Annotated in this window: 225 protein-coding genes, 7 tRNA genes and 1 pseudogene (1 of these 233 only partly in view); 130 read left to right on the plus strand and 103 right to left on the minus strand. The window is 60.5% G+C overall.

What is annotated here, in order from left to right; all coding sequences use genetic code 11:
• Positions 1-240 precede the first annotated feature (240 nt).
• A complete protein-coding gene (gene orn / locus QLQ16_RS00285; protein ID WP_283222692.1) occupies positions 241-828 on the minus strand; it encodes an oligoribonuclease in 588 nt (195 codons plus the stop codon).
• A 239-nt stretch (positions 829-1,067) separates the two neighbouring features.
• On the opposite strand from orn, the gene QLQ16_RS00290 reads away from it, so the two are divergent.
• Together QLQ16_RS00290 and rsgA are read left to right on the plus strand one after the other, a co-directional pair.
• Positions 1,068-2,327 (plus strand): M48 family metallopeptidase, encoded by a 1,260-nt coding sequence (locus QLQ16_RS00290; protein WP_283222693.1) that lies wholly within the window; start codon positions 1,068-1,070, stop codon positions 2,325-2,327.
• A complete protein-coding gene (rsgA, locus tag QLQ16_RS00295) occupies positions 2,324-3,292 on the plus strand; it encodes a ribosome small subunit-dependent GTPase A (protein WP_283222694.1) in 969 nt (322 codons plus the stop codon). Before QLQ16_RS00290 ends, rsgA begins: the two co-directional genes overlap by 4 nt.
• A gap of 13 nt (positions 3,293-3,305) precedes the next feature.
• Here rsgA and QLQ16_RS00300 read toward each other — a convergent pair whose 3' ends face one another.
• Positions 3,306-4,268: a CobD/CbiB family protein gene (locus tag QLQ16_RS00300; RefSeq protein WP_283222695.1), complete on the minus strand. Its 963-nt coding sequence runs from the start codon at positions 4,266-4,268 to the stop codon at positions 3,306-3,308.
• Between the two features lie 7 nt (positions 4,269-4,275).
• The gene (locus tag QLQ16_RS00305) at positions 4,276-5,004 is read right to left on the minus strand and encodes a CoA pyrophosphatase (RefSeq protein ID WP_431310368.1); all 729 of its coding nucleotides are present in this window, start codon (positions 5,002-5,004) and stop codon (positions 4,276-4,278) included.
• Between the two features lie 56 nt (positions 5,005-5,060).
• Between QLQ16_RS00305 and QLQ16_RS00310 the strand changes: the two genes are divergently transcribed.
• From QLQ16_RS00310 to QLQ16_RS00320, 3 genes are all read left to right on the plus strand, one after another.
• Positions 5,061-5,795, plus strand: a complete 735-nt coding sequence (locus QLQ16_RS00310; RefSeq protein WP_283222697.1) for a MipA/OmpV family protein — start codon at positions 5,061-5,063, stop codon at positions 5,793-5,795.
• A 115-nt stretch (positions 5,796-5,910) separates the two neighbouring features.
• Positions 5,911-6,801, plus strand: a complete 891-nt coding sequence (locus tag QLQ16_RS00315) for a hypothetical protein (protein ID WP_283222698.1) — start codon at positions 5,911-5,913, stop codon at positions 6,799-6,801.
• A gap of 140 nt (positions 6,802-6,941) precedes the next feature.
• Positions 6,942-7,424, plus strand: coding sequence for a DUF4148 domain-containing protein (locus tag QLQ16_RS00320; protein ID WP_283222699.1), 483 nt, complete (start codon positions 6,942-6,944; stop codon positions 7,422-7,424).
• A 35-nt stretch (positions 7,425-7,459) separates the two neighbouring features.
• Here the strand turns inward: QLQ16_RS00320 and QLQ16_RS00325 are convergent, their stop codons facing one another.
• The 13 genes from QLQ16_RS00325 to QLQ16_RS00385 form a co-directional block, all read right to left on the minus strand.
• The gene (locus tag QLQ16_RS00325; protein WP_283222700.1) at positions 7,460-7,930 is read right to left on the minus strand and encodes a type II toxin-antitoxin system VapC family toxin; all 471 of its coding nucleotides are present in this window, start codon (positions 7,928-7,930) and stop codon (positions 7,460-7,462) included.
• A 9-nt stretch (positions 7,931-7,939) separates the two neighbouring features.
• Positions 7,940-8,170, minus strand: a complete 231-nt coding sequence (locus QLQ16_RS00330; RefSeq protein WP_283222701.1) for a ribbon-helix-helix domain-containing protein — start codon at positions 8,168-8,170, stop codon at positions 7,940-7,942.
• Positions 8,171-8,250: 80 nt separating this feature from the next.
• Positions 8,251-9,117 carry an excinuclease Cho gene (gene cho, locus QLQ16_RS00335; protein ID WP_283222702.1) on the minus strand — a complete coding sequence of 289 codons (867 nt, stop codon included), beginning with the start codon at positions 9,115-9,117 and terminating at the stop codon, positions 8,251-8,253.
• An 18-nt stretch (positions 9,118-9,135) separates the two neighbouring features.
• Positions 9,136-10,449: a Y-family DNA polymerase gene (locus QLQ16_RS00340; protein ID WP_283222703.1), complete on the minus strand. Its 1,314-nt coding sequence runs from the start codon at positions 10,447-10,449 to the stop codon at positions 9,136-9,138.
• Position 10,450: 1 nt separating this feature from the next.
• Positions 10,451-10,882: a LexA family protein gene (locus QLQ16_RS00345; RefSeq protein ID WP_283222704.1), complete on the minus strand. Its 432-nt coding sequence runs from the start codon at positions 10,880-10,882 to the stop codon at positions 10,451-10,453.
• A gap of 112 nt (positions 10,883-10,994) precedes the next feature.
• Positions 10,995-11,684 carry an SOS response-associated peptidase gene (locus tag QLQ16_RS00350; protein WP_283222705.1) on the minus strand — a complete coding sequence of 230 codons (690 nt, stop codon included), beginning with the start codon at positions 11,682-11,684 and terminating at the stop codon, positions 10,995-10,997.
• Between the two features lie 13 nt (positions 11,685-11,697).
• Positions 11,698-12,099 (minus strand): 5-fold beta-flower protein, encoded by a 402-nt coding sequence (locus QLQ16_RS00355; RefSeq protein WP_283222706.1) that lies wholly within the window; start codon positions 12,097-12,099, stop codon positions 11,698-11,700.
• Between the two features lie 96 nt (positions 12,100-12,195).
• Positions 12,196-12,271 (minus strand) — tRNA-Thr (locus tag QLQ16_RS00360).
• Between the two features lie 15 nt (positions 12,272-12,286).
• Positions 12,287-13,291: a class 1 fructose-bisphosphatase gene (locus QLQ16_RS00365; RefSeq protein WP_283222707.1), complete on the minus strand. Its 1,005-nt coding sequence runs from the start codon at positions 13,289-13,291 to the stop codon at positions 12,287-12,289.
• Between the two features lie 35 nt (positions 13,292-13,326).
• Positions 13,327-16,029: an aminopeptidase N gene (gene pepN / locus QLQ16_RS00370; protein WP_283222708.1), complete on the minus strand. Its 2,703-nt coding sequence runs from the start codon at positions 16,027-16,029 to the stop codon at positions 13,327-13,329.
• A gap of 33 nt (positions 16,030-16,062) precedes the next feature.
• A protein-coding gene (prfB, locus tag QLQ16_RS00375; RefSeq protein WP_283222709.1) for a peptide chain release factor 2 occupies positions 16,063-17,167 on the minus strand; the annotation gives its coding sequence in 2 pieces (ribosomal slippage) (positions 16,063-17,085 and positions 17,087-17,167; 1,104 coding nt in all).
• A gap of 69 nt (positions 17,168-17,236) precedes the next feature.
• The gene (locus QLQ16_RS00380) at positions 17,237-17,767 is read right to left on the minus strand and encodes a hypothetical protein (protein WP_283222710.1); all 531 of its coding nucleotides are present in this window, start codon (positions 17,765-17,767) and stop codon (positions 17,237-17,239) included.
• Positions 17,768-17,829: 62 nt separating this feature from the next.
• Positions 17,830-18,744 (minus strand): alpha/beta fold hydrolase, encoded by a 915-nt coding sequence (locus QLQ16_RS00385; RefSeq protein WP_283222711.1) that lies wholly within the window; start codon positions 18,742-18,744, stop codon positions 17,830-17,832.
• A gap of 25 nt (positions 18,745-18,769) precedes the next feature.
• Between QLQ16_RS00385 and QLQ16_RS00390 the strand changes: the two genes are divergently transcribed.
• From QLQ16_RS00390 to plsY, 4 genes are all read left to right on the plus strand, one after another.
• A complete protein-coding gene (locus QLQ16_RS00390; protein ID WP_283222712.1) occupies positions 18,770-20,542 on the plus strand; it encodes an acetate--CoA ligase in 1,773 nt (590 codons plus the stop codon).
• A gap of 63 nt (positions 20,543-20,605) precedes the next feature.
• Positions 20,606-21,667: an aldo/keto reductase gene (locus QLQ16_RS00395; protein ID WP_283222713.1), complete on the plus strand. Its 1,062-nt coding sequence runs from the start codon at positions 20,606-20,608 to the stop codon at positions 21,665-21,667.
• Between the two features lie 8 nt (positions 21,668-21,675).
• On the plus strand, positions 21,676-22,167 hold the full coding sequence (locus QLQ16_RS00400; RefSeq protein ID WP_283222714.1) for an aminoacyl-tRNA deacylase: 492 nt from the start codon (positions 21,676-21,678) through the stop codon (positions 22,165-22,167).
• A 28-nt stretch (positions 22,168-22,195) separates the two neighbouring features.
• Entirely contained in the window at positions 22,196-22,825 is a 630-nt protein-coding gene (gene plsY, locus QLQ16_RS00405) for a glycerol-3-phosphate 1-O-acyltransferase PlsY (protein ID WP_283222715.1), read from the plus strand.
• 154 nt (positions 22,826-22,979) lie between these two features.
• Here plsY and QLQ16_RS00410 read toward each other — a convergent pair whose 3' ends face one another.
• Positions 22,980-23,465, minus strand: a complete 486-nt coding sequence (locus QLQ16_RS00410; protein ID WP_283222716.1) for a YajQ family cyclic di-GMP-binding protein — start codon at positions 23,463-23,465, stop codon at positions 22,980-22,982.
• A gap of 40 nt (positions 23,466-23,505) precedes the next feature.
• Here QLQ16_RS00410 and murB point away from each other — a divergent pair, with 40 nt between their 5' ends.
• Positions 23,506-24,558 (plus strand): UDP-N-acetylmuramate dehydrogenase, encoded by a 1,053-nt coding sequence (murB, locus tag QLQ16_RS00415; protein ID WP_283222717.1) that lies wholly within the window; start codon positions 23,506-23,508, stop codon positions 24,556-24,558.
• 326 nt (positions 24,559-24,884) lie between these two features.
• Here the strand turns inward: murB and argG are convergent, their stop codons facing one another.
• The 4 genes from argG to QLQ16_RS00435 all read right to left on the minus strand — a co-directional run bounded on the left by argG (position 24,885) and on the right by QLQ16_RS00435 (position 27,753).
• Positions 24,885-26,225: an argininosuccinate synthase gene (argG, locus tag QLQ16_RS00420; protein ID WP_283222718.1), complete on the minus strand. Its 1,341-nt coding sequence runs from the start codon at positions 26,223-26,225 to the stop codon at positions 24,885-24,887.
• A gap of 22 nt (positions 26,226-26,247) precedes the next feature.
• A complete protein-coding gene (gene ppnP / locus QLQ16_RS00425) occupies positions 26,248-26,565 on the minus strand; it encodes a pyrimidine/purine nucleoside phosphorylase (RefSeq protein ID WP_283222719.1) in 318 nt (105 codons plus the stop codon).
• Between the two features lie 109 nt (positions 26,566-26,674).
• On the minus strand, positions 26,675-27,316 hold the full coding sequence (locus QLQ16_RS00430) for a glycine zipper 2TM domain-containing protein (RefSeq protein WP_283222720.1): 642 nt from the start codon (positions 27,314-27,316) through the stop codon (positions 26,675-26,677).
• A gap of 92 nt (positions 27,317-27,408) precedes the next feature.
• Positions 27,409-27,753, minus strand: coding sequence for an arsenate reductase (locus tag QLQ16_RS00435; protein WP_283222721.1), 345 nt, complete (start codon positions 27,751-27,753; stop codon positions 27,409-27,411).
• A 49-nt stretch (positions 27,754-27,802) separates the two neighbouring features.
• Between QLQ16_RS00435 and folC the strand changes: the two genes are divergently transcribed.
• From folC to QLQ16_RS00495, 13 genes and pseudogenes are all read left to right on the plus strand, one after another.
• Positions 27,803-29,092, plus strand: a complete 1,290-nt coding sequence (gene folC, locus QLQ16_RS00440) for a bifunctional tetrahydrofolate synthase/dihydrofolate synthase (RefSeq protein ID WP_283222722.1) — start codon at positions 27,803-27,805, stop codon at positions 29,090-29,092.
• 9 nt (positions 29,093-29,101) lie between these two features.
• Positions 29,102-29,923 (plus strand): SPOR domain-containing protein, encoded by an 822-nt coding sequence (locus tag QLQ16_RS00445; protein WP_283222723.1) that lies wholly within the window; start codon positions 29,102-29,104, stop codon positions 29,921-29,923.
• Position 29,924: 1 nt separating this feature from the next.
• Positions 29,925-30,419, plus strand: coding sequence for a CvpA family protein (locus QLQ16_RS00450; RefSeq protein ID WP_283222724.1), 495 nt, complete (start codon positions 29,925-29,927; stop codon positions 30,417-30,419).
• A 37-nt stretch (positions 30,420-30,456) separates the two neighbouring features.
• Positions 30,457-31,971 (plus strand): amidophosphoribosyltransferase, encoded by a 1,515-nt coding sequence (purF, locus tag QLQ16_RS00455; protein WP_283222725.1) that lies wholly within the window; start codon positions 30,457-30,459, stop codon positions 31,969-31,971.
• Between the two features lie 8 nt (positions 31,972-31,979).
• Positions 31,980-33,191 carry an O-succinylhomoserine sulfhydrylase gene (locus QLQ16_RS00460; protein WP_283222726.1) on the plus strand — a complete coding sequence of 404 codons (1,212 nt, stop codon included), beginning with the start codon at positions 31,980-31,982 and terminating at the stop codon, positions 33,189-33,191.
• Positions 33,192-33,234: 43 nt separating this feature from the next.
• A complete protein-coding gene (gene gltX / locus QLQ16_RS00465) occupies positions 33,235-34,647 on the plus strand; it encodes a glutamate--tRNA ligase (protein WP_283222727.1) in 1,413 nt (470 codons plus the stop codon).
• Positions 34,648-34,721: 74 nt separating this feature from the next.
• Positions 34,722-34,797 (plus strand) — tRNA-Ala (locus QLQ16_RS00470).
• Between the two features lie 38 nt (positions 34,798-34,835).
• Positions 34,836-34,911: transfer RNA gene (locus QLQ16_RS00475), tRNA-Glu, on the plus strand.
• A gap of 48 nt (positions 34,912-34,959) precedes the next feature.
• Positions 34,960-35,036, plus strand: a tRNA-Asp gene (locus QLQ16_RS00480).
• A gap of 99 nt (positions 35,037-35,135) precedes the next feature.
• Positions 35,136-35,291 (plus strand): annotated as a pseudogene (locus QLQ16_RS15785) (DUF6538 domain-containing protein); the annotation flags it as partial.
• A 27-nt stretch (positions 35,292-35,318) separates the two neighbouring features.
• A complete protein-coding gene (locus tag QLQ16_RS00485) occupies positions 35,319-36,647 on the plus strand; it encodes a site-specific integrase (protein WP_283222728.1) in 1,329 nt (442 codons plus the stop codon).
• A complete protein-coding gene (locus QLQ16_RS00490) occupies positions 36,648-36,983 on the plus strand; it encodes a hypothetical protein (protein WP_283222729.1) in 336 nt (111 codons plus the stop codon).
• Complete coding sequence (locus tag QLQ16_RS00495) at positions 36,955-37,416, plus strand: hypothetical protein (protein WP_283222730.1); 462 nt, start codon at positions 36,955-36,957, stop codon at positions 37,414-37,416. Before QLQ16_RS00490 ends, QLQ16_RS00495 begins: the two co-directional genes overlap by 29 nt.
• 167 nt (positions 37,417-37,583) lie before the next feature.
• Here QLQ16_RS00495 and QLQ16_RS00500 read toward each other — a convergent pair whose 3' ends face one another.
• Both QLQ16_RS00500 and QLQ16_RS15775 read right to left on the minus strand, forming a co-directional pair.
• A complete protein-coding gene (locus QLQ16_RS00500; RefSeq protein ID WP_283222731.1) occupies positions 37,584-38,066 on the minus strand; it encodes a replication/maintenance protein RepL in 483 nt (160 codons plus the stop codon).
• Positions 38,067-38,499: 433 nt separating this feature from the next.
• Positions 38,500-38,859, minus strand: coding sequence for a helix-turn-helix domain-containing protein (locus QLQ16_RS15775; RefSeq protein WP_348534139.1), 360 nt, complete (start codon positions 38,857-38,859; stop codon positions 38,500-38,502).
• A gap of 142 nt (positions 38,860-39,001) precedes the next feature.
• On the opposite strand from QLQ16_RS15775, the gene QLQ16_RS00510 reads away from it, so the two are divergent.
• The gene (locus QLQ16_RS00510; RefSeq protein WP_283222732.1) at positions 39,002-40,714 is read left to right on the plus strand and encodes a hypothetical protein; all 1,713 of its coding nucleotides are present in this window, start codon (positions 39,002-39,004) and stop codon (positions 40,712-40,714) included.
• Between the two features lie 29 nt (positions 40,715-40,743).
• On the opposite strand, the gene QLQ16_RS00515 is transcribed toward QLQ16_RS00510, so the two are convergent.
• Positions 40,744-41,112, minus strand: a complete 369-nt coding sequence (locus tag QLQ16_RS00515; RefSeq protein ID WP_283222733.1) for a hypothetical protein — start codon at positions 41,110-41,112, stop codon at positions 40,744-40,746.
• A gap of 344 nt (positions 41,113-41,456) precedes the next feature.
• On the opposite strand from QLQ16_RS00515, the gene QLQ16_RS00520 reads away from it, so the two are divergent.
• Complete coding sequence (locus tag QLQ16_RS00520; protein WP_283222734.1) at positions 41,457-42,524, plus strand: MobA/MobL family protein; 1,068 nt, start codon at positions 41,457-41,459, stop codon at positions 42,522-42,524.
• 53 nt (positions 42,525-42,577) lie between these two features.
• Here QLQ16_RS00520 and QLQ16_RS00525 read toward each other — a convergent pair whose 3' ends face one another.
• The 3 genes from QLQ16_RS00525 to QLQ16_RS00535 form a co-directional block, all read right to left on the minus strand.
• Entirely contained in the window at positions 42,578-42,901 is a 324-nt protein-coding gene (locus QLQ16_RS00525) for a hypothetical protein (RefSeq protein WP_283222735.1), read from the minus strand.
• A gap of 23 nt (positions 42,902-42,924) precedes the next feature.
• Entirely contained in the window at positions 42,925-43,134 is a 210-nt protein-coding gene (locus QLQ16_RS00530) for a ribbon-helix-helix protein, CopG family (protein ID WP_283222736.1), read from the minus strand.
• 331 nt (positions 43,135-43,465) lie between these two features.
• Complete coding sequence (locus QLQ16_RS00535) at positions 43,466-44,086, minus strand: response regulator (protein ID WP_283222737.1); 621 nt, start codon at positions 44,084-44,086, stop codon at positions 43,466-43,468.
• Between the two features lie 204 nt (positions 44,087-44,290).
• Between QLQ16_RS00535 and QLQ16_RS00540 the strand changes: the two genes are divergently transcribed.
• The 3 genes from QLQ16_RS00540 to QLQ16_RS00550 are packed head-to-tail and all read left to right on the plus strand — an operon-like array spanning position 44,291 to position 48,069.
• Positions 44,291-46,006, plus strand: coding sequence for a long-chain fatty acid--CoA ligase (locus QLQ16_RS00540; RefSeq protein WP_283222738.1), 1,716 nt, complete (start codon positions 44,291-44,293; stop codon positions 46,004-46,006).
• The gene (locus QLQ16_RS00545; protein ID WP_283222739.1) at positions 46,006-47,016 is read left to right on the plus strand and encodes an LLM class flavin-dependent oxidoreductase; all 1,011 of its coding nucleotides are present in this window, start codon (positions 46,006-46,008) and stop codon (positions 47,014-47,016) included. Before QLQ16_RS00540 ends, QLQ16_RS00545 begins: the two co-directional genes overlap by 1 nt.
• A 33-nt stretch (positions 47,017-47,049) precedes the next feature.
• On the plus strand, positions 47,050-48,069 hold the full coding sequence (locus QLQ16_RS00550; protein WP_283222740.1) for a methionine synthase: 1,020 nt from the start codon (positions 47,050-47,052) through the stop codon (positions 48,067-48,069).
• A 26-nt stretch (positions 48,070-48,095) separates the two neighbouring features.
• On the opposite strand, the gene QLQ16_RS00555 is transcribed toward QLQ16_RS00550, so the two are convergent.
• Positions 48,096-48,536 carry a hemerythrin domain-containing protein gene (locus tag QLQ16_RS00555; RefSeq protein WP_283222741.1) on the minus strand — a complete coding sequence of 147 codons (441 nt, stop codon included), beginning with the start codon at positions 48,534-48,536 and terminating at the stop codon, positions 48,096-48,098.
• Positions 48,537-48,710: 174 nt separating this feature from the next.
• Here QLQ16_RS00555 and QLQ16_RS00560 point away from each other — a divergent pair, with 174 nt between their 5' ends.
• On the plus strand, positions 48,711-49,463 hold the full coding sequence (locus QLQ16_RS00560; protein ID WP_283222742.1) for a 2OG-Fe dioxygenase family protein: 753 nt from the start codon (positions 48,711-48,713) through the stop codon (positions 49,461-49,463).
• A gap of 135 nt (positions 49,464-49,598) precedes the next feature.
• Here the strand turns inward: QLQ16_RS00560 and bktB are convergent, their stop codons facing one another.
• The 4 genes from bktB to QLQ16_RS00580 all read right to left on the minus strand — a co-directional run bounded on the left by bktB (position 49,599) and on the right by QLQ16_RS00580 (position 53,897).
• Positions 49,599-50,783 carry a beta-ketothiolase BktB gene (bktB, locus tag QLQ16_RS00565; protein WP_283222743.1) on the minus strand — a complete coding sequence of 395 codons (1,185 nt, stop codon included), beginning with the start codon at positions 50,781-50,783 and terminating at the stop codon, positions 49,599-49,601.
• 119 nt (positions 50,784-50,902) lie between these two features.
• A complete protein-coding gene (locus QLQ16_RS00570; protein WP_283222744.1) occupies positions 50,903-51,658 on the minus strand; it encodes an SDR family NAD(P)-dependent oxidoreductase in 756 nt (251 codons plus the stop codon).
• Positions 51,659-51,804: 146 nt separating this feature from the next.
• Positions 51,805-53,139, minus strand: coding sequence for a c-type cytochrome (locus tag QLQ16_RS00575; protein WP_283222745.1), 1,335 nt, complete (start codon positions 53,137-53,139; stop codon positions 51,805-51,807).
• Positions 53,136-53,897 carry a c-type cytochrome gene (locus tag QLQ16_RS00580; protein ID WP_431310360.1) on the minus strand — a complete coding sequence of 254 codons (762 nt, stop codon included), beginning with the start codon at positions 53,895-53,897 and terminating at the stop codon, positions 53,136-53,138. Before QLQ16_RS00580 ends, QLQ16_RS00575 begins: the two co-directional genes overlap by 4 nt.
• Positions 53,898-53,994: 97 nt before the next feature.
• Between QLQ16_RS00580 and QLQ16_RS00585 the strand changes: the two genes are divergently transcribed.
• Positions 53,995-54,513 carry a GNAT family N-acetyltransferase gene (locus QLQ16_RS00585; protein ID WP_283222746.1) on the plus strand — a complete coding sequence of 173 codons (519 nt, stop codon included), beginning with the start codon at positions 53,995-53,997 and terminating at the stop codon, positions 54,511-54,513.
• Between the two features lie 210 nt (positions 54,514-54,723).
• Positions 54,724-55,674, plus strand: a complete 951-nt coding sequence (locus tag QLQ16_RS00590; RefSeq protein ID WP_283223109.1) for a tRNA dihydrouridine synthase — start codon at positions 54,724-54,726, stop codon at positions 55,672-55,674.
• 28 nt (positions 55,675-55,702) lie between these two features.
• On the opposite strand, the gene QLQ16_RS00595 is transcribed toward QLQ16_RS00590, so the two are convergent.
• Both QLQ16_RS00595 and QLQ16_RS00600 read right to left on the minus strand, forming a co-directional pair.
• Positions 55,703-56,068: an Hpt domain-containing protein gene (locus tag QLQ16_RS00595; RefSeq protein ID WP_283222747.1), complete on the minus strand. Its 366-nt coding sequence runs from the start codon at positions 56,066-56,068 to the stop codon at positions 55,703-55,705.
• 66 nt (positions 56,069-56,134) lie between these two features.
• Positions 56,135-57,013 carry an NUDIX hydrolase gene (locus QLQ16_RS00600; RefSeq protein ID WP_283222748.1) on the minus strand — a complete coding sequence of 293 codons (879 nt, stop codon included), beginning with the start codon at positions 57,011-57,013 and terminating at the stop codon, positions 56,135-56,137.
• Positions 57,014-57,157: 144 nt separating this feature from the next.
• On the opposite strand from QLQ16_RS00600, the gene QLQ16_RS00605 reads away from it, so the two are divergent.
• On the plus strand, positions 57,158-58,069 hold the full coding sequence (locus QLQ16_RS00605; RefSeq protein WP_283222749.1) for an SDR family NAD(P)-dependent oxidoreductase: 912 nt from the start codon (positions 57,158-57,160) through the stop codon (positions 58,067-58,069).
• 12 nt (positions 58,070-58,081) lie between these two features.
• Here QLQ16_RS00605 and QLQ16_RS00610 read toward each other — a convergent pair whose 3' ends face one another.
• The 5 genes from QLQ16_RS00610 to mltB all read right to left on the minus strand — a co-directional run bounded on the left by QLQ16_RS00610 (position 58,082) and on the right by mltB (position 62,704).
• A complete protein-coding gene (locus QLQ16_RS00610; protein WP_283222750.1) occupies positions 58,082-59,854 on the minus strand; it encodes a hybrid sensor histidine kinase/response regulator in 1,773 nt (590 codons plus the stop codon).
• 53 nt (positions 59,855-59,907) lie between these two features.
• Positions 59,908-60,564, minus strand: coding sequence for a response regulator transcription factor (locus tag QLQ16_RS00615; protein ID WP_283222751.1), 657 nt, complete (start codon positions 60,562-60,564; stop codon positions 59,908-59,910).
• Between the two features lie 86 nt (positions 60,565-60,650).
• A complete protein-coding gene (locus QLQ16_RS00620) occupies positions 60,651-60,989 on the minus strand; it encodes a hypothetical protein (RefSeq protein WP_283222752.1) in 339 nt (112 codons plus the stop codon).
• Positions 60,990-61,134: 145 nt separating this feature from the next.
• Complete coding sequence (locus tag QLQ16_RS00625) at positions 61,135-61,482, minus strand: hypothetical protein (protein WP_283222753.1); 348 nt, start codon at positions 61,480-61,482, stop codon at positions 61,135-61,137.
• 52 nt (positions 61,483-61,534) lie between these two features.
• Entirely contained in the window at positions 61,535-62,704 is a 1,170-nt protein-coding gene (mltB, locus tag QLQ16_RS00630) for a lytic murein transglycosylase B (RefSeq protein ID WP_431310361.1), read from the minus strand.
• Between the two features lie 137 nt (positions 62,705-62,841).
• On the opposite strand from mltB, the gene QLQ16_RS00635 reads away from it, so the two are divergent.
• The 8 genes from QLQ16_RS00635 (at position 62,842) to QLQ16_RS00670 (ending at position 71,976) form a co-directional block, all read left to right on the plus strand.
• Complete coding sequence (locus QLQ16_RS00635) at positions 62,842-63,795, plus strand: histone deacetylase family protein (protein ID WP_283222754.1); 954 nt, start codon at positions 62,842-62,844, stop codon at positions 63,793-63,795.
• Between the two features lie 28 nt (positions 63,796-63,823).
• Complete coding sequence (locus tag QLQ16_RS00640; protein WP_283222755.1) at positions 63,824-64,618, plus strand: enoyl-CoA hydratase; 795 nt, start codon at positions 63,824-63,826, stop codon at positions 64,616-64,618.
• Positions 64,615-65,883, plus strand: a complete 1,269-nt coding sequence (locus tag QLQ16_RS00645; RefSeq protein ID WP_283222756.1) for a mechanosensitive ion channel family protein — start codon at positions 64,615-64,617, stop codon at positions 65,881-65,883. Before QLQ16_RS00640 ends, QLQ16_RS00645 begins: the two co-directional genes overlap by 4 nt.
• Before the next feature lie 142 nt (positions 65,884-66,025).
• Positions 66,026-66,781 carry an electron transfer flavoprotein subunit beta/FixA family protein gene (locus tag QLQ16_RS00650; RefSeq protein ID WP_283222757.1) on the plus strand — a complete coding sequence of 252 codons (756 nt, stop codon included), beginning with the start codon at positions 66,026-66,028 and terminating at the stop codon, positions 66,779-66,781.
• Between the two features lie 12 nt (positions 66,782-66,793).
• Positions 66,794-67,726, plus strand: coding sequence for an electron transfer flavoprotein subunit alpha/FixB family protein (locus QLQ16_RS00655; protein WP_283222758.1), 933 nt, complete (start codon positions 66,794-66,796; stop codon positions 67,724-67,726).
• A 75-nt stretch (positions 67,727-67,801) separates the two neighbouring features.
• Positions 67,802-69,595: an acyl-CoA dehydrogenase gene (locus tag QLQ16_RS00660; protein ID WP_283222759.1), complete on the plus strand. Its 1,794-nt coding sequence runs from the start codon at positions 67,802-67,804 to the stop codon at positions 69,593-69,595.
• Between the two features lie 264 nt (positions 69,596-69,859).
• Positions 69,860-70,813, plus strand: coding sequence for an NAD(P)H-dependent flavin oxidoreductase (locus tag QLQ16_RS00665; RefSeq protein ID WP_283222760.1), 954 nt, complete (start codon positions 69,860-69,862; stop codon positions 70,811-70,813).
• Positions 70,814-70,842: 29 nt separating this feature from the next.
• Positions 70,843-71,976 (plus strand): acyltransferase family protein, encoded by a 1,134-nt coding sequence (locus QLQ16_RS00670; RefSeq protein ID WP_283222761.1) that lies wholly within the window; start codon positions 70,843-70,845, stop codon positions 71,974-71,976.
• 19 nt (positions 71,977-71,995) lie between these two features.
• Here the strand turns inward: QLQ16_RS00670 and cphA are convergent, their stop codons facing one another.
• Together cphA and QLQ16_RS00680 are read right to left on the minus strand one after the other, a co-directional pair.
• On the minus strand, positions 71,996-74,566 hold the full coding sequence (gene cphA / locus QLQ16_RS00675; RefSeq protein ID WP_283222762.1) for a cyanophycin synthetase: 2,571 nt from the start codon (positions 74,564-74,566) through the stop codon (positions 71,996-71,998).
• A 34-nt stretch (positions 74,567-74,600) separates the two neighbouring features.
• Positions 74,601-76,772, minus strand: a complete 2,172-nt coding sequence (locus QLQ16_RS00680; RefSeq protein WP_283222763.1) for a cyanophycin synthetase — start codon at positions 76,770-76,772, stop codon at positions 74,601-74,603.
• A gap of 177 nt (positions 76,773-76,949) precedes the next feature.
• Between QLQ16_RS00680 and QLQ16_RS00685 the strand changes: the two genes are divergently transcribed.
• Together QLQ16_RS00685 and QLQ16_RS00690 are read left to right on the plus strand one after the other, a co-directional pair.
• Positions 76,950-79,244, plus strand: coding sequence for a cyanophycin metabolism-associated ABC transporter (locus QLQ16_RS00685; protein WP_283222764.1), 2,295 nt, complete (start codon positions 76,950-76,952; stop codon positions 79,242-79,244).
• Positions 79,241-79,705, plus strand: a complete 465-nt coding sequence (locus QLQ16_RS00690) for a cyanophycin metabolism-associated DUF1854 family protein (protein WP_283222765.1) — start codon at positions 79,241-79,243, stop codon at positions 79,703-79,705. The genes QLQ16_RS00685 and QLQ16_RS00690 overlap by 4 nt, the downstream gene beginning before the upstream one ends.
• Positions 79,706-79,759: 54 nt before the next feature.
• On the opposite strand, the gene QLQ16_RS00695 is transcribed toward QLQ16_RS00690, so the two are convergent.
• The 6 genes from QLQ16_RS00695 to QLQ16_RS00720 all read right to left on the minus strand — a co-directional run bounded on the left by QLQ16_RS00695 (position 79,760) and on the right by QLQ16_RS00720 (position 86,744).
• Complete coding sequence (locus QLQ16_RS00695) at positions 79,760-81,124, minus strand: MBL fold metallo-hydrolase RNA specificity domain-containing protein (RefSeq protein WP_283222766.1); 1,365 nt, start codon at positions 81,122-81,124, stop codon at positions 79,760-79,762.
• Between the two features lie 92 nt (positions 81,125-81,216).
• On the minus strand, positions 81,217-82,347 hold the full coding sequence (dnaJ, locus tag QLQ16_RS00700) for a molecular chaperone DnaJ (protein WP_283222767.1): 1,131 nt from the start codon (positions 82,345-82,347) through the stop codon (positions 81,217-81,219).
• Between the two features lie 103 nt (positions 82,348-82,450).
• A complete protein-coding gene (dnaK, locus tag QLQ16_RS00705; protein WP_283222768.1) occupies positions 82,451-84,370 on the minus strand; it encodes a molecular chaperone DnaK in 1,920 nt (639 codons plus the stop codon).
• A 119-nt stretch (positions 84,371-84,489) separates the two neighbouring features.
• A complete protein-coding gene (gene grpE, locus QLQ16_RS00710) occupies positions 84,490-85,038 on the minus strand; it encodes a nucleotide exchange factor GrpE (protein ID WP_283222769.1) in 549 nt (182 codons plus the stop codon).
• Between the two features lie 102 nt (positions 85,039-85,140).
• Entirely contained in the window at positions 85,141-85,491 is a 351-nt protein-coding gene (locus tag QLQ16_RS00715; protein ID WP_108371201.1) for an FKBP-type peptidyl-prolyl cis-trans isomerase, read from the minus strand.
• 80 nt (positions 85,492-85,571) lie between these two features.
• Positions 85,572-86,744 carry a fumarylacetoacetate hydrolase family protein gene (locus QLQ16_RS00720; RefSeq protein WP_283222770.1) on the minus strand — a complete coding sequence of 391 codons (1,173 nt, stop codon included), beginning with the start codon at positions 86,742-86,744 and terminating at the stop codon, positions 85,572-85,574.
• Between the two features lie 175 nt (positions 86,745-86,919).
• On the opposite strand from QLQ16_RS00720, the gene QLQ16_RS00725 reads away from it, so the two are divergent.
• Entirely contained in the window at positions 86,920-87,570 is a 651-nt protein-coding gene (locus tag QLQ16_RS00725) for a YiaD family glycine zipper/OmpA-like lipoprotein (RefSeq protein ID WP_283222771.1), read from the plus strand.
• A 31-nt stretch (positions 87,571-87,601) separates the two neighbouring features.
• Here QLQ16_RS00725 and QLQ16_RS00730 read toward each other — a convergent pair whose 3' ends face one another.
• From QLQ16_RS00730 to QLQ16_RS00780, 11 genes are all read right to left on the minus strand, one after another.
• Complete coding sequence (locus tag QLQ16_RS00730) at positions 87,602-88,111, minus strand: MarR family winged helix-turn-helix transcriptional regulator (RefSeq protein ID WP_431310362.1); 510 nt, start codon at positions 88,109-88,111, stop codon at positions 87,602-87,604.
• Between the two features lie 10 nt (positions 88,112-88,121).
• Entirely contained in the window at positions 88,122-89,843 is a 1,722-nt protein-coding gene (locus QLQ16_RS00735; RefSeq protein ID WP_283222772.1) for an acyl-CoA dehydrogenase family protein, read from the minus strand.
• Between the two features lie 15 nt (positions 89,844-89,858).
• Positions 89,859-90,587: an ABC transporter ATP-binding protein gene (locus QLQ16_RS00740; protein WP_283222773.1), complete on the minus strand. Its 729-nt coding sequence runs from the start codon at positions 90,585-90,587 to the stop codon at positions 89,859-89,861.
• Position 90,588: 1 nt separating this feature from the next.
• A complete protein-coding gene (locus QLQ16_RS00745; RefSeq protein WP_283222774.1) occupies positions 90,589-92,355 on the minus strand; it encodes a branched-chain amino acid ABC transporter ATP-binding protein/permease in 1,767 nt (588 codons plus the stop codon).
• 1 nt (position 92,356) lies between these two features.
• Positions 92,357-93,397 (minus strand): branched-chain amino acid ABC transporter permease, encoded by a 1,041-nt coding sequence (locus QLQ16_RS00750; RefSeq protein WP_283222775.1) that lies wholly within the window; start codon positions 93,395-93,397, stop codon positions 92,357-92,359.
• 140 nt (positions 93,398-93,537) lie between these two features.
• Positions 93,538-94,671 carry an ABC transporter substrate-binding protein gene (locus tag QLQ16_RS00755; protein WP_283222776.1) on the minus strand — a complete coding sequence of 378 codons (1,134 nt, stop codon included), beginning with the start codon at positions 94,669-94,671 and terminating at the stop codon, positions 93,538-93,540.
• Between the two features lie 67 nt (positions 94,672-94,738).
• The gene (locus QLQ16_RS00760; protein WP_283222777.1) at positions 94,739-95,158 is read right to left on the minus strand and encodes an acyl-CoA thioesterase; all 420 of its coding nucleotides are present in this window, start codon (positions 95,156-95,158) and stop codon (positions 94,739-94,741) included.
• Between the two features lie 10 nt (positions 95,159-95,168).
• Positions 95,169-95,933, minus strand: coding sequence for an SDR family NAD(P)-dependent oxidoreductase (locus QLQ16_RS00765; RefSeq protein WP_283222778.1), 765 nt, complete (start codon positions 95,931-95,933; stop codon positions 95,169-95,171).
• Positions 95,934-96,050: 117 nt separating this feature from the next.
• A complete protein-coding gene (locus tag QLQ16_RS00770) occupies positions 96,051-97,301 on the minus strand; it encodes a thiolase family protein (RefSeq protein ID WP_283222779.1) in 1,251 nt (416 codons plus the stop codon).
• A 52-nt stretch (positions 97,302-97,353) separates the two neighbouring features.
• Positions 97,354-99,204, minus strand: coding sequence for a feruloyl-CoA synthase (locus tag QLQ16_RS00775; RefSeq protein ID WP_283222780.1), 1,851 nt, complete (start codon positions 99,202-99,204; stop codon positions 97,354-97,356).
• A 22-nt stretch (positions 99,205-99,226) separates the two neighbouring features.
• Complete coding sequence (locus tag QLQ16_RS00780) at positions 99,227-99,976, minus strand: crotonase/enoyl-CoA hydratase family protein (RefSeq protein ID WP_431310369.1); 750 nt, start codon at positions 99,974-99,976, stop codon at positions 99,227-99,229.
• 259 nt (positions 99,977-100,235) lie between these two features.
• Here QLQ16_RS00780 and QLQ16_RS00785 point away from each other — a divergent pair, with 259 nt between their 5' ends.
• A complete protein-coding gene (locus QLQ16_RS00785) occupies positions 100,236-101,108 on the plus strand; it encodes an amidohydrolase family protein (protein ID WP_283223112.1) in 873 nt (290 codons plus the stop codon).
• A gap of 31 nt (positions 101,109-101,139) precedes the next feature.
• Here the strand turns inward: QLQ16_RS00785 and QLQ16_RS00790 are convergent, their stop codons facing one another.
• The 7 genes from QLQ16_RS00790 to QLQ16_RS00820 form a co-directional block, all read right to left on the minus strand.
• The gene (locus QLQ16_RS00790) at positions 101,140-101,481 is read right to left on the minus strand and encodes an ATPase with chaperone activity (RefSeq protein ID WP_283222782.1); all 342 of its coding nucleotides are present in this window, start codon (positions 101,479-101,481) and stop codon (positions 101,140-101,142) included.
• 7 nt (positions 101,482-101,488) lie between these two features.
• Positions 101,489-101,827: a zinc ribbon domain-containing protein YjdM gene (locus QLQ16_RS00795; RefSeq protein WP_283222783.1), complete on the minus strand. Its 339-nt coding sequence runs from the start codon at positions 101,825-101,827 to the stop codon at positions 101,489-101,491.
• Between the two features lie 45 nt (positions 101,828-101,872).
• Positions 101,873-102,694: an NAD-dependent epimerase/dehydratase family protein gene (locus QLQ16_RS00800; RefSeq protein WP_283222784.1), complete on the minus strand. Its 822-nt coding sequence runs from the start codon at positions 102,692-102,694 to the stop codon at positions 101,873-101,875.
• A gap of 14 nt (positions 102,695-102,708) precedes the next feature.
• Positions 102,709-103,473, minus strand: coding sequence for an HpcH/HpaI aldolase family protein (locus QLQ16_RS00805; protein WP_283222785.1), 765 nt, complete (start codon positions 103,471-103,473; stop codon positions 102,709-102,711).
• 10 nt (positions 103,474-103,483) lie between these two features.
• A complete protein-coding gene (locus QLQ16_RS00810; RefSeq protein ID WP_348534148.1) occupies positions 103,484-104,410 on the minus strand; it encodes a 2-hydroxy-3-oxopropionate reductase in 927 nt (308 codons plus the stop codon).
• An 11-nt stretch (positions 104,411-104,421) separates the two neighbouring features.
• Positions 104,422-105,759 (minus strand): glucarate dehydratase, encoded by a 1,338-nt coding sequence (gene gudD / locus QLQ16_RS00815; RefSeq protein ID WP_283222787.1) that lies wholly within the window; start codon positions 105,757-105,759, stop codon positions 104,422-104,424.
• An 83-nt stretch (positions 105,760-105,842) separates the two neighbouring features.
• A complete protein-coding gene (locus QLQ16_RS00820) occupies positions 105,843-106,577 on the minus strand; it encodes a FadR/GntR family transcriptional regulator (protein WP_283222788.1) in 735 nt (244 codons plus the stop codon).
• Positions 106,578-106,697: 120 nt separating this feature from the next.
• On the opposite strand from QLQ16_RS00820, the gene QLQ16_RS00825 reads away from it, so the two are divergent.
• The 6 genes from QLQ16_RS00825 (at position 106,698) to QLQ16_RS00850 (ending at position 113,153) form a co-directional block, all read left to right on the plus strand.
• Positions 106,698-107,606 carry an SMP-30/gluconolactonase/LRE family protein gene (locus tag QLQ16_RS00825; protein ID WP_283222789.1) on the plus strand — a complete coding sequence of 303 codons (909 nt, stop codon included), beginning with the start codon at positions 106,698-106,700 and terminating at the stop codon, positions 107,604-107,606.
• Positions 107,607-107,644: 38 nt separating this feature from the next.
• Positions 107,645-108,607, plus strand: a complete 963-nt coding sequence (locus QLQ16_RS00830; RefSeq protein ID WP_283222790.1) for a TRAP transporter substrate-binding protein — start codon at positions 107,645-107,647, stop codon at positions 108,605-108,607.
• 59 nt (positions 108,608-108,666) lie between these two features.
• The gene (locus tag QLQ16_RS00835; protein ID WP_283222791.1) at positions 108,667-109,155 is read left to right on the plus strand and encodes a TRAP transporter small permease; all 489 of its coding nucleotides are present in this window, start codon (positions 108,667-108,669) and stop codon (positions 109,153-109,155) included.
• 93 nt (positions 109,156-109,248) lie between these two features.
• Complete coding sequence (locus QLQ16_RS00840) at positions 109,249-110,538, plus strand: TRAP transporter large permease (protein WP_283222792.1); 1,290 nt, start codon at positions 109,249-109,251, stop codon at positions 110,536-110,538.
• A gap of 12 nt (positions 110,539-110,550) precedes the next feature.
• Positions 110,551-112,128: a galactarate dehydratase gene (garD, locus tag QLQ16_RS00845; RefSeq protein ID WP_283222793.1), complete on the plus strand. Its 1,578-nt coding sequence runs from the start codon at positions 110,551-110,553 to the stop codon at positions 112,126-112,128.
• Between the two features lie 29 nt (positions 112,129-112,157).
• Entirely contained in the window at positions 112,158-113,153 is a 996-nt protein-coding gene (locus QLQ16_RS00850; protein WP_431310363.1) for a Bug family tripartite tricarboxylate transporter substrate binding protein, read from the plus strand.
• 75 nt (positions 113,154-113,228) lie between these two features.
• On the opposite strand, the gene QLQ16_RS00855 is transcribed toward QLQ16_RS00850, so the two are convergent.
• On the minus strand, positions 113,229-113,495 hold the full coding sequence (locus QLQ16_RS00855) for an ABC transporter substrate-binding protein (RefSeq protein ID WP_283222794.1): 267 nt from the start codon (positions 113,493-113,495) through the stop codon (positions 113,229-113,231).
• A 39-nt stretch (positions 113,496-113,534) separates the two neighbouring features.
• Here QLQ16_RS00855 and QLQ16_RS00860 point away from each other — a divergent pair, with 39 nt between their 5' ends.
• Together QLQ16_RS00860 and QLQ16_RS00865 are read left to right on the plus strand one after the other, a co-directional pair.
• Positions 113,535-114,293 carry an AAA family ATPase gene (locus tag QLQ16_RS00860; protein ID WP_283222795.1) on the plus strand — a complete coding sequence of 253 codons (759 nt, stop codon included), beginning with the start codon at positions 113,535-113,537 and terminating at the stop codon, positions 114,291-114,293.
• A 41-nt stretch (positions 114,294-114,334) separates the two neighbouring features.
• Positions 114,335-115,204 carry a DNA adenine methylase gene (locus QLQ16_RS00865; protein ID WP_283222796.1) on the plus strand — a complete coding sequence of 290 codons (870 nt, stop codon included), beginning with the start codon at positions 114,335-114,337 and terminating at the stop codon, positions 115,202-115,204.
• 126 nt (positions 115,205-115,330) lie between these two features.
• Here QLQ16_RS00865 and chrA read toward each other — a convergent pair whose 3' ends face one another.
• Together chrA and QLQ16_RS00875 are read right to left on the minus strand one after the other, a co-directional pair.
• Positions 115,331-116,647 carry a chromate efflux transporter gene (gene chrA / locus QLQ16_RS00870; RefSeq protein WP_283222797.1) on the minus strand — a complete coding sequence of 439 codons (1,317 nt, stop codon included), beginning with the start codon at positions 116,645-116,647 and terminating at the stop codon, positions 115,331-115,333.
• Complete coding sequence (locus tag QLQ16_RS00875; RefSeq protein ID WP_283222798.1) at positions 116,644-117,027, minus strand: hypothetical protein; 384 nt, start codon at positions 117,025-117,027, stop codon at positions 116,644-116,646. Before QLQ16_RS00875 ends, chrA begins: the two co-directional genes overlap by 4 nt.
• 432 nt (positions 117,028-117,459) lie before the next feature.
• On the opposite strand from QLQ16_RS00875, the gene QLQ16_RS00880 reads away from it, so the two are divergent.
• From QLQ16_RS00880 to QLQ16_RS00920, 9 genes are all read left to right on the plus strand, one after another.
• Complete coding sequence (locus QLQ16_RS00880; protein ID WP_283222799.1) at positions 117,460-118,227, plus strand: GntR family transcriptional regulator; 768 nt, start codon at positions 117,460-117,462, stop codon at positions 118,225-118,227.
• A gap of 26 nt (positions 118,228-118,253) precedes the next feature.
• The gene (locus tag QLQ16_RS00885) at positions 118,254-119,420 is read left to right on the plus strand and encodes an ABC transporter substrate-binding protein (protein WP_283222800.1); all 1,167 of its coding nucleotides are present in this window, start codon (positions 118,254-118,256) and stop codon (positions 119,418-119,420) included.
• Between the two features lie 165 nt (positions 119,421-119,585).
• On the plus strand, positions 119,586-120,461 hold the full coding sequence (locus QLQ16_RS00890; protein ID WP_283222801.1) for a branched-chain amino acid ABC transporter permease: 876 nt from the start codon (positions 119,586-119,588) through the stop codon (positions 120,459-120,461).
• A gap of 13 nt (positions 120,462-120,474) precedes the next feature.
• Positions 120,475-121,455: a branched-chain amino acid ABC transporter permease gene (locus QLQ16_RS00895; RefSeq protein WP_283222802.1), complete on the plus strand. Its 981-nt coding sequence runs from the start codon at positions 120,475-120,477 to the stop codon at positions 121,453-121,455.
• The gene (locus QLQ16_RS00900) at positions 121,452-122,219 is read left to right on the plus strand and encodes an ABC transporter ATP-binding protein (protein ID WP_283222803.1); all 768 of its coding nucleotides are present in this window, start codon (positions 121,452-121,454) and stop codon (positions 122,217-122,219) included. The genes QLQ16_RS00895 and QLQ16_RS00900 overlap by 4 nt, the downstream gene beginning before the upstream one ends.
• Complete coding sequence (locus tag QLQ16_RS00905; protein WP_283222804.1) at positions 122,212-122,943, plus strand: ABC transporter ATP-binding protein; 732 nt, start codon at positions 122,212-122,214, stop codon at positions 122,941-122,943. The genes QLQ16_RS00900 and QLQ16_RS00905 overlap by 8 nt, the downstream gene beginning before the upstream one ends.
• 41 nt (positions 122,944-122,984) lie before the next feature.
• Positions 122,985-124,037, plus strand: a complete 1,053-nt coding sequence (locus QLQ16_RS00910) for an aromatic ring-hydroxylating oxygenase subunit alpha (RefSeq protein WP_283222805.1) — start codon at positions 122,985-122,987, stop codon at positions 124,035-124,037.
• Positions 124,034-124,342, plus strand: coding sequence for a 2Fe-2S iron-sulfur cluster-binding protein (locus QLQ16_RS00915; protein ID WP_283222806.1), 309 nt, complete (start codon positions 124,034-124,036; stop codon positions 124,340-124,342). The genes QLQ16_RS00910 and QLQ16_RS00915 overlap by 4 nt, the downstream gene beginning before the upstream one ends.
• Positions 124,343-124,469: 127 nt before the next feature.
• Positions 124,470-125,423 (plus strand): AEC family transporter, encoded by a 954-nt coding sequence (locus QLQ16_RS00920; protein ID WP_283222807.1) that lies wholly within the window; start codon positions 124,470-124,472, stop codon positions 125,421-125,423.
• A gap of 234 nt (positions 125,424-125,657) precedes the next feature.
• Here QLQ16_RS00920 and QLQ16_RS00925 read toward each other — a convergent pair whose 3' ends face one another.
• On the minus strand, positions 125,658-126,566 hold the full coding sequence (locus QLQ16_RS00925; protein ID WP_283222808.1) for a LysR substrate-binding domain-containing protein: 909 nt from the start codon (positions 126,564-126,566) through the stop codon (positions 125,658-125,660).
• A gap of 169 nt (positions 126,567-126,735) precedes the next feature.
• Here QLQ16_RS00925 and QLQ16_RS00930 point away from each other — a divergent pair, with 169 nt between their 5' ends.
• From QLQ16_RS00930 to QLQ16_RS01015, 18 genes are all read left to right on the plus strand, one after another.
• Complete coding sequence (locus QLQ16_RS00930; protein WP_283223114.1) at positions 126,736-127,764, plus strand: amidohydrolase family protein; 1,029 nt, start codon at positions 126,736-126,738, stop codon at positions 127,762-127,764.
• Between the two features lie 28 nt (positions 127,765-127,792).
• Positions 127,793-128,476: a 4-carboxy-4-hydroxy-2-oxoadipate aldolase/oxaloacetate decarboxylase gene (gene ligK / locus QLQ16_RS00935; protein ID WP_283222809.1), complete on the plus strand. Its 684-nt coding sequence runs from the start codon at positions 127,793-127,795 to the stop codon at positions 128,474-128,476.
• 59 nt (positions 128,477-128,535) lie between these two features.
• Positions 128,536-129,501 (plus strand): tripartite tricarboxylate transporter substrate binding protein, encoded by a 966-nt coding sequence (locus tag QLQ16_RS00940; RefSeq protein WP_283222810.1) that lies wholly within the window; start codon positions 128,536-128,538, stop codon positions 129,499-129,501.
• A 28-nt stretch (positions 129,502-129,529) separates the two neighbouring features.
• Positions 129,530-130,447 (plus strand): amidohydrolase family protein, encoded by a 918-nt coding sequence (locus QLQ16_RS00945; protein WP_283222811.1) that lies wholly within the window; start codon positions 129,530-129,532, stop codon positions 130,445-130,447.
• On the plus strand, positions 130,447-130,884 hold the full coding sequence (gene ligA / locus QLQ16_RS00950) for a protocatechuate 4,5-dioxygenase subunit alpha (protein WP_283222812.1): 438 nt from the start codon (positions 130,447-130,449) through the stop codon (positions 130,882-130,884). The genes QLQ16_RS00945 and ligA overlap by 1 nt, the downstream gene beginning before the upstream one ends.
• 56 nt (positions 130,885-130,940) lie before the next feature.
• Positions 130,941-131,819, plus strand: a complete 879-nt coding sequence (locus QLQ16_RS00955; protein ID WP_283222813.1) for a class III extradiol dioxygenase subunit beta — start codon at positions 130,941-130,943, stop codon at positions 131,817-131,819.
• Between the two features lie 11 nt (positions 131,820-131,830).
• A complete protein-coding gene (locus tag QLQ16_RS00960) occupies positions 131,831-132,787 on the plus strand; it encodes a Gfo/Idh/MocA family oxidoreductase (protein ID WP_283222814.1) in 957 nt (318 codons plus the stop codon).
• 3 nt (positions 132,788-132,790) lie between these two features.
• The gene (locus tag QLQ16_RS00965) at positions 132,791-133,975 is read left to right on the plus strand and encodes an MFS transporter (protein WP_283222815.1); all 1,185 of its coding nucleotides are present in this window, start codon (positions 132,791-132,793) and stop codon (positions 133,973-133,975) included.
• Between the two features lie 136 nt (positions 133,976-134,111).
• On the plus strand, positions 134,112-134,648 hold the full coding sequence (iscR, locus tag QLQ16_RS00970; protein ID WP_283222816.1) for a Fe-S cluster assembly transcriptional regulator IscR: 537 nt from the start codon (positions 134,112-134,114) through the stop codon (positions 134,646-134,648).
• A gap of 20 nt (positions 134,649-134,668) precedes the next feature.
• A complete protein-coding gene (locus tag QLQ16_RS00975; RefSeq protein ID WP_283222817.1) occupies positions 134,669-135,886 on the plus strand; it encodes an IscS subfamily cysteine desulfurase in 1,218 nt (405 codons plus the stop codon).
• Positions 135,887-135,907: 21 nt separating this feature from the next.
• A complete protein-coding gene (iscU, locus tag QLQ16_RS00980; RefSeq protein WP_283222818.1) occupies positions 135,908-136,294 on the plus strand; it encodes a Fe-S cluster assembly scaffold IscU in 387 nt (128 codons plus the stop codon).
• A gap of 1 nt (position 136,295) precedes the next feature.
• Positions 136,296-136,619, plus strand: coding sequence for an iron-sulfur cluster assembly protein IscA (gene iscA / locus QLQ16_RS00985; RefSeq protein ID WP_283222819.1), 324 nt, complete (start codon positions 136,296-136,298; stop codon positions 136,617-136,619).
• Complete coding sequence (gene hscB / locus QLQ16_RS00990; RefSeq protein ID WP_283223115.1) at positions 136,619-137,134, plus strand: Fe-S protein assembly co-chaperone HscB; 516 nt, start codon at positions 136,619-136,621, stop codon at positions 137,132-137,134. The genes iscA and hscB overlap by 1 nt, the downstream gene beginning before the upstream one ends.
• 55 nt (positions 137,135-137,189) lie before the next feature.
• Positions 137,190-139,067, plus strand: a complete 1,878-nt coding sequence (gene hscA / locus QLQ16_RS00995) for a Fe-S protein assembly chaperone HscA (protein ID WP_283222820.1) — start codon at positions 137,190-137,192, stop codon at positions 139,065-139,067.
• A gap of 14 nt (positions 139,068-139,081) precedes the next feature.
• Positions 139,082-139,420: an ISC system 2Fe-2S type ferredoxin gene (gene fdx, locus QLQ16_RS01000; RefSeq protein ID WP_283223116.1), complete on the plus strand. Its 339-nt coding sequence runs from the start codon at positions 139,082-139,084 to the stop codon at positions 139,418-139,420.
• A 19-nt stretch (positions 139,421-139,439) separates the two neighbouring features.
• Positions 139,440-140,153: a DNA polymerase III subunit epsilon gene (gene dnaQ / locus QLQ16_RS01005; RefSeq protein WP_283222821.1), complete on the plus strand. Its 714-nt coding sequence runs from the start codon at positions 139,440-139,442 to the stop codon at positions 140,151-140,153.
• A gap of 75 nt (positions 140,154-140,228) precedes the next feature.
• Positions 140,229-140,303 (plus strand) — tRNA-Val (locus tag QLQ16_RS01010).
• 167 nt (positions 140,304-140,470) lie between these two features.
• Positions 140,471-140,752: an HU family DNA-binding protein gene (locus QLQ16_RS01015; RefSeq protein WP_283222822.1), complete on the plus strand. Its 282-nt coding sequence runs from the start codon at positions 140,471-140,473 to the stop codon at positions 140,750-140,752.
• A gap of 174 nt (positions 140,753-140,926) precedes the next feature.
• On the opposite strand, the gene QLQ16_RS01020 is transcribed toward QLQ16_RS01015, so the two are convergent.
• A complete protein-coding gene (locus QLQ16_RS01020) occupies positions 140,927-141,685 on the minus strand; it encodes a hypothetical protein (RefSeq protein WP_283222823.1) in 759 nt (252 codons plus the stop codon).
• 188 nt (positions 141,686-141,873) lie between these two features.
• Between QLQ16_RS01020 and QLQ16_RS01025 the strand changes: the two genes are divergently transcribed.
• The 3 genes from QLQ16_RS01025 to QLQ16_RS01035 all read left to right on the plus strand — a co-directional run bounded on the left by QLQ16_RS01025 (position 141,874) and on the right by QLQ16_RS01035 (position 143,417).
• On the plus strand, positions 141,874-142,308 hold the full coding sequence (locus tag QLQ16_RS01025) for a MerR family transcriptional regulator (protein WP_283222824.1): 435 nt from the start codon (positions 141,874-141,876) through the stop codon (positions 142,306-142,308).
• Between the two features lie 33 nt (positions 142,309-142,341).
• Positions 142,342-142,418 (plus strand) — tRNA-Pro (locus QLQ16_RS01030).
• Positions 142,419-143,096: 678 nt separating this feature from the next.
• Positions 143,097-143,417 (plus strand): hypothetical protein, encoded by a 321-nt coding sequence (locus QLQ16_RS01035; RefSeq protein ID WP_283222825.1) that lies wholly within the window; start codon positions 143,097-143,099, stop codon positions 143,415-143,417.
• Between the two features lie 367 nt (positions 143,418-143,784).
• Here the strand turns inward: QLQ16_RS01035 and QLQ16_RS01040 are convergent, their stop codons facing one another.
• The 4 genes from QLQ16_RS01040 to QLQ16_RS01055 all read right to left on the minus strand — a co-directional run bounded on the left by QLQ16_RS01040 (position 143,785) and on the right by QLQ16_RS01055 (position 146,547).
• Entirely contained in the window at positions 143,785-144,159 is a 375-nt protein-coding gene (locus QLQ16_RS01040) for a cupin domain-containing protein (RefSeq protein ID WP_283222826.1), read from the minus strand.
• Between the two features lie 37 nt (positions 144,160-144,196).
• Positions 144,197-145,180 carry an NADPH:quinone reductase gene (locus QLQ16_RS01045; protein ID WP_283222827.1) on the minus strand — a complete coding sequence of 328 codons (984 nt, stop codon included), beginning with the start codon at positions 145,178-145,180 and terminating at the stop codon, positions 144,197-144,199.
• Between the two features lie 12 nt (positions 145,181-145,192).
• Positions 145,193-145,804, minus strand: coding sequence for a glutathione S-transferase (locus tag QLQ16_RS01050; RefSeq protein WP_283222828.1), 612 nt, complete (start codon positions 145,802-145,804; stop codon positions 145,193-145,195).
• 68 nt (positions 145,805-145,872) lie between these two features.
• Positions 145,873-146,547, minus strand: a complete 675-nt coding sequence (locus tag QLQ16_RS01055) for a transglutaminase-like domain-containing protein (RefSeq protein ID WP_283222829.1) — start codon at positions 146,545-146,547, stop codon at positions 145,873-145,875.
• A gap of 97 nt (positions 146,548-146,644) precedes the next feature.
• On the opposite strand from QLQ16_RS01055, the gene QLQ16_RS01060 reads away from it, so the two are divergent.
• Both QLQ16_RS01060 and QLQ16_RS01065 read left to right on the plus strand, forming a co-directional pair.
• On the plus strand, positions 146,645-147,484 hold the full coding sequence (locus QLQ16_RS01060) for a 2-keto-4-pentenoate hydratase (protein ID WP_283222830.1): 840 nt from the start codon (positions 146,645-146,647) through the stop codon (positions 147,482-147,484).
• Positions 147,485-147,606: 122 nt separating this feature from the next.
• Positions 147,607-148,719 carry a stealth family protein gene (locus QLQ16_RS01065; RefSeq protein ID WP_283222831.1) on the plus strand — a complete coding sequence of 371 codons (1,113 nt, stop codon included), beginning with the start codon at positions 147,607-147,609 and terminating at the stop codon, positions 148,717-148,719.
• On the opposite strand, the gene QLQ16_RS01070 is transcribed toward QLQ16_RS01065, so the two are convergent.
• Together QLQ16_RS01070 and QLQ16_RS01075 are read right to left on the minus strand one after the other, a co-directional pair.
• Positions 148,643-148,984 (minus strand): TIGR03643 family protein, encoded by a 342-nt coding sequence (locus tag QLQ16_RS01070; RefSeq protein WP_283222832.1) that lies wholly within the window; start codon positions 148,982-148,984, stop codon positions 148,643-148,645. The genes QLQ16_RS01065 and QLQ16_RS01070 overlap by 77 nt on opposite strands.
• A gap of 2 nt (positions 148,985-148,986) precedes the next feature.
• Complete coding sequence (locus tag QLQ16_RS01075; protein ID WP_283222833.1) at positions 148,987-149,895, minus strand: LysR family transcriptional regulator; 909 nt, start codon at positions 149,893-149,895, stop codon at positions 148,987-148,989.
• Between the two features lie 87 nt (positions 149,896-149,982).
• Here QLQ16_RS01075 and QLQ16_RS01080 point away from each other — a divergent pair, with 87 nt between their 5' ends.
• From QLQ16_RS01080 to QLQ16_RS01090, 3 genes are read left to right on the plus strand one after another with little or no spacing between them, the layout of a single operon-like run.
• Positions 149,983-150,936 (plus strand): 3-hydroxyacyl-CoA dehydrogenase family protein, encoded by a 954-nt coding sequence (locus QLQ16_RS01080; protein ID WP_283222834.1) that lies wholly within the window; start codon positions 149,983-149,985, stop codon positions 150,934-150,936.
• 31 nt (positions 150,937-150,967) lie between these two features.
• On the plus strand, positions 150,968-151,795 hold the full coding sequence (locus tag QLQ16_RS01085; protein ID WP_283222835.1) for a beta-keto acid cleavage family enzyme: 828 nt from the start codon (positions 150,968-150,970) through the stop codon (positions 151,793-151,795).
• Positions 151,796-151,823: 28 nt separating this feature from the next.
• Positions 151,824-152,801 (plus strand): Bug family tripartite tricarboxylate transporter substrate binding protein, encoded by a 978-nt coding sequence (locus QLQ16_RS01090; protein ID WP_283222836.1) that lies wholly within the window; start codon positions 151,824-151,826, stop codon positions 152,799-152,801.
• 54 nt (positions 152,802-152,855) lie between these two features.
• Here the strand turns inward: QLQ16_RS01090 and QLQ16_RS01095 are convergent, their stop codons facing one another.
• Positions 152,856-153,350, minus strand: coding sequence for a cupin domain-containing protein (locus QLQ16_RS01095; protein ID WP_283222837.1), 495 nt, complete (start codon positions 153,348-153,350; stop codon positions 152,856-152,858).
• Positions 153,351-153,490: 140 nt separating this feature from the next.
• Here QLQ16_RS01095 and QLQ16_RS01100 point away from each other — a divergent pair, with 140 nt between their 5' ends.
• A complete protein-coding gene (locus tag QLQ16_RS01100; RefSeq protein WP_283222838.1) occupies positions 153,491-154,078 on the plus strand; it encodes a restriction endonuclease in 588 nt (195 codons plus the stop codon).
• A 13-nt stretch (positions 154,079-154,091) separates the two neighbouring features.
• Here the strand turns inward: QLQ16_RS01100 and QLQ16_RS01105 are convergent, their stop codons facing one another.
• Positions 154,092-154,721, minus strand: coding sequence for a flavin reductase family protein (locus tag QLQ16_RS01105; protein ID WP_283222839.1), 630 nt, complete (start codon positions 154,719-154,721; stop codon positions 154,092-154,094).
• A gap of 236 nt (positions 154,722-154,957) precedes the next feature.
• On the opposite strand from QLQ16_RS01105, the gene recC reads away from it, so the two are divergent.
• The 3 genes from recC to recD are packed head-to-tail and all read left to right on the plus strand — an operon-like array spanning position 154,958 to position 164,129.
• Positions 154,958-158,425 (plus strand): exodeoxyribonuclease V subunit gamma, encoded by a 3,468-nt coding sequence (gene recC / locus QLQ16_RS01110; RefSeq protein ID WP_283222840.1) that lies wholly within the window; start codon positions 154,958-154,960, stop codon positions 158,423-158,425.
• Entirely contained in the window at positions 158,422-162,099 is a 3,678-nt protein-coding gene (gene recB, locus QLQ16_RS01115) for an exodeoxyribonuclease V subunit beta (protein ID WP_283222841.1), read from the plus strand. Before recC ends, recB begins: the two co-directional genes overlap by 4 nt.
• Positions 162,096-164,129 carry an exodeoxyribonuclease V subunit alpha gene (gene recD, locus QLQ16_RS01120; RefSeq protein ID WP_283222842.1) on the plus strand — a complete coding sequence of 678 codons (2,034 nt, stop codon included), beginning with the start codon at positions 162,096-162,098 and terminating at the stop codon, positions 164,127-164,129. Before recB ends, recD begins: the two co-directional genes overlap by 4 nt.
• Here recD and QLQ16_RS01125 read toward each other — a convergent pair.
• Positions 164,117-164,344, minus strand: coding sequence for a hypothetical protein (locus QLQ16_RS01125; protein WP_283222843.1), 228 nt, complete (start codon positions 164,342-164,344; stop codon positions 164,117-164,119). The genes recD and QLQ16_RS01125 overlap by 13 nt on opposite strands.
• Before the next feature lie 101 nt (positions 164,345-164,445).
• Between QLQ16_RS01125 and QLQ16_RS01130 the strand changes: the two genes are divergently transcribed.
• A complete protein-coding gene (locus QLQ16_RS01130; protein ID WP_283222844.1) occupies positions 164,446-165,630 on the plus strand; it encodes a pyridoxal phosphate-dependent aminotransferase in 1,185 nt (394 codons plus the stop codon).
• A 15-nt stretch (positions 165,631-165,645) separates the two neighbouring features.
• Here QLQ16_RS01130 and QLQ16_RS01135 read toward each other — a convergent pair whose 3' ends face one another.
• Positions 165,646-166,614: a Bug family tripartite tricarboxylate transporter substrate binding protein gene (locus tag QLQ16_RS01135; protein ID WP_283222845.1), complete on the minus strand. Its 969-nt coding sequence runs from the start codon at positions 166,612-166,614 to the stop codon at positions 165,646-165,648.
• 343 nt (positions 166,615-166,957) lie between these two features.
• Between QLQ16_RS01135 and rpsO the strand changes: the two genes are divergently transcribed.
• The 24 genes from rpsO to arfB all read left to right on the plus strand — a co-directional run bounded on the left by rpsO (position 166,958) and on the right by arfB (position 188,360).
• Complete coding sequence (gene rpsO, locus QLQ16_RS01140) at positions 166,958-167,224, plus strand: 30S ribosomal protein S15 (RefSeq protein ID WP_019428565.1); 267 nt, start codon at positions 166,958-166,960, stop codon at positions 167,222-167,224.
• Positions 167,225-167,433: 209 nt separating this feature from the next.
• On the plus strand, positions 167,434-169,563 hold the full coding sequence (pnp, locus tag QLQ16_RS01145; RefSeq protein ID WP_283222846.1) for a polyribonucleotide nucleotidyltransferase: 2,130 nt from the start codon (positions 167,434-167,436) through the stop codon (positions 169,561-169,563).
• Between the two features lie 61 nt (positions 169,564-169,624).
• The gene (locus QLQ16_RS01150; protein WP_283222847.1) at positions 169,625-170,644 is read left to right on the plus strand and encodes an NAD(P)H-quinone oxidoreductase; all 1,020 of its coding nucleotides are present in this window, start codon (positions 169,625-169,627) and stop codon (positions 170,642-170,644) included.
• Entirely contained in the window at positions 170,641-171,387 is a 747-nt protein-coding gene (gene tpiA, locus QLQ16_RS01155) for a triose-phosphate isomerase (RefSeq protein ID WP_283222848.1), read from the plus strand. The genes QLQ16_RS01150 and tpiA overlap by 4 nt, the downstream gene beginning before the upstream one ends.
• Positions 171,388-171,416: 29 nt before the next feature.
• Positions 171,417-171,785 carry a preprotein translocase subunit SecG gene (gene secG, locus QLQ16_RS01160; RefSeq protein WP_283222849.1) on the plus strand — a complete coding sequence of 123 codons (369 nt, stop codon included), beginning with the start codon at positions 171,417-171,419 and terminating at the stop codon, positions 171,783-171,785.
• A 143-nt stretch (positions 171,786-171,928) separates the two neighbouring features.
• Positions 171,929-172,013 (plus strand) — tRNA-Leu (locus QLQ16_RS01165).
• Between the two features lie 63 nt (positions 172,014-172,076).
• Positions 172,077-172,436 carry an NADH-quinone oxidoreductase subunit A gene (locus tag QLQ16_RS01170; RefSeq protein WP_283222850.1) on the plus strand — a complete coding sequence of 120 codons (360 nt, stop codon included), beginning with the start codon at positions 172,077-172,079 and terminating at the stop codon, positions 172,434-172,436.
• A gap of 41 nt (positions 172,437-172,477) precedes the next feature.
• On the plus strand, positions 172,478-172,960 hold the full coding sequence (locus QLQ16_RS01175; protein ID WP_283223117.1) for a NuoB/complex I 20 kDa subunit family protein: 483 nt from the start codon (positions 172,478-172,480) through the stop codon (positions 172,958-172,960).
• A 10-nt stretch (positions 172,961-172,970) separates the two neighbouring features.
• Positions 172,971-173,579, plus strand: coding sequence for an NADH-quinone oxidoreductase subunit C (locus QLQ16_RS01180; RefSeq protein ID WP_283222851.1), 609 nt, complete (start codon positions 172,971-172,973; stop codon positions 173,577-173,579).
• A gap of 1 nt (position 173,580) precedes the next feature.
• The gene (locus QLQ16_RS01185; protein WP_283222852.1) at positions 173,581-174,834 is read left to right on the plus strand and encodes an NADH-quinone oxidoreductase subunit D; all 1,254 of its coding nucleotides are present in this window, start codon (positions 173,581-173,583) and stop codon (positions 174,832-174,834) included.
• A complete protein-coding gene (nuoE, locus tag QLQ16_RS01190; RefSeq protein WP_283222853.1) occupies positions 174,831-175,319 on the plus strand; it encodes an NADH-quinone oxidoreductase subunit NuoE in 489 nt (162 codons plus the stop codon). The genes QLQ16_RS01185 and nuoE overlap by 4 nt, the downstream gene beginning before the upstream one ends.
• Positions 175,319-176,695 (plus strand): NADH-quinone oxidoreductase subunit NuoF, encoded by a 1,377-nt coding sequence (nuoF, locus tag QLQ16_RS01195; protein ID WP_283222854.1) that lies wholly within the window; start codon positions 175,319-175,321, stop codon positions 176,693-176,695. The genes nuoE and nuoF overlap by 1 nt, the downstream gene beginning before the upstream one ends.
• Positions 176,688-178,796: an NADH-quinone oxidoreductase subunit NuoG gene (gene nuoG / locus QLQ16_RS01200; RefSeq protein WP_283222855.1), complete on the plus strand. Its 2,109-nt coding sequence runs from the start codon at positions 176,688-176,690 to the stop codon at positions 178,794-178,796. Before nuoF ends, nuoG begins: the two co-directional genes overlap by 8 nt.
• On the plus strand, positions 178,793-179,875 hold the full coding sequence (gene nuoH, locus QLQ16_RS01205; protein WP_283222856.1) for an NADH-quinone oxidoreductase subunit NuoH: 1,083 nt from the start codon (positions 178,793-178,795) through the stop codon (positions 179,873-179,875). Before nuoG ends, nuoH begins: the two co-directional genes overlap by 4 nt.
• Positions 179,876-179,889: 14 nt before the next feature.
• On the plus strand, positions 179,890-180,393 hold the full coding sequence (gene nuoI / locus QLQ16_RS01210) for an NADH-quinone oxidoreductase subunit NuoI (protein ID WP_283222857.1): 504 nt from the start codon (positions 179,890-179,892) through the stop codon (positions 180,391-180,393).
• A 38-nt stretch (positions 180,394-180,431) separates the two neighbouring features.
• A complete protein-coding gene (locus QLQ16_RS01215; protein WP_283222858.1) occupies positions 180,432-181,076 on the plus strand; it encodes an NADH-quinone oxidoreductase subunit J in 645 nt (214 codons plus the stop codon).
• Positions 181,076-181,384 carry an NADH-quinone oxidoreductase subunit NuoK gene (nuoK, locus tag QLQ16_RS01220; protein ID WP_283222859.1) on the plus strand — a complete coding sequence of 103 codons (309 nt, stop codon included), beginning with the start codon at positions 181,076-181,078 and terminating at the stop codon, positions 181,382-181,384. The genes QLQ16_RS01215 and nuoK overlap by 1 nt, the downstream gene beginning before the upstream one ends.
• A gap of 93 nt (positions 181,385-181,477) precedes the next feature.
• Positions 181,478-183,496, plus strand: coding sequence for an NADH-quinone oxidoreductase subunit L (nuoL, locus tag QLQ16_RS01225; RefSeq protein ID WP_283222860.1), 2,019 nt, complete (start codon positions 181,478-181,480; stop codon positions 183,494-183,496).
• Between the two features lie 20 nt (positions 183,497-183,516).
• Positions 183,517-184,995 carry an NADH-quinone oxidoreductase subunit M gene (locus tag QLQ16_RS01230; RefSeq protein ID WP_283222861.1) on the plus strand — a complete coding sequence of 493 codons (1,479 nt, stop codon included), beginning with the start codon at positions 183,517-183,519 and terminating at the stop codon, positions 184,993-184,995.
• Between the two features lie 34 nt (positions 184,996-185,029).
• On the plus strand, positions 185,030-186,517 hold the full coding sequence (gene nuoN, locus QLQ16_RS01235; protein WP_283222862.1) for an NADH-quinone oxidoreductase subunit NuoN: 1,488 nt from the start codon (positions 185,030-185,032) through the stop codon (positions 186,515-186,517).
• 2 nt (positions 186,518-186,519) lie between these two features.
• Positions 186,520-186,822: a DUF2818 family protein gene (locus QLQ16_RS01240; protein WP_283222863.1), complete on the plus strand. Its 303-nt coding sequence runs from the start codon at positions 186,520-186,522 to the stop codon at positions 186,820-186,822.
• Positions 186,823-186,836: 14 nt separating this feature from the next.
• Positions 186,837-187,424, plus strand: a complete 588-nt coding sequence (locus QLQ16_RS01245) for an NUDIX domain-containing protein (RefSeq protein ID WP_283222864.1) — start codon at positions 186,837-186,839, stop codon at positions 187,422-187,424.
• 5 nt (positions 187,425-187,429) lie between these two features.
• Positions 187,430-187,927, plus strand: a complete 498-nt coding sequence (locus tag QLQ16_RS01250; protein ID WP_283222865.1) for a DUF1178 family protein — start codon at positions 187,430-187,432, stop codon at positions 187,925-187,927.
• A 25-nt stretch (positions 187,928-187,952) separates the two neighbouring features.
• Complete coding sequence (gene arfB / locus QLQ16_RS01255) at positions 187,953-188,360, plus strand: alternative ribosome rescue aminoacyl-tRNA hydrolase ArfB (RefSeq protein ID WP_283222866.1); 408 nt, start codon at positions 187,953-187,955, stop codon at positions 188,358-188,360.
• Here arfB and miaA read toward each other — a convergent pair.
• Genes miaA through mutL form a run of 3 tightly spaced genes read right to left on the minus strand, consistent with a single transcriptional unit; the run spans position 188,357 to position 192,473 of the window.
• Positions 188,357-189,301: a tRNA (adenosine(37)-N6)-dimethylallyltransferase MiaA gene (gene miaA / locus QLQ16_RS01260; protein ID WP_283222867.1), complete on the minus strand. Its 945-nt coding sequence runs from the start codon at positions 189,299-189,301 to the stop codon at positions 188,357-188,359. The genes arfB and miaA overlap by 4 nt on opposite strands.
• Positions 189,298-190,509, minus strand: coding sequence for a multidrug effflux MFS transporter (locus QLQ16_RS01265; RefSeq protein ID WP_283222868.1), 1,212 nt, complete (start codon positions 190,507-190,509; stop codon positions 189,298-189,300). The genes miaA and QLQ16_RS01265 overlap by 4 nt, the downstream gene beginning before the upstream one ends.
• The gene (mutL, locus tag QLQ16_RS01270; RefSeq protein WP_283222869.1) at positions 190,509-192,473 is read right to left on the minus strand and encodes a DNA mismatch repair endonuclease MutL; all 1,965 of its coding nucleotides are present in this window, start codon (positions 192,471-192,473) and stop codon (positions 190,509-190,511) included. Before mutL ends, QLQ16_RS01265 begins: the two co-directional genes overlap by 1 nt.
• A gap of 61 nt (positions 192,474-192,534) precedes the next feature.
• Between mutL and QLQ16_RS01275 the strand changes: the two genes are divergently transcribed.
• On the plus strand, positions 192,535-193,173 hold the full coding sequence (locus QLQ16_RS01275) for a DedA family protein (RefSeq protein WP_283222870.1): 639 nt from the start codon (positions 192,535-192,537) through the stop codon (positions 193,171-193,173).
• Here QLQ16_RS01275 and QLQ16_RS01280 read toward each other — a convergent pair whose 3' ends face one another.
• The 3 genes from QLQ16_RS01280 to QLQ16_RS01290 form a co-directional block, all read right to left on the minus strand.
• Positions 193,174-194,103: a PfkB family carbohydrate kinase gene (locus QLQ16_RS01280; protein WP_283222871.1), complete on the minus strand. Its 930-nt coding sequence runs from the start codon at positions 194,101-194,103 to the stop codon at positions 193,174-193,176. It abuts the gene before it with no gap.
• A gap of 6 nt (positions 194,104-194,109) precedes the next feature.
• Positions 194,110-195,054, minus strand: a complete 945-nt coding sequence (locus QLQ16_RS01285; protein WP_283222872.1) for an ABC transporter permease — start codon at positions 195,052-195,054, stop codon at positions 194,110-194,112.
• Positions 195,055-195,238: 184 nt separating this feature from the next.
• Positions 195,239-196,237 carry a sugar ABC transporter substrate-binding protein gene (locus tag QLQ16_RS01290; RefSeq protein WP_283222873.1) on the minus strand — a complete coding sequence of 333 codons (999 nt, stop codon included), beginning with the start codon at positions 196,235-196,237 and terminating at the stop codon, positions 195,239-195,241.
• Between the two features lie 131 nt (positions 196,238-196,368).
• On the opposite strand from QLQ16_RS01290, the gene QLQ16_RS01295 reads away from it, so the two are divergent.
• From QLQ16_RS01295 to QLQ16_RS01310, 4 genes are read left to right on the plus strand one after another with little or no spacing between them, the layout of a single operon-like run.
• Positions 196,369-197,157, plus strand: a complete 789-nt coding sequence (locus QLQ16_RS01295) for an ATP-binding cassette domain-containing protein (protein ID WP_283222874.1) — start codon at positions 196,369-196,371, stop codon at positions 197,155-197,157.
• Entirely contained in the window at positions 197,151-197,591 is a 441-nt protein-coding gene (locus tag QLQ16_RS01300) for an RbsD/FucU family protein (protein WP_283222875.1), read from the plus strand. Before QLQ16_RS01295 ends, QLQ16_RS01300 begins: the two co-directional genes overlap by 7 nt.
• 29 nt (positions 197,592-197,620) lie before the next feature.
• On the plus strand, positions 197,621-198,844 hold the full coding sequence (locus QLQ16_RS01305; protein ID WP_283222876.1) for an ROK family transcriptional regulator: 1,224 nt from the start codon (positions 197,621-197,623) through the stop codon (positions 198,842-198,844).
• Complete coding sequence (locus tag QLQ16_RS01310) at positions 198,841-199,512, plus strand: transaldolase family protein (RefSeq protein WP_283222877.1); 672 nt, start codon at positions 198,841-198,843, stop codon at positions 199,510-199,512. Before QLQ16_RS01305 ends, QLQ16_RS01310 begins: the two co-directional genes overlap by 4 nt.
• Positions 199,513-199,621: 109 nt before the next feature.
• Here the strand turns inward: QLQ16_RS01310 and QLQ16_RS01315 are convergent, their stop codons facing one another.
• Together QLQ16_RS01315 and tsaE are read right to left on the minus strand one after the other, a co-directional pair.
• Entirely contained in the window at positions 199,622-201,013 is a 1,392-nt protein-coding gene (locus QLQ16_RS01315) for an N-acetylmuramoyl-L-alanine amidase (protein WP_283222878.1), read from the minus strand.
• The gene (gene tsaE, locus QLQ16_RS01320) at positions 201,003-201,512 is read right to left on the minus strand and encodes a tRNA (adenosine(37)-N6)-threonylcarbamoyltransferase complex ATPase subunit type 1 TsaE (protein WP_283223118.1); all 510 of its coding nucleotides are present in this window, start codon (positions 201,510-201,512) and stop codon (positions 201,003-201,005) included. The genes QLQ16_RS01315 and tsaE overlap by 11 nt, the downstream gene beginning before the upstream one ends.
• A gap of 72 nt (positions 201,513-201,584) precedes the next feature.
• Here tsaE and queG point away from each other — a divergent pair, with 72 nt between their 5' ends.
• Complete coding sequence (gene queG, locus QLQ16_RS01325) at positions 201,585-202,649, plus strand: tRNA epoxyqueuosine(34) reductase QueG (RefSeq protein WP_283222879.1); 1,065 nt, start codon at positions 201,585-201,587, stop codon at positions 202,647-202,649.
• A gap of 1 nt (position 202,650) precedes the next feature.
• Here the strand turns inward: queG and QLQ16_RS01330 are convergent, their stop codons facing one another.
• Complete coding sequence (locus QLQ16_RS01330; protein WP_283222880.1) at positions 202,651-203,556, minus strand: AEC family transporter; 906 nt, start codon at positions 203,554-203,556, stop codon at positions 202,651-202,653.
• 143 nt (positions 203,557-203,699) lie between these two features.
• Between QLQ16_RS01330 and QLQ16_RS01335 the strand changes: the two genes are divergently transcribed.
• Both QLQ16_RS01335 and xerD read left to right on the plus strand, forming a co-directional pair.
• Complete coding sequence (locus tag QLQ16_RS01335; protein WP_283222881.1) at positions 203,700-204,665, plus strand: tripartite tricarboxylate transporter substrate binding protein BugE; 966 nt, start codon at positions 203,700-203,702, stop codon at positions 204,663-204,665.
• The gene (gene xerD, locus QLQ16_RS01340) at positions 204,665-205,573 is read left to right on the plus strand and encodes a site-specific tyrosine recombinase XerD (RefSeq protein WP_283222882.1); all 909 of its coding nucleotides are present in this window, start codon (positions 204,665-204,667) and stop codon (positions 205,571-205,573) included. Before QLQ16_RS01335 ends, xerD begins: the two co-directional genes overlap by 1 nt.
• Before the next feature lie 90 nt (positions 205,574-205,663).
• Here xerD and QLQ16_RS01345 read toward each other — a convergent pair whose 3' ends face one another.
• A complete protein-coding gene (locus tag QLQ16_RS01345; protein WP_283222883.1) occupies positions 205,664-206,440 on the minus strand; it encodes a ferritin-like domain-containing protein in 777 nt (258 codons plus the stop codon).
• A gap of 148 nt (positions 206,441-206,588) precedes the next feature.
• On the opposite strand from QLQ16_RS01345, the gene QLQ16_RS01350 reads away from it, so the two are divergent.
• Entirely contained in the window at positions 206,589-207,113 is a 525-nt protein-coding gene (locus tag QLQ16_RS01350; RefSeq protein WP_283222884.1) for a gamma carbonic anhydrase family protein, read from the plus strand.
• 50 nt (positions 207,114-207,163) lie between these two features.
• Complete coding sequence (hslO, locus tag QLQ16_RS01355; RefSeq protein WP_283222885.1) at positions 207,164-208,150, plus strand: Hsp33 family molecular chaperone HslO; 987 nt, start codon at positions 207,164-207,166, stop codon at positions 208,148-208,150.
• 84 nt (positions 208,151-208,234) lie between these two features.
• On the opposite strand, the gene QLQ16_RS01360 is transcribed toward hslO, so the two are convergent.
• The 7 genes from QLQ16_RS01360 to pyrG are packed head-to-tail and all read right to left on the minus strand — an operon-like array spanning position 208,235 to position 213,878.
• Positions 208,235-208,912 (minus strand): AAA family ATPase, encoded by a 678-nt coding sequence (locus tag QLQ16_RS01360; RefSeq protein WP_283222886.1) that lies wholly within the window; start codon positions 208,910-208,912, stop codon positions 208,235-208,237.
• Positions 208,909-209,478 (minus strand): nicotinamide riboside transporter PnuC, encoded by a 570-nt coding sequence (gene pnuC, locus QLQ16_RS01365; protein WP_283222887.1) that lies wholly within the window; start codon positions 209,476-209,478, stop codon positions 208,909-208,911. The genes QLQ16_RS01360 and pnuC overlap by 4 nt, the downstream gene beginning before the upstream one ends.
• Positions 209,475-209,750 (minus strand): cell division protein FtsB, encoded by a 276-nt coding sequence (gene ftsB / locus QLQ16_RS01370; protein ID WP_283222888.1) that lies wholly within the window; start codon positions 209,748-209,750, stop codon positions 209,475-209,477. Before ftsB ends, pnuC begins: the two co-directional genes overlap by 4 nt.
• Positions 209,751-209,756: 6 nt before the next feature.
• Complete coding sequence (gene eno, locus QLQ16_RS01375; RefSeq protein WP_108322426.1) at positions 209,757-211,043, minus strand: phosphopyruvate hydratase; 1,287 nt, start codon at positions 211,041-211,043, stop codon at positions 209,757-209,759.
• Between the two features lie 31 nt (positions 211,044-211,074).
• Complete coding sequence (locus tag QLQ16_RS01380; protein ID WP_283222889.1) at positions 211,075-211,362, minus strand: DUF1330 domain-containing protein; 288 nt, start codon at positions 211,360-211,362, stop codon at positions 211,075-211,077.
• Positions 211,359-212,213: a 3-deoxy-8-phosphooctulonate synthase gene (gene kdsA / locus QLQ16_RS01385; RefSeq protein WP_283222890.1), complete on the minus strand. Its 855-nt coding sequence runs from the start codon at positions 212,211-212,213 to the stop codon at positions 211,359-211,361. The genes QLQ16_RS01380 and kdsA overlap by 4 nt, the downstream gene beginning before the upstream one ends.
• Before the next feature lie 18 nt (positions 212,214-212,231).
• Complete coding sequence (gene pyrG, locus QLQ16_RS01390) at positions 212,232-213,878, minus strand: CTP synthase (RefSeq protein ID WP_283222891.1); 1,647 nt, start codon at positions 213,876-213,878, stop codon at positions 212,232-212,234.
• Between the two features lie 77 nt (positions 213,879-213,955).
• Here pyrG and coaBC point away from each other — a divergent pair, with 77 nt between their 5' ends.
• Both coaBC and dut read left to right on the plus strand, forming a co-directional pair.
• Positions 213,956-215,167: a bifunctional phosphopantothenoylcysteine decarboxylase/phosphopantothenate--cysteine ligase CoaBC gene (coaBC, locus tag QLQ16_RS01395; protein ID WP_283222892.1), complete on the plus strand. Its 1,212-nt coding sequence runs from the start codon at positions 213,956-213,958 to the stop codon at positions 215,165-215,167.
• 52 nt (positions 215,168-215,219) lie between these two features.
• Positions 215,220-215,669 (plus strand): dUTP diphosphatase, encoded by a 450-nt coding sequence (gene dut, locus QLQ16_RS01400; RefSeq protein WP_283222893.1) that lies wholly within the window; start codon positions 215,220-215,222, stop codon positions 215,667-215,669.
• An 86-nt stretch (positions 215,670-215,755) separates the two neighbouring features.
• On the opposite strand, the gene QLQ16_RS01405 is transcribed toward dut, so the two are convergent.
• A complete protein-coding gene (locus tag QLQ16_RS01405) occupies positions 215,756-216,289 on the minus strand; it encodes an FKBP-type peptidyl-prolyl cis-trans isomerase (RefSeq protein WP_283222894.1) in 534 nt (177 codons plus the stop codon).
• Between the two features lie 86 nt (positions 216,290-216,375).
• Here QLQ16_RS01405 and QLQ16_RS01410 point away from each other — a divergent pair, with 86 nt between their 5' ends.
• Positions 216,376-217,497, plus strand: coding sequence for a cupin domain-containing protein (locus QLQ16_RS01410; RefSeq protein ID WP_283222895.1), 1,122 nt, complete (start codon positions 216,376-216,378; stop codon positions 217,495-217,497).
• Between the two features lie 183 nt (positions 217,498-217,680).
• Positions 217,681-217,875, plus strand: coding sequence for a hypothetical protein (locus QLQ16_RS01415; RefSeq protein ID WP_283222896.1), 195 nt, complete (start codon positions 217,681-217,683; stop codon positions 217,873-217,875).
• A gap of 96 nt (positions 217,876-217,971) precedes the next feature.
• Here the strand turns inward: QLQ16_RS01415 and bamC are convergent, their stop codons facing one another.
• The 5 genes from bamC to QLQ16_RS01440 all read right to left on the minus strand — a co-directional run.
• A complete protein-coding gene (bamC, locus tag QLQ16_RS01420) occupies positions 217,972-219,081 on the minus strand; it encodes an NlpB/DapX family lipoprotein (protein WP_283222897.1) in 1,110 nt (369 codons plus the stop codon).
• 16 nt (positions 219,082-219,097) lie between these two features.
• On the minus strand, positions 219,098-219,994 hold the full coding sequence (gene dapA, locus QLQ16_RS01425) for a 4-hydroxy-tetrahydrodipicolinate synthase (protein WP_283222898.1): 897 nt from the start codon (positions 219,992-219,994) through the stop codon (positions 219,098-219,100).
• 106 nt (positions 219,995-220,100) lie between these two features.
• Complete coding sequence (locus QLQ16_RS01430) at positions 220,101-220,646, minus strand: class I SAM-dependent methyltransferase (RefSeq protein ID WP_283222899.1); 546 nt, start codon at positions 220,644-220,646, stop codon at positions 220,101-220,103.
• 11 nt (positions 220,647-220,657) lie between these two features.
• A complete protein-coding gene (locus QLQ16_RS01435; RefSeq protein WP_283222900.1) occupies positions 220,658-220,798 on the minus strand; it encodes a hypothetical protein in 141 nt (46 codons plus the stop codon).
• A 4-nt stretch (positions 220,799-220,802) separates the two neighbouring features.
• On the minus strand, positions 220,803-220,835 hold the final stretch of the coding sequence (locus QLQ16_RS01440) for an MFS transporter (protein ID WP_283222901.1). 1,179 nt of this gene lie beyond the right edge of the window; only the last 33 of its 1,212 coding nucleotides appear in the window; the start codon falls outside the window, past its right edge — the gene reads right to left on this strand; it ends in the stop codon at positions 220,803-220,805.

The raw sequence follows: 220,835 nt of genomic DNA on the forward strand, positions 1-220,835 counted from the left end.
ACAACGGCCGCAAACAGGAAAGCTGTTGCATTTGGCCGCAGGCACCGCAAGGTTGAAAAAACATCAACCATCAAACGGTGCTCGCGAGTGGCGCTGGGCATGGAGCCTGGCCGCTGTGAGTGACCCTATCGTTGGGTCAAGGCATGAAGGGAGATGTAAGAAACGCTGCACATGTTGCGCAGCGAGCCCACGATTATGACACGGTTCTCGAAAAGGCGCTAGGGTTTTCCCTGAAAACGCTCACAACTTGATGAAATGCTCGCGGTAATGCGCCAATTCGTCGATGGATTCGTGCACATCGGCCAGGGCGGTGTGCTTTTGCTGCTTCTTGAAAGTCGAGTACACCTCGGGCTTCCATCGGCGAGACAACTCCTTGAGGGTGCTCACGTCCAGGTTGCGGTAGTGAAAGAACGCCTCCAGCTTGGGCATGAACTTGACCAAAAAGCGGCGGTCCTGGCTGATGGTGTTGCCGCACAGGGGCGACGCGCCTTTGGGCAGGTATTTTTTCAAAAAGGTGAGGATCTGCTCTTCGGCGTCGGCTTCGCTGGTGGTGGAGGCTTTGACCTTGGCGATCAAGCCGCTCTTGCCGTGCGTGCCCTTGTTCCAGGCGTCCATCTTGTTCAGCAACGCGTCGCTTTGGTGGATCACCAGCACCGGGCCTTCGATGCGAGGCGTCAGGTGCGGGCCGGTCACGATCACGGCGATTTCGAGCAGGCGCTCTTTTTCAGGGTCCAGGCCCGTCATTTCGCAATCGATCCAGACCAGGTTCTGGTCAGACTTGGCCAATTCGGCCACTTCGGGGGCGGTGGTGGTGTTCACTTCAGACATGGCTCGATTGTCGCTGAAGCCGAAAGGCAGGTCGGTGGCTTCAGCCCCGACATGGCGCATCTGCTGATCGCGCAAGCGTCGGACCTGAAGGTGCCGACCTACGGGGAAGGGTAGGGCAGGTCAGGGGATGGGTAGGTCGGCGGCTTCAGCCCCGACATAGGGCCTCTGCAGATTGCTCAAGCGTTGGACCTGAAGGTGCCGACCTGCGGGTTATGGGGGCGGCTCCTACAATAGGCCGGATGAATGCCTCTCTTTCTTTGGCCGTGACCCTGGTGGTGGCTCTGTTGGCGCATGTGGCGCTCAAGTCTTGGCTCAATGCGCGGCAGGTGCGGCACGTGTCGCGTCACCGCGCTGCGGTGCCTGCCGCCTATGCCGACACCGTCTCACTGGCCGATCACCACAAGGCTGCGGACTACACCCTGGCCAAAGCCAAACTCGCGCAAATCGACATCGCCCTCGATGCCGCTGTCCTGCTGGGCTGGACCTTGCTGGGCGGACTCGATGCACTCAACCAAGTGCTGCTGGATGCCATGGGTCCTGGCATGGCGCAGCAAATTGCCCTGGTGCTGGCCTTCACTTTGGTGGGCGGCTTGATCGGTTTGCCCTTGTCGCTGGTGCAAACCTTTGGCGTGGAGCAGCGCTTTGGCTTCAACAAAATCACCCCCGCTTTGTGGCTGGCTGACATGGCCAAAGGCCTGGTGTTGGGACTGGTCTTGGGCGTGCCCTTGCTGTGGCTCATGCTCTGGCTCATGCAAGCCGGCGGCAGTCTGTGGTGGCTGTGGGCTTGGGCGGCCTTGGTGGGTTGGCAACTTTTCCTCATGGCCATTGCCCCCAATGTGATCATGCCGCTGTTCAACAAATTCACGCCCCTTGAAGACGAGTCGCTCAAAGCCCGTGTGCAGTCGCTGATGCAACGCGCAGGCTTCACGGCCAAAGGCTTTTTTGTCATGGACGGCAGCCGTCGCTCGGCCCACTCCAACGCTTTCTTCACCGGCTTTGGCGCCAGCAAGCGCGTGGTGTTTTTTGACACGCTGCTCAAGCAACTGAGCCCGTCCGAGATGGAAGCCGTGCTGGCCCACGAGCTGGGCCACTTCAAGCACAAGCACATCGTCAAGATGATGCTCACCAGCTTTGCACTCACGCTGGCCGGGCTGGCCTTGCTGGGCTGGCTCATGCAGCAAGTGTGGTTCTACACGGGCCTGGGCGTAGCGCCCAGCCTGACCGGCAGCAACAACGCCTTGGCCTTGGTGCTGTTCATGTTGGTCACGCCTGTGTTCACTTTGTTCTTTGCGCCTGTGTCGTCCTGGCGCTCGCGCCAGCAAGAGTTTGAAGCCGATGCCTACGCGGTCGCGCAGACGCCTGGGCAAGACCTCGCTTCGGCCTTGCTCAAGCTGTACCAAGACAACGCCTCGACTCTCACGCCCGATCCGCTGTATGTGAAGTTTTATTACTCGCACCCACCGGCCAGCGAACGCTTGGCCCGGATGCAGGCGGCATGAGCAAACCCAAGCAACGCCCAGCCGCGCCTGATGCGGCAGTGCTCGAGCCGGGCTTGGTGGTGGCCACCTATGGCCGCCACTGCCTGGTCGAAACTCCCGAAGGCCGCCGCCTGATTTGCCACCCGCGTGGCAAGAAGAACCAAGTGGTGGTGGGCGACCAAGTGCTCTGGCAAATCGCGGGCGACGAAGGCAGCATCGAAAAACTGCAAGCGCGCCGCAACCTGTTTTACCGGCAAGACGAAATCCGCACCAAGTCCTTCGCGGCCAACCTGGACCGCGTGCTGATCCTGATCGCGGCCGACCCTGAATATTCCGAAAGCCAGCTCGCGCGCGCCCTGGTGGCCGCCGAGGCCGAACGCATCACGCCCATCATCGCGCTCAACAAAAGCGATCTGGCCCAGCCCTTCGCGCAAGCCTGGGAGCGCCTGGCCCCTTACCGGGCCATGGGCTACAGCGTGGTGCCCGTCAGCCTGAGCCCGCGCAGCCCCGTGGCCGACGATGGCGTGGCCGCACTGTGCGAACACCTCACGGGCCACACCACCTTGGTGCTGGGGCCATCGGGCAGTGGCAAGAGTACCCTCATCAACCGTTTGGTGCCCGACGCACAAGTGGAAACTGGCGAAATCTCGCAAGCCCTGAACTCGGGTAAACACACCACCACCAGCACACGTTGGTATTGGGTGCCCAGTTTGGACCGCAGCGAGGCCCGCACCGCCTTGATCGACTCACCGGGCTTTCAGGAGTTTGGTCTGCACCACATCGAGCCGACCCGTTTGGCCGATTGCATGCCCGATTTGCGCCGCTACCTGGGTGGCTGCAAGTTCTACAACTGCACGCATTTGCACGAGCCCGGTTGCGCCGTGCTGGCGCAGGTCGAAGGCGAGCAAAGCGCAGGCACCATCAGTGCCCGCCGCCACCGCATTTATGCGCAGTTGTTTGAAGAGTTGAGCCAGCAGCGCTGGTGAAAGGCCAGGGCGCTCAGCCCACCAGCTTGGCCATGGTCAGCAAGGCCACCAAGACCAGCCACATGATCACGGTGCGCCAGACCAGGCCGACCACCTGAGCAAAGTGCGCCACCTCGGGCGTGCGGCCAGGGGTGCTGCTGCCGCCTGTGGTGGCTTCGGCCTCAGGCTCGTCGGCCCCCTGCAAGGCCGCGCCGCCCAAACGGATGTTGATCGCACCGGCCGTGGCCGCCAAGATCACGCCGTCGTTGTCGTCCGGGAAGTTTTGCGCATGGTTGCGCCAGCCGTCCATCGCGTCTTCAAAGCTGCCCACGATGGCAAAGCCCAAAGCCGTCATGCGCGAAGGCAGCCAGTCCAGCGCCCGCCAAGCACTGGCGGCCACGTCTTGCAACACCGGGCTGGTCACCGAGCCGTCGGTGGTTTCTTGTAGCCAGCGCTGACGGGCAAAGTCGGTCAGGCGATAGACCACGGCCCCCAGCGGCCCCAGGCCAATGACGGACAACACCGCATACCAAAAGAACACGCCAAACACATGGCGGTGCGCCGCCAAGATGGAGTACTCGATGGCGTGGCGCACGATCTCGCTGCGCGGGATCTGACCTACTTGAACCTGCTGCCACTCGGCCAGCAGTTCTCGGGCCTTGGTTTCGTCGCCATCGTCCAGCGCCTCGCGGATGGCGGTGAAGTGGTGGCTGAACTGCCGAAAGCCCAAAGTCACATACAGCAGCGCCACATTCCACAGCACCGCAAACACCCAGCCCAAGCCCCATTCCAAAGACCAGTGCACCAGCATGGCCAGCAGTGCGGGCGTGACGATGGTGATGCCCCACGTTACCCAAGCTTGGTTGCGCAGGCCTGCATCAAAGGTGCGGGCCACCCAAGAGGCCCAGTGGCCGACCCATTGGTAGATCAGGTTATGGGGCAGCAGTGGGCGAGCTTGCTCGATCACCAGGGCCAACAAAATGGAAAAAAAGCTCATGCTCGAATCACCCCGCAGGATGGGCCATTAATAAACGGTAAAAGTTGCGCAGCATCGCCGCCGTCGCCCCCCAAATATAGCGCTCCACCTGGGCCTGTTCGCCCGAGTCGGTGCGGATGTTTTCCAGGTACGGCATCGAAAACCATTGCCGTTCGGCGCCTTGCCACTGCATGCGGTGCTGGCGGTGGTTGGCCGGGTCCATCAAAAAGGCCAGAGGCACCTCGAACACCGCATCCACCTCATCCGGGTTGGCCTGCAGTTCCAAATCAGGCGAGACCAAGGCGATCACCGGCGTCACCCAAAACGCGCTGCCCGTGATGTACTGCGGCAGCTGGCCAATCACCTGCACATGGCGCGGGTGCAGACCCACTTCTTCGTGGGCTTCGCGCAAGGCGGTGGCCTGCACATCGGCGTCTTCGGCGTCCACCTTGCCGCCCGGAAACGCGATCTGTCCCGAATGCGTGGACAGGTGCGCGGTGCGCTGCGTCAACAACACCGTGGGGCCTTCCTCATCGCGCATCACGATGGGCACCAGCACCGCCGCCTCGGCCGGGGCGCGGCTGGAAAACTGGGGCTCGCGCACCACCTCGGGCGTCCAGACCCGTTCTTGCGCGAAGCGCTGGCGCAAGGCTTGCGGCTGCAACTGCGCCCAGGGCACAGCGGGCAGGTCGTGGTCCACCCGGTGGATCGGGGCGGCGCGGGGGTCGATGGACGGAGGTTTAGACACAGCGCCCAGTTATACCCGACCTGCCCAGCCCCTTGCGGCACAATCGCGGCAGGAGAGACACCACCATGAAACACACACTCTGGGCCTTGCTGGCCATCGGCGCCGCTGCACAAGCGCAGACCGCTTTTTCGGATCACTTTGTGGGCGAGGCTGGCGGCATGCTGGTGGGCGCACAGCCCGTGGTGCAAGGCGCCAGCGGCTCCGTCAGTGCATTGCCTTATGTCTTTGGCAACTGGGGCCGGTTTTATGCGCGTGTGGACACCTTGGGCGTCAAGACCTTGCCCTTGGCCGAAGGTCACCTGGAGCTGGCTGCCCGCGTGAGCACCGAAGGCTTCAAGGCCCGCAAAACCGACTTTGCCAGCGCAGGCGACCGCTCGGCGCCCGTGCCAGTGGGCTTGGGCACCTTCCAGCGCACACCCGTGGGCGGCGTGTTTGCTTACGTTTTTCACGACACCACTTCGGGCGGCCAACTGCTGGAGCTGACTTGGGCTGGCCGCGTGGCCTTGGGCGGCGCCACCTTGTACCCGCAGCTGGGCCTGGAGCGCCGCAGCGCCGCCTATGTGCAGCACTTGTATGGCGTGAGCGCTGCGCAAGCCTCGGTGGGCTTGCCCGCGTACCAGGCCGGTGCTTCTACGGTGCCAGTGGTGTCATTGCACGCCACGGTGCCCCTGCAAGGGCCGTGGGCCTTGCAGCTGCAAGGCCGCTACCGCGCCTGGGACAGCGCGGTGCGCAACAGCCCGTTGGTGGACCGGGCTTCTCAAGTGACGGGTTACGCCGCGCTGACCTACAGCTGGAAGTGATGCAGCCTACGCGCAAGCCCTGAGCATTGGCAGGGGGCAGTCAGCCGCCGTAGAATGAGGCCCGCTGCAATTTTTTTAGCAGCGTTATGGTCTCTTTTTACATTTAGGTTTATTCATGAAGCGCGAATATTTTTCCCAAGGCCCCCGTTCCGATCGCCGTTTTGCCGAGCAACGCAGCGGCACCTGCATGGCCCTGATCGATGGCCGTTTTTTGATCTGGATGGCCCAGCAAGGCGCTGTCGGCACCACCGGTGAATCCGTCAACCGCCAAGGGCTGCTCAGCCTCTTGTCGCAAGCCTTGGCGCACTCCGGCCTCGACGTCGATCTGCGCCGCATCTACTGGTACAGCGACCGCTCGGACGGCCTGGTCATCGACGACCAGATCGTTCGTTTGGTGCAAGCGCATGACGCAGATGGCGGCGCATCGCTGCTGCGTTCGCTGGGCCACGATCTGAAGCAACTGGCCGAGCACCACGCCTGCGACCACGTGCTGGTGGCCAGCGACGACGAACGCTTTTTGGCCACCATCGACGAAGCCCAGCTCAGCGGGCTGAGCGTGCACCTCTTGGCCGACGAATCGGCCCGCAACATGCCGCAAATGGTCCGCACCGACCCGGGTTGGGCCCGTCTGCTGGCCCAAGCCGACCGCCGCGTGGTGGTCAACTCGCAAGCCCTGGCCGACATGCTGCAAGGCAAGGTCCCCACCGGTATGGGCTTGGCGCTGGAAGACGTCGAAGAGCTGCGCAAATCCATGCACGAAGTCGTCAGCGCCTGGTGGGACGAAGAGCCCGAAGACCTGCGCGAAGACCTCAAAGATGCCTTGCAAATCAGCCGTGGCATCCCGCAAGAAGTGGACCGCCAACTGCTGCTGCGCATGCGCCAGCGCTTGGCCCGCGCCTTGAGCCTGCCCGAAAAGAAAATGCTGCGCGAAACCCTGCGCAATGTGGTGACTGGCCCTGCCGTCCAGCCAGCCTTAGAGGGCTTGCCGCCCGATGCTGATGAATAAGCCGACAGGTTGACTTGCAAAAATTGCCGCTCTTGAGCGGCTTTTTTGTGGGCGAGAGCTGTGTGCGCCAACCCACTGTCTGCAAGAATGCGCATTGATAAATTGGGCTTCCGATCCATTCCGTTTCAAAGGAAGCCCACATGCGCCACTCCAAAATCATTGCCCCCATCCTCATGAGTTTTTTGACCGCTTTGTTCTCCAACGCCTTTGCGCAAGACGCTGCAGGCGGCAAAACCCGCGAGCAAGTCAAAGCCGAACTCAAAGAAGCCCAGCGCACCGGCAACATGCCTTGTGGCGACGATTCGGGCCGAACCCTGCGCGAGGCGAACCCGTCACGCTATCCGGCCGCACCTGGCGCCAAGCCCAAGAGCCGCGAACAAGTCAAAGCCGAACTTGAAGAAGCCAAGCGCACGGGCGATGTGATGTGTGCCAATGAAATGGGCATGAAAGAGCGCGAAGCCAACCCCAGCAAATACCCCGCGCAGGCCAAAGGCCCGAACAAAACACGCACACAAGTCAAAGCAGAGCTGGAAGAAGCCAAGCGCCTGGGCAACATTCCGGCCGATGGCGAGACCGGCATGACCATGCGCGAGAAATACCCCAACCGTTACCCCGCCAAGTGAGGCCAAGCACTGGACGCCAAGTCCGGTGCGCGTCTTCAAACCGCCGTCTTGGCATCAGCCGTTTCGGCGGCATCTCCTGATCCGATACCACCGGCCGTGGCATTGTCTGAATGCCAGCTGATCCACTGCAAGCCTGGCACACGAGAAAACTCCCGCACATTGCGGGTCACCAAGGTCGCTTGGTGACGTAAGGCGCTTGCCGCGATCAAGGTGTCATGCGGGCCGATGGGGGTGCCTGCTGCTTCCAAAGTCACGCGAATGCGGGCCGCATGTGCGGCGCACTCGGCATCAAAAGGCAGCACCTGCATGGGGCGTAAAAATTGCGCCAAGGCCGCCAACCTGGGCGTTGCGGCTTCTTGCGGCAAACGCAGCAAGCCATAACGCAGCTCATATTCCACAATCGCCGGCACACCCAAGTCGGCCGGGCGCACGGCCTGCAATCGTGGCACCACCTGCGGGTCACCGCGAAAGTAATAACTGATGGTGTTGCTGTCCAGAATCAGCATGGTGATCCCTCAAAAACCCAAGCGCGGCACATCGGCCGGTTGGGCTGTGGCGGTGTCCTCACGCAAAGGGAAATCGGCAAAACGCCCGGCCAGCGCCAAACAGTCTTGCGGCCAATCGTGCGCCGCATACGTGCGAATGATGTCTGCCACCCAACGGCTTTTGGACACACCATTGGCCTTGGCCGCCTGTTCTACCAAGGCCTGCGTCGCATCGTCCAGATAAAGCGTGATTTGTGACATGGTGGACCTCTTGTGGCTGAGCAAGTATATGTGCAAGTATATGTGGTTTTTGGAGCGCATGCACTTGCGGTGCCGTCGCCTCACAACACCATGATCTCCACGCTCTGCGTGAGCACAGGCCGGCACAGGATCTTGTAGCCGTCGGCATCAAAGCCTGCCGCCACGGTGGACAGTTGGCGGGCCTCATCGGGGGTGGTGGCGCTGCCCAGGTAGCACCAGTGGTGGATCACGTGAATTTGCGTGAACGCCTCGTCGCGCTCGACCAGGCCGATCGCGCCCGCATAAGGCCAGCACGCCACCTGCAAGCCCAGCAAGCTGGTGAACAAACGCGTGCGGTGGGCGTCTGGGCTTTCATCGCCACGGCACACGCCCGCGCATTGGCGAATGGCCGACCTGAAGCACGCTTTGCCTGGCGGCAACTTCTCCAGCCCCAGCGGGCCGTAGCACAGCTTGTTTGCATCGGCCACGGCCCGCAGCGCATCCAGGGCGGCATGGCGGCTGGCAAACAAGCCGTACAAATCGGGCGCGGTCGCAAAGTCAATGTCCTTGGAATACACCACCTCGGGCACATCGCCGCGCATTTGCAGGCTGCACAGCTGTTTGTTGCGGCGCAGCTTCTGGTTGAACAGCGGATGCTGCGCCTTGATCATCTGCGCCTCCAGCAGCAAGGCCCCGATCTCGCCAGCTGTGCGGATGTGCGAGATGTGCCGCGTCTGGCGCAGCATGCGGGCCTCGTCCGGTGTGCGCAGGTGCGACAGCAAACGCGCACGGATGTTCACGCTTTTGCCGATGTACAGCGGCAAATCACCCGCCTCACCATGGAAGGTGTAAACCCCCGCACCCGTGGGCGCGTCCTCGATGGCTTCGCGCAAATGCTGCGGGTATTCGTAAACGCGGCTTGCCTCGAAATCGTCGCGGCGACGGCGTGGAGCAATGGACGGCGGCATGGAGCTGGTTGGGTCGATTCAGGGCAACAGGTCATTATTGACGCACAACAACCCACCCCAATCCGTCGTAAACCCCGACGACAAGCGCTCCTGTTTCATGCTCCAGGCCCTGTGCCTGCCTGCGGTGCCTGCGCTGGCCAGGTGCAGGGTTCCGCGTCCAAATCGTTGGTTCACTTCGTCCATGGCTTGCATCAGGCGGGTGCGGTTTTCGGGCATGTCGTTGTCCAGGTCCAGCGTCAGTTGTTGCCGGGTGGCCGGCTGCAGGTCCATCAGCATCACGCCGGCTTTGGCGTACTTGAATCCCGGCCGGTAGATGTGTTTCAGGATCGCGTTCGCGGCCTGCGTGATGTGGGCGCTGTCGCTGGTGGGCGTGGGCAGGGGGATGCTTGCGCTGCGGCTGTATTGCGGGTCTTTTTCGCGGAACGGGCTGGTGCGGATGAAGGCCATGATCTGGCCGGTGTGGCTGCGTTGTTTGCGCAGTTTTTCTGCGGCACGGCACGCGAATTCGGTGATGGCTTCTTGCAGGTCGTGCAGTTCGGTGATGGGCTGGCCAAAGGATCGCGTGCATGCGATTTGTTGTTTGGCCGGGGGCTCGTCTTCAAACTCGATGCAGGGCACGCCGTTGAGTTCGCGCACGGTTTTTTCAAGGACCACCGACCAGCCCGCTTTGGCGGCTGCCGGGCTCATGCGTTGCAGGTCCAGCGCGGTGTGCACGCCTTGCGCTCGCAGTTGGGCGCCGATCTTGCGACCCACGCCCCACACATCGCCCACTTCGGTGGCTTGCAGCAGGGCTTGCAGTTCTTGCGGGCTGCACGCGCCCAAGTGGCAGATTTGCGCGTGGTGCGCGGGGTAGCTGCCGGGCTTGCGCTCGGCGCTTTTGGCGATGGCGTTGGCTAATTTTGCGAGGGTCTTGGTGGGGCCAATGCCGATGCATGTCGGGATGCCGATCCACTGGTGGATGCGCCTGCGGATGGTGCGGGCGCGGCGCACCAAATCACCCGGTATGCCGCTCAGGTCGATGAAGCTTTCATCGATTGAATAGACCTCTTGCATGTGGCCCAGGCCTGCGGCCAGCGTCATCATGCGGTCGCTCATGTCGCCATACAGCGCGAAGTTGGCCGACAGGGCGACGAGCCCGGCTTCTTCTTCCAAGTGCCGGATCTTGAACCACGGTGCGCCCATCTTGATGCCCAGCGCTTTGGCTTCGTCGCTGCGGGCGATGGCGCAGCCGTCGTTGTTGCTCAGCACGACCACTGGGCGGTTTTTGAGGCGCGGTTGAAACACGCGTTCGCAGCTGCAATAAAAGTTGTTGCCGTCGACCAGGGCGAGCATGTCAGGTGCCGTGCTGCACGATGCTGGCGACCACGACGCCCCACACCTCAATCGTTTGGCCTTCGCTGGGCACGATGTCGGCAAAGTCGGGATTGGCCGCGACCAGGCGAAAGCCGTCGGCACCGGTCTGCAGGGTCTTGCAGGTGAAGTCGCCGTCGACCACGGCGATCACGATGTGACCGCTCTCAGGCTGGATGGCTTTGTCCACCAGCACGACCGAGCCGTCCATGATGCCCGCGTCGCGCATGGACTGGCCGCTCACGCGCAGCATGAAGGTGGCCTGCGGATGCTTGATCAGCTGGTGCATCAGGTCGATGCGCTCGACTTGGTGGTCTTCGGCGGGGCTGGGGAAACCGGCTTGCACGCTGGCCGGTAATGCGTTGACCAGGAGCGGTCCGGGGGGCAGGGGCTGGGGGGTGGAGAGGTGGGGCATGGTGTCGCCAGTACTGTATAAATTAACAGTATACTGGCGGCGTCAGCAATTTGCAGTTGCCTGATTTGCTCTCTGCATTGGCCCCTCTGCCGCAAGGTCGAGGGGCTTTTTTTCAAAGCAAATGCGCTTGTTGGGGCCCCTGTGCTTCCCTATTCGCTGTCATGTCCGCCACCAGCCCGTCCGCAGGCCACGCCCGCAAAAATTCCCCACGCTCACCCGCACCGGCCTGCAACCAGTCGTCGTAGCGCTCAGGCGGCAAGATCACCACCGAGCGTTTCTCATCCTGCGGTTTGTGAAAGTTGCGCATGAACGGGTGTTCGTCGGCGTTGATGGTCAGCATCGTGAAGCTGTGCACCGTCTCGCCTTCGGGTGATCGCCATTGCGCCCACAAGCCGGCCAGGCCCATGGGTTCGCCGTTGGTCAGGGTGATGCGGGTGGGCACGGCTTTGCCGCTGCGCCAGTCGGGCTCAAAGAAGGATTGCACCGGGATGATGCAGTGCTGGCCACGTTTCCAGGCGTCGCGGAAGCTGGGCTTTTCGGCCACGGTTTCGTTGCGGGCGTTGTAGGTGTGGCGGGCGATCTTATCGTCTTTGGACCAATGCGGGATCAGGCCAAAGCTGCCGAGAAGCGCTTCTCGCTCGGGTACCGCGTCATCGCCCGCATCGGCATGGGGGTGGCGGCGAATGAAGTTGCTCACGTAGCCCGGCCACACATCGCGCCGGGCCAGCTCGCTGGGCAGGTCGATGCCGAAGTGCTTTTTGAGCAGGGCTTTGTCGTGGGGGGATTCGTAGTGGGCGCACATGGCAACACGCCGCTCACATGAAGAAATAAAAGTACACGATCATCTGCATGCGGCGCAGGCCATCGGTGCGGCCGATCTGTCGGCCAGAAGGGTCATAGATCCGATCGCCATCCAGGCGCCCCATCAACGAACCCGAAGCGCTGTACAGCCGCTCGCCATCGATCCTGCCAATCTGCCGACCCGATGCGCTGTAGACCCTGTCCCCATCGATGCGCCCCAGCTGCCGCCCCGAAGCATCGTAGACGCGCTCGCCATCCACACGCCCGATCTGCTGGCCCGACGCGCTGTAAAACCGCTCGGCATCGACCCGGCCCAACTGCCGCCCGCTGCTGTCGTACATGCGTTGGGCCAAGGCGCTGCTCAGGCCCAAGGCCAAGAGCAGCAGGGCGGTCATAAGTCGGATGGGGTGGTGCATGTTCGAACCTCTGAATTTGTAAAGAGTCGGATTGACGACATGACTTTTCAAAACAAAAAAGGGTCAGCAGACCTAGACCTGCTGACCCTGATGTGTTGGTGCCGGAGAGATGAATCGAACACCCGACCTTCTCATTACGAATGAGCTGCTCTACCGACTGAGCTACACCGGCTAACCTTTAAAAAAATTATACCTTCGCGTGGTAGCTGGTCACGCGTTCAACTTCGTTTTTGGAGCCGAGCATGACGCTCACGCGTTCGTGCAGTTGGCTCGGTTGCAGGTCCAGGATGCGGGTCTTGCCGTTGGTGGAGGCGCCACCGGCTTGTTCGATCAGCCAGCTCATGGGGTTGGCTTCGTACATCAGGCGCAGCTTGCCGGCTTTGTGCGGCTCACGCTTGTCCCAGGGGTACATGAACACGCCGCCACGGGTCAGGATGCGGTGCACGTCGGCCACCATGCTGGCGATCCAGCGCATGTTGAAGTCTTTGCCGCGTGGGCCTTCTTTGCCTTGCAGGCATTCGTCGATGTAGCGGCGCACGGGCTCGTCCCAGTGGCGCATATTGCTCATGTTGATGGCGAACTCTTTGGTGTCGGCAGGCACTTGCACGTTTTCTTGTGTGAGCACGAAAGAGCCTTGCTCGCGGTCCAGCGTGAACATGCTCACGCCGTCGCCCACCGTCAGCACCAAGGTGGTCTGTGGGCCATACACGCAGTAGCCTGCGGCCACTTGCTGGTGGCCCGGTTGCAAGAAGTCTTGCTCGGTCACGCCTTGGTCGCCTTCGGGCTTTTTGAGCACGCTGAAGATGGTGCCGATGCTGACGTTGACGTCGATGTTGGACGAGCCGTCCAAAGGATCGAACAGCAAGAGGTATTCGCCTTGCGGGTAACGGTTGGGCACCAGGTAGATGCTGTCCATTTCTTCGGAGGCCATGGCCGCCAGGTGGCCGCCCCATTCGTTGGCTTCGAGCAGCACTTCGTTGGCGATGATGTCGAGTTTTTTCTGGACTTCGCCTTGCACGTTTTCGCTTTCGGCGCTGCCCAGCACGCCGCCCAAAGCGCCTTTGTTGACGGCGTGGCTGATGCTTTTGCAGGCGCGGGCCACCACTTCGAGCAGCAGGCGCAGGTCAGCCGGGATGTGGCCTTTGTCGCGTTGCTGCTCCACCAGGTAGCGGGAGAGGGAGATTTTGCTCATGGGGTTTCCTTGGATTCGGTTCAAGCGATGACGGCTCAAGCGGCGTTCAGTGCACGGCTGATGACTTCGCGCACGTCGTTGCTGAGGTCGGCTTTGGCGGCCACGCGTTCGATGGCCACTTGGGCCGCGCTGCGGTAGGGCTCGGCCAGGCGGCTCCAGCGGTCCATGGCGCGGGCCAGGCGGGCGGCCACTTGCGGGTTGATGGCGTCCAGCGCCAGCACCTGCTCGCTCCAGTACACATAGCCTGCCGCGTCGGCACGGTGAAAAGCTGCGGGGTTGGCGCTGCAGTAGCTGAAAATCAGGCTGCGGGCGCGGTTGGGGTTGCGCAGGCTGAAGTCGGCGTGTTGCATCAGCTGGCGCACACGCGGCAGCACGTCGCCAGCGCGGTCGGGCGCACCGGCTTGCAGGGCAAACCATTTGTCGATGACCAGGGCTTCGTGTTGGAACAGTTTGTGGAACAGCGCCAACGCGTCGTGCGCCAAGGCGTGACCGCTGACCACCAGGGCCGACAGCGCGTTGAAGCGGTCGGTCATGTTGCTGGCGTCTTTGAACTGTTGGTACACGCGGCCCGGCGTCACGGCATCGCCGGTCTGCACTGCGGCGATGCACAGCATGTTCATGGCCAGACCGGCCAGGGCGCGGCGGCCGCTGGACAGGGCATCGGGCGAGTAAGCGCCGTTGTTTTTGTGTGCGTCCCAGGCCCATTGCCAGTCGGCTTGCAAAGCAGTGGCCAGTTGCAGGCGCATGGCTTCGCGCACCGCGTGCACGCGCTGTGGGTCCACCATGCTCAGCTGGTCGGCGATGTAGTTCTCGGACGGCAGGGTGAGCGCCAGGTCTTTGAAGGCGGCGTCCAGCTCGGGGTGGCGCAGCACGTTGCGCAGCGCAGCGACCAACTCGTCGGACAGCACGGGGCCAGCGCTGTCTTGCGTCAGGGCTTGCACTGCGCTTTGCAGCATCAGGCGTTGACCGGCTTCCCATTGGTTGAAGGGGTCGCTGTCGTGGGCCAGCAAGCACAGCAGCTCGGCGGTGCTCAGGCCATCATCCAGCACCACCGGGGCGCTGAAACCGCGCAGCAGCGAGGGCACGGGTTCGCTGTCGATGTTGACAAAGGTGTAGCTGGCGCTGGCTTCGGTCAGCACCAGGGTTTGCTGGGGCAACACGTCAGCGCTGCCGGCTTGCTGCAAAGCCAGGGCCTGGCCGTCGCGCGACAACAGGCCCAGCGTGACGGGGATCACGAAGGGCTTTTTGCTGGCCTGGTCGGGCGTGGCAGGGCAGCTCTGGGACAGCGTCAGGGTGTAGCTGCGCTCGGCGGCGTTGTAGGCGCCATGCGCTTGCAGGCGGGGTGTCCCCGCTTGGCTGTACCAGCGCTTGAAGGTGCTCAGGTTTTGCGCCAGGGCCGAGCCGGGGTTGGCGTCGGCAATGGCTTGCGCAAAATCGTCGCAGGTCACGGCTTGGCCATCGTGGCGCTCGAAGTAGAGCTTCATGCCCTTGGCAAACCCGTCGCGGCCCTGCAGGTCAGCGGGGCTGGCCACCAGGGTTTGCATCATGCGAACGACTTCGGAGCCTTTTTCGTAGATGGTGACGGTGTAGAAGTTGTTGATCTCAACATAGCTGTCGGGGCGCACGGGGTGGGCCATGGGGCCGGCGTCTTCGGCAAACTGCACGGTGCGCAAGACGCGCACGTCTTCGATGCGCTTGACGGCGCGGGCGCTGGCAACCCCTGCCATGTCCTGGCTGAATTCTTGGTCGCGGAAAACCGTCAGGCCTTCTTTCAGCGAGAGCTGGAACCAGTCGCGGCAGGTGATGCGGTTGCCGGTCCAGTTGTGAAAATACTCGTGGCCGACGACGGATTCGATGTTGCCGAAATCCAGGTCGGTGGCGGTGGCGGGGTTGGCCAGCACGAACTTGGTGTTGAAGATGTTCAGGCCCTTGTTTTCCATCGCGCCCATGTTGAAGTCGCTGGTGGCGACGATCATGAAGCGTTCCAGGTCCAGCGGCAGGCCAAAGCGGGCCTCGTCCCAAGCCACGCTGGCCATGAGCGAGTTCATCGCGTGTTCGGTCTTGTCCAGGTCGCCAGGGCGCACAAACACCTGCAACAAATGCTCGGTGCCGCTTCGGCTGACGATGCGCTGCTCGCGAGCCACCAGTTGACCGGCCACGAGGGCGAACAGGTAGCAGGGCTTTTTGTGCGGGTCGACCCACTTGGCAAAGTGGCGCCCGTCGTCCAAGGCGCCTTGCTCGACCAAGTTGCCGTTGGAAAGCAGCACAGGGTACTTGGCCTTGTCGGCACGCAGCGTGACGGTGTAGCTGGCCATCACGTCTGGGCGGTCCAGGAAATAGGTGATGCGGCGGAAACCCTCGGCCTCGCACTGCGTGAAGAACGAGTCGTTGCTGACGTACAGGCCCATCAGCTGGGTGTTCTTCTCGGGGTTGCAGGTGGTGAAGATTTCCAAGTCGAAAGGCTCATGGCCTTCGGGCAGGTTTTCCAGCACCAGCTGCGCACCGTCCATCTTGAACGAGGTGCCGCCACCGTTGACCAGCACGCGGGCCAGGTTCAGGTCTTCGCCATCCAGACGCAGCGGCTGGGCCGCCACATCGGGGTTGCGGCGCAGGCGCATCTTGTTCAGGACGCGGGTTTTGGCCGGGTCCAGATCAAAGGTCAAATCGACGGTGTCGATCCAAAAGGCCGGGGCGGCATAAGCCTCCCGTTGGATCGCGGTGGGTTGTCCTTCACGCATCACTAACTCCGTATGGCTGAGGGTCTGAACAGGTCAGAGGCCTTGTTTGAGCGAGGCTTCGATGAACGCATCGAGGTCGCCATCGAGCACTTTTTGGGTGGCCGAGATTTCGACGTTGGTGCGCAAGTCCTTGATGCGGCTGTTGTCCAGCACATAGCTGCGGATCTGGTGACCCCAGCCCACATCGGTCTTGGTGTCTTCGAGCTTTTGCTGCTCTTCCATGCGCTTGCGCATTTCGTAGTCGTACAGGCGCGAGCGCAGGCGTTGCCAAGCCACATCGCGGTTGCTGTGTTGGCTGCGGCCGTCTTGGCACTGCACCACGATGCCCGTGGGGATGTGGGTCAGGCGCACGGCCGAGTCGGTCTTGTTGATGTGCTGACCGCCCGCACCGCTGGCGCGGTAGGTGTCGGTGCGCACGTCAGACGGGTTGATGTTGATCTCGATCGAGTCGTCGATCTCGGGGTACACAAACAGCGAAGCGAACGAGGTGTGGCGGCCACCCGACGAGTCGAACGGGCTTTTGCGCACCAGGCGGTGCACGCCGGTTTCGGTGCGCAGCAGGCCGTAGGCGTATTCGCCTTCGATCTTGATGGTCGCGCTCTTGATGCCAGCGGTGTCGCCACCGGTTTCTTCTTCCACCGTGGCTTTGAAGCCTTTGCGTTCGGCGTACTTGAGGTACTGGCGCAGCAGCATGCTGGCCCAGTCGCAGGCCTCGGTGCCACCGGCACCGGCTTGGATGTCGACAAAGCAGTTGAGAGGGTCCGCCTCGTGGCGGAACATGCGGCGAAATTCCAGATCTTCGACCAGTTGGGTCAGCTTGGCGCCTTCGGCTTCGATGGTTTGCAGGCCTGCCTCGTCGCCTTCTTCCTTGCTCATCTCGAAGAGCTCAAGGTTGTCGGCCAACTCGCTGGTCAGGTTGGTGATGGTCACCACCACGCCGTCGAGGGCTTTTTTCTCTTTGCCCAGTTCTTGGGCTTTCTTGGGGTCGTTCCAGACCGCCGGATCTTCGAGCGATGCGTTGACGGTTCTCAGCCGTTCAGATTTGGCATCGTAGTCAAAGATACCCCCGAAGTTCGTTCGTACGGGCCGACAGGTCTGCCAGCGTTGCGCCGATTTGGTTGATGTGTTCTGCGTCCATGAGAAAAGTCCGGTTCGGTAAACCGGGCATTTTCTCACGACTTGGGCCTGTGGCCGACCCGCTCAGGGCTTAAAACTGCCGCCCGTACGAGAACATCAGGCCAGCTGTGCCCAGCAATTTGACCTGCAGCGAGTCGTGCTCGTTGAGGCGGTAGCCCAGGGAGGGAATGACGGCTGGCGAGAAACCGTTGTGGTTCAGAGGGACCTTGTTCTCGTATTTGCCGACGTAGCCGTACAAGATGCCTGCGGTGACTTTGACAAACAAGTTGGGCATGCCCAGCAGGTTGTTGAACTGTTGACCGGCGTACACATAGGTCGAGGGTTGGCCAAAAGAGTTGCTGAACAAGGCCACGCCGCAAAAGCGGTTGCCGGGCAGTTGTTCGTCCAAAGCGACCAGCACCACCGGTTTGTGCTCGTCGCTTTTGCTCCAGTGGTGGGTGTAAGGCGAGAACACGAACTCACCGCGGTGCGAAGGCTCGGGCGCGCCATCCACAGCCAAAAACGATGGGCAGTAACGCTCGGATGATTCAGCCAGGGCAGGGGCGCTGGCCATCAGTCCGGTGATGGCCGTGCTGAGCAAGGCAAGGGTGAAGTGACGCACGAGGAATCCCTGAAATTTGGTATTGGCCAGCGATTTTAGAGGCCTTGTGTGAACGTTTGACTTCAGGCCAAGAAGTCTTCGAGCAGGCGGGCCAGTTGCTCGGGCTGGTCGTGCTGCAGCATGTGGCCGGCGTTGTCGATACGCGCGATCTGTACCTGGGGAACGGATAGGAGCCGCTCATGGTACTGGTCCAGGGTGTACTTGCCTTTCCACCAGACGCCCAGCGAGTCGTCGGTGGCTTCGACCGCCAGCACCGGGCAGGTGATGCGGGCATAGGTGGCCAGGGTCTCTTCGGCGCGGTAGAGGTAGGGGTTGATCACTTTGTGAGCGGCGTCCCCCAGGATGCGCCATTGGCCATTGGCATCGGGCTTGGCCCAATGTTGGGCCAGCCAGTCGGCCTTGTCTTGTGAGAGGCGCTGGTTGGTTTTCATCAGGCGGGCGGCCACGCCCTCAGCACTGGCGTAGGTCTTGAGGTCGTTGTCGCCTTGGCGGGTGGCTTTGATCTCATCCAGCCACTGGGCCATGCGGCCAGGCGCTTGGGCCGGCCGGGTGTCGGGCATGCCAAAGCCTTCGAGGTTGACCAAGCGGCGAATGCGCTCAGGGCGTGCCCCTGCGTACATCATCACCACGTTGCCGCCCATGCTGTGGCCCACCAAGTCGATGGTTTGGCCGGGGTAGAGCTTGTCCAGCAAGGCGTCCAGATCGGCCAGGTAGTCGGGGAACCAGTAGCTGTCGGTGGCCGGTGCTTCTGTCAGGCCGTAGCCGCGCCAGTCGAAGGCGATGATGGAGCGCTGCTGCACAAAGGCCTCAGACAGGGCGTCAACCATGAACTGGTAAGAGGCGGCCACATCCATCCAGCCGTGGGCCAGCACGATGGGGGTGGTGCCGGGCGTGGGCTTGCCCCACTGTCGCACGTGGTACTGGCAGCCGCGCAGCGGCACCCAAGAGCTGGAGGATGGACGTAAAACTTGGTACATACTTTCGATCATAAGGAGACCAGCCATGACACGCAGTCACACCGATGACCGCCGCACCGCAGCAGCACAGGACCGCTACCAGGCCATTCACCAAGGTTTTGGCTGGAAGGTGCCCAAGCGCTTCAACATGGCCCACGCTTGTTGCGGCCAATGGGCCGCCCAAACTGCCACCGCACGGCGCGTGGCGATCCGTGAACACGTGGCGGGGCAGGGCCTGGGCCGCCGCTTCACCTTTGCCCAATTGCAAAGCGCGGCCAACCGATTGAGCCAAGTGCTGCGTGCGCAAGGTGTGCGGCGCGGTGACCGTGTGGCGATTGTCATGCCGCAGCGTTTTGAAACCGCCGTGGCCTACATGGCGGTCTTGCAAATGGGCGCTGTGGCCATGCCGCTGTCGATGCTGTTTGGGCCTGAGGCCTTGTCTTTTCGCATCAACGACAGCCAGGCCCGCGTGGCGGTGTGCGATGAATCCACGGCTGACGCCCTGAAGCAGGCGCGCCCAGACTGCCCCGGCTTGCAGTGCCTGATCGGCGTGGGCGCTGCGGGTGAAGTGGCCGATTTGGATTACGCCAAGGCGTGCGCTGCCCAAGCGGCCACGTTCAAGCCGGTGTCCACTTTGGCCGATGAGCCTGCCGTGCTGATTTACACCAGTGGCACCACCGGCAACCCCAAGGGGGCGCTGATCCCCCACCGCGCCTTGATCGGCAACCTGACGGGTTTTGTGTGCAGCCAAAACTGGTTTGGCTTTGACCCCGACCGGCCCGGCAGCCAGACCCAGGCGGTGTTTTGGTCGCCTGCCGATTGGGCCTGGACGGGCGGGTTGATGGACGCTTTGTTGCCCAGCCTGTACTTTGGCCGACCCATCGTGGCGTTCAATGGACGCTTTTCGCCCGAGGCGGCGTTTGAGATTTTGCAAAGCCACGGCGTGACGCACACGTTTTTGTTCCCCACCGCGCTCAAGGCCATGATGAAAGCCGTGCCCGATGCGAAGGCACGTTACCGGCTCAAGCTGCAAGCCATCATGAGCGCGGGCGAGGCCGTGGGGGACGCGGTGTTTGGCTACTGCCAAGCGCAATTGGGCGTCACGGTCAACGAGATGTTTGGCCAGACCGAGATCAATTACGTGGTGGGCAACTGCGCCCGCTTGTGGCCCGCGCGGGCCGGCAGCATGGGCAAGGGGTATCCGGGTCACCAGGTCGCTGTCATTGATGAGGCTGGCCAGTTGTGCCCCGCAGGCACGCCGGGCGAGGTGGCGGTCAACCGCTTGGATGTGCATGGACAACCCGATCCGGTGTTCTTTTTGGGTTACTGGAACAACGACAAAGCCACCACCGCCAAATACACGGGCGACTGGTGCCGCACCGGCGACATGGCCGTGGCCGACGAGGACGGCTACCTTTGGTACCAAGGCCGCACCGACGACATGTTCAAGGCGGCGGGTTACCGCATTGGGCCGGGCGAGATTGAAAACTGCCTGGTCAAACACGTCGCCGTGGCCAATGCCGCCGTGGTGCCCAAGCCCGACGCGGAACGGGGTGCGGTGGTCAAGGCCTTTGTGGTGATGTCGCCCGATTGCCTGGCCCAAAGGCCTACAGGTGCTGGGCAAGCGGCTTTCGATGACGCGGTGCGTGCCCAGTTGCAAGCCCATGTGCGCGGGCTCTTGGCCCCGTACGAATACCCCAAAGAGATCGAGTTCATCGACCAGCTGCCCATGACCACCACTGGCAAGGTCCAGCGGCGCGTGCTGCGCCTGCAAGAGGAGGCCAAAGCCTTGGCGACAAAACCAGGCGCAGCTGCGTGACAAAATAAGCCCCAACCGGACAAGCACCTTGTCCAATCCATGCCATCACCGACAGGAATCACCATGAAACGCGTTCAACTGGGTCAATCCGACCTGCAAGTGACCCCCATTTGCCTGGGCACCATGACTTTTGGCCAGCAAGTGAATGAAGCCGATTCGCATGCCATCCTGGACCGATCGCTCGAAGCAGGCATCAACTTCATCGATACCGCCGAAATGTATGCCGTCCCGGCCTCGGCCGACACATGTGGGGCAACTGAAACCTACATCGGCAACTGGTTCGCCAAAAACCCTGGCGCTCGCCAGAAGCTGGTGCTGGCCACCAAAGTGGCGGGCCCTTCGCGCGGCATGCCCTGGATCCGCGAAGGCACGGGCATGACGGGCCAAGACATCCTGAACTCGTGCGACGCCAGCTTGCGCCGTCTGCAGACCGATGTGATCGATCTGTACCAAATTCACTGGCCTGAGCGCCACGTGCCGGCTTTCGGCATCACCTATTTCGATCCGGCCAAAGACAAGTCGATCACGTCCATCCACGAGCAACTCGAAGTGCTGTCCAAACTGGTCAAGGCGGGCAAGGTGCGTTACATCGGCCTGTCGAATGAAACGCCTTACGGCGTGCACGAATTTGTGCGCCTGGCCGAGCAGCATGGCCTGCCGCGCGTGGCCACGGTGCAAAACCCCTATTGCCTCGTCAGCCGCACCTATGACAACGGTCTGGACGAAACATGCTATCGCCTGAATGTGTCGATGTTGGCTTATTCGCCTTTGGGTTTTGGCTTGCTCACCGGCAAGTACGACAACGACGACCTGAAAGGCCCGCTGGTGCCCGATGGCGGCCGCATTGCGCGTTATGACTCCATGCGCAAGCAGCGCTGGGGCCGTCCGGAAGCTTTGGTGGCCGCACGCCGCTACAACCAGTTGGCCCGCGACAACGGCATGACGCCGACCCAGATGGCGCTGGCGTTTTGCTACCACCGCTGGAGCGTGGCCAGCACCATCATCGGTGTGACTTCGCTGGCCCAACTGAGCGAAGATCTGGCCGCCTGGAGCACACAGCTCTCGCCCGAGGTGCTCAAGGCCATTGACGACATCCGCTGGGAAATGCGCGACCCGGCTTTGTGATCGGACGCATGGCCAAGAAAGACAAAGTCAGCGAAACCCCGGCCACAGCGCTCTTGCGACAGCACGGGGTGGATTTCTCCGAGCACCCTTACGAATACCTGGAGCACGGCGGGGCCCAGCACAGCGCGCAGGTGCTGGGCATGGACCCGTTCAGCGTAGTCAAAACCTTGATCATGCAAGACCAGGACGCCAAGCCGCTGGTGGTGCTGATGCACGGCAACCGCAAGGTGTCCACCAAAAATCTGGCGCGGCAAGTGGGGCTCAAATCGATTGAGCCGTGCGCCCCCGAGGTGGCCAACCGCCACAGCGGTTACCTGGTGGGCGGCACCTCCCCCTTTGCCACGCGGCGGGCCATGCCGGTGTTCATCGAAGAAACCATCCTCACTTTGCCACGCATTTGCATCAATGGCGGCAGGCGTGGCTATCTGGTGGGCATCGACCCGCAAGTGTGTTTGCAGTTGCTGAGTGCCAAGCCGGTGAACTGCGCACTGGCAGAATGACGCCAATTTAAAGACAAGGGAGATCTCGATGGCATGGTTGATTCAAGTGGGCGCGGTGCTGGCCGCCTATCTGGTGGGGTCGCTCAGTTTTGCGGTCATCGTGAGCCAGCTCATGGGCCTGAACGACCCGCGCAGCTATGGCAGCAAAAACCCCGGTGCCACCAATGTGCTGCGCTCGGGCAGCAAAAAAGCGGCCATCCTGACCTTGCTGCTGGATGCCGTCAAAGGCTGGTTGCCTGTGGCGTTGATCTTGACCTTTGGCGAGCCCTATGGCCTGGGCACGGGCGTGGCCGCAGTGGCGGGCTTGGCGGCTTTTCTGGGGCACCTGTACCCGGTGTTCTTTGGCTTCAAAGGCGGCAAGGGCGTGGCCACAGCGGTGGGGGTGTTGGTGGGCGTGAACGGTCTGCTGGCGCTGGCCACCTTGGGCACCTTTGCCATCGTGGTGTATTTCAGCCGTTATGTGTCGCTGGCGTCCATGGTGGCCGCGGTCTTTGCGCCGGTGTTTTACCTGTTCGGTGACGGCGTGGCTTGGCAGGCCGTTGGGGCCGAGGTGCTGTGCTTGGCTGTCATGGCGCTGCTCTTGGTTTGGCGTCACCGCGAAAACATCAACCGCCTGCTGGCGGGCACCGAATCCAAATTGGGCGCAAAAAAAGCCTGACGCATCAGGCTGCAAAGGGCAGCGCTCTGTAGGCGCCTGCCCTTCAAGCGATCGCTCGTGGATCGCTGTTGATCAAATCGCCAGCAGGGCTGGCTCCCACATCGGCAGCCTGAGCGGATGGCCCAGTGGGAACTTGCCCTGCAAGCGATTGAACTCAGTCGCGGAAGTTGTCGAACGACAGGGGCAACTCGGTCATGTCTTTGCGCAGCAGGGCCATGGCGGCTTGCAGGTCGTCGCGCTTGGCACCTGTGACGCGCACGGCATCGCCCTGGATGGACGCTTGCACCTTGATCTTGCTTTCCTTGATCAGCTTGGTGATCTTTTTGGCGTCTTCGGTCTCGATGCCATTTTTCACTTTGATCACTTGCTTGACCTTGTCGCCGCCGATTTTTTCGACCTTGCCGATGTCCAGAAAGCGCACGTCCACATTGCGTTTGGTGAGTTTGTTGCGCAGGATGTCTTCGACCTGCGTGAGCTGAAAGTCGGCATCGCCGTACAGGGTGATGTCTTTGTCCTTGAGTTCAATGGCAGCCGATGTGCCTTTGAAATCAAAACGGGTGCCGATTTCTTTGGCGGAAGTGTCAACGGCGTTGCGCACTTCGACCATATTGGGTTCGCAAACGGTATCAAACGAGGGCATGGCTGAAAAATTCAAAGGTTGAGAATGCGACAATTCTCCCATGAACTTGGAGAAAAACGTCCCCCTGCAGCCGTACAACACCTTCGGCATCGCCGCCAAGGCGCACGCTTTGGTGCGCGTGCGCTCAGAGGACGATTTGCGCGCCGTGCTGGCCGACCCTGCGCTGGCCACCTTGCCCCGGCAGGTGCTGGGCGGTGGCAGCAACATCGTGCTGACCGGCGATGTGAAGGCTCTTGTGCTCAAAGTGGAAGTGCCCGGCCTGCGACTGGCCAGTGAAACCGACAAGCACTGGATCATCGAAGCCGGTGCGGGCGTGGGCTGGCACGAGCTGGTCGCCTGGACCTTGGACCACGGGTATCCGGGCCTTGAAAACATGGCGCTCATCCCCGGCACCGTGGGCGCATCGCCCGTGCAAAACATCGGCGCCTATGGCGTGGAGTTGCAAGACCGCTTTGATTCGCTTGACGCCATGGACATGCTGACCGGCGAGTTGTTCAGTTTGAATGCGGCGCAGTGCGGCTTCAGTTACCGCGACTCGGTGTTCAAACACGCCTCTGGCGGGCCTGACGGCTTGGGCCTGGCAGGCCGTGCCATCATTTTGCGGGTGCGCTTTGCGCTGCCCAAGCGTTGGAAACCCGAGCTGGGTTACCTGGATTTGGAGCGCAAGATGGCCGAAACCGGCATCCACAGCCCCGATGCCCGGCAGATTTTTGACTGGGTGGTGGCGATCCGCCGCGCCAAACTGCCCGACCCGGCCATGATTGGCAATGCGGGCAGTTTCTTCAAGAACCCGAGCGTGACGCCCGAACAATGCGCCGACATCATCGCCCGCGAACCCAAGGTGGTGCATTACCCCATGCCCGACGGCTCCATCAAGCTGGCCGCGGGCTGGCTGATCGACGCCTGCGGCTGGAAGGGCAAGACCGTGGGGCACGCAGGGGTCTACGAAAAGCAGGCCCTGGTGCTGGTCAATCGAGGTGGGAGAGAGAACCCCTGCACTGGGGGCGAGGTGATGACCTTGGCCAAGGCGATTCAGACCAGCGTGTACGAGCGGTTTGGGATTCGGTTGGAGCCGGAACCTGTGGTGATTTGAGGCTTCGCTCGTTGTGGTTTGGAGCGCCTGTGTTCCGCCCCGGGTATTGGCCTGAGCGGTCGGCCTCATAACTCGCTTCGCTCGCCAAATCGGCCGATCCGCTCAGGCCAATACCCGGGGCTGCGTTGCTGGTGGGTCAAAGACTTCCCCTTTTTATGACAGAACGTAGCCTTGGTGAGAGTGCCTGCCGGACTCGCCGATTTGGCGAGCGAAGCGAGTTATGAGGCGAGCCGGCAGGCACCCGCAACAAGGCGGAAAACACCTGAAACGCAAGCACAAAACAAAAAACGGCCCGAAGGCCGTTTTTCATTGAAGAGACAAAAACATCACTTCTTGCCGCTGCCGTCCAGTTTGTAGATGTGCGGACCTTCACCCACCGACAACAAACCAGTGTGCGCGTAGATGCCCAGCTTGGCGCGGGTGTCCACGATGTCGAGGTTGCGCATGGTCAGCTGGCCGATGCGGTCCAGCGGGCTGAACGGGGCGTCTTCCACTTTTTCCATCGACAAACGCTCGGGGGCGTAAGTCAGGTTGGGCGAGTCGGTGTTCAGGATGCTGTAGTCGTTGCCACGGCGCAGCTCAAGCGTCACGGTGCCGGTCACTGCGCGGGCCACCCAGCGCTGGGCGGTTTCGCGCAACATGATGGACTGTGGGTCGAACCAACGGCCTTGATACAACAGGCGACCCAGACGCAGACCGTTGATCCGGTACTGCTCGATGGTGTCTTCGTTGTGGATGCCGGTGACCAAACGCTCGTAGGCGATGTGCAGCAGCGCCATGCCGGGGGCTTCGTAGATGCCGCGGCTCTTGGCTTCGATGATGCGGTTCTCAATCTGGTCGCTCATGCCCAAACCGTGGCGGCCGCCGATTTCGTTCGCTTTCAGGAACAGCTCGACCGGGTCGGCGTATTCCACGCCGTTCAGGGCCACGGGCATGCCTTCTTCAAATCGCACGCTCACTTCTTCGGCTTTCACTTCGACTTCGGGCTTCCAGAACGCCACGCCCATGATGGGGTTGACGATCTTCATGCCGCTGGCCAGGCTTTCCAGGTCCTTGGCTTCGTGGGTCGCGCCGAGCATGTTGCTGTCGGTGGAGTAGGCCTTTTCGGCGCTCATCTTGTAGCCAAAGCCGTTGGCGGTCATGAAGGCGCTCATTTCGGCGCGGCCACCGAGCTCGTCGATGAACAGCTGGTCCAGCCAAGGTTTGTAGATCTTCAGGCTCGGGTTGGTGAGCAGTCCGTAGCGGTAAAAGCGCTCGATGTCGTTGCCCTTGAAGGTGCTGCCGTCGCCCCAGATGTTGACGTCGTCTTCCTTCATGGCGGCCACCAACATGGTGCCGGTCACGGCGCGGCCGAGAGGCGTGGTGTTGAAGTAGGTGATGCCACCGGTAGAGATGTGGAAGGCGCCGCACTGGATGGCGGCGATGCCTTCGTGGGCCAGTTGGGTGCGGCAGTCGACCAAGCGGGCTTTTTCGGCGCCGTATTCCATCGCCTTGCGGGGAATTTCGTTGTAGTCGGCTTCGTCAGGCTGGCCCAGGTTGGCGGTGTAAGCGTAGGGCAGGGCGCCCTTTTGCTTCATCCACAACAGGGCAGCAGAGGTGTCCAGACCGCCCGAGAAGGCGATACCGACTTTTTGCCCTTTGGGCAGGTTTTGCAAGATGGTGCTCATGGGGTTCCGATCGGCCAGGGGTTCAACCGAAGTGGCAGATGTAGTGGTAGGGCTCGGTCACGCGGATCTCGAACTTGGAGTTGCCGGGCACATTGAATTTTTCGCCCGCGCTGGACTTGACCCATTCGGTGCTGCCGTCGAGTTTGTACTCGCAAAAGCCGCCCACGCATTCCATGATTTCAGGCGCGCCGGTGTTGAAGGTCAATGTGGCGGGCAAGATCACGCCCACCGACAGCTTGGTGCCGTCGGCCAAGGTCAGGCCGTGGCTGACGCATTTGCCGTCAAAGTAAACATTGGCTTGGGTGGTGACGGATGCGCCGTCGATTTTTTGGGTGGTCATGGTGTGTTGGAGTGCAAATGCAAAAAAGGGCCTGATGCGGCCCCTGTTTGGCGGGTCAAACGATCAACCCGTGATTTTAGGTCAGATGAGGCAAGCCCCATCGGGGGGCTCAGCGCCAATGGCGATGTCCGCCGTAATGGCCACCACCCCAGCCCCACCCAAAGTTGAGGTTGGTGTAAATCGGTGGGTAAGATCGGTAAACCGGTGTGGGCACGTAAACCACCGAGGGTTGGCTGATCACCGTCTGGGGTTGCGTCACCGCGACAGGCGCAGGGGCTGCGGCTTGGGTTGCGCCCAAGGGGGTGACTTGCAATTGGATCGTTGGGCCAGGATCTTGCGGCAATTGCACCGTGTGTTGTTTGCCCGCGTATTCATAGACCACGGTATAGCCCACCAAACGGTTTTCCATGAAGTTCTGGGTGGTGCAGGTGGTTTGGTTTTGCATTTGGCTGCCAGGATTTTCAATCCGGTCACCCAATATGGAGCCTCCTACGATGCCCGCCATGGTGGCCAGTGCCTGGCCAGTGCCGCCGCCGATCTGGCTGCCCACGGCACCGCCCGCAATGGCCCCCATCAGCGCGCCTGCACCCGAGGTGGGGTTTTGCACGGCGACAGGGCTTTGGCTGCAGGTCTGGCGCGGCACGGCCACTTGCTGGTAAACGGCGGTGCGCGAAATCACCTGACCGACTTCTTGGGCTTGCGCCAAGCTGGCCAAAGCCAGCAAAAGCGCACTGGTCGTGAATTTTTTCATGGTGGATGCCTCCTGATTCCTCAATATTTGAAGTTTAGCGGCCTGTCAGTGGCCTGGAATGCTGAGTCAGGTAAAGATTCGTAAGCCCAGCTTTACAGGGGCCAGAGCTCTGGGGTGTAGCCAATACTGATGCGCCCTGAGGGCCAGGCGATCACTGGGCGCTTGATGGTGCTGGCGTGTTCCAGCATGACAGCCTTGGCGCTGGGGGTGTCGTGGACGCTGGCCTGCACGGTGGCGTCGAGCTTGCGCCAAGTGGTGCCTTTGCGGTTGAGCACGGTTTCCCAGCCGCACGCGGCCATCCAGCCGTCCAGTGCGTCGGCAGGAACGCCTTGCTTTTTAAAGTCGTGGAAGGTGGCGTTCAGGCCTTGGTCGCTCAGCCAAGTGCGGGCTTTTTTGACGCTGTCGCAGTTGGGAATGCCGTAAACAATGAGGTCCATGCGGGTTCTTGTGGGTGAAAGCTGTGGGAGTGGGCGACAATCGCCGCCTATGAAGACTCTACAGGAATGGCTCGACTGGTGCGAGCAACTACACCCCGTGGCCATCGACATGGGCTTGGACCGGGTGAAAACCGTCGCCGACCGCATGGCCTTGAAGTTCGACTGCCCGGTCATCACCGTGGCCGGCACCAACGGCAAAGGCTCGACCTGCGCCATGCTCGAAGCCATCTTGCTGGAAGCCGGTTACCGCACGGGCGTGTACACCTCGCCGCACTTGGTGCATTTTGAAGAGCGCTGCCGCCTGCACGGCGAGTCGGCCAAGCCCGAACAGTTTGCCCAGGCTTTTGCCGCGGTCGAGGCGGTGCGTGGCGATGTGAGCCTGACCTATTTTGAATTCAGCACCCTGGCCATCTTGCACATGATGGCCCAGTCGAATCTGGATGTGGCCATTTTGGAGGTGGGGCTGGGCGGCCGACTGGACGCGGTCAACATCGTTGATGCCGATTGCGCCGTGATCACCAGCATCGACATCGACCACACCGCCATTTTGGGCAAAGACCGAGAAAGCATTGGTTTTGAGAAGGCCGGCATCATGCGCGCCGGCAGGCCTGTCATCCTGAGCGATCCGGTGCCGCCACAAAGTGTGTTGGACCATGCTGCGGCCATCGGCGCAGACTTGTGGCGCTTTGGGCAAGACTTCAACTTTTCAGGCGACAAGCAGCAGTGGGGCTGGGCCGGGCGCGGTCGCCGTTATGCCGGCATGGCCTATCCCGCCTTGCGTGGTGCCAACCAATTGGTCAATGCCTCGGGGGTGCTGGCGGCGCTCGACGCCTTGCGCCCCCGCATCCCGGTGACGGCGCAAGCGGTGCGCAATGGCTTGGCCATGGTCGAGTTGCCCGGCCGGTTCCAGATCATCCCGGGAGAGCCGGTTTTGGTGCTGGATGTGGCGCACAACCCGCATTCGGTGGCGGCTTTGGCCGAGAACCTGGATGCCATGGGCTTTTACCCCACCACCCACGCGGTGTTCGGGGCCATGGCAGACAAAGACTTGTTGCCCATGCTGCAGCGCGTCAACCCCTTGATTGACCGCTGGTATTTCACCGATTTGCCCTTGCCCAGGGCTGCCAAAGCGGTCGATCTACACCAAGTATGGACCGAGCAAAATACCCGCAAAGATGTGACTGCCAGCCTTCATCCGTCCCCCATGGGCGCGCTGCAAGCGGCCATCGATGCGGCGGACCCGACTGATAGAATCGTCGTCTTTGGCTCCTTCTATACGGTGGGCGGTGTATTGCAAGACGGCATACCGCGCCTGCAAGCCAAACACCTCAGCCCCTGAGCACCCGCCATGGCCTTTTTCAAGTTCCGTATTCCTGATCGCACCGCTTTTGCCGAAGCCGTGGCGTCGGGACCCAATGAAAACATCGAAGTCGTGCGCCGCCGAGCACGTTACCGATTGATCGGTGCCGTGGTACTGGTCTTGTTCGCGGTGGTGGGTTTTCCCCTCGTGTTTGACACGCAGCCCCGCCCAGTGGCGGTGGACACGCCCATCGTGATCCCGGATCGCCAAGCTGTAGCGCCCCTCACGGCCGCTGCGCCTACGCCCGCTTCGCAAGCACCCGCCAAACCCTGGAAGATCGCGCCCGAAACCTTGTCCACTCAAGCCGGGCTGGATCCACGCGAAGAGGTGGTGCAGCCTTCGGCATCGGCGCCAGCTCCGGCCGTCGCTAACGAGGCCAAACCTGAGTCTGCGGAAAAGCCGAAAGACAAGCAGGCTGACAAGCCCAAAGAAAAACCCGAAGCAGGGCATGCCAAGGATGACGCCAAGGCGGCGCAAACGGCGAAAGACAAGGCCGATGCAGAGGCCAAAACCAAGAACAAATCCAAATCAGATGCCGACAAGGCCAAGGCTTTGCTGGAAGGCAAGTCTGCCGCCTCTGAGCGCGTGATCATTCAGGTGGGCGCTTTCAGCGATGCCGCCAAACTGCGCGAAGTGCGTCAGAAATTGGAAAAAGGCGGCTTCAAGACTTACACCCAAGTGGTGGAGGGCAAAGATGGCAAATCCACAACGCGTGTGCGCGTCGGACCTTTTGACAGTCGCGAGGAAGCCGACAAGGCCGCTGCGCGCATCCGCAAGCTGGACTTGTCCCCGGCTATTTTGAAGCTTTGAGATGACCGTCTCCATCACCGATTGGGCTTTGTTGGGGGTGTTGTTGGCCTCCATGGTGGTGGGGTTGTGGCGCGGCCTGGTCTACGAAGTGTTGTCACTGGCCGGTTGGGTGGCGGCTTTCTTTTTGGCGCAGTGGCTGGCCACCGATGTGGTGGCTTGGGTGCCCTTTGTGCAAAACGCCGCGCCATCGGTTCAATACGCAGTGGGTTATGTGCTGGTTTTTGTCGGCAGTTTGTTTGTCTTTGCCTTGCTGTCCTGGTTGGTCAAGAAGCTGATCGAATCGGTGGGATTGCGGCCCGTTGACCGTGTGCTGGGTGGTGCTTTTGGTTTGGCTCGAGGTGTGGTGCTCTTGCTGGCATTCACCGTGGTTTTGCAGTTGACCGGTTTGTCCCAAAGTGACTGGTGGCAAAGCGCCAAATGTCCGGTCTGGCTGGACCTGACGATCCAAGGGCTTAAGCCTTTGATGCCTGAATCTATGTCGAAGTTTTTACCCTGATTTGAATCGGGTTGATTAATTTATAACGGAAATAGCCATGTGTGGAATTGTTGGCGTTGCAAGCAGCGCACCGGTCAATCAGCTGATCTATGACGCCTTGTTGTTGTTGCAACACCGTGGTCAAGATGCCGCAGGCATCGTCACGCAGCTGGACCGCAAGTTTTTCATGCACAAAGCCAAGGGCATGGTCCGCGATGTGTTTCGTACCCGCAACATGCGTGCCCTGCCCGGCAATTGCGGCCTGGGCCAAGTGCGTTACCCGACGGCGGGCAATGCCTTCAGCGAAGAAGAGGCCCAGCCTTTTTATGTGAACGCGCCATTTGGTTTGGTGCTGGTGCACAACGGCAACCTGACCAATGCCCACGCCCTGAAGGCCGAGTTGTTCTCGAATGACCACCGCCACATCAACACCGAGAGCGATTCTGAAGTGTTGCTCAACGTGCTGGCGCACGAGTTGGAAAAAACCACCCGTGGCTTGCTCCTGACGCCCAACGATGTGTTTGAAGCCGTGCGAGGCGTGAACCGCCGTGTGAAGGGCTCTTATGCCGTGATCGCCTTGATCGCGGGCCATGGCTTGCTGGCTTTTCGCGATCCGCACGGCATCCGCCCGCTGTGCATGGGCCGCAGCGCGGACGGCACCATCATGCTGGCCAGCGAGTCGGTGGCTTTGGATGGCACGATGCACCAGTTCGAGCGCGATGTGGCGCCTGGTGAGGCGGTTTTTGTCGACCTGCAAGGTCAGTTGCACAGCCAGATGTGCGCTGACAAATCGCAACTGAGCCCTTGCATTTTTGAATACGTTTACTTGGCCCGCCCTGACTCGACCATGGACGGTATTTCGGTGTACCAAGCCCGCCTGAACTTGGGTGAGACCCTGGCCAAACGCGTGATCTCCACCGTGCCCCCCAACGACATCGATGTGGTGATCCCGATCCCGGAATCGAGCCGTCCAAGTGCCACCCAATTGGCGCATTTGCTGGGCATCCCCTACCGCGAAGGTTTTGTCAAAAACCGTTACGTGGGTCGCACCTTCATCATGCCCGGCCAATCGGTGCGCAAGAAGTCCGTGCGCCAAAAGCTCAACGTGATCGTGAGCGAATTCAAGGGCCGCAATGTGCTGCTGGTGGATGACTCCATCGTGCGCGGCACCACCAGCCGCGAGATCGTGCAGATGGCCCGTGACGCGGGCGCCAACAAGGTCTACATGGCCAGTGCGGCGCCACCGGTGCGTTATCCCAACGTGTACGGCATTGACATGCCCACGGCTGAAGAGTTGGTGGCGCATGGCCGCAGCATTGAAGAAATTCGCCAGATCATTGGCTGCGATGCCCTGATTTACCAGGACGTGGATGCGATGAAGACCGCCGTGGCCCAGGCCCGCGTGTCCGGTGCTGGCGCCTTGTCGGCTTTCGATGCCTCCTGCTTTGACGGTGTGTATGTCACGGGCGATATATCGTCGGACGACATCAGCCGCCTCAATGAATCCCGTCCTCAGACCGAAGAGGGCGCTGAAGACAATTCGCGTTTGGCTTTGCCCAACGCCAGCGAGTGAGGTGAGACATGGTTGACCGTTCGCAATTTGATGATCTGCACCTGGAAACCTTGGCCGTGCGTGCCGCGGTGCCGCCCAGCCAGTACGGCGAAAACTCCGAAGCCCTTTACCTGACCAGCGGCTACGTGCAGCCGTCGGCTGAAGCTTCTGCTCGCCGCTTTGCGGGCGAGGAAGACGGCTACACCTATGGTCGCTCGGGCAACCCCACGGTCAGCAGCTTTGAGATGCGTTTGGCCGCGCTCGAAGGCAGCGAGGCCTGTCTGGCCACATCGTCTGGCATGTCGTCTGTGATGTTGATGCTGTTCAGCCTGCTCAAGTCGGGTGACCACGTGGTCTATTCGCAGTCGATGTTCGGCTCGACCATCAAGCTGATTGGCTCCGAATTCGCACGCTTTGGCGTGGAATCCACCACGGTGCCCCAGACCGATCTGGCTGCATGGAAGGCCGCGATTCGGCCCAACACCAAAATTTTGTTTGCCGAAACACCGACCAATCCGCTGACCGAAGTCTGTGACATTGCCGCATTGGCCGATCTGGCGCACAACGCGGGCGCCTTGCTGGCGGTGGACAACTGCTTTGCCACGCCCATCTTGCAGCGCCCAATCGCCATGGGTGCCGACATCGTCATGCATTCGGGCACCAAATACCTGGATGGACAGGGCCGTGTCATGGCCGGTGCGCTGTGCGCCACCGACAAAATGGTCCGAGAGAAGTTCCTACCTGTCATGAAAAACGGTGGCATGGTGCTGTCGCCCTTCAATGCCTGGGTGGTGCTCAAAGGCTTGGAGACGCTGGACATCCGCATGCGCGCTCAAAGCGCCCGTGCGCACGAGATGGCCCTGTGGTTGCAAAGTCATCCTGCTGTGGCCCGCGTGCATTACCCTGGCCTGGAAAGCCATCCTCAATACGCTTTGTCGATGCAGCAGATGTCGGGCATGGGCGGTGCGGTTTTGTCCTTCGATTTGAAAGCGGGCGACCCGCAGACAGCACGCGCACGCGCCTTCCATGTGCTCGACAGTTTGAAAACCTTGTCGCTGTGCACCAACTTGGGTGATACCAAAACCTTGCTCACGCACCCGGCCAGCACTTCGCACGGCAAGCTGAGTGAAGACCAGCGCCAAGCCGCAGGTATCACACAAGGCTTGATTCGCATGGCCGTGGGCCTGGAGCATGTGGCCGACATGCAGGCCGATCTGGCCCGCGGCCTCGAAACCCTTTGATGTGTATTCAGGGCCCCGATGGGGCCCTTCTTGAGTTGAAACCATGACGAAAATCCGCACCCGCATCGCCCCGTCTCCTACGGGGTTTCTGCATTTGGGCACCGCCCGAACCGCTTTGTATTCTTGGGCCTATGCCCGTCACCATGGCGGTGAGTTTGTGCTCCGCATCGAAGACACCGATGTGGCGCGTTCCACGCAAGACTCGGTAGATCAGATTCTGGAGTCCATGCATTGGCTGGGCCTGGGCTATGACGAAGGCCCGATCTACCAAATGCAGCGCTTGGACCGTTACCAAGCTGTGATCGACCAAATGCTGGCCGCGGGCACGGCGTACCGCTGCTACTGCACCCCAGAAGATCTGGAAGCCATGAAAGCGGCGCAGGAGGCGCGTTGCGAAAAGCGCCTGTACGACCGCACCTGGCGCCCGGAGCCCGGCAAAGTGTTGCCGCCTGTGCCTGCGGGCGTGAAGCCGGTCATCCGATTTGCCAACCCGATCGATGGCGTGGTGACTTGGGACGATTTGGTCAAAGGCCCGATCAGCATCAGCAACACCGAGATCGACGACCTGATCATCCAGCGTGCGCCGGAAGAGGGCGCGCCTGAAGGTGCAATCGGCGTGCCGACCTACAACTTCGCTGTGGTGATCGACGATTGGGACATGGCCATCAGCCACGTGTTCCGTGGGGACGAGCACATCAACAACACACCTTGGCAAATCAACATGTACCGCGCCTTGGGTGCTTCGCTGCCACATTTCGGTCACCTGCCGGTGATTTTGGGCGACGACGGACAAAAGCTGTCCAAGCGCCGAGGTGCTGTGGCAGTGTCCAACTACGACGAAGCAGGCTACCTGCCCGAGGCCATGAACAACTACCTGGCCCGCTTGGGCTGGAGCCATGGCGATGATGAGTTGTTCAGTCTCGATCAAATGGTGCAATGGTTCGATGGCACGCATTTGTCCAAGAGTCCTGCGCAATGGGATGCGGCCAAACTGGCCTGGGTCAATGCCCAGCACCTCAAGGCCATGGACGACGCTGTGCTCGCCCAAAAAGTACAGCCTTTCTTGGCCAAACTTGGCGTCACGGCTGATGAACGCCTCACAGCCATTTGTGGCTTGTTCAAAGACCGCTGCGACACCTTGGTGGTGTTGGCCAAGTGGGTAAGCGCCTTCTATCTGGACGTGGTACCCAATGCCGAAGAAAAGGCCCAGCATGTGACCGATGCGGTCAAGCCTGCACTGGCCTTGCTGGCTGAAAAGCTGGGCACATGCGACTGGGACAAGTCAGCCATTTCGGCGGCCATCAAAGAAGTGTTGACGGCAACAGGCCTGAAAATGCCCCAGATCGCGATGCCTGTGAGGGTACTTGTCATGGGCACTGCACAGACACCGTCTTTGGATGCTGTACTTTCTTTGAATAAACGCGAAAAAATTCTCGCCTGCTTGAAAAACGTCTAAAAACCTGTCTATAATTCAAGTCTCGACACCAACGAGGCATAACGAAAAGCAGCAATGCAAAGCGTTGTACCGAAGGGGGTATAGCTCAGCTGGGAGAGCGCTTGCATGGCATGCAAGAGGTCAGCGGTTCGATCCCGCTTACCTCCACCAAAGTGTCGAGAAGATTCGCAAGAATCAGTCCAGGTTATGACCCTATCGTCTAGAGGCCTAGGACATCACCCTTTCACGGTGAGTACCGGGGTTCGAATCCCCGTAGGGTCGCCAAGTTGTAGCACTTGGCTTTAACAAAAGTTGAAGCGAAGCTACCTACCAGGAGTGGTAGTTCAGTTGGTTAGAATACCGGCCTGTCACGCCGGGGGTCGCGGGTTCGAGTCCCGTCCACTCCGCCAAGAAATGGAAAACCGTTGTAAGTCATTGACTCACAACGGTTTTTTCATTTGGGCTTCAGATGCCTTTTTTCGTGCAAGTGCTACGCCTAGGTGCTACACATGCCCGCAAAAACGCCACGCCTTTACAGAAGCCGACACGGGGTTTATTACCTTCGCGTTTGCCTTCCAGAGGGCGAACGAAGCAACCCACAATCCAAGGAAGTTTGGCGCAGTCTCAAGACCAAAGACAGCCGAACGGCACAGGCGCTGGCGTTAAGATTTGCCATCGAAAAGACCTATGCCATGCCCAAAAAGTCCATCAAAAGCCTTGTTGATGAAATCACCAACCCCCTGAGCTTCACCAGCAGGGAAGGGCACCGCATCGACTTCGATCCAGCCAAGCCCGAAGAAGTGGCCTTTGCCCGTGAATTCATTGCCGAGCACACGACAAAAGCAGCCCACGACCTGGCCGAGGCAGACCGCCAACGGCTGGCCGACACAGAACTGGAATTCCGCCGTAAAGAGGCCGAAGCCTTGCGACTGCGTGAAGCCCAGTTGTTCCAACAGGTCAACCAGAAACCCGCTTCCCCGCTGTTCAGCAAGTACGTGGATGCCTATCTCACGTTGATCAAGAATTCGGACATCACCGAGCGCACCAAAAAAGGCTATGCCGCCAAGCTCAAAGTGTTTCAAGACTTCGTTGGAAAGTCGGCCACCTTGGATGAGATCACGCCAGACACCATCTTGAACTTTCAAACATGGATGGCCAAAGACGACCCCTTGACCGACCGAAAAGCGATCACGCCGCGCAGCATTGACGAATATTCCAACGTCATCAGCAACGTTTACAAAAAGGTCATCAAGAAGGCGGCAGACAATCCCATCGAAGGCCGACTGGTGGGCAAAAAACAGCGGATGAAATCCAACCGCAAGCCCTTCACACCCGATGAACTCAAAGCCATTTTTGACCCGCAAAGGCTGGCAACGGTCAAGAACCCTGCCGATTTTTTTGTGCCCATCTTGGGCCTGCTCACAGGTTCACGCCCCGCTTCCATTTGCCAATTGAGGGTGGGCGACATTCGGCGAGACGATGGCGTGATGGTGATCCACTATCACGACTACATCGAAGGCAACAGCGCCAAGACACGGGCCACCAATCGCATTGCACCGCTTCACCCCTTGCTTGAAAAAGTGGGCTTCCTTCGTTACTTGGATGATGTGAAAAGCCTGCCCGACACCAACGCCACCACGCTGATTTTTCCGTGGCTCAACAAGTATGAACAGGGCTATGCCGATGTGCCATCTCAGAACTTCATGGCGATGCTCAAAAAGCTGGGCATTTATGTGCCCAATGTGAAGGTGTTCTATTCGCTACGGCACACGACCAACCAGCGATTGAAAGAGCGTGGCGTGCCCGAAGACTTCCGCAGCCAGTACATCGGCCACGAGAACGACAGCGTGAACAATCGAACCTATGGTGGTGAAACCCCGCCCAAGTTTCTGCTGGAAAGCGTCATCCCACACCTTCAATTCGATGAAATCCAGTGGGATGCGATTCATTACAAAAGCGATATTCAGAGCATGAAAAAAGCTATTGAAACAGCAAGACGTAGAGATGAAAGGAAGAAATGATTGATTTTTTTGTCAATATATTTTTCGGATTATTGTGCGGCTTACTGGGCCGTGATCACCCGCCTACATGCCACAAAAGCCAACCCCGCCCATGTGATGCAGATCGCAGGCCATGCCGACGAGGCCAAGGGCGTTCATTTCAAGACCTACACCCACGATGTGGGCCTGCAAGCACTGGCTGATACGCTGGGCGGGTTGCGGTATGCTTTGGATTTCCAGACGTTGAGGATTGAAGACCCAAGGTTTTCTAAAACCCTTCACCGCTGGAATATGCAAGAGCAACGTAAAGAAAACACTCCCACAAAAAATGGCAGAAGAAAAAATCTCTCAAGCTGAAAAGCAAATTAAAACGATTACTTGGTTATTGACAGTAGTTATTTTCGCGATTTTGTATCTTTTTCATGAAAAATTCGAAAAAGATAAATTTTTCAAAGAAGCGTTCGGGTTGGTTGCATACACTTACCCTATTCTTGCCACAATGATCGCAGCAAAAGAAATAACAAATCGGAACAAAAAAAACGGTGATCACGTAATTGACTTTATTGATTCAATTGTTTTGTACGTAGCGGCAACCATATTTTATGGGGCCTATATCTTGTTTGACACTAACAGCTACTACCCTCTTTTTCCAATTTTAGGCTGCATTATAGCCTATATAACCATCTTAAAATTTAACCAGGATGGGAAAAATTCATTCATGAGATTTTTACTAATTCCTACAATCCCTACTTTTTCATTTATTGTGTATGCTTGGATTAAAAATTTATGAAAATTTCTTAAAAAATATCTGTACCACATCAATCAATGCATAAAATATAAATACAGAAACAGCCAGCCACAACCAATCCGAAATACCATCATGAGTTTTTATATTTTTTAAAGGCTGAAAATTCTTAATAATTCTAAGGTTTTGGATTTTTTGAATGACTCGCATAATTAAAACACCCTTTCAATTGAAGTTTCAAAAAGTTTTGGCTCGTCATTTAGTGCAGCCATAACCCCATTCTTATCAGCTCGAATTTGATTGATGCCACCCTTGGTAAACAAATTCGGGTTGATGTACTCCATTTTATTGGTGGGGTGCTTGAGTAAATATCTTTTTTCTCTTAACTTTTTCATGGTTCGTGAAACGTCTGCTTGATTCACTTTGCAATCTTCACTGACGGCCAATTGTGTGACGTTGAATACGTTCTGATATTGAGCCAATTTTGCAATTGACAATAGAACCTTGAATTCGCTTTTGGTAAGGTCATTCAATGCTGTTTGGGCATTTTCCACAAACATCATTACAAATTCTTGATTGACCTTTGCCTTTGCGCGGGTCACAATGGCAATGCTTTTATCCTCGATCTTGTCTTGGAATTGGTTTTTAAGTGTTTCTTCCAAATCGCCCACTTTAACTTGCCGCCTTGATTTCATTTATTTTCCTCCTGTTTGATTATCAATAACAAACAATTTAAAAAATGTCAAGTGCATATGGGAATTTGTTCAATTCGGTATTCGCTGAATTGCTTTAAAACCCTCAAAATCTTGGTGCCAGTCCCAAGATTTCTTGGTGTCAGTCCCAAGATTATCTTGGTGTCTGTCCCAAGATTTCTTGGGACTGGACACAAGATCGAAACCTTGAGACCCGCATAAATAGAGGCTTTGAGCGATTTACTAGAGAAAGAATATAGAGTTAGATACTCAACTCGGCTACCGCCTCGGAATTAGGGGTTCGCACCCCTCGGCCTTCGGCCTCACCCGCGACAGGCTGCGCCTGTCCCTTTCCTTTTTTTGGGCAAGAGGGGAAGCCCTGCCCAAAGCCTCAAAAAGACGGCGGCCAATGCCGCCCGTCCGAAGGACGGAATTGTTAGAGGGTTTTGCGGGGTTTGCTTCCCGCTGCCGTTAGTTCAACCCCTGCCAACTTCCTCAACTTGGCCGAATCCTTGGCGGCGTTGTCTGCGTTGATCAGCTCGAACTTGCGATCAGGGTCAAGGTCTCGGAAAAACTCGGACGGGTTGACCTTCAGGGCCTGAACAATTTTCAGGATGTTGACCATGGCTAGATTGTGCTCGCCACGCTCGATGCCACCCATGTAGCTGCGATCTATCCCGCAGGCATCCCCAAAGCCTTCTTGAGAGTAGCCCAGCGCCTTGCGCCGCTGACGGATGGCCAAGCCCATGGCCACCAAATCAGGGTTCTTTTGTCGGTCTTTCTGGGCGCGTGGCATGTCGTCTATCCTCTTGTAAAGCTGGTGAAAACACCACGGGATTCGACTTCACGGAACTAAGTTTCACGGGATATAACTACCTTATGTGTATGATCCACCGCACAGGCAGCACGGTGCAGCCTGACCCTGAAAGGATGAGACGATGAAACGCGCACTTTGTGCCATGGGAGTGGCTACCTTTTTGACGGCCTGTGGTGGAGGCGGAGGAACGAACAACCAAACCGCACAACAGGGAACATCAATTGATGTTTACCCATCATTGGGAAAATTCGAATCTGGCACTGTAAATCTACTTTCGATTGATGGAAAAGTACTGAGCACAGGAAGTCTGCAAAATGGAACAGCAAAACTTTCGGCAAATATCGGGTGTCAACCAGCGATTATCGAAATCAGTAAAGGGCGCTACTACGATGAAGGACTCGATAAATTTATAGACATGGGTAATGATTTAAAATTGAGAGCCGCCACTCCCTGCTACTCAGAAAATTCTGAAATTGGAGTTACTGGATTCACAGAAATAGCATATCAAAAAGCAAGTGCCACACTATCTGCCGCTAGCATTACTGATGCCAACACATATGTTAAAGATAAATATGCTAACGAACTGGCATCTATTCTGATAAAACCAGACCTAATTGGTTCAACTCAGGACGCAAAAAATCTGAAAGATAGTCCCAATGGAAAATATGCTTTAAAACTAGCAGCCTTTTCAGTTGTTGCAGCAAAATATAGCCAAGACACAATTCGAATGATCCACGATGCAGCGACAAACGTAAAATCGACTGGATACATTGATGGTGGTATTACTGGCGGATACTCTGCAAGCAGCTTCAAAGCTGATTTCAACACCGCCATCGACAATTATTCATCAAGCTATGCACAAGCGCTACAATCGTCCAAAGAACAGGCAAAAATAAATTCGAACTCAACTGCAATTCCAGAAATAGTAAGAACCGAAGAATTCGCAGCCCTAATGAATCTTCTCTCAATTCCCCCAAAATCCCCTGGGTTCACTGGAATATCCAATGCTACCGACATTCAGAATTCCAACAATTATTTGCCAAATACAACAGTTATCAACTGCTACGGTGAAACAGATTCAAATACATCCGTTTTTTCAAGCACTTCGAAGTGCAGTTCCCCATATTTAACTTTTCTGCCATATGGATTTTTACCATCCACAACTCAGTTATTTAAAATTGGAAGGCCAGAAAATTCAAGATTAACCATTTCGGGCAGTTTGGTCGGTCCATTGACAACCTTTGAAGGATACCCTATTGCAAGAAACACATCATTGAACGTCACTTATACAGATGAAGTTAAAGGCAAGAGTATAACTATCACAGGCACAGCGATTGATATGAAATTTGTATCTGGAGGCGATGCATATACACGACCATCCTCGTGGGTTTCTGGTGGCCAACAATGCCGAACAATTGAATATAGAAACGCCTCAATCAATATAACCAACCAATATGGAACAAGAAGCCTCAGAAACTTCAATGTCTGTGCGGATGACTCTTTTGAAGCGCCGATGGAAGATTTGAGCGGAAGGCCACGTATATTCAAATACTTTGCCAAGGGCGAGAATCAGCAAAGTGTTATTTTTGATAACACAACAACACCTCTTATTTTTGAACAGGCAAACAATTTGGGAGCAAACACAGGAACAACCTTGAGCAGTTTGGCCTTGAATTTCAAAAGTGGGAAGATCACTTATCCCACGAACTTAAATGATTCAATCACATTGGAATCCGATGGTAATGGCGCAGCGAAAATAACCTTGAAGAAATCAGGCATTATCAGCACATCCATTATTCCAACCCACATTCTACTTGATCGACCTATCCCATAAATTTAAAAGGCCCTTGCGGGCCTTTTAAATTACTGGCTGACATTTGTCTGAGCCGTGCCGCTCACATTTGGCCGCTGGATCGCCTGCACTGGCTGCGCCCGTTTGGCCTCCAGCTGCGCCAGCTTCTTGGCCTTGATGGCCTCGAATCTGTCCCGCGCCACCCCCACCTTTTCAACACCCGAATCAATGGCGCTCAAAATATTGAGCGCTGATTCAGGGGTCACCTTATCACTCTCGATCATTTTCAAATAATACGCACCCAAAACTATTTTTAAATGCGCATCGGCTTTGCGTTCGCTTTGCTCCGCCGCCTTTTTAATCGCCGCTATTTGTTTCGCTAGCTTCTCTTTTCTTTTCGTCAATTCCTCTAATTTATCCCTCTTTTCGTTTTCGTTCATGGCTTGCCCCCTTTCATGATTATGGTTTGCCTCCTTTCTTCTTACGCGATCCATTTCCGTTAATCAAGCCATCCCCTGCCCCTTATTCAGTGGCATTCGTTTTTTTAGCGCGGCTGGTCGCTACTCGCGACTTGTCTTCATCTCTCCTAGAAGTCGTGATTCAGACGGGGGCTGCATATCTTTCAGATATGCGCAATACACGTTTCTCCTCGTTCCTCGGAGCAAACGTTCCTTGCGCCAGGGGCTACGCCCCTGGACCCCTGATAATCTGGCATCCGCCAGAGGCTTGCGCCTTCCTTTTTAATTTCATAATATAGAAGAAGGACGGTTTGGGGTAAACGATAATGGCGACTTTTTACGTTAAAGTGAAATCAGGACTGGCCTGCAAAAATGCAGGGCAATACTGCGCTGCCTATATTTCGGGTATTGGTGTGCATGGCAATAAACATGAAGTCGAGAAAGTCATTGATAAAAATCTGCCTGCTTGGGCAAAGGACGGTGAAGATTTTTTCAAAAAAGCCGATGAACTGGAACGGGCCAATGGCCGCGCCTATCGAGGATTAGTGATCGCGATCCCAAACGAGGCCAAAGACAAAATGGCGTGGGTGCAATCCTACGTGGACGAACTACTCCAAGATAAACACGCCTACCGCCTGGCTTACCACTTCGACCCCAAAAAGAATAATCCGCATGCTCACCTGATGTTCTGCGAAAGGGGCCGCAAGTTTGAGGACAAGGTGGACGACCCCAAGGCGTATTTCACGCGCAAGAATGGCAAGGATGCCAACCTCAAACGCTTCGATTGGTTGACCGATGCCAAGGCCTTGTATCTGGCCCATATTCGCAAAGTCGCCCCTGACTACACCCCAGCCATGACGGGTGAAACCAAAATTGGCCCCGAGCGCAAGAACGCCAGCGAGGAGTACAAAGCACAGCGGCAGCTTGCCATTGAAGCCAATGCCGCCATTCGCTCCATGGGTGCAGCCGATGCCATCGAATGTTGTGAATCTATGCTTGACAGTATTGATGCCGAAATCGCAGCGATTCAAAGCACCCCAGAAGGCCGCGCAAGGGTGATCCACAGCCCTGCCCCTACCTTTGTTGCAAACGCGCCTAAAAGGCCCGAGAAAGAGGCCTCTAAAAAGCCCAATCTGGTCAAGCAGAAGATCAGGACGACGTATTCCACTGATCCCGTCGAATTTGTCGAGCAAATCAGCGAGGATGTCGAGCGCGCCACGCAGATGGGCCTGAAGGCCTTGGAAATTGAGGGAGAGACTGCCAAACGGAAGGCGATGACGGCCATGAAACAGATCAGCGTCTACACCCTTGACCAGACGGCGCAGAGGCTTAAATCTCAGATCGCCCCGAACCCGTTTGAGATCCCGAGAAAGCCAAAACCACCTGAGTGGTGATATCAATTCGAGCGCACATAAAAAAGCCATCTCCGATAGAGATGGCTTTCAGCTTATTTGGAATTGGAACCGAAGTAATAACCTACGGCGGTGCTTGTCAATGTTAAAAGAGGGGTAAAAACGATTTGTAGAATTTCGTTAAGTCCTTTGATGTAGGATGGCATTTTTTCTGATAAGGGTAAGCACCAAAGGTAGATCATCGCAAAAGCTATGATCAAAAATAAAATAAAAATAAGCGCAAACGCTATGATTTGACGTGCGGACTCTTGCTTTTTCTGGTGGTTGTATGGGACTGGGATCGCTTTGAAATCATCTAAATTCGTGTTGGGGTTTTTTGAATTTAGATCTTCTAAATCATGTTCTTTGATATTGTTCACGTAATATACCTTTATACATAAATTTATCTAAAAATAAGTTTCACAATATTTTTTTCGCTATCTTCGGCTAGTATCGACCCTCCTTTCTTTTGGACATCATGAAAATATTTGAAGTTGGAAATTGCCTGTCGAACAATATCGGCTCCGCTTACGTGGCGTTCAGCCGCCAAGTCTTTGAGCATTTCATAGTCTTTTTCAGATAAATTGAAAGATGTTTTGATAAGTTTGTTCATGATTGGTGTCCAATTCAGCCTCGTGGATTAGAGGCTATATCTATCATATCAGTACAATGTATGTACGTCAACCATAAAGAAGGTGTATGCGGCAAGGTCTTCGGGGATGGTGGTGTTCTGGATGAGGTGCTACACTTGATGTTCACAGTTTTGTAACCTTCCGCACAGACGGAAAACGGTTTTCTGAGCGTGGGCAAGGGTTGGCGGAGTGCTGGCAAGCTCTCCCGTCCACTCCGCCAAAATAAAAAAGCCGCTGTAGCAATACAGCGGCTTTTTTCATGTCCGATCCCAATGTTCAATGCTCATCGGGTGGGCGGAATAAGGATCTTCTTCAGGCGGTTTGCTTGTTGACATTTCGACCCGCGATCAACGCGGTGAAGAAACCGTTGAACCATTGCATGTTCACGGGCTTCGCCATGAAAACGGTGCCTTCAGGAAGCCCACCGCGTGTAGCAATGTCATCTTGTGACAATGCGGAAATGACCAAACAGGTCATCCGGTTGAACTGAGTTGTCTGGCGCACAGTTCTTAAGAGTTCGAATCCGTCCACGCCAGGCATGTTCAGGTCGGCAATCAAGACGTCGGGGTTAATGCTGGCCATATCGATGAGGGCTTCCAAACCGGAAGACATGACCGTGCAGTCAACGGGTGTTTCGCAGCGGCTGCAGAAATCACGAATCATGTCGCGCGTCACAGCGTCATCTTCCACCAGCAACACTTTGAGTCGGCCTTCGCGGTGTTCGCTGGTCGACATCAACATATTGTGCTTTCGCTGGTACTCGCGAATTGACGGCATGGAGATCCGTCGATGCCCCCCTTGGGTTTTCCAGGCTTGGAGTTCATTTTTCTCGACGAGTGTCTGGATCGTACCCACGGACAGTCCAAGCAATTTGGCTGCATACGTGGTGCCACAGTAGTCTTCGAGGGATTCTTGAGTGGTATGTGTTTGCATGGCGCTATTTTATATTCAAATATTTCAACAATTTGTTAATTTAATACCAAATAATTGAAAAAAAGACAATTTGAAACAAATGAATGGCGATTGAATGCGCTCATCGGCCATGAACTGGTCCCATCCGTGACAAAGGTCAGGTCGGCCAGACGGGGTCTGACGCGTAACATGCAATTTGAAACCGAAAAAAACAGGAGACTCCCGATGCGTGCTCATGAAGCAGTCTGGCCGGCACGGCTGCCTTCCCATATTTCACCGCCAGTCACATCGCTGTGGATGAATTTAGCCATCAGTGCGATGCGCTACCCGAACAAGCCTGCCTTGGTCTACATGGGCAAGGTGTGGTCTTACGAAGATTTGCGAAACGCCGCCGAGACATTCGCGTCTTCCCTGCGCGGTTTGGGGGTGCAAGCGGGTGACCGCGTGATCTTGAACATGCAAAACTGCCCGCAATTGGTCATTGCCCATTTCGCCATCTTGCGACTGGATGCCGTGGTGGTGCCGGTCAACCCGATGAACAAAGCCGAGGAGCTCAAGCACTACATCATCGACCCCGACGCTCGGGTGGCGGTGACCACGGCCGATCTGGCCCCCGAATTGGCGCAGGCGAGCAATGCCTTGCCCTCAGAGCAACAGCTCCAGCACCTGGTGGTCACGCAGTTTTCTGATGTTTTCGATGCCCAGGCGCTGACGTCCGCTGATTTGCCAGACGCCTGGCGTTCCTGGTTGCTGCCTCTGCGTGATTTGCCCAAGCTCGATGCAGGGCAGTCCCATGCTTGGCAGGCTTTGATGGCCCAAGGCCGTGCTGCAGACTTGCCCCCGGTGCAAGCGGGGTCTGAGGATCTGGCCATCTTGCCCTACACCAGCGGCACCACGGGCCTGCCCAAAGGCTGCATGCACACCCACGGCACGATCATGCACAACGCCATGGCGGCAGGCTTGTGGGTCAACGGCACGCCCGAAAATGTGACCTTGTGTGTGGTGCCCATGTTCCACATCACGGGCATGGTCAGCGTGATGCATGCGAGCATTTTCATTGGGGCCAGTCTGGTCATCATGCCGCGCTGGGACCGCGATGTGGCCGGCCAGTTGATCTCCAAATGGCGCGTCACGCATTGGACGAACATTCCGACCATGGTGATCGATTTGCTGGGCAGCCCGAATTTGAGCGCCTACGATTTGAGCAGTCTGGTCAACATTGGCGGCGGCGGCGCGGCCATGCCCGAGGCCGTGGCTCAGCGCCTGCTGGACCAGTTTGGTTTGCGCTACATCGAAGGCTATGGCCTGACCGAAACGGCAGCCCCCTCGCACACCAACCCGCCCGATGCGCCCAAGAAACAATGTCTGGGCATCCCGATCCTCAGTGTGGCGTCGCGCATCGTCGATCCCGAAACGCTGGTCGAGTTGCCGCAGGGCGAGTCGGGTGAAATCGTGATCAGTGGCCCCCAAGTTTTCAAAGGTTATTGGAAACGCCCAGATGCAACGGCCAGCGCATTTTTTGAGCGCGACGGTTTGCGGTTTTTCCGCTCGGGCGACATGGGGCGCATCGATGAGGAGGGTTACTTCTTCATGACCGATCGCCTCAAGCGCATGATCAATGCCAGCGGCTTCAAAGTGTGGCCTGCCGAGGTCGAGGCCTTGATGTTCCGTCACCCCGCCATCCAGGAAGCCTGCATCATTTCGACGCGCGATGCGTACCGGGGTGAGTCGGTCAAAGCCGTGGTGGTGCTGCGGCAAGACCGCAAAGGTCAAGTGTCAGAGCAAGACATCATTGACTGGTGCCGCGACAACATGGCGGTCTACAAAATGCCCCGTGTGGTGAGTTTTGTGGACGCATTGCCCAAGAGCGGCAGCGGCAAGGTGATGTGGCGCGCTTTGCAAGAGGCCGAAATGGCGGCCACATCTGAGGCACCCCACTGATGCCCATCAAGCTTTCGATCCTGGACCAATCGGCTGCGGCGTTGGGGCGTGGGCAAGATGCCACCATTCGGCAAACCCTGGCGCTGGCTGAAAAGGCAGAGGCCTGGGGCTATCACCGCTTTTGGGTGAGCGAGCACCACAGCCACCCCAGCATCATTGGTACCGCCCCGGAGGTGCTGATGGCCGCGATTGCGGCGCGCACCCAGCGGATTCGCTTGGGTAGCGCTGGCGTGATGCTGCCGCACTACGCGGCGCTCAAAGTGGCCGAGCAGTTTCGTGTGCTGGATGCCTTGGCGCCTGGACGCATCGATTTGGGTGTGGGCCGAGCCCCCGGCAGCGATGGGCGCACCGCGCAGCTGCTCAACCCTGACCGGCATGCATCCGAGCGATTTCCGCAGCAAGTGATGGAATTGCAAGCCTGGATTCAAGGCCAGAACTTGCCCCCAGGGCACCCGGGGCACAACGTGTATGCCTATCCGCAGTCAGAGACATCGCCCGACATCTGGATGCTCGGCAGCTCGGATTACGGCGCCCAATTGGCCGCGCACCTGGGCTTGCCGTATGCCTTTGCTTATTTCATCACCGATGGGCAGGGCGCAGACGAAGCTTTGCAGCTGTACCGCGAAACCTTTCGGCCCAGTGCCGCGCTTTCAAAGCCTGCTGCCACCGTGTGCGTATGGGCCTTGGCCGCCGACACGGACGAAGAGGCCTTGCGATTGTTCGAGAGCCGTGCACGCTGGAAGATGGACCGCAACCTGGGCCGCATCGGCCCCTTGCTGGCACCCGAAGAAGCGGCGCGTGATTACAGCCCTGCCGAGCAATTGGCGCTGGAGCGCCTGCGTGAAGGGGCTTTGATTGGTTCGCCAGCCACTTTGGGCCGCAAACTGCGCCAGTTGGCAGCGCGTCTGGACGTTGATGAGCTGGTGTTGATCACCTGGACGCATGACCCTGCAGCACAAATGCGTTCTTATGAATTGCTCGCCCAAGAATTTGCTTTGGCGGCAAACTGACAAACTTTGTTGAATTAACCCGAGGAATTTGTGATGTTCACCACCGCGATCGCTGGCAGCTTGCCCAAACCCGCCTGGCTGGCCGAGACCGAAAAACTTTGGCCCCAGTGGACCACCCAGGGCCCTGAGTTGCAGCAAGCCAAGGCCGATGCCACGTTGTTGTGGATCAAGGCGCAGGAAGACGCAGGCTTGGATGTGATTGGCGACGGCGAGCAAGCCCGCCAGCACTTTGTGCACGGCTTTGTCGAGCAGGTCGAGGGCATCGACTTTGTGAACAAGGTCACCATGGGCATCCGCAACAACCGCTACGACGCGCAGGTGCCCCAGGTCATTGCGCCGTTGCGCCTGAAGGGCCGTGTGCATGCCTTCGAAGCCCAACTGGCCCGTGCCCACACCAAGAAAAAACTCAAATTCACCTTGCCTGGCCCGATGACGATTGTGGACACCGTGGCCGACCGCTTTTATGGCGACAAGGTCAAGATGGCCATGGCCTTTGCCGAGCTGCTGAACCAAGAAGCGCTGGCGCTGCAAGCCGACGGCGTGGACATCATCCAGTTCGACGAGCCCGCTTTCAACGTCTACATGGACGAAGCGGCCGACTGGGGTGTGAAGGCGTTGGAGGTGGCTGCACGGGGCCTGACCTGTACCACGGCCGTGCACATTTGCTACGGCTACGGCATCGAAGCCAACAACAAATGGAAAGAGACGCTGGGCCACGAATGGCGCCAGTACGAAAAGGTGTTCCCGGCCCTGGCTAAAAGCAGCATCCAGCAGGTCAGTTTGGAGTGCATGCACTCGCATGTGCCGATGGAGATGATGAAGTTACTGGAAGGCAAAGACGTGATGGTGGGCGTGATCGATGTGGCCAACCCCGTGATCGAGACGGCCGAAGAAATCGCCGACACGATTGGCCGCGCCTTGCAGTTCGTGCCCAAGAACCGCCTGATCGCCTGCACCAACTGCGGCTTGGCCCCCATGAGCCGAGCGGTGGCCGAGGCCAAACTCAAGGCTCTGGCCGAAGGCGCCCAGCTGGCCAGCCAGCGCTATGCCTGAAACGGAGCCTCAAGCCCTGCCTGACTTTACGCCGCGAGGGCGATGTCGTCGGGCATGCTGAGCACACCGGTGACGGGGTCGTAACCGGTTTTTCTCAGGTGCAGCGCCAAGGCAGCATCCATCGATTGCGCGTGGTTTGCAAACCATTGGCCCAGTTCGGCGGCCATCTTGCGGATGGTGGCCAGATCGCCGGACTCGCCTGCAGTCAGCCCTTCATGCATCACTTGCAGCACCACCTTGTGTTGCGTGCTGTGGAGGTGGGCCGATGAAAAGGCCGTGGCGTTCATCCACCGGTCTTCCTGCTCAAAAACGCGTGCCGTGTGTGTGAACAGGCGGCGCCAGTGTTCCACCAGCCGGGCATCGTTGGCTTCATGCGCCCAATCCAGCAGTTCGACGAATGTCCGACGGCCATCGTCCATGGCGGGCATGTCCAGCGAGAGGGCGTCGCTCCATCGCAATCGGGTCATGGTGTGCTCCAGCAGACCGGATGTGGCCTGTGCTGATCAGCTTAAAGCAGGGGTGAGCAGCGGTTTTTGATCCACATCAGTGCCAGCCCTGATCGGTCGCTCACGTCGCCTTGATGGTGCATGGGGCAGCGCTGGGGCGTTATGCTTGCAGTCTTTGCCCGTTTCCTCCAGCGTATGCCTCAAAACACCCTGCCTCCGCCACTGACCGCCCCTGAGCAGCTCAATGCCGCCTTGCACGCGCAAGGCTTTGCCGTGCTGAGCGCCGCCAGTGTGGGGGCCTTGGCAGGGATCCGCGCGGAGGACCTGCGGGCCTTGGAGTCCAGCTGGGACGATCTGCCGCCCGATCAGCACCTCAAGGATGGTGGGCGTTACCGCCGCCGCCGTCACGCCAGTTTTGAAGTCACTTCGCAGAATTTGTCCGCTGTGCCGCACCGCGCCCATTGGCAGCCGCTGTCTTACAACGCTTTGCACGGCGGCATGCAGCGCTGGTTTGACCCGATGGCGTCCGATGTGGTGGCACAAACGGCGTGGTCTTCATTGCTGCGCTGGCTGGCCCGTGTGGCCTCGGACGCGCAAGGTGCGCAGACTTGGTTCACCGAAGCGCACCAGTTTCGCATCGACACCACCGATGGCATTGGCAGGCCCACGCCCGAGGGCGCACACCGAGATGGTGTGAACTGGGTGGCGGTGTTTTTGGTGGGACGCCACGGCATTAAAGGCGGCGAGACCCGTGTGTTTGATGTGGACAGCCCGAGGGGACAGCGCTTCACGCTCAGCGAGCCCTGGTCGCTGTTGTTGATGGACGATACCCGGGTGATCCATGAAACCACGCCCATCCAGCCTGAGCAGGCTGGTGGCTGGCGCGACACCCTGGTGATCACCTTGCGCTCGGGTGGCTTTTTGGACGATCCGGTGGTGAAGTCGTAAGTCAGGGCAACGGCGCGCAGCAGGTTGGTGGCTTTAGCTCCGTCGTGAACCTGCGACAAGGTCAATGCCGGTCGGAGCGCAAGCGCCGACCTACAAGACTGTTTGCAGGTCGGAGGCTTTAGGCCCCGACAGCACTCACATGCGCTCGAAAATCGCAGCGATGCCCTGACCGCCACCAATGCACATGGTCACCAGGGCGTAGCGGCCGTTCACGCGTTGCAGTTCGTGGATGGCTTTGACGGTGATGAGTGCGCCTGTGGCACCAATCGGGTGGCCCAAGGAGATGCCCGAGCCGTTGGGGTTGACTTTGGCAGGGTCCAGGCCCAGCTCACGGGTCACGGCGCAAGCTTGTGCGGCAAAAGCTTCGTTGGCTTCGATCACGTCCAGGTCGTTGACCGTCAAGCCGGTTTTCTTGAGAACGGCTTGCGTGGCCGAGATGGGGCCCACGCCCATGATCTTCGGGTCCAGACCGGTGTGGGCATAACCCACCAGGCGGGCCAGGGGCTTGGCGCCACGCGCTTTGGCAGCGCCGGCTTCCATCAGCACCACCGCTGCAGCCGCGTCGTTGATGCCCGAGGCGTTGCCGGCCGTCACGGTGCCGTTTTCTTTCACGAACACCGGCTTGAGTTTGGCCATGTCTTCGAGCTTGCAGCCAGCGCGGAAGTGCTCGTCGGTGGCGTAGGCGATCTCCCCCTTTTTGCTCTTGAGCATCACGGGCACGATCTGGTCTTTGAAGTAACCGGCGGCCGTGGCACGCTCGGCGCGGTTGTGGCTTTCCACGGCCAGTGCGTCTTGCATTTCGCGGGTGATGCCGTATTTGGCGGCCACGTTCTCTGCCGTCACACCCATGTGGATGGTGTGGAAGGGGTCGTGCAAGGCGCCGAGCACCATGTCCACCATCTTGGCGTCACCCATTCGGGCACCCCAGCGGGCGCTCAAGCTGGCGTAGGGGCCACGGCTCATGTTTTCAGCGCCACCACCGATGGCGATGTCGGTATCGCCCAGCAAGATCGATTGGCTGGCGCTCACGATGGCCTGCAGGCCCGAGCCGCACAGGCGGTTGACGTTGAACGCGGGGGTGCCTTCGGCGCAGCCGCCGTTGATGGCCGCCACGCGAGACAGGTACATGTCCTTGGGTTCGGTGTTGACCACATGGCCAAACACCACATGGCCCACGTCTTTGCCCTCCGTGCCCGCGCGGGCCAAGGCCTCGCGCACGACCAATGCGGCCAGCTCGGTGGGTGGGGTGTCCTTCAGGCTGCCGCCATAAGTACCAATGGCGGTGCGCACACCGCTGACAACAACAACTTCACGGCTCATGGGGGAGGTCTCCAAGATAAAAGAAATAAAAAAGGGTCTAGGCCATCAACACCTCAGTGTCAGGGCCAATCGCTACATTCAGCTGACAGGCGTCTTCCGGTGCGGGCTCCGGTGGGGGCTCAGTCTCGCACGTCCCCAACAGGGTCTTGACCAAAGTCTGGGCGATTCAAAAACGCGAGCACCTGGCGTGCGGCCTCCTCAGGCGAAGTCAGCAGGCCCTTTTCCATCAACTGCGCAAAGCGCGGTTGGTCGGGAAAGGCGCTGCTCTTGGCCGAGCGAAGTTGGACTTGCATGTCCGTGTCGATCACGCCGGGCGCCAAAGAGCAAACTTTGGCGCCGTGGGGTTTGAGGGCTTCGTCCAAGGCCAAGCAGCGCGTGAAATGGTCCATGCCGGCTTTGGCCGCGCAATAGGCCGCCTGCGAGGCCATGGCTTTGCGGCCAAGGCCTGACGAGATGTTGAGCACTTTGCGGGGCAGGCCCCATGACTCGGTGGCGCCCAAGAACCGGGCGCATAGTTGCATGGGTGCTTCCAGACCCACGCGCAGGGCTTGGGCCAGATCTTGTGGATGCGCTTGGCTGAGTGGTGCGATTGGGGGAATGGCGCCGGCATTGTTGATCAAGGTGGCGCTGCGCCATTGGGCAGGGTTTTGTTGAAGCAGCCAATGTCCCAGTCGTTCGCTGGCGGATGAACCATCATTCAGGTCTTGCGTCCATTGGCTCAAAGTCACGTCGTCTGTCTTGGCTTGCGCGGCCAGGGCTTCGTTGGCGTGGCGAGAGATGCAGATCAATTCGTGATCGGGGTGCAGCAATTGGTGAGCGATGGCCAAACCCATGCCGCGAGATCCGCCAGTCAGGATGAACAGGTGCTTTTGCATGGAGGTCAATGCTAGTCCTTGAAGGCCCGATTCGCAAAGTCTGAGGCGAATTTGAAGTAGCGCAGATGACAGCTGGCGCCCCAAAGGATGTTCAGGGCCTTTTTCTGAATGCTTTTGAACGAACGAGTCTTGAGCCTATTCAATGTTCAGTTGTCTTGTGATGCCCTGATTCGGTTGACCTGCAAAGGCGTGACTTCTGCGCCCGTGTTGCCCCATTGGGTGCGCAGGTGGGTGAGCACTGCGGCGATGTCGCGGTCGTCCAGTTCCAGCACAAAAGGTGGCATGCCAAAGGGCTGGGGATGCCCCGCCGTGGCCGGGCTGTAGCCGCCGTAGAGCAGCATTTGCACCAGGTTGGTCGGGTCCTTCAGTTGCACCGCACGGTTGCCCGCCAGCGCCGGATAGGCGGTCTGGCCGGTGGCCGTGCGCACACCCTGGCCGTTGTCGCCATGGCATTGTGCGCAATGGCGATCGTAGGTTTTGAGTCCCATCTCGGCCACCCGTGGGCTCACGGCTGTGCGTCGGGTTGGCGCTTCGGTGGCTTGACCGGCTTGGGCCCGTGACTTCAGGTACACCGCCACGGCTTGCAAATCGGCAGGGCTCATGTATTGCAGGCCGTGCTGCACGACTTCGGCCATGGGGCCGCTGGTTTGCGCTTGGGCTGAGCTGCCGGTGACTAGCAATCGGACGATCTCGGGCAATGACGTGCTGGCCAAGCCGGTTTCGCTGTCGCGGGTCAGGTCGGGTGCATACCAGTTGACGATGGGCATCAGGCCGCCGGAGAGGTCATCGACTGGGCCACTTGCACCCAAAGCATTGCGTGGGCTGTGGCAGGCCGCGCAGTGTCCCAGGCCCTGCACCAGGTAGGCGCCTCGGTTCCACTCGGGGCTTTGCCTTGTATCGGCCACAAAGGGCGTGGGCTTGAAAAACAAGCTGCGCCACACCGCCAAGGCGGGCTGCGTGCCCACGGGCCAGGTCAGCGAGTGGGCTGGGGTGGCTTGGGGCACGGGCGGCAAGCTTTGCAACCAGGCCAGCAGCGCGTCGCTGTCTTCACGGCTGATCACGCTGGTGTGGTTGTAGGGGAAGGCGGGCACCAGCAGACGACCGCTCCTGGAGCGTCCATGGTGCAAGGCTTGCCAGAAATCGTCGGTGTTCCATTGGCCCAGACCGGTGCTGGGGTCGGGCGTGAGGTTGCTGCTGTAGACGCCGCCAAAAGGGGTGTCGATGCGCCGCCCGCCCGCCAGCGGCGGGGCGCCTTTGGCACTGTGGCAAGCGATGCAGTTGCCCACCCGTGCCAGGTATTGGCCGCGTTCGATTTGAGCTGCTTTGCCCAGTGAGGAATTTGGTGCAGATGTGGCGGCCGTTGTCGGTGCCTTGGTGCGCCCCAACCAGTGGCTGCCCCAGTTGTCCACGATCACATAAACCGCCAAGGCCAGCAGGGCGGCTGCCAGGCCCCGGCCGATGTGTGAGGAGGCTGTTGTCATGGCTTGCCCCCGTGCAGTTCAGGTGCGCTGCCGCAGCGCAAAGCTTCGGGCAAGGGCTTGCCTTGGGGTGCTTGTGCCGCAGGGTGGGTGTTGGCGGGCAAGGGCTGGCGGGCCAGCCAGCTGGACACGGCGATCAGGTCTTCGGCCGGGATGCGTTTGAGCACTTCGGCCATGCAGTCTGGTGCCAGCGCTTTGCGCTGACCGGTTTGCCAAGCACCCAGCTGGGCGTTCAGGTAGTCCAGCGGCAGGCCCAACAAGCCGGGCACGTTGGCTTGAACCCCTGTCAGCCGCGCACCGTGGCACTGCGTGCAGGCGGGCAGGCCGCGGCTGGGATCGCCTTGGGTCACCAGTTGCCGGCCTTTGGCCAGGCGCTCGGGCGTGATCGCATTGCTCGCGCTGGGGGCGGGGTAGGGCAGATCCAGCGACGAAAAGTAGCGAGCCATCTCACCCAGGTAGTCGTCCGTGAGCGGGTCGATCAGCCGAGCCATCAGTTCGTAGTGGCGGCGGCCCTGCGCGAAGTTGCGCAGCTGGTTGTGCAAGTAGCCAGCGGGCTTGCCGGCCAGGCGGGGGTAATAGCCATCGGGCCCGGCGCGGCCTTGATCGCCGTGGCAAGCCATGCAAGCGCGGGTGCGCTCCGCCATGTTGTCGGCAAAGCGGCTGGGGGTTTGGGCACAGGCCAGCGTGAAGGTCAATCCCAGCCAACAAGTCAAGAGGACGCCACGCCAGGTGGCTTTTCGACATGAAAAAAACAAGCTCATGCGCTGAAGATAACCGAAGCGGCGACAATATCGGGTTTTCCGCTGCGTTGTGCAGGCCACACCGAGCGATCCGTGATCTCTTTCGAATTTCCAGAACATGTCCGATATCCAAGTCCGATTTGCCACCCAACAAGACGCCACCGCTGTGGCCGCATTGCATCTGAACGCCTGCCGAATGGCCTATGCCGGTCAGGTGCCCGATGAGCATTGGGCCGTCACGCCCATGGCCAAGCGCGTGACTTATTGGAAAGAGGCCATCGAATACGGCGAACCCCAGGTCATGGTGGCGGTGGACGGCAAGGACATCGTCGGCTTTGTGGGCTTTGACCGCTCGCGTGATCCGAAATCCAAAAACACCACCGGCGAAATTTGGGCCATCTACGCCGCGCCCGAGCGCATCGGCCAAGGCGTGGGCCTGGCCCTGTGGGATGCGGCCCGTGAAGGCCTGCAGGACGAAGACTGCACCGATGTGACCGTGTGGTTGCCCCTGCTGCACGAGCAAACCCTGCGCTTTCACGAACTGGCTGGCTTCAAGCGCGAGATGAACACCGCCCGCACCGTGCCCTTGGGTGGCGTGAAGGTGGAAGAAGTTCGCCTCAAGCGCAAACTGGGCTGAAACCCGATACTCATTGCAACAGCGACCATGAGCCACGCCGGGCCGCCCCAAGTGGCGAAAGCCCCCTTGGGGGGCAGAGAGCCACACGAAGAGGGCGAGCGTGGGGGTGTTGGTAGCCACGCCGGGCCGCCCCAAGTGGCGAAAGCCCCCTTGGGGGGCAGAGAGCCACACGAAGAGGGCGAGCGTGGGGGCAAGATCATGTTGGCGCCCATGGAGGGCTTGCTGGACCACACGCTGCGCGATGTGCTGACGCGGGTGGGCGGGGTTGATCTGTGCGTGACCGAATTCATTCGGGTGACCAACACCGTCTTGCCGCGCAGGGCTTTCATCCGCGTGGCCCCCGAGTTGCTCAACAACAGCCGCACCGCGGCCGGCGTGCCGGTGCGTGTGCAGTTGCTGGGCTCTGATCCGTTCTGCTTGGCCGACAACGCCGCGGCATTGGCCGAGTTGGCGCCGCACGGCATTGACCTGAACTTTGGCTGCCCCGCCAAGACCGTGAACCAGCACCGGGGCGGTGCGGTTTTGCTCGATGAGCCCGAACTGGTCGGCCAAATCGTGGCGGCCGTGCGCCGAGCGGTGCCTGCGCACATCCCGGTTTCGGCCAAGATGCGGCTGGGCTACAACGATGACCGGCGTGCCGAAGACTGCGCCCAGGCCATTGAGGGCGCTGGCGCCAGTGATTTGGTGGTGCACGCCCGCACCAAGGCGCACGGCTACAGACCGCCCGCGTATTGGGACCGGATTGCCGATTTACGCCAGCACGTGCGTTTGCCCATGGTGGCCAATGGCGAAATCTGGACCGTGGCCGACGCCTTGCGCTGCCGCGAAGTCACGGGTTGCGATCGCTTGATGATCGGGCGCGGCATGGTGTCAGACCCCGGACTGGCGCTGGCCATTGCCCGCCACGATGCAGGGCTAAGCGACGCCGTAGACAGCCGCGCTGTGCCTTGGGCTGTGATTGCCGGTTTGATGCAGTTGTTCTGGGTGGGCGTTAGCCGGCGGGTGGCCCCGCGTCACCGGTCAGGTCGACTCAAGCAATGGCTCAATTACCTGCGCAAGGTCTACCCCGAGGCGCAGCAGGCGTTTGACGAGTTGCGACTGATCCACGATCCGGCGCTGATGGCGCAGTGGCTGGCCCGGCAGGACGTGGTGGCTGTTTGAGCGAGGCGCTGCAAGGCGGCGCCCAAGCTCAATTTGAGGTGTTCAGGGCCAAATGCTGAGCCACTTCCGAGCGCAGCTGTTCGAGTTGCGGGGCCAGCACGGCATAGGCAGCACGCACTTGCGCGGCTTCACCGTGTTTGCTCAATTGCTCGACAGCGACCACGCGCTCGACCAAGCTGTCCACGCAAAACACGGGCGTGAAGCCCTTGAGTTGGTGCAGGACGCGGCTGGCGCCCAGCACATCATCCTTGTTCAGCAGGTCCACGATCAAGGGCAGATCGGTGCTGAGTGTCTGCTGCAAGGTCTTGAGCAGGGTCAGCACTCCGTTGGCGTCCCCAATGAACTCCATGGCCCGTTCAACGGACAAGTAGATGGGGGCAGCAGACGGACTCATACAGGGGCAATGCAGTTTGAAAGCAGGAAACCACGTTACAAAATGAAACGTTTGAATTTCCGTATTCTAGTCAAGCAAAGCAGCCAAGCCCAATTCGGGCTCAAAACGTTTGTCTTTGAACATCAAACGACTCGGGCCTGGAAAGGCCGGCTCAGCGATCGGGTGCCGGGGGTCCCCTGGGTAGCAGATGGTTCGGATGCCGTCCTGGTCAAAGGGCTCGGGCTGCACCACCGGCGGTTTGCGGCTGGCGGCCTCGGCCAAAACACTGTGTGCGCTGGCGTGGCGAGACAGGTGGACCAGGCTCATGATCTGGGGCGGGGCCAGCTCGATTTCGCGATTCCAGTAGCGCAGCAGGGCCTCGCGTGGGCCGATCCACAGGGTTTCGGTGGTTTCGTGTTCGTCGTGTTTGGCCGTTTGGTCGGAGGGCACCTGGGTGATGAAAAACCGGGTGTCAAAGCGCTTGTTGGTCACCGAGGCCTGCTTGGGCGTGATCCAGCGTGTCCAAGGCACCAAGGCTTCGGTTTGCAGCGTCAAGGCATGGGTTTGCAGGGCATCGCGCCAACTTTGACCCTCGCTCAAGCTGGCTTGCAGCGCAGTCAAATCGGTTTGGCCGTTTTGGGCTTGCCCGAGCAACACGCGGCACTCTTCGAAAGCTTCACGTATGGCTGCCACAAACAAGCCTGCCGCTTTTGCGGAAGGCAGATCGGGCTCGGCCAGGCGTGCGTGCAATTGATCTGCGACCTGGCTCAAGCGCGACAAAACTTCGGGGTGTTGATCGCCTGCATCGAGCTTGCCGCCCGGAAAGACATAGGCCCCCCCCAGCACATTGGAAGCTTGATGACGCTTGAGCAGCAAGACTTGCAGACCTTCGGCAGCGTCGCGCAGCAAGACCACGGTGGCGGCATCCGCTGGTGGCGTGGTGATGGTTTCGGTGTTCAGTTCCATGGGGTGTCAAGCGGGTAACAGAGACGGGGCTCGGGCTGAATTACAGTGCTTAGCAAACAGGCGTTGGTTCATGGCTTCAGATTAGCAGATGAACACCCAGCCGCCTGTCACCCATTGAACCCCAGGCATCACAAGGAAGATTCCATGAGCATCGATTTCAAAGGCCGCGTGGCCATCGTCACAGGCGCAGGCGGCGGCTTGGGCAAACAACACGCGCTGGCGCTGGCCGCCCGTGGGGCCAAAGTGGTCGTCAACGACCTGGGTGGCGATGTGCATGGCGTGGGAGGCTCGGTGTCGGCAGCGCAGGCCGTGGTCGATGAAATCCGCGCTGCCGGTGGCGAAGCCATCGTCAACGGTGCCTCGGTCACCGACTTCGCCGCTGTGCAGGCCATGGTCCAGCAGACCATGGACACGTGGGGCCGGGTCGACATCCTGGTCAACAACGCGGGCATCCTGCGCGACAAGAGCTTTGCCAAGATGGACCTGGCCGATTTCCGTCTGGTGGTCGATGTGCACCTGATGGGCGCTGTGCACTGCTCCAAGGCGGTGTGGCCCATCATGCAAGCGCAAAACTATGGCCGCATCGTCATGACCACATCATCCAGTGGCCTGTATGGCAACTTTGGCCAAGCCAACTACGGCGCGGCCAAGATGGCACTGGCGGGCTTGATGCAGACTTTGTCGATCGAAGGCGAGAAGAACAACATCCGTGTCAACTGCCTGGCCCCCACCGCTGCCACCCGCATGACCGAAGGCTTGATGCCCGAAGCCGTGCTCAAAGCGCTGGAGCCGCAGGCCGTGGTGCCCGCCATGTTGGTCATGGCCAGCGAGGATGCACCCAATCGCACCATCATTTGTGCAGGCGCCGGCAGCTTTGAAGTGGCCCATATCACCTTGACGCAAGGCGTGCACCTGGGCTTGACCCCAGACACCCCTGAGCGCTTGGCGGCCGCCTTGGCCCAGGTCACCGACCGTCAGGGCGAGACCGTGCCCTTGTCAGGCGCAGCGCAAGGCACGCTGGAAGTGGGCAAAGCCATGGTTGCGCACGGCGGTTGACCAACTGAAAAATCAGCCGATGCGGTTGCCAACGAACTTGGCAATGCTGGCGATGTCCATCGGCTTGTAAAGCACCTCGATGTCCAGCTGTTTGAACAAAGTCAGGTGTTGCGGTGCCGTGTCGGCCGTCACGATGCAAGCGGGAATGGCTTGGTTGAATTCTTCCCGCAGTTGTTCGATGAAATAGATGCCATCTTTGTCCCCCAGCCTGTAATCAGACAGGATGAAGTCCAGCTTGGGAATGGTCATCAAGGCATGCTTGAATTCGGCTTCTTCGTGTGGGATGGGGTGGACCACATACCCCTGACTGACGAAAAACTCAAGGTAGGCGTACATCAGGGCGCTGTCGTTTTCGAGAATCCCCAAGTGCAAGGAATCTGGCGATTCCTTGGCGGAAGTTAAAGGTGCTTGCGTATCAGGATCAAGTTGCGGCGTGCTGTCGGCAGCCATGCCCGTGATGTCGAAATGGGTGTGCACAGTGAAAACCGTGCCTTTGTCTTTCTCGGTTTCCACCGACACCGAACCGCCGGTTCGGTGGAGAATGCGGCTGACAATCGACAGACCCAAGCCCAGACCGTCGTGTTGGGGGCGTGAGCGTTGTGATCGGAAAAATTCTTTGTAGATGAATGGCAAATCTTCTTCAGGAATGCCGCATCCCGTATCCGACACGGTCAAGACCAGCTTGCCCTGGTCGTTGCTGAAATTGACCTTCACGCTCCCCGAGGTGGTGTACTGAAGCGCATTAGACAGAAGGTTGATCAGCAACTGGCTCAGGAGGTTGGCGTCGCCGTGGATCATGAAATGCTCATGGTCGAAGCGCAGGTCCAGCTTCTTCTCGGCTGCCAGTTGCTGGAAGGACGGAATCAAGTCATCGAGCATCGCGTCCAACTCGAAAGTGGCATAAGCCGTGTCCATTTTGGAGTCGAGTTTGCTGATGTCCAGGAGGGTGTTGAACATCTTGTTGAGCACCGTGATGCTGCAGCGCATTTTCTGAAAGATCGATTTTTCGACTTCCTTGAGGTTGTTGAGGTTGAGCAACTCCACGAAGATGTTGATCGCTTGCATCGGCTGGCGCAGGTCATGGCTGGCTGTGGCGATGAATTCGGATTTGGCGATGTTGGCGGCCACAGAGACGTTTTTTTCTTGCACCAATTGGTCGAACAGCTTCTCATTTTTGAAGCGCAAAGCCATCGACTTTTCCCAGGACTTGGAAAAGAAAAAGCCCATCTTGAGGGCGAGGTAAAAGTTCACCAAGGAGCCGATGGCAATCGGCCAAATGATGAATTGGCTGTGAATGATGATGAACAACAGTTCTGTGATCTTCAAAGGCAGCGCGAAACTGAAAAACGTTTTCCAATGCACGCAGTAACCCACCATGCCCACAAACAGCACCGTCAATGAGATGACCTGATAGATCAGGTAGTTGACGGGGTCCATGCCAGGGACCAGCATGAGCCAGCCCAAGCCCCAGACCGAAGTCACAATGCCCACGGCCCAGTTCAATTTCGCAAAATTAGTGGCTGCGTTATCGTCGAGTCGGATAGACCGGATCAAGAAGATCCTGACCATAACGGCCACGACCATCATGCCTAGCCAGATGTGAAAGTTTGACCCCAGATCGACCGAGTCAAACAAAGGAATGCACAGCAGTGGGGCAATGATGGTGGCAGGGGTCGATGTTTTGGCGAACCCATGCATGTAGCTGATTTTTTCAAGCGCCACCTGCTGGACCTGGCGCGAATCCATGGGCTCAGTCGAGTCTGACTGGTCATTGAAGAAAGACATGCGGGAGATGATGCGTGTGGGATTCACCGCTCCAAGGCTCAGTGTCTACAAGCTCAAATGGATTCGGAAACCGGAGGGCTGCTGGGTGTCAGTAAATGGCTTTTTTGCGCCTTCAAGACCGCTTGCGTTCGGTTGAACACACGCAACTCCTTGAAGATCTGATTGATGTGAATCTTGATGGTCTGTTCCTTGATGTCTAAATAGTCCGCAATCACTTTATTGGGATGGCCCATGGCAATGAGCTGCAAAACTTCCAATTGACGTTGTGTCAATCTGAACTCTTGCGTTTCGACATCTTTGGGCAAGACTTTCACGCTTGGACTGGCATCGAGCAAAGATTTGATTTTGCCGATGATGCGGTCAGAGGTGTTGTTTTTGGACAGAAACAAAGTGGCACCTGCGGCCACGGAACGGGGCTCCCAAGCGTTTTCATCCAGGCCTGAGACGGCAATCACATGGGTAACGTTGTGCTTGGTCTTGAAGACTTTGATGGAGGCCACACCACTGAGGCCTGGCATCAAGATGTCCAGCAAAATGATCCAATGTTTGTGACCATGGTCCAGGATCTCGAGCCCCTCGGCAGCGCTGCTGGCACCCAGCACTTCAATGCCTTGGGGTTGGAACTCTTGCGTCAATCGTTCAACCAGCGCTTCTCTGTAAATCGGGTGATCGTCGATGATGAGCAGTGATTGGGAGGGCTGGGCGTCCATGTTGCGCAATATCTTACAACTGCACCCCAGCGCATCGCAATAAAACTTAGGTTCAAAGGGCAGGGCTTCATCAGCCCGACTGACCATCAATGGTCATCGATGATTTCGGCCAGTTTGCGACAAACACGGACAGCCATGGTGCGTGGCGTGGCCCTTGTGCGGACGCTGCCTTTGCCTGCAGGTCCTTCGTAGTCGTGTTGCCAGAGGGCCAGGCCATCGACCACCTTGGCGTAACTGAAAAGACGGTAACTTTCACCGTTGTGGCATGTTCCTGCAAAAACGAATTCGTTGTCGTCTTCACCCAAACTTGTGTGGTTTTCGGCCTGAACAGGTGAAGCAAAGGTGGATAAAAAAATCGAGAGAGAAGCTGTTGAAATGAAGGCAATGGCGATGATGATCGCACGGCTAAAGGGTTTGAATTCCATGACGCTCGTGTTGGATAAATGGTTCACACGATGGTATGGATTCAATGATTTTTGTGAATACGAAAATCGATCTATGCCCTAAGTTTTATGGATGCCATGGATCTTGCAACTGAATAAAGTTGGAGTTTTGAGTCTCCTAGTGGAATCACGTGGGCGGCATGTCCAACAATTTTTTCAGGTAGCGCCCCGCACCATCGGCGGCTCCCAAGTCAGGGTGATTCAAGCAAAAAGCGTCAATGCCGACGATGGCTTTCAGAGCGGCCTTGGGGTCGTCGTTGTAGGGGTCTTCTTTCCTTTTTTGCAGGCCCTTGAGGGTCAAGCTCAGCGGTGCCAAAAAGGCGTTTGTCCATGCACGCTTGTCGGTATCAGGCAGGCTTTGCCAAGACACGCAGGCATGGTCGCCAAACAAACTGGCACCCTGGGCAGTTTGGCCAAAAATGGTCAAGAGCAGCAAACCAGCCAGTAAGCCCTTTCGGTCTTTGGGGAAGGTCACAGTGGCATTCTTTCCACAGAGGTATGCCGATTTTTTTGTGTTCAGTTGAAGTTCACGGCTTGCTTTGCACTTCGCGCGCCACCGCATCGGCCAATTCGATCACCGCCATCGCGTAATAACTGCTCCAGTTGTAGCGGGTGATGGCGTAGAAGTTTTCGGTGCCGGCCACATAGCTGGGGGCATGGGGGCCGTTGCGCAGCTCGATCAGGGCCAGGGGCCCAGGGTGCGCCAAGGCGGCGCCTTCCAGGCCGGCACCCTTGGCGGTGAAGCTGGCCACGCTGAAGGTAGGCAAGATGTCTGGCGCCATCAGGCTGTCCATGTCGGTTTGCGCATTCAGGCTCACCGGGTAATGGGTGGCCATGCCGGTGCGCCACTGAAAGGCCTTGAAATAGTTGGCCACCGAACCGATGGCGTCAGCTGGGCTGCCAAACAAGTCGATGCGGCCATCGCCATCAAAGTCCACCGCGTATTTGGCCCAGCTCGACGGCATGAACTGCGGCAAGCCCATGGCGCCCGCATAGCTGCCCCGCACCGACAGCGGATCTGCACCGCTGCGCGAGGTCAGAAGCAAAAACTGCTCCAGCTCTGAGCGGAAGAATGCTTGTCGCTCCACGGCCCGCGGGTGTGCGTCTGGAAAGTGGAAGGCCAAGGTGCCCAAAGCATCGATCAGACGGAAGTTCCCCGTGTTTTGTCCGTACAAGGTCTCCACGCCGATGATGCCCACCACGATGGACGCGGGCACGCCAAATTCTTGTTCGGCGCGTTCCAGGGTGGCTTGGTGCTTGCGCCAAAAACGGGTGCCGGCCTGGATGCGGGTGGGCTCAATGAAGCGGGCGCGGTAGGCGGCCCAGTCTTTGGCCATGGGGGAAGGCGAGGGCAACACCAGTTTTTCCACCACGGGCAGGCGCTGGGCTTGGGCCATGGTTTTGTGCAGCCATGCAGGGTCCAATTGCAGGCGCGGCGCAGCCTCTTGGGCCCAAGCCATCACATGGATGTCGTCGTTCAGGGCGGAGCCTTTGTGCGGGCTGTGCTTGGCCCCTGAGCGCGATTTGACCGCTTTGGGCTTCGTGGTCTTGTCAAGTTGGCTGGCCTTGCCATGGCTGTGTTTTTTGGCCAGAGCCTCAGGTGTTGCCCCCAACAAGACTGAGAAGGCGACGCACAGGTACCCTACCCGGGTCAAGTGTTTCAGGCCAAGAGGGCGTGATGGCATTTCAAATTGCATGCGGTCAGTTTAATCGGCCCAGAGCATGATTTGGCTCAGATGGGTGCTGGTTGGTGCGTGATAAGCTGGGCCATCAACTCGAAAAACTCAAGAAGAGCAAGGCCTCGAGGGCCGTGCTTTGCAGAAAGACAGGCCGTATGGGCGCGACAGGTTACTTCACTCACCCCTTGTGCATGAAGCACGAAATGGGCGCTGGCCACCCCGAATGCCCCGAGCGCATCAGTGCCATTGAAGACCGCTTGCTGGTCACTGGGCTGGACATGGCTTTGCAGCGGCGCGAGGCGGGCCCGGCGGCCCTGGCAGACATTGAGCTGGCTCACGGGCGCATGCATGTTGCTGCCTTGCGCGGTTTGAGCGACAACTTGCGCGACGATGTGGCCGCAGGCGGCCCCAGCCACACGGCGCTGGATTCGGACACCTCGATCAATGAGCACACCTGGGATGCGGCCTTGGCGTCGGCGGGTGCGGCCATTGAGGCAACCGATGCGGTGATCGCGGGCGAGTTGGAAAACGCTTTTTGCGCTACCCGCCCTCCGGGGCATCACGCCTGCCGTGACAAGGCCATGGGTTTTTGCTTTTTCAACAACGTGGCCATTGCGGCCAAGCATGCGGTGGAGCGCCACGGCTTGAAACGGGTGGCGATCGTGGACTTCGATGTCCACCACGGCAACGGCACCGAAGACATCGTGGCCGGTGACGAGCGGATCTTGATGGTCAGCTTTTTTCAGCACCCCTTTTACCCAGAAGGCGGCTCGCAATCGAACGCCTCGAACCTGGTCAATTTGCCTGTGCCTGCCTACACCAAAGGCATGGACATCCGTGAATTGATCGACATGATGTGGATGCCCCGACTGGAAGCGCACAAACCCGAGCTGATTTTCATCAGTGCTGGTTTTGATGCGCACCGCGAAGACGACATGGGCCAGATGGGCTTGGTCGAGCAGGACTACGCCTGGATCACGCGGCGCATCAAAGATGTGGCCATGCGCCATGCCCAAGGCCGCATCGTCAGTTGCTTGGAGGGTGGCTACAACCCCAGCGCGCTGTCGCGCAGCGTCGAAGCCCACTTGCGGGTGCTGGCCGACGTTTGAAGCGCCGGTTTTGGGCACAATCGGGTGCATGACCTCTACCGCTCATCCATCTGACATCTTGCTGCATGAACGCGATGCCCGCGGCGTGCACCGGCTGACCCTCAACAGCCCCAGCACCTTCAACACCTTGGGTGAGGCTATGCTGGCGGCTTTGCAGAACGCTTTTGTGCAGGTTGAACAAGATGCCGACGCGCGCCTGGTGGTGCTGGGCGCTGCGGGCAAGGCCTTTTGCGCTGGGCACAACCTCAAGGAAATGCGCGCACAGCCCGAGTTGAACTATTACCAAAAGCTGTTTGCGCAGTGCACGCGCATGATGTTGTCGATCCAAAGCTTGCCCGTCCCCGTGATCGCGCGAGTGCAGGGCGTGGCCACCGCTGCGGGGTGCCAGCTGGTCGCCCAGTGCGATTTGGCCGTGGCGGCCCAAGGCGTGCAGTTTGGCGTCAATGGCATCGATGTGGGCTTGTTTTGCGCCACACCCAGCGTGCCCTTGGTGCGCAACATGCCTGCCAAGCAGGCCATGGAAATGCTGCTCACAGGCGGCTTCATTTCGGCGGATGAGGCTTGTCAGCGCGGCTTGATCAACCGCGTCGCGCCCGTGTCTGAATTGGATGCGCAGGTCAACACCCTGGTGGATGCGATTTTGGCCAAACCTCGCGAAGCGGTGCGCCTGGGCAAAGCCCTGTTTTACAAGCAGCGCGAGATGGGCATCGAGGCTGCCTACCAGTTGGCCGGCCAAACCATGGCTTGCAATATGGTCCACGAGGTGGCGCAAGAGGGCGTTCAGGCCTTCATCGAGAAACGAAACCCTGCGTGGAAACCATGAAATCCGTTCACATCGCTGACCCCATGGCCTGGCTAGACGCCTTGCTCCAGCCCGAGTCGTTGATGGCGATTGCAGCCTTTGTCTTGTGCATCCTTTTGTCCTGGCTCTTGGTGTGGGGGCTGCGCCGACTTTTGCCAGGCCATGAGCTCAAGGTGCTGCTCGGCCGCAAGCTGGTCGACGGCGTGTTGTTTCCGGTCTTGTTGCTGGTCTTGACCTTTGTCGCCCGCACCGCCTTGACGCACGACCATGCGCTGGTGATGTTTGAAATTTTGCTGCCGGTTTGCACCTCCTTGGCCGCGATTCGGCTGGGGGTCAAGGTCTTGCAAGCGGCCTTTGCCGGTGCGCCCTTTGTGCGGGCGCTGGAGCGGACCATTTCCTGGTTGGCGTGGGGCGGGGTGGTGCTGTGGGTCACGGGCATCTTGCCGCTGGTGCTGAGCGAGCTTGACCAAATCCATTGGAAAGTGGGTGCGACGGTGCTGTCGGTGCGCACTTTGCTGGAGGGGGCCCTGACGGCTTGTGCGGTGCTCATTGTGGTGCTGTGGATTTCGTCTGCCATCGAGGCGCGTTTGTTGAAGTCGGCCACTGGCAGTGATTTGTCGCTGCGCAAAGTGATCAGCAACACGGTGCGCGCTCTGTTGATGTTTGTGGGCTTGTTGTTGGCCCTGTCTTCGGTGGGCATTGACTTGACCGCCTTGTCTGTTTTGGGCGGGGCTGTGGGGGTTGGCATCGGTTTTGGCCTGCAAAAACTGGCGGCCAACTATGTCAGTGGCTTTGTGATCTTGGCCGAGCGCAGCGTGCGCATCGGTGACACGGTCCGGGTTGACGGTTTTGAAGGCCGTATCACCGACATCAAGGCCCGTTACACCGTGATCCGCGCTGCCAATGGCCGTGAGTCCATCGTGCCCAATGAATTGATGATCACCCAGCGGATCGAAAACTGGACCCTGTCGGATGCCCAAGTGGCTCAGAGCACCACCGTGGTGGTGGCTTATGACAGCAGCGTTGAGCAAGTGATCGAATTGCTGAGCCAAGCCTGTGTCTCTCATGAGCGGGTCTTGGCTGAGCCTGCGCCGCTGGTGGCCTTGTCGGCCTTTGGGGCGGATGGCCTGGAGTTCACAGTGACTTATTGGCTGGACGATGTCGCCAATGGGCAGATGAATCTGAAATCGGACATCAATCGGGCGATTTTCAAAGCTTTGCAGGCGCACCAGATCCAGATTCCTTTCCCTCAAAGGATGGTTCATCTGAGCGGGCCGGGCGCTTGAGCGTATAAAATTCGAACGGTCGTTCTTTTTTACTGCCAGACGGTTGGCCTGATGCCGGTTCTGGTGCACAATTGACGTTTACGTAACGTCAACTGTTGGCGATGGGCTTGGCCCTGATATTTCAATCAATGGAGATGCTTTCATGAAAATTCTTGTTCCCGTGAAACGGGTGGTGGACTACAACGTCAAAGTGCGCGTCAAGTCCGACAACAGCGGCGTGGACATTGCCAACGTCAAGATGAGCATGAACCCTTTTGACGAGATCGCTGTCGAAGAAGCTGTGCGCCTGAAAGAAAAAGGCCTGGCCACCGAGGTGATCGCCGTCTCTTGCGGTGTGGCCCAGTGCCAAGAAACCCTGCGCACCGCCATGGCCATCGGTGCCGACCGTGGCATTTTGGTCGAAACGCCTGCGGACCTGGACCTGCAGCCCCTGGCCGTGGCCAAGCTGCTCAAGGCCTTGGTCGACAAAGAGCAACCTGGCCTGATCATCTTGGGCAAGCAAGCCATCGACGACGACTGCAACCAAACCGGCCAGATGCTGGCCGCTTTGGCCGACTTGCCCCAAGCCACCTTCGCCTCCAAGGTGGAGATCGTGGACGGCAAAGCCCAAGTGACCCGCGAGATCGACGGGGGTCTGGAGACCCTGTCGGTGTCCATGCCTGCGGTGGTGACCACCGACTTGCGCCTGAACGAGCCACGCTATGTGACCTTGCCCAACATCATGAAGGCCAAGAAAAAGCAGCTCGACACCTTCAAGCCTGAAGACCTGGGCGTGGATGTGGCCCCCCGCATCAAGACCCTCAAGGTCGCAGAACCTGCCAAGCGCAGCGCCGGCATCAAGGTGCCCGATGTCGCCACCTTGGTGGACAAGCTCAAGAACGTGGCCAAAGTGATCTAAGGACTGAACAACATGACCTCCCTTGTTATTGCAGAACACGACAACGCCTCCATCAAAGGCGCGACCCTGAACACCGTCACGGCCGCGGCCGCTTGCGGTGGTGATGTGCACGTGCTGGTCGCGGGCCACAACGCAGGCGCTGCAGCAGCGGCTGCCGCCCAGATCGCTGGCGTGGCCAAAGTGATCCACGCCGACAGCGAAGCGCTGGCCCATGGCCTGGCCGAAAACGTCGCTGCCCAAGTGCTCGCCATCGCTGGCAACTACAGCCACATCCTGTTCCCCGCCACCGCAGGCGGCAAGAACGTGGCCCCCCGCGTGGCGGCCAAGTTGGACGTGGCCCAGATCTCCGACATCACCAAAGTCGACAGCCCTGACACCTTCGAGCGCCCCATCTACGCGGGCAATGCGATCGCCACCGTGCAATCCACCGACGCGACCAAAGTCATCACCGTGCGCACCACCGGCTTTGACGCCGCTGCCGCCACCGGTGGCGCAGCCGCCGTGGAAAGCGCAGCCGCACAAGCGGACAGCGGCAAGAGCAGCTTTAAGGGCAGCGAGATCGCCAAGAACGACCGCCCCGAGTTGACCGCAGCCAAGATCATCGTCTCGGGTGGCCGCGCTTTGGGCAGCTCGGAGAAGTTCAACGAAGTGATGACGCCCCTGGCCGACAAGCTGGGCGCTGCCATCGGTGCCAGCCGCGCTGCGGTGGACGCGGGCTACGCGGCCAACGACCTGCAAGTGGGCCAGACCGGCAAGATCGTCGCACCTCAGCTGTATGTCGCTTGCGGCATCTCGGGCGCGATCCAGCACTTGGCGGGCATGAAGGACTCCAAAGTGATCGTGGCGATCAACAAGGACCCCGAAGCGCCGATCTTCAGCGTGGCGGACTTTGGCTTGGAGGCCGATTTGTTCGCCGCTGTGCCTGAACTCACCCAGGCCCTCTGACCTTTCAGCACCTCACAAAAGGCATCGTTCGCGATGCCTTTTTTGTAACCTCACACAGACTTACCGGAGACTTTCATGAGCTACACCGCACCTCTCAAAGACATGCTGTTCAACATCGAGCATTTGGCCCGCATCGACCAGATCGCGCAGATCCCCGGCTTTGAAGATGCCGGTCTGGAAACCGCGCAAGCGGTGCTCGAAGAGTGCGGCAAGCTCAACACGGAAGTCATCGCGCCGCTGAACTGGGAGGGCGACAAAAACCCGTCTTTCCACCACAGTGGCAACCAAGTCACGACGACACCGGGCTTCAAGGAAGCCTACAAACAGTTCACACAAGGCGGCTGGCAAAGCCTGCAGCACCCTGCCGAGTTTGGCGGTCAGGGGCTGCCCAAGACCATCGGTGCGGCCTGTGGCGAAATGCTCAATTCGGCTAACATGAGTTTCGCCTTGTGCCCCATGCTGACCGACGGTGCGATCGAAGCGTTGCTCACGGCCGGCTCGGACGACATGAAGGCCAAGTACCTCGAAAAACTCATTTCGGGCGAGTGGACCGGCACCATGAACCTGACCGAACCCCAAGCGGGCTCGGACCTGGCGGCCGTGCGCACCCGCGCAGAACCTCAGCCTGACGGCACCTACAAAGTGTTTGGCACCAAGATCTACATCACCTACGGTGAGCACGACATGGCCGAGAACATCATCCATCTGGTGTTGGCCCGTGTGCAGGGTGCACCCGAAGGCGTCAAGGGCATCAGCTTGTTTGTGGTCCCCAAATTCATGGTCAATGGCGATGGTTCGCTGGGTGAGCGCAACGATGTGCATTGCGTCTCCATCGAACACAAGATGGGCATCAAGGCCAGCCCCACGGCTGTCTTGCAGTACGGTGACCACGGCGGCGCCATCGGCTTTTTGGTCGGCGAAGAAAACCGTGGCCTTGAATACATGTTCATCATGATGAATGCGGCCCGTTATGCGGTGGGTGTGCAAGGCATCTCGATTGCCGAGCGTGCTTACCAGCATGCCGTGCAGTACGCCCGTGACCGCATTCAAAGCCGCCCTGTGGACGGCAGCTTGCCCGCCGCAGGCCCCATCATTCACCACCCCGATGTGCGCCGCATGCTCATGACCATGCGTGCCTACACCGAGGGCTGCCGTTCCTTGGCTTCAGTGGCTGCCGCTGCCTACGATGCCGCGCACCACCACCCCGATGCCGACGTGCGCAAGCAAAACCAGTCCTTCTACGAATTCATGGTGCCGCTGGTCAAGGGCTACAGCACCGAGATGAGCCTGGAAGTCACCAGCTTGGGCGTGCAGGTGCACGGCGGCATGGGCTTCATCGAAGAAACCGGCTGCGCCCAGTACTACCGCGATGCCAAGATCCTGACGATCTACGAAGGCACTACGGCTATCCAGGCCAACGATTTGGTGGGTCGCAAGACCTCGCGCGACGGGGGCCAGACCGCCAAAGCCCTGGCCGATCAAGTGGCGCAGACCGAAAACGCATTGATCGCTTCGGGCAACACCGACGCACTGGCCATGGCCAAGCGTTTGAAGGCCGCGCGTGAAGCGTTTGTGGATGTGGTCAATTTCGTGGCCGGCAACACCAAGGCCAAGCCCAACGACGTGTTCGCAGGCAGCGTGCCTTACCTGATGCTCACCGGCAACCTGATGGCGGGTTGGCAAATGGGTCGTGCTCTGTTGGTGGCTTTGACCCCCGAGGCGCAGGCACAAGACGCCGCTTTCATGGCCAGCAAGGTCACCACAGCGCGTTTTTACGCCGACCACATCCTGTCCAAGGTGCCCGGCATCCGCGACAGCATCGTGGAAGGTGCGGGCAGCGTGACCGAATTGGCGCTGGACGCGTTCTGAAGCAGGGATTGAACTTGTCATGCGCAATTGTGGGCATGACAAGTTCTTCAAGTCAGGCTTGATCAGCTGCGCACAAATTTTCGCCAGCAGGGCTGGCTCCCACATCCAGAGCCGCGCCAAAGGCAGCGACAAGACCCGCGTAGGAGCCAGCCCTGCTGGCGATCAGATGCCATTCGCTTGGCTTACCACCGGACTTGTCGCCCCGTCGACACCTGCTCAAGCGTTTGTTCTCTCACAATAGACAGATCATTTTCTGGAGACTCCATGTCCAAGTTGCCCCCCGTTCTGGCGAACCTGCCATTTCCTGTCATCGCGTCCCCTTTGTTCATCATCAGCAACCCCAAGCTGGTGATCGAGCAGTGCAAGGCAGGCGTTGTGGGCTCCATGCCTGCCTTGAACGCCCGCCCAGCTGCGCAACTGGAAGACTGGTTGGCTGAAATCACCGAAACACTGGCGGCCTACAACGCGGCCAACCCCGACAAGCCTGCGGCACCTTTTGCGATCAACCAGATCGTGCACAAAAGCAATGACCGCTTGGAACACGACATGGCCATGTGCGTGAAGTACAAGGTGCCGATCATCATCACCTCCCTGGGCGCGCGTGAAGAGATCAACCAAGCTGCACACAGCTACGGTGGTGTGGTGATGCACGACATCATCAACAACAAGTTCGCGCACAAGGCGATCGAAAAAGGCGCTGATGGCCTGATCGCTGTGGCGGCAGGTGCCGGTGGCCATGCGGGCGTGAAAAGCCCCTTTGCCTTGATCCAGGAAATCCGCCAGTGGTTCGATGGCCCGGTGGCCTTGTCGGGCTCGATTGCCTCGGGTGATGCCATTTTGGCGGCCCAAGCCATGGGTGCCGACTTTGCCTACATTGGCTCGGCTTTCATCGCCACGCAAGAAGCCCGCGCCGCTGAAGAGTACAAACAAGCCATTGTGGACAGCGATTCGGACGATATCGTCTACAGCAATCTGTTCACCGGCGTGCATGGCAATTACTTGGCCCCGTCCATCCGAGCAGCGGGCTTGGACCCGGACAACCTGCCCGAGTCGGACCCCAGCAAGATGAACTTTGGTGGTGACGCCAAAAAAGCCTGGAAAGACATCTGGGGCTGCGGCCAGGGCATTGGCGCGATCCAGTCGGTGCAAAGCACTGCCGATCTGGTGGCTCAATTCAAGCGCGAATACCAAGCTGCTCGCGCCCGCCTGGCGCTTTGAGTTCAGCGATCTCGCAAACAACCCAAGCCATGACCCCGCAACCATCGGGTCGTGCTTGGTTGCTCGATGTCCTCAAGGCGGTGGGCTGTGTGCTCATTGTTTTGCACCACTTGGCCTTTTATGGGCCGATGGCGGATGTGGTGATGCAAGCCTGGCCTGGCCTGATCGATTGGTTGTTTGACCGTGCTCGGCTTGCGGTTCAAATGTTTCTGGTGTGCGGTGGCTTTCTGACGGCGGCCAGCCTTTCCAAAATCACCCAGCTTGACTTGCACACCAGTGGGGTGCTGCTTTGGAGGCGCTACCTGCGCCTGGTCCTGCCTTTGTTGGCCGCGCTCAGTGCGGTGGTGGTGGTGTCTGAAATCATCCGCCCCCAGTTTGACCATCCTTCCTTGTCGGCATTGCCCCATTGGACCCAAGCTTGGGCGCATGTGGCTTTGTTGCAGCACGTGCTGGACATGGAGGCCTTGTCGGCTGGCGTCTGGTATGTGGCCATGGACTTTCAGCTGTATGCGAGCGCTTTGTTGGTGTTGGCATTGGCACAGCGCCTGAGCGCTTGGTGGCCCACGGATTCGCCCGGTTCATGGGGCCAAGGCATTTGGCTCATGTTGGTGGTCGCTTCCTTGTGGTGGTGGAGCGGAGACGACCGTCTGGACGATTACGCCGTGTATTTTTATGGCGCCTATGGGCTGGGCTGGCTGGCTTACCAACATCGTGCAGTGGGTTTGTCCCGCCAAACCTGGCGGTTGTTGCTGTTGGTCGCCGTGGTGGCTTTCTGGCTGGATCCACGCTGGCGCCTGGTCACGGCCCTGGCCGTGGCGATCCTGTTGGCCACCGCACCAGCGTCTTGCCTTTCGTCGCAGGATGTCAAGTTCCCGGGGGCTCGGGCCATTCAATGGCTCTCACGGATTTCTTATTCCGTGTTTGTGATCCATTTTTCGGTGAGCTTGGCGGTCAATGCCTGTGTGACGCAATTTTGGCCTGGTCAACTGTGGCCCAACGGATGGGGCATGTTGGCCGCCTTGGGCTTGTCGCTGTGCGCGGGTGCGGCGCTTTACAAGTGGGTTGAACAACCCCGTCCCAGTCTGCAGCGCTGGGCCGCGTGGGTTGTGGTGTTCATGGCCAGCGTGGCGCTGGCCATGAAGATCAACGGCCTGGCCGGCTGAACGGCATCAGGCGGCCCACTCAGGCAGCCGCTTTGACCTTCTCGGTGATGTAGGCCAAGGCTTCCTCCACCTGGTCGATCAGGATCAGACACAGATCGCCCTGCGCAAGGCGAGCCAGCGCTTTGTCAATGGCGTTGAATTCGCCCTGGATGTCTTCGACATGGCTGGTGCGGGCGGCGCCTTGCAGGCCTTCACGCAAAAGCTTGAGCACTTCACCATCGGCACGGCCGCGCTGGCAGGCGTCCTGGTAAAGCAGCACATCGTCAAAAGCCGCACCCAGAATCTGGGTCTGGTCGCGGATGTCTTGATCGCGCCGGTCACCGGCACCGCTGATCACCACCACGCGCTTGTTGGCGGGCATGTTGTCCACCGCCTGCACCAGCGCCTGAATGGCGTCCGGGTTGTGGCCGTAGTCCGCGATCAAGGTGGCACCTTGGTAGTCGAACACATTGAAGCGGCCAGGCACGCCCTGGATGTCGCTGATGAAGGTTGACAGGCCTTGGGCGATCGCATCCCAAGGCACGTTCACGGCCCAAGCGGCGCCCACAGCGGCCATCACGTTTTCGGTCTGAAAGCCGATCTGTCCTTGTCGGGTCAGCGGCACATTGGCCAGCGGGATGCGGAAAATCTGTTTGCCCTTTTGAGCCACGATGTCGCCGTCATCGGTGTAGACCACCCGCTTGCCTTGGGCGCGGTGCGCGGCCAACACGGGTTGGTGCATGTCCAGCGCAAAGAAGGTCACATCGCCAGGGCAGTGGTGCGCCATGGCCACCACAGCCGGGTCGGCCGCGTTGAGCACGGCCATGCCCGTGGGCTCGACGTTGAGCACGATCACGCGCTTGAGCACCGACAGGTCTTCGAGTGTGGTGATGTAGTTCAGGCCCAGGTGGTCACCCGCGCCCAAGTTGGTCACGATGGCCACTTTGCAGCGGTCAAAGGCCTGGCCTTCGCGCAGCAAGCCGCCACGGGCGGTCTCGAACACGGCCGCGTCCACATCGGGGTGCATCAGCACATTGCGGGCGCTGCGTGGGCCGCTGCAGTCGCCAGAATCGGTCTGGCGGCCATTGACGTAAACGCCATCGGTGTTGGTCATGCCCACGCGCAGGCCTTGGGTTCGCAGCAGGTGCGCGGTCAGGCGCACGGTGGTGGTTTTGCCGTTGGTGCCGGTCACGGCGATCACGGGCACACGGCCGCTGTCGCCATCGGGGTACATGTGGTCGAGGACGGCTTTGCCTACATCACGGCCTTTGCCATATGAGGGGCTGATGTGCATGCGCAGGCCAGGAGCGGCGTTGACCTCCACGATGCCGCCGTTTTGCTCTTCGAGCGGGCGCATCACCGATTCGCACACCACGTCCACACCGCAAATGTCCAGGCCCACCATTTGGGCGGCCTCGATCACACGGGCGGCCACTTCGGGGTGCACATCGTCAGTGACATCGGTGGCGGTGCCGCCAGTCGACAGGTTGGCGTTGTTGCGCAAGATCACGCGGCGGCCTTTGACGGGCACTGACTCGGGCTCCAGCCCTTGCTCGTGCAAACGACCGATGGCGATGTCATCGAATCGGATTTTGGTGAGCGACGTGGAGTGCCCCGTGCCCCGGCGTGGGTCTGCGTTGACCTGGTCCACCAATTGGCGCACGGTGTGCTTGCCGTCACCCACCACCAAAGGCGGTTCTCGGCGGGCTGCTGCCACCAGCTTGTTGCCCACCACCAGCAGGCGGTAGTCGTGGCCTGGCAGGAATTTTTCGACCAAGACCACGCCGTAACGCACAGCGGTGGCGTAGGCCGCCTCAAACGCCGCACGGTCGGTGATGTTGACCGACACGCCTTTGCCTTGGTTGCCGTCTTGGGGTTTGACCACAACGGGCAAACCGACTTCGAGGGCGATGGCCCAGGCTTCTTCGAGGCTGCCCGAGGGTCGGCCCATCGGCACAGGCACACCCGCGGCGTGCAACAGGCTCTTGGTCAGGTCTTTGTCTTGGGCGATCGACTCGGCGATGGCGCTGGTGCTGTCGATTTCTGCGGCCTGGATGCGGCGTTGTTTGGCGCCCCAGCCAAACTGCACCAGACTGCCGTCGGTCAAGCGCCGAATGGGCACGCCCCGCGCCAGGGCTGCGTCCACGATGGCACCCGTGGAGGGGCCCAGGCGCACGTCTTCATTGAGTTCATGCAACTGCGCAATGGCCGCTTCCAGATCGTAGCCAGCGCCTGCGATGGCGGCTTTGCACAACTGCTCGGCCAGATCCAGCGCCAGGCGCCCGACCGACTCTTCGGAATACTCCACCACCACTTGGTAGACGCCCGCTTCTTGGGTGGGCGTGGTGCGGCTGAACGAGACGGGGCAACCCGCTTGCGTTTGCAAGCCCAAGGTGACCTTTTCCAGGGCGTGCGCCATGGAAATCGTCTGGCCTGGACGCACGCTGTCAAAAGGGCCGACTTCGGGGAAGATGCGGCGCAGTTTCTGCTCGACCGGGTGTTGGGGGCTCAGACCCTGCTCGCCGGGCGTGCAGGTGATGATGACTTCGATGGCCGTGTGGCGGCTCCACAAGTTGGGGCCGCGCAAGGCGCGAATTCGGGACACTTCCATGAAGAGGGGTTCCTGTTGTTCTTCTGAAGCCGTATCAGACGGCTGGGGTTTGGCCGTAGCTCTTGACACCGGCGCGGATCAAATCGGCGCCCATGTCCATGGCCCATGCGGCGCAAGCGGCAATCAACATGTCATTTTGACTGAGGGAATTGGTTTTCAGCAGGCGCGCCACGGCGGGGCGCTGAATCGACAGCACGGCTTGTTCTTTGGCTTCTTGGGCCAAGATCAGTTGGTCATCACGCCAGAATCCGATGCGGCCCCCTTCAGCCCGGTGGGCAGCAAGGCGTGGCTCGGCTTCGTCATGGGCGTACAAAATCACGCCACCGTCGCTGTATTGGGCCAAATCGGCCACGGCTTCATCGGCTGCATTGAGCACGGCAAAACCGGTGCTCAGCACCAGATCGATCTGGGTGCGGATGTAGCTGGGCATCTTTTCGTCGGGGCCGGGGTAGAGGTCTTCCAAGGGCGCTGCCTTGGGCATGCTGGTGACGATGCCCACTTGGCAGCGGTCATACGGCAGGCCTTGGGTCAGCAGACGGCGGGCATCACTTTCAAAGACAGCTGCTTGCACCGATCGGTTGACCAGCAACCGCTCGGCTTGGTCAAAGTCCATGGCATTGGTTTTTTGCAGGCAGCGCTGGTTCATGTACAGGCCATCGGCGCAGGCCAGGCCGGTGTACAGGCCTTTGAGGTGCAAGAGCCAAGCGATCAGTTTGGCGCTGCGGGTGGTGTCACCGTCGCCCATGATGCCGACAACCGGAATGCGACCGGTTTCGTTGGCGGGGATCAGGTGCTGTGCAATGGCTTCGCCCACGGGGCGGGCTTGGCCCTCGGCCGGGTTCAGGTGCATCAGCAGGCTGGGGCCGGCATTGACTTCCACCACCACGCCTTGGTCGGCCAGGGGCTGGCGGATGTCGGGGGTGACCACGTCCACACCGGCGATGTCCAAGCCCACCATGCGGGCGGCCAGCACGGCTTGGGCGGCCACATCGGGGTGCACGATGTCGGTGACATCGGTGGTCATGTTGCCGGTGCGTTTGACCAACACGGTTTGGCCCGCAGCAGGCACGCTGTCGGGGGTCAGGCCCTGGCGGGCCAGTTCCAGCACTTCGGGGCTGTTTTCACGGAGCTTGACCAGCTCCAGTGGCAAACTGCCGTCGCTGCCGCGTCGGGGGTCGGCGTTGATTTGCAGATTGACCAAGTCGCGCACGCTGTGTTGGCCGTCGCCGGTCACGCTGGCGGTCTCTCCACGGCTGGCGGCCACCAGGCGGTCGCCAACCACCAAAAGACGGTGCTCCGAGCCGCGAATGAAGCGCTCGACAATGACTTCGCTGCCTTGCGCCAAGGCAATGGCGTAGGCTGCTTCGACGTCGGCTTGGGTGCTCAGATCAAGTGAAACACCACGGGCGCGGTTGCCATCGCTGGGCTTGACGCAGACGGGCAGGCCAATGTCCTGGGCCGCGGCCCAAGCGGCAGCGGGGCTGTCCACCACCTGGCCTTCGGGCACGGGCACACCGCACATGGCCAGCAGGTTCTTGGTCAGGTCTTTGTCTTTGGAGATGCCTTCAGCGATCGCGCTGGTGCGGTCGGTCTCGGCCGTCCAGATGCGGCGTTGGTTCACGCCATGGCCGAGCTGCACCAAATTACCCGCGTTCAGGCGGATGTAGGGCACACGGCGCTCGTAAGCAGCTTCGACGATGCTGGCGGTGCTGGGGCCCACATACAAGGCATCAACCATGTCGGTGAGTTTGGCGATCGCGCCGGGCACGTCGTAGGGCGTGTCATGGATGGCGGCCAAGATCAGTTCACGGGCCATTTCCAGTGAGCTTCGGCCCACGGTTTCGTGGTCGGTGCGCACGACCACCTTGTAAACGCCACGGGGCCCGGCTTCGCGAGCCTTACCAAAGCTCATGGCCATGCCGGCGCGGCTTTGCAGCTCCAAGCTGACGTGTTCGAGGATGTGCCCCGCCCAAGTGCCGGTGTCCAAACGTTGAAAGAAACCACCGCGCACACCGGGCGTGCAGTAGTGTTCGATCATCTGGGGCAGCCAGGCTTTGAGCCGGTCATTGAAGCCAGGCAGGAGGTTGGAGGGGAAGTCTTCCAGCTCGCCAATGTCGATCAAGGCTTCGATGACCGAGCGGTAAGTCCAGATGTTGGGCCCACGCAGGTAAGTCATGCGCAGGAATTGGATGTTTTTGGCGCTCATGGATGGAGGGGGCAGCGATACAATGATCGGCCGGTCAAGGCAGCGGCCAAAGTGTTGACAAGAAGCTCAGGATTCAAAAAAAACATGGGCAGTTTTGTTGCAGTCTTTGGCCAAATCAATGGTTGTTTTTTCTCGACTCGCCGAATTGGCGTGTGGGGCACTTAGCGGTTCACCTTCATGACTCCAACACCTTCTTCAGTTTTGCCGCGTTCGGTGGTTCCGGATGCTTGGCAGGCCGAGGTTTCTGCGCATCTTCAATCAGAAGAAAACGTTTCAGCCTGGCTGGAGGTTGACCTCGATGGGGAACTGCTGTTTGCGAAAAATGTCATTATTTTGACCGATCGGCGGGTTTTATCACCCGGTCATGCAGAAAAAAGTTGGCAAAGTTGGCCCTTGCAGCCCGATTTGGCCCTGAAACTTAATGACCATGCGGGTGTGGGCACCCTGGAGCTGACCCACACAGGGGGGCGATTGGCCGTTTGGCGCTTCACTTTGGGCTTGCAGTCTGCGGTGGCCCGTTGGGTCAGCCAGTTCGAAAACCAGATGGCCCAAATGGCCAGCGATGGCCGCCCTTTGCAAAAGGCCTTGTCTGTGTCGGTCTGCCCGGTGTGCCAGGCCGTCATGCGCGAAGACGACGACGAGTGCCCCAGCTGCGGGCGCGAAGACCTGGCACCGCCCTCGACTTGGACCCTGCTCAAGCTGTGGCGCTTTGCCAAGCCCTACAAACGCTCTTTGCTGGGGGGCTTTGTGCTGACACTGGCCTCGACGGCGGCCACCTTGGTCCCACCGTACCTGACCATGCCGCTGATGGACGACATCCTGATTCCGTACCAGAACGGCGCACCGATTGACCCCCAGTTGGTCTCCATGTACCTGCTGGGCTTGCTGGGTGCGGCCATGCTGGCCTGGGTCTTGGGCTGGGCCAAAACCTACATCCTGGCCCTGGTGTCCGAGCGCATCGGTGCCGATTTGCGCACCACCACCTACGAGCATTTGCTCAAGCTCTCGCTGGAATACTTTGGCGACCGCCGCACCGGCGACTTGATCGCCCGCATCGGCAACGAAACCGACCGCATCAACGTGTTTTTGTCTTTGCACCTGCTGGACTTTGCGACCGATGTGCTGATGATCATGATGACCGCGGTCATCCTGTTCACCATCAACCCGACCTTGGCCATGGTGACCTTGCTGCCGCTGCCCTTCATCGGCTGGTTGATCCATGTGGTGCGCGAACGCCTGCGCACCGGCTTTGAAAAGATCGACCGCGTCTGGGCCGAAGTGACCAATGTGCTGGCCGACACCATCCCCGGCATCCGCGTGGTCAAGGCCTTTGCTCAGGAAGACCGCGAAGCCACCCGCTTCAAGGACGCCAACCGACACAACCTGATGGTCAACGACCGCCTCAACCGGGTCTGGGCCTTGTTCTCGCCCACCGTCACGCTGATGACCGAAGTGGGCTTGCTGGTGGTCTGGGGCTTTGGCATCTGGCTGGTCTCGGACGACCAAATCACCGTGGGTGTGCTCACCGCATTCTTAGCCTACATCGGCCGCTTTTATGGCCGCTTGGACACGATGAGCCGCATCGTCTCGCACACCCAAAAAGCCGCCTCGGGCGCCAAGCGCATTTTTGACATCTTGGACCACGTCTCCAGCGTGCCCGAGCCGGTCAATCCTTTGCCGCTGCCACCGGTGCAAGGGCGCATCACGGTGCGCGACGCCGGTTTTCGTTATGGCAACCGCGCCGTGATCCGCCAGCTCAACCTCGACATCCAGCCCGGTCAGATGATCGGACTGGTGGGCCACAGCGGTTCGGGCAAAAGCACCTTGGTCAACCTGATCTGCCGTTTTTATGACCTGACCGAAGGCGCGATCGAGCTCGATGGCACCGACATCCGTCAGCTCAAAATCGCCGATTACCGCAGCCAAATCGGCCTGGTCTTGCAAGAGCCCTTCCTGTTCTTTGGCACGATCGCCGACAACATCGCTTACGGCAAACCCGGCGCGACCCGCGAAGACATCGTGGCCGCTGCCCGCGCCGCGCACGCACACGAGTTCATCTTGCGCATGCCGCAGGGTTATGACTCGCTGGTGGGGGAGCGCGGCCAGGGCTTGTCGGGTGGTGAGCGCCAGCGCATCTCGATCGCGCGCGCATTGCTCATCAACCCGCGCATTTTGATTTTGGACGAGGCCACTTCGGCAGTGGACACCGAGACCGAAAAAGAGATTCAACGCGCTCTGGACAACCTGGTGCGCGGTCGCACCACGATTGCCATCGCGCACCGCTTATCGACTTTGCGCAAAGCCGATCGCCTGGTGGTCATGGACAAAGGCGTGGTGGTCGAAGAAGGCTCGCACGAGGAATTGATCGAAGCCCAGGGTGCTTACTGGCGCCTGTATGAAGCGCAGCAACGCCAAGCCGAAGCCGAGGCGGTCTTGGGCGGCAGCACAGAAGAACAAAAGGTGAGCGCATGAACGCATTTGACTTGCAACGCGATGCCTATGGCCGCTGGACTTTGGTGCTGGCCGATGGCACGCGCCACGCGCCCGTGACCGCCATTCGCGCTTACCCGATCACCGACCCGGAGGGCGGCGTGGCCTTGATGGACGCCGAAGGCCATGAGTTGCTGTGGATTGACCACATGGCCCAGTTGGCGCCGACGGCGCGCAATCAGGTGCTGCAGGCCCTGACGGAGCGCGAGTTTTTGCCTGTGATCGAAAAGCTCGAAGGCGTCAGCAGCTTTGCCACGCCCAGCACTTGGACGGTGGTGACCAACCGCGGCACCACCCAGTTCTTGCTCAAAGGCGAAGAAGACATCCGCCGCCTGACTGGCACGGTGCTCTTGATCAACGACGCCGATGGCGTGCAGTACATGATCCGCGACCTCGCGGCCATGGACAAACACTCGCGCAAGCTGCTCGACCGCTTCCTGTAGGTCGGACCTTCAGGTCCGACGAGCTGTCTTCGCCAAAGGCCGCATGTCTTCGCGCTACAACGGCCAGACCGACCCTTGCTCGGGCACCAGAGCCCGCCATTTGATTTCGTGCTCGATGCGCTGGCGCAGCATGTCGGATGCTTCGCGCTCGCCATGCACCACATACACCTGCCCAGGCGCACTGGGCATCTTGTGTAACCAGCTGAGCAATTGGTTGGCATCGGCATGGGCAGAGGCAGACTCGATTTGCACCACTTCGGCACGCACCGCCACATCTTGCGCATGGATGCGGATGGTCTTGCGGCCGCTGGCCAGGCAGGCCCCGCGTGTGCCCGGCGCTTGGTAGCCCGTCAAGATGATCATGTTGCGGTGGTCGCCCGCGTACTGCGCCAAGTGGTGGAGCACGCGCCCACCGGTGGCCATGCCGCTGGCCGCCAAGATCACCATGGGCCCGTGCCGATGCGCCAGTGACTTCGATTGTTCGGGCGTCTCCAGCATGGTCGCGACACGGTCCATGTTTCGGACTTCCTGATCGCTCAGGCGGTGCTCGCCCGGGTGTTTTGAAAACAGCGCTGTGGAGTGGATGGCCATAGGGCTGTCCAGAAAAATCGGCAGACCGTGCGGGATCTCGCCAGCGGCTTTGAGCTGTGCGATGGTGTGGAGCACCGCTTGCGCACGCCCCACGGCAAAGACGGGCACCACCGCCACACCCCCGCGTGCGGCCAGCTTGTGCAGCAAAGGGCCCAGCTCTGAAAACAATTGGCCGCTCGGGTGTTGGCGGTCGCCGTAGGTCGATTCGATCAGCACGGTGTCCGCTTGTGGCGGCGGCTCGGGCGGGTTCATGAGCGGGTCATCAGGCCGGCCCAAGTCGCCCGAAAACAGGATGCGACGTCCGGCCACATCGAGCAGCAAACTGGCTGCACCCAGGATGTGTCCAGCGGGCTGAAAGCGTGCTTTCCAGCCTTTGATGGGCTCAAACCATTGGCCTTGGTGCTCAGCATGCAATGGTTTGAGGCTGTTGATCGCTTCTTGCTTGGTGTACAGGGGCAGGGCAGGTGCATGTTTGGAGAAGCCATGCCGGTTGGCAAAGAAGGCATCTTCTTCCTGGATGTGCCCACTGTCGGGCAGCAAGATGGCCGCCAAGTCGCAGGTGCCCGAGGTGGCGTGCACCCGTCCTTTGAAGCCTTGCTTGACCAGCAATGGCAGGTAGCCGCTGTGGTCCAGGTGCGCATGGGTCAGGATCACCGCATTGATCTGGCTGGGCAACACAGGCATTGGGCTCCAGTTGCGCAGGCGCAGTTGTTTGTACCCCTGAAACAGGCCGCAGTCGACCAGCAGCCGCTGGCCCTTGTGCTCGATCAGGTATTTGGAGCCTGTGACCGTGTCGGCCCCGCCCAGGAATGTGATGGTGGCAGTCATGTTGTGCATGCTGAGCCCAAAGCAAAAAGGCTGTTTGACGCAAGTCAAACAGCCTTTTGATCCCTTCAATCCCTTGTCTTTAGGACTGACCTTCAGCCGCCGAAGAAGCCTTTGAGCTTGTCCGTCCAGCTTTCGCCGGAGGGTTGGTGTTTGCCGCCGCCTTTTTGGATCGAGTCTTCGAACTCTTTGAGCAGCTTCTTTTGGTGTTCGGTGAGCTTGACGGGTGTTTCCACGGTGATGTGGCAATACAGATCGCCGGGATAGCTGCCGCGCACGCCCTTGATGCCTTTGCCGCGGATGCGGAACTGCTTGCCGGTTTGCGTGCCTTCGGGGATGTCGATGGCCGCTTTGCCGCCCAAGGTGGGCACTTCGATCTCGCCGCCCAATGCAGCCTTGGAAAAGCTGATCGGCACAGCGCAATGCAAGTCGTCGCCGTCGCGCTCAAAAATCGAATGCTTCTTGATGCGGATCTCGATGAACAGGTCGCCGGGCGGCCCGCCGTTGGTGCCGGGCTCGCCGTTGCCGGCGCTGCGGATGCGCATGCCGTCGTCGATGCCGGCTGGGATTTTGACTTCCAGCGTTTTTTGTTTCTTGATCTTGCCCTGGCCGTGGCAGCTGGTGCACGGGTCGGGAATGATCTTGCCGGTGCCTCGGCAGTGTGGGCAGGTTTGCTGCACGCTGAAAAAACCCTGGCGCATTTGCACTTGGCCAGAGCCGTGGCAGGTTGAGCAGGTCTTGGCGCTGGTGCCGGGTTTGGCGCCCGAGCCGTGGCAGGTATCGCACTCGTCCCAACCGGGAATGCGCAGCTGCGAGTCTTTGCCGTTGGCCGCTTCTTCGAGGGTGATTTCCATCGCGTAGCTGAGGTCCGCACCACGGAAGACCTGACGGCCACCGCCACGGCGACCTTGGCCACCGAAGATGTCGCCAAAGATGTCGCCAAACGCATCGCCGAAACCACCGCCAAAGCCTTCGGCACCGCCGCGCATATTGGGGTCCACACCGGCGTGTCCGTGTTGGTCGTAGGCCGCACGCTTTTGCGGGTCCGACAGCATCTCGTAAGCCTCTTTGGCCTCTTTGAATTTGGCCTCGGCCTCTTTGGCGGCATCGCCCTGATTGCGGTCAGGGTGGTGCTTCATCGCCAGCTTGCGATAAGCCTTTTTGATGTCTTCGTCCGAGGCGTTTTTGGCAACGCCCAGCACTTCGTAAAAATCTCGTTTGGCCATGTGCAATCAAACCGTTAGAACAAGAACGCCGCGAAGGTGATTCAGGACTCTGAACCAGCTTGCGCGGCGGGACTGCGGCAGCTGCCGCAGAAGGGGAGGGGTATCAGCCCTTTTTGACTTCCTTGACTTCAGCGTCCACGACGTTGTCGTCCTGGGGCTTGGCTTGCTCAGCGCCCGCACCCGCGGCGGCTTGCTGCGCTTGCATCTCGGCATAGACCTTCTCGCCCAGTTTTTGGCTGGCGGTCATCAGGGCTTCGGTCTTGGCTTCGATGGCGTCTTTGTCTTCGCCATTCAAAGCCTCTTCCAATGCCTTGGCTGCGGCTTCGATGGCTTCTTTTTCGGCCGCTTCGATCTTGTCGCCGTGCTCGGTCAAGCTCTTCTTGACACTGTGCACTGCGGCTTCGCCGGCGTTGCGCGCTTGCACCAATTCCAGCTTTTTCTTGTCTTCGGCGGCGTTCAGCTCGGCATCCTTGACCATTTGCTGGATTTCGTCTTCCGACAAGCCCGAGTTGGCCTTGATGGTGATCTTGTTTTCTTTGCCGGTGCCTTTGTCTTTGGCGCCCACGTGCAAGATGCCGTTGGCGTCGATGTCAAAAGACACTTCGATCTGGGGCGTGCCACGGGCCGCTGGCGGGATGCCTTCGAGGTTGAATTCACCCAGCAGCTTGTTGCCGCTGGCGATCTCGCGTTCGCCTTGGAACACCTTGATGGTCACAGCCGGCTGGTTGTCGTCGGCGGTCGAGAACGTCTGTGCAAACTTGGTCGGGATCGTGGTGTTCTTGGTGATCATCTTGGTCATGACACCGCCCAGGGTTTCGATGCCCAAAGACAGAGGGGTCACGTCCAACAGCAGCACGTCCTTGCGGTCGCCCGAGAGCACCTGACCTTGGATCGCAGCACCCACGGCCACGGCTTCGTCAGGGTTCACGTCTTTGCGGGGTTCTTGGCCGAAGAACTCTTTGACCTTTTCCTGCACCTTGGGCATGCGGCTCATGCCGCCGACCAAAATCACGTCGTGGATGTCAGAGACCGAGACGCCAGCGTCCTTGATGGCCATGCGGCAAGGGGCGATGGTGCGCTCAATCAGCTCTTCCACCAATTGCTCCAGCTTGGCGCGGGTGAGCTTGACGTTCAGGTGTTTGGGGCCTGTGGCGTCGGCGGTGATGTAGGGCAGGTTGACGTCGGTCGAAGCGGAGCTCGACAGTTCGATCTTGGCTTTTTCTGCGGCTTCTTTCAGGCGCTGCAAGGCCAACACGTCCTTGGTCAGGTCCACGCCGGATTCTTTCTTGAACTCGGCAATGATGAAGTCGATGATGCGCTGGTCGAAGTCTTCGCCGCCCAAGAAGGTGTCGCCGTTGGTGGACAGCACTTCGAACTGCTTTTCGCCGTCCACGTCGGCGATCTCGATGATGGACACGTCGAACGTGCCGCCACCCAGGTCATACACGGCGATCTTGCGGTCGCCCTTTTCGTTCTTGTCCAGACCAAAGGCCAAAGCGGCAGCGGTCGGCTCGTTGATGATGCGCTTGACGTCCAGACCGGCGATGCGGCCAGCGTCTTTGGTGGCCTGGCGCTGTGCGTCGTTGAAGTAAGCGGGCACCGTGATCACGGCTTCGGTCACTTCTTCGCCGAGGTAGTCTTCGGCGGTTTTCTTCATCTTGCGCAGGATCTCGGCGCTGATTTGTGGGGGGGCCAATTTGTTGCCGCGCACTTCCACCCAGGCGTCGCCGTTGTCGGCTTTGGCGATGGTGTAAGGCATCAGGTCGATGTCTTTTTGGACTTCTTTTTCGGCGAACTTGCGGCCGATCAGGCGCTTGACCGCGTACAACGTGTTGCGGGGGTTGGTGACCGCCTGGCGCTTGGCCGATGCGCCGACCAAGATCTCGCCGTCTTCTTGATAAGCAATGATCGAAGGCGTGGTGCGAGCGCCTTCGGCGTTCTCGATCACCTTGGTCGTGTTGCCTTCCATGATGGCCACGCACGAGTTGGTGGTGCCCAAGTCAATACCGATGATTCTTCCCATTTGATGCTCCAAAATTCAGTGAAAGTGCAGATGGTCTGCAGGTGGGGTGGGGTGGAAACTTTTCAAGTCCCCACACGCCAAAAAAGGTTTTTGTGTCGAAAAAAGCGGTTTGAGCGGCTTTATTTCGGGGCGGTGACCGTGACCAGCGCAGGGCGCAGCACGCGCTCGGCGATCAGGTAGCCCTTTTGCAGCACGGTGACCACGGTGTTGGCTTCTTGGTCAGCTGGCACCACGCTGATGGCCTGGTGGTGGTGGGGGTCGAACTTGGTGCCCGCAGCAGGGGCGATCTCGACCACTTTGTTGCGTTCCAGGGCGCTTTTCAGCTGGCGCAGCGTGGCTTCCGAGCCTTCGCGGATTTGCTCCAGTGTGGCGTTGGGGATGGCCAGGCCCGCTTCCAAGCTGTCCAGCACGGGCAGCAGGCTGTCGGCAAAGCTTTCGACGGCAAATTTACGGGCCTTGCTGATTTCTTCGTCCGCGCGGCGGCGGGCGTTTTGCACATCGGCCTGTGCACGCAGATACTGGTCGGCCAGATCGGCGTATTGGGCCTTCAAATTGGCCAGTTCGGCTTGCGCATCGGCCAGCGGATCGGTGGGCGCCATGGCGGCAGCGGCAGCGACTTCTTCGTCGCTCAAAGGCTTGTTTTCGGGGTTTTGTGTGGCGTCTGACATGAACAATGTCCGGAAAAGAGAAATGAACCCCATACAAATAGGGGTTCTTCAAGGCGTTTCAAGTGGCTGATGGCCGCCCAATGGGGCATGTCAGCGGGGAAATCAGCTCAGTGCCAGCAGTTCCACATCAAATTTCAAGGTCGCGTTGGGGGGGATCACGCCGCCAGCGCCACGGGCGCCATAGCCCAGCTCGGACGGGATGATCAAGGTGCGCTGACCGCCCACCTTCATGCCGGCCACGCCTTCGTCCCAGCCCTTGATGACCATGCCCGCGCCCAGAGGGAACACGAAGGGGTCACGGCGGTCGCGGCTCGAATCGAACTTGGCGCCTTGCTGGCCATCTTTGTAAAGCCAGCCGGTGTAGTGCACCGTGACGTCTTGGCCTTTGGTCGCTTCAGCGCCTTCGCCAACAACGGTGTCTTCGTATTGCAGACCGGAGGGGGTGGTGTTCATGGTGGGCTTTCTGGATAAATTGGGAGAGAGTGCAGAACCCGCTGCCACCAACGGCAGGCAAGGCTCAGGCCAACCCAAAATTATGCCAGCAGACCGCGCCGGGCCAGATCGCGCATCAAGGCTCGCACGCCGTACACCCAAGGGGCCGCTTGGTCGGAGGTGGTGATGGTGTTGGTCAAGGTGCCCAATTGGGGCGTGGACACGCTCACCGTATCGCCCACCACATGGGTGAAGCCTTGGCCGGGGCCGTGCCGGTCTTGCGTGGGCGCAAACATGGTGCCCAAAAACAACATCATGCCGTCGGGGTATTGGTGATACGGCCCCATGGCTTGACCCGCCAGGTCCAGCGGGTCGCGGCTGATTTGGCCCAGCGAGCTGCTGCCTTGCATGACAAAGCCCTCCGGGCCTTTCACGGTCAGGGTCAGGTCGCATTGGCGCACATCGTCGATGCCAAAGTGCGCGTCAAACAGGCGGATGAAGGGGCCGATGGCGCAGCTGGCGTTGTTGTCTTTGGCTTTGCCCAGCAGCAAGGCGCTGCGGCCTTCAAAGTCGCGCAGGTTCACGTCGTTGCCCAAGCTGGCGCCCACCACCTCGCCGCGTGAGTTGACGGCCAGCACCACTTCGGGTTCGGGGTTGTTCCATTGGCTTGCGGGGTGGATGCCGGCCAGGGCGCCCGTGCCCACAGCGCTCATGGGTTGGGATTTGGTGAAGATTTCGGCGTCCGGGCCAATGCCCACCTCCAGGTATTGCGACCACATGCCTTGGGCCAGCAGCACTTCTTTGAGCTTGGCCGATTCGGGCGAGCCGGGCTTGACGCTGCGCAGGTTGTCGCCAATCACGGCCACCACCGCCTGGCGCACGGCCTCGGCCTTGCTGGCGTCGCCCCGGGCTTGTTCTTCGATCACCCGCTCGAGCATGCTGGCCACAAAGGTCACACCCGCCGCTTTGATGGCTTGCAGGTCGCAAGGCGCCATGAGCCAAGGCTTTGTGGCATCGCGCTGCGGCTCGTGGGCGTTGGCCAACACATCGGCCGTCTTGGCCACAGCGGTCGCCAGGCCCGACTCGATCACTTGGCGCACCTGCGCGGCCGGGTTGGGCAGCTCCAGCAATTGGCTGCTGGTGGGGGCCAGCGCCGAAAGGTCAAACACCTCATGGGCCGTGATGGCCACCAAGGTGGCCCCCAGGCCCGGTTGCCAAAGGCGACCAATCAAACATGCTTGGGCGTGGTCATGGGGCAAGCTGGGATGTGTCATGGTGTTCGCGTGGTGGATAAATCGAACCCTCAGCATGCCAGAGCTGCAAGAGGCCGGCTGTCACCTACAGGCATGGGCGCTGCTGAAGAAAATTGTTGCAAGCTTGTGAGCTGCGTCACGGTATTGCCTGCTTGGGACGGTTAAATTCAACACCCTTCAGACACAGGAATTTCACATGACATTTTCAAACGCCCTCAAAGCCTCAGGCAGCCTCGTCACGGGTCTGGCCATTGTGCTGACCGGCTGCGCCACCGCCACCCCCGAGCAAAAAGGGGCGGGCACCGGGGCCTTGATCGGCGCAGTTGCGGGCCAGGTGCTGGGCCGCGACGCGAAATCCTCAGCCATCGGTGCTGGCCTGGGCGCCTTGGGCGGTTACATCTGGTCCAAGAACATGGAAGACAAAAAACGCGCCATGGAGGCGGCCACAGCCGGCACGGGCACGGTGGTCACTCAGACCGCCGACAACCAGCTCAAGCTGAGTATCCCGAACGACATTTCTTTTGACACCGGACGCTCGGACATCAAGCCCAATTTGCGCCCGATCTTGGACCAGTTCGCACAAGGCCTGAGCCAGCAAACGTCGATGGAAGTCAAGATCGTGGGCCACACCGACAACAAAGGCAGCGACGCGATCAACAACCCCTTGTCGGTCAACCGCGCCCAAAGTGCCCGTGACTATTTGGTGGGCCGTGGCGTGAGCAGCAGCCGCATCAGCATCGACGGCCGAGGTTCGCGTGAACCGATTGCCGACAACGCCACCGAAGCCGGTCGTGCGCGCAACCGCCGCATCGACATTTACCTGGCCGAGCGCTCGACGGGCAAGTGATCGGCACAGCGCTGCGGCTTGGCGCGGCGCTTCAGAGGTAGATTTTTTGCAGCAGGTCCAGCAGCGTTTTGCGCTGGGCAGCCGTCAAGCGCGAGGTCTTTTCGACTTCGAGGTCGGAGGCGGTTTGTTCGGCTTGCTGCATCAAGGCGATGCCTTGATCGGTGGGGTGCAAACCCACGGCCCGCCCATCGTGGGGGTGCGGCTTGCGCTCGATCAGGCCCCTGGCCTCCAGACTTTGGATCAGCCCCACCAAATTGGGGGGCAGCAAATTCAAAGCTGCGCACAGCTGGCGCGAGGTCACCCCGGGGTTGTGGTGGATGGTGGACATCACCGAAAAATCCACCGGCTTGAGCCCGTAGGGTGCCAGCCGCTCTAGAAACAACTCGATGATGCTCAGCGCCGCACGACGGGCGTTGTAGCCCATCAGGCTTTGCAGATAAGTGGTGTCGATGGGGTCCACGGCAGCCGTTGTGGCTTCCGTGGACTTTTTGCTTTTGCGGGCTGCAGGGCTTCGGGTAGCCGTTTTGGCGGTGGTGGCCATGGCTGGGCCTTCAGGCGCCTGCGGCCGTGCACTGCTGCACGATGATGAAGGTGCGCATCTGGAATTCGGGCAGCACCCACTGGCGCAAGGCTTTGGCCGGTGCCAGCCAGCGTGTGTTGGCATCGGGGGTGTCGGCATCGACACCGGTTTCGATGCGCAACCAAGCCCAGTCCATCAGCACCAAAGCCACGGCACGCAGGTAGTCGTCGGCCACACGGAAGGGCAAAGCGGCGTCTTGGGGCGCGGCTTTGACGATCTGCGCGGTCACGGCACGCAGCGTCTGGATGCGGGCTTGTGCCGATGTGCTGGCCTTGGCCGCTTGCGGCAAGTCGGCGGCGAGGGTGTCCAGCAGCGCGTTCATGCTCTGGCCGCCATCGGCCATCACCTTGCGCACCAGCAGGTCGATCGCCTGGATCTCGTTGGTGCCTTCGTAAATCATGGCCACGCGGGCGTCGCGCACGATTTGCTCAATGCCCCATTCGCGCACATAGCCGTGGCCACCGAACACCTGCAGGCAGTCGCTGCCGCCGTGAAAGGCCTGGTGGGTGAACACCGATTTCATGACCGGCGTGACCAGGGCGCACCAGCGCTGGGCGGCGGCTTGTTGTTCTGCATCGGCGCTGTGCTTGATCAGGTCCAGCTCGAGTGCGGTGCGGTAGGCCAGCACACGACCGGCATCGACCCAAGCGCGTTGAGTGTCCAGAATTCGGCGCATGGCGGGGTGTTCGCCAATCAGGTCGGCTTCGCCCGCGCTTTTGCCTTTGCCCGGCGCACGCATCTGGCGTCGCTCTTGCGCATACGCATCGGCCTTTTGCCAAGCGGCGTCTAAAAGGCCAATGCCTTGCAAGGCCACGTGCAATCGGGCGGCGTTCATCATCACGAACATCGCGCCCAAGCCCTTGCCGGGCTCGCCCACTATGGAAGAGACCGCTTCGTCAAAACGCATCACACAGGTGGGGCTGCCGTGCAGGCCCATCTTTTCTTCGATGCGGTCGCAATGCACACGGCTGCGGCTGCCATCGGGGTAGAACTTGGGAACGAGGAACAGCGACAGGCCTTTGGGGCCGGGCGGGGCATCGGGCAGGCGGGCCAAGACCAAGTGAACAATGTTGTCGGTCAGGTCGTGCTCGCCACCCGAGATGAAAATCTTGGTGCCACTCACGGCATAGGTGCCATCGGGCATGGGGACCGCTTTGGTACGGGCCAGACCCAAATCAGAGCCTGCATGCGGCTCGGTCAGGCACATGGTGGCCAGCCATTCGCCGGTGGCCACTTTCTCTAAATACTGCGCTTTGAGCTCGTCGCTGGCGTGGTGCTTGATGCACTCGTAAGCGCCATGCAAAAGGCCGGGCGCCATGGTCCAGCCGTGGTTGGCTGCGCTCAGCATTTCGTACAGCATGGCTTCGAGCACGGTGGGCAGGCCTTGACCGCCGTCTTCGCTGCTCGCGGCCAGCGCGGGCCAGCCCGATTGCCAGAAGGACTGGTAAGCGGCTTTGAAGCCTGGCGGCATGGTGACCGCGCCACCTTGCCACTGCGCACCGATTTCATCGCCATCGCGGTTGAGCGGGGCGATCACCTCGCCCACAAACTTACCTGCCTCGGCCAGCACTTGTTGCATCAGGTCCGGGTCCACCTCGGCAAAGGCGGGCAGCGCTTGCAGTTGGGCGGGGGCGTTCAGCACGCGGGACAACACAAACTGCATGTCGTCGGTGCGGGGTTGGTAGGCGTTCATGCTCGATCCGGTCAATTACTTTTTGGCGGCACCCAAATAGGTGTCGATCACGCGGGGGTCTTGGGCCAGGTCAGCGGCTTTGCCGTGCAGGCCGATCTCGCCCATCTCCAGCACATAGCCCTCGTCTGCCACGGCCAGCGCGGCGCGGGCGTTTTGTTCCACCAGCACGATGGTCACGCCGGTTTGGCGCAGGGTTTCGATGATGGAGAAAATTTCTTTGACGATCAGTGGGGCCAGGCCCAGGCTGGGCTCGTCCAGCATCAAGACCGAGGGGCGCGACATGAGGGAGCGGCCCACCGCCAACATTTGGCGCTCGCCACCCGAGAGGGTGCCGGCCTCTTGCAGGCGGCGCTCTTTCAGGCGCGGGAACAGGTCGTACACATCGTCCAGGCGGTCGCGCCACTGCGCGTTGCCCAGGCGCATCTGGCGGTAACCGCCCAGCACCAGGTTGTCTTCCACGCTCATGGTGCCAAACAGCTCGCGCTTTTCAGGCACCAGGGCGATGCCCTGCATCACACGTTCTTCGAGGGTGAGTTCGGTGATCGACTGCCCATTGAATTCGATCAGGCCCTTGGACGGCAAGATGCCCATCAGGCTGTTGAGCAAGGTGGATTTGCCGGCGCCATTGGGGCCGATCACGGTGATCACGCTGCCTTTGTCGGCTTGCAGGCTCAGGCCATGCAGCACTTCGGCTTTGCCGTAGCCCGCACGCAGGTCGGTGACTTTGAGAAGAGGGGTCGCCATGTCAGTGTTCCGTTCCAAGGTAAGCGGCGCGAACGGCCGGATTGGCTTGTACTTCGGCAGGGGTGCCGCGTGTCAGCAAGGTGCCGAATTCCATCACCACCAGCTCGTCGCAGACATCCATCACCAAGTCCATGTCGTGTTCGACCAACAAGATGCTCATGCCTTCGCCTTGCAGCTGACGCAAGACCTGGATCAGGCCTTGTTTTTCTTTGTGCCTGAGGCCAGCAGCGGGTTCATCGAGCAGCAGCAGGGCAGGGTCGCAGCACAGGGCGCGGGCAATTTCCATCAGGCGTTGCGGGCCCATGGCCAGGTTGCCGGCCTGCTCGTGCATGTAAGCGCCCATGCCAATGCGTTCGAGTTGACGCTGTGCCTCTTTCATCATGCGTTGTTCTTCGGCGCGGTTGGTGCGCAGCATGGACGAGAGCACGCCACTTTGGCCCCGCGTGTAGGCGCCCAGCGCCACGTTTTCGAGCACGGTCATGTCGGGGATCATCTTGACGTGCTGGAAGGTGCGGGCCATGCCTTGGCGAGAAATGTCCCGCGAGGGCAAAGCGCTGATGTCGCTGCCGCGGAACAAGACCTGGCCGCTGGTTTTGGACAAGACGCCGGTGATCAGGTTGAAGGTGGTGGACTTGCCGGCACCGTTGGGGCCAATCAGGCCCACGATCTGGCCGGCTTGGATCTCAAAGCTGATGTCGTTGACAGCGGTCAAGCCACCGAACTGTTTGCGGATCTTGTCGACTTTGAGCACCACATCGCCAGCAGCGGGTTTGCTGCGTGTGGGCAGGTCGCTGGCGTTTTGCCAATCGACTCGGCGTGGTGGGCGGGGCAACTTTTTGGCCACCACCGACCACAAACCGTCGGGCAGATACTTGAGCACCAACACCATGGCCACGCCAAAGACGATGACTTCGTAACTGCCGCTGGTGCCGATCAAAGCGGGCAGTGCCACCTGCAGGTAATCGTCGAGCAGCTTGATCAGGCCCGCACCGACGATGGCGCCCCAAACATGGCCTACACCCCCAATCACCGCCATGAACAGGTATTCGATGCCCATCTTCAGACCGAAGGCCGAAGGGTTGACGGTGCGCTGGAAATGCGCCAACAACCAGCCTGACACACAGGCAAACAAGGCGGCGACGACGAAGATCGTGACTTTGTATCGGAAGGTGCTGATGCCCATGGCCTCGGCCATTTGTGTACCGCCCTTGAGCGAGCGAATGGCGCGACCCGGACGCGAGTCCAGCAAGTTGAGCAAGGCCACCGCACCGGCCAGCAAGATGGCCCAGGTCAGCACGAAGAACAAGCGGCCTTGGCCGATGTCGATGTCGCCGATGGACAAACTCTTGAGGCCCAGCAGACCGTCGTATTTGCCCAAGGCATCGAGGTTGCCCATGAGGTAGTACAAAGCCAATCCCCACGCGATGGTCGCCAGCGGCAAATAATGGCCCGACATGCGCAAGGTGATGAAGCCCACGATCAGGGCACTGACAGCGGTCAGCGACAGACCGACCAACAAGGTCAGCCAGGGCGACATGCCGGTGTTGAGCGTGAGCCAAGCGGTGGTGTAAGCGCCGATGCCCACAAAAGCCGCTTGGCCAAAAGAGGTCAGACCCCCGATGCCGGTCAGCAGCACCAGGCCCAGGCTCACAAGCGCATAAAGACCGATGTAGTTCAGTTGTGCAATCCAAAAGTCGGGCAGAGGCGCCAGGGCGATGAGCGGGACCGCAGCGGCCAGCAACCAAATGGAAAATTTTTGCTTGTTCATGTCAGTGTTCCTCGTCCGAGTGGCCACTGCGCAAAGAGCGCACGAGGAGGATGGGCAAGATGAGCGTGAAGACGATCACTTCTTTGAAAGCGCTGGCCCAGAAAGCGCCAAAGGCTTCCACGATGCCAACAAACAGAGCGCCCACCAGGGCACCGGGGTAGCTGGCCAGGCCGCCGATCACGGCCGCCACAAAACCCTTGAGTCCGATCAGAAAGCCTGAGTCGTAAAACACGGTGGTGGTCGGGCCGATCAACAGGCCCGACAAGGCGCCAATCAGCGCGGCCATGAGGAAGGTCAGCTGGCCCGAAGTGTGGCTGGAGATGCCCATCAGGCGAGCGCCGGTCCGGTTCACGGCGGTCGCCCGCAAGGCCTTGCCGCGCAAGGTCCGCTCAAAGTACAGCCAAAGCAGAACAATCAATGCCAGGGACACGCCGAAAATGATCACCGTTTGCCCTGAGAGCGAGACGGGGCCCAGCGAGAACCGTTCGTCCCAAAAGGGCGGGTTGCGAAAGCCTTCGGCACCAAAGAACAACAGGCCCAGACCTGTCATGGCGAAGTGCACACCCACCGACACGATCAGCAGCACCAAGGGTGTGGCCGCTTCGAGCGACTGGTAGGCCACGCGGTAGACCAGTGGGCCGAATGCGGTGACGATGGCCACGCTCAAAACGGCCTGCATCCACAGGGGGAACATTTGCGGGGCCGCCCAGATGCCCACCAGCGAGACGATCACCGGAAAAACCAAGAGCTTCAGCGCCGAGCGCAAGGCGCGCAAGGGCTTGCCATGGTGGTGCCAACGCTCCACCCATTCCATCAAAGCGGCCACGCCAGCCAAGATCAGCAGCAGCCAGATGGTGCCGGGTGTTTTTCCGGTCTGAAGCATGGCCAGGGTGAGTGCGCCATAGGCGACAAATTCACCTTGGGGAATGAAGATCACGCGGGTGACGGTGAACACCAGCACAGTGGCCAGCCCGAGCAGGGCATAGATCGCACCATTGGTGACACCGTCAAGCAGCAAGATGCTGGCGATGGAAAAGTCCATGGGAAGCCTTGGGGAAAATCAGCAGGAGCCCGTTAGAAGCAAAGCAGTGCGCCAGCCCCTGGGCGGGCGCACTGCTCAAGCGCAACCATTCACAGAGGTGGGCTCCCATGAGGAGAGGCCTCTGTGCATGCGATCAGGCCTTATTCGACCTTGAACTTGCCGTCCACCACCTTGGTCATCACGCCGGTTTCGAGCGTGTAGCCCCAGTGGTCAGCGGGTGTCCAGTTCATGACGCCGTGTGCGAACACGGTGCGGCCCATGGTTTCCAGGCTGTCACGCACGGCCGAGCGGAACTCGGCTGTGCCAGGCTTGGCTTTTTTGAGCGCCAAGGGGAGGGCTTTCTCGACAGCGATTTCGAAGTCATAGGAATGACCTGCGAACTGGTTGCGCGAGTTGGCGCCAAATTCTTTTTCGAATTTCTGCACAAAGTCCAAAGCCAATTTCTTGGAGGGGTGGCTGTCGGCCAATTGGTCGCCCAGCAAAGCAGGACCGGACACCACAAAAGTGCCTTCGACCGATTTGCCGCCCACGCGGGCCAGGTCAGGTGTGGCGGCGGCGTGTGTCTGATAGACCTTGCCTTTGTAGCCGCGCTCGACCAAACCCATCTGAGGCATGGCGGCACCGGAGCCCGAAGCCACGACCAACATCGCGTCGGGGTTGGCAGCGGTCAGCTTCAGCGCTTGTGGGGTCACGCTGGTGTCGGTGCGGGCAAAGCGCTCGGTGCCGACCAGCTTGATGCCGGCTTTGTCCAGCATGGGGCCCACAGCGTCCAGCCACTGCTGGCCATAGGCGTCGGTGTAGCCCAAAAAGCCGACGGACTTGACGCCTTGCTTTTTCATGTGCTCGACCACGGCGTGGCCCATCACGGTGTTGGACTGGGGCAGGCGGAACAACCACTTGTCCTTGCCAGGTGGCACGCCCACGGGTGAGCCAGCGATTTGGACGGTGCCCGCTTCAGCAGCGATGTCGGTCATGGCGGCCGCCACGGCGGTGATGCAGGAGCCAAAAATCAGATCGACTTTGTCTTCGGTCACAAAGCGACGTGCGTTGGCCGCGCCTTTGCCGGGATCGGTCGCGTCGTCCAAGATGATCAGCTGGACTTTTTCGCCGCCAATGGTTTTGGGGAACAGCTGCAGCTGTTTTTGCATCGGGATGCCCAGGCCGGAGCCGGGGCCGGTCAAGGACAGGCTCACGCCGATCTTGATGTCGGCCAGCGCAGCGGTGCTGGACACGGCGGTGATGGCCAAGGCCAGCAGGGTTTTCTTGAGTTTCATGGTTTGTCTCCTCGGGGGTTAAAAAAACACAGGTTAGGGCAATGGGTGGGGCTTGAACAGTAGGGTTTCAACTGCACAGGGCCTTGATGTCTTCGGGCACGGGGATCGCTTTGATGCGGTCCGGGTCCTCGGGGTGTTTGATGCAAAAGGCGCGCACTTCGGTGCCTTCGCACAGCACCGTGTCGCCGCGCATGACCACGTGCTTGTGCACGATGACCTTCTCGCGCCACTCTTGCACGCTGGTGTGCACCTGGATGGTTTCGCCATAGGTGGCGGGGCGGATGAACTTGGTGTTGATCTCCAGCAGCGGCGTGCCTATGATGCCGCGCGTCTTGACCAGTTCGCGCCAGGGCGGCACGCCGCACTGGACGAAAAAGTTGAGGGACGATGCGTCCATCCACTTGGAGAAGTTGGGGAAGAACACGATGCCTGCGGGATCGCAATCCCCGAACATCACTTGCACTTCGTAAACAACGGTTTTGCTCATGGGCTTGCTTTCAGCGGGGCGCCATGCGCAGGGCGCCGTCCAAACGGATGACTTCGCCGTTCAGGTGGTTGTTGGTGACGATGTGGCAGGCCAACTCGGCAAACTCGCTGGGCTTGCCCAAGCGTGCGGGGAAGGGGATGCTGGCGGCCAGCGACTGCTGGATGGGCTCGGGCAAGGTTTCCATCAATGGGGTCTTGAACAGGCCGGGGGCGATGGTGCACACGCGGATGCCGTGCTGGGCCAAGTCACGCGCCATGGGCAGCGTCATGCCGACCACGCCCGCCTTGGAGGCGCTGTAGGCTTGTTGGCCCACTTGGCCGTCAAAAGCCGCGACCGAGGCGGTGAAGACCATCACGCCACGGGCGCCGTCTTCCATGGGATCGAGCTTGGCGCAGGCGGCCGAAAACAAACGCGCTGCGTTGTAGGTGCCGATCAGGTTGACGTTGATCACCTTGGCGAAGTCCTCCAGCGGGGCGGCGTTGCCGTCTTTGCCGACCACGCGCTTGGCCGAGCCGATGCCGGCAATCTGCATCAGGATGCGGGCCGGGCCGTGGGCTGCGGCGGCGGCCTCGATGGCCTGCTGCATGCTGTCGGGATCGGACACATTGCATTTGACCGCCAAGCCACCGATGTCTTTGGCCACGCGCTCAGCGTTGTCCATGTTGAGGTCGAGCACCGCGACCTTGGCACCCAGGCGGGCCAGTTCGCGGGCCGTGGCCTCGCCCAAACCAGAACCACCGCCGGTGACCAGAGCTGCTTGTCCTTGGATGTTCATGTCTTTTCCTTTGTTGAGTTTTGAAGGCTTGTGGGAGCTTGCCTGCAAGCGATGGCCAGTGGCTCAGCACCTGAACTGTCGCCAGCAGGGCTGGCTCCTACAAAACACGTTTTTTGTTCACTTGCCTTCCGGGTTTTCGATCAGCAAGGCAATGCCTTGCCCACCGCCCACGCAGGCACTCGAGATGCCGTAGCGCAAGCCGCTGCGTTGGAGTTCACGCGCCAGCGTGATCGTCAGGCGCACGCCGGTGGCGGCCAGCGGGTGGCCCAGGGCAATCGCGCCGCCGTTGACGTTGAGCTTGGACATATCCAGCCCCAACTCGCGGCCCACGGCCAGCGTTTGTGCGCCTTGGGCTTCGTTGATCTCAAAGCGGCCAATTTGGTCCAGCGTCAGGCCAGTCCGTTCCAGCAGCAGGCGAATGGCAGGCGCTGGGCCAATGCCCATGATCTCGGGCGGCACGCCCACAGCGGCCGCAGCCACCACACGGGCCAGCGGTTTTTTGCCTTGGGCTTTGGCATACGCGCCGGAGGTCACCACACAGGCCGCAGCCGCATCGACCAAAGCCGAGCTGTTGCCACCGGTTTGCACCCCACCTTCGTACACCGACTTGAGCTTGGCCAGCACTTCAGGCGGCGAGATGCGGGGGTGCGTGTCGGCAGACACTTCGGTGACCTTGCCTTGCAACTTGATGCCACGGGCTTTGTAGCCTTCGAGCTCAAACTTTTCGGTGACCACAGGCACGATCTCACCGGCATGGAAGCCGGCGGCTTGCGCGGCCACGGCCTTGGCGAACGAGTCAGACGCGAACTGGTCCACCTCTTCGCGGGTGATGTTGTATTTTTTGGCCAAGTTCTCGGCGGTCTGGATCATGTTGATGCCAGCGGCCGGGTCTTTGAGGGCTTCCCACATGTAGTCTTTGAAGCCCACGGGCGCGCCCAGCTTGAAGCCGGTGCGGTGGTCAAAGGCGGCAATCGGGTTGCGCGTCATGCTCTCGGTACCCACCACCAGTGCGGCCTCGCACACACCCGCTTCGATCTGCTCGCCCGCTTGGCGGAACAACTCAAAGCCGGTGCCGCAAATGCGCTGGGTCATGATGGCCGGCACTTCTTGTGGCACACCGGCATACAGGCCGATGTGGCGGGGCAAGAAGAACTGGTCAAAGTCGCCGGGCGCCATGTTGCCGGTGATGACCGAGCCGATTTCGGTGGCCGCAATGCCAGCGCGCTTCAAAGCTTCGCGTGCCGCCTTGATGCCCAGGTCCGTGGGCGAGATGTGACCCAATGCACCGCAGTAATCGACCATGGGCGTGCGAACACCTTCGTGCATCCACACATCGGCAAACGCGTTGAAAAATCCTTTGGAGGCCATTTGTTCTTTCGGTTTTTTGTGGGCGCTTGCAGGGCAAGCTCCTACAGGGTGATCACTGAGGTTTGACGGTGTAGTGCAGCGTGTCGGCGTGCAGCGCCGCCACGGTATCGGCGCGGTGGGTGAGCACCGAGCGTTGGTTGATCGAGCCTTTGTCGGTGATCTCGCCCTTGTCGATGGTGGGCGGCTCAGACAGCAGGCACAGGCGGGCGATGCGGTTGGCGCTGCCAGTGGCCGATTGGGCCAGCGTGTTGACGATCTCTTGGAACTTGGCCAGCACGGGGGCAGAGGCGAGCACCTCGGACAGCGGCACATCCGCGCCCAAGCCGCTCAAAGCACGCACCGCGGGCGTCGGGAAAATCATCGCGCCGACTTCTTTCATGTTGATGCCCGTCAGCACCGCGTCCTGGATGTAAGGGGCACCGGCGGCAATGATCTTGCCGCGCAGCGGGCCCACGCTTACAAAGGTGCCGGTGGCCAGCTTGAAGTCTTCGGCGATGCGGCCGTCAAACTTCAGGCCCAGGTGCACATCGGTCTCGTCGATCCACTTGACCGCGTCGCCGGTTTTGAAAAAGCCCTCTTCGTCAAAAGCACCGGCGGTTTCTTCCGGGTTGCGCCAGTAGCCGGGCGTGATGTTGGGGCCGCGGTAGCGCACCTCGGTCTTGCCCTGCATGTCCACCAGCTTGAGCTCCAGGCCCGGCGTGGGCACGCCCAGGTCGCCCGCTTGCACAAAGGGGTTGGTCACGAAGATGCCGAACGGGCCAGACTCGGTCATCCCCAGGCCCGTGCCCATCACGATGCGCTCGCCGATTTCGCGCTCTTGCGATGCGTACAGGCTGTCCCAAATGGGCTGGGCCAATGCGGCACCGGCATAAAAGAACATCTGCACCCGCGACAGCAGCGTTTTGCGCAGCAGGTCGTCGGTTTTCATGGCGTTGGCAATCGCTTCAAAGCCGGTGGGCACGTTGAAGTAGACGGTGGGCGCGATCTCGCGCAGGTTGCGCAAGGTCTCTCCAATCAAGGCCGGTGTGGGCTTGCCGTCGTCGATGTACAAGGTGCCGCCGTGGAACACGGTCATGCCGAAGTTGTGGTTGCCCCCAAAGGTGTGGTTCCAAGGCAGCCAGTCGACCAGCACCAGTTCTTTTTCGGCCAGCACGGGCATGGACTGGGCCATTTGCTGCTGGTTGGCGCACCACAGGCGCTGGGTGTTGATGACCGCCTTGGGCAGCTTGGTCGAGCCGCTGGTGAACAAAAACTTGACGATGGTGTCGGGGCCGGTGGCGGCCATGGCTGCGTCCACCGCAGGCGTGGCTGCAGTTGCACACAGGCTGTCGAAAGTGGTCACCTGGCGGCCATCCACGGCGCCTTCGCACATCACCACTTCCATGTCCGCGCTCACCGTGCCGGCAATGGCTTTGGCGTAGCGGGCGTCCGATGCGAACACCAGGCCGGGCGTGACGGTTTTGAGCACGTGCTTGAGCTTGTCGTAATCGACGCTCACCAGCGAATAGGGCGGCGAGGCGGGCACATAGGGCACACCGGCCACCATGCAGCCCAAGGCCAGCATGGCGTGCTCCAAGCTGTTTTCGCTCAGGATCACCACGGGGCGCTCGGCATTGAGGCCGCGGTCGATCAGGCCTTGCGCAATGTTGCGTGCGGTCTGCCAGGCTTGTGCGTAGCTGATGTGTTGCCAGTCTCCGGTGCTGCCGTCGGCTTGTTTGACGCGGCGGGCCATGAAGCTGTGATCAGGCTTGACCTGCGCCCAGTGCTGCAGGCGGTCGGTCATGCGCTCGGGGAAAGCTTGCAGTTCCTGATCGGCTTTGAGGTAGTGCGTGCCGGGCACGCCGTCACGCAGGGTGACGCGGGTCACGCCGAACTTCAGGGGGCGGAATTGGGGGGCGTTCATGGCTTGGTCTCCTGCAGCCGGATCAGTTGGCTTTTTGGACTTTGGCGGCCTTGCCCTCGAGGAAGGCGCGCACACGGGCCTTGGCTTCGGGAGCGGACTGCGCGATGGAGGCCATCAGCGCTTCGGTGAACAGGCCATGGTCCGCAGGCTGCTCGGCAATGCGTGGCAGGGCGTGGGTCAGGGCAAAGTTGGTCAGCGGCGCATTGGTCGCGATGCGGGTGGCCAACTCGATGGCTTTGGTCAAGGCCGTGCCGGTCGGCACCAGGTATTGCGCAAAGCCCACGCGCTCGCCGTCTTGCGCGTTGTACACACGGCCCGTGAGCATCATGTCGGTCATGCGGGCTGCACCAATCAGCTTGGGCACACGCACCGAGCCGCCGCCGCCCACAAAGATGCCACGCGTGCCTTCGGGCAGGGCATAAAAGGTGCTTTCGTCGGCCACGCGGATGTGCGAGGCGCTGGCCAGCTCCAAACCGCCACCAACCACCGCGCCGTGCAAAGCCGCAACCACGGGCACACGGCCTTGCTCGACAGCATTGAGCGCCACGTGCCAGCTGCGTGAGTGGTGGATGCCTTCACCGGCGTCGCGCTCTTTGAGTTCAGACAGGTCCAGGCCTGCGCAAAAGTGGTCGCCTTCACCGTGGATCACGGCGGCACCGGCTTCAGGCGGCAGGTTCTGAAAGACATCGCGCAAGGCTTCGATCAGGCCGTCAGACAGGGCGTTGCGCTTGGCAGGACGGCACAGACGCACCACGGCGACGGCGCCTTGCATCTCCAAAGCAACGCCATTGGCTGCAGCACGGTCAAGGATGGGGTTGCTTGCTTGGGACATCGGTTGGGTCTCTTAAATGACTTGACCCAAAGGCCAAGAAGGTTATTATTGATAACGATATTGTGCGCAGCGGTGAGCGCTTTTCGGCTTGGGGGTTTCCCTAGGTTGGGTGCTGATTCCCGCTCAAGCGCTGCAAGCTAAAGCCATTGCCTTTGAGATCGGCTATCGTTCAGAGGCACCCAACGGAGACCTGCAAGCCATGAATTACAAAGACCTGATCGCCATCGACATCCACACCCACGCTGAAGTGAGTTGCTGGAACCCCTTTGACAACTATGGTGAGGAATACGACCGCGCTGCGGACAAATTCTTTGGCAGCAACCGCCGCCCGACCATTGAAGAGACCGTGGCCTACTACCGCGAGCGCAAGATCGGTTTGGTCATGTTCACTGTGGACAGCGAATCACAGCTGGGCCGCCGCCGCATCCCCAACGAAGAGATCGCCAAGGCCGCGCGAGACAACAGCGACATGATGATTGCCTTTGCCAGCATCGACCCGCACAAGGGCAAGATGGGCGCACGCGAGGCCGAGCGCCTGATCAAGGAAGAGGGCATCAAGGGCTTCAAGTTCCACCCCACGGTGCAGGGCTACCACCCTTACGACAAGATGGCCTGGCCCATTTACGACGTGATCAACGAGTACAAGCTGCCTGCGATCTTTCACACTGGGCACAGCGGCATCGGCTCGGGCATGCGCTGCGGTGGCGGCCTGCGCCTGGCCTACAGCAACCCCATGCACCTGGACGATGTGGCCATCGACTGGCCCGACATGCAGATCGTCATGGCACACCCGAGTTTTCCGTGGCAAGACGAGGCGCTGTCTGTGGCCACGCACAAGCCCAATGTCTGGATCGACCTGTCGGGCTGGAGCCCCAAGTACTTTCCCAAGCAGCTGATCCAGTACGCCAACACGCTGCTCAAAGACCGCATTTTGTTTGGCAGCGACTACCCGCTCATCACGCCCGAGCGCTGGATGAAAGATTTTGAAGTGGCGGGCTTCAAGCCCGAGGTGATGCCCGGCATCTTGAAAGACAACGCGGTGCGTTTGCTGGGGCTGGACAAGGCCGCTTGATTTCCAGATCGGCGTCTTGGCGCCGATCCCTTCACACCACCGGATCCTGTGGCGCAGGGCTTTGCAGCAGCTGGTCTATCGGCCAGTTCAGCAGTTCGCCCAGGCGGCAGACCACCCAACGCGCTTCCACGGGCGACACCACCGCAGGCTCGGCCAGCAGGCCCAGCTCGCATTGCGCCAGCACCAACTCTTCGGTGATGCCCAAGGTGAACTGCATGTTGGCCGCTTTTTCGGTCAGCAAGTTGGCCAAGTCTTCGCACAGCTCGTAGCGCTCGGCCATTTCGCGGTGGCCGATGCTGGGTTTGATCTTGCCCGGCGGCACATACAGCGCCGTGAAGCTCTCGGGCAGGTAGATCTGGTTGCCTTCGCTCATGCCCGGCTCAGGCTTTTTTGACGAATTCGGTTTTCAGCTGCATGGGCCCAAAGCCGTCGATCTTGCAGTCGATGTCGTGGTCGCCTTCGATCAGGCGGATGTTCTTGACCTTGGTGCCGACCTTGACGACCGAGGAAGACCCTTTGATTTTCAAATCCTTGACCAAGGTGACGGTGTCGCCGTCTTGCAGCACATTGCCGTTGGCGTCTTTCCAGACTTTGGCCACATCAGCGGCAGCGGCCTCAGCGGGGTTCCATTCGTGCCCGCAGCTGGGGCAGATCAACAGGTTGCCATCTTCGTAGGTGTATTCGTCGTGGCATTTCGGGCAGGCGGGCAGGGTGCTCATGGGGTTTCCTTATCGGGCTGGAGGATACCCCATGCTCAGCCCCGTTCATCCGTGCGGCGTGGCTTTCACAAAAGCACCGCCTTGGTAAATGGCCGCCGGGTCCTGCGTGTCGATCACCGGTTGGCGTGCTTCGACGGCGTTTCGGAACACGTCCGACGAGTCTTGTGGCCGGTAGCCGATGTGTTTGGCATGGGTATTGTCCCACCAGGTGGTCTGGTTGTCCGACATGCCATAGATGATGGTGTGGCCCACGATGGGGGCCGTGAGTGCCGCGACGATCAGGCGTTCCAAGTCGTCGTAGCTCAGGTAGGTGGCCAACATGCGGCGGTCCTTGGGCTCGGTGAACGACGAGCCGATGCGCAGGCTCACCGTCTCGATGCCCCAGCGGTCCCAATACAGCTGAGCCAGGTCTTCGCCAAAGGCTTTGGACAGGCCGTAAAAACCATCAGGCTTGGGTGGCATGCGGGTGTTGACCACTTCGTCTTGCCGGTAAAAGCCGGTCACGTGGTTGGAGCTGGCGAACACGATGCGCTTGACGCCTTTCAAGCGGGCTGCTTCGTAAAGGTTGACCATGCCCACGATGTTGCCCGCCAAGATGGGCGCCCAGGGCTGCTCGGTGGACACGCCGCCCATGTGCACCACGGCGCTCACGCCGTCGAGCAAGGCCATCATCTGGTCGGCGTCTTCCAGCGCGGCGATTTGAACTTCTTCACCAGCGGCTGCTGCGCCCAGGTCGCGGCGGTGGCTCACGCGCAGCACATCGCAATAGGCTTTCAGGCGCGGGCGCAGCTCTTGGCCCAGATTGCCGCCAGCGCCCGTCAGCAGCAGGCGGGGAAATTTCAAAGGGGATGCGGGGGGATTGAGCATGGTGTTCTTGGCTTTCAGTCTTTGAAACGCGCGGCCAGGGCTTGTGCGCTGTCGCGCAACACGTTCTGGTCGGCGCCCACGGCCACAAACAGGCAGCCTTGGGCCACATAGTGTTTGGCCAGGGTTTCGTCGCCCGTCAAGATGCCGGCGGCCTTGCCGCACGCTTGGATGCGGGCAATGGCCTCGTCGATGACCTTGAGCACCTCGGGGTGCTTGGGGTTGCCCAAGTGGCCCAAAGCGGCAGACAAGTCGCCGGGGCCGATGAAGACGCCATCCACGCCTTCGACGTTGGCGATCTCTTCGATGTTTTTCAGGCCCTCGATGGTCTCGACCTGCAGCAGCACGCAGATTTCTTCAGCGCTGCGATGGGCATAGCCTTGGACACGGCCGTAGTTGCTGGCGCGGGGTGCACCGGCATAACCGCGCACACCCTGCGGTGGGTAACGGGTGTAGGACACCGCGTTGCGTGCTTCTTCGGCGGTCTGGATGTAAGGCACCAAGAGCGTTTGCACGCCAATGTCGAGCAAGCGCTTGAAGGTCACCATGTCGTTCCAAGGTGGGCGCACGATGGGCGTGGCCGTGCCGCCTTGCATGGCTTGCAGCTGGGCCAGCACATCGGGCACTTCGTTGGGCGAGTGCTCCATGTCCAGCAGCAGCCAGTCGTAGCCGCAATGGGCCAAGATTTCGATGCTGATGGGGCTGCACAAATGCGACCACAGGCCGATTTGTTTTTGGCCACTCAGGATGGCGTGCTTGAAACGGTTGATGGGAAAGTCCATGGCGTGCTCCTTAAGCGGCAGAAGGATCGGCGGGGGTCGGGCTGATCTGGAAGTTGGCGGCGATCTCCAAGGCGCGCACCAGGCCCGAGTGGTCCCAGCCTGCGCCACCGTTGGCAACGCAGCTGCTCATCAGCTGCTGGGTGCTGGCGGTGTTGGGCAGGCTCAGGCCCATGGCCTTGGCGCCTTCCAGGGCCAAGTTCAGGTCTTTTTGGTGCAGCTCGATGCGAAAGCCCGGGTTGAAGGTGCGCTTGATCATGCGCTCGCCATGCAGCTCCAAAATGCGGCTGGTGGCCAGGCCCCCCATCAGCGCTTGGCGCACTTTGGTGGGGTCGGCACCGGCTTTGGCGGCAAACAGCAGGGCTTCGCCCACGGCCTCGATGTTGAGCGCCACGATGATCTGGTTGGCCACTTTGCAAGTTTGGCCGCTGCCGTTGTCGCCGATCAGGGTGATGTTCTTGCCCATCAGCGCAAACAGGGGCTGCACTTGGTTGAAGGTGGCTTCCGAACCGCCCACCATGATGGTCAGGCTGGCCGCTTTGGCACCCACTTCGCCACCGGACACCGGAGCGTCCAGGTACTCGCAGCCCAGCGCGTTGATCTTGGCCGCGAACTCTTTGGTGGCGATCGGCGAGATGGAGCTCATGTCCACCACGGTTTTGCCTGCGCTCAGGCCTTGTGCGACGCCCTTGTCGCCAAACAGCACATCGGCCACATGCGGCGTGTCGGGCACCATGGTGAAGATGATGTCGGCTTGTTGCGCGACTTCGGCGGGGCTGGCACAAGCCTGTGCGCCTTGCGCCACCACGCCTGCGGGCACGCCGCTGCGCGAAAAGGCAAAGACCTCATGGCCACCGGCCAGCAAATGTCCCGCCATGGGCGCGCCCATGATGCCCAAGCCAATGAATCCGAGTTTCATGGTGTTTCCTTTGGAGTGAATCGCCCGGGTGCTCAGCGCACCATGCAAGGCATCTTGTTGTTGAACTTCCAGCCGGGGATCAGGTACTGCATCGCGATGGCGTCATCGCGTGCACCCAGGCCGTGTTGTTGGTAGAGCTGGTTCGCTTGCATCACCGCGTCCATGTCCACCTCGATGCCCAGGCCAGGCTTGGCGGGCACATCGACGTAGCCGTCTTTGATTTGCAGCGGGTCTTTGGTGAGGAACTGGCCGTCTTGCCAGATCCAGTGCGTGTCGATGGCGGTGACTTTGCCCGGTGCTGCCGCAGCGCACTGGGTGAACATGGCCAGTGAAATGTCAAAGTGGTTGTTCGAGTGCGAGCCCCAGGTCAGGTCATACATCTGGCACAGCTGCGCCACCCGCACCGAGCCTTGCAGCGTCCAGAAATGCGGGTCGGCCAGCGGAATGTCCACCGACTGCAGCTGGATGCTGTGGGCCATCTCGCGCCAGTCGGTGGCCACCATGTTGGTGGCCGTCAGCAAGCCCGTGGCGCGGCGGAACTCGGCCATCACCTCGCGACCCGAGAACACGCCTTCTGCGCCGCAGGGGTCTTCGGCATAGGCCATGGTGCTGCGGTGGTCACGCAAAAGGCGAATGGCGTCTTTGAGCAACCAGCCGCCGTTGGGGTCCAGCGTGATGCGCGCCTTGGGAAAGCGCTCGTGCAAAGCCACCACGGCTTCTACTTCTTCTTCGCCGCGCAGCACGCCGCCTTTGAGCTTGAAGTCCTGAAAGCCATAACGGGCTTGCGCGGCTTCGGCCAAGCGCACCACAGCCTCGGCCGTCATGGCTTTTTCATGGCGCAGGCGCAGCCAGTCGTCGGCTTGGTCGGGCTCGCTCCTGTAGGCCAGGTCGGTTTGATTGCGGTCGCCCACATAAAACAGGTAGCCCAGCATTTGCACCCGGCTGCGTTGCTGGCCTTCGCCCAGCAGGGCGCACACCGGCACGTTCAGGTGCTGGCCCAGCAAGTCGAGCAGGGCGCTTTCCACGGCGGTGACGGCGTGGATGGTGATGCGCAGGTCAAAAGTTTGCAGGCCTCGGCCGCCGCTGTCGCGGTCGGCAAACTGCTGGCGCATGGCCTGCAGCACGGCGTTGTAGTGGCCAATCGGCTGACCTTCGACCAGAGGGCGGGCGTCTTCCAGGGTCTGGCGGATTTTTTCGCCGCCCGGCACTTCGCCCACGCCGGTGTGGCCCGCAGAGTCGGTCAGGATGACGATGTTGCGCGTGAAGAAGGGGCCGTGGGCGCCGCTGAGGTTCATCAGCATGCCGTCGTGGCCCGCCACAGGGATCACCTGCATGCGCGTGACGACAGGGGTGGAAGAGGGCTGGGGCATGGTTCAAATGTCGGTTGATTTGACGGACATCGTACAACCTAAAGGCCGGGCACGTGATGCGTGTTAACCCTTGCCGCCGTGCCTCAGTGGTGGCTGGAGGCGCCTTTTTTGTGCCGGTCGCGGCTGTTGGACAGGTGGGTGCGCATGGCGGCGCGGGCCGATTCGGCGTCTTGCGCGGCGATCGCGTTCAGGATGTTTTCGTGCTCCTGGTGCACGCGCCGCAAATAAGCCAAGCGGGTGGCATCGACAGCGGGGGAGGTCTCCAGCCGTGCACGCGGGATCGACTGCGATCCCAGCGAATTCATCATGTCGGCGAAGTGGTTGTTTTGGGTGGCGCGGGCGATTTCATGGTGGAACTGAAAGTCGGCGGCAATCGCGTCACGGCCTTCTTCGATGGCGCTGGAAAACGCCGCCATGGCTTCTTGCATCACGGCCAAATTGGCCTCGGTGCGCCGCACAGCCGCCAGGGCGGCGGCTTCGGTCTCGATGCTGATGCGCAGCTCCAGCAGAGCAATCACATCGTGCAAGGTGCTCAGCTGGCCGGGGTTGACGCGAAAAGAGGGTGACTCCGATTGCGCCAGCACAAAGGTGCCAATGCCGTGGCGCGTTTGCACCAGACCGGCCGCTTGCAGCTTGGAGATCGCCTCGCGCACCACGGTGCGGCTCACGCCAAAGCGCGCCATGATGGCCGCTTCGGTGGGCAGTTTTTGGCCGCTTTGCAAGCTGCCGTTTTGCATGTCGGCGCTCAACTGATCGACCAGCTCATAGGTCAAGCTGCGTGATTTGCGTTTTTCGGGGGCGGCTTGCGGGGTGTTCATCGGGTAAATACGCATTCCAGTTTGGATGGCGGGCTTTCACAATCAACTTGTACGACAACTGACCACATCAAGCCCTTGGGGCGAATGTAGCAGAACACCGCAGACCTTGGCCACTTTTTCATGAACGATTTCCAAACCATTGCCGACACACAAGACCGCGTGGGTGAATCCCCCGTGTGGGATGTCCGCGCCCAGCGTTTGTGGTGGGTGGACATTGAAGGCGCCTTCATTCGCAGCACCGTCTTGGACGCCGCCGAGGGCGTGCAGTCCTGGTCCATGCCAGAGCGTGTAGGCTGCATCGCGCTCACACCGGTGCAGGGGCAATTGATCGCCGCCATGGAGTCGGGCATCGCCCGTGTGAGCTTGCAGGCAGACGGTCAGGTGGACACCGATTGGCTGGCCCGCATCCAACACCCCGCCCCCGGCATGCGTTTCAACGATGGGCGCTGCGACGCCAGTGGCCGCCTATGGGTGGGCACCATGGTGATGGACATGTCTTTGGCCTCTGACTTGGGTGGTTTGTATTGCCTGGACGAGCGGGGCCTCACGGGCCCACACGTCACGGGCTTGCTCACGCCCAATGGCTTGGGGTTCAGCCCCGATGGGCGCACTTTGTATCTGTCGGACTCGCACCCCACGGTACAAAAAATATGGGCTTTTGATCTCGACGCTGCCACTGGCCACTTGCGCAACCAGCGCTTGTTTGTGGACATGAACGACTGGCCCGGCCGCCCCGATGGCGCAGCCGTCGATGCGCGAGGGCATTACTGGATCTGTGGCAACGACGCCGGTCAGATCCACGACTTTGATGCGCAAGGCCAGTGGTGCCAATCGCTGTCGGTGCCCATGCCCAAGCCGTCCATGTGCGCCTTTGGCGGCGCCAAGCTGGACCAATTGTTGGTCACCTCCATCATCCCCGCGCAAACCACAGAGGCCACGCGTGGCAGCAGCGGTTCCCTGATTGCCTTGCAGCCTGGCGTGCAGGGTTTGCCCGAGCCTGTGTTTTCCCGTTTTCCCGCTAGTGTGTAAGGTGTATTTCAACCATTTCTAACCCTGGAGACAACAAGATGAAACTCAACAAATCCCTGATGGCCATCGCTGCCGCTTTGGCTTTTTCGGCCCAAGCCACCGAGTTCCGCTCTGCCGACATCCACAACGCCGACGACTACCCCACCGTGGTCGCGGTCAAGCACATGAGCACCGTGCTCGAGAAGTTGTCGGGCGGCAAGCACAAGATCAAGGTCTTCAACAAAGGCGCTTTGGGTTCTGAAAAAGAAACCATCGACCAGGTCAAGATCGGTGCGCTGGATTTGGTGCGTGTGAACGTGGCCCCCATGAACGGCATTTGCCCCATGACCATGGTGCCCACCATGCCCTTCTTGTTCCGCTCGGTGGACCACATGCGCAAGTCCTTGGACGGCCCTGTGGGCGAAGAAATCCTGAAAAGCTGCGAGTCGGTCGGCTACGTGGGCTTGGCTTTTTATGACAGCGGCGCACGCTCCATTTATGCCAAGAAAGCCATCAAGTCCGTGGCCGATGCCAAGGGCCTGAAGATCCGCGTGCAGCAGTCCGACCTGTGGGTGGCCCTGGTCAGCGCCATGGGTGCCAACGCCACACCCATGCCTTATGGCGAGGTGTACACGGGCCTGAAGACCGGCCTGATCGACGCCGCAGAAAACAACATCCCCTCTTTTGACACCGCCAAGCACGTGGAAGCCGTCAAGGTTTATTCCAAGACCGAGCACTCCATGGCGCCAGAGATTTTGGTGATGTCCAAAGTGGTGTGGGACAAGCTGCCAGCCAACGAGCAAGCCATGGTCCGCCAAGCCGCCAAAGAGTCGGTGGCCGTGCAGCGCAAAGCCTGGGACGAAGCCGAGGGCAAATCGCTGGCCAACGTGAAGGCCGCTGGCGCCGAGATCGTGGAAGTTGACAAGCGTTCCTTCCAGGCCGTGATGGGTCCGGTGTACGACAAGTTCATGACCACGCCTGACATGAAGCGTGCGATCAAAACGATCCAAGAAACCAAGTGATCGGCTGATTTTTTGCTTGCCCAATGCCCCTGGCTCAGCGCCAGGGGCAGGAGTTTTTCATGTTCACCAAATTTTGTGCGACCGTCTCCAAGATCTGCTTGGTGTTGGCCGTGATCGGCCTGATCGCCGTCATCCTGTGCGTGCAGTGGCAGGTCATCGGTCGCTATGTGCTCAACGACACACCGACTTGGGCCGAAGCCTTGGCGATGTTGATCGTCCTGTTTGTCACCGCCTTTGGCTTGGCTGTGGGGGTGCGCGATGCGGGCCACATCGGCCTGGAGTCTCTGGTGATCTTGCTGCCCGAAAAATGGCAGCACCGCATCGAGGTGTTGATCCACGCGCTGGTGGGCGTGTTTGGCTTTTTGATGGTGCAAGGCGGCTGGCTGTGGGCCAGCGCCAAGTGGGGCGAGAAAAAGCCCATGCTGCCGGTGCCCGACGGCATCGACTATGTGCCGGTGATCATTGCAGGCGCTTTGATTTTGCTTTTCTCGATTGAACACATTGTTGCGCTGGTGCAAGGCAAAGTGGTCGAACCGGTCTGGGATTGAACATGAGCCCCCACATTTGTCACTGCGTGTACTTCATTGCCCCCCGAGGGGGCGCTTGCCCTCCTTGGGGCGGCCCTGCGGAGGTCAACTGACATGGAACTCACCGTCCTTGCGCTGAGCTTCACGCTCCTTTTGATTTTGGGTGTGCCCGTGGCCTTTGCCATTGGCCTGTCATCTGTGGCCACCATCATTGCCGCTGGTTTGCCGGTGGCCATGGTGTTCCAGAAAATGGTCGGGGGCATGCAGGTGTTCTCCTTCCTGGCCATTCCGTTTTTTGTGTTCGCCGGTGAGCTGATGCTCTACGGCGGCATCGCCGACCGCATCGTGCGTTTTGCCAACAGCCTGGTGGGCCATGTGCGCGGCGGTCTGGGCATGAGCAACGTCATCGGTTGCACCATTTTTGGTGGCGTGGCTGGCTCGCCCTTGGCCGATGTGTCGGCCATGGGCTCGGTCATGATCCCGCTCATGAAGAAAGAAGGTTACGACGCCGACTACGCGGTGAACGTGACCACGCACGCGGCCTTGGTGGGCGCGATTATGCCCACCTCGCACAACATGATCATCTTCACGCTGGCCGCTTCCGGCTTGGCTTCGGTGAGTGTGCTGGGCTTGATCTTGGCGGGCTTGGTGCCTGCGATCATCTTGACGCTGTGCAACTTGGGCGCGGCCTATTGGGTGGCGGTGCGACGGGGCTACCCGATCCACGGCAACTTCCCGGGCTGGCTTGAAGTCATCAAGTCCTTGGGTGCCGCCTTGCCGGGCCTGTTTGTGGTGGTCATCATTTTGGGCGGCATCTTGTCGGGTGCCTTCACCGCCACCGAATCAGCATCCATCGCGGTGGCCTGGGCCTTGTTTGTCACGGTCATTGTGTACCGCACCTTGACCTTTCAAAATTTCCTCAAGGCTTGTGCCAAGGCTTGCAAAACCACCGGCGTGGTGTTGCTCTTGATCGGCATCTCCAACGCCTTCGGTTATTTCATGGCCTTGTACGAAGTGCCGCAAATGACGGGTGCGCTGATGCAAAAGATCAGTACCGAGCCTTGGGTCATCTTCTTGATGATCAACATCTTGTTGTTCATCCTGGGCACCTTCCTCGACATGGCGGCCACCATCTTGATTTGCACGCCGATCTTCATGCCCATTGCGATGCACTTTGGCATGGACCCGATGCAGTTCGGCATCATGCTGTTGATCAACTGCGCTTTGGGCCTGAATACACCCCCTGTCGGATCGGTGCAGTTTGTGGGCTGCGCGATTGGCGGCATCTCGGTGGGGCAGGTCATGCGCACCATCGGGCCTTTTTATGGGGCGTTGACCGTGGCGGTGCTGTTGGTGACTTATGTGCCCATGTTCACCTTGTGGCTGCCCAACTTGTTGAAGTGATCGGCTGAGCACATGAGCATTTCACGTCCGCCATTGGCGATCCGCATGCATGCGGCTGACAACGTGGCCATCATCGCCAACGACGGTGGTTTGCCGGCAGGCACCGTCTTGCCTGCCGGTGTGGCCGAAGGGCTGGTCTTGCGCGACAAAGTGCCGCAAGGCCACAAAGTGGCGCTGACCGATCTGGCCCAAGGCCAGGCGGTGATGCGCTACAACGTGCCCGTGGGTTATGCGCGGCAAGCCATTGCGGCGGGCAGCTGGGTGCATGAGCGTTTGCTCGACATTCCGCCTGCTCGCGAACTGCAAGGCTTGCCCATGGCCACCGTGCAGCCTGCGCCCCAAGCCCCGCTGGAAGGCTTCACCTTTGAAGGCTATGTCAATGCCGATGGTTCGGTGGGCACCCGCAATTTGCTGGCCATCACCACCACGGTGCAATGCGTGGCGGGGGTGGTCAAGCTGGCGGTGGAGCGCATCGAGCGCGAGTTGCTGCCGCTGTTTCCGAATGTCGATGGCGTGGTGGGCTTGGAGCACACCTATGGCTGCGGCGTGGCGATCGATGCGCCGGGCGCCGAGATCCCGATCCGCACGCTGCGCCACATCAGCCTGAACCCCAACTTTGGCGGTGAGGTGATGGTGGTCAGCCTGGGTTGCGAAAAGCTGCAACCGGACCGCTTGCTGCCACCGGGCAGCTTCCCAATCCAAGATGTGCGCGATGCAGGGCAGGGGCCTGACTTGGTGTGCCTGCAAGACGATGCGCACATGGGCTTCATGTCCATGATCGATCACATTGTGCAAAGCGCCCGCCCGCACCTGGAGCGCCTGAACGCACGCCGCCGTCAAACTGTGCCCGCCAGTGCACTGGTGGTGGGCGTGCAGTGCGGCGGCAGCGATGCGTTTTCGGGCGTGACGGCCAACCCGGCCGTGGGCTACATGGCCGACCTGATCGTGCGGGCCGGCGGCACGGTGATGTTTTCAGAAAACACCGAAGTGCGCGACGCGGTGGAGCAACTCACCAGCCGCGCCGCCACGCCCCAGGTGGCCGAAGACATCGTGCATGAATTGGGTTGGTACGACCAATACCTTGATCGGGGCCGTGTGGACCGCACCGCCAACACCACGCCCGGCAACAAGGCGGGTGGCTTGTCCAACATCGCCGAAAAAGCCATGGGCTCCATCATCAAAAGCGGCAGCTCAGCCATCTCGAGTGTGCTGGCGCCGGGCAACAAACTCCAGGCCGACCAAAAAGGCTTGGTCTTTGCCGCCACACCCGCCAGCGATTTCATCTGCGGCACCTTGCAGCTGGCTGCGGGCATGAACGTGCACGTGTTCACCACCGGGCGCGGCACGCCCTATGGCTTGCAAGCTTGCCCTGTGGTCAAGGTGGCCACGCGCACCGACCTGGCCCGCCGCTGGCACGACCTGATGGACATGAACGCCGGGCGCATTGCCGACGGCGAGCTCACCATCGAAGAAGCCGGGTGGGAGCTGTTTCGCATGATGCTGGACGTGGCCAGTGGCCGCAAAACTTGGGCCGAGCAATGGAAGCTGCACAACGCCCTGGTGCTGTTCAACCCTGCACCCATCACCTGAACCCATTGATCACAACGAGGAGACATCTCATGACACAACGCCGTCAATTCATCCAGACCGCCGCCGCTTGCGCCGCTGCTGCCATGGCACCGGCTGCCTTCAGTCAGGCAGCGCCTTGGCCTTCCAAGCCGATCAACTACCTGGTCGCCTTTCCGGCCGGTGGCACCACCGACATCTTGGCCCGTGTGGTCTCGCAAAAACTGGGCGCCGCGCTGGGCACCACCCTGGTCATCGAAAACAAAGGCGGCGCTGGCGGCAGCGTGGGCTCCGAGATCGCAGCCCGCGCTCCGGCCGACGGCTACAACCTGCTGGGCGGCACCATCAGCTCACACGCCATCAACGTGAGCCTGTACCCCAAGCTGGGTTATGACCCGATCAAATCGTTCACCCCGGTGTACCTGTACGGCACCAACCCTGTGGTGTTGGTGGTGGCGGCCAACAGCCCTTACAAAACACTCAAAGACCTGCTGACGGCGGCCAAAGCCAACCCCGGCAAGCTGTCCGGCGCCTCGGCAGGCAACGGCACTTCGCAACACCTGGCGCAAGAACTGTTGGCCTTCAAAGGCGATGTCAAATTCACCCACGTGCCCTACAAAGGCAGTGCCCCCGCCATTCAAGACGTGATGAGCGGCCAGGTGGATTTCATGTTCGACACCACCGTGGTGGCCGGTGCCCACATCCAAAGCGGCAAGTTGCGTGCGTTGGCCGTGACCTCGGCCAAGCGCTTGAGCGATGCGCTGACCGATGTGCCCACCGTGGCCGAATCGGGCTGGCCCGGCACCGCTGGTTTTGAGGTGGTGTCGTGGCAAGCGCTGTTTGCGCCCGCGGGCACACCCAAGCCCATCGTGGACAAATTGCACGCCGAAATTTTGAAGATCATCCAGACGCCCGAAATGCAAGAGCGCATCAAGGGCCTGGGCATGCAACCTTCCACGCTGACGCCAGAGCAGGTTCAGGCTTTCCAGAAAGCCGAGATCGAGAAGTGGGCGCAGGTCATCAAGGCGGCCAACATCAAGCTGGACTGAAAAAACAATGGGGCGCTGTCAAGCGCCCCAAACTCAACAGCCCACCTGCCTTTGCGGCAGGTGGGCTTTTTTGCATCAGCTGGGTCGCTTCATCTGGCATGAAGTGGGTTGGGCGCTGATGTACGAATCCCAAGTCACTTCGGTGCGAAAGCCGTAACCAGTGTTTTCGGCGTCGTACTTCACACCCTTGCTGCCTTTTTTGGCCCAGATGCCCAGGTACAGCGGTGCTTCGAGTTGGTGGTCGTTTTTGCGCATCTTGACTTCACCGATGGGGCTCTTGTAAGTCATGCCTTCCATCGCAAAAGCCACTTTCTTGGCGTCCGTAGACTGGGCTTTGCGCATGAAGCCGACGAAAAAGAAGTGACCAGCAGTCAGCTGGATATGCACCCTGCCGACAGCAACCTGATGGTGGCCTTTGTCAGCTCAGTGATTCATGGCACCGAACTGAACACAGACGTGACCCACCAGACCATAAAAGGCTCCAAGAAAAAAACCGCTCAACCCGGCTACACCCAGCATGACGCGCTCGCCGTCTCCATGGGACAGGACAGCCTAGGTAGCATGGCGACAGCGCTGGCATCATTCAACCGGTTGAAACGCGAAATGGGTGAGGCATACCCAGGGGGACTACTAGTTATCGACGAAATGGATGTGGGCTTCCACCCGCATGCCATTGAACGGCTCGCCAAGTCACTGAAAACCTACGCCAAACAACTTGACCTGCAAATCATCGCCACCACACACTCGCCGCGCCTCATTGAAGCCATCCACCCGGATGGCAACGGGAACGCCAATGCACCCGACAAGGTGATTTACTTGCTGGACACCAAGTACCCCAGACTGGCCACCGACCAATCACTTCAGGCCATGCTGAGCGACATGTCCATGATGCCGGACAAGGAAAAGCCGACCAGGAGGGCTAAACCCAAGCTTGCCGTTTACTTCGAGGATGACGAGGCAGCTCAGTTTTGCGCCAGTTTGATCCCTGCAGCGAAGAAAACAGCCCTGTCCAAAAAGTACGGAGTTCTTATCAACTGGATTCCATTGGGCATAGGTGGATCACATCTGGTCAAGCTCCCGGAAAAAGACCCATTATTCCTAGATAGAGTCCTGATCGTGGATGCAGACACATCGGCTTAAAGACAAGGCATGAGGTAAGCTACCCGCCTACCTGTTTATCCATGTACTCCAACAAGCTGTACACCCCTATGCGTTATCCCGGTGGCAAAGCTCGCTTTGCCCCGTTGATCGCCGAGGTCATCACCACCAACAACCTTGCCGGCGGCCATTACCTTGAGCCGTATGCAGGAGGAGCTGGCGTTGCCTTGTCTCTGCTAATCGACAACGTCGTTGAGCACATTCACATCAACGATGCCGACCCAGCCATTGCAGGTTTCTGGCGTGTGGCAACCCAGCAAACTACCGAATTGGTGACCATGGTCGCCACCGAGCCCATCACCATGGATGCGTGGCACCACTGGCGCGGGGTGATGCTGGGGCAGGAAGCTGGATCGGAGCTGGAACGTGGCTTTGCCACGCTGTTCATGAACCGGACCAACCGTTCAGGCATCCTGAAAGGTGGTGTTATAGGCGGTAAGGCGCAATCCGGCAGCTACAGAATTGATGCCCGCTTTATGCGTGACGAGCTTTGCAAGCGTCTGGAACGTATTGGTCTACACGCCGAGGGCATCCATGTGTATGAAGAAGATGCACACGAACTGCTGCGGCGTTGCCACCAGTTTTTGCCAGCCAAATCACTGATCTACCTGGACCCGCCGTACTACGTCAAAGGCGCGGGCCTGTACCGCAACTTTTACAAACACGACGACCACGTGAAGATCGCACAGCTTTTGGGGAGACAGCGCTTCAGCCGACCGTGGGTCGTGTCATATGACAACGCTGAAGAAATCAGAGAGATGTACGCATATGCCACACCCTATGCGTATGGACTCCACTACACAGCACAGCGCCGCTACACGGGCTCAGAAGTCATGTTTTTCAGCAAGCGCCTTAAAGCACCGCTGGATACGATGGAAAAGATTGCGGCCTGACGCATGAGGCACCTGTCGTCTAAGGGCCGGTAACGATCACTGCAGACCTTCGAGCCCTGCCTTTGTGTGACCGGGATCAGCCTCAAGCCGACCCCCAACTTGGCTAAGCGCTGAATGTCCCCAACCTCACACCCACTGCACCCCCATCCCTACCAGCGCACAAACGGCCAGCACCCGCATCACCGGCCACTGCCGCGCAATCAGCAGCCACGCCGCCAGTGCCGTGAGCGCCAATGCGGGCCAGTCAGCTTGGGTCCATTGCCCTGTGGGCCAGACCGTGTGCCATGCGAAGGTGCCGGCCAGATGCAGCACCACGCCGATCACCGCTGCCGTGATGCCTTGCAGGGGCCCAGCCAAGGAGGGCATGTGGCGCGTGGCTTCCACCAGCGGGCCACCCGCCAAGATGAACACAAAGGACGGCAAGAAGGTGAACCAGGTCACCACGCAGGCCGCCGCGATGCCGCCCAGCAAAGGGTTGCCCAAAAGCGCCTGGCTGTGCCCGCCCATAAAGCCCACAAAGGCCACCACGATGATCAGCGGGCCGGGCGTGCTTTCGCCCAGCGCCAGGCCGTCCATCATTTGCGTGGCACTCAGCCAGCCGTATTGCATGACGGCCGCTTGCGTCACAAAGGGCAGCACGGCATAAGCGCCGCCAAAGGTCAGCAAGGCCGTTTGCGTGAAAAAGCCGCCCATTTGCGTCAGCGTGTGGGCCGTGCCCAGCAGCAGCGCGATGCTGCCCAGGCTGACTGCCCACAGACCCACGCCCAGCAACAAGGCGCGCAGCAGGCGGCCATGGCTGTAATGGGTGTGCGCCGGTTGGGGGGTGTCGTCGTCCAGCCAAGCGGGCGCGTCGGGCGCCGCGCTGGCCGCGCCGTGCGGCACCGCAGCCACAGGCCGATGGCGTGCCATGCCATGCCCCAACAAGGCTGCGCCCAAGATGATCCACGGGAAGGACAAGCCCCACAGCATGCCCAGCAGCGATGCCGCTGCCAGTGCCCACAACCACGGCGCCTTGAGCGTGCGCTTGGCCATGCGGTGCACGGCTTGCAAGACCAGCGCCGTCACGGCGGGCTTGAGGCCCCACAAAAGCGCCTGGCCCCAGGGGTGTTGACCCCACACGGTGTAGGCCCAGCTCAGCGCGATCAAGAGCACAAGGCTGGGCAGCACAAACAAGGCACCGGCCGCCATGCCGCCGCGTGTGCCGTGCATCAGCCAGCCGGTGTAAGTGGCCAGTTGTTGCGCCTCGGGGCCGGGCAGCAGCATGCAGTAGTGTAGGGCGTGCAGGTAGCGCTTTTCCGAAATCCAGCGGCGGCGCACCACCAGCTCTTCGTGCATCAGCGCGATCTGCCCCGCCGGCCCACCAAAGCTGACGCAGCCCAGCCAGAGCCAAAACCTCAGGGCCTGCGCAAAGCTGACCGGGGCAGGGCGATGGGGGTGGCTCAAGGCGCGTTCCAGTGTTCGCGAAAGGCTTGGGCAAATGCAGCGGTGCCGCTGATGCTCAGGCTCAGGGTGATCTCGTCCTTGGCCGATGGGGTGGGCGACAAGGCCAGGGCTTGGTCGGCGCTGTTCCAGTGGGCGGTGATGGGGGCGTTGCCACAGCGGATGTGCAAATCAAAGTCCCAATCCGCGCCGTCTTCGATGGGGCCGGGTGCTTGCGGGCCAAAGCGGTGTGCCCAGGCCAGCAACTGCGTCACTTCTTGCAGCAGGGCGGGGGTGTGGCGGGCAGCGGGCTGGGCCAGCGCGTCCCAGCAGACCACGCCTTCGCTGTCTTCGCTGCAGTCAAATTCCAGAAATGCCAATGTCATGTGCTGTGAGGATCCCATGCGCCGATTGTCGCTTGCAGGGGGCTGTTTGTAGGAGCCAGCCCTGCTGGCGATGTGGGGCATGGCTGATCGCTTGCAGGGCAAGCTCCTACAGATGGGGTGTTTGTAGGAGCCAGCCCTGTTGGCGATGGGGCGCCCAAGGCCAGCCTGTCGCGCTGGATACATAAACGCCATGAATTGCTTAAATCTTGAGCAAAAAACAGGGAATCAAGGGTTTTCTGTATACAGCGATGGCGGTCTTGGTGGTTTAATTCGACGACTTTGCAACACGAACGCTGAAGTTTGTGCACCGTCATCCCGTAGGTCGGTGGCTTTAGCCCCGACATGCAGCATGCGCCGAAGGCCCCGATGTCGGGGCTAAAGCCACCGACCTACAAGGACGATCGTGTCCAAGGATTTCAGATTTCACCGGGCCTCAACCAACACCTGTTCATGAGCACATCACCCGTCCGCGCTGTGGATTCCGACTTGGCCGAAGAAGGCGGCTCGCAAGCTGTCAAGGCTCAGCAGCGCCTGCGCGAGTGGATTTTGGCGGGCGAATTGCCGTCGGGTGCGCGCATTGCCGAGCTGGCGCTGGTCGATCGCTTGGGCATGTCGCGCACGCCCATCCGCGCGGCGCTGATGCACCTCAAACAAGAAGGTTTGCTGGAGCCGCTGGCCGGTGGGGGTTATGCGGTGCGCACGTTTTCTGAGCGCGAAGTGGCCGACGCGATCGAGCTGCGTGGCACGCTCGAGGGCTTGGCCGCACGCTTGGCCGCTGAGCGCGGTGTGCGCCCAGCCTTGATCCGCCAAGCGCGTGCCTGCCTGGACCAGATCGATGCGGTGCTGCAAGCCTCGGCCCTGAACGACGAGACGTTTTCGGCCTATGTGGATTTGAATGGCCAGTTTCACAAGCAGTTGTCCGAGATGGCCGACAGCGCGGTGCTGGCCCGCGAGATTGAACGGGCCTCGAGCTTGCCCTTTGCATCGGCCTCGGGCTTTGTGGGTGTGCATGTGAACGACGCCCACGCCCGCGACACCCTGGTGGTGGCGCAGCACCAGCACCGTCAGGTGCTCGACGCCATCGAGCGGCGCGAAGCCGGCCGGGCCGAAGCCCTGATGCGCGAGCACTCGCGCATTGCCAGGCAAAACATGCAGGTCGCCTTGCGCGACCCCGCCGCATCGGGCACACCCGGTGTGCAACTGATCCGACCGTCCTGAACCGATTTTTAACGAGGAGATAGAGCATGCAAAAACGTCAATTCCTGAGCGCCATCGCTTGCGCCACCCTGGCCATGACCGCTTCCACGGCCATGGCGCAAGACAAATTCAAGATCGGCTTGATCTTGCCCATGACCGGTCCGTTCGCCTCCACCGGCAAGCAGATCGAAGCCGCAGCCCGCCTGTACATGGCGCAAAACGGCGACATGGTGGCGGGCAAAAAAGTCGAGCTGATCGTCAAAGACGACACCAGCGCGGCCGATGTGACCAAGCGCTTGGCGCAAGAGATGGTGGTCAATGAAAAAGTCAGCGTACTGGCCGGTTTCGGTTTGACGCCTTTGGCCTTTGCCACCGCCCCGATTGCCAGCCAGTCCAAAACCCCCATGGTGGTGATGGCTGCGGCCACTTCCAGCATCACACAAGCTTCGCCCTTCATCGTGCGCACCAGCTTCACGCTGCCCCAAGCAGCGGTGGCCATTGCCGACTGGGCACCCAACAACGGCATCAAGAAAGTCGTGACCTTGGTGTCTGACTACGGCCCCGGCATCGATGCTGAAAAGTATTTCAAAGACCGTTTGTTGTTCAACGGCGGCCAGGTGCTCGACACCCTGCGCGTGCCCATGCGCAACCCTGACTTCGCACCTTTCTTGCAAAAAGTGCGTGACCTCAAACCTGACGCGGTTTATGTGTTTGTGCCCTCGGGCGCAGGCGCGGCGCTGATGAAGCAGTTTGCCGAGCGCGGCATGGACAAGGCCGGCATCAAGCTGATCGGCACCGGTGACATCACCGACGACGACATCTTGAACAGCATGGGCGATGTGGCCAACGGCGTGGTGACCTCGCACCATTACTCGGCATCGCACAACTCGCCTTTGAACAAGAAGTTTGTCGCGGCCTTCGAGAAGGCCAACAACGGCTTGCGCCCCAACTTCATGGCCGTGGGCGGTTATGACGGCATGCGCGTGATCTACGAAGCGGCCAAAGCCACCAAAGGCGCAGGCGGTGAGGCACTGCTGGAAGCGATGAAAGGCCAAGTCTTTGAAAGCCCCCGTGGCCCGATGTTCATCGACGCGCAAACCCGCGACGTGGTGCACAACATCTACATCCGCAAAGTGGAGAAGGTGAACGGTCAGCTCTACAACCAGGAATTTGCGACCCTCAAGGACGTGAAAGATCCGGGCAAGAGCCGATAAGCCAAGCCTTGCTGAAGGCGCGATCGCTTGCAGGGCAAGCTCCTACAGGCCCGGACGTTGTAGGAGCCAGCCCTGCTGGCGATGTGCAGCTTGAAGAACCGTTGGCAGGGCATGCGGCGCCATCGCAGCCAGCCCTGCAACATTTGAGAACCAGAAACGCATGACATGCTGACCATCCTTTTCGACGGCGTTGCCTACGGCATGCTGCTTTTCATCTTGGCCGTGGGCCTGTCCGTGACCATGGGTTTGATGAACTTCATCAACCTGGCGCATGGCGCGTTTGCCATGGCGGGCGGCTACCTCACGGTGGTGCTGATGCAGCGCTTTGAGGTGCCCTTTTTGTGGTGCCTGCCGCTGGCCTTTGTGACCACGGCCTTGCTGGGTGCGGTGCTGGAGCGCACGCTCTACCGCCACATGTACAAAAAGCCGCATCTGGACCAAGTGCTGTTCTCGATCGGTCTGGCCTTCATGTCGGTGGCCAGCGTGGACTACCTGATGGGCTCGCAGCAGCAGATCATGCAGCTGCCCGATGGGCTGCGGGGTCGTACCGAGCTGTGGGCGGGCGAAGTCTTTGAATTGGGCATGGGCCACTACCGCCTGTTCATCATTGCGGTGTGCGCGGCGCTCACGGTGGGTTTGCAATACGTGCTGGCCAAAACCCGCTTTGGCAGCCGTTTGCGCGCCAGCGTGGACGACGCCCGCGTGGCCGCAGGCCTGGGCATCCGCGTCAATTTGATTTTTGCCGCCACTTTTGCCGTGGGCTCGGGCCTGGCGGGTTTGGGCGGGGCGCTGGGGGCCGAGGTGCTGGGGCTGGATCCGACCTTTCCGCTCAAGTTCATGGTGTATTTTTTGATCGTGGTGGCCGTGGGCGGCACCTCGTCCATCACCGGGCCGCTGTGGGCGGCGCTGCTCTTGGGCATTGCCGATGTGGCGGGCAAGTACTACATGCCCAAGCTGGGTTCTTTCATCGTGTATTCCCTGATGATCGCGATTTTGATTTGGCGTCCGCAAGGGCTGTTTGTGCGCAAGGGGGGCCGCTGAAATGAATGCTCATATGAACGCACGTACCCAACTTTTATCGACGGCCCGCATGCGCGGCTGGGAGCCGTTGGTCTGGCTCCTGGCCTTTGCCATGCCTTTCGCATTTCCGGGCCACGCCCTCATCGTCAACGAAGTCGCCATCGTCGCCTTGTTTGCGGTGTCACTCGATCTGGTGCTGGGTTACACCGGCATCGTGTCGCTGGGCCATGCGGCGTTTTTGGGGCTGGGGGCTTATGCCTCGGCCTTGTTTGCCAAGCATGTGATGCCCGACCCGGTGGTGGGCCTGCTGTTTGGCATGGGCTGCGCCACGCTGCTGGGCGCGCTGTGTTCGCTCACCATCTTGCGCGGCACCGATCTGACGCGGCTCATGGTCACACTGGGCATGGCGCTGATCTTGATGGAGCTGGCCAACAAGCTCGACTGGCTCACCGGGGGCTCAGACGGCCTGCAGGGCGTGATGATGGGCCCGGTGCTCGGCCGCTTTGAATTTGATCTGTACGGTCAAACCGCCGCTTGGTATTCGCTCACCGTGTTGTTGATCTTGTTTGCATTGGCGCGGCGTTGGGTCAATTCGCCCTGGGGCGCCACGCTCATGGCGGTGCGCGACAACCCGCTGCGGGCCATGGCCATTGGCATTCCGGTGCACAACCGTTTGGCCGTGGTCTACACCGTGGCGGCTGCTTTGGCTGGCGCTGCGGGCGCTTTGATGGCGCAGACCACCGGCTTTGCATCACTCGACGTGTTCGCTTTAGAGCGCTCAGCCGACGTGATGCTGATGCTGGTCATCGGCGGTGTGGGCTGGCTTTATGGCGGGGTGGTCGGGGCGGTGGTGTTCAAGCTCATGCACGACGTGATCTCGGGCATCACGCCGCAGTACTGGACGTTTTGGATTGGTCTGTTTTTGGTGGTCTTGGTCATGGTGGGGCGTGAGCGTTTGATTCGGCCTTGGCTGTGGTTTGGCCGCTCGGCGGACCAGAAAGGTGGTGCGCAATGAACGAGCCCATCGTTTTGAAGGCCCAGGGCCTGGTCAAACAATTTGGCGGCATCACCGCCACCGACAACGTGAATCTGGAATTGCGCTTGGGCGCACGCCATGCGCTGATCGGCCCCAACGGCGCGGGCAAGACAACGCTCATCAATTTGTTCACCGGCGTGCTGCCGCCCACATCAGGGCGCATCGAATTGCTGGGCCAAGACATCAGCCAACTCGCACCTTACCTGCGTGTGCGCAGGGGCATGGTGCGCACCTTCCAGATCAACCAGCTGTTTGCCAGCATGACGCCTTTGCAAACGCTGGCCATGGTGGTTTCGCAGCAGCGCGGTTTGGGCGGGCGTTGGTGGCCCAAGCTGGGGCAAGACAAAGCGGTGGTTGAGCGCTGCGAAGCATTGCTTGAATTGTTTCGCCTGACCGAAGTCATGCACCAGCGCACCGAGCACTTGGCCTATGGCAAGCGCCGTTTGCTGGAGATGGCGATTGCGCTGGCCTGCGAGCCCAAGGTGCTGCTGCTCGACGAGCCGGTGGCCGGTGTGCCTGCGGGCGAGCGCGAAGAGTTGTTGCAAACCGTGGCGGCACTGCCCGCCGAAGTGTCGGTCTTGCTGATCGAGCACGACATGGATTTGGTGTTTGAATTTGCCGACCGCATCACTGTGCTGGTCAACGGCGCAGTGCTGACCGAAGGCACCCCCGAAGCGATCGCCGCCGACCCGCAAGTCAAGGCGGTGTATTTGGGGCATGGCGAGGAGTTGGCGCATGGCTGAATTGTTGAAGCTTGAAAACTTGAGCGCCGGATACGGCGAGGCGGTGGTGTTGAACGACATCAGCTTCTCGCTGGGCGAGGGCGAAACTTTGGCTTTGCTGGGCCGCAACGGCACCGGCAAAACCACCCTCATGGACACCTTGGCTGGTGCCACGCGCCAGCACGGCGGTCAGATCTTTCTGGGCGGCCAGCCGCTGCACAGCTTGCCCTCGCACGAGCGGGCGGCCGCTGGCATTGGCTGGGTGCCGCAAGAGCGCAACATTTTCAAATCGCTCACGGTGCATGAAAACTTGACCGCCGTCGAAAGGCCTGGGCGCCAATTGCATGGCAGCCGGGCCTGGACGCCCGAGCGGGTGTACGAAATGTTCCCGCGATTGGCCGAGCGCAAGACCAATTTGGGCACGCAGCTGTCGGGCGGCGAGCAGCAGATGCTGGCGGTGGGCAGGGCGCTGGTGCTCAACCCGCGCTTGCTCTTGCTGGACGAGCCGCTGGAGGGCTTGGCGCCGATCATCGTGGAAGAGTTGCTGCGTGCGATTGCCCGCATCACCCGTGAAGAGGGGCTGTCGGCCATCATCGTGGAGCAACACCCGCAAGCGATTTTGAAGATCAGCCACCGCGCGGTGGTGCTGGACCACGGCAATGTGGTGCACGCCAGCGATGCCGACACGCTGCGAGCCAACCCTGAACTGCTGGACAGCTTGCTGGGCGTGGCCCGCAAGCTTTGAACGATCGCATTGAACAAGAGTTTCGAACAAGAGAGGACAAGATGTTCATCAAAAACACCTGGTATGTGGCCTGCGCCCTGACCGAACTGGAAGCCTTGGGCGACAAGCCACTGGGCCGCACCATTTGCAACGAGCAGATGGCGATTTTCAAAGGCCCGGACGGCAAGGTCGCTGCGGTCGAAGACTTTTGCCCGCACCGGGGTGCGCCCTTGTCGCTGGGTAAGGTGTGCAAAGGCCATTTGCAATGCGGCTACCACGGCCTGGAGATGGGCGTGGATGGCAAAACCGTGCAGATGCCCGGCCAACGCGTGCGCGGCTTTCCGGCCATCAAAGCATTTGCCGTGGTCGAGCGCTACGGTTTTGTCTGGGTCTGGCCCGGCGACCAGGCCAAGGCCGATGTGGCGCAGATGCCGGTGTTTGAGTTCTTCGACAACCCGGCTTGGGCCTATGGCGGCGGGCTGTACCATGTCCAGGCCGATTACCGCTTGATGATCGACAACCTGATGGACCTGACGCACGAGACCTATGTGCACGCCAACAGCATCGGCCAGCCCGAGATCGACGAGACGCCTTGCGAAACCAAGGTCGAAGGCGACCAAGTCATCTTGCAGCGCCACATGGAGGGCATTCAAGCGCCGCCGTTTTGGCAAATGGCCATGAGCGCCAACGGTCTGGACCCGCAGGCCAAGGTGGACCGCTGGCAGATCTGCCGCTTCACGCCGCCCAGCCACATCATGATCGACGTCGGCGTGGCATTGGCGGGCAAGGGCGGTTTTGATGCCGCGCCCGAGCACAAGGCCTACAGCGTGGTGGTGGACTTCATCACGCCCGAGACCGAGACCTCGCACTGGTACCACTGGGGCATGGCGCGTCAGTTCAAGCCGCATGACACCGATCTGACCGACAAGATCCGCGCGGGGCAGGGCGGCATTTTCAACGAAGACATGGAGATGCTGCAGCTGCAGCAAGTCAACATCAACAAGTGGCCCGATCGCAAACTGTTGATGCTCAACATCGACTCAGGCGGCGTGCAGTCGCGCCGCATCATTGACCGCCTTTTGGCCGAAGAACACACACCGGAAGTCACCGCATGAGCCAGACCGACCTGACCCAAACCCCCATCGCCTCGGACGGGAGCTTCGAAGTCCAGCTGCAAAAAAGCGGCCAGACCCTGCAAGTCACCAAAGACCAGTCCATCCTCAAAGTCTTGCAAGACGCCGGGCACGACGTGCCTTTCTCGTGCTCCGAAGGCATTTGCGGCACGTGCCTCACCAAGGTGGTGGCCGGCAAGCCTGACCACTGGGACATGTACCTCACCCCCGAAGAGCAAGAAAAAGGCGATTGCATGATGGTTTGCTGCTCGCGCAGTCAGACGGCGCGCTTGGTGCTGGATTTGTAAGCAGCCCTCCCAGCGGCTATTGCAAAACGCTCTATCTGCTGGTGGCCCGCAGGGCAAGGTAAGCCCTGGCTTTGCGGGACAATGCAGGGCGACTCCCTCAGGGTGATCGCCCATAAGTTCCACCACGATGAATTCCACCCTCCACATCCTGGGCATCACCGGCCCGATTTACCTGGCCATAGCACTGGGCTATGTGTTCACCCGTCGGGGCATGTTTGCCAAATCGGACATGCAGGTCTTTGGCAAGTTCACGCTGAACCTGGCCTTGCCGGCTTTGCTGTTCAACGCCTTGTCGCAGCGGCGCATTGGTGAAATCCTCAACGGGCACTACCTGCTGGCCTATGCCTTGGGTTCGTTTGCGGTGGCGCTGCTGGGCTTGTTGTGGGCGCGCAAAGTCAAGGGCCATTCTTTGAGCTACAGCAGCATGATGGCCATGGGCATGTCTTGTCCCAACAGTGGTTTTGTGGGCTACCCGATCATGCTGCTGACCTTTGGCCCAGTGGCCGGTGTGGCGCTGGCGCTCAACATGGTGGTCGAAAACCTGTTGATGATCCCCTTCTTGCTGGCCGTGGCCGATGCGCAAGGTGGTCCTGCCGGTCAGTGGAAGCAGGTGATCGCGCAGACCCTGAAGAACCTGCTCAAAAACCCCATGATCTGGGGCATCACAGGCGGTTTTGTGTTTTCGTGGTTTGACCTGGAGCTGTCCGCACCGCTGGCCCGCACGGTGAATCTGTTCGCCCAAGCCAGCATGGTCTTGTCGCTGTTTGTGATCGGCGGCTCTTTGGTGGGCCTGAAGGCCGAAGGCCTCAAGGGCACGGTCACGCAGATCACCTTGGGCAAGTTGTTCTTGCACCCGCTGGCCATGTTTGTGGTGCTGAGCTTTGTGATGCCGGTGGCCGATCCGGCCTTGCGCTCGGCCGCTTTGCTCTCGGGCGCCTTGCCCATGCTGGGTATTTTCACCATCTTGAGTCAGCGCCACGGCCACGGCACCATCAGCGCAGTGGCTTTGCTGCTCACCACCATCGGATCGTTTTTCACGCTCAGCACCTTGCTGCTGGTCTTGCAACACCACCCGTTTTGATCATTCTGTAAGTCGCCGTCCTGTGGTCGGTTCGCTCGGCGTCTTGTAGGTCGGCGGCTTTAGCCCCGACATTGCTGGGTGCTGCGCTGTTGTCGGAGCTGAAGCTCCGACCTACGTCGCAGTCCTGTGGCTACGTCGCAACCCTGTGGCTGGTTCGCGCGGCGTTTTGTAGGTCGGTGGCTTTAGCCCCGACATGGCTGGGTGCTGCGCTGTTGTCGGCGCTGAAGCTCCGACCTACTGGGCAAGCCACTGTTCGGCAACCTCGGTGATCAGCGCCAGTGTGGCTTGTTGGGTCAAGGTGGTGGGGCGCAGAGAGCTGATGGCGGTGTTGAGCTGGATGCTCAGTGGCGGATCGCACAGGGGCCGCACCGAAAACGCCGAAGGCCGCACCGAGCGCATCACGGCGTTGGAGGGCAAGATGGCATAGCCCGCGCCATCGGCCACCAAGTCCAGGATGGCGCTCACGCCGTCGATTTCCAGCGCAATCTGTGGGCGGCAGCCAATGGCGGCCATCTCAGACTCCACATGCATGCGGATCGCATTGGGCCGGGTGGGGATCACCAAGGGCAGGGCGGCCACTTCTTGCAGCCTGATGGGCGGCGGCGGCGGGTCTTCTTGCAGGCCCGGTGGGCGGGGTTGCACCAGCAGCAGTTCTTCTCGCACCAGGGGGGTGTGCTCGATGCCGGGCACCTGGCTGGGGTTGTAGAGCACGGCGATGTCCAGGCGGCCGTTTTGCAGGTTTTCTTGCATGGCGCTCGACAAGCCTTCGCTGATGGACAGTTGCGCTTCGGGCATGCGCTGCCTGAAAGCGCGGGTTAAGGGCACGGTGATGACCCGCGCCACGCTGGGCGGCAGGCCCAGCGCCACACGGCCCGACAAGCCGCTGCGCACCCGGCCCAGTTCTTCACGCGCCCGCTCGACCTGGTGCAAGATGCCTCGGCCGTGTTCCAGCAGCAGTTGCCCGGCCTGGGTGGGCGTGGCGCCCCGCCCATTGCGCACCAGCAGGTTTTGCCGCAGCTCGACTTCGAGCAGGCGCACCTGACGGCTGAGCGCGGGTTGGGCGATGTTCAGGGCCTGCGCGGCGCGGGTGAAGCTGCCCAGTTCGGCCACGCGCACAAAGTATTCGAGCTGTTTGAGGTCCATGGTGCGGCTTTCTGTTGGTGTGATTTTGTCATACCCGTGGCTTGGTTATACGAATTTGTTCTAGCTGGTAGATGGTGCAAAGGCTGGGTCAGGGCAGGGTCAGACTGCACAATCTCGGGCAGATATCAGACCCATCCTTCAGGAACCCGCCATGAGTCAAACACAACCCTTGATCATCGACGTGCACGGTCACTACACCACCGCCCCCAAGGCGCTGGAGGACTGGCGCAACAAGCAAATTGCCGGCATCAAAGACCCCGCGTCCATGCCCAAAGTGTCCGAGCTGAAAATCAGTGACGACGAGCTGCGCGAAACGATTGAGACCAACCAGCTGGCCAAGATGAAAGAGCGCGGCTCGGACATCACCATCTTCAGCCCCCGCGCCAGCTTCATGGCCCACCACATTGGTGACTTCAATGTCTCGTCCACCTGGGCGGCCATCTGCAACGAGCTGTGCTACCGCGTGGCGCAACTGTTCCCTGACAACTTCGTGCCTGCGGCCATGCTGCCCCAGTCGCCCGGCGTGGACCCCGCCACCTGCATCCCCGAGCTGGTCAAGTGCGTGGAGCAGTACGGCAACGTCGGCATCAACCTGAACCCCGATCCCTCGGGTGGCCACTGGACTTCGCCGCCCTTGAGCGACAAGGCTTGGTACCCGATTTACGAAAAGATGGTCGAGTACGACATCCCCGCCATGATCCACGTGAGCACCAGCTGCAACAGCTGCTTTCACACCACGGGCGCGCACTACCTGAACGCGGACACCACCGCCTTCATGCAGTGCCTGACCTCAGACCTGTTCAAGGATTTCCCGACGCTCAAGTTCTTGATTCCGCACGGCGGCGGCGCGGTGCCTTACCACTGGGGCCGTTTCCGCGGTCTGGCGCAAGAGCTGAAGAAACCTTTGCTGTCCGAGCACCTGCTGAACAACATCTTCTTTGACACCTGCGTGTACCACCAGCCTGGCATCGACCTGCTGACCAAGGTGATCCCGGTCAAGAACATTTTGTTTGCCTCCGAAATGATCGGCGCGGTGCGCGGCATCGACCCCGAAACAGGTCACTATTACGACGACACCAAGCGCTACGTGCAAGCCACAGCCAACCTGAACGACCAAGAGCGTTACATGGTCTACGAAGGCAATGCCCGCCGCGTGTTCAAACGTCTGGACGACCAGCTGACGGCCAAGGGCCTGTAAGCGACTTCAAACAATTCAGGAGAACACCATGTACGAACTCGGCGTTGTTTACCGCAACATCACCCGCGCGGACCGCGCAGCCACCGACGGCTTGGCGGCACTCGGCTCGGCCACTGTGCACGAAGCCATGGGCCGTGTCGGCCTCATGAAGCCCTACATGCGCCCCATCTATGCAGGCGCTCAGGTGTCTGGCACGGCGGTGACGGTGCTCTTGCACCCCGGCGACAACTGGATGATGCACGTGGCCGCAGAGCAAATTCAGCCCGGCGACATCGTGGTTGCGGCCATCACCGCCGAATGCACCGATGGCTACTTTGGCGACCTGCTGGCCACCTCCTTCATGGCCCGTGGCGCTCGTGCGCTCATCATCGACGCCGGTGTGCGCGATGTGAAAGAACTCACCAAGATGGGTTTCCCCGTCTGGAGCAAAGCCATCAGCAGCAAGGGCACCATCAAGGCCACCGTCGGCTCGGTGAACATCCCCGTGGTGTGCGCCGGCATGATCGTGAACCCCGGCGACGTGATCGTGGCCGATGACGATGGTGTGGTCTGCGTGCCAAAGGCCTTGGCTGCCAAAACACTGGAAACCGCCCAAGCGCGCGAAGCCAACGAAGGCGAAAAACGCGCCAAGCTGGCCTCGGGCGTGCTGGGCCTGGACATGTACAAGATGCGCGAGCACTTGGCGGCTGCGGGTCTGAAGTACATCGACTGATCGACACCATCACGGGCCCTTTTCAAGGGCTCGTCTCTCACTTGGCAGGAGACTAGGGCATGAAGATTCACCAACACGTGGCACTTTGGATCGGCACGCTTGGCTTGTGCGTTTCGGCCTTGGCCCAAAACTACCCCAGCAAACCCGTCAAGATCGTGGTGGGTTATGCCGCTGGTGGCGCCGTGGATGTGGTGGCACGCACCATTGGCCAGAGCCTTCAGAGCAGCCTGGGTCAGGCCTTTGTGGTGGAGAACAAGCCCGGCGCCGGCACCAACATCGCCGTCAAATCGGTGATCACGGCCGAGCCCGATGGCTACACCCTGTTGATGGCGGCCAACGCCTTGGCGGCCAACATGGCGCTGTACCAGCCCCAGCCCTTTGATGCCGAAAAAGACCTGGTGGCGGTTTCTATGATCGGCCGTGTGCCGGTGGTCATCGCGGCCAATGCCAATGCGCCCTATGCCAACGTCAAGCAACTGATCGACGCGGCCAAAGGCAAGCCCAACACCATTGCTTACGGTTCGCCAGGCAATGGCTCTACGCCGCACATGGCCATCGAGTTGTTGGCGCGGGCTGCCGGCATCGATTTGCAGCACATCCCCTACCGGGGTGGCTCGCCTGCGATCACGGACACCATTGGCGGGCAAGTGCCGTTGGTGGCGGTCAATGCGCTGGAGGTTTTGCCCCATGTGCGCAGCGGCAAGCTCAAGGTGCTGGGTGTGCTCAGCACCAACCGCAGTGCCAATTTCCCGGATGTGCCGACCGTAGCCGAGTCGGGTTTTCCGGGCTTTGAAGCGTCGGTCTGGTACGGCCTGGTGGCCCCTGCAGCCACGCCCAAGCCCATCGTGGCCAAGCTGCATGCCGAAGTGCAAAAAGCCCTCCAGACCAAAGAGGTGCGCGAGCGCATGAACGCCGTGGGCGGCGAGGTGATGCCCGGCAGTGCCGAGATGTTCACCCAGCTGATCCGTTCCGAGCGTGTGCGCTACGACAAGCTGGTGCGCGAAGCCAACATCAAACCCGATTGATTTTTGAAGTTCCACGAAAGAAATGACCATGCAATTTGAAAAAACCCCCGGCTGGTTGGACTGGTACACCGGCCCGAGCAAGCCGAAGTTCCAGGTGCCCGCAGGCGCCGTGGACGCGCACTGCCACGTGTTTGGCCCTGGTGCCGAGTTCCCCTACGCTACCGAGCGCAAGTACACGCCCTGTGATGCCAGCAAGCACCAGCTGTATGCGCTGCGCGACCACTTGGGGTTTGCGCGCAATGTGGTGGTACAAGCCACTTGCCACGGTGCCGACAACCGCGCCATGGTCGATGCGCTGGTCAACTCCGGCGGCAAAGCCCGGGGCGTGGCCACCGTCAAGCGCAGCGTGACCGATGAAGAAATCCAGGCCATGCACGACGCGGGTGTGCGCGGCGTGCGATTCAACTTCGTCAAGCGCTTAGTGGACTTCACTCCTAAGGACGAGCTGATGGAGATCGCCAGCCGCATCGCCAAATGGGGCTGGCACGTGGTCATCTACTTTGAAGCGGTGGACCTGCCCGAGCTGTGGGACTTTTTCACCGCGCTGCCCACCACCGTGGTGGTGGACCACATGGGCCGCCCCGACGTGTCGCTGCCGGTGGATGGCCCGCAGTTTGCGCTGTTCCAAAAGTTCATGCGCGAGCACCACAATGTGTGGAGCAAGGTGTCCTGCCCCGAGCGTTTGTCGGTCACCGGCCCCAAGGCACTCAACAGTGAGCAAAACGCTTATCAAGACGTGATCCCGTTTGCCAAGCGCATCGTCGAGGAGTTCCCTGATCGCGTGCTCTGGGGCACCGACTGGCCGCACCCCAACCTGAAAGACCACATGCCCGACGATGGCCTGCTGGTGGACTTCATCCCGCACATCGCGACCACGCCAGAGCTGCAACGCAAGCTGCTGGTGGACAACCCGATGCGCCTGTACTGGCCCGAGGAGAACAACTGATGGCTCTGGACAAACCCTACACCGACGTGCCCGGCACGATCATTTTTGACGCCGAGCAATCGCGCAAAGGCTACTGGATCAACCAGTTTTGCATGTCGCTCATGAAGGCGGAAAACCGCGAACGCTTCAAAGCCGACGAGCGGGCCTACTTGGACGAGTGGGCCATGACCGAAGAGCAAAAGCAGGCCGTGCTGGCGCGCGATTTGAACTGGTGCATGCGCACCGGCGGCAACATTTATTTCCTCGCCAAGATCGGCGCGACCGACGGCAAGAGCTTCCAGCAGATGGCCGGCTCCATGACCGGCATGACCGAAGAGGAATACCGCAACATGATGATCCAAGGCGGCCGCAGCGTGGAGGGCAACCGCTACATCGGCGAAAACGGCGATGCGCAAGCGCAGAACCAACCCCAAGGCGCTGCCGGCAAAAAACCTTAATGGGGGTCAGCCCCCTTAATGGGGGGCAGATCCCGATTGATTTGAGAGAACAACACATGGCCAAAATCACCGCATCCGTATTCACCTCGCACGTGCCCGCCATTGGCGCGGCCATGGACCTGGGCAAAACCCAAGAAGACTACTGGAAACCCCTGTTCGCGGGTTACGACTTTTCCAAGCAATGGCTCAAGGACAACAAGCCCGACGTGATCTTCTTGGTCTACAACGACCACGCCACGGCTTTCAGCCTGGACATGATCCCCACGTTTGCCATCGGTACCGCGGCCGAGTACAAGCCCGCCGACGAAGGCTGGGGCCCACGCCCCGTGCCCGTGGTCAAAGGCCACCCTGAGCTGGCCAGCCACATCGCGCAAAGCGTGATCCAGCAAGACTTTGACCTGACCATCGTCAACAAGATGGACGTGGACCATGGCCTGACGGTGCCGCTGTCGCTGATGTGCGGCGAGCTGGACCCGGTCAAAGACGCCTGGCCCTGCCCAGTGATTCCTTTCGCTGTGAACGTGGTGCAGTACCCCGTGCCCAGCGGTCAGCGTTGCTTCAATTTGGGCCAAGCGATTCGCAAAGCGGTTGAGAGCTACGACGACGACATCCACGTGCACATCTGGGGCACTGGCGGCATGAGCCACCAGCTGCAGGGTGCACGTGCTGGCCTGATCAACAGCGAGTGGGACAACAACTGGCTGGACCTGATGATCAACGACCCCGTGGCCTGCGCGGCGGTGCCGCACATCGACTACGTGCGCGAAGCGGGCAGCGAAGGCATCGAGCTGGTCATGTGGCTGATCGCCCGCGGTGCGATGAGCGACATCGTGGATGGCAAGGCCACTGGCCCCGCGCCCAAGCTGACGCACCGCTTTTACCATGTGCCTGCATCGAACACCGCTGTGGGCCACGCCATTTTGGAAAACATTTAAGAGGAACATTCATGAGCAAAACCATCAAAGTCGCCCTGGCGGGCGCAGGTGCCTTTGGTATCAAACACCTGGACGGCATCAAGAATATCGACGGCGTGGAAGTCGTCTCGCTGATCGGCCGCGAGTTCGACAAAACCAAAGAGGTGGCGGACAAATACGGCATCGGCCACGTCACCACTGATCTGAACGAGTCTTTGGCTTTGAAAGAAGTCGATGCCGTCATCTTGTGCACGCCCACGCAAATGCACGCCAGCCAGACCTTGGCCTGCCTGAAGGCTGGCAAGCACGTGCAGGTGGAAATCCCACTGTGCGATGTTTACAAAGAAGGCCAAGAAGTCTTGCGCGTCCAAAAGGAAACCGGCTTGGTGGCCATGGTGGGTCACACCCGCCGTTTCAACCCCAGCCACCAGTGGGTGAACCACAAGATCAAGGCCGGTGAGTTCAACATCCAGCAAATGGATGTGCAGACCTACTTCTTCCGCCGCACCAACATGAACGCGCTGGGCCAAGCCCGCAGCTGGACCGACCACCTGCTGTGGCACCACGCGGCCCACACGGTGGATTTGTTCGCCTACCAGTGCGGCAGCCCCATCGTCAAAGCCAATGCGGTGCAAGGCCCGATCCACCCCACGCTGGGCATCGCCATGGACATGAGCATCCAGCTGAAGGCCGCCAATGGCGCGATCTGCACGCTGAGCTTGAGCTTCAACAACGACGGCCCACTGGGCACTTATTTCCGCTACATCGGCGACACCGGCACCTACCTGGCCCGTTACGACGACCTGTTCACCGGCAAGGAAGAAAAAATCGACGTCTCGCAAGTGGCCGTGTCCATGAACGGGATCGAGTTGCAAGACCGCGAGTTCTTCGCCGCGATCAAAGAAGGCCGCGAGCCCAACAGCTCGATCGCCCAAGTGCTGCCTTGCTACCAGGTGCTGCACGACCTGGAACAGCAGCTGAACGGCTGATGGATGAGCACCGTCACCAGCGCTGAGCGCAACAGTTTGTGGGTCATGGCGCTGGCTGGTTTTTCCAGCATGGTGTCCATGCGCATGTGCGATCCGATGCTGGTGGTCCTGAGCCAGGAGTTCCAGGTCAGCACCGGCGAGGCTTCTCGCGTGGTCTCGGCGTTTGCGGTGGCCTATGGTGTTTTGCAACTCTTTTACGGCCCCTTGGGCGACCGGTTTGGCAAGTTGCGGGTCATCACTTTGGCCGCGCTGGCGTGTTCGGTGTTCAGTGCCTTGACCAGCTTGGCGCCCAACCTGTCGGTGCTGGTGTTCATGCGGGCCCTGATGGGCGCTGCTGCGGCGGGCATCATCCCGCTGACCTTGGCCTGGATCGGTGACCAGGTGGCCTATGAGCGCCGTCAGGAAACCCTGGCGCGGCTGATGGGGGCCACCGTCAGCGGCATGATGGTCGGCCTGTGGTTTGGCGGTTTTGCGGCCGAAAACCTGGGTTGGCGAACGGCCTTTGCCGTGGTTTCGGTGCTGTTCGCCGCGGCCGCTTTGTTGCTTGTGCGAAAGCTGCGCCGCATGCCCGCAACCGCGCCCACCGAGGCTTCGGCCCCGGGCCTGCTGGCCTCGTTTGGCAACACCTTCAAACTGCTGGGCAACACGCGTGTGCGCCAGGTCTTGACGGTGACCGCCATCGAGGGCGCTTTGGTGTTTGGGGCCATGGCCTTCATCCCGACCCATTTGCATCTGCAGTACGACATGAGCGTGGTCTTTGCCGGCACGGTGATGATGCTTTATGGCGTGGGCGGCTTGATTTACAGCCAGTTGGCCCGCCGTTGGCTGGGCTGGCTCGGCGGCGAGCGGGGTTTGGTGCGCACGGGCGCCAGCTGCATCGTGTTGGGCTTGGTGTTGTTGGCCTGGACGCACCAGCCGGTGCTGGGCATGCTGGGCTGCTTTGCCACGGGCTTTGGCTTTTACATGATGCACAACACCTTGCAGACACAAGCCACCCAAATGGCTCCGCACGCTCGGGGCACGGCGGTCACGCTGTTTGCCTGCATGTTGTTCTTTGGCCAGTCGGCCGGTGTGCTGGTCATGGCGCAGTCGGTGGACCAAGGCTGGCTGCCTTTGGCTTTCAGCCTGTGCGCCGTGGGGGTGGCGGCTCTGGGTTGGCGCATTCACCGCTTGGTGGGGCAGCATTGAGCTGGGACAGGGCAGGGGTTTGAATGCCCCTATAACCCGAGCGATTTGATCGGGATTGGGTTATACTTGACTCCTTTAGTCGGGAACAGAGTTTCAAAGCTGTGACCGCACAGTTCACACCCTTCAGGAGCCTGCCATGCGTTTGACCACCAAAGGCCGTTTTGCCGTCACCGCCATGATCGATTTGGCGCTGCGCCAAGAAGCCGGCCCTGTGACCTTGGCGGCCATCAGCCAACGTCAGCAAATTTCTCTGTCTTATCTGGAGCAGCTGTTTGGCAAGCTGCGCCGCCACAACCTGGTCGAGTCCACCCGTGGCCCTGGCGGCGGTTACACCTTGGGCCGCAAGGCGGCCGACATCACGGTGGCCGACATCATTTTGTCGGTGGACGAACCCATCGATGCCACGCACTGCGGCGGCAAGGAAAACTGCCACGGCGGCGATGCCCGCTGCATGACGCATGACCTGTGGGCATCCTTGAACGCCAAGATGGTTGACTTCCTGGATTCCGTATCCCTGCAAAAATTGGTTGAAGACCAGCTGGCCAATGGCCTGGTGGTGGAGATCAAACCCACCATCAAACGCGCCATTGCGCCCATGCCGACGGTCAAGCCCATTCGCGTGACCGGTCCCAATTCGGTGTTCGAGCTGGGCACCGTGTTTGCCAAATCTTGATTGAAAAAGAAGTACAGACCATGACCACGCCACACTTCCCCATTTACCTCGACTACGGCGCGACCAACCCTTGCGATCCGCGTGTGGTTGACGCCATCGTCCCTTGGCTGCGCGAGCATTTCGGCAACCCGGCATCGCGCAGTCACGCTTGGGGCTGGGAAGCCGAAGCCGCCGTTGAACAAGCCCGTGAACACGTGGCCGCCTTGATCGGTGCCGACCCCCGCGAAATCGTCTGGACCAGCGGCGCGACCGAATCGAACAACCTGGCCATCAAGGGTGCAGCGCAGTTCTACAAATCGCGCGGCAAGCACCTGATCACGGTCAAAACCGAGCACAAGGCTGTGTTGGACACCATGCGTGAGCTGGAGCGCCAAGGCTTTGAAGTGACTTACCTTGATGTGCAGGCCGATGGCTTGCTCAGCATGGATGCGCTCAAGGCTGCGATTCGCCCCGATACCATCCTCATCAGCGTGATGTTCGTGAACAACGAAATCGGCGTGATCCAAGACGTGACCGCCATTGGCAACCTGTGCCGCGAAAAAGGCATCGTCTTCCACGTCGATGCGGCGCAAGCCACCGGCAAGGTCGAGATCGACATGACCCAGCTGCCCATCGACCTGATGAGCTTGGCCTCGCACAAAACCTATGGCCCCAAAGGCATTGGTGCTTTGTATGTGCGCCGCAAGCCCCGCATTCGCCTGGAAGCGCAAATGCACGGCGGTGGTCACGAGCGCGGCATGCGCTCGGGCACCTTGCCCACCCACCAGTGCGTGGGCATGGGCGAAGCGTTCCGCATCGCCAAGCTGGAAATGGCCCAAGACAACGCCAAAGCGCGTGCGCTGCACGAGCGTCTGATCAACGGCCTGAGCGACATGGAGCAGGTGTTTTTGAATGGCCACGCCACCCAGCGCGTGCCGCACAACATCAACATCAGCTTCAACTATGTGGAGGGCGAGTCCCTCATCATGGGCATCAAGGGCTTGGCGGTGTCGTCCGGTTCAGCCTGCACTTCGGCCAGCTTGGAGCCCAGTTATGTGCTGCGTGCACTGGGCCGCAGCGACGAGTTGGCCCACAGCAGCTTGCGCATGACGATTGGCCGCTGGACCACCGAAGAAGAGATCGACTATGCGATCAAAACCATTCGCGAAAACGTGGCCAAGCTGCGCGACCTGAGCCCCTTGTGGGAAATGTACAAAGACGGCATCGACCTGAGCACCATCCAATGGGCGGCTCACTGAACTGAACACGGAGAACACACCATGGCTTATTCTGAAAAAGTGGTTGACCACTACGAAAACCCCCGCAACGTCGGCTCCTTTGAAAAAGGCGACGACACCGTGGGCACCGGCATGGTCGGTGCGCCCGCTTGCGGCGACGTGATGAAGCTGCAGATCAAGGTCAACCCGCAAACCGGCGTGATCGAAGACGCGCGGTTCAAGACCTACGGTTGCGGCTCGGCCATCGCGTCCAGCTCGCTGGTGACCGAATGGGTCAAGGGCAAGACACTCGACGAAGCGGCGGCTTTGAAGAACAGCCAGATCGCCGAAGAGCTGGCACTGCCGCCCGTGAAAATCCACTGCTCTATCTTGGCCGAAGACGCCATCAAGGCGGCGGTGGACGATTACAAGAAAAAACACCTGAACTGACATGGCCATCACACTGTCTGAATCGGCCGCCCGGCACGTGACCCGCTACTTGGCCAAGCGTGGCTCAGGTGTGGGCGTGCGTTTGGGCGTCAAGACCACCGGTTGCTCAGGCCTGGCTTACAAGCTCGAGTACGTGGACGACATAGCCCCCGAAGACGTGGTCTTTGAAGGCCATGGCGTCAAGGTGTTGGTGGACCCGAAAAGCCTGGCCTACATCGACGGCACCGAACTCGACTTTGTGCGCGAAGGCCTGAACGAGGGTTTCCGCTTCAACAACCCCAACGAACGTGACCGCTGCGGTTGCGGTGAGTCCTTCCGCGTGTGATCTCCCTGCAGGCCAACGATTTTGAGTTGTTCGATGTGCCCGTGCAGTACGCACAGGACCGTGCACAACTGGATGCCCGTTGGAAAGCCCTGCAACGCGAAGCCCACCCCGACCGCTTTGCCGCCGAAGGCGCTGCTGCCCAGCGGGTAGCCATGCAGTGGTCGGTGCGCATCAACGAGGCCTACCAGCGCCTGAAAGACCCGCTCAAACGGGCCGCCTATTTGTGCGAGTTGCAAGGCGCGCCGGTGCAGGCCGAAAACAACACCGCCATGCCCGCTGCTTTCCTGATACAGCAGATGGCATGGCGCGAGACCCTGGAAGACACCGAAAGCGCTCAAGGCCTTGAAGCCCTGGCCGATGAGGTGGCCGCCGAACAGCGCCGCGTGCAGCAAACCTTGGCCGAATGGCTCGATGTGGCCAAAGACCCCGTGCAGGCCGTGGGGCAGGTGAGGGCGCTCATGTTCATTGAGCGCTTCACGCAAGAAGTGAACGCTAAACTCGACCGATTGACCTGATCATTTGCCGCCGAACCTGCCAAGGTTGGCGGCAAGAACACCCCCTTGATGGACCATGGCCTTACTGCAAATTTCTGAACCGGGCCAGTCGCCCGACCCGCACCAGCGCCGCATCGCGGTGGGCATCGACTTGGGCACCACGCATTCGCTGGTGGCCTCGGTGCGCAATGGCGTGTCCGAATGCCTGCCCGACGACAAGGGCCGTGTGATCCTGCCTTCGGTGGTGCGCTTCATGCCGGGCCAAGGCCGTCAGATCGGTTTTGATGCGGTGCAGTCGGCTGCCACCGATCCGGTCAACACCATCGCTTCGGTCAAGCGCTTCATGGGCCGCGGCTTGCAGGACATTGCAGACCGAAGCAAGCTGCCCTACGAGTTCACCGCCAGCGAAGGCACAGCCAAGGGTGGCATGCTCAGCATCCAGACGGTGCAGGGCCCCAAGTCACCGGTGGAAGTCAGTGCCGAGATCTTGGCCACGCTGCGTTACCGCGCCGAAGACACCTTCAACGACGACCTGTATGGCGCGGTCATCACCGTGCCCGCTTACTTTGACGACGCCCAGCGCCAGGCCACCAAAGACGCCGCGCAACTGGCCGGCTTGAACGTGCTGCGCTTGATCAACGAACCCACGGCCGCTGCCATTGCCTATGGCCTGGACAACGCCAGCGAAGGCGTTTATGCCGTGTTCGATCTGGGTGGCGGCACGTTTGACATCTCCATCTTGCGCCTGACGCAGGGCGTCTTCGAAGTCTTGTCCACCGGCGGCGACTCGGCTTTGGGCGGTGACGATTACGACCAGGCCCTGGCCGACTTTGCCATGGCCCAGCAGCCTGCATTGCAAGCGGTCACCGCAGAGGATAAAACCCAGCTCAAGGCCGCTGCACGTGCGGCCAAAGAGGCTTTGACCGGGGCTGACTCCGCTGCATTGGACGTGGCGCTGTCCACGGGCGCTTTGTCGGTGCACATGAGCCGTGCCGATTTTGAGCAAGCCACCCAAGCCTTGACAGCCCGTTGCATCACCGCCGTGCGCAAGGCCTTGCGTGATGCCCAACTGGCCAAGGACGATGTGCAAGGCGTGGTCATGGTCGGCGGCTCCACCCGCATGCCGCAAATCCAGCAGGCCGTGGCTGACTTTTTTGGCCAGGCGCCACTGAACAACCTCAACCCTGACGAAGTCGTGGCACTGGGTGCGGCCATTCAGGCCAACCAGCTGGCCGGTAATAACGCCGCAGGCGAATTGCTCCTGCTCGATGTGATCCCGCTGTCGCTGGGCATCGAGACCATGGGCGGCCTGGTCGAGCGCATCATCCCGCGCAACCAAACCATCCCCACCGCCATGGCGCAAGACTTCACCACCTACCAAGACGGCCAGACCGCGCTGGCTTTGCATGTGGTGCAGGGCGAGCGCGATCTGGTGCAAGACTGCCGCAGCTTGGCCCGCTTTGAGCTGCGCGGTATTCCGCCCATGGCGGCTGGTGCGGCGCGCATCCGCGTCACGTTCACGGTGGATGCCGATGGCCTGCTGAGCGTGGGCGCTAAAGAACAAATCAGCGGCGTTGAAGCCCACATCGATGTCAAGCCATCGTACGGCCTGAGCGACGAGCAAATCGCGACCATGCTGCAAGACAGCTTCACCACGGCCCAGGCCGACATGCAAGCGCGTGCCTTGGTCGAAGCGCGGGTCGATGCCGACCGCATGCTACTGGCCACGCGCAGTGCCTTGGACGCCGATGGCATGTTGCTCAGCGATGCCGAGCGCAGCGCCATCGATGCACTGATGGTCACTTTGCAAGCGGCCATCCAGACCGAGCAAGACGCCAAAGCACTCGAAGACTGCACCCAGGCCCTGGCCAAAGGCACCGAAGCCTTTGCCGCCGAGCGCATGAACCACAGCATCCAAAAAGCCCTGGCTGGCCAAAACATCCAGTCGATGTGAACCACAATACCGTCATGCCCGTCATCAAAATCCTGCCCCATCCCGAGTACTGCCCACAAGGCACCGAGATCAATGCGCCTGCTGGCACCAGCATTTGCGAAGCTTTGCTCGACAACAACATCAACATCGAGCACGCGTGCGACATGAGTGCTGCCTGCACCACCTGCCACGTCATCGTGCGCGAGGGTTTCCGAAGCCTCAACGAGATGGAAGAAACCGAAGAAGACCTGCTCGACCGCGCCTGGGGCCTGGAGCCCGATTCGCGCCTGAGCTGCCAGGCCTTTGTGGCCAAGCAGGACCTGGTGATCGAGATCCCGCGCTACACCATCAACCACGCCAAAGAAAACCACTGAACAGACGGAGCGACATGACATGCGCCAAATTGTTCTGGACACCGAAACCACCGGCTTGTCGGCCGAAGGTGGCGACCGCATCATTGAGTTGGGCTGTGTGGAGCTGTATGCCCGCAAGCTCACAGGCAATAACCTGCATTTTTATTTCAACCCTGAGCGCGACAGCCACGAAGACGCGCTCAAGGTGCACGGCATCAGCAACGAGTTCTTGCGCGACAAGCCCAAGTTCGCCGAGCTGACCGAAGAAATCCTCGACTACCTGAGCGATGCCGAGCTGATCATCCACAACGCGGCCTTTGACATTGGCTTCTTGAACAAAGAGCTCGAGCGCGTGGGCAAAAAGCCGCTCAAGGCTTATGTCAGCAACGTGATCGACACCTTGGCCATGGCCAAGGAAATGTTCCCTGGCAAACGCAACAGTTTGGACGCGCTCTGTGACCGCCTGGAAGTGGATAACTCAGGCCGCACCTTGCACGGCGCCTTGCTGGATGCCGAGTTGCTGGCCGATGTCTACATCAATATGACGCGTGGCCAAGAGGCCTTGCTGATCGACGCCGGTGATGCGCAGACCGACGCTTCGGGCGTCGCTGTGCAAGTGGACCTGTCGGGCTTTACATTGCCCGTGATCAGCGCCAACGAGCAAGAGATAGCGGCCCACGAAGAAGTGCTCACGCAGATGGACAAGTCCAGCGGCGGCAAAACCATTTGGCGCCAACAGGCCTCTGCGCATTGACTTCAAAAAATCTTCAGCGGCTAAAAAGTCACTGATTTTTTGTGCCATAATTGCGGTCTACGCTGCAAAGCGATAGGGCGATTAGCTCAGCGGTAGAGCACTGCATTCACACTGCAGGGGTCACATGTTCGATCCATGTATCGCCCACCAGATTCAAACCCCTCAAGTCGTTGACTTGAGGGGTTTTTTCTTTGTTTTTTGGAAACCGATACAACATCTGTGCCACTTTGTAGGCATCGGTTGTGATTTTTTTTGAAGAATCTGGACAACTATCATTTATGATAAGGTTTTCCCCACACCCTTTCAGGAGATAACCCGTGAACAAAGCAGAACTGATCGAAGCATTGGCCAAAGAAACCGACTTGTCTAAGGCCGCTGCTGGCCGCGCCGTGTCGGCATTGGTGGACATCATCACCAAGACCGTGGCCAAGAAGCAAGACGTTCAATTGATCGGTTTCGGTACATTCAAGGCCGCCAAGCGCGCAGCCCGTACCGGCAAGAACCCACGTACCGGCGAGAAGCTGAAAATTGCAGCCGCAACTGTGCCTAAATTTAGCGCCGGCGCTGCCTTCAAGGCCGCTGTGAACAAGAAGAAGTAATCGTTCTTGTCGATCGCCAAAAGCGGCTCGGGTCTTGGACCCCAGCCGCTTTTTTCATGCCCAACTCACAAATGCAGCGGCACATCCAAAATGGGGTTGATGTGGCTGACTCGACCCAACCCAACATAGGGCATGGACCAACCATTGCGAGCAGCGCCCCTGAGCGCAATTGCCTCAGTAGTGCCAGCCCAGGCTCACGCGCTTTTGGTCTTGGTCTGTGAAATTGACCTTTTGATCCCAGGCCATGCGCACAAAGTAGCGTGACCAGTCCCAGGTCATGCCCAGGCTTTGACCTTTGACCGCGCCGATGTCCGGATCGCCGCGGCCAGACTTGCTGGCAACGTCCAGCGTCAGCCGCTTGCGGTCAGGCAAGTGGTAACGCCATGTCAGGTGCGTCACCTGTTGGCCGGTGTGCATGCGGTCGTCTTGCGTGCGCCACAGCGACACTTGGTGCTCAGGACTCAGCCAGCTTCCCAAGCCCAAAGTGATCGCATCATTGGGGTCAAAGTTCAAGTTGTAATACGGCCGCAAATTGGTCCTGCTCCAACCCGCGATGAGGTAGGTGCTTTGTCCCCACTGTGCGTTCAGTGAGCGGCCTACAAAACCACCACTGGCCCCTTGCAATGAGGGCACGAGTTGCCCCCAAGGTGTGGTGAAGGTGTATTCGTAGCCCAAACGCGATTGGTGAAAGGTGTCGGCTTGGTCGTATTGGCCGAACCACATGACATGCTTGCCCACCCTGGCGCGCACATTCACATCGGTGGCGTTGGCTTCTTGCTTGTTCTGGTGATAGGACGGGGTAACTTTGAAGTGCCAATGATCTTGGGGTTCTTGGACTTCCGGTGAAGTCGCTTGAGCAAAACACGATGGGGTTAGGCACAAGAGTGCCAAGAGCGCAACCAGTCGTGGCTCGGTTCGTGAGGTCGTCTTCATGGTGTTTCTTGGTGATTTCAGCATGGCACTAGACCGATTTTGAATCATCTTGCCGTCGATTTGCCCTGTCTGAATCAAGCCTTTGGGTGTCAAGGCAGGCCGAAATGGTGTCTGATCACAATAGCGCTGGACCAGTGCCTATAAGTTGCAGTAAGCTACAAGGTTTTCCACGTAACTTGTTGTCGTTCATGGACAGTTTGCTCCCACCCATTCCGGCCAAACGCTACTTCACCATCGGTGAAGTTGGTGAGCTGTGTGGCGTCAAACCCCACGTGCTGCGCTATTGGGAGCAGGAGTTCACCCAGTTGCGTCCGGTCAAAAGACGGGGCAATCGCCGCTATTACCAGCACCACGAAGTGCTGATGATCCGCCGCATTCGAGACCTGCTGTACGACCAAGGCTTCACCATCAGTGGTGCCCGCAACAAACTTCAAGAGTTGGTGCAAGCCGATCGTCGTCGCGCGCTGCCCGATGATGCCGACTTGGGACCTGACATGGTCGATGACGGGATGATGGATGCCGAGTCCATGTCGGTGGCCTCAATGGACATGGCTGGCGCTGTTTCTGCATACCCCGCATTGCATCAAGAGCTTTTGGAAATTCGTGCGCTGCTCACCCTTTGAGGGCAATTTCTCGGGGTATAATTTGAGACTTGTCGGCGTGTAGCGCAGCCTGGTAGCGCACTTGCATGGGGTGCAAGGGGTCGCGAGTTCGAATCCCGCCACGCCGACCATTAGATGTGATAAAGGCTTCTAGCTAGAGATAGTTAGAAGCCTTTTTCTTTTGCAAATCAGTACTTTATGCTCTACCGACTGCCGGTGACTTCTACCTGCTGCTATGACCCTTTGGGGGTCAAAATGGGGGCAAAAATCGGGGTCATTTGGTAGGGTGGGGGTAAAAATTCAGAGGGTCATTTTCCGGGCTGGTTTTTGTGCCCCGATAGACCGTACAGGTTGACACCTCTAATTACATCTTCGATCTTGGAGATAAAGTGTTTTTTGACACCAATTCCTACCTTATAGCCAATGAGGTCAAGGCAGAGTTACGAACTTACATTCCTACGCTTCTGAAAGCCAAGAAAACAGAAAACGGGAAATGGATCAAGCGATTCATCGTTGAAGGATTTACAGATCAAGCTGGCAGCTATCGGCATTGCCAAGCCCATCTATGTCCCTGTACTTCAGAAAGAGAAGAAAGAAGGTGATGAGGGCACCGGGTGGCTTTCAATCATGTTGAACTTATTGATCGAGCACAGATTGAGTCAATGCTGCTTAAATACCGAATCAATGACCTCGAGCTAGATGAGCAACTCATAGAGACTTTCTAGTTGTCGTTACCTATTTGATGTTGTCAAAAATTAGATTAGTGAGATCTACTTGACTAGATCTCTATTCTGCCGGAGGTGCTTGAAATGAGTGGTCCAACATGGGGACAGTGGTTTGGCGCTACGCAGGAAGCAGACTCAAATTTTCTGATCGCTGAAGAGAATTACGCTGCCGCTCAAAAGTGGAAAGCTTACGCCGCTCGCCTCGAAAAAGAACTTGATGAGGTTTGGGATTTGTATCGGGAAACTAAGGGCAATGCAGTAGGACAAATGAAGCTCAAAGAGGAATCATTGAGCGAGATTGAAAAGCTCGACCCGGGTAACAGGATGCTCGATGTCTCTACGCGAAAAGAAATTTTCAAAGTCGCCAAAGAAGAAGAGATGTCTCAAATCAGGAAAAAATACTAACTTCCTGAAGTTAGCAAAGAAGGCCGGCCGAATACGGGAGGCCTTTTTTGTTTACGAGACTCAGACAACAATCATAGTTTTTCGCAACCTCGCCAGCCGCAGGGCGGTCGGTATCTGTGGTCTTGCCAGCGTGGTGTTCCACATCGGATGGCTTGTACGTGGATCGCTAAATCGACAGCCATTGTTATTTGGGGGAAAAGAAGGGGGTAGATTTTTGAAATTGGTTGGTTCTAAAATGAATTTCTCAACAAAATCAATTGCTTAGCATGGTTTTTTGGAATCCCGCCACGCCGACCATTTATACCGAATCAACGGGTTACATCTCACAAGGTGTAACCCGTTTTTCATTGGCGCTTGGATCGTCTGCCTAGGCTGGCGATGTGACCGTCTCGAAGTTGGCAGGCAGAACGATCTCGATCAGCTCCAGATCTTCGGAGTGGGCGATCTCACGATGGCGGATGCCCGGTGGCTGGTGCACACAGGTGCCGGCTTCCAGTCGGTGCTGGCCCTGGCCTTCGTATTCAAAAATGGCCCAGCCTTTGAGTACGTACACCACTTGCAAGGACACCTTGTGGTGGTGCCATTCGCCCGTGGCGTGCGTACCTTCACGGGCTCGGATGACGTGCATGACGGCCAGGCCATCGGTGGCTTGTTGAATGCCCAAGTCGCGGTATTCAAAGTAGGGGCGCAGGCCGTCGAACTTGAACTCGCCATCTTGTGCATGCTGAATGCTGAATGCCATGACCACTCCTCGTGCTTGGGGTTCGCGTTTGTAACCCTCAGGACGTCAAGTCGATCACCACGTTGCCGATCAAGCGGCCTTGCTCGACGGCTTCGTGCGCCTGCAGGATGTCCTTGAGCTTGAACTTTGCAGCGATGGTGTGCTGCAAGGCGTTGGCTTGCAAGAGGCTGCTCAGCTTGTCCAGACACCAAGCGCGGTCTTGCGGGCTCAGGTCATAGACCAAAAAGAATTTGAGCGTGATCGAGCTGTACAGCAGGGCCCGAAAGGGGACCGGCACCTCGCCGGGGTTGTTGGAGCCATAGCAAACCACGGTGCCGTGGCTTTTGAGCGCGCCTGTGCCCAGCAGCGGGCTGGTGCCCGAGAAGTCCATGTCGATGATCACATCGACCCCACGCCCGTGGGTGAAGGCTTGGATGCGTTCCGCGACCGATTCGGTTTTGTAAAAAATCACATGCTGGCAACCGGCCGATCGTGCATGGGCCGCTTTGGCCTCGGAGCCGACCGTGCCAATGACCTGTGCGCCTTGTTGCGTGAGCAGTTGCGCAATGTAGTGCCCCACAGCAGACGAGGCACCGGTGACGAGCACGGTCAGGCCTTTCACTTCGCCCGCCAGGTGCACGGCTTGGATGGCGGTCAAAGCCGGAATGCCCAAGCAAGCGGCGGCATCGTCGTCCACCTGCGCGGGCAGCGCCACCGCTTGCTGCTGGGGCAAGGCGATGTATTCGCAAGCCGTGCCCAAGGGGCGTTGCCACTGGCCGTTCCAAATCCAGACCCGCTCGCCGATGCGGCTCGAAGAGACACCGTCACCTACCGCGTCGATCACGCCTGCGCCATCGCTGTGCGGGATGATGAGGGCATCCGTGACGGGCCGGGCCGTGCGTGACTTGACGTCCGAGGGGTTGACCCCTGAGGTGCGCAGCTTGACGCGGACCTCTCCCGCAGCGGGTGTGGGTGTGGCTTGTTCTCCGACGCGCAGCACATCGCGTGCGCTGCCATTGTGGCTGTACCAGGCGGCTTGCATGGGTTGTCCTTGTCAGGCGGGCAGCGCCCATGTTTGTTGCATGGATTCGCGCTGGAGCACGGGTTCGGACGCGCGGGCCAGTTGTGGGTAGTTTTGTCGCCAAGCCAGATCGGGGTAACGCAGGTCGAGGTACCACAAGGCGCATCCCACTGTGAGCAAGCCCAGGTGAAAGTCACGCTGGAACAGCTCGGGGTGTTCTTCTAGGTAACGCAAAGAGGTGTGGATGGCGTCAATCTTGCCTTGGATCCAGTCGGTCCAGCGCAGCGCTTCGGGGCGTACTGCGGTCTCGTAGCGGGCCAGCAGTGCCGCGTCGAGGATGCCGTCGCCCAGCGACTGGAGCGTCAACGCTTCCCAGCGCAGAGCCCCGTCTTTGGCCAGCAAGCGGCCTTGGCCCAGGTCGTTGAGGTATTCGCAAATCACGCGGCTGTCGTACAGGGCGTGGCCATCGTCGCTCACCAAGGTGGGCACCTTGCCCAAGGGGTTGCTGGCGATGATGGCTTGGTCGCGGGTGACGGGATGTGCGCTGGCGGGCAGCAGTTCGAGCCGGTCAACCAGGCCGACTTCGTGTGCCGTGACCATGCATTTGCGCACGTAAGGGGAGGTGGGGGAAAAGAAGATTTTCATCGGGACAGTATTGGCCATGCCGTTGGCTGAACCTGTCACGCAGTCGACGCAGACTGTACCCGCGTTGGCTATTTCTCGGCTTGCACATCCTCAGCGAAGTCCGCTTGTGCCAGCGAATTCTGATTGGCCATCCAGCTGCCGTACACCGTTTGAAAGTCCGCCACGATCTGGGCCAAAGGCATGTCATTGAAGCTGCCACGCTGGTTCACGTACTCCATGTGGCGCTGGCCTGTTTTGTCAAACGGGTGGTAGATCGAATCGCTCAACCCATCAAACTCCAGCGGCAATAAGCCGAACTTGTCGCACAGCTCGATGTTGAAGGCCGGCGTGGCCTTGACCCATTGCCCCTCCAGCCAGATGTCGGCATAGCCGTGCCAGATGAACACGTCGGTCTTCATGGTTTGGCGCAAGCGCTCGGTGCTCAGGTGGTTGCGCACATCGGCAAAGCCCAAGCGGGCATGCAAGCCTGTGGCGCGGCAGGCGGCCACCAGCAGCGCGGCTTTGGGCACGCACCAACCCGAGCCTTGTCTGATCACGGTGCTCGCTTTCATGCCGACAGGCGACAGATCAATCCGGTAGGGGTCATAGCGAAACCGATCGCGCACCGCCAAGTAAAGCGCCACGGCGCGTTCCCTGTCATGGCCGCCTTGCGCGTGCTCGCGGGCAAAAGCGATCACATCGGGGTGGTCGCTGTCGATCAAGGCGGTCGGGGCCAGGGGGGCGTCTGAAGGCAATGTGTTCATGGCATTCACTGTATCCTGCGCGCCAGTGCGCAGGTGTCACGCTGGCTATAGTGGCGCTTTCCAAGGCCACCGGGCCTTTTCATAAGGATGCCGCACCATGACACCCGAACAACTTTTGCAACACCACGATCAGGCCCGCTTGTGGGGCCAAGCGCCTGGCGTGGTGGGTGGCCCCGACTCGGCGGCCGCTTACCAGCAAGCGCTTGCGGTGCGCCGTTTGCGTCAGCAACGCGGTGAAGTGCCCAAAGGTTTCAAGATCGGTTTCACCAACCGTACCTTGTGGGAACGCTACAAAGTTTTTGGCCCCATGTGGGGGACGGTCTGGGACACGGGCTTGGTCTTTGCAGAGCCCGCCACTGACGGCCCAGCAAATGGCCCCGCAAATGGCCCCGCAATTGGCCATTTGGATTTGACCGGGACGTGCCAGCCTCGGCTGGAGCCCGAAATCGTGTTCGGCATGCGCTCGACCCCGCCGATTGGGGCCAACTTGCAGCAATTGTTCGAGGCCATCGAATGGCTGGCGCCCAGCTTTGAAGTGGTGCAGTCGCATGCGGCGGACTGGAAATTCACCGCCACCGACACCATGGCCGACAGCGGCTTGCATGCCCGCTTGCTGGTGGGCCAGCGCTTGCCGGTGCGCAGCGTGGCAGCCGATGCGCAGGCCTTGGATGCTTTGTTGTCCACGGCCCGGGTCACCTTGATCCAAAACGAGCAAGTGATGGAGCAGGGCGTGGGCGCCAATGTGTTGGACAGCCCGCTCAAAGCCTTGCAACACTTTTTGAAAGAGCTGCGCGACTGCCCCGGTGCGCCCGATCTGCAAGCCGGTGATGTGATCACCACCGGCACTTGGACCGATGCCTGGCCCTTGCAAGCGGGGCAGCAGTGGCGCGCTGAGTTTTCTGCGCCATTGGGCAGTGTGCAGGCCTGGATGCGCTGAGCCGTTGGACATCCCCAGGCCACTTGAAAGACCTTCAGATGCCCTGGCTGCCCAGCGGGCATGGGGTGAGGGTTGGCCCACCAGCGGCTAGACTCGAGCCCTTCAAGACAAACACCGCAGACATGCTCCACGATTCGCCCATCGACATCGTTTATTTGTGGGTCGATGGGAACGATTCGCGCTGGCGTGCCAAACGTCAGGCGGCTTTGCAGCAACTTCCCAGCGATTCCAGTGCCGCCATGGCCCGCTACAGCAATGTAGAAGGCCGGTTCAGGGACAACCACGAGCTGCGTTACAGCCTGCGTGCTTTGGAGAAATTCTTTCCTGAGCACGGGCATGTGTACATCGTGACCGATGCCCAAACGCCCGACTGGTTGCGCCCCTCGGACCGATTGACCGTGGTGGACCACCGCGAGCTGATGCCCGAAGCGTCCTTGCCCACCTTTGACTCGGGTCACATCGAGTCCTGGATTCACCACATTCCGGGCTTGTCAGAGCGTTATTTCTATTTCAATGATGACGTTTTCTTTGGTGCGCCGGTGCGCCTCGAAGACTGGTTTCATCCGAAGGGTTTCCATGTGACTTGGTCGGACGACCCCGTGGTCACCGACGAAGCCATGCGCACGGACGCCACCTCGCTGGAGAACGCTTGCCGTTTGTCGATTCAGTGGCTGACCGACAAAGCGCGCTCAGGTGAGCCTGCTGTGCGCACGCAGGACCCGCTGTACCAAAGCACCTTCCGCACCTTTGCGCATTCGCCTCGGCCCATGCTCAAGTCCATCTTGATGGAGCTCGAAGGCACCGCGCCCGAGTTGTTTGCCGCCGTCCGATCGACGGTCTTTCGCAGCTGGGACAAACCCACCATCGTCTCGGACTTCGTGCTGCGCTGGGCTTTGGCCCATGGGCTGGCCCATGTGCGGCCGTACCGCCATCGTTATGTCTCCACAGGCGAGGCCGATCAAGACGCTCAGTTGCGCGCGCTGGTGACTGAATTTGGCGCACTCGAATTCTTTTGCATCAACGACACCACGGACGATGCACAAACCCATGATCCGCGCTTGCAGAACGTGCTGGCGGTGTTGGAGTCGATCTTGCCCCAGCCCTCAGGTTTTGAAAATGCGGTGAGCGCGCCCTTTGGCGAGCCGCGCTCAGAGTCCCTCAGCGCAGAGATGCACGGGTCAGAGGCGATGGGGGCAAAGGAAACGTTTCCTGCGCGTCGCTCAAATCTTGCCTGATGGCTTCAAGGGTGCCCGACGGATCGCGCATTGCGCTGGATTGACGGGTTTGGTGTTTGGCCATGCGTCCGCGCACCCGGGTCCGCCAAAGTCTGAACGAGCGTGCTTTCAAGGCGCTGCGCATCAATGCAACCACCGCCGACTCACTCAGCCCAAACTGCAGTTCAATCGCCTCAAAAGGCGTGTCGTCCTGCCAAGCCATGGCAATGATGGCGGAAGCATCGGCCTCGGCCAATTGTGCGCTGGGGTCTGATTGCTTGGGCATGGTCAAGGCAGCAAAGCCGCCATTTCCTCGCGGAGCATCGACACCATTTCTTGCGCGGCAGGCGAGAGGCTGCGGTTGCGCCGCGTGACCACGCCGATGGGGCGCTGGATGTCGGGTGCTGTCAGGCGCCGGATGACCACACCTTCTTGCTGCACAAAGGCGGCGGCCAATTCGGGCAGGGCGGCCACGCCCAGCCCGGCTTTGACCATGGCGTGGATGGTGGCGATGTGTTCGACCTCGTAGCGCGGTTTGAAAGCGATGCGGTGCTCGATCAGCGCGGCATTGGCGTATTGGCGCACGCTGGCGGGCAGCGGCATCGAGATGTGGGTCAACGCCGCCGCTTGCAACCAAGTCAGTGGGCTCCTGCCTTTGGCCAAGCGGTGGTTCAGCGGGATCAGCAGCACGAAGCCATCGGCTGACAGCGGCGTGCAGTCCAAGTCAGCGTAATCGGGGTTGGCTGCCGTCAAGGCAAAGTCAACCGTACCGGCCCGCACCAGATCAAAAGCTGGGCCCGACAAGGTGTCGTGCAGTTGCAGCGCAATCTCGGGGTGTTGCGCGGCATAGCGGGCCATCACGCGTGGCACCAACGTGGCCGCCAGCGAGGGCAGGGCGGCCATGCTGACTTTGCCCGACTGGATCTGCGTGATGTGCTGCACACGTTGCACCGCTTCTTGTGTTTGTGCCGTCAGCAGTTTGGCTTGTTCGACGAACACCTGGCCTGCGGCTGTCAGGTGCACGCTGCGCGTGGTGCGGTCAAACAAGCGCGCGCCCAAAGATTCTTCAAGCCTGGCCACCACGCCCGAGACCGCCGATTGCGACAGGTGCACCTGTGCGGCGGTCCGCCTGAAGCTGCCGGTTTCGGCCAGCACCAGAAAGATGTCCAGATCGCGGGAGGTCCAATTGATATGCATTTTAGATCAGTTTATAGAAAAAAACGGTTGGACGAAGCAATGGGGTCTTCCTAGACTCCAGCTTTGTTCAAGACAAGCACCGTATCCATGATCTCTTCTCAAGCGCTTCAAGCCCGCACCGTGGTCGTCGGTGGCGGCACCATGGGCATGGACGTGGCCATCGTGTTGGCCCGTGGTGGCTGCCAGGTCACCGTGGTCGAGCCCGATGCCCGCAAACGCGAGGCACTGGCCGCGCATGTGCGCCACAACCTGAGCCCTTTGGGCATGGCCCACCGCACCGAGCGTGTGCAGGCCGTGACCGATTTGACCGATGTGGTCTGGCCTGGTGTCAGCGTGCTCATCGAATGCATCCCGGAGCAGTTGCCGCTGAAACAAGCGCTGTTTGCCCGCCTGGCGCAGCTGGCCGCGCCCGAGACGCTGCTGTGCAGCAACAGCTCCAGCTTCCCGATCAGCGCCATCGCCCAAGGCCTGCCCACGGCCGAGCGCATGCTGGGCCTGCACTTTTTCATGCCGGCGCATTTGGTGCCGTTGGTGGAAGTGGTGTTGGGCCCTCAAACCGATGCACAAGAAGCCCAACAACTGTGCGGCTTCATGCGCGACTGCGGCAGCGTGCCGGTGCTGGTGCGCAAAGACAAGCCGGGCTTTTTGGCCAACCGCATGCAGCACGCGCTGGCGCGTGAGGCTTTTGCCCTGATCGACGAAGGCGTGGCCTCGCCCGAGGATGTGGACGCCGCTGTGCGCTTTGGTTTTGGCTTTCGATTTTTGGCTGCAGGCCCGGTCATGCAGCGTGACCATGCCGGGTTGGAAGTGCACACCGCAGCGGCTGCCAGCATGTACCCCAGCTTGGCGGTGAACGCCGAGCCCGCCCGCGTCTTGCAAGAGCGCGTGGCCCGAGGCGACTTGGGCATGAAAACCGGTCAAGGCTTCTTTGCCTGGACGCCCGAGACCCAAAAGGCCGAGCGTGAGCGCTACGACCGCTTGCTGCGACAAGGGCTGGACTTGCTGGCCGCAGAATTGCCGCCCCTGAACCCCCACGATTGACGCACCCGACCCCCCCCAAAAAGGCAAATCCATGGCTGTTTTTTCTTCTCCTCTCTTGATCACCGTCGCGCCCAATGGCGCCTACAAGCAACGCCCCGACCACCCGGCTTTGCCGCTGACCACTTCCGAGCTGGGTCAAACCGCCAAGCAGTGTCTGGAGGCCGGTGCGGGCATGATTCACATGCACATCCGCGATGCAGACGGCCGCCACAGCCTTGACGTGACGGGCTACCGCGAGGCGCAGCAGGCGGTCAAGGCGGCGGTGGGCGATGAGCTCATCATCCAGGTCACCAGCGAAGCGGCTCGCGTGTACAAAGCGCCCGAGCAAATCGCCATGGTCACGGTCCTCAAGCCCGAAGCCGTGTCGGTGGGCCTGCGCGAAGTGGACCAGCCTGAAATCGGCGAAGCCGGTCTGGAACATTTCTTTGGCTGGTTGGCCAAAGAACGCATCATGACCCAGGTCATCGTGTACGACGTGGCCGATCTGCAGCGTTGGCAAGCCTTGCGCGCCAAAGGCGTGATCCCTGATGCGCCTTGGTCACTCTTGTTTGTACTGGGTCGTTATTCGGTCGGCCAAACCTCGGAGGCCAAAGACCTCTTGCCCTTTGTGATGGCCCACACGGGCGCCGAGCCTTGGTCCATGTGCGCTTTTGGTGCGGGCGAACACGCTTGCGCCACCACCGCGGTGGCCCTGGGCGGCCATGCGCGGGTGGGTTTTGAAAACAACCTCTTGCTCAACAACGGGCAAGTGGCCCCCGACAATGCCGCTTTGGTGCGCCAAATCGCCGACTCGGCCCGCGTGCTGGGCCGCAGCCTTTACAGCGCCAAGCAGGCGCGCGAAGCTTTCTTTTCCGCATAACGATCACAGACCCTCAGGAGACCCATCCATGAAACGCAGCCTCTTTTTCGCCGCACTGTCCGCTACCCTGATCGGCGCGGCTTTGCCCGCACTGGCCCAAGACAACTACCCCAGCAAGACCATCCGCTTTGTGGTGCCTTACCCACCGGGCGGCCCGACCGACCTGATGGCGCGACTCATTCAGGGTGAACTCGGCACCCGTTTGGGCACCACCGTGGTGGTTGACAACAAGAGCGGCGCAGGCGGCAACTTGGGCAGCGCCGAAGTGGCCAAACAAGCCCCAGCGGACGGCTACACCTTGCTGCTGGCCGCCAGCGGCCCCATGGCGGTGAACCCCACGCTGTACCGCAGCATGTCCTTCGTGCCCATGACCGACCTGGCTCCGGTCATCCAAATTTCATCCTTCCCTTTGGTGCTCGAAGTGCATCCCAGCGTGCCGGTCAACAACGTCAAGGAGTTGATCGCCCTGGCGCAAAAGAGCGACAGCAAATTGGCCTTCGCATCGGCGGGCAACGGCACCCCACAGCACCTGGCCGGCGAGATTTTCAACACCCAGGTCAACACCAACATCTCGCACATCCCCTACCGCGGTGCAGGTCCGGCCTTGAACGACTTGATCGGCGGCCAGGTGCAGGTGATGTTCGACATTTTGGGCAGCTCTTTGCCGCACATTCAGGGCGGCAAGCTCAAGCCCCTGGCCGTGACATCGGCCAAACGCCACCCCTCGCTGCCCAATGTGCCGACCATGATCGAAGCCGGTGTGCCCGGCTACGAGCTGACCGGCTGGCATGGCATCGCGGTGCGTGCCGGCACGCCTGCGCCCATCATCCACAAGCTCAACACCACCTTGAACGCCATGTTCAGCGACCCAGAGTTCAAGAAAAAGTGGGAAGCCATTGGCACGCCCGTGGTGGGCGGCACGCCGGCTCAGTTTGGTGAGTTGATCCGCAAGGAAACCATCCGCTTGGGCCAAGTCGTCAAGAACGCCGGCGTGACGCTGGACTGAGCCAAGTCAGCACCCTGCCCAAAAGGCCCCACAGGCACGGGCCTGTGTGGGGGCTTAGACCCCGCCTTGCGGGTGGGTGGGATCGATCCAGAGCACCGTCTCGGGTTTTTCGGCCGGCTCAATGTCCATGTTGACGGCCACCGCCTGGCCGTCGCTGCGGCACAGCACGCATTCCAGCGTTTCGTCTGCGCTGGCATTGATTTCCTGGTGTGGCACAAAAGGCGGCACATAAATGAAGTCGCCCGGCCCCGCTTCGGCGGTGAACTCCAGCGCATTGCCCCAGCGCATGCGGGCGCGGCCTTTGACCACATAAATCACGCTCTCCAAAGGCCCATGGTGGTGCGCACCGGTTTTGGCATTGGGGTGGATGTGCACCGTGCCTGCCCAGAGTTTTTGCGCGCCGACGCGGGCAAAGTTGATGGCCGCTTTGCGGTCCATGCCGGGGGTGGAGGGCACATTGCCATCGAGTTGGTCGCCCGGCACCACGCGCACGCCGTCGTGTTTCCAATCGGTGTGCTCGTGTGTGGAGGAATCGTGGGAGTGGGTCATGGTCAAAGTCTGTGTGAATGCGCTTGAAATCACTTTAGCACGGAGGGGCAATGAGGCCTGTCGCTTGGCCCACTACACTGGTGTACCGTGGCCCAAACGCTTGGCGTGGCGCGCTGCGAAGAACCTGACTTGAGCTGATCATGAAATTCAAAATGTCCGAAAAGTCGCTGTTTGCGACCTTGCTGCGCGCCCCCTGGTGGGTGAGCTTTGTGGTGATGCTGGCCGTGGCCTTGGTGGCGGGCGCCTTTTTGCCCGAGGTCTACAAAACCGCCGGGATGCTGGGGGCCTTTCCGTTTTTGGTGATCGGCGTCATGGCCGCATGGCGACAAAGAAACACCCTGTCTGAAGCACGCATCGAGTCGTTGACGGCGCGCGCCAGAGACATGGCTTGGCGCGAGTTTTCAGCGGTGGTCGAGACCGCATTGCGCCAGCAAGGCTTTGAGGTTCGTCCGCTGCGCAGCGGCCCTGCCGATTTCGAGATCGAGAAAAACGGCCGCATCACCTTGGTCAGCGCCAAGCGCTGGAAAGCAGCCAGCGTGGGCGCTGAGCCTTTGCGCGAACTGTTGGCCGCCGTCGAAAGCCAAGAAGCCTATTCGTGCAGTTGCATGAGCCTGGGGGTCTTCAGCCCCGCCGCTGTGGCCTTGGCCCGGCAGCAACCCATCCAGTTGCTGGGCAGTGCAGAGATTGCGCAACTCCTGCACGAGGCCGATTCAGTGGCCAAGGCCTGATCGGGGCCAAGCTTTACGTTTTGGCTTGCCAGCTTTCAGGGCGGTAGAGCTTGAACAACTGTTCAGGGCCGATGTCGAAATAGTCGGCCGGTCCGCCCCCGCGCAAGACGTGCTGGGCGTTGGCGGTGTCGTAAATGCCGTCTTTGAGCAGCCGCTCATCGATGTGCACGCCGACCACCTGGCCAAAAATCATCCAGGTGTTGACCTTTTGCCCCTCGATGTCTTGCATCTGCATGATCTGGGTGCACTTGCATTCGAAGCTGACCGGGCTTTCGGCCACGCGCGGCACGTTCACGATGCGCGAGGCCTGCTGCGTGAGGCCCGCCACATCGAACTCGCTCACATCGGGCGGCAGCGCGTCGCAAGTCTTGTTCATGGCCTCGGTCAGCGGCCGCGTGACCAAGTTCCAAACGAACTCGCCGGTGGCTTCGATGTTGTTGAGGGAATCCTTGCGCCCAATGCTGGCAAAGCCGATCAGCGGCGGCACGTAATTGAAGGCGCTGAAAAAACTGTAGGGCGCCAAGTTGATCACCCCGTTGACGCCACGGCTGGACACCCAGCCAATGGGGCGCGGCCCCACGATCGCGTTGAAGGGGTCGTGTTTCAGGCCATGGCCCAGGCGGGGTTCGTAGAAATGCGTCATGGGGCTACTTTAAAAGCACAGCGATGGCCTTTCTATCCCGATGGAGACTTTCCCCCACAGACCGTGCCCAAAGCTGTGGATAAGTCCATGAACAACTGCGCCAGGCCGCATCCTGCCTGGGGTGGCGCTGGGTGCTTAAAAATTGGGCATCAAAAGGCTCATGCTGCGACCCCGTGGCGGGGCAAGATTGCGGCTATTCTTGCCGTATTCCCCGCCTGATCGCCTGATCCCACCGCATGCCTGTTTCTGCCATTCCTTCGGGCTTCATTGCCTTGCACAGCCACCGCTCCGAGGTGCTGGCCGAGACCCTGTCGGGCTGGCTGGCGCGTCAGCCTTTGGCGCCGCTCGAGTCCGAGGTGGTGCTGGTGCAAAGCAACGGCATGGCCGAGTGGATCAAGATGGCGCTGGCCCAGCAAGGCGGCGTCTGCGCGGCCACGCGGGTGGAGCTGCCCTCGCGCTTTTTGTGGCGCACTTATCGGCAGGTTTTGGGCGCGCACAACGTGCCGCGCGATTCACCGCTCGACAAATTGCCCATGACCTGGCGCTTGATGGCCTTGTTGCCCGGGTGTGTGGGCGATGCGGTGTTCCAGCCGGTGGCCGGATTTTTGCGCGGCGACGAGCCCGACCGCCTCTTGCAACTGGCCAGCCGCCTGGCCGATTTGTTTGACCAGTACCAGATCTACCGCCCCGATTGGCTCGAAGACTGGGCCGCTGGGCGCAATGTGCTGCGCAAGGCTTCAGGTCTTGACGATCTGCCTGCCGAGCAGTTGTGGCAGGCCGAGCTCTGGCGGCGCGTGCTGGCCACGCTGACCGACACCGAACGCCAGGCCACGCGGCCGGCATTGCATGTGCGGGCCCTGGCCCGCCTGAAGTCTGGTCAACCCTTGGCCAGCCCGGTGGCGCGGCGTGTGTCGGTGTTTGGCATGAGCCACATGCCGGGGCAATTGCTGGAGATGCTGGCCGCGCTGTCCGCCCACAGCCAGGTGCTGCTGGCCGTGCCCAACCCTTGCCAGCACCACTGGGGCGACATCATGGACGGGCGCGAAGCCTTGCAGGCCGAGCGCAGGCGGCATGCCTACCGCGATGGCGTCGCGCTGTCGGACATGCCCTATGAACAAATGCACCTGCACGCGCCCGCCTTGTTGGCCGCGTGGGGGCGGCAGGGGCGCGACTTCATCCGCCAGCTCGATGCTTTTGACGATGTGCAAGCCGCGCAAGAAGCCGTGCCCGGCGTCAAGCTCGATTTGTTTGAACTCCCCGAGCCCGATGGCCTGCAGCTGCTGGCGCAACTGCAAAACCGCATCCGCGATCTGAGGCCTGCTCAAGACCCGGTCGATGCCCCATGGCACCGCGATGACCGCTCGGTGGTCTTTCAGGTGGCGCACAGCCCGGTGCGCGAATTGGAAGTGCTGCACGACCAGTTGTTGCAGTGGTTCCACCAGATGCCCGAGGTCTCGCCGCGCGATGTGGTGGTGATGGTGCCCGATATTGAAGTCATGGCCCCCGCGATCCGCGCGGTCTTTGGCCAATACAAACGCAGCGATGCGCGCTTCATCCCGTTTGACATTGCCGACTTGGGCGCACAAGCGACCAGCCCACTGATCCACGCGGTGGAATGGTTGCTGGCCTTGCCGCAGCAGCGCGGCCGCATGAGCGAGCTGGTGGCGTTGCTCGAAGTGCCTGCGCTGGCGGCACGCTTTGGCATCCAGCCTGCACAACGGCCCACTCTGACGCGCTGGATGGCGGGCTCGGGCATCCGCTGGGGTTTGTCGGCCGAGCACCGCGAGGGCTTGGGTTTGGCCAGCTGCGGCGAAGACAACTCGGCCCTGTTTGGCGTGCAGCGCATGCTGATGGGCTACGCCTGTGGCGCCGACGCAATGCCTGCTGGCGCTGATGGCAGCGACCCGTACCCAGAAGTAGGCGGCCTCGATGCCGAGCTGGCCGGGGCCTTGGCGCACCTGTTGCAAGCCTTGATCGATTGGTGGCAAGTGAGCACCACAGCCGCCACCCCAGCGCAATGGGCTGAGCGTGCCCGCGCCATGCTGGCGGCCTTGTTCAAGCCGCAGGATGACGGCGAGCGACAGGCCTTGGCCGCGCTGGACCAGGCCTTGAACGATTGGCTGCAGGCCGCCGACCAAGCCGAGTTTGCCCAAGCGGTGCCTTTGGCCGTGGCCCGCTCGGCCTGGCTGGAAGCGCTCAAGGTGCCCAAGCTGGAGCAACGCTTTCGGGCGGGCGGGGTGACCTTTTGCACGCTCATGCCTATGCGGGCGATCCCGTTCCAGATGGTGTGCTTGCTGGGCATGAACGACGGCGACTACCCGCGCCGCAGCCCGCGGGCCGACTTCGATTTGCTGGGCCTGCCCGGCATGGCCCGGCCCGGAGACCGTTCGCGCCGAGACGACGACCGCCAGCTCATGCTCGAAGCCTTGCTGTCTGCCCGGCGCGTGCTGTACGTCAGCTGGAGCGGCCGCAGTGTGCGCGACAACAGCGATCAACCGCCTTCGGTGCTGGTCTCGCAATTGCGCGACGAGATCGATGCGCTTTGGGGCGCAGGCACCAGCGATCAGCTCACCACCGTGCACCCGTTGCAGCCTTTCAGCCGGGTTTATTTTGAAGAAGGCGGTTTGCTCACGACCTACGCCCAAGAGTGGCGCAGTGCGCAAACCGAAGATGGGACACCGTCTGCCATGGCGCCCATGCCCAAGCTGGAAGCCTTGCAGACCGCCACCGGCAAGCCGGTCATCACGCTGGCCCAGTTGGCGCGCTTTCTGCGCCGCCCCGTGGGGGCATTTTTCAAAGAGCGCTTGCAAGTGCACTTGGAGGACGAGCGCAGCGAGCTGCACGACGAAGAGCTGTTCGGCTTGGCCGGACTGGACCTGTACCAATTGCTGGACCATGAATTGACGCATGTGCCCGCTGACTTGAACCGTCAAAACGTGCCAGCCCATGTGCAGCACGTGGTGCACAGCTTGCGCAAGGCTGGGGCATTGCCTTTGGCCGGTGTGGGCGCACTGGAAGCCCAAAACCTCGCCAGCAGCCTAGAGACGCTGCTGGACGCGGCCATCCGCGAGCGTGAAGATTTTCCCGATGTGGCCGATCGCCTCTTGATCGATGTGCCCGAGGCCGATGTCCATTTGCAAGACGCCTTGGGGGGCATCTTGGTGGGCGAGCAGGGCGCATTGTCTTTGCACATGCGGGCCAGCCATTTGGCCGACCTCAAAAGCAAAAAACCTCAGGCCTTGCCCGACAAATTGATCGATGTCTGGCTCATCAGCCTGGCCGCAGCGGCCATGGGCCATGCGCTGACCATTGCGGTGGTGGGGCGCAACGCCGTGGTGCGTTTGGCCCCGCAAGCGCCCGATGCGGCCCGTGCCCAGTTGCAGCAGCTGCTGGTCACCTGGGCAGACGGCATGCGCTGGCCGCTGCCTTTGCCGCCCGAGACCGCCTTGCAATGGCTCAAGGCCCAGGGCAACGACAACGCGCTGCTGGACGTCTACGAAGGCGGGCATTTCAAGCGGGCCGAGCGCAGCAAAGACCCCGCATTGGCCCGCACCTACCCCACGCTGGACGCGCTCTTGGCAGGTGGTGCATTTGAACGTTTGGCCGAACAGGTCTATGCGCCACTGCGCGATTGGGCCCAGGCCTGCCAGGTGGAGCCACTGCAAGGCACGCAAGATGTGTCGGATGAGGAGGACATGGCATGAGCCAAGCCCACGCACTCGATGCGAAGACCTTCCCGCTGCGCGGCAGCCACTTGATCGAGGCCAGCGCCGGGACAGGCAAGACCTGGACCATTGCCGCCCTGTATGTGCGCCTTGTCTTGGCCCACGGCAGCGACAGCACCGCTCCTGTGCGGGCCATGCAGCCGCAAGACGTGTTGGTGATGACCTTTACCCGCGCGGCCACACGCGAACTGTCGGACCGCATCCGCGCCCGCTTGACCGAGGCCGCGCAGGTGTTTCGCGGCACCTTGAGCTCGAACGATGCCTTCTTGAACCAGCTCATGGCCGAGTACCCCGAAGGCCCGCAGCGCGAGAAAGCCGCCTACCGGCTGGCGCTGGCTGCGCAAGCCATGGACGATGCGGCGGTGTTCACCATCGACGCCTGGTGCCAGCGCATGCTGCGCGAGCACGCCTTTGACAGTGGCAACCTGTTTGAAGAAAACCTGGTGGGCGACGAAGCCGCCTTGCGCATGGAAGCCGTGCAGGACTATTGGCGGCAACAGCTCTACCCCATGCCCACGGCCCTGGTGGCCCAAGTGCAAAACATCTGGGGCGATGTGTCTGCGCTCGAAGCCGATGTGCGTGCGCTGATGGGCGTGCCGCTGCAAGACGCCCAGTCCGGCACGCTGGCGCAGGTGTATGGCGCAGCGCTGGCCACGCACGAGGCGCAATTGGCATCCCTCAAGCTCGGTTGGGACGAGAAGGCCGACAACTTGCTGGGCTGGATCGAGGCCCAACTCGAAAACCACAAATCCAGCTGGGATGGCCGCAAACTGAGTTACAAAAAATGCGCCGAATGGCTGGGCGTGCTCAAAGCCTGGGCGGCCGGGCCTGACGGCGCGGCCGCCTTGCAGAAAAACATGAAGGAAGCGGGCTGGGCCCGCTTCACCCCCGAGGGCTTGCGCGCTTGCCGCAAACCGGGCGAGGGGCCGGTGGATTGGCCACCCGAGTCGCAGGCCTATGCCGATTTGCAAGCGGCCCTGAAGGCCTTGCCCGACCCCCACCATGCCGCCCGCTTGCACGCCCGCCAGCAGGTGACCCAGCGCATGGCCGAGCTCAAGCGCCGCAGCGGCTTGTTTGGTTTTGCCGACATGCTGCAACGGTTGGACGTGGCGCTGTCCGACCCCGAGTCGGGCGAGCGTTTGGCGCAGCGCCTGCGCGAGCAGTTCCCGGTGGCGATGATCGACGAGTTCCAAGACACCTCGCCGCTGCAGTTCCGCATCTTTGACCGCATCTACCGCACGGCCGAGAACCGCGCAGACACGGCGCTGCTGTTGATCGGTGATCCCAAGCAATCGATCTACGGGTTTCGCGGGGCCGACATCCAAAGCTACCTGGCCGCACGTTCTGCGACCGAGGGCCGCCACCATGTGCTGGACACCAACTTCCGGTCCACTCAGGCAATGGTCGATGTGGTCAACCGCTGGTTTGACATCCCCGCCGATGCCTTTGGCTACCAAACGCGAGAAAGCGACCCCTTGCCCTTTCAGCCCGTCAAAGCCCAAGGCCGAGACGAGGTTTTGCGCACCCAAAGTGGCGCGGTACCCGCCATGACGGTGGTGTACGACGCTCAGCTGCGAAGCCAGCGCGATGCGCGCAAACATTTGGCCGAGCTGTGTGCCGAGCAAATCGTGGCTTGGTTGAACGACCCGCAGGCGCGGTTTGAAAAGACAGCGCCAAGCGCCAAGCCAGACGAAGCCCTCAAACCCAAAGACATCGCGGTGCTGGTGCGCACCGGGGTGGAGGCTTCGGCCGTGCGCGATGCGCTGCGTGCGCGGGGTGTGGCCTCGGTCTATTTGTCGGACCGCGATTCTGTCTTTGCCAGCGACGAAGCACCCGACCTGTGCCTGTGGCTGCGCGGCGTGGCCGAGCCGCAAGACATGCGCCGTGTGCGTGCGGCACTGGGCACGCGCACGGTGGGTCTGTCTTTGAGTGAGCTGCACGCGCTGGCCACGCAAGACGATTGCTTGGACCAACGCGCCGAGCATATGCGCGCCCTGCACCAGACCTGGCAGAGCCAAGGCGTGCTGGCCATGCTGCGCCAGTCGCTCCATGTTTTGAAATTGGCCGGTCGCTGGCGCGGTGAGCCCGATGGCGAGCGGCGCCTGACGAACGTGCTGCACCTGGCCGAATTGCTGCAGACGGCCAGCCAGCAACTCGATGGCGAGCAGGCCCTGATCCGCTGGTTGAGTCAGCAAGTGGACGAGGCGCAAAGCGGCAGCGCGGGCGAGCATGAAGAGCAGACCGTGCGGCTGGAGAGTGACGAAGACTTGGTCAAGGTCATCACCATCCACAAAAGCAAGGGCTTGGAGTACCCGATCGTGTGCCTGCCCTTTGCGCACAGCCACCGCGAGTTGACCGCGGGCAAAGCGGCCGTGATGCAGATCCCGGACGGGCAGGGCCAGCGCCACTGGACGCTCGACTTTGACAAGAGCGATGCTCAGCTGGCCGATGCGGACCGCCTGCGCGAAGACCTGCGCCTGTGGTACGTGGCGCTGACCCGAGCACGCCACGCCCTGTGGGTGGGCTGGAGCCCGATCAAGATCGGCCAAAGCCCCACGTGCGTGAACCACAAGAGTGCCCCCGGCCATGTGCTGAGCAGCGGTGCGCAGTGCGATGCCGACCAATGGTTGCCCCTTTTGCAGCAGCTGCAAACCAGCACCCAAGGGGCCGTGCTGGATGTGCTCTTGCAGCCCGTGTTGGGCGATACCCCTTTGACGAGCTGGCAGCCCCGCCAGCAGCGCCCCGCTTTGCGCGAGGCCTTGAAGAGCACGGCCCGCATCGACAAGTCCTGGTCGATCGCCAGTTTTTCGCGTTTGACGCGGGACCTGTCTTCGCAACCGGTGTGGACCTCTGACCTGAACAGGGGCACCGCACGGCCGGCCGATGACGAGCCTGCCCTTGAAGAGCCGGTGATGCCCACGGTGGCCTTGGCGCCATGGCACCGCTTTGCACGCGGACCGAGCGCGGGTAACTTTTTGCACGACCAACTCGAGTGGCTGGCCGCAGACCGGTTTGCGCTGCAAGCGGGCACCCCCTTGGCCGATCGCCTGACCAAACGCTGCGAGCGCGCGGGTTACAAAGCGCAGGCCCAGGAGGTGGTGCAGTGGCTCAGCCGCGTGGTGGCCCAGCCCTTGCGCGGCCCCGATGCCGCTTTGAATGCGCTGGGCACCTTGTTGCCCGAGATGGAGTTTTGGTTGCCCGCCCACCGACTGCATGCTCAGGAGGTGGACGCTTTGTGCCGCCAGCATTTGCTGCCTGGTGTCAGCCGACCGAAGCTGCCCGATGCGCAGCTGCACGGCATGTTGATGGGCTTTGCCGATCTGGTGTTCGAGCACCAAGGCCGCTACTGGGTGCTCGACTACAAGTCCAACCATTTGGGCGAGGGCGATGCGGCCTACACCGAGACCGCCTTGAACGAGGCCATGGCCCACCACCGCTATGAGGTGCAAGCAGCCCTTTACATGCTGGCGCTGCACCGTTTGCTGCGCGCACGTTTGGGGTACGACTACGACCCCGCGCAGCATTTGGGTGGTGCGGTGTATGTGTTTTTGCGCGGCATCGATGGGCCTGCGGGGGGCTGCTGCACCTTGCCTGCGCCGCTGGCTTTGCTGGATGGACTGGACGCCATGCTGTGCACCGAGGAGGCCGCATGAGCATGCGCAAGAACCCCCGCGCCCTGGTGGTGCCTGCCGCTCAGATGGACTGGCTGCAAGACTTGCCGGCACAGACCTTGAGCGCCGAGCAAGCGCTGCAGTGGCTGCACAGCTGGGCCGACCAAGGTTTGCTGCGCCGCATCGACAGCGCACTGGCCGAGCAATTGCACCGGCTGGACCCGCAAGCGCCTGCCGCTTTGCTGGTGGCTGCCGCCATGCTGGCTCAGATGGAAGGGCGGGGCCACACCTGTTTGTCGGTGCTCGCCTTGTGCGACGCGCCTGTGGCCTTGCTGGGCTGGCCCGATGCCTGGGTGGAGGGGCCCATGGGTCTGAAGGCTTTGTGGGCGCAGTTGCCCGCAGGCTTGTCCGCGTGGCGTGAACAGCTTCAGGCCGCGTGTTTGCGCCGCAGCGATGCGCCCGATGCCGGTGAGCCCTTGGTGCTGGGCGGCACGCCCGATGCGCCGCTGTTGTATTTGCGCCGTTACGCGGGCTACGAGCAGCGCGTGGGCCAAGGCTTGTTGCTGCGTGCAGGCGAGCGTTTGCCCGTGCCAGAAGCGGCAGCGGTTGAATGGCTTGACCGTTTCTTTGCCCCGCGCCCGAACCTGGATTGGCAAAAAATGGCTTGTGCAGTCGCCTTGCGTGCGCGCCTGTCGGTCATCACCGGCGGGCCGGGCACAGGCAAGACCTACACCGCCGCGCGCTTGCTGGCCTTGTTGCTGGCGCTGCACCAGGGCGACAGCCCACTGCGCGTGGCACTGGCCGCGCCCACGGGCAAAGCGGCAGCGCGGCTCAAGCAGTCCATCGACAAAGCCTTGAACGATTTGCCAGTGCCTGCCGATGCGGGGCTGGACCTCAAAGCGCTGGTGGAGCGCATGGGGCCTGCACGCACCTTGCATTCGCTGTTGGGGGCGCGGCCCGACACGCGGCAGTTCCGGCACCACGCGGCCAACCCGATCGATGTGGATGTGCTGATCGTGGACGAAGCCTCCATGGTGCACTTGGAGATGATGGACGCTTTGCTGCTGGCCCTGCCGCCTCAGGCGCGTCTGGTGCTGTTGGGCGACAAAGACCAACTCGCTTCGGTGGAAGCCGGTGCCGTGCTGGGCGACCTGTGCCGCGATGCGACGCAGGGCCATTACAGCGCCGAGACCGCTGCGTTTGTGCAGCGCGTGGCGGGGCAGTCGCTGGCCTTGGAATTCCTCTCGGATGTGCCTGCATCGGCGCTGGCGCAACAAACCGTCATGTTGCGCGAAAGCCGCCGCTTTGGCGGCCCCATCGGGCAGCTGGCCTTGGCGGTGAATGCGGGGGATGCCGCTGCATCGCGCAGCGCCGTGCAATCGCCCTCGGCTGGCGGGGTGCAGGCTTTGCAATTGGCCAGCCCGCAAGCCATTTGTGACTTGGCTTGCGGCCAGTCCGGACAGGCCTCGTATGCCGATTACCTGCACTGCATGGCGCAAGCGCCTGCAGACGGGGCGCACGACGATTGGGTCAAATCGGTCTTGCTGGCCTTTGACCGTTTTCGCTTGTTGTGCGCGGTGCGCCAAGGCGAGTGGGGCACCGAAGGCCTCAACGTCGCTGTGCAAAAAGCCCTGGCCGATCGGGGCTGGCTCAAAGTCCAGGGCGAGTGGTTTGCCGGTCGGCCCATCATGGTCACCCGCAACGACGCGCAGCTGGGCGTCTTCAACGGCGATGTGGGCGTCGTGCTGCCCAATGCGCGGGGCGACCTCAAAGCCTGGTTCCTCGATGGCGATGCATTGCGCTCGGTCAGCGTGATGCGCCTGGCCCACGTCGAAACAGCCTTTGCCATGACGGTGCACAAAAGCCAGGGCTCGGAGTTTTGGCACACGGCGCTTGTCTTGCCACCGGGCGGCGCCGAGGTGCTGTCACGCGAGCTGGTCTACACCGGCATCACCCGCGCCCGCCAACAGTTCACCCTCATTGAAGCCCAGTCCGAACGCCTCGAAGCCGCCATCGCTCGCCCCAGCGTGCGCGCCAGCGGCTTGCGGCTGTGGTGGGATCAGTTGCCGTAACCCTCGCAGGCACCGGCGTTGGGGCGGCCTTTGCATTCGCGGGCCAGGCGTTTGTCGCGCTCGGCGCGGGTTTCGGCGGGGCCTTTGTCAATCGCTTGTTTGGGTGCTTTTTTGCGGACGCCGCTGGATGCGGCGTTGGCCGTGACGGGGCTCAAGCCCGTGGCCAATACGGCCGACATCAAAGCGATGAGCAGCGCTGCGCGGTGGTGTTTCATGGCGTCTCCCTGAGCTGGTTTTGATGCCAACGATGATAGGCCGGCCCTTAAATTTCGCAAGCCTGCATGCAGGTGAACCGCTCAGAAGTTAGGATCAAGCCATGAACGACAAAGCACCTCCTTTCATGCGCCAGACCGTGCTCGATCTGGAAGAGTCCCGCATCCGCGAAGTGGCCAACGCCGGCATGGGCCGGCCCGATGTGTTGGCTTTTTGGTTTGGCGAATCCGACGAAGTCACGCCCGATGTGGTGCGACAGGCCGCCATCGATTCGATGCAGCGTGGTGAGACCTTTTATTCGCACAACCTCGGCCTGCCCGAGTTGCGCCAAGCGGTGTCGGACTACATGTCGTCGCTGCATGGCCCCATCCACATGGACCGCATCGCCATCACCTCGGGTGGCGTGAATGCGCTGATGCTGGCCGCGCAAGCCCTGATCGACGCGGGCGATGAGGTGGTCGCCGTCACTCCGGTGTGGCCCAACTTGACGGCGCAGGCGCTGGTGATGGGCGCGCAATTGAAATGCGTGGCCCTGCGCCCGGTGAACGGCCAATGGCAGCTCGACATGGCCGCGCTCAAAGCCGCAATCACGCTCACGACGCGAATGCTGATCGTCAACTCGCCCAACAACCCCACGGGCTGGACGCTCAGCCGCGCCGAACAAGCCGAAATCTTGGCGCATTGCCGCAGCACCGGCACCTGGGTGCTGGCCGACGAGGTCTACGAGCGCCTGTATTACGACACCGACACTCCCAACGGCTGCGCCCCGTCCTTTTTGGACGTGGCCGAGCCCGATGACCGGCTGGTCGTGGTGCACAGCTTCTCCAAGAGTTTCTTGATGACCGGCTGGCGCTTGGGCTGGCTGGTGATGCCACCGGCCATGACGCCGCACATGGGCAAGCTGATCGAGTTCAACACCTCCTGCGCCTCGGTCTTCACCCAGCGGGCCGGTGTGGTCGCTTTGCAAAACACCGCAGACATCACGCCCCGCGTGGTCGCCCACCTCAAAGCCTGCCGCAACACCCTGGTGCCCCTCTTGCAAGCCGTGCCGGGCGTGCAAGTGGCCCCGTCTAAAGGCGGCATGTACGCATTTTTCAAGCTGGAAGGTCACCCCGACGCGGTGCTGACCGCCAAGCGCCTGGTTGCCGAAGCCGGCTTGGGCCTGGCCCCCGGCGAAGCCTTCGCCCCCGAGGCCGCAGGCTGGCTGCGCTGGTGCTTTGCGTCCAAAGATCTGAGCCGATTGGCGCAGGGGGTGGAGAGGCTTAAGGGGTGGTTGGCTGCACCGTGAGCCGCTAGGCCTGTTTCACTCTGCCTTGGCCCCAGACTCTTTGACCACCTTCGCCCATTTGGTGATTTCAACCGCTTGGTACCGGGCCAGTTCTTCGGGCGTAGAAAGCACCGGGTCCAGGCCCAGTGTTTTCAGGCGTTCTTGAACTTCGGGCAGGCGGAACACACGCAGGACTTCGGCGTTGAGCTTGTCGATGATCGGCTTGGGCACGTTGGCCGGTGCAAACATGGCAAACCAGGTGGTGGCTTCAAAACCGGGCACAAATTCGGCCATGGTCGGCACATCGGGTGCAGCGGGGGAGCGTTTGGCGGTGGTTTGGGCCAGGGCGCGGATTTTGCCTTCGCGGGCCATGGGCAGGGCCGAGGGCATGTTGTCAAACATCAGCTGGATGCTGCCGCCCACCAGGTCGGGGATGGCGAATTGGCGGCCTTTGTAGGGCACGTGGGTCATGCTGGTGCCGGTCATGGACTTGAACAATTCGCCCGAAACGTGCACGGAGGTGCCAGTGCCGGGCGAGCCAAACGACAGTTTGTTGGGGTTGGCCTTCATGTAGGCGATCAGCTCGGGCACGCTTTTGACCGGCAGGTCGTTGTTCACCACCAGCAGGTTGGGTGCTGAGGCGACCAGCGAGATGGGGGAGAAGTTCTTCACCATGTCGTAGGGCATCTTGTCGTACAGCGCCCCATTGATGGAGTGCGTGCCCACGGTGCCCATGACCAGGGTGTAGCCGTCGCCGGAGGATTTGGCCACGATGTCGGCCCCGATGTTGCCGCCCGCGCCCGGTTTGTTGTCGATGACGACCGGTTGGCCCAGTTGGGCTTTCTCGCTGAAAAGCCTGGCCAAAATGTCGGGCGCACCGCCGGGCGTGAAGGTCACGACCAAGCGGATGGGTTTGGCGGGGTAGGTCTGAGCCAAGGCGGAAGGGGCCTGGGTGGTCAACAGACCGGCCAGCACCAGGGCGAGGGGGGCGAAGGCAAGTTTCATGAAAAAGCTCCTTTGCCGCCACTTTAGGCAGTTGCCGGGGCGCCCCGGATGGTGAAAACCCTTTAACTGTCGCCCATGTTGACCGGCTGGTAGGGGGTAGGTCGGTACCTTCAGGCCCGACACAAGGTCTGAGCCGAGCTCGCCCATGTCGGCGCTGAAGCGTCCGACCTGCCAAATCGCCTTGTGCGGGCCAGCGCGATTGGCTTTAGAGCGTTGTTTCGGGCTATAATCCGCCTGTTTTGCGATTTGCAAAGCGCACGCCATCCGCTTTTCCAGCAGGTGGCGCAAGTCATTAACCCGCTGAAATTCCTCACCGAATGAAGGCGAATAACAAGGAAATACCATGATCGCATCTTCGATCAAGGCCGAGGTCGTCAAGGCCAACGCACGTGCCGCCAACGACACTGGCTCCCCAGAAGTCCAAGTCGCTTTGCTGACTGCTCGCATCAACGAGTTGACCCCCCACTTCAAAACACACGCCAAAGACCATCACGGTCGCCGTGGCCTGCTGCGCATGGTGAGCCGTCGCCGCAAGCTGCTGGACTACCTCAAGTCCCGTGATGCTGACCGTTACGTTGCGCTGATCGCCAAGCTTGGCCTGCGTAAGTAATCGTCTCTCCAGATGAAAAGCGCCTGAGTTAGCTCGCTAGCTCAGGCGCTTTATTCTTTTTTCAGTCGGAATTTGTCAGGAAGAACCCGCGCTGTGTCATTCCACAAGGCTTTGAGGCCAAGGTTTTGTGGAATGGCATCGAGTTCAGAGCGTCAGATTTCGGGCCCCGGGGGCAGCCTCATGCCCTTTTTGTTTCAGGAGTTCTGAACATGTCCATTTTCAATAAAGTTACCAAAACATTCCAGTGGGGCCAGCACACGGTCAAGATGGAAACCGGCGAAGTTGCTCGCCAAGCTGGCGGCGCTGTGCTGCTCGACATGGAAGGCACCGTGGTGCTGGCCACCGTCGTGGGTTCCAAGATCGCCAAAGCCGGTCAAGACTTCTTCCCCCTCACGGTCGATTACATCGAGAAAACTTATGCCGCAGGCAAAATCCCCGGCAGCTTCTTCAAGCGTGAAGCCAAGCCCAGCGAGCACGAGACCCTGACCAGCCGCCTGATCGACCGCCCGATCCGTCCTCTGTTCCCCGAAGGTTTCTACAACGACGTGCACGTGGTCATCCACACCGTGTCTTTGAACCCTGAAGTTGATGCCGACATCGCCGCGATGATCGCCGTGTCTGCCGCCTTGTCCATCTCGGGCATCCCGTTCAACGGCCCCATCGGCGCCGCTCGCGTGGGTTACATCAACGGCGAATACGTTCTGAACCCCGGCCAGACCCAGCGCAAAGACAGCGTGATGGATCTGGTGGTGGCCGGTACCGAAGCCGCTGTGCTGATGGTCGAATCCGAAGCCCTGCAACTGTCCGAAGAAATCATGTTGGGCGCTGTGGTCTATGGCCACGAGCAAAGCCAGACCGCCATCAACGCCATCCACGAGTTGGTGCGCGAAGCCGGCAAGCCTGTGTGGGACTGGCAAGCGCCTGCCCGCGACACCGCTTTCGAAGCCAAGCTGGCTTCTTTGGCCGAAGAAAAATTGCGCGCGGCTTATCAGTTGCGCAACAAGCAAGCCCGCACGCACGCTTGCCGTGAAGCCTACGCCTCGGTCAAAGTCGCTTTGGCCGAAGAGGGCGTGGCCTTCGACGCAGTCAAGCTCGACGGTTTGATGTTCGAAATCGAAGCCCGCATCGTGCGCAGCCAGATCCTGGCCGGTGAGCCCCGCATCGACGGCCGCGACACACGCACTGTGCGCCCCATCGAAATCCGCAACAGCGTGTTGCCCCGCACCCACGGCTCGGCCTTGTTCACCCGTGGTGAAACCCAAGCTTTGGTCGTGACGACCCTGGGCACCGAGCGCGATGCACAGCGCATCGACGCTTTGGCTGGCGAGTTCGAAGACCGCTTCATGTTCCACTACAACATGCCTCCCTTTGCCACTGGCGAAGTGGGCCGCATGGGCTCGACCAAGCGCCGCGAAATCGGCCACGGCCGCCTGGCCAAGCGTGCTCTGGCCGCTGTGTTGCCAACCAAAGAAGAATTTCCCTACACCCTGCGTGTGGTGTCTGAAATCACCGAATCGAACGGTTCCTCGTCCATGGCTTCGGTCTGCGGCGGCTGCTTGTCGATGATGGACGCTGGCGTGCCAATGAAAGCCCACGTGGCCGGTATCGCCATGGGCCTGATCAAGGAAGACAACCGCTTTGCGGTGTTGACCGACATCTTGGGTGACGAAGACCACCTGGGTGACATGGACTTCAAAGTGGCCGGTACCACCAACGGCATCACCGCTTTGCAGATGGACATCAAGATCCAGGGCATCACCAAGGAAATCATGCAAGTCGCTTTGGCCCAAGCCAAAGAAGCCCGAATGCACATTCTGGGCAAGATGCAAGAAGCGATGAGCGAAGCCAACACCGAAGTGTCTGATTTCGCACCCAAGCTCTTCACCATGAAGATCAACCCCGAGAAGATCCGTGACGTGATCGGCAAAGGCGGCGCCACCATCCGCGCCCTGACCGAAGAAACCGGCTGCCAGATCAACATCGAAGAAGACGGCACGATCACCATCGCGGCCACCGACGGCGAGAAGGCCGAGATCGCTAAGAAGCGCATCGAGCAGATCACCGCCGAAGTCGAAATCGGCAAGGTCTACGAGGGCCCTGTGACCAAGATCTTGGACTTCGGTGCCCTGATCAACCTGTTGCCTGGCAAAGACGGTCTGCTGCACATCAGCCAGATCGCCCACGAGCGCGTTGAGAAGGTGACCGACTACCTGAGCGAAGGCCAGATCGTCAAAGTCAAGGTTCTGGAAACAGACGAAAAAGGCCGCGTCAAGTTGTCGATGAAAGCATTGTTGGACCGTCCTGCTCAAGGCGCTCAACAACAGCAACAGCAGCAGTAATGCACGCAAGGGCGGGCCTGTGAGGGCCGGCCCTTGTCGGCTTCAACCTGGGCCTTGCATCATGAACGTCATCGAAATTCAAAGTCCTGGCGCCCCTGCGGTGCTGGTGCCTGCACAACGCCCTGACCCGGTTGCCGGGGCAGGGGAGTTGCTCATCCGCGTGTCGGCCAGCGGGGTCAATCGCCCCGATGTGCTGCAGCGCAGGGGCCTGTACCCTGTGCCACCCGGTGCCTCGGACATTCCGGGTCTGGAAGTGGCGGGTGTGGTGGTGGCAGGCGATGCCTTGGCCATGGCCGCGTCGGGTTTCGCTGTGGGCGACCGTGTTTGCGCATTGGTGGCAGGCGGTGGTTACGCCGAGCTTTGCGTGGCGCCGGTGGCTCAGTGCCTGCCAGTGCCCAAGGGTTTGACCGACATCGAAGCAGCCTCTTTGCCCGAGACCTTTTTCACCGTTTGGAGCAATGTGTTTGACCGTGGGCATTTGCAAGCGGGCGAGACTTTGCTGATCCAAGGTGGGTCGAGCGGCATCGGCGTCACCGCCATCCAGATGGCCAAGGCCGCGGGTGCCACGGTGATCGTGACGGCAGGTTCGGACGAAAAATGCCAGGCTTGCCTGGCTTTGGGTGCGGACCACGCCATCAATTACAAAACCACCGACTTCGTCGCTGAGGCCAAGCGCCTGACGGGCGGGGTGGGTGTGAACGTGATTTTGGACATGGTCGCAGGCGACTATGTGGCGCGCGAAGTGGAGGCCTTGGCCGAAGATGGCCGTTTGGTCATCATCGCGGTTCAAGGCGGCTTGGAAAGTGGCTTCAATGCGGGCGCTGTCTTGCGTCGCCGTTTGACCATCACCGGCTCTACGCTGCGTCCACGGTCCATCGAATTCAAGGGCGCCATCGCTCGCGCTTTGCGTGACAACGTATGGCCTGCCTTGGAATCTGGTCGGATCAAGCCTGTGATTCACAGCGTGTTTGAAGCCCAGCAAGCGCAAGCGGGCATGCCTTCTGGGGCGGCCTGCGCACATGCCTTGATGGAGTCCAACCAGCACGTGGGCAAAATCGTTTTGAATTGGGTTGGTGCATGAAAAGCAAACTGATCGTTGGCAACTGGAAGATGAATGGCAGCTTGGCTGCCAATGCGTCTTTGCTGGCCGACATTCAGAAAGGCATGAGCGGCGTGACTTGCCGCGCCGCTGTGTGCGTGCCTGCGCCTTATTTGGCGCAGATGCAGGCATTGCTCAGTGGTTCGGCCCTCGCTTGGGGAGCTCAAGACGTATCGGCGCACGAAGCGGGTGCCTACACGGGTGAAGTGGCGGTTTCGATGTTGCGGGATTTTGGATCGCGCTACTGCATCGTGGGCCATTCTGAGCGCCGCCAGTACCATGCCGAAAGCGATGCTTTGGTGGCCACCAAAGCCCAGCGGGCCTTGTCGGCAGGCATCACCCCCATCGTGTGTGTGGGTGAGACCCAAGCCGAGCGAGCAGCCGGGCAAACGGAAGCGGTGGTCAAACGCCAGCTGGCGGCCGTGATCCACACCAACGGGCATTGCATCAGCGAGATCGTGCTGGCTTATGAGCCGGTGTGGGCCATTGGCACCGGCTTGACGGCCACGCCCGAGCAAGCGCAAGAAGTGCACGCCCTGTTGCGCAAGCAATTGCAGGCGGCCAGTGCGCATGCGGACAGGATTTCGATTTTGTACGGCGGCAGCATGAATGCGGCCAATGCCTCGACCTTGTTGGACCAGCCCGATGTGGATGGCGGCCTGATCGGTGGCGCAGCCCTGAAGGCGCCAGACTTTTTGAGTATTTTGGCTTCAGCGTCCTGCTGAGCTTTTTCATTTGAAATTGGAGTGAAGAGATGAGCTTTTTGATGACTGTGATCTTGGTGGTGCAAATGCTGTCGGCCTTGGCCATGATCGGCTTGATCTTGGTGCAGCATGGCAAGGGTGCCGACATGGGCGCTGCTTTTGGCAGCGGCGGTTCGGGCAGCCTGTTTGGCGCCACCGGTGGTGCCAATTTCTTGTCGCGCACCACGTCTGTTTTGGCCGCTGTGTTTTTTGTGTGCACCTTGCTTTTGGCCTATCTGGGCAACAACCGCCCTGCGGCTTCGACGGGCAGCGTGCTCGAAGGCGCCGCTGTGACAGCCCCTGCACCCGCAGCACCTGCGGTGGACAACAGCACCGCTTCACAAATTCCAGGCAACGCCCCGGCAGCACCTGCCAAGTAAGCTTGTGATCAGCTTTGTTGCTGCGCACAAATTTCGGGTTTTTTGACAGGGAACTGACTGGGTTTCAGAGTAGAATACGGGATTGTCCGGAGAGCGAAAAGTGTGGAAACATGCTTCCTCAAGCCATCCGTTCAATGCATCCCGCCGTCGTGGTGAAATTGGTAGACACGCTATCTTGAGGGGGTAGTGGCGAAAGCTGTGCGAGTTCGAGTCTCGCCGACGGCACCAGACAATCAGAGCAGCTCAGGCCTTGTGCCTGGGCTCTTTATTCGGTGATCCGGTAGTCTCAAGATGAACCTCGACCAGTACCTTCCCATTCTTTTGTTCATTTTGGTCGGCATCGCTGTCGGCATCATTCCCCAGGTTTTGGGTTACATCCTCGGCCCCAACCGACCTGACGCGGAAAAAAACTCCCCCTATGAATGCGGCTTCGAAGCCTTCGAAGACGCTCGCATGAAGTTCGACGTGCGCTACTACCTGGTGGCCATTTTGTTCATCTTGTTCGATTTGGAAATTGCCTTCCTGTTCCCTTGGGCTGTTGCGCTCAAGGAAGTGGGTGTCGCCGGCTTTGTGGCCGTGGTGATTTTCTTGTCGATTCTGGTCGTGGGCTTTGTCTACGAGTGGAAAAAAGGCGCCCTGGACTGGGAATGACAGTCCGCATTGACAACAGCATTCAGCCTGTTTGAGGATAAATAATGATTGAAGGCGTGATGAAGGAAGGCTTCATCACCACGAGTTACGACTCTGTGGTGAATTGGGCCAAAACCGGTTCGCTCTGGCCCATGACGTTCGGTCTGGCTTGCTGCGCGGTCGAAATGATGCATGCGGCGGCAGCCCGTTATGACCTCGGTCGCTTTGGCGCCGAGGTTTTTCGCGCCAGTCCTCGCCAGTCCGATCTGATGATCGTGGCCGGCACCTTGTGCAACAAGATGGCCCCCGCTCTGCGCAAGGTGTACGACCAGATGTCGGAGCCCCGTTGGGTCATCTCCATGGGCTCGTGCGCCAACGGCGGCGGTTACTACCACTACAGCTATTCGGTGGTGCGTGGTTGCGACCGCGTGGTGCCGGTGGATGTGTATGTGCCCGGCTGCCCACCCACAGCAGAAGCCTTGATCTACGGCATCATCCAGCTGCAGCAGAAGATCCGCCGCACGCACACCATTGCGCGTGTTTGAGGGAGTGACGATGACCAACTTCGCCATTCGCCCCGAAGACCTGCAAAACACCCTGGCCGCCGCGCTGGGTGAGCGCGCTGCCCAGATCACTGTCGCCTTGGGTGAGGTGACCGTGCATGTCAACGCCGCCCACTATTTGAGCGTCATGCAAACCCTGCGCGATGCGGCAGCTTGCAAATTTGAACAACTCATCGACTTGGCTGGTGTGGACTATTCCACCTACCGCGAAGTCGGCACCGACGGTCCCCGTTTTGGCGTGACCGTGCACCTCTTGTCGGTGAGCCTGAACCAGCGCGTGCGCGTCAAGGTGTTGTGCCCCGACGACGAATTGCCCTTGGTGGCCTCGGTCAACGCGCTGTGGAACTCTGCTAACTGGTACGAGCGCGAAGCGTTTGACCTGTTTGGCATCGTGTTCGAAGGTCACAACGACTTGCGCCGCATCTTGACCGACTACGGCTTCATTGGTCACCCTTTCCGCAAAGACTTCCCCTTGTCGGGCCATGTCGAAATGCGTTACGACGCCGAGCGCAAGCGTGTGGTCTATGAACCCGTGAGCATCGAGCCACGCGAAATCACGCCGCGCATCATCCGTGAAGAGAACTACGGAGGCCTGAACTGATATGGCCGAAATCAAAAACTACACCCTGAACTTCGGTCCTCAGCACCCTGCAGCACACGGTGTGTTGCGCTTGGTGCTGGAGCTCGACGGTGAAGTCGTGCAACGCGCCGATCCGCACATCGGCTTGCTGCACCGCGCCACCGAAAAGCTGGCCGAGCACAAGACTTACATCCAGTCGCTGCCCTACATGGACCGCTTGGACTATGTGTCCATGATGTGCAACGAGCACGCCTATTGCCTGGCCATCGAAAAGATGTTGGGCTTAGAAGTACCTATGCGCGCCCAGTACATCCGCGTGATGTTCTCGGAAATCACACGCGTCCTGAACCACCTTATGTGGCTCGGCTCGCACGGCAACGACTGCGGCAGCTCGACCATCCTGATCTACACCTTCCGCGAGCGTGAAGACCTGTTCGACATGTACGAAGCCGTGTCGGGCGCGCGCATGCACGCCGCGTATTTCCGTCCCGGTGGTGTGTACCGCGATCTGCCGGACAGCATGCCGCAGTACAAGGTCAGCAAGATCAAAAACGCCAAAGCCATCGAGCAACTCAACAAGAACCGCAGCGGTTCCTTGCTGGACTTCATCGATGACTTCTCGCAGCGCTTCCCCAAGTGCGTGGACGAATACGAAACCCTGCTGACTGACAACCGCATCTGGAAGCAGCGCACCGTCGGCATCGGCGTGGTGCCGCCCGAGCGCGCCCTGAACCTGGGCATGACCGGCCCCATGCTGCGCGGCTCTGGCTTCGCTTGGGACTTGCGCAAGACCCAGCCCTACGATGCGTACGACCAAGTCGAGTTCGACATTCCTGTGGGCAAGACCGGTGACAGCTACGACCGTTACCTGGTGCGTGTGCAAGAGATGCGCGAATCGAACCGCATCATCCAGCAGTGCGTCAAGTGGTTGCGTGCCAACCCCGGCCCGGTCATCACCGACAACCACAAGGTGGCACCGCCAGCCCGCGAAGGCATGAAGTCCAATATGGAAGACTTGATCCACCACTTCAAGCTCTTTTCTGAAGGTTTCCGCGTGCCCGAAGGCGAGGCCTATGCCGCTGTCGAGCACCCCAAGGGCGAGTTCGGCATCTACATGGTCAGCGATGGCGCCAACAAGCCTTACCGTTTGAAAATTCGTGCCCCGGGCTTCGCCCATCTGGCCACGCTCGATGAGATGGCCCGTGGCCACATGCTGGCCGATGCGGTCGCGATCATCGGCACCATGGACATTGTTTTTGGAGAGATTGACCGATGATCTCTGAGTCAACGAAAGCACGCTTTGCGCGTGAAGTCGCCAAGTTCCCTGCGGATCAAAAACAGTCGGCCGTGATGGCCTGCCTGTCGATCGTTCAGCAAGAACTCGGCTGGGTGAGCCCCGACAGCGAGCAGGTCGTGGCGGATTACTTGGGCATGCCTGTGATGGCGGTGCACGAAGTGACCACCTTCTACAACATGTACAACCAAAAGCCGGTGGGCAAGTTCAAGTTGAACGTTTGCACCAACCTGCCTTGCCAGCTGCGCGGGGGCCAAAAAGCCCTGGAGCATCTGGAGCACAAATTGGGCGTGCATGCGGGTGAAACCACGGCCGATGGCCTGTTCACTTTGCAGCCCAGCGAATGCCAAGGCGCTTGCGCCGATGCGCCGGTGCTGTTGGTCAACGACCGCCACATGTGCAGCTTCATGAGCCACGACAAACTGGATCAGTTGGTCGACAGCCTGAAGAAAGCGGAGGCCGTCTGATGAACGTCCAACAAGTTCTGAACCAATTCCAAGCCACGGGCGTGGAAACTTGCTTTCATGACCGTCACATCAACCCCCAGATTTATGCGGGCTTGAATGGCAGCAACTGGCGCATCCAAGATTACGAAGCACGTGGCGGCTACGCGGCCTTGCGCAAGATTTTGGGCAAAGACGGTGGTGAAGGCCTGACGCAAGATCAGGTGATCGCCACGGTGAAAGAGTCCGGTCTGCGTGGTCGTGGCGGTGCGGGTTTCCCCACCGGCCTGAAGTGGAGCTTCATGCCCCGCCAGTTCCCAGGTCAGAAGTACCTGGTCTGTAACTCGGACGAGGGCGAGCCGGGCACGTGCAAAGACCGTGACATCATGGAGTACAACCCCCACACGGTGATCGAAGGCATGATCATCGCTGCTTATGCCATGGGCATCAGCGTGGGTTACAACTATATCCACGGCGAAATCTTCCACACCTACGAGCGCTTTGAAGCGGCTTTGGAAGAAGCCCGCGCTGCAGGCTACCTGGGCGACAACATCCTGGGCAGCACCTACAGCTTCCAGCTGCACGCCTCGCACGGTTTTGGCGCTTACATCTGCGGCGAAGAAACTGCTTTGCTCGAATCGCTGGAAGGCAAAAAAGGCCAGCCACGCTTCAAGCCGCCGTTCCCCGCCAGCTTTGGCTTGTACGGCAAGCCCACCACCATCAACAACACCGAAACATTCGCTGCTGTGCCTTGGATCATCCGCAACGGTGGTCAGGCCTATCTGGAATGTGGCAAGCCCAACAACGGCGGCACTAAGATCTTCTCGGTCAGTGGTGACGTGGAGCGCCCCGGCAACTACGAAGTGCCCATGGGCACACCGTTTGCCAAGCTGCTTGAATTGGCCGGTGGCGTGCGCGGTGGCCGCAAGCTCAAGGCCGTGATCCCGGGCGGCTCGTCTTCGCCCGTCATCCCTGGCGACCTGATGATGACGCTGACCATGGACTACGACAGCATCGCCAAAGAGGGCGGTTCGATGTTGGGTTCGGGCGCGGTCATTGTGATGGACGACACGCGTTGCATGGTCAAGGCCTTGGCCCGCTTGTCTTACTTCTATTCGCACGAATCCTGCGGCCAATGCACCCCTTGCCGCGAAGGCACGGGTTGGCTCTGGCGCATGGTGGACCGCATTGAAAACGGCCAGGGCCGTGCCAGCGACATCGAGATGCTCGACAGCGTGGCCGGCAACATCATGGGCCGCACGATTTGCGCCTTGGGCGACGCAGCGGCCATGCCGGTGCGCGGCATGCTCAAGCATTTCCGTCACGAATTTGTACACCACATCGATCACAAGACCTGCATGGTCGGTGCCGATGTGTCAACGGTGAAGACCCATGGTTGAAATAGAACTCGACGGTCAGAAAGTGGAAGTTGCCGAAGGCAGCATGTTGATGCATGCCGCTGAAAAAGCTGGCACCTACATCCCGCATTTCTGCTATCACAAAAAACTCTCCATCGCGGCCAACTGCCGCATGTGCTTGGTCGAGGTTGAAAAAGCCCCCAAGCCGATGCCCGCCTGCGCCACACCGGTGACGCAAGGCATGATCGTGCGCACCAAGAGCGACAAAGCCATTGCGGCTCAAAAGTCGGTCATGGAATTTTTGCTGATCAACCACCCCCTGGATTGCCCCATTTGCGACCAAGGCGGTGAGTGCCAGTTGCAAGATTTGGCCGTGGGTTATGGCGGCTCCAAGTCACGCTTCGAAGAAGAAAAGCGCGTGGTCTTCCACAAGGAAGTCGGCCCGCTGATCTCCATGGAAGAGATGAGCCGCTGCATCCACTGCACACGTTGCGTGCGCTTTGGTCAGGAAGTGGCGGGCGACATGGAGTTGGGCATGTCCAACCGTGGCGAACACGCCGAGATCGAGACCTTCTTGGGTCAGACGATCGACTCCGAACTGTCGGGCAACATGATCGACATCTGCCCTGTGGGCGCTTTGACCAGCAAGCCTTTCCGCTACAACGCCCGCACTTGGGAGTTGTCACGCCGCAAGTCGATCGCTGCGCACGACTCCTCGGGTGCCAACCTGATCGTGCAGGTCAAGAACAACCAGGTCATGCGCGTCGTGCCCCTGGAAAACGAAGACGTCAACGAGTGCTGGATTGCTGACCGCGACCGTTTCTCGTACGAAGCCTTGAACGGTGCCGAGCGTTTGACACAGCCCATGCTCAAGCAAGGCGGCGAGTGGAAAACCGTGGATTGGCAAACCGCTTTGGAATACGTGGCCAATGGTCTCAAAAACATCCAGCGCGACCATGGTGCCAACAGCATCGGCGCATTGGTGAGCCCTCAGAGCACCGTTGAAGAGTTGTACCTGGCTGGCGCTTTGGTGCGTGGCTTGGGTTCTGACAACATCGACCACCGCTTGCGCAATGCCGAATTTGGCGCTGCTGAAGGCGTGCGCACGCTGGGCACCTCGATCGCATCGCTGTCCACATTGCAGCGCGTGCTGGTCGTGGGCTCCAACCTGCGCAAGGACCATCCTTTGTTTGCTTTGCGCGTGCGCCACGCTGTGCGCCACGGTGCTCAGCTGAACGTCATCACATCGCCTGCGGCTTTGCGCCACGCTGACGCTTGGGCCATGCCTGTGGCGCAAGCGGTGCTGGCCGATGCTTCGGCTTGGGCTCAGGGTTTGGCCGATGTGGCCGCAGCCATTGCAGCAGAAAAGGGCGTTGCAGCGCCTGCCACTGGCAACGCCACCGCGCAAGCGCAAGCCATCGCCAAGTCCTTGTTGGGCGGCGAGCGCAAGGCCGTGTTGCTGGGCAATGCCGCAGCACACCACGCCAACGCGTCGAGCCTGCTGGCCTTGGCCAACTGGATCGGCGAGCAAACCGGCGCGACTGTGGGTTACCTGACCGAATCTGCCAACACCGTGGGTGCGCAGTGGGTGGGTGCTCAGCCTCAAACCGGTGGCAAGAACGCTGGCCAAATGTTGGCCGGTGGCTTGAAAGCCGCCATCTTGCTCAACACCGAACCTGAGTTTGACAGCGCTGCAGGCACCGCCGCCGCGCAGGCTCTGGGCCAGGCCGAGATGGTCGTCACGCTCAGCCCGTTCAAAGCCAACATGGCTTTCAGCGATGTGTTGTTGCCGATCGCACCGTTCACCGAGACTTCGGGCTCGTTTGTGAACGCGGAAGGCCGTCTGCAAAGCTTCCACGCTGTGGTCAAGCCTTTGGCTGAAACCCGCCCAGCTTGGAAAGTGCTGCGCGTGCTGGCCAATTTGTTGGACGTGCCTGGCGTGTCTTTTGAGACCTCTCAAGACGTGCTGGCCCGTGCCACGGCCAAGCCGCTGGCGGCATCCAACGCGACACGCGCTGCGATCAACTTGGCAGCTGATGCTGGCGCGCCTTGCGTGGCGCCCATTTACCAACTCGATGGCATCGTGCGCCGTGCACCGTCCTTGCAGTTGACTGCAGACGCTCGCCAGGAGGTGACCCCATGATTGACGCTCTGTACAACGGCGGCCTGAACCTGGTCGCGGCCACTTGGTGGACTGCCATGGTCTGGCCAGTGCTTTGGATCTTGCTCAAGATCGTGGCCATCTTGGCGCCGCTGATGGGCGCTGTGGCTTACCTGACGCTGTGGGAGCGCAAGCTCTTGGGCTTCATGCAAGTGCGCCACGGCCCCAACCGCGTGGGCCCCATGGGTTTGCTGCAGCCGATCGCTGATGCGCTCAAGTTGCTGACCAAAGAACTGATCAACCCCACAGCGGCCAGCCAAGGCTTGTTCCGTTTGGGCCCGATCATGGCCATCATGCCCGCGCTGGCCGCTTGGGTGGCGATTCCTTTTGGCCCTGAAGTCGCGTTGACCAACCTCAACGCTGGCTTGATGCTGGTGATGGCCATCACCTCGATCGAGGTGTACGGTGTGATCATTGCCGGCTGGGCATCGAATTCCAAGTACGCCTTCTTGGGTGCGCTGCGTGCTTCGGCCCAGATGGTCAGCTACGAAATCGCGATGGGTTTTTGTTTCCTGGTGGTCCTGATGGTCACCGGCAGCATGAACCTGACCGACATCGTGTTGGCCCAAGACAAAGGCAGCATGGCCCGCATGGGTCTGAACTTCTTGTCTTGGAACTGGCTGCCTTTGTTGCCGATCTTCTTGGTCTACCTGATCTCGGGCGTGGCCGAAACCAACCGTCACCCCTTTGACGTGGTGGAAGGCGAAGCCGAAATCGTGGCCGGTCACATGGTCGAGTACTCGGGCATGGGCTTTGCGATCTTCTTCTTGGCCGAATATGCCAGCATGTGGCTCGTGTCCATCTTGGCTGTGATCATGTTCTTGGGCGGCTGGTTGTCGCCCATCGACAGCGCCTTGTTCAACTGGATCCCCGGTTGGATCTGGCTGGGCCTGAAAACATTCTTGGTCGTGTCCATGTTCATCTGGATCCGTGCCACATTCCCGCGCTTCCGTTACGACCAGATCATGCGTCTGGGCTGGAAGATTTTCATTCCGGTCACTTTGGTGTGGCTGCTGGTGGTGGGCGCTTGGCTGTTCTCACCCTGGAACATCTGGAAATGAGCGGTGTACAGAACATGACCACCATGACATCTTTCTCCATCAAGGACTTCCTCAAGAGCTTCATGCTCGTGGAGTTGTTCAAGGGCATGGCCCTGACCGGTCGCTACGCTTTCGCCCGCAAGGTCACTGTGCAGTTCCCCGAAGAAAAAACGCCGCTGTCGCCGCGTTTTCGTGGCCTGCACGCCCTGCGCCGTTATGACAACGGTGAAGAGCGCTGTATCGCGTGCAAACTGTGCGAAGCCGTTTGCCCTGCGATGGCCATCACCATCGAGGCTGGCCAGCGCGAAGACGGTTCGCGCCGCACCACGCGTTACGACATTGACCTGACCAAGTGCATCTTCTGCGGCTTCTGCGAAGAAAGCTGCCCGGTGGACTCCATCGTCGAGACGCAAATTTTCGAATACCACGGTGAAAAGCGTGGCGACCTGTACTTCACCAAGGACATGTTGCTGGCTGTGGGCGACCGTTACGAAAAAGAGATCGCGGCTGCCAAAGCTGCCGACGCTCCTTACCGTTGAACGTGGCCCAGTCCTGAACATTTAAAAAAGACAGACCTATGGACGTCAAGACCGGTTTCTTCTACCTCTTCTCGGTGGTGCTGATGTTTTCAGCCTTCCGGGTGGTGACAGCGCGCAACCCCGTGCACGCTGTGCTGTACCTCATGTTGGCCTTTTCGCAGGCCTCTGCCATCTGGCTGCTGCTCGGCGCCGAATTCCTGGCCATCACTTTGGTGCTGGTTTATTTGGGCGCGGTGATGGTGCTTTTCCTGTTCGTGGTGATGATGTTGGACATCAACATCGACACACTGCGTCAGGGCTTTTGGAAACACTTCCCGCTGGCCGCCACTTTGGGCGCCATCGTGGCCCTCGAAATGGCTGCGGTGCTGATGAGCGGTTTCCGTTTGTCGCAAGCCCCAGCCGCTGTGGCCGGTTCGGTCGCGCAGGCTTCCAATGCCAAGGCTTTGGGTATCTTGCTGTACACCGAGTACCTGATGCCCATCCAGATCGCTGCGGCGATTTTGCTGGTGGCCATGGTGGCTGCGATTGCCCTGACTTTGCGTGAACGCAAGGACAGCAAAGCGATCAACCCTTCGATCCAAGTGCGTGTGCGCGCTACTGACCGCCTGAGCGTGGTCCATGTGGCCGCCACCCAAGCAGCCCCAGCCCCCGTGGCCGCCGATGCTGCACAGGAGAACAAATGATGGCCTTGACACTCGGACACTTCCTGTCGCTCGGCGCCATGCTGTTTGCATTGGCCGTGATCGGCATTTTCTTGAACCGCAAGAACCTGATCGTCTTGCTCATGGCGATCGAGCTGATGCTCTTGGCCGTGAACATGAACTTCGTGGCCTTCTCGCACTACCTGGGTGACATGCACGGCCAAGTGTTCGTGTTCTTCATCTTGACCGTCGCGGCCGCTGAATCGGCCATTGGCCTGGCCATCCTCGTGCTGTTGTTCCGCAACATGAACAGCATCAACGTGGACGAACTCAATTCGCTCAAGGGTTAATTTAATGAAGCCCCCACGTTTCTCACTTTGTGTATTCACTGCCCCCCAAGGGGGCCCAGCTTTCCCTTGGGGCGGCCCGGCGGGAGATCTGATATGAGTCAAACCCTCAACGCAAGCACGCTGCTGGCCGTACCGCTCGCGCCCCTGGTGGGCTCGGCACTGGCGGGCATTTTTGGCACGCAATTCGGTGGCAACTGGATCGGCCGCCGCCTCTCGCACACCCTGACGATTTTGGGTGTGTTGGTCGCCTTCATCCTGTCGGCCATGACGTTCAAGAGCGTCATCGACGGTGCCCGATTCAATGAAACGCTCTACACCTGGATGGTGGTGGGCGGCCTGAAGATGGAAGTGGGCTTCCTGATTGACAGCCTGACGGCCATGATGATGTGTGTGGTGACCTTCGTGTCGCTGATGGTGCACATCTACACCATTGGCTACATGGAAGAAGACGAAGGCTACAACCGCTTTTTCGCCTACATCTCCTTGTTCACCTTCTCCATGCTGATGCTCGTCATGAGCAACAACATGCTGCAACTGTTCTTCGGCTGGGAAGCCGTGGGCCTGGTGTCTTACCTGTTGATCGGTTTCTGGTTCAACAAGCCCACCGCCATCTTCGCCAACATGAAGGCCTTTTTGGTCAACCGTGTCGGCGACTTCGGTTTCATCTTGGGCATTGGACTGATCGCCGCTTATGCCGGCACGCTCAACTATGCCGAAGCCTTTGCCAAGACCGCTGAACTCGGTGCTTTGACCTTCCCTGGCACCGACTGGATGCTGGTGACCGTGATCTGCATTTGCTTGTTCATCGGCGCGATGGGCAAGTCGGCCCAGTTTCCGCTGCACGTGTGGCTGCCTGACTCGATGGAAGGCCCGACCCCCATCTCGGCGCTGATCCACGCGGCCACCATGGTGACCGCTGGCATCTTCATGGTTGCCCGCATGTCGCCCCTGTTTGAGCTGTCCGACACGGCCTTGAACTTCATCATGGTGATCGGTTCGATCACGGCGCTGTTCATGGGTTTCTTGGGCATCATCCAAAACGACATCAAGCGCGTGGTGGCTTATTCCACCTTGTCGCAACTCGGTTACATGACCGTGGCTCTGGGCGCATCGGCTTACTCGGTCGCGGTGTTCCACCTGATGACCCACGCGTTCTTCAAGGCCTTGTTGTTCTTGGGTGCGGGCTCCGTCATCATGGGCATGCACCACAACCAGGACATCCGCTGGATGGGCGGCGTGCGCAAGTACATGCCCATCACTTGGATCACCTCCTTGCTCGGTTCGCTGGCCTTGATCGGTACGCCTTTCTTCTCAGGCTTTTACTCCAAGGACAGCATCATCGAAGCGGTGCACGAGAGCCATTTGGCCGCTGCTGGCTTTGCCAACTTCGCCGTGCTGGCCGGTGTTTTTGTGACTGCCTTCTATTCCTTCCGCATGTACTTCCTGGTCTTCCACGGCAAGGAACGCTACGACCAAAACCCCGATGCGCACCACGGTCACGATGACCACGGTCATGGCCATGACGAGCACCACGAACCCCACGAGTCCCCATGGGTCGTGACGGTGCCACTGGTCTTGCTGGCGATTCCTTCGGTGGTGATCGGCTTCATGGCGATCGAGCCCATGCTTTACGGCGAGTTCTTCAAAGACGTGATCTTTGTGAACGCCGAGAAGCACCCTGTGATGGAAGAAATGGCGGAGATGTTCCACGGTCCCGTGGCCATGGCGGTGCACGCCCTGAGCACAGCGCCTTTCTGGCTGGCTTTGGCCGGTGTGGTGGTGTCTTGGTACATGTACCTCGTCAACCCCAAAGTGCCTGCTTTCTTTGCACGTGTTTTGCATCCTGTGATCGTCGTCCTCGAAAACAAATATTTCCTGGACTGGATCAACGAAAACATCCTGGCCCGTGGGGCTCGCCTGTTGGGCGCCGGTTTGTGGAAAGTGGGCGACCGCGCCTTGATCGATGGCTTGGTGGTCAACGGTTCCTGGAAAGTGGTGGGCCTGATCTCTGGCGCCGTTCGCCGCTTCCAGTCGGGCTACCTGTACCACTATGCCCTGGTCATGATCTTGGGTGTGTTCGCGCTGATGACGTATTTCGTCTGGCTCGCTTAACGGTTTAGAGGACAATAAAAATGGGATTGTTAAGCCTTGCCATCTGGACACCGATTGTTTTCGGCGTCATCTTGCTGGCCATCGGTCGTGACAGCCAAGCCCGCGCCGTGCGCTGGGTGGCTTTGATCGGTTCTGTCGTCAGTTTCCTGATCACCTTGCCGCTGTACAAGGGCTTTGAGCTCGGTACTTCGGCGATGCAGTTTGTCGAAAAATACACCTGGATCGAGCGCTTCAATGTGCACTACCACCTGGGTGTGGACGGCATTTCGCTGTGGTTCGTGTTGCTCACGGCATTCATCAACGTGATCGTGGTCATCGCGGGCTGGGAAGTCATCACCCGCAAAGTCAACCAGTACATGGCCGCCTTCCTGATCCTGTCGGGTCTGATGATCGGTGTGTTCAGTGCCTTGGACGGCATCTTGTTCTACGTCTTCTTCGAAGCCACCCTGATCCCGATGTACCTGATCATCGGCATCTGGGGCGGTCCCAACAAGATCTACGCGGCTTTCAAGTTCTTCTTGTACACCCTGATGGGTTCGCTGTTGACGCTGATAGCATTGATCTACCTGTACACCGCATCGAACGGCAGCTTTGACATCCTGGCTTGGCACCAACTGCCTTTGTCAGGCACGGTGCAGACTTTGCTGTTCTTCGCCTTCTTTGCCGCCTTTGCCGTGAAGGTGCCGATGTGGCCTGTGCACACTTGGTTGCCCGACGTGCACGTCGAAGCACCCACCGGTGGCTCGGCTGTGCTGGCCGCCATCATGCTCAAGCTGGGTGCTTACGGTTTCCTGCGTTTCTCTATGCCCATCGCACCTGATGCGGCACGCGAGTGGGGCACCTTCATGATCGTCTTGTCCTTGGTGGCCGTGATCTATGTGGGTCTGGTGGCCATGGTCCAACAGGACATGAAAAAGCTGGTGGCTTATTCGTCAGTGGCCCACATGGGCTTTGTGACCCTGGGCTTTTTCATCTTCAATCCGCTGGGCGTGTCGGGCGCCATCGTGCAGATGATCGCCCACGGTTTCGTGTCGGCCGCCATGTTCTTGTCGATCGGTGTCTTGTACGACCGCGTTCACTCGCGAGAGATCGCCAGCTATGGCGGCGTGGTCAACACCATGCCCAAGTTTGCGGCGTTTGCCTTGCTGTTCTCCATGGCCAACTGCGGCCTGCCAGGCACAGCCGGTTTCGTGGGCGAGTGGATGGTGATTTTGGGTGCCGTCAAGTTCAACTTCTGGATCGGCGCTTTGGCCGCTTCGGCCTTGATCTTTGGCGCGGCATACACCCTGTGGATGTTCAAGCGCGTCTACCTGGGCCCTGTGGCCAACGACGATGTCAAGGAACTGACCGACATCAACAGCCGTGAATTCCTGGTCATGGCTTTGCTGGCCATCGCCGTGCTTTACATGGGCCTGTTCCCCAAGCCATTCACCGATGTGATGGACACCTCGGTGGTCGACTTGCTCAAGCACGTGGCCTTGTCCAAATTGCCCCAATGACCATTCAGTACTGAACTGAAGAATAGAAAGAATGATGATGGACAACACCAGTTGGATGACGATTTATCCTGAAATCGTGTTGCTGGTCATGGCCTGTGTGATCGCACTGGCCGACCTGTTCGTGAAGAGCCCCAAGCGCACCGCCACTTATGCCCTGACCTTGGTGTCGTTGGGTGGCGTGGCCTGGCTCAATGCCCTTTACGCCCAATCAGGCGAGACCCTGTACGGCTTTGGCCGCTTGGTGGTCAGCGACCCGATGGGCCACTGGCTCAAGTGCTTTGCCGCGATCGCCGTGATGGTGACCTTGGTTTACTCGCGCCCTTATGCCGCTGACCGCGACATGCTGCGTGGCGGCGAGTTGTTCAGCCTGAGCATGTTTGCCCTGCTGGGCATGAGCGTGATGATCTCGGGTCAAAACTTCCTGGTGCTGTACCTCGGCCTGGAGTTGTTGACCCTGTCGAGCTACGCCTTGGTGGCCTTGCGCCGTGACCATGGCCAAGCCACGGAAGCGGCCATGAAGTATTTCGTGCTGGGCGCGATGGCTTCGGGTTTCCTGCTCTACGGCATGTCCATGATGTACGGCGCCACCGGCAGCTTGGAGCTGGCCGCTGTGCTCAAAGCCATCGCTTCGGGTCAAGTCAACCACCAGGTGCTGGTGTTTGGTCTGGTCTTCATCGTGGCGGGTTTGGCCTTCAAGATCGGCGCCGTGCCTTTCCACATGTGGATCCCCGACGTTTACCAAGGTGCCCCCACAGCGGCCACGCTGCTGATCGGTGGCGCGCCCAAGTTGGCCGCCTTTGGCATCATGATCCGCTTGCTGGTGGAAGGCTTGTTGCCTTTGGCCATCGACTGGCAGCAGATGTTGTCCTTCCTCGCGATCGGCTCGCTGCTGATCGGTAACTTGGCCGCGATTGCACAGACCAACCTCAAGCGCATGCTGGCGTTCTCGACCATCGCGCAAATGGGTTTTGTCTTGCTCGGTTTTGTCGCGGGTGTGGTCAATGGCCAAACCACCTTGGCCGCCAACGCTTACAGCTCGGCCATGTTCTACATCGTCGGTTATGTGCTGACCACCTTGGCCAGCTTCGGCATCATCATGCTCTTGGCCCGTCAAGGTTTCGAGAGCGAAGAGATCACCGACTTGGCCGGTCTGAACCAACGCAGCCCCTTGTACGCAGGCGTGATGGCCGTTTGTTTGTTCTCTTTGGCAGGCATTCCACCCATGGTGGGCTTCTACGCCAAACTGGCCGTGCTGCAGTCGCTCGTGGCTTCGGGTCAAGGCTTCTACATTGGCTTGGCCATCTTCGCTGTGCTCATGTCCTTGATCGGTGCCTTCTATTACCTGCGTGTGGTCAAGGTCATGTACTTTGACGAGCCCGTGACCGCCACCACCGTCTCCGCCGATGCCGACGTGCGTGTGGTCCTGTCCCTGAACGGCTTGCTGGTGCTGGTTTTGGGCATGGCGCCTGGCGCCTTGATGGCCCTGTGCGCAGACGCGGTCACCCGCATGTTGGCGGTCTGACCATGTCCACCGCCTGGCAAATTGGCCTGTTGATCGCGCTGGCTGTGCTGGCCGCCAACTTGCCTTTTGCCAACCAGCGCATCTTGCTGGTCGGCCCTACACGCAGCAGCAAATCACTGGCCATTCGGCTGGCCGAGTTGGTGCTGCTTTATTTTGTGGTCGGCGCTGCGGGTTTAGCGCTGGAAAATCACGCCGGACAAATCTCTCCCCAAGGTTGGGAGTTTTACGCCATCACCGGCACCATGTTTGTGACCTTGTCCTTTCCGGGTTTCGTCTACCGTTACCTGATGCACCGCCAGCACTGAGGCTGGCCCCATCCATGTCCGATGAGCATCTGATCGAGCACCGCGTCTCGCAGGAAGAGTTGCTGCACGGCCATTTTTTGCACGCTTTCCGAGACACGGTCCGCCTGCCCAACAAAGGCTTGGCCACCCGCGAGTACGTCGTTCACCCTGGCGCGGTGATGGTGATCCCGATGCTGCAAATGCCCGATGGCCAGATGCGACTGGTGCTGGAGCGCCAATACCGCTACCCGGTGGGGCAAGTCATGATCGAGTTCCCTGCCGGCAAGCTCGATGCCGGTGAAGACCCTTGGTTGTGTGCCCAACGCGAGTTGATGGAAGAGACTGGTTACCGGGCCCGAGAATGGGCCAAGGCCGGTGTTTTGCACCCGGTGATCGCCTATTCGACCGAAGTGATCGAGATCTGGTTTGCGCGCGACCTCAGCTTGGGTGAGCGGCAACTGGACTCGGAAGAGTTTTTGGATGTCTTCACCGCCACCCCTCAAGAGCTGATGGGCTGGTGCCAGCAAGGCCTGGTGACCGACGGCAAAACCCTGACCGGGGCGCTTTGGTTGCAGAATGTGCTCTCTGGTGCTTGGCCGCTGACTTGGCAAAGCGCCACCTGAACCTCATGAAAGTCCTTGACCTCCAGTGTCGTCAGGGCCACAGCTTCGAAGGCTGGTTCGGCTCGCAAGGCGATTACGACGCGCAGCGGGCGCGGGGATTGGTCACGTGCCCCCTGTGCAACGACAGCGAGATCACCAAAATGCTGTCTGCACCGCGCCTGAACTTGGGGCACAGCAGCGCGCCCACCTCAGCCCAGTCTGAGACAGTGCCATCGGAGGCTTCTGCTGCCACCACCGCAGCGTCCTCAGCGCCAAGTGCTGAGGTTAACCCCGTGGTGCAAATGCAAGCGGCACTGATGCACATGGTGCGCCACGTCATGGCCAACACCGAAAACGTGGGCACGCGCTTTGCTGAAGAAGCCCGCAAGATCCATTACGGTGAGCGCCAGGAGCGCAACATCCGAGGCCACGCCACCCGCGAAGAAACCGAGGCCTTGCTCGACGAGGGCATCGCGGTCATGCCCCTGCCTGTGCCCGAAGGCCTCGACGGGCCGCTCCAATGAGCCGCCTGGCAAGCCGGTTCCTCGCATGAAACACAGCTTGCACATCACCGACGATGAAGTTGAGCTGAGCGCCATCCGTGCGCAGGGGCCCGGTGGGCAAAACGTCAACAAGGTGTCCAGCGCCATTCAGTTGCGCTTCGATGTGGCGCAATCGAGCTTGCCCGATGACGTCAAAGCCCGCTGGCTGCAGTCGGGCGACAGCCGCTTGTCGCAAGACGGGGTGCTGGTCCTCAAGGCCCAGCGCCACCGCACACAAGAAGCCAACCGCCAAGATGCTTGGATGCGCCTGTACGAATTGCTGGACCAGTTTGCCAAAGCGCCCAAAGCCCGCAAGGCCACCAAGCCCACACGCGGCTCGGTGCAACGGCGCTTGCAGGGTAAGGCGATTCAATCGCAGCTCAAAAGCTCGCGCCGCAAGAGTGACGGGGATTAAGCGCCCATCAGGACCTGGGCTTGGGCCAGCACCTGCGCCAAAGCATCTGGCGCATCGGCAGCGATCACGTGGCGGCTGTCCATGCTGCGCAGCCAGGTGATTTGGCGTTTGGCCAGTTGGCGGGTGGCAAAGATGCCGCGCTCGGCGATCTCGGCCTCGCGCCAGCCTTCGTCCAAACCTTGCCACGCCTGGCGGTAGCCCACGCAGCGCATCGAGGGCAGGTCGGGGTTCAGGTCACCGCGTGCGCGCAGTTGGCGCACCTCGTCCATGAAGCCTTGCGCCATCATCAGTTCAAAACGTTGGGCGATGCGCTGGTGCAGCCAGCTGCGGTCTTGGGGCTCCAGGCTGAGCACCGGGATGTGCCAGTCGGGTGCAGCGGCCTTGGCGCTTTGGTGAAAAGACGACAAGGTTTGGCCCGTGGCGGTCCAGACTTCCAGGGCGCGGCCCACGCGCTGGCTGTCGCCCGGCGCCAAACGTGTGGCGGTCACAGGGTCGACTTGCATCAGCTGGGCATGCAAGGCGGGCCAGCCGACTTGCGCTGCGCGGGCCTGGATGGCTTCGCGCACCTGCGGGTCGGCAGCAGGGATGTCGTTCAGACCTTCCAGCAGGGCCTTGAGGTAGAGCATGGTGCCGCCCACCAGCAGCGGTGTGCGGCCATGGGCGTGGATCTCGCCAATCAGCTTGGTGGCATCGCGTGCAAATTCGGCCGCGCTGTAGCTTTGCAAGGGATCGATGGTGTCGATCAGGTGGTGCGGCACGGTGGCCAGCTCTTGCCGGCTGGGTTTGGCGGTGCCGATGTCCATGCCCCGGTAAACCAGGGCCGAGTCCACGCTGATGATCTCGGCCTCGCCCTCCAAGGCTTGTGCCAAGGCCAATGCCGCAGCGGTCTTGCCGCTGGCGGTGGGCCCGACGATGGCGATGGCGTCCAGCGGCCGGTTCATGCGGCTTGCCATTCGCGTGGTTTGCCGTGGCGTTGAACAGCGGTCCACGCCACAGCCGCGATCACCGTGCTCCACAGCAGCATGCCATGGGCCAAAGCCCACAGCGGCACTTCCATGTTGCGACCCAGCCAGCCGCCCATGACAAAGGCGCCCAGCATCATCAAAAAGCCGTTGAGTGCAGACGCCGTGCCCGCTTGGAGCGGGAAGGGCGCAACCGCCGCACTTTGGCCGCAGGGCTGGTGCACGCCATGGCCAAACATGTAGAAATACACCGGCACCATCACCGCCCAAGCGCCATACCAGGGCTGGTCCGATCCGGCATAGGCCAGCACGGTGAGCACCACGCCGCCACCGACCGAGAGCCCCGCGGCCACGCCCACGGTGCGGTGCATGCTGGTGCGCCGCAGCATCCACCGCCCCCAGAAGGTGCCCAGGATGTAGGACAGCGACATGGTGAACATCAAGAGGCCATAGACCGTCTTGCTGTAGCCCAACTGCTGGGTGAAGACGAAAGACGAGGTGGCCAAGAAAGTGAACAACCCCAGGTAAGACGCAGAAGACAAGGCGCACCCGGTGCGAAACACCGGGTGGCGGATGATCTGCAGGTTGGAGCGCCACAGCGAATCCCAGCGCAGCGCGTCCATGCGGCGCTGGGGCAGGGTTTCTTGGAACCACCAGACCAGCAAGCCCCAAGTGAGCGCGCCAAACAAGGTGACCGAGAGCAAGGCATAGCGCCAGCCCACCCAGTCGCTGAGCAAGCCGCCCACCGGAGCGCAGGTGCAGGCGATCATGCCCAGACCGGTCAGGGCTTGCGACATGACTTGCGCGCCCTCGTGGGGCTGGTACAGGTCGCGCACGATGGCGCGCGCAGCCATGACCCCCGCGCCCATGGCGATGCCTTGCACCGTGCGTGCGGCGATCAACCACCCGATGCCTGGCGCCGCCACGCAGGCCAGCGAGGCGATCACATAAGCGCCCATGCCCCACAGCAAGACCGGCCGGCGACCATAGCGGTCTGACAGCGGCCCCCAGACCAGCTGGGACAGCCCAAAGGCCAGCAAGAGGGCGGTCAAGGTCAGCTGAACTTCGCCCATGCTGGCGCCCAAGCTGTCGCGGATCGCGGGCAGGGTGGGCAGGTACAAGTCGGTGGTGACGGCCTGCAAACCCAGCAGCAGCGCCAACAGCGCAACGACGAGGTGACGGCTCATCAACGGCCCCGCAAGAACAAGGCGTCCAGATCGCGCATCGACATTTGCCGCCAGGTGGGGCGGCCGTGGTTGCATTGGTCAGAGCGCTCGGTCTCTTCCATCTGGCGCAGCAGGGCGTTCATTTCATCGAGCGTCAGGCGCCGGTTGGCCCGCACCGCGCCATGGCAAGCCATGGTGGCCAGGATTTCGTTTTGGGCGCGTTGCACCACGGTGCTCGCGTCATGCTGGGCCAGCTCGGCCAACACGCTGCGGGCCAACTCAACCGCGTCGCCTTGGGCCAAGGTGGTGGGCACGGCACGCACGGCCAGGGTCTTGGCCGACAGCGGTGAGATTTCAAGGCCCAGTTGCGCCAGCACCTCGGCGCCGCTTTCGGCGGTGGCCACCTCGGTCGGTGTGGCGGCAAAGGTGGCCGGGATCAGCAGCGGCTGGCTGGCAATGCGTGGGCCATCGCCTTCGGTGTTGAGCTGGTTTTTCAGGCGCTCGTACACGATGCGCTCGTGTGCGGCATGCATGTCCACCACCACCAGGCCTTGCTTGTTTTCGGCCAAGATGTACACGCCGTGCAGCTGCGCCACGGCGCGGCCCAAGGGCCAATCGCCTTCGGGCAAAGGGGAAGGTGCAGGGGCAGCCGCTGGCACGGGCGTCGTCGATGGTGCAGTGACAGGCGCTGTCCAGCGGGGCGCGTCGCTGTCGTGGGCTTCTTGCCGGGCTTGTGGTGGGTTCCACAGGGCTTTGAGGTCGGCCATGGCCTGCTCGCCGTCCACGCGGGGGCGCACAAAGTCGGCGGGTTTGTAACTGGGCGCTGAAAAGGTCGAGGGGCCAGGCCGCTCAAACGCCATGCCGCCTTGCTGCCAGCTGGCCGATTCGGGCAGGGTTTTGGGGGCGGGGGCTTTCAGGTCGAAATCGCTCGGGGTCTCTGAGGCTGAATCGGCCAAGTTTTGTGAACGCGGCGCGGCCAGCGCGTTTTCAATCGCGTGACGCACCGCTTGGTGCACGGCTCGGCTGTCGCGAAAGCGCACTTCGATCTTGGTGGGGTGCACGTTCACATCGACCAGCGTGGGGTCGATCTGCATGAACAGGGCGTAGGCTGGCTGCTTGTGGCCGTGCAGCACGTCTTCGTAGGCGCTGCGTGCGCCATGCATCACGACCTTGTCCCGCACAAAGCGGCCATTCACATAAGCAAACTGGTGGTCGGGGCGTGAGCGGGCGGCGTCGGGCAGACCCGCACGGCCAATCACCTTGAGCGGCCCGGCGTTGTATTCCACCGCGATCGACTGCGCGACGAACTCTTCGCCCAGCACATCGGCCAGGCGTTGCTCCAGGCCCGCAGCGCCTGGGTGCACGCGCCACTGTTCGACCAACTTGCCCTCGTGCCAGATGGCAAAGCCCACATCGGGACGGGCCAGCGCGTGGCGGCGCACGGCCTCGATGCAATGCGCCAGTTCGGTGCTGTCGCTTTTCAAAAACTTGCGGCGGGCGGGGGTCGAGAAAAACAGCTCTTTGACCTCCACCGTGGTGCCCACGGCGCGTGCGGCCGGGCGGATCTCGCCGGTGCGGCCGTCCAGCGCAAAGGCGGTGGGCTGGCCGTCCATGCGCGAGAGCAAGGTGAGTTCGGACACCGAGTTGATGGCCGCCAGTGCCTCGCCCCGAAAGCCCATGGTCATGACCGATTCGAGTTCGTCGAGGTTGCCGATCTTGCTGGTGGCGTGGCGTTTGAGGGCTGTAGCCAACTCGTCTGGGGCAATGCCGCCGCCATCGTCTTCCACCGAAATCAGGCGGGTGCCGCCGCCCATCAGGCGCAGGGTGATGCTTTGTGCACCCGCGTCCATGGCGTTGTCCACCAGCTCGCGCACGACCGATGCCGGGCGCTCAACCACCTCGCCAGCGGCGATTTGGCTGATCAGTTCATCGGGGAGTTCGCGAATGGGGCGGCGCGCGGTCGCCGGGGTTTGTTCAAAGCTCACCGCCTGATTTTAGGGCTTGGGCGTGGCCTGCGCCCGCCTGGGGGCAGGGGATAATCGGCGCATGGACATCCTCTTGCAACTCCTTGATTTCATCCTCCACGTCGACCGCTACCTGGAGGCCTTTGTGAGCCAGCATGGCGCTTGGGTGTATGCCCTCTTGTTTGTGATCATTTTTGTCGAGACGGGCCTGGTCATCATGCCGTTTTTGCCGGGTGATTCGCTTTTGTTCATCGTGGGCGCGCTGTGCGGTGCCGATCTCTTGAACCTGCCTTTGACGATGGCCCTGCTTTTGGTGGCCGCCATCTTGGGTGACCAGACCAACTACAGCATTGGGCGTTACTTGGGCCCCAAGGTATTCCAGTGGGAAAACTCCCGCTTTTTCAACCGCCAGGCTTTCATGCAGGCCAATGCTTTTTATGAAAAGTACGGCGGCATCACCATCATCTTGGCGCGCTTCATGCCGTTTATCCGCACCTTTGTGCCCTTTGTGGCGGGTGTGGCCGAGATGACCCGCCACAAGTTCACGATGTTCAACGTGGTGGGCGGCGTGATTTGGGTGGTCGGCCTGACTTTGGCCGGTTACCTGTTCGGTAATTTGCCCTTTGTGCAAACCCATCTGAGCAAGATCATCTGGGCTTTGATTTTTGTGCCAGGCCTGATCGCCATCATCGGAGCATGGCGCGCGCGCAAGGCGGGGTGATCAAAACGCCAGCACCTCAGCCCGTGTAGGCGGCTGGCAGCCTTGGCGGGTGCAGTTGATGGCAGCTGCTTTCATGGACAGGGCCAGCGTTTCGTTCACGCGTGCGGCGGCATCAGCAGGCTGCATGGCCCAGTCGGCCAGAGTGTTGCCCCAGAAGGTGTCGCCAGCGCCTACGGTGTCGGCCACGGTGATGTGCGGCACGGGCAGGCTGTGGTGTTGGTCTTCAATGTCCAGAGAGGCCCCATCACCGCCAAAGGTCAGCGCAATACGGCTCAAGGCGCCGGTCTGGGCTGTTGATCGCAGCTCTGAAACCAAGCGGGCTGACTCGGACAAATGGACGCCTTCAAAACCCAAAGTCTCCAGGTCTTCGTCGCTGGCTTTGATCCAGTCGGCCCAGACCATGACCGAGCGCACGGCGGCGGCATAGGCGTTCAGGTCTTCTGCCAGTTTGGGGCGCAAATTGATGTCCACGCTCACTGTCCAGCCCAAGGCTTTGGCGCCTTGCACGATGGCCAGCACTTTCTCGTGTTCGGGCGGCACCAAGGCCAAAGAGCCGGTGTGCAGGATGCCAGGGGCTGCGTTTTTCAACTGAGCCAACACGCTGTCCACGCTGTAGTCGCGGTCGGCAATGCCTTCGCGGTAAAAGCCGTAGCTGGGCTGACCGTCCTTGATTTGGATCACCGCCAGCGAGGTGGGCAGGCGCGAAGACTGCTCGGTCACGGCCACGCCGTTGCTGAGCAGTTGGGCTTTGAGCTGGGTGCCGAAGTTGTCGCTCGACAAGGGGTTGAGGTAGCGCACCGTTGCACCGCGCAAGGCGGCGGCTCGGGCCAGGTTGTAGGGGCTGCCGCCCATCAGGGGCCGCAATTGGCCGTCGGGCTGCGCGATGCAGTCCATCAGGGCTTCGCCCAAGACAAAAATCGAAGGAGACATAAAAAATTATTTTTTGAGCAGGTGCTTGCGGCGCACCACGTCGATCCAGACAGCCACGATCACGACGGCGCCAATGGCCATCATTTGCTTGAACTGGGAGACTTCCATCAGGTTCATGCCGTTGCGGATCATGGTGATCAGCACCGCGCCGAGCAAGCTGCCCCAAATGCTGCCGCGACCGCCAAAGAGGGATGTACCACCCAAGATGACGGCCGCAATCGCGTCCAGCTCGAACATCTGCGCCATCTTGCCGCTCGACGAGTCCATGCGGGCCATCAGCACGATGGCGCCCAGCGCACAGCTCAGGCCCGAGACGACATACACGCCCAGCTTGTACCAGCGGATGTTGATGCCCACTTGGCGCGCACCCATTTCGTTAGAGCCCATGGCGTACACATAGCGGCCGATTTTGGTGCTCGACAAAATGAAGGCCATCACCACAAAAAAGAGGCCGGTGATCAACGTGGGCATGGGGATGCCGAACACATCGCCATAGCCCAAGAAGGGGAAGGGCTCGGGCAAGCCCGCGTTGTCAAAACCGCCGGTCAGGTCAAACGCCAGGCCGCGCCACAGCGTGAGGCCACCCAAGGTGACGATGAACGCCGGAATGCCCACAAAGGCCACCAAATAGCCGTTGAACAGGCCCACGGCAGCGCCAATCGCCAGCGCCACCACCATGGCCAGGTAAGGGTCAACGCCGATCTTGATCATCAAGTGGCCAGCCACAGCGCCCGCCAGCGCCGTCAGGGCGCCCACCGCCAGATCCACGCCGCCAGTCAAGATCACAAAGGTTTGTCCACCGGCCAACAGCGCGATCACCGAGGCCTGCACCAAGATGTTGGACAGGTTGCCGGTGGTCAGAAAGTAGGGCGAGGCGAAGGAGAGCAAAACGCCCAACACAATGACCGCCACCAAGGCGCCGTACCACTCTTGACGGGTGATGGATTTCATATTTTTCTCGATTGTTTTCAATGCATCGCACGCGCGATGCTTTTTTTTGAGGGGCAGATAGCCCGCTGGCCATGGATATGTAGGCGCAGGCCCTGCAAGCGACGGGCTTTGGGGGGCCTATCGCCAGCAGGGCTGGCTCCTACAAAAAAGGGGAGGGCCCGGACGCACTGTTCCGGGCGGCCCATCACTTGGCTTTGACTTTCATGAACTGGCCCACGCCGGAGTCGGCGGCGAACTTGTCCACGTTGGCAGGCAGCACCAGGAAGGAGCCGGTGTCGATGCGGGCATCGACCTTTTTGCCTTGGGCCGCAGCCACAGCGGTTTCCACGCCGACTTGACCGATCTTGGCCAACATCTGCGCGGCGTTGGCTTGCTGCCAGCCTTGCTTCATCATGTCCAGGCCACCAGGCGAGCCATCAAAGCCAGCGATCTTCACGTCGCCGGGCTTCTTGCCTGCAGCCATCAATGCGGCTTTGGCACCCAAAGCGCCGCCGTCCCATGCGCAGGCAATCACCTTCACTCCGGGGTTGGCGCGCAGGGCGGCTTCCACGCCGTTTTGGGCCATGGTCTGGTCCCAAGTGGTGGGCACTTCAACGACCTTGACGTTCTTGCGGCCAGCGTTCAGGGCATCGACGAAGCCCTTCTTGCGCTCTTGACCGGTGGACTGGCCTTGGTCGCCGGTCACATAGATCACGGTGTCGCCGTCCTTGATTTGCTCGGCCGCCCATTTGCCCTGCACGTTGGCGGCTTTGATGTTGTCGGTGGCCACATACGAGGTGATGGCGGCACCGGTGATGCCGGTGTCCACAGCCACCACAGCGATACCGGCTTTCAGGGCTTTGTTGATGGCGGGGGCGATGCCAGCCGAGTCCACGGGGGCGATGGCAATCGCATTGACTTTGCGGGTGATCATGTCTTCCACGATGGCCAATTGCTTGGACAACTCGCCTTTTTCAGCGGCCAGCTCGATGAACTTCACGCCTTTGGCTTGGCCCGCTTTCTTGGCGCCGCCGTTGATCAGCGTCCAGCCTTCGTTGGTGTTGCCGTTGGTGATGTAAGCCACCGTGACGTCTGCGGCCATGGCCGAGGTGAACAGGGTGGCTGCAGCTGCAGCGATGGCCAGACGGCCGAATGTGCGTTTGGTGATCATGGGTTTATCTCCGTTGTTGAGGGTTTCGGTCATCGCTCCACTTTTTTCTGACCGCGAACGGATTGGAATCGAAAACACTGACTAAGTAAACCTAGTAGTTTTACTAATGCACGAGATCCATAAATTTGCGATGCTCGGGGCCATTCCTGTTTGAAATGATCACCATGTCGACCTCCCAACCCGTTCTTGAAATCAGCCAATTGACCAAGCATTACGGCGGTGTCAAAGCCCTGACCGATGCGCAATTTCGCCTCCTACCCGGTGAGCACGCCGCCATCGTGGGTGACAACGGCGCGGGCAAAAGCACCTTTGTCCGACTGATCACCGGGGTGGAGCAGCCCAACACCGGTGACATCCTGCTCGATGGCCAGAAGGTGAGCTTTGAGTCGCCGCTCGATGCCCGCGAACAGGGCATCGAGACCGTGTACCAAACGCTGGCGCTGGCCGAAGACCTGGACGTGCCGGCCAACATCTTCTTGGGCCGCGAGATCACGCGGCTGAACTTGGGGCCGCTGTCCATCCTCAACCACAAGGCCATGCGCGAGAAATCGGCCAGCATGCTCGCCACCACGGGCGTCAAGATCCAGGACATGAGCGAGAGCCTGCGCGGCATGTCGGGCGGTCAGCGCCAGTGCGTGGCGATTGCCCGCGCCGCCGGGTTCGCCAAAAAACTCATCATCTTGGACGAACCCACCGCAGCACTGGGCGTGCAAGAGACCGCCCGCGTGGAAGAAATCATCAAGGGTCTCAAAAAGCAGGGCATTCCGCTCATCATCATCAGCCACAACCTGCGCCAGGTGTTTGATTTGGTCGACCGCATCTGGGTGTTCCGCCAAGGCCGCATCATCTGCAGCCGCCTGACCCGCGAGACCAATCCCGAAGAAATCGTGGGCCTGATCACCGGCGCCATCGATCCGGCCAGCCTGCGCTCCGAAGAGGCGGCCACATGCTGAAAGGGATCGACCCGCTGCTGACGCCTGAGCTCTTGATGCACCTGTGCGCCATGGGTCACGGCGAATGGGTGGCGGTGGTGGATGCCAATTTCACCGCCGACTTTTTGAGCCAAGGCAAACCGGTGGTGCGCATCCCCGGTCACAGCCTGGAGCGCGTGAGCCGCGCCGTGTTGTCGGTGTTGCCGCTGGCGGTGGATGTGGCGCAACCAGCGGCCTTCATGCGCGTGTGCCACAGCCCTGATGGGCACCGCACCGCCGCCCAGCAAGCGGTGGTCGATCTGGTCGTGGCCGAAGGTTTCCAAGCCGATCAAGTCGAAGCCGTGGAGCGCTACGCCTTTTACGAGAAAATCAAGGGCGCCAGCCTGATCGTGCAAAGCGGTGAGGGCACGGCCTTCGGCAATGCCTTGTTCTGCAAAGGCGTGATCCTGCTTTAACCTTTTCTCAACGACTTCCATCCGTTTTCATGAACAGCGCCACCCCGACTTCCGCCATGCGTGGTTCCAACCACGTGGGGATGCGCCAGTTCAACGAGCGCACCGTGCTGCAGGCCATCCGCCACCACGGGGCCATCCCCAAGGCCGATTTGGCCCGCTTGACCCAGCTGTCCACCCAGACGGTGGCCATCATCGTGGGTCGTTTGCTGGACGACGGCTTGCTCGTCAAACAAGACCGGGTGCGCGGCAAGATCGGTCAGCCTTCGGTGCCGCTGTCGCTCAACCCGAAAGGCGCGTTCAGCGTGGGCATCCAGGTGGGGCGGCGCAATCTGGAGTTGCTGGTGGCCGACTTCACCGGCCAGCCGGTGGAGCGGGTCGAAGTGCTCTACGACTACCCCGATCCGGACCAGCTTTTCGCTTCCATGGCCGAGGGTCTGCAGACCCTGCAAACCCGCATGGGTGATTTGTGGGCTCGCACCGTGGGTGTGGGCCTGACGGCCCCGCTGTCCCTGCACAAATGGGCCGACCTGATGGGCGGCCCTGCGGCGGAGGCTTTGGCCCGCTGGGAACACATCGATCTGCCGGCCCGTGTGCAAGCCCTGACCGATTTGCCGGTGGTGTTTGCCAAAGACACCACCGCCGCCTGTGTGGCCGAGTTGCTGCAAGGCCATGGCCGCAGCGTGCGCAGCTTTTTGTACGTGTTTGTCGGCACCTTCATCGGCGGTGGTCTGGTGCTGTCGGGTCACATCATGAACGGCGAACGCGGCAACGCTGGCGCGATTGGCTCACTCCCTGTGGGTTTGGCCACGTCTGTGTCCAAACGTTCGGGCATGCCGCCGCAGCTCTTGCAAAAAGCCTCGGGCTGGCAGCTGGAGCAAGCCTTGCTGGCCGCAGGCCACAACCCTTTGCTGATCCATCAGGGCGCCATCATGGATGCGGCCTATGCCGAGTTCACTGCGCCGTGGATCGCGCAAGCCAGCCAAGCCCTGGCCATGACGGTGGCCAGTTCGGCCGCTTTGCTGGATCTGGACGCGGTGGTGATGGACGGCTCTTTGGGGGCGCCCCTTATGACCGCTTTGATGGCGGCCACGCAAGACGCGCTGGCCCAATACCGTTTTGATGGCATGCACCAGCCGCAACTGCTGGCGGGTCAGGTAGGGGCGCACGCCCGCGCCTTGGGCGGGGCCTTGCTGCCGCTGCACAGCCAGTTTTTCCCCGACAAGGACATCTTCCTCAAGCAGGACGCCGCATGAAGTTCTACCTCGACTCTGCCGACGCCCGCCAATGGGCGCTGCCCGCCGGTTGCCCGCCCGTGCAGGGCGTGACGACCAACCCCACCTTGGTCATGCAAGCCGGTTTGCCGGTCAGCTTGGCCGGGTATATGAAATTGGTGGCGCAAGCCGGTGAGGCCAAAATCCCTGAGCTGATGCTGCAGCTGCCCCGCGCCGATGTGGGCGAGGCTGCACAGTGGCTTGAGGTGTTGCTGCCGGTGGCCGTGCAGGCCCGTGTGCGCCTGACCATCAAACTGCCTTGCCACCCCGACTGGCAACCGGCTCTGCGCGAGGTGCAAGCCTGGGGCGTGCCCACGCTGCTCACGGGCTTGTCCAACCCGGTGCAATTGCTCTGGGCACGTGCGCAAGGGGCCAGTTATGTGGCGCCTTATGTGGGTCGCTTGCAGGCCGATGGCCGCGATGTCTGGTCTTTGATCGAGGCTTGCGTCGCTGTGCAGGCCGATGGCCTGCAGCTGCTGGCCGCCAGCATCAAGTCGGCCGATGTGCTGTCGCGATTGCTCGCTTGCGGCGCGCATGCTGTGACGGTGCGGCCCGAGTTTGCGGCCAGTTTGGCCACCGACCCGATTACGCACGCGGCGATGGCGCAGTTCGACCAAGACGTGCAAACAAGCCAAAACGCGGTGCTGTAGGTCGGCACCTTCAGGTCCGACGTGTAAGGCTCATGCCAAGTCGCTTGTCGGGGCTGAAGCCAACGACCTGCGGATGGTGCGAAAGGTCCAACTTCCGCCCTGCAACGAATCAAACAGAACGGTTGCGGGCCAGCGGTGGGTTGCGCGAGAAGTATTGCAAGATGCCGCGCATCAAGGCGTCGGTGAGTTTTTGCTGGTAGCTTTCGCTGCGCAGTTTTTCTTCTTCTTCCGGGTTGCTGATGAAGGCGGTCTCGACCAGCACGCTGGGGATGTCGGGGGCTTTGAGCACCGCAAAACCAGCTTGCTCGACGCGGGGCTTGTGCAGCCGACCCACGCCACCAATTTCTCGCAGCAGGCTGTGGCCCAGTTGCAGGCTGTCCTTGATTTGGGCGGTGGTGCTCATGTCCAGCAGGGCGCGCTGCACTTGCGCATCTTGCGCCCCCAGGTTCAGGCCACCGATCAGGTCGGCCTTGTTTTCTTGCTGCGCCATCCATCGGGCGGCACTGCTCGAAGCGGCCCCTTGGCTGAGGGCGAACACGCTGGCGCCGCTGGCTTGGGGGGTGAAGAACGCGTCGGCATGGATGCTGACGAAAAGGTCGGCTTGCACGCGCCGCGCTTTTTGCACCCGCACGTGCAGCGGCACAAAAAAGTCGGCGTCGCGTGTCAGGTAGGCCCGCATGGGGTTGCCACCCACGCTGGCCGCGTTGATGCGGTCGCGCAGCAAGGTGGCGATCTTGAGCACCACGTCTTTTTCACGGGTGCCGCCAGGTCCGATGGCGCCAGGGTCTTCGCCGCCGTGTCCCGGGTCGATGGCGACCACGATCAAGCGGTCGGTGGGCGTGGCAGGGCGAGGCGGGTGGTCGGGCCGGTCCATCGATGCGGTCGGTGGCGGCTCAAAATCCTGTTTGCGTGTGGACGGCACGGGCAGCTTTTGCCCTTGCTTGGCGATCAAATCGCCCAAAGGGTCCAAGGTCGACGGCGCAGGAGTTGTGGGTGCACTGTTTGCCGCTGCACCGCTTGCCGTCGCACCGCTTGCCGTCGCATGGGTGCGCTCCTGGATGAGTTGCTCCAGCGGGTCGGCCGCTTGCGCGGGGTACAGGTCCAGCACCAATCGGTGGGCATACGAAGCCACCGGGGACAGGGTGAACACTTGCGGTGCGATGGGCCGCTTGAGGTCGATCACCAGGCGCACCACGTTTGGGCTGAACTGGCCCACCCGAATGCCGGCGATGTTGGGGTCGGACGCTTGCACCTTGCCCACCAGCTCGCGCAGCGCGGGGTTGAGCTCCATGCCTTCGATGTCCACCGCCAAACGCGGCGGCGAGGCGATGAAGGTTTGCCGCGTTTGCAGCGGCTTGTCCGATTCGAGCGTGACCCGGCTGTAATCGGCGGCGGGCCAGATGCGCACAGCCATCATGGTCGCGCCGCGCACCATGTGCGAGGCGCCCAGACTCAGGGCCAAGAATCCGGCTTTGACGAGGCGTCGGCGGTCAGCGCGCATGCCCGTTGCCCATCCAGTCGTTCAGCCAAGCTTGGCCCGCAGGGGTGTGCGCGCTCATGTGGACTTGGCGTTGGTCTTCGTCCAGCGCATGCAGCGCGATCACCAGATCGGCCGGGGGCAATTGGCCCGCCACTTTGTCGGGCCACTCCATGAGCTTGAGGCCGGGGCCGGCAAAGATGTCGCGAAAGCCCGCGTCTTCCCATTCCTGCGGATCGCTGAAGCGGTAAAAATCAAAATGCCAGATGGGCCAAGCGGTGTCGCCCGTGCCGGCCTGGTGGGGCTCGACCACGGCGTAGGTGGGGCTTTTGATGCGGCCTTGCACCCCCGCTGCCCGCAGCAGGTGGCGCACCAAGGTGGTTTTGCCCGCGCCCAGGTTGCCGCGCAATTCGATGCGGGCGTCACGTCCCCCGGGCCAGGTTTGCAGGGCTTGGGCCAGACGGGCGGCAAAGCTTTGGGTGGCCGATTCATCGGGCCACAAGCCTGTCCAGACCTGGGGCATCGACGGGGCGGCGGCGGGGCTTTCTACAATCGGCGTGTGACTGCTCAAAGTACTCAGATCGAACCTCATGACATGCTGCCCCAGATTCAAATCTGGGCGCGGGAGTTGGGATTGTCCCAAATTGGCGTGACGGGCATCGATTTGGCCACGGCAGAGCCCGGATTACAGGCTTGGCTCGATGCCGGATTTCACGGCAGCATGGACTATATGGCCTCGCACGGCATGAAGCGCACCCGCCCAGCCGAGCTGGTGCCCGGCACGGTGAGCGTGATCACCGCCCGCATGGATTATTTGCCCCAAGGCACGCGGCCCGACTGGGCAGAGCGTGAAACCGCCCGCAGCTTGCAACCGGGCGAGGCGGTGGTGTCGCTTTATGCACGGGGCCGGGACTACCACAAGGTGCTGCGCAGTCGCTTGCAAAAGCTGCAAGACCGCATGGCCGATGCGATCGGGCCTTTCGGTCACCGGGTGTTCACCGACTCGGCCCCGGTGCTGGAGGCCGAGCTGGCCACGCGCAGTGGCCTGGGCTGGCGCGGTAAACACACCCTGGTTTTGAACCGTGAAGCGGGCTCGATGTTTTTCTTGGGCGAACTGTTTGTGGACTTCGCTTTGCCCGAGACCGTGGCCGTGAGCAGTCATTGCGGCCAATGCACCGCTTGCATGGACCTGTGCCCGACGCAGGCCATCGTGGGGCCCTACAAATTGGATGCGCGGCGCTGCATTTCGTATTTGACGATCGAGCACGCCGGGCCCATCGACGAGGCACTGCGTCCCCTGATGGGCAACCGCATCTATGGCTGCGACGATTGCCAGCTGGCTTGCCCTTGGAACAAGTTCGCGCAAGTCAGCACGCTGCCCGACTGGCAGCCGCGTGAGGGCCTGAGCGCGGGTCACATCGTGGATTTGATGGGTTGGAGCGAAGCCGAGTTTTTGCGCCGCACCGAAGGCAGTGCGATCCGCCGCATCGGCCACGCCCGCTGGCTGCGCAACCTGGCCCTGGCGGCGGGCAATGCGCTGGCGTCTGATGCGTTGGCGCTTTCAGAGCGGCAACAACTTCAGCGGACTTTGAGCGTCCTCACAGCGCATGCGGACCCTGTGGTGCAAGAGCAGGCGGCTTGGTCACTGAGCAGGGCTTGACTCAGCGCAACACGCCCAGTGCAAAAGGCAAGCTCCACATGCCCGACAAAGTGGACAAGGTCACTAGGCCCGCCACATAGGGGCCGTTGTAGCCCATGCGAGCTGCCAGCACGTAGCAGGTGGACGCGGTGGGCAGGGCCGAAAACGCCAGCAAAACCGTGGTCTGCATCGGATCGAGTTGAAACAACCTTGACATGCCCAGTGCGATCAAGGGCAAGAAGAAGTGTTTGATGGACAGCACGCTCAGGCCCAGCAATTTGCCCTGGGTCAGGGTGCCCAGTTGCATGCCGGCACCGGCAGCCATCAGGCCCAGCGCCAAGGACGAGGCACCAATGCGGCTGATGCTCGGGTCCAGCCATTGCGGCATGCGAAAGCCCATCAGGTTGGCGGCCAGGCCCGTGCAGGTGGCGATGATCAGCGGGTTGCGCAGCAGCTCACGCATGAAGCCCTTGTTGGCGTGCTGGGCCATGGGCCAGACCGCGCCGATGTTGAACAAAGGCACACAGACCCCAATGAGCATCGAGATCATCAGCAAACCGCCGGGGCCAGCCAGGCGATCGGCCAGGGCCAAGGCAATGAATGAGTTGAAACGAAAGCCCACCTGGGCACTGGCGGCGTGGTCGCGTTGGTTCAGGCGTTTGCCCAACACGGGCCAGTAGGGCAGGCTGTAAGACAGGGCAATCGCGCACAAGCCCAGGCTCACGCCTGCGCCGATCAGGCTGGAGGCGGCGTTCACATCGATCGGACTTTTGACGATGGAGTGAAACAGCAGCACCGGAAAGAGGAAGAAATACACCAGCGTTTCGACCGACTGCCACACCGGGCGGTTCAAGGCGGTGTAGCGGCAGATCAGGTATCCGCACAAGATGAGCGAAAAGTCGGGGAAAAGCAGTTGGGCAAAGTTCACGTTGGGAGCATAACCGCGACCCAACAGGAAGGGGCTTGGTGCTGTCGCTTGGGCGATGCGTTGTCGGCTTTCCCGTGGTTTCCCCTCGTCTGAAGGGGCATTGATTCTGCTTATGATGGCGTCTGTCTTTAGGAGTTTTTCACATGCAACGACGCAATTTGATTTCTCTGGCCACTTTGGCCTTGGTCAGTGGCTCTGTTTGGGCACAGGCTTACCCCAATCGCCCTGTCAAACTGCAGGTGCCTTTTGCACCCGGCGGCACCACAGACATCGTGGCACGGGTGATCTCTGAGCCTTTGGGCAAGGCCCTGGGCCAAAGCGTCGTGGTGGAGAACAAAGCCGGTGGCGGCGGTGTCGTGGGTGCCAACGAAACCGCCAAGTCCAGCCCCGATGGCTACTCCTTGGGCATGGCCACGGTGTCCACCACGGCGGCCAACCCTGCGATCAACACCAAGATCCCGTACAACCCGATCACCGATTTCACGCCCATCGTCAACATCGCAGCCACGCCCAATGTGATCGCGGTGCACCCCAGCTTTCCGGCTCAGGACTACAAAAGTTTCGTGGCCGAGTTGAAGAAAAACCCTGGCAAATATTCCTACGCTTCCTCGGGCACGGGCGGCATTGGCCACCTGCAGACCGAATTGTGGAAGGGCCTGGCAGGTGTTTTCATCACGCACATCCCCTACCGTGGTGCGGGTCCTGCGCTCAACGACACGGTGGCCGGTCAGGTGCCGATCATTTTTGACAACATGCCCTCGGCCATGCCCTTCATCCAAACCGGCAAGCTGATCCCCATCGTGGTCGCGGCGCCCCAGCGTTTGCCCCAGTTGCCCAATGTGCCTACGTTCAAGGAAGTGGGGCTGGAGCCGGTCAACCGCATGGCCTATTACGGCATCTATGGCCCCAAGAACCTGCCCAAAGAGGTGGTCGAGAAGGTCAGCGCGGGCGTGAAGAAGGCCCTGCAAGACCCAGCCGTGGTCAAACGCATCCAGGACACCGGCTCTTTGGTGGTAGCCAACTCCCCTGAAGAGTTCGCGGCCCAGATCAAGGCCGAATTCGAGGTCTACAAAAAAGTCGTGGACACGCAAAAGCTCAAGCTGGACTGATGCACCCGGACAGCCAGACGGCCATCGACCGCTTTGCCGATGCCCTCTGGCTGGAAGATGGCCTGGCCGCCAACACCTTGGCGGCTTATCGGCGGGATCTGGAACTCTTTTCCACCTGGCTGTTTTTGAACCAGCGGCTGGCGCTGGAACACACGCAAGAGCACCACCTTCAGGCTTATTTCGCTGACCGGCATGCCCACAGCAAAGCCACTTCGGCCAACCGTCGCCTCACGGTGTTCAAGCGCTACTTTCGCTGGGCGCTGCGCGAACGCTTCATCACCCAAGACCCCACCTTGCGCATGCTGGCGGCCAAGCAGGCTTTGCGGGTGCCCAAAACACTGGGCGAAGCCCAAGTCGATGCCTTGCTCTGCGCCCCCGATGTGGCCACCCATTTGGGCCTTCGGGACCGCGCCATGCTGGAGCTGATGTACGCCAGTGGCCTGCGCGTGAGCGAATTGGTCTTGCTCAAAACCCTGCACGTGTCTTTGAACGAGGGCGTGCTGCGCATCATGGGCAAAGGCAGCAAGGAGCGCTTGGTGCCTTTTGGCGACGAGGCCCGGCAGTGGCTGCAGCGCTACATGGCGCAAGCCCGCCCGGCCTTGCTGGGGCAGCGCCAGACCGAAGACTTGTTCATCACCTCCAGTGGCCCCAAGCCCGGCACCGGCATGTCGCGCATCATGTTTTGGAACCTGGTCAAGCGCTACGCCATCCAGGCGGGCATCACCTCACCTTTGTCGCCGCACACCTTGCGCCACGCCTTTGCCACACATTTGCTCAACCATGGGGCCGATCTGCGGGCGGTGCAAATGCTGCTGGGCCACGCCGATATCTCCACCACCACGATCTACACCCATGTGGCCCGCGAACGGCTCAAGAGCCTGCACGCGCAGCACCACCCGCGTGGCTGAAATGCTGTGCAGGTCGGAGCTTCAGCGCCGACAGGGGGTGCTGGGGCGCATAAACGTCGGACCTGAAGGTGACGAGCTGCGGGCAGGGTGTCAGCTCAGAGCGTCCAATTCCGCTTGTTCAAAACCAGCCAATCGCCTGGCGCTCATGTTGAAGGGCGGGCGCAGTTTGGGCGCGTCGTATTGCGCGATCAGCTCGGCATAGGTCGTCACCGGGTCCAGGCCACGCTGTGCGCACAGGTAGCGGTACCAGCGGTTGCCCGCGGCCACGTGGCCGATCTCTTCTTCCAAAATGATGTCCAAAATTTTGCCGCCTTCGTGGTCGCCCGCGCTCACCAGCTTGTTTTTGACGCCAGGGGACGCGTCCAAGCCCCGCGCCTCCATGGTGCGGGGCACGATGCCAATGCGGGCCAGCACATCGCCCTGGGTGCGTTCGGCCATGTCCCACAAAGAGTTGTGCGCCGGGAAGTCGCCATAGTCGTACCCCATGCCCACCAGATGGTTGCGCAGCAAGGTGAAATGCTTGGCTTCCTCTTGGGCAATGCGCACCCAATCGGTGTAGAAGGCATCGGGCATGCCGGCAAAGCGCCACACCACGTCCAGCGCCAGGTCGATGGCGTTGAGCTCAATGTGCGTGATCGAATGCAGCAAGATGGCCCGTCCCTCGAGGGTGGTGAGCGACCTGGCCTTGATGTGGGTGTGCGGCAGCAATTCGGGGCGGGCAGGGCGGCCTGGGCTTTGACGGGGCGCTTGCAAGGCTTCATGTGCATGCACAGGCATGCGCAAGTCCAGGGCCAAAGTGGCCTCGGCTTTTTTCACGGGGTCGGCTTCGGCCCAAGGCCCCAGGGCAGCAATTCGCAAAGAAGACATGCGTGGCAAGAAGAGATCGTCACAATGGGTTTCCCGTCAAAAAAGTCCCGTGTTCGAAGGACATGACGGTGCGTGGGCCCAAGCAACAGCCTTGAGCCTCCCTACAATTGTAGGTTTCGCCCAACCGATCACCCCACAGGAGACCCCCATGGCCATTTACCAACTCGATGCGCACACCCCCGAAGTGGCCGATTCCGCCTGGGTCGCCGACTCGGCGCAGGTCATGGGTGCGGTCAAAATCGCCAAAGACGCCAGCGTCTGGTTTGGAGTCACCATCCGCGGTGACACCGAAACCATCGAGATCGGCGAAGGCAGCAACATCCAAGACGGCAGCGTGATGCACGCCGACCATGGCAAGCCGATCAAGGTTGGCCAGCACGTCACGGTGGGCCACATGGTCATGCTGCACGGCTGCACCATCGGTGACGAATCGTTGATCGGCATCGGTGCCGTGGTGCTCAATGGCGCCAAAATTGGGAAAAATTGCCTGGTGGGCGCAGGCTCCTTGGTGACCGAGGGCAAAGAGTTTCCCGATGGCTCCATGATCATGGGCACGCCTGCTAAGGTGGTGCGCGAATTGAGCCCCGAGCAGATTGAAGGTCTGCGCCAAAGCGCACGGCACTATGTGGAAAACGCCCAGCGTTTCAAAGCCGGTTTGAAAAAAATCGGCTGAGCTTGAACTTTTACTTTTGAGGATTGGCCCGACCGGCCGGTGAATTGACTTTGTCCGAACTCCATAAATTCATTTTTGAAGGCCTGCCGGTGCGCGGCATGCTCGTGCGCCTGACCGATGCCTGGCAAGACATCTTGGCCCGCCGCGCTGCCAACTCCGAAACCGGAGCCTACCCCGCGCCCGTGCGCCAGCTGCTGGGCGAGATGGCCGCTGCCGGTGTGCTGATGCAAGGCAACATCAAGTTCAACGGGGCCTTGGTTTTGCAGATTTTTGGAGACGGTCCGGTCAAGCTGGGTGTGGTCGAGGTGCAGCCCGATTTCAGCCTGCGTGCCACCTGCACCCAAGTGGGCGATGTGGCCGAAGACGCCAGCTTGAGCCAGATGGTCAACGTGAACAATCAGGGGCGCTGCGCCATCACACTCGACCCGCAAGACCGCCTGCCCGGCCAGCAGCCCTACCAAGGTGTGGTGCCGCTGTTTGGCGACCAAGGCGAGAAGCTGGAGAATATCAGCGAGGTGCTGGAGCATTACATGCTGCAGTCCGAGCAGCTGGACACCGTGCTGGTGCTGGCGGCCGATGACAAGGTCGCCGCGGGTTTGCTGATCCAGCGCTTGCCGATCGAAGGTGAGGGCAATCTGGCCGGCAAGGCGGATTCGGTGGAGCGCGAAGCGGTGCTGGGTCAAAGCGAAGACTTCAGCCGCATTGCGATTTTGACCAAGAGCCTCAAGCGCGAAGAGTTGCTCACGCTGGACGCCGAAACCATCTTGCACCGCCTGTATTGGGAAGAGCCGCTGGCCCGCTTTGAGCCCTTCATCGGCGAAACCGGCCCCCGATTTGCCTGCCGTTGCAGCCGTGAGCGCGTGGGCAACATGATCCGCAGCTTGGGCACCGAAGAGGTGGAAAGTATCATCGCCGAGCGCGGTCAGGTGGATGTGGGCTGCGATTTCTGCGGTGCCGAATACCAGTTCGATCCGGTCGATGCAGCGGGTCTCTTCACCGGTTTGGTGCCGGATCCCTCGGGCGGCTCGGTCCACTGATGGAACGATAGGTCGGTGGATTTAGCCCCGACAAATTCAGGAACATCAACAGAACAGTGTCGGAGCTGAAGCGCCGACCTACAGTTAGGTTAACCGCTCTTTAAGGAGCCCCGTGAACAACTTGTGTTCGCACTCGGGGTCGCTGCACTCGTTGCATTGCCACACGGTGCGCCCCTGATTGATCGCAAATTGGCCCTGTTCGCGCAGCTGCCGGGCTTGTTCATCTTCACCTTGCAGACCCAAGGCCAGCAGGGCGTTGTTCAGGCGTTGTGGCCCTTGACCATAGACCACGCGGTAATGAATGCCTGAGCGCTCCAGCGCTTGGCGCACCAGTGTGTCTACGGGGCCACGCACATGGGCGCCATCGCGCTGCAAACCGTCTGCGACCCAGGGCAAGTCCAGGCCTGTCACCAGCGTGATGTCGTAGTGCTTTTGATGCGCCAAGGCCATGGGGTACAGGCTTTCATCGGCAAACAGCATGTGGCTGTAAACCGCCGTCATCAAGGGCGTGGTGTCCGAGATGACCCAGTCTTGGGGGCCTTGCGGCCCGGCTTGCTCCACTGCTTGCGCCTGCACTTGAGCGATGCCCAACTGTTCATGGGGCTGTGGTGTCCGGCCTTCGCGCTCACACCAGGTGCGCAAGACCTCGTCGATGGTGTGTACCGCCTGACCACGCAGGCGGATCACCTCGGCCAGCGCTTGCGTGAGGGACGATTTGCCGGTGCTTTCCGCGCCCACGATGGCGATGCGCAATGGCGTCATGACGAGGCCTTCATGCGCACTTGCCAAGCTCGCCAGCCCCACACGCTCATGAGCGCGAACAAGCCGTACAGCAGGCAGGTCAGCCACAGCCCTTTGTAGGCAAACAGCGCGACGCTGATCAGATTGACCACCAGCCAGACCAGCCAGTTTTCGATGAATTTGCGGCCCAGCAGCACTTGCCCGACCAGGCTCAAGGCGGTGGGCAAGGCATCGCCCCAAGCCACATCGCTGTCGGTGAAATGTTGCAGCAACAGGGCCAAGGCAGGCCAAAGTGTCAGTGAGGCGAGGGCGACCCAAGCCCAACCGCGTCGGGACAAGCGCTGAATGAGCAAAGTCGGTTGGGCGTCATCGCCCGGGCGCAACCATTGCCACCAACCCCACAAAGCGAGTGCGACGAACACCAGCTGCAAAGCGGCTTCGCCATACAACAGGCTGTCTTTGAAAACGAAAAAATACAGGAGGGAGCTGATGATGGCCAAGGGCCAGCTCCAGTGCAGCTCGCGGATGCTGCAGACCACCATCACCAAGCCCAGCGCGAAGCCGGCGATCTCGGTGGGGGACATCATTTGGCGATCTGAACGAAAATTTCGTTGGCTTTGACCATGCCCAACTCTTGCCGGGCACGTTCTTCCACCATGTTCAGGCCTTCTTTGAGGTCATTGACCTCGGCGTTGAGCTGTTCGTTGGTGCGGCGGGCTTCCTCGTTGGAAGCCTTTTGCGCCTGAAGGTCACGCTCGAGCTTGGACACATTGGGCAAACTGCCCCGTCCGAACCACAACTGAGCATTCAAGATCACCAACAAGGTGATCAGCACGATGGGGACGAGGCGATTGCCCATGTTGTATCAACGCAGGTTGTAAAAAGCGCTGCGGCCAGGGTAGACGGCCACGTCGCCCAAGTCTTCTTCGATGCGCAAGAGCTGGTTGTACTTGGCCATGCGGTCCGAGCGGCTCATGGAGCCGGTCTTGATTTGACCGGCGTTCAAACCCACGGCGATGTCGGCGATGGTGCTGTCTTCGGTCTCGCCCGAGCGGTGGCTGATCACGGCGGTGTAACCGGCACGCTTGGCCATTTCGATGGCTTCAAAGGTTTCGGTCAGGGTGCCGATCTGGTTGATCTTGATCAGGATCGAGTTGGCGATGCCTTTGTCGATGCCTTCTTTGAAGATCTTGGTGTTGGTCACAAACAGGTCGTCACCCACGATTTGCACGTTTTTGGCCAAGCGGTCGGTGAGTACTTTCCAGCCGTCCCAGTCGCCTTCGGCCATGCCGTCTTCGATGCTGATGATGGGGTACTTGTCGCACCAAGTGGCCAGCATGTCGGTCCACTGCTCAGACGTCAGGCTGATGCCGCCTTCACCGGCCAGCACGTACTTACCGTCTTTGTAGAACTCGCTGGCTGCGCAGTCGAGGCCAATGGCGATCTGCTCACCTGCGGTGTAACCCGCTGCGGCGATGGCGTCCAGCACCATCTGGATGGCTGCTTCGTGGCTGTCCACGTTCGGGGCAAAGCCGCCTTCGTCGCCCACGGCAATGCTCATGCCTTTGTCGTGGATGATTTTCTTGAGCGCGTGGAACACTTCAGCGCCCCAACGCACAGCCTCGCGGAACGACGGTGCGCCCACGGGGATGATCATGAACTCTTGCAAGTCCAGGTTGTTGTTGGCGTGTGCGCCGCCGTTGATGACGTTCATCATGGGCACGGGCAGCTGGTTGCCATTCATGCCGCCAAAGTAACGGTACAGCGGCAGGCCGGATTCTTCGGCCGCAGCGCGGGCCACGGCCATGGACACGGCCAGCATGGCGTTGGCACCCAGGCGTGACTTGTTGTCGGTGCCGTCCAGGTCAATCAAGGTACGGTCCAAAAAGGCCTGCTCGGAGGCATCGAGCCCTAGCACAGCTTCGGAGATTTCGGTGTTGATGTGCTCGACGGCTTTGAGCACGCCTTTGCCGAGGTATCGGCTTTTGTCGCCGTCACGCAGCTCGATGGCTTCGCGGCTGCCCGTCGATGCGCCCGACGGCACAGCGGCGCGGCCCATGACGCCGGACTCTAGCAACACATCGCATTCCACGGTGGGGTTGCCACGGCTGTCGAGGATTTCACGGCCGACGATATCTACGATTGCACTCATTTTCAGACTCTCTCAATGGAAAAATAAAACTTTACAAACCTTCGACCACGACCATGCGCATGATGGCTGCACCGGCTCGGGCTTCGCGGGCTTTGAGGTATTCAGGCACTTCATAAAAGGCCTTGGCCGCTTCAAAGGTCGGGAATTTCAAAATCACGATGCGCTCAGGCGACCAGTCGCCTTCCAGCACTTCCACCTTGCCGCCTCGCACGCAGACTTCGGCGCCGGTGGCTTGCATGGCGGCGGTGGACCACTTTTTGTACTCTTCGTATTGGGTCGGGTTGGTCACCTGAACGTTGGCGATGATATAGCCGCTCATGCGAAGTTGTCCTCGAGGAAGGGGTTCTTTTTGGTGACGGAATCGAGCTGAACCAGCGTCTCCAGCAAGGCCTTCATTTTGCCCAGTGGCACCGCGTTAGGGCCATCCGACCAGGCCTCGGCGGGCTTGGGGTGGGTTTCCATGAAGAGACCCGCCACACCCGCGGCCACGCCTGCGCGGGCCAGGACCGGCACCATCTCGCGGGCACCCCCGCTGCTGGTGCCTTGGCCGCCTGGCTTTTGAACCGAGTGGGTCACGTCAAACACCACCGGTGCGCCGGTTTTGCGCATCTCGGCCAGGCTCGACATGTCGGCCACCAGGTTGTTGTAGCCAAAGCTCACGCCGCGCTCGCAGGCCAAGAAGTTGTCTTCGGGCAGACCGGCTTCACGCGCAGCGGAGCGGGCTTTGTCGATGACGTTTTTCATGTCCCAAGGCGCCAAGAACTGGCCCTTCTTGATGTTGACCGGCTTGCCCGACTGGGCCACGGCCCGGATGAAGTCGGTCTGGCGGCACAAAAAGGCGGGGGTTTGCAACACATCGACCACACTGGCCACGGCCTTGACCTGCGACTCGTCGTGCACATCGGTGAGGATGGGCACGCCAATTTGGCGTCGCACTTCGTCAAGGATTTTCAGGCCCGCGTCGATGCCCACGCCGCGCTGGGTGTTGCCCGAAGACCGGTTGGCCTTGTCAAACGAGCCCTTGTAGATCAAGGGGATGCCCAGACCCGCGCAGATTTCCTTGAGCTGACCGGCCACATCGATGGACATTTCCAGGCCTTCGATCGAGCAGGTGCCTGCAATCAAAAAGAAGGGTTGATGCAGGCCAACGTCAAATCCGCAGAGTTTCATGGGGGCTCCTGTGTGGGATCAGGCCTTGGCCTGTTGCGCGATGGCGGCCTTCACGAAGGCATTGAACAGCGGGTGACCATCCCAAGGGGTGGACTTGAATTCGGGGTGGAACTGCACGCCCACATACCAGGGGTGCACGTTTTGGGGCAGCTCGACGATTTCGGTCAGCTGCTCGCGCTGGGTCAAAGCCGAGATCACCAGACCGGCTTTGCGCAGGTCGTCCAGGTAATTCACGTTGGCCTCATACCGGTGGCGGTGGCGCTCGGTGACCACGTCGCCGTAGATTTGGTGGGCCAGGGTGCCCTTGGCCACGTCGGAGCTTTGTGCGCCCAGGCGCATGGTTCCGCCGAGGTCGGAGTTGGCATCGCGCACTTGGATGGAGCCGTCGGCGTCTTTCCATTCGTTGATCAAGGCGATCACGGGGAAGGGCGTTTCGGGTTCGAACTCGGTGCTGTTGGCGTCTTTCATACCGGCCATGTGGCGGGCGTACTCGATGGTGGCCACTTGCATGCCCAGACAGATGCCCAGGTAGGGCACTTGGTGTTCACGGGCAAACTGTGCGGTACTGATTTTGCCCTCCACGCCGCGCTTGCCAAAGCCGCCGGGCACCAAGATGCCGTCAAATTGGGCCAGGCAGGCTGCGGTTTCGGAGGTGATGGTTTCGGAGTCGATGTGCTCGATCTTCACGCGCACATGGTTGCGCATGCCCGCATGGCGCAGCGCTTCGTTGACCGATTTGTAGCTGTCGGACAATTCCACGTACTTGCCCACCATGGCAATTTTCACTTCGCCCTTGGGGTTGGCGGTTTCGTAAACCAGATCGTCCCAACGCTTGAGGTTGGCCGGTGGCGTGTTCAGGCGCAGCTTGTCGCAGATCAGGCCATCGAGGCCTTGTTCGTGCAACACGCGGGGCACTTTGTAGATGGTGTCCACGTCGGGCATGGAGATCACGCCCCAGCCTTGCACGTTGGTGAACAGCGAAATTTTGTCGCGCTCATCGTCCGGGATGTAGCGGTCCGCACGGCACAGCAGCGCATCAGGCTGGATGCCGATCTCGCGCAGCTTTTGCACCGTGTGCTGGGTTGGCTTGGTCTTGAGCTCGCCTGCGGTGGCAATCCAGGGCAGGTAAGTCAGGTGCACAAAGGCGGTGTTGTTGGGACCCAGGCGCAGGCTGAGTTGGCGCACAGCTTCCAAAAATGGCAAAGACTCGATGTCACCCACGGTGCCACCGATCTCGACGATGGCCACATCCACGGCTTCTGGTGTGTCATAACCGGCGCCACGCTTGACGAAGTCTTGGATCTCGTTGGTCACGTGGGGGATGACCTGAACGGTCTTGCCCAAGTAGTCGCCGCGACGCTCTTTTTCGAGCACGCTTTTGTAGATTTGGCCGGTGGTGAAGTTGTTGGCCTTCTTCATCCGGGTGTTGATGAAGCGCTCGTAGTGGCCCAAGTCCAGGTCGGTTTCGGCGCCGTCGTCGGTCACAAACACTTCGCCGTGCTGGATCGGCGACATGGTGCCGGGGTCGACGTTGAGGTACGGGTCCAGCTTGATGAGGGTGACTGACAGGCCGCGCGATTCAAGCAAGGCGGCCAAAGAAGCGGAGGCGATTCCCTTGCCCAGGGAAGACACCACACCGCCGGTGACGAAGACGAATTTGGTCATGTCCAAGACGGGAGCCTTGAGCTCCCGGTAGGTGGAAATCGTGATTATAGACAGTCGCGTCTGCTACATTCCCCGGCATGAGCACATTGGCTGGAAAACACATCGTTCTGGGCTTGTCCGGCGGCATTGCGGCCTTCAAGTCGGCTGAACTCTGCCGCGCCTTGGTCAAGGCGGGCTGCACGGTACAGGTCGTGATGACCGAGGCGGCGGAGCAATTCATGACCGCGGTCACCATGCAGGCCTTGTCGGGCCGGCCGGTCTACACCTCGCAGTGGGACAGCCGTGAAGCCAATAACATGGCCCACATCAATTTGAGCCGTGAGGCTGATGCCATTGTGGTGGCGCCTGCCAGCGCTGATTTCATGGCCAAACTGCTGCATGGCCGGGCCGATGAGCTGCTCAGCCTCATGTGCCTGGCGCGTCCGCTGGACAAGGTGCCCTTGATCGTGGCCCCGGCCATGAACCGCGAAATGTGGGCCAATCCGGCGACCCAACGCAATGTGGCGCAGCTCAAAGCCGACGGGATCCATATGCTGGACGTGGGGCAGGGCGATCAGGCTTGTGGCGAAACAGGCGATGGCCGCATGCTCGAAGCCGAAGAAATTTTGGAAGATCTGGCGGCGTTTTTTGCGCCCAAAACCATGGTGGGCCAGCAAGTGCTGGTCACGGCGGGGCCCACTTACGAAGCGATTGACCCGGTGCGCGGCATCACCAATCTGTCGAGCGGAAAAATGGGCTTTGCCATTGCCCGCGCGGCCCGCATGGCGGGGGCCCAAGTGACCTTGGTGGCAGGGCCGGTGCACTTGCCCACGCCGCGTGGGGTGCAGCGCATCGATGTGCGCTCGGCCCGTGAAATGCTGGAGGCGGTGCAGGCCCAAGTGGACAAGGCCTCGGTCTTTGTGGCCACCGCCGCTGTGGCCGACTGGCGGCCTGACGTGCAAGCCGATCAGAAGATCAAAAAAGACGGATCGGGCCAAACGCCAGCGCTCAAGTTTGTAGAAAACCCGGACATCTTGGCCACGGTGGCGCAGTCCACCCGGGCCCAATCGGGCGCACTGTTTTGCGTTGGGTTTGCCGCCGAAAGCCATGATCTGCTGGCCCATGCCACCGCCAAGCGCATCCGCAAAGGGGTGCCGCTTTTGGTCGGCAACATCGGCCCGGCCACATTTGGGCAGGACGACAACGCCTTGCTCCTGGTGGACGATGCCGGTGCCCGTGAATTGCCGCATGCCAGCAAGCAGGCCTTGGCCGAGCAACTCATTGCAGATATTGCCCGCCGTTTGAAATGATTCTTCAGCGCGACATGGCCTGATGGGTCATGCGCTTCAATTTGGACAACCCATGAACATCGACCTCAAAATCATCGACGCCCGCATGGCCGAGCAACTGCCTGCCTATGCCACCTCAGGCAGTGCAGGCTTGGACTTGCGTGCTTGCTTGGATGCACCCTTGACCTTGCAGCCCAATGCCTGGCAGCTGGTGCCCACGGGCATTGCGGTGCACCTGAAAGACCCGGGTTACGCCGCGATGCTCTTGCCCCGCTCCGGTTTGGGCCACAAGCACGGCATCGTCTTGGGCAATCTGGTGGGCTTGATCGACAGCGATTACCAGGGGCAGCTGATGGTCAGCGCTTGGAACCGCAGCGATGTGGCCTTCACCATTGAGCCGATGGAGCGCATCGCGCAGATGGTGATCGTGCCGGTGGTGCAGGCCACTTTCAATGTGGTGGATGAATTTGACGCGCCCAGCGAACGCGGTGAGGGCGGTTACGGCTCGACCGGCAAAAAATAAGTCCGAGCCCGAAGGTCGGCGCTTTCGCGCCGACGTGACAATGGCGTGTGGGGTGTCGGGGCTCAAGCCACCGACTTACCACCGCATCAGTGGAATGTGGGCCCCGTCGGCGTTCCTTCATCGCCCACTTCGATTTTGAAAAAACCGGTGCCACAGCTGCCGCTGCCCACTTCGGCTTCGGTCGGTTCGCGCACCGATTCCACTTTCAGGCTCAGGCGCAGCGCTATGCCCGACAGAGGGTGGTTGCCGTCCAGCACCACGTGTTCGGGGTAGATCTCGGTCACGGTGTAGAGCACGTTGCGCGGCGCGTCGGGGTTGCAACCGTCGGGCAAGGCGGCGCCCTCGATGGTCAGGCCTTCTTCCAGTCCAGCCGGGAACAGGGCGAGCGGTTCCAGAAACAGCAACTGGTCGTCGAAGTCGCCAAAGGCGTCTTCGGGCTCCAGGTGCAGATCGACCTTGGCGCCTTTTTCGTGGCCGTGCAGGGCTTCTTCGATTTTGGGCAGCAGGTCCTTGCCACCAATGAAAAATTCAACGGGCTCGTCGAGGGTGTCCAGCGTTTCGCCCAGCGTGTCTTTGAGTGTCCAGGTCAGTGCGACCACGGAAGGTGTCTTGATTTCCATAGGACAATTGTCGCAGTTTGGCGAGCCGTTTTGGCCGCCTTGGCTTTGAATCGGGTCCGTGATGGAGCCGCAGACATCTACAAATCATGAACACAGAACAACCCTTGGCCTTGCTCGGTGGCCTCACGCCCAGCCAATTCATGAAGCGCCATTGGCAGAAAAAACCGCTGCTGGTGCGCAACGCCATCCCCGGCTTTGTGCCTTGCGTCAACCGCGCTGAGTTGGTGGCCCTGGCGGGCCAAGAAGGCGTGGAGTCGCGCCTGATCATCGATTCGGACAAGGGCTGGAAAATGAAGCACGGCCCGCTGGCCAAACGCAGTCTGCCGCCTTTCAGCCAGAAGAAATGGACTTTTCTGGTGCAAGGTGTGGACTTGCACCACGACGGCGTGCATGCCCTGATGCAGCAGTTTCGCTTTGTGCCTGATGCGCGGCTGGACGATCTGATGATCAGCTATGCCACCGATGGCGGGGGCGTAGGCCCCCACTTTGACAGCTACGACGTGTTTTTGCTGCAAGCCCACGGCCAGCGCCGCTGGCGCATTGGCCGCAACAAAGACTTGACGCTGCAATCGGGTGTGCCGCTCAAGATTTTGCAAAGCTTCGAGGCCGAAGAAGAGTTCGTGCTCAACCCCGGTGACATGCTCTACCTGCCGCCCAAATACGCCCATGACGGCATAGCCGAGGGCGAGTGCATGACCTGGTCGATCGGCTTTCGTTCGCCCCCTGAGGGTGAACTGGCCCGCGAAATTCTGTTGGGCCTGGCCGATGAGGCGTTCGACGGTGTGGGCGATGCCTTGTACCGCGACCCCCAGCAAACCGCCGTCAGCCAACCCGCTGCCATGCCCGCAGCACTGGGCGATTTTGCCCGCCAGGCGATCGTCAAAGCCCTCAAAGATCCTCACCTGGTGGACAGCTTGCTGGGTGAGTATTTGACCGAACCGAAAGCCAATGTCTGGTTTGATCCTGCGGACGATGAGCCGGATTTGTCTCAAGGCGTAGTCCTGGACCGTCGAACGAAGATGATGTACGACGATCGGCACATTTTCATCAATGGCGAGAGTTTCCGGGTGGCCGGCAAAGACGCCCGCTGTTTGCGTCAGTTGGCAGACGAGAGGCAACTCTCAGCCCGGCACTTGGCACCCATTAGTGAGGCTGCGCGCGAAGCTTTGCAAGACTGGATGTCGGCCGGTTGGTTGAAAACCCTCTAAGGATCTTCCCTAGGGCTGTTGCAGTTTGAAGGTTTCGCGTCAGTTTGATGGTTGACAGCAGAAAACGCTATAATTTAAGGCTGAGTACAAAAGAGCTCGAGTGCTTTTGTCTCGGTCTTAATGACCGTTTTGGTTATTAAGGCAGTTTCCGGAAATTGTTTTAACCCTACAAGGAAAATCATCATGAACAAGTCCCTCGTTTTGGCCGCCGTGATCGCTGCAGCTGCTTTGGCCGCTTGCGGTAAAAAAGAAGAAGCCGCTGCGCCTGCCGCTCCTGTGGCTGCTCCTGCTGCTGCCCCAGCTGCTGACGCTTCTGCTCCTGCCGCTGCTCCAGCTGCTGACGCTTCTGCTGCAGCTCCTGCACCAGCTGCCAAGTAATTGGCGAGCGTGTTCCCGACGCGAGTCGGGAATGCATAAAAAACCCCCGCATGGCGGGGTTTTTTTATGGTTGAGCCATGTCCATGGTCCCGTGTGTCAACGCAGTTCGTTGGCCATCAACTTCAAGATGCGTTCGGCATTGGCTGCTTCTTCGGGCTTGCCATTCACATCCATCACTTGAACCCAGCTTTGCGCATCGCCCTTGGCGGTCAATGTGATGCGGTAGCGCGACAAGGCAGGCACTTCTTTTTTGCTGCTGAACAAACGGTCAAAGAAGCCCGGCTCTTGGGCGGCTGTGCCCGGCGCCACATAGCGCACAAAGTAAACGCCTTTGGCGCGGTCACGGTCTTCCACGGTGAAGCCACTGCGGTCCAGGGCCACGCCCGCGCGGCGCCAGCTGCGGTCCAGGCTGTCGGCCAGGGTGATGGTGGGCTGGCCATCGACAAGCGTGACTTGCGCCCCCAGGGCCTTGGCTTCGGGGGTGTTGGTGGCAGCTTTGGCCGCTTCAGGGCTGGCGCCCAGTTTGACCATCAGACGGCGCAAGAATTCAATTTCCAGCTCCGGGTCTGCCGCGCGCGGCTGCCAAATGGTGCGGTTCTTTTGAGCGTCTGCAAAGTTCTCGACCATGCCGCGGTGGGTGATGTAAATCTCCACCTCGCCTTTGGCGTTGCGCTCGATGCGGGTGCGGAACTTGTCACGCTCGCCGGTCGAATAAAGGCCGTCCAACACCTTGCCCAGCGTCTTGCGCACAAAGTCCTGTGGCAACTTGGCGCGGTTTTCGGCCCAATCGGTTTCGATGATGCCCACATCCTTGGATTCGGTCACGAGGTTAAAGCCACTGGATTTCCAAAATTCGATGACGGGGTCCCAGACTTTGTCAGCAGGGCGGCTCACCACCAGCCAGCGCTGTTGGCCTTCGCGGACCATCTTGACATCGCCCAAGGCATTGGTTGCGGTGCCAGCGTCTGTGACTTTGGCCGCCGCACCTTGAAAGCCCAAGGCCGAAGCCGACGTGCTCTCCAGCGCGTAGCGCGAATCTTTGCGCAGCTGGGTCAAATCGGGCGGAACTTCCAGTGTGGTGGGCTTGGCTGCGCCTTTGTAATTGATCTTGTCTTCTTCCAGCACGCCGCAGGCGCTGAGCAAAATCGCCACCGACGCCAGGGCGGCGGTGCGTTGGATCGTCACAGACTTGGAGGAACGGTTCACAAAGAATCCTTGGTAATCAGATCAGGCCGCTGGCCTTCAGTGCAGCCTCGACCACAGGGCGTAGTGCTGCTGACAACTCGGTCATGGGCAGGCGCAGTGCCGGGCCCGACAGGCCCATGCGGTTCATGGCCCATTTCACAGGAATCGGATTGGCTTCCACGAACAGGTTTTTGTGCACCGGCATCAATTGAAATTGGATCTTCATGGCTGCAGCGATGTCGCCTTTCATGGCGGCCACGCACAGCTCGTGCATCAAGCGAGGAGCCACGTTGGCGGTCACGCTGATGTTGCCTGCTCCGCCACAGAGCATCAAAGCCACAGCGGTCGGATCATCACCCGAATAAACCGCAAAAGACTTGGGCAGATCGCGGATCAACCATTGAGCGCGTTCGATGTTGCCGGTGGCTTCCTTGATGCCGATGATGCCGGGCACTTGGGCCAGGCGCAGCACGGTGTCGTGCTGCAGATCAGCCACAGTGCGGCCGGGCACGTTGTACAAAATCACGGGCAGTTTGGGCGTGGCTTCGGCAATCGATTTGAAGTGCAGGAACAAACCCTCTTGGGTGGGTTTGTTGTAATAGGGCACCACTTGCAATTGGGCGTCAGCGCCAATCGACTCGGCAAACTTGGCCAGCTCAATCGCTTCTGCCGTGGAGTTGGCGCCGCAGCCGGCAATGATGGGGATGCGTTTGGCCGCTTGCTCGACCGAGACGCGCAAAATTTCGCGGTGTTCGTCCACCGTGACCGTGGGCGACTCGCCCGAGGTGCCCACAATCACCAAGCCATCGGTGCCTTCGGCCACATGCCAGTCGATCAGTTGGCGCAAGGTGGGGTAATCCACTTGGCCGTCTGCCAGCATGGGGGTGATCAGGGCAGGAATACTGCCTTGGATGGGGCGAATTTCGGTGGTCATGTCAGGGTGTTCTGAACGAAAAAGGACATTCTAACGACAGCGCACGGTTTTTCCGGTCTGCCCCTTGGGCAGATGTCACGAGAATTGAGGTTTTGCGAGGGGCAGTTCAAGCCCGCTTCAAGGGCCAGCGCACCGGTTCTGCCTTGGCCGAAGACCGCACGGCCACGATCCTTTGAACGAAGCGCTCGGGCGAGGACTCAAAACCCTCTTCGAAGGCCACGGTGCGCAAGCCTTGTGTGACTTGCAGCAACTCTGCGGGCTGCAGCAAAAAGTCGGGGCGCGAGGGCTTGCCTACCGTCTCGTTGCCTGCTGCAAAGGTTTCGTAAATCAGCACGCCACCTTCGGCCAGGCACGCCAGCATGTCTGGGAACAAGGGGCGCCACAGGTAATTCGTCACCACCACGGCGTCAAAAGTCTGGCTGGCATAAGGCCAGGGGCCGTTTTCGATGTCGGCCAAAACCGTCTGACCAGCCGATGCGGCCAGGGCCAAAGCATCTGCGTTGCGGTCCACACCCGTGACCGTATGCCCTTGGGCAGAAAGGAAGCGCATGTGGCGGCCCGCGCCGCAGGCCACATCCAGCACACGCCCGTTGGGGCGGATCAGGTGGGCCCATCGCTGGACCCAGGCAGAGGGTTGTTCAGTGCCGTGCATCGTCAATTCATTCAAAAACAGGCCCACAACTGCTCGGACAACATGATCAACATGTCGGGGCGTTGGTAAAGCCAAACCACCCCAGCCATGGTCATGGCCAACACCCCTCCAAAGAGGGCGCGGCGCCAGATCGACTTGGGTGGCTTGAGCATGGGATCAGGCGGCCTGCAAAGGCTTGCGCACGATGGC

The sequence above is a fragment of the Limnohabitans lacus genome (genome assembly GCF_030053395.1).
GTDB classification, from domain to species: domain Bacteria; phylum Pseudomonadota; class Gammaproteobacteria; order Burkholderiales; family Burkholderiaceae_C; genus Limnohabitans_A; species Limnohabitans_A lacus.

Excerpts from the sequence above, each read along its gene's own strand:
- orn (WP_283222692.1), bottom strand. The coding sequence starts at position 828 with ATGTCTGAAGTGAACACCACCACCGCCCCCGAAGTGGCCGAATTGGCC.
- QLQ16_RS00290 (WP_283222693.1), top strand. The coding sequence starts at position 1,068 with ATGAATGCCTCTCTTTCTTTGGCCGTGACCCTGGTGGTGGCTCTGTTG.
- rsgA (WP_283222694.1), top strand. The coding sequence starts at position 2,324 with ATGAGCAAACCCAAGCAACGCCCAGCCGCGCCTGATGCGGCAGTGCTC.
- QLQ16_RS00300 (WP_283222695.1), bottom strand. The coding sequence starts at position 4,268 with ATGAGCTTTTTTTCCATTTTGTTGGCCCTGGTGATCGAGCAAGCTCGC.
- QLQ16_RS00310 (WP_283222697.1), top strand. The coding sequence starts at position 5,061 with ATGAAACACACACTCTGGGCCTTGCTGGCCATCGGCGCCGCTGCACAA.
- QLQ16_RS00315 (WP_283222698.1), top strand. The coding sequence starts at position 5,911 with ATGAAGCGCGAATATTTTTCCCAAGGCCCCCGTTCCGATCGCCGTTTT.
- QLQ16_RS00320 (WP_283222699.1), top strand. The coding sequence starts at position 6,942 with ATGCGCCACTCCAAAATCATTGCCCCCATCCTCATGAGTTTTTTGACC.
- QLQ16_RS00325 (WP_283222700.1), bottom strand. The coding sequence starts at position 7,930 with ATGCTGATTCTGGACAGCAACACCATCAGTTATTACTTTCGCGGTGAC.
- QLQ16_RS00330 (WP_283222701.1), bottom strand. The coding sequence starts at position 8,170 with ATGTCACAAATCACGCTTTATCTGGACGATGCGACGCAGGCCTTGGTA.
- cho (WP_283222702.1), bottom strand. The coding sequence starts at position 9,117 with ATGCCGCCGTCCATTGCTCCACGCCGTCGCCGCGACGATTTCGAGGCA.
- QLQ16_RS00340 (WP_283222703.1), bottom strand. The coding sequence starts at position 10,449 with ATGCTCGCCCTGGTCGACGGCAACAACTTTTATTGCAGCTGCGAACGC.
- QLQ16_RS00345 (WP_283222704.1), bottom strand. The coding sequence starts at position 10,882 with ATGCCCCACCTCTCCACCCCCCAGCCCCTGCCCCCCGGACCGCTCCTG.
- QLQ16_RS00350 (WP_283222705.1), bottom strand. The coding sequence starts at position 11,684 with ATGTGCGCCCACTACGAATCCCCCCACGACAAAGCCCTGCTCAAAAAG.
- QLQ16_RS00355 (WP_283222706.1), bottom strand. The coding sequence starts at position 12,099 with ATGCACCACCCCATCCGACTTATGACCGCCCTGCTGCTCTTGGCCTTG.
- QLQ16_RS00365 (WP_283222707.1), bottom strand. The coding sequence starts at position 13,291 with ATGAGCAAAATCTCCCTCTCCCGCTACCTGGTGGAGCAGCAACGCGAC.
- pepN (WP_283222708.1), bottom strand. The coding sequence starts at position 16,029 with ATGCGTGAAGGACAACCCACCGCGATCCAACGGGAGGCTTATGCCGCC.
- QLQ16_RS00385 (WP_283222711.1), bottom strand. The coding sequence starts at position 18,744 with ATGTACCAAGTTTTACGTCCATCCTCCAGCTCTTGGGTGCCGCTGCGC.
- QLQ16_RS00390 (WP_283222712.1), top strand. The coding sequence starts at position 18,770 with ATGACACGCAGTCACACCGATGACCGCCGCACCGCAGCAGCACAGGAC.
- QLQ16_RS00395 (WP_283222713.1), top strand. The coding sequence starts at position 20,606 with ATGAAACGCGTTCAACTGGGTCAATCCGACCTGCAAGTGACCCCCATT.
- QLQ16_RS00400 (WP_283222714.1), top strand. The coding sequence starts at position 21,676 with ATGGCCAAGAAAGACAAAGTCAGCGAAACCCCGGCCACAGCGCTCTTG.
- plsY (WP_283222715.1), top strand. The coding sequence starts at position 22,196 with ATGGCATGGTTGATTCAAGTGGGCGCGGTGCTGGCCGCCTATCTGGTG.
- QLQ16_RS00410 (WP_283222716.1), bottom strand. The coding sequence starts at position 23,465 with ATGCCCTCGTTTGATACCGTTTGCGAACCCAATATGGTCGAAGTGCGC.
- murB (WP_283222717.1), top strand. The coding sequence starts at position 23,506 with ATGAACTTGGAGAAAAACGTCCCCCTGCAGCCGTACAACACCTTCGGC.
- argG (WP_283222718.1), bottom strand. The coding sequence starts at position 26,225 with ATGAGCACCATCTTGCAAAACCTGCCCAAAGGGCAAAAAGTCGGTATC.
- ppnP (WP_283222719.1), bottom strand. The coding sequence starts at position 26,565 with ATGACCACCCAAAAAATCGACGGCGCATCCGTCACCACCCAAGCCAAT.
- QLQ16_RS00430 (WP_283222720.1), bottom strand. The coding sequence starts at position 27,316 with ATGAAAAAATTCACGACCAGTGCGCTTTTGCTGGCTTTGGCCAGCTTG.
- QLQ16_RS00435 (WP_283222721.1), bottom strand. The coding sequence starts at position 27,753 with ATGGACCTCATTGTTTACGGCATTCCCAACTGCGACAGCGTCAAAAAA.
- folC (WP_283222722.1), top strand. The coding sequence starts at position 27,803 with ATGAAGACTCTACAGGAATGGCTCGACTGGTGCGAGCAACTACACCCC.
- QLQ16_RS00445 (WP_283222723.1), top strand. The coding sequence starts at position 29,102 with ATGGCCTTTTTCAAGTTCCGTATTCCTGATCGCACCGCTTTTGCCGAA.
- QLQ16_RS00450 (WP_283222724.1), top strand. The coding sequence starts at position 29,925 with ATGACCGTCTCCATCACCGATTGGGCTTTGTTGGGGGTGTTGTTGGCC.
- purF (WP_283222725.1), top strand. The coding sequence starts at position 30,457 with ATGTGTGGAATTGTTGGCGTTGCAAGCAGCGCACCGGTCAATCAGCTG.
- QLQ16_RS00460 (WP_283222726.1), top strand. The coding sequence starts at position 31,980 with ATGGTTGACCGTTCGCAATTTGATGATCTGCACCTGGAAACCTTGGCC.
- gltX (WP_283222727.1), top strand. The coding sequence starts at position 33,235 with ATGACGAAAATCCGCACCCGCATCGCCCCGTCTCCTACGGGGTTTCTG.
- QLQ16_RS00485 (WP_283222728.1), top strand. The coding sequence starts at position 35,319 with ATGCCCAAAAAGTCCATCAAAAGCCTTGTTGATGAAATCACCAACCCC.
- QLQ16_RS00495 (WP_283222730.1), top strand. The coding sequence starts at position 36,955 with ATGGCAGAAGAAAAAATCTCTCAAGCTGAAAAGCAAATTAAAACGATT.
- QLQ16_RS00500 (WP_283222731.1), bottom strand. The coding sequence starts at position 38,066 with ATGAAATCAAGGCGGCAAGTTAAAGTGGGCGATTTGGAAGAAACACTT.
- QLQ16_RS15775 (WP_348534139.1), bottom strand. The coding sequence starts at position 38,859 with ATGCCACGCGCCCAGAAAGACCGACAAAAGAACCCTGATTTGGTGGCC.
- QLQ16_RS00510 (WP_283222732.1), top strand. The coding sequence starts at position 39,002 with ATGAAACGCGCACTTTGTGCCATGGGAGTGGCTACCTTTTTGACGGCC.
- QLQ16_RS00515 (WP_283222733.1), bottom strand. The coding sequence starts at position 41,112 with ATGAACGAAAACGAAAAGAGGGATAAATTAGAGGAATTGACGAAAAGA.
- QLQ16_RS00520 (WP_283222734.1), top strand. The coding sequence starts at position 41,457 with ATGGCGACTTTTTACGTTAAAGTGAAATCAGGACTGGCCTGCAAAAAT.
- QLQ16_RS00530 (WP_283222736.1), bottom strand. The coding sequence starts at position 43,134 with ATGAACAAACTTATCAAAACATCTTTCAATTTATCTGAAAAAGACTAT.
- QLQ16_RS00535 (WP_283222737.1), bottom strand. The coding sequence starts at position 44,086 with ATGCAAACACATACCACTCAAGAATCCCTCGAAGACTACTGTGGCACC.
- QLQ16_RS00540 (WP_283222738.1), top strand. The coding sequence starts at position 44,291 with ATGCGTGCTCATGAAGCAGTCTGGCCGGCACGGCTGCCTTCCCATATT.
- QLQ16_RS00545 (WP_283222739.1), top strand. The coding sequence starts at position 46,006 with ATGCCCATCAAGCTTTCGATCCTGGACCAATCGGCTGCGGCGTTGGGG.
- QLQ16_RS00550 (WP_283222740.1), top strand. The coding sequence starts at position 47,050 with ATGTTCACCACCGCGATCGCTGGCAGCTTGCCCAAACCCGCCTGGCTG.
- QLQ16_RS00555 (WP_283222741.1), bottom strand. The coding sequence starts at position 48,536 with ATGACCCGATTGCGATGGAGCGACGCCCTCTCGCTGGACATGCCCGCC.
- QLQ16_RS00560 (WP_283222742.1), top strand. The coding sequence starts at position 48,711 with ATGCCTCAAAACACCCTGCCTCCGCCACTGACCGCCCCTGAGCAGCTC.
- bktB (WP_283222743.1), bottom strand. The coding sequence starts at position 50,783 with ATGAGCCGTGAAGTTGTTGTTGTCAGCGGTGTGCGCACCGCCATTGGT.
- QLQ16_RS00570 (WP_283222744.1), bottom strand. The coding sequence starts at position 51,658 with ATGCAAAAGCACCTGTTCATCCTGACTGGCGGATCTCGCGGCATGGGT.
- QLQ16_RS00575 (WP_283222745.1), bottom strand. The coding sequence starts at position 53,139 with ATGACAACAGCCTCCTCACACATCGGCCGGGGCCTGGCAGCCGCCCTG.
- QLQ16_RS00580 (WP_431310360.1), bottom strand. The coding sequence starts at position 53,897 with ATGAGCTTGTTTTTTTCATGTCGAAAAGCCACCTGGCGTGGCGTCCTC.
- QLQ16_RS00585 (WP_283222746.1), top strand. The coding sequence starts at position 53,995 with ATGTCCGATATCCAAGTCCGATTTGCCACCCAACAAGACGCCACCGCT.
- QLQ16_RS00590 (WP_283223109.1), top strand. The coding sequence starts at position 54,724 with ATGGAGGGCTTGCTGGACCACACGCTGCGCGATGTGCTGACGCGGGTG.
- QLQ16_RS00595 (WP_283222747.1), bottom strand. The coding sequence starts at position 56,068 with ATGAGTCCGTCTGCTGCCCCCATCTACTTGTCCGTTGAACGGGCCATG.
- QLQ16_RS00600 (WP_283222748.1), bottom strand. The coding sequence starts at position 57,013 with ATGGAACTGAACACCGAAACCATCACCACGCCACCAGCGGATGCCGCC.
- QLQ16_RS00605 (WP_283222749.1), top strand. The coding sequence starts at position 57,158 with ATGAGCATCGATTTCAAAGGCCGCGTGGCCATCGTCACAGGCGCAGGC.
- QLQ16_RS00610 (WP_283222750.1), bottom strand. The coding sequence starts at position 59,854 with ATGTCTTTCTTCAATGACCAGTCAGACTCGACTGAGCCCATGGATTCG.
- QLQ16_RS00615 (WP_283222751.1), bottom strand. The coding sequence starts at position 60,564 with ATGGACGCCCAGCCCTCCCAATCACTGCTCATCATCGACGATCACCCG.
- QLQ16_RS00620 (WP_283222752.1), bottom strand. The coding sequence starts at position 60,989 with ATGGAATTCAAACCCTTTAGCCGTGCGATCATCATCGCCATTGCCTTC.
- mltB (WP_431310361.1), bottom strand. The coding sequence starts at position 62,704 with ATGCAATTTGAAATGCCATCACGCCCTCTTGGCCTGAAACACTTGACC.
- QLQ16_RS00635 (WP_283222754.1), top strand. The coding sequence starts at position 62,842 with ATGGGCGCGACAGGTTACTTCACTCACCCCTTGTGCATGAAGCACGAA.
- QLQ16_RS00640 (WP_283222755.1), top strand. The coding sequence starts at position 63,824 with ATGACCTCTACCGCTCATCCATCTGACATCTTGCTGCATGAACGCGAT.
- QLQ16_RS00645 (WP_283222756.1), top strand. The coding sequence starts at position 64,615 with ATGAAATCCGTTCACATCGCTGACCCCATGGCCTGGCTAGACGCCTTG.
- QLQ16_RS00650 (WP_283222757.1), top strand. The coding sequence starts at position 66,026 with ATGAAAATTCTTGTTCCCGTGAAACGGGTGGTGGACTACAACGTCAAA.
- QLQ16_RS00655 (WP_283222758.1), top strand. The coding sequence starts at position 66,794 with ATGACCTCCCTTGTTATTGCAGAACACGACAACGCCTCCATCAAAGGC.
- QLQ16_RS00660 (WP_283222759.1), top strand. The coding sequence starts at position 67,802 with ATGAGCTACACCGCACCTCTCAAAGACATGCTGTTCAACATCGAGCAT.
- QLQ16_RS00665 (WP_283222760.1), top strand. The coding sequence starts at position 69,860 with ATGTCCAAGTTGCCCCCCGTTCTGGCGAACCTGCCATTTCCTGTCATC.
- QLQ16_RS00670 (WP_283222761.1), top strand. The coding sequence starts at position 70,843 with ATGACCCCGCAACCATCGGGTCGTGCTTGGTTGCTCGATGTCCTCAAG.
- cphA (WP_283222762.1), bottom strand. The coding sequence starts at position 74,566 with ATGGAAGTGTCCCGAATTCGCGCCTTGCGCGGCCCCAACTTGTGGAGC.
- QLQ16_RS00680 (WP_283222763.1), bottom strand. The coding sequence starts at position 76,772 with ATGAGCGCCAAAAACATCCAATTCCTGCGCATGACTTACCTGCGTGGG.
- QLQ16_RS00685 (WP_283222764.1), top strand. The coding sequence starts at position 76,950 with ATGACTCCAACACCTTCTTCAGTTTTGCCGCGTTCGGTGGTTCCGGAT.
- QLQ16_RS00690 (WP_283222765.1), top strand. The coding sequence starts at position 79,241 with ATGAACGCATTTGACTTGCAACGCGATGCCTATGGCCGCTGGACTTTG.
- QLQ16_RS00695 (WP_283222766.1), bottom strand. The coding sequence starts at position 81,124 with ATGACTGCCACCATCACATTCCTGGGCGGGGCCGACACGGTCACAGGC.
- dnaJ (WP_283222767.1), bottom strand. The coding sequence starts at position 82,347 with ATGGCCAAACGAGATTTTTACGAAGTGCTGGGCGTTGCCAAAAACGCC.
- dnaK (WP_283222768.1), bottom strand. The coding sequence starts at position 84,370 with ATGGGAAGAATCATCGGTATTGACTTGGGCACCACCAACTCGTGCGTG.
- grpE (WP_283222769.1), bottom strand. The coding sequence starts at position 85,038 with ATGTCAGACGCCACACAAAACCCCGAAAACAAGCCTTTGAGCGACGAA.
- QLQ16_RS00715 (WP_108371201.1), bottom strand. The coding sequence starts at position 85,491 with ATGAACACCACCCCCTCCGGTCTGCAATACGAAGACACCGTTGTTGGC.
- QLQ16_RS00720 (WP_283222770.1), bottom strand. The coding sequence starts at position 86,744 with ATGACACATCCCAGCTTGCCCCATGACCACGCCCAAGCATGTTTGATT.
- QLQ16_RS00725 (WP_283222771.1), top strand. The coding sequence starts at position 86,920 with ATGACATTTTCAAACGCCCTCAAAGCCTCAGGCAGCCTCGTCACGGGT.
- QLQ16_RS00730 (WP_431310362.1), bottom strand. The coding sequence starts at position 88,111 with ATGGCCACCACCGCCAAAACGGCTACCCGAAGCCCTGCAGCCCGCAAA.
- QLQ16_RS00735 (WP_283222772.1), bottom strand. The coding sequence starts at position 89,843 with ATGAACGCCTACCAACCCCGCACCGACGACATGCAGTTTGTGTTGTCC.
- QLQ16_RS00740 (WP_283222773.1), bottom strand. The coding sequence starts at position 90,587 with ATGGCGACCCCTCTTCTCAAAGTCACCGACCTGCGTGCGGGCTACGGC.
- QLQ16_RS00745 (WP_283222774.1), bottom strand. The coding sequence starts at position 92,355 with ATGAACAAGCAAAAATTTTCCATTTGGTTGCTGGCCGCTGCGGTCCCG.
- QLQ16_RS00750 (WP_283222775.1), bottom strand. The coding sequence starts at position 93,397 with ATGGACTTTTCCATCGCCAGCATCTTGCTGCTTGACGGTGTCACCAAT.
- QLQ16_RS00755 (WP_283222776.1), bottom strand. The coding sequence starts at position 94,671 with ATGAAACTCAAGAAAACCCTGCTGGCCTTGGCCATCACCGCCGTGTCC.
- QLQ16_RS00760 (WP_283222777.1), bottom strand. The coding sequence starts at position 95,158 with ATGAGCAAAACCGTTGTTTACGAAGTGCAAGTGATGTTCGGGGATTGC.
- QLQ16_RS00765 (WP_283222778.1), bottom strand. The coding sequence starts at position 95,933 with ATGAACATCCAAGGACAAGCAGCTCTGGTCACCGGCGGTGGTTCTGGT.
- QLQ16_RS00770 (WP_283222779.1), bottom strand. The coding sequence starts at position 97,301 with ATGGCCTCCAAAGGATTTTTCAACGCGTTTGCCGATGTGTGGATGCAC.
- QLQ16_RS00775 (WP_283222780.1), bottom strand. The coding sequence starts at position 99,204 with ATGAACGCCCCCCAATTCCGCCCCCTGAAGTTCGGCGTGACCCGCGTC.
- QLQ16_RS00780 (WP_431310369.1), bottom strand. The coding sequence starts at position 99,976 with ATGCAAGGCGCCGTCGCCGTGGTGCGTCTGTGCCGTCCTGCCAAGCGC.
- QLQ16_RS00785 (WP_283223112.1), top strand. The coding sequence starts at position 100,236 with ATGAATTACAAAGACCTGATCGCCATCGACATCCACACCCACGCTGAA.
- QLQ16_RS00790 (WP_283222782.1), bottom strand. The coding sequence starts at position 101,481 with ATGAGCGAAGGCAACCAGATCTACCTGCCCGAGAGCTTCACGGCGCTG.
- QLQ16_RS00795 (WP_283222783.1), bottom strand. The coding sequence starts at position 101,827 with ATGAGCACCCTGCCCGCCTGCCCGAAATGCCACGACGAATACACCTAC.
- QLQ16_RS00800 (WP_283222784.1), bottom strand. The coding sequence starts at position 102,694 with ATGCTCAATCCCCCCGCATCCCCTTTGAAATTTCCCCGCCTGCTGCTG.
- QLQ16_RS00805 (WP_283222785.1), bottom strand. The coding sequence starts at position 103,473 with ATGGACTTTCCCATCAACCGTTTCAAGCACGCCATCCTGAGTGGCCAA.
- gudD (WP_283222787.1), bottom strand. The coding sequence starts at position 105,759 with ATGCCCCAGCCCTCTTCCACCCCTGTCGTCACGCGCATGCAGGTGATC.
- QLQ16_RS00820 (WP_283222788.1), bottom strand. The coding sequence starts at position 106,577 with ATGAACACCCCGCAAGCCGCCCCCGAAAAACGCAAATCACGCAGCTTG.
- QLQ16_RS00825 (WP_283222789.1), top strand. The coding sequence starts at position 106,698 with ATGAACGATTTCCAAACCATTGCCGACACACAAGACCGCGTGGGTGAA.
- QLQ16_RS00830 (WP_283222790.1), top strand. The coding sequence starts at position 107,645 with ATGAAACTCAACAAATCCCTGATGGCCATCGCTGCCGCTTTGGCTTTT.
- QLQ16_RS00835 (WP_283222791.1), top strand. The coding sequence starts at position 108,667 with ATGTTCACCAAATTTTGTGCGACCGTCTCCAAGATCTGCTTGGTGTTG.
- QLQ16_RS00840 (WP_283222792.1), top strand. The coding sequence starts at position 109,249 with ATGGAACTCACCGTCCTTGCGCTGAGCTTCACGCTCCTTTTGATTTTG.
- garD (WP_283222793.1), top strand. The coding sequence starts at position 110,551 with ATGAGCATTTCACGTCCGCCATTGGCGATCCGCATGCATGCGGCTGAC.
- QLQ16_RS00850 (WP_431310363.1), top strand. The coding sequence starts at position 112,158 with ATGACACAACGCCGTCAATTCATCCAGACCGCCGCCGCTTGCGCCGCT.
- QLQ16_RS00855 (WP_283222794.1), bottom strand. The coding sequence starts at position 113,495 with ATGCGCAAAGCCCAGTCTACGGACGCCAAGAAAGTGGCTTTTGCGATG.
- QLQ16_RS00860 (WP_283222795.1), top strand. The coding sequence starts at position 113,535 with ATGCACCCTGCCGACAGCAACCTGATGGTGGCCTTTGTCAGCTCAGTG.
- QLQ16_RS00865 (WP_283222796.1), top strand. The coding sequence starts at position 114,335 with ATGTACTCCAACAAGCTGTACACCCCTATGCGTTATCCCGGTGGCAAA.
- QLQ16_RS00875 (WP_283222798.1), bottom strand. The coding sequence starts at position 117,027 with ATGGGATCCTCACAGCACATGACATTGGCATTTCTGGAATTTGACTGC.
- QLQ16_RS00880 (WP_283222799.1), top strand. The coding sequence starts at position 117,460 with ATGAGCACATCACCCGTCCGCGCTGTGGATTCCGACTTGGCCGAAGAA.
- QLQ16_RS00885 (WP_283222800.1), top strand. The coding sequence starts at position 118,254 with ATGCAAAAACGTCAATTCCTGAGCGCCATCGCTTGCGCCACCCTGGCC.
- QLQ16_RS00890 (WP_283222801.1), top strand. The coding sequence starts at position 119,586 with ATGCTGACCATCCTTTTCGACGGCGTTGCCTACGGCATGCTGCTTTTC.
- QLQ16_RS00895 (WP_283222802.1), top strand. The coding sequence starts at position 120,475 with ATGAACGCACGTACCCAACTTTTATCGACGGCCCGCATGCGCGGCTGG.
- QLQ16_RS00900 (WP_283222803.1), top strand. The coding sequence starts at position 121,452 with ATGAACGAGCCCATCGTTTTGAAGGCCCAGGGCCTGGTCAAACAATTT.
- QLQ16_RS00905 (WP_283222804.1), top strand. The coding sequence starts at position 122,212 with ATGGCTGAATTGTTGAAGCTTGAAAACTTGAGCGCCGGATACGGCGAG.
- QLQ16_RS00910 (WP_283222805.1), top strand. The coding sequence starts at position 122,985 with ATGTTCATCAAAAACACCTGGTATGTGGCCTGCGCCCTGACCGAACTG.
- QLQ16_RS00915 (WP_283222806.1), top strand. The coding sequence starts at position 124,034 with ATGAGCCAGACCGACCTGACCCAAACCCCCATCGCCTCGGACGGGAGC.
- QLQ16_RS00920 (WP_283222807.1), top strand. The coding sequence starts at position 124,470 with ATGAATTCCACCCTCCACATCCTGGGCATCACCGGCCCGATTTACCTG.
- QLQ16_RS00925 (WP_283222808.1), bottom strand. The coding sequence starts at position 126,566 with ATGGACCTCAAACAGCTCGAATACTTTGTGCGCGTGGCCGAACTGGGC.
- ligK (WP_283222809.1), top strand. The coding sequence starts at position 127,793 with ATGTACGAACTCGGCGTTGTTTACCGCAACATCACCCGCGCGGACCGC.
- QLQ16_RS00940 (WP_283222810.1), top strand. The coding sequence starts at position 128,536 with ATGAAGATTCACCAACACGTGGCACTTTGGATCGGCACGCTTGGCTTG.
- QLQ16_RS00945 (WP_283222811.1), top strand. The coding sequence starts at position 129,530 with ATGCAATTTGAAAAAACCCCCGGCTGGTTGGACTGGTACACCGGCCCG.
- ligA (WP_283222812.1), top strand. The coding sequence starts at position 130,447 with ATGGCTCTGGACAAACCCTACACCGACGTGCCCGGCACGATCATTTTT.
- QLQ16_RS00955 (WP_283222813.1), top strand. The coding sequence starts at position 130,941 with ATGGCCAAAATCACCGCATCCGTATTCACCTCGCACGTGCCCGCCATT.
- QLQ16_RS00960 (WP_283222814.1), top strand. The coding sequence starts at position 131,831 with ATGAGCAAAACCATCAAAGTCGCCCTGGCGGGCGCAGGTGCCTTTGGT.
- QLQ16_RS00965 (WP_283222815.1), top strand. The coding sequence starts at position 132,791 with ATGAGCACCGTCACCAGCGCTGAGCGCAACAGTTTGTGGGTCATGGCG.
- iscR (WP_283222816.1), top strand. The coding sequence starts at position 134,112 with ATGCGTTTGACCACCAAAGGCCGTTTTGCCGTCACCGCCATGATCGAT.
- QLQ16_RS00975 (WP_283222817.1), top strand. The coding sequence starts at position 134,669 with ATGACCACGCCACACTTCCCCATTTACCTCGACTACGGCGCGACCAAC.
- iscU (WP_283222818.1), top strand. The coding sequence starts at position 135,908 with ATGGCTTATTCTGAAAAAGTGGTTGACCACTACGAAAACCCCCGCAAC.
- iscA (WP_283222819.1), top strand. The coding sequence starts at position 136,296 with ATGGCCATCACACTGTCTGAATCGGCCGCCCGGCACGTGACCCGCTAC.
- hscA (WP_283222820.1), top strand. The coding sequence starts at position 137,190 with ATGGCCTTACTGCAAATTTCTGAACCGGGCCAGTCGCCCGACCCGCAC.
- fdx (WP_283223116.1), top strand. The coding sequence starts at position 139,082 with ATGCCCGTCATCAAAATCCTGCCCCATCCCGAGTACTGCCCACAAGGC.
- dnaQ (WP_283222821.1), top strand. The coding sequence starts at position 139,440 with ATGCGCCAAATTGTTCTGGACACCGAAACCACCGGCTTGTCGGCCGAA.
- QLQ16_RS01020 (WP_283222823.1), bottom strand. The coding sequence starts at position 141,685 with ATGAAGACGACCTCACGAACCGAGCCACGACTGGTTGCGCTCTTGGCA.
- QLQ16_RS01025 (WP_283222824.1), top strand. The coding sequence starts at position 141,874 with ATGGACAGTTTGCTCCCACCCATTCCGGCCAAACGCTACTTCACCATC.
- QLQ16_RS01035 (WP_283222825.1), top strand. The coding sequence starts at position 143,097 with ATGAGTGGTCCAACATGGGGACAGTGGTTTGGCGCTACGCAGGAAGCA.
- QLQ16_RS01040 (WP_283222826.1), bottom strand. The coding sequence starts at position 144,159 with ATGGCATTCAGCATTCAGCATGCACAAGATGGCGAGTTCAAGTTCGAC.
- QLQ16_RS01045 (WP_283222827.1), bottom strand. The coding sequence starts at position 145,180 with ATGCAAGCCGCCTGGTACAGCCACAATGGCAGCGCACGCGATGTGCTG.
- QLQ16_RS01050 (WP_283222828.1), bottom strand. The coding sequence starts at position 145,804 with ATGAAAATCTTCTTTTCCCCCACCTCCCCTTACGTGCGCAAATGCATG.
- QLQ16_RS01055 (WP_283222829.1), bottom strand. The coding sequence starts at position 146,547 with ATGAACACATTGCCTTCAGACGCCCCCCTGGCCCCGACCGCCTTGATC.
- QLQ16_RS01060 (WP_283222830.1), top strand. The coding sequence starts at position 146,645 with ATGACACCCGAACAACTTTTGCAACACCACGATCAGGCCCGCTTGTGG.
- QLQ16_RS01065 (WP_283222831.1), top strand. The coding sequence starts at position 147,607 with ATGCTCCACGATTCGCCCATCGACATCGTTTATTTGTGGGTCGATGGG.
- QLQ16_RS01070 (WP_283222832.1), bottom strand. The coding sequence starts at position 148,984 with ATGCCCAAGCAATCAGACCCCAGCGCACAATTGGCCGAGGCCGATGCT.
- QLQ16_RS01075 (WP_283222833.1), bottom strand. The coding sequence starts at position 149,895 with ATGCATATCAATTGGACCTCCCGCGATCTGGACATCTTTCTGGTGCTG.
- QLQ16_RS01080 (WP_283222834.1), top strand. The coding sequence starts at position 149,983 with ATGATCTCTTCTCAAGCGCTTCAAGCCCGCACCGTGGTCGTCGGTGGC.
- QLQ16_RS01085 (WP_283222835.1), top strand. The coding sequence starts at position 150,968 with ATGGCTGTTTTTTCTTCTCCTCTCTTGATCACCGTCGCGCCCAATGGC.
- QLQ16_RS01090 (WP_283222836.1), top strand. The coding sequence starts at position 151,824 with ATGAAACGCAGCCTCTTTTTCGCCGCACTGTCCGCTACCCTGATCGGC.
- QLQ16_RS01095 (WP_283222837.1), bottom strand. The coding sequence starts at position 153,350 with ATGACCCACTCCCACGATTCCTCCACACACGAGCACACCGATTGGAAA.
- QLQ16_RS01100 (WP_283222838.1), top strand. The coding sequence starts at position 153,491 with ATGAAATTCAAAATGTCCGAAAAGTCGCTGTTTGCGACCTTGCTGCGC.
- QLQ16_RS01105 (WP_283222839.1), bottom strand. The coding sequence starts at position 154,721 with ATGACGCATTTCTACGAACCCCGCCTGGGCCATGGCCTGAAACACGAC.
- recC (WP_283222840.1), top strand. The coding sequence starts at position 154,958 with ATGCCTGTTTCTGCCATTCCTTCGGGCTTCATTGCCTTGCACAGCCAC.
- recB (WP_283222841.1), top strand. The coding sequence starts at position 158,422 with ATGAGCCAAGCCCACGCACTCGATGCGAAGACCTTCCCGCTGCGCGGC.
- recD (WP_283222842.1), top strand. The coding sequence starts at position 162,096 with ATGAGCATGCGCAAGAACCCCCGCGCCCTGGTGGTGCCTGCCGCTCAG.
- QLQ16_RS01125 (WP_283222843.1), bottom strand. The coding sequence starts at position 164,344 with ATGAAACACCACCGCGCAGCGCTGCTCATCGCTTTGATGTCGGCCGTA.
- QLQ16_RS01130 (WP_283222844.1), top strand. The coding sequence starts at position 164,446 with ATGAACGACAAAGCACCTCCTTTCATGCGCCAGACCGTGCTCGATCTG.
- QLQ16_RS01135 (WP_283222845.1), bottom strand. The coding sequence starts at position 166,614 with ATGAAACTTGCCTTCGCCCCCCTCGCCCTGGTGCTGGCCGGTCTGTTG.
- rpsO (WP_019428565.1), top strand. The coding sequence starts at position 166,958 with ATGATCGCATCTTCGATCAAGGCCGAGGTCGTCAAGGCCAACGCACGT.
- pnp (WP_283222846.1), top strand. The coding sequence starts at position 167,434 with ATGTCCATTTTCAATAAAGTTACCAAAACATTCCAGTGGGGCCAGCAC.
- QLQ16_RS01150 (WP_283222847.1), top strand. The coding sequence starts at position 169,625 with ATGAACGTCATCGAAATTCAAAGTCCTGGCGCCCCTGCGGTGCTGGTG.
- tpiA (WP_283222848.1), top strand. The coding sequence starts at position 170,641 with ATGAAAAGCAAACTGATCGTTGGCAACTGGAAGATGAATGGCAGCTTG.
- secG (WP_283222849.1), top strand. The coding sequence starts at position 171,417 with ATGAGCTTTTTGATGACTGTGATCTTGGTGGTGCAAATGCTGTCGGCC.
- QLQ16_RS01170 (WP_283222850.1), top strand. The coding sequence starts at position 172,077 with ATGAACCTCGACCAGTACCTTCCCATTCTTTTGTTCATTTTGGTCGGC.
- QLQ16_RS01180 (WP_283222851.1), top strand. The coding sequence starts at position 172,971 with ATGACCAACTTCGCCATTCGCCCCGAAGACCTGCAAAACACCCTGGCC.
- QLQ16_RS01185 (WP_283222852.1), top strand. The coding sequence starts at position 173,581 with ATGGCCGAAATCAAAAACTACACCCTGAACTTCGGTCCTCAGCACCCT.
- nuoE (WP_283222853.1), top strand. The coding sequence starts at position 174,831 with ATGATCTCTGAGTCAACGAAAGCACGCTTTGCGCGTGAAGTCGCCAAG.
- nuoF (WP_283222854.1), top strand. The coding sequence starts at position 175,319 with ATGAACGTCCAACAAGTTCTGAACCAATTCCAAGCCACGGGCGTGGAA.
- nuoG (WP_283222855.1), top strand. The coding sequence starts at position 176,688 with ATGGTTGAAATAGAACTCGACGGTCAGAAAGTGGAAGTTGCCGAAGGC.
- nuoH (WP_283222856.1), top strand. The coding sequence starts at position 178,793 with ATGATTGACGCTCTGTACAACGGCGGCCTGAACCTGGTCGCGGCCACT.
- nuoI (WP_283222857.1), top strand. The coding sequence starts at position 179,890 with ATGACCACCATGACATCTTTCTCCATCAAGGACTTCCTCAAGAGCTTC.
- QLQ16_RS01215 (WP_283222858.1), top strand. The coding sequence starts at position 180,432 with ATGGACGTCAAGACCGGTTTCTTCTACCTCTTCTCGGTGGTGCTGATG.
- nuoK (WP_283222859.1), top strand. The coding sequence starts at position 181,076 with ATGGCCTTGACACTCGGACACTTCCTGTCGCTCGGCGCCATGCTGTTT.
- nuoL (WP_283222860.1), top strand. The coding sequence starts at position 181,478 with ATGAGTCAAACCCTCAACGCAAGCACGCTGCTGGCCGTACCGCTCGCG.
- QLQ16_RS01230 (WP_283222861.1), top strand. The coding sequence starts at position 183,517 with ATGGGATTGTTAAGCCTTGCCATCTGGACACCGATTGTTTTCGGCGTC.
- nuoN (WP_283222862.1), top strand. The coding sequence starts at position 185,030 with ATGATGGACAACACCAGTTGGATGACGATTTATCCTGAAATCGTGTTG.
- QLQ16_RS01240 (WP_283222863.1), top strand. The coding sequence starts at position 186,520 with ATGTCCACCGCCTGGCAAATTGGCCTGTTGATCGCGCTGGCTGTGCTG.
- QLQ16_RS01245 (WP_283222864.1), top strand. The coding sequence starts at position 186,837 with ATGTCCGATGAGCATCTGATCGAGCACCGCGTCTCGCAGGAAGAGTTG.
- QLQ16_RS01250 (WP_283222865.1), top strand. The coding sequence starts at position 187,430 with ATGAAAGTCCTTGACCTCCAGTGTCGTCAGGGCCACAGCTTCGAAGGC.
- arfB (WP_283222866.1), top strand. The coding sequence starts at position 187,953 with ATGAAACACAGCTTGCACATCACCGACGATGAAGTTGAGCTGAGCGCC.
- miaA (WP_283222867.1), bottom strand. The coding sequence starts at position 189,301 with ATGAACCGGCCGCTGGACGCCATCGCCATCGTCGGGCCCACCGCCAGC.
- QLQ16_RS01265 (WP_283222868.1), bottom strand. The coding sequence starts at position 190,509 with ATGAGCCGTCACCTCGTCGTTGCGCTGTTGGCGCTGCTGCTGGGTTTG.
- QLQ16_RS01275 (WP_283222870.1), top strand. The coding sequence starts at position 192,535 with ATGGACATCCTCTTGCAACTCCTTGATTTCATCCTCCACGTCGACCGC.
- QLQ16_RS01280 (WP_283222871.1), bottom strand. The coding sequence starts at position 194,103 with ATGTCTCCTTCGATTTTTGTCTTGGGCGAAGCCCTGATGGACTGCATC.
- QLQ16_RS01285 (WP_283222872.1), bottom strand. The coding sequence starts at position 195,054 with ATGAAATCCATCACCCGTCAAGAGTGGTACGGCGCCTTGGTGGCGGTC.
- QLQ16_RS01290 (WP_283222873.1), bottom strand. The coding sequence starts at position 196,237 with ATGACCGAAACCCTCAACAACGGAGATAAACCCATGATCACCAAACGC.
- QLQ16_RS01295 (WP_283222874.1), top strand. The coding sequence starts at position 196,369 with ATGTCGACCTCCCAACCCGTTCTTGAAATCAGCCAATTGACCAAGCAT.
- QLQ16_RS01300 (WP_283222875.1), top strand. The coding sequence starts at position 197,151 with ATGCTGAAAGGGATCGACCCGCTGCTGACGCCTGAGCTCTTGATGCAC.
- QLQ16_RS01305 (WP_283222876.1), top strand. The coding sequence starts at position 197,621 with ATGAACAGCGCCACCCCGACTTCCGCCATGCGTGGTTCCAACCACGTG.
- QLQ16_RS01310 (WP_283222877.1), top strand. The coding sequence starts at position 198,841 with ATGAAGTTCTACCTCGACTCTGCCGACGCCCGCCAATGGGCGCTGCCC.
- QLQ16_RS01315 (WP_283222878.1), bottom strand. The coding sequence starts at position 201,013 with ATGCGCGCTGACCGCCGACGCCTCGTCAAAGCCGGATTCTTGGCCCTG.
- tsaE (WP_283223118.1), bottom strand. The coding sequence starts at position 201,512 with ATGCCCCAGGTCTGGACAGGCTTGTGGCCCGATGAATCGGCCACCCAA.
- queG (WP_283222879.1), top strand. The coding sequence starts at position 201,585 with ATGCTGCCCCAGATTCAAATCTGGGCGCGGGAGTTGGGATTGTCCCAA.
- QLQ16_RS01335 (WP_283222881.1), top strand. The coding sequence starts at position 203,700 with ATGCAACGACGCAATTTGATTTCTCTGGCCACTTTGGCCTTGGTCAGT.
- xerD (WP_283222882.1), top strand. The coding sequence starts at position 204,665 with ATGCACCCGGACAGCCAGACGGCCATCGACCGCTTTGCCGATGCCCTC.
- QLQ16_RS01345 (WP_283222883.1), bottom strand. The coding sequence starts at position 206,440 with ATGTCTTCTTTGCGAATTGCTGCCCTGGGGCCTTGGGCCGAAGCCGAC.
- QLQ16_RS01350 (WP_283222884.1), top strand. The coding sequence starts at position 206,589 with ATGGCCATTTACCAACTCGATGCGCACACCCCCGAAGTGGCCGATTCC.
- QLQ16_RS01360 (WP_283222886.1), bottom strand. The coding sequence starts at position 208,912 with ATGACGCCATTGCGCATCGCCATCGTGGGCGCGGAAAGCACCGGCAAA.
- pnuC (WP_283222887.1), bottom strand. The coding sequence starts at position 209,478 with ATGATGTCCCCCACCGAGATCGCCGGCTTCGCGCTGGGCTTGGTGATG.
- ftsB (WP_283222888.1), bottom strand. The coding sequence starts at position 209,750 with ATGGGCAATCGCCTCGTCCCCATCGTGCTGATCACCTTGTTGGTGATC.
- eno (WP_108322426.1), bottom strand. The coding sequence starts at position 211,043 with ATGAGTGCAATCGTAGATATCGTCGGCCGTGAAATCCTCGACAGCCGT.
- QLQ16_RS01380 (WP_283222889.1), bottom strand. The coding sequence starts at position 211,362 with ATGAGCGGCTATATCATCGCCAACGTTCAGGTGACCAACCCGACCCAA.
- kdsA (WP_283222890.1), bottom strand. The coding sequence starts at position 212,213 with ATGAAACTCTGCGGATTTGACGTTGGCCTGCATCAACCCTTCTTTTTG.
- pyrG (WP_283222891.1), bottom strand. The coding sequence starts at position 213,878 with ATGACCAAATTCGTCTTCGTCACCGGCGGTGTGGTGTCTTCCCTGGGC.
- coaBC (WP_283222892.1), top strand. The coding sequence starts at position 213,956 with ATGAGCACATTGGCTGGAAAACACATCGTTCTGGGCTTGTCCGGCGGC.
- dut (WP_283222893.1), top strand. The coding sequence starts at position 215,220 with ATGAACATCGACCTCAAAATCATCGACGCCCGCATGGCCGAGCAACTG.
- QLQ16_RS01405 (WP_283222894.1), bottom strand. The coding sequence starts at position 216,289 with ATGGAAATCAAGACACCTTCCGTGGTCGCACTGACCTGGACACTCAAA.
- QLQ16_RS01410 (WP_283222895.1), top strand. The coding sequence starts at position 216,376 with ATGAACACAGAACAACCCTTGGCCTTGCTCGGTGGCCTCACGCCCAGC.
- QLQ16_RS01415 (WP_283222896.1), top strand. The coding sequence starts at position 217,681 with ATGAACAAGTCCCTCGTTTTGGCCGCCGTGATCGCTGCAGCTGCTTTG.
- dapA (WP_283222898.1), bottom strand. The coding sequence starts at position 219,994 with ATGACCACCGAAATTCGCCCCATCCAAGGCAGTATTCCTGCCCTGATC.
- QLQ16_RS01430 (WP_283222899.1), bottom strand. The coding sequence starts at position 220,646 with ATGCACGGCACTGAACAACCCTCTGCCTGGGTCCAGCGATGGGCCCAC.
- QLQ16_RS01435 (WP_283222900.1), bottom strand. The coding sequence starts at position 220,798 with ATGCTCAAGCCACCCAAGTCGATCTGGCGCCGCGCCCTCTTTGGAGGG.